The organism is Klebsiella sp. 141251, from assembly GCF_050600725.1.
Classification (GTDB): Bacteria; Pseudomonadota; Gammaproteobacteria; order Enterobacterales; family Enterobacteriaceae; genus Klebsiella; species Klebsiella aerogenes.
In genome coordinates this window covers 57,672-288,357 of the sequence record NZ_JAQIRG010000001.1, presented here as the reverse complement: position 1 = coordinate 288,357, position 230,686 = coordinate 57,672, and the positions used below count along the sequence as shown (strand labels likewise).

At 53.8% G+C, this 230,686-nt stretch carries 221 protein-coding genes, 1 tRNA gene, 1 other RNA gene, 3 pseudogenes and 1 other annotated feature (1 of these 227 running past the window's edge); of the genes and pseudogenes, 106 read left to right on the top strand and 120 right to left on the bottom strand.

The window, feature by feature from the left end; all coding sequences use genetic code 11:
- Nucleotides 1-329, bottom strand: partial view of a putative ABC transporter permease subunit YbbP gene (ybbP, locus tag PGR09_RS01385; RefSeq protein WP_430915736.1) — the 5' end (the start) only. 2,086 nt of this gene lie to the left of the window's left edge; the window shows 329 of its 2,415 coding nt (coding positions 1-329); its start codon is at nt 327-329; its stop codon lies beyond the left edge, outside the window.
- Nucleotides 326-1,012 (bottom strand): putative ABC transporter ATP-binding protein YbbA, encoded by a 687-nt coding sequence (ybbA, locus tag PGR09_RS01380; protein ID WP_047049495.1) that lies wholly within the window; start codon nt 1,010-1,012, stop codon nt 326-328. The genes ybbP and ybbA overlap by 4 nt, the downstream gene beginning before the upstream one ends.
- Between ybbA and tesA the strand changes: the two genes are divergently transcribed.
- The 3 genes from tesA to PGR09_RS01365 are packed head-to-tail and all read left to right on the top strand — an operon-like array spanning nt 983 to nt 3,315.
- Nucleotides 983-1,606: a multifunctional acyl-CoA thioesterase I/protease I/lysophospholipase L1 gene (gene tesA, locus PGR09_RS01375; RefSeq protein WP_047049514.1), complete on the top strand. Its 624-nt coding sequence runs from the start codon at nt 983-985 to the stop codon at nt 1,604-1,606. The genes ybbA and tesA overlap by 30 nt on opposite strands.
- Entirely contained in the window at nt 1,596-2,402 is an 807-nt protein-coding gene (locus PGR09_RS01370; RefSeq protein ID WP_161801889.1) for an SDR family oxidoreductase, read from the top strand. Before tesA ends, PGR09_RS01370 begins: the two co-directional genes overlap by 11 nt.
- Nucleotides 2,403-2,460: 58 nt before the next feature.
- Nucleotides 2,461-3,315, top strand: coding sequence for a co-chaperone YbbN (locus PGR09_RS01365; RefSeq protein ID WP_015367889.1), 855 nt, complete (start codon nt 2,461-2,463; stop codon nt 3,313-3,315).
- Nucleotides 3,316-3,525: 210 nt separating this feature from the next.
- On the opposite strand, the gene fetB is transcribed toward PGR09_RS01365, so the two are convergent.
- On the bottom strand, nt 3,526-4,308 hold the full coding sequence (gene fetB / locus PGR09_RS01360; protein ID WP_045393489.1) for an iron efflux ABC transporter permease subunit FetB: 783 nt from the start codon (nt 4,306-4,308) through the stop codon (nt 3,526-3,528).
- The gene (gene fetA / locus PGR09_RS01355) at nt 4,295-4,972 is read right to left on the bottom strand and encodes an iron efflux ABC transporter ATP-binding subunit FetA (RefSeq protein WP_045393492.1); all 678 of its coding nucleotides are present in this window, start codon (nt 4,970-4,972) and stop codon (nt 4,295-4,297) included. Before fetA ends, fetB begins: the two co-directional genes overlap by 14 nt.
- Nucleotides 4,973-5,111: 139 nt before the next feature.
- Here fetA and PGR09_RS01350 point away from each other — a divergent pair, with 139 nt between their 5' ends.
- Both PGR09_RS01350 and PGR09_RS01345 read left to right on the top strand, forming a co-directional pair.
- Nucleotides 5,112-6,029 (top strand): SPFH domain-containing protein, encoded by a 918-nt coding sequence (locus tag PGR09_RS01350; protein WP_020079443.1) that lies wholly within the window; start codon nt 5,112-5,114, stop codon nt 6,027-6,029.
- Nucleotides 6,026-6,484 carry an NfeD family protein gene (locus PGR09_RS01345; RefSeq protein ID WP_045393498.1) on the top strand — a complete coding sequence of 153 codons (459 nt, stop codon included), beginning with the start codon at nt 6,026-6,028 and terminating at the stop codon, nt 6,482-6,484. The genes PGR09_RS01350 and PGR09_RS01345 overlap by 4 nt, the downstream gene beginning before the upstream one ends.
- On the opposite strand, the gene cueR is transcribed toward PGR09_RS01345, so the two are convergent.
- Nucleotides 6,481-6,891 (bottom strand): Cu(I)-responsive transcriptional regulator, encoded by a 411-nt coding sequence (gene cueR, locus PGR09_RS01340; RefSeq protein ID WP_045393501.1) that lies wholly within the window; start codon nt 6,889-6,891, stop codon nt 6,481-6,483. The genes PGR09_RS01345 and cueR overlap by 4 nt on opposite strands.
- A 105-nt stretch (nt 6,892-6,996) precedes the next feature.
- Here cueR and copA point away from each other — a divergent pair, with 105 nt between their 5' ends.
- The 3 genes from copA (at nt 6,997) to ybaK (ending at nt 11,106) form a co-directional block, all read left to right on the top strand.
- Entirely contained in the window at nt 6,997-9,498 is a 2,502-nt protein-coding gene (gene copA / locus PGR09_RS01335; protein ID WP_430915735.1) for a copper-exporting P-type ATPase CopA, read from the top strand.
- Between the two features lie 132 nt (nt 9,499-9,630).
- A complete protein-coding gene (locus tag PGR09_RS01330; RefSeq protein WP_045393507.1) occupies nt 9,631-10,425 on the top strand; it encodes a TraB/GumN family protein in 795 nt (264 codons plus the stop codon).
- Between the two features lie 201 nt (nt 10,426-10,626).
- Complete coding sequence (gene ybaK / locus PGR09_RS01325; protein ID WP_015367897.1) at nt 10,627-11,106, top strand: Cys-tRNA(Pro)/Cys-tRNA(Cys) deacylase YbaK; 480 nt, start codon at nt 10,627-10,629, stop codon at nt 11,104-11,106.
- Between the two features lie 88 nt (nt 11,107-11,194).
- Here ybaK and ushA read toward each other — a convergent pair whose 3' ends face one another.
- Nucleotides 11,195-12,847, bottom strand: a complete 1,653-nt coding sequence (ushA, locus tag PGR09_RS01320; RefSeq protein WP_045393510.1) for a bifunctional UDP-sugar hydrolase/5'-nucleotidase UshA — start codon at nt 12,845-12,847, stop codon at nt 11,195-11,197.
- A gap of 369 nt (nt 12,848-13,216) precedes the next feature.
- On the opposite strand from ushA, the gene PGR09_RS01315 reads away from it, so the two are divergent.
- Nucleotides 13,217-14,437 (top strand): MFS transporter, encoded by a 1,221-nt coding sequence (locus PGR09_RS01315; protein WP_430915734.1) that lies wholly within the window; start codon nt 13,217-13,219, stop codon nt 14,435-14,437.
- A 235-nt stretch (nt 14,438-14,672) separates the two neighbouring features.
- Nucleotides 14,673-16,349 carry a YbaL family putative K(+) efflux transporter gene (gene ybaL / locus PGR09_RS01310; RefSeq protein WP_015367901.1) on the top strand — a complete coding sequence of 559 codons (1,677 nt, stop codon included), beginning with the start codon at nt 14,673-14,675 and terminating at the stop codon, nt 16,347-16,349.
- 39 nt (nt 16,350-16,388) lie between these two features.
- Here the strand turns inward: ybaL and PGR09_RS01305 are convergent, their stop codons facing one another.
- From PGR09_RS01305 to PGR09_RS01265, 9 genes are all read right to left on the bottom strand, one after another.
- Nucleotides 16,389-17,693, bottom strand: a complete 1,305-nt coding sequence (locus PGR09_RS01305) for an inosine/guanosine kinase (RefSeq protein ID WP_015367902.1) — start codon at nt 17,691-17,693, stop codon at nt 16,389-16,391.
- 63 nt (nt 17,694-17,756) lie between these two features.
- Nucleotides 17,757-18,719, bottom strand: a complete 963-nt coding sequence (gene hemH, locus PGR09_RS01300; RefSeq protein ID WP_047049499.1) for a ferrochelatase — start codon at nt 18,717-18,719, stop codon at nt 17,757-17,759.
- A 128-nt stretch (nt 18,720-18,847) separates the two neighbouring features.
- Nucleotides 18,848-19,492 (bottom strand): adenylate kinase, encoded by a 645-nt coding sequence (gene adk, locus PGR09_RS01295; RefSeq protein ID WP_015367904.1) that lies wholly within the window; start codon nt 19,490-19,492, stop codon nt 18,848-18,850.
- Nucleotides 19,493-19,877: 385 nt separating this feature from the next.
- Complete coding sequence (gene htpG / locus PGR09_RS01290) at nt 19,878-21,752, bottom strand: molecular chaperone HtpG (protein ID WP_045393519.1); 1,875 nt, start codon at nt 21,750-21,752, stop codon at nt 19,878-19,880.
- A gap of 114 nt (nt 21,753-21,866) precedes the next feature.
- Nucleotides 21,867-22,472: a recombination mediator RecR gene (gene recR, locus PGR09_RS01285; RefSeq protein ID WP_015367906.1), complete on the bottom strand. Its 606-nt coding sequence runs from the start codon at nt 22,470-22,472 to the stop codon at nt 21,867-21,869.
- Nucleotides 22,472-22,804, bottom strand: coding sequence for a YbaB/EbfC family nucleoid-associated protein (locus PGR09_RS01280; RefSeq protein ID WP_008805448.1), 333 nt, complete (start codon nt 22,802-22,804; stop codon nt 22,472-22,474). The genes recR and PGR09_RS01280 overlap by 1 nt, the downstream gene beginning before the upstream one ends.
- A 56-nt stretch (nt 22,805-22,860) precedes the next feature.
- Nucleotides 22,861-24,771: a DNA polymerase III subunit gamma/tau gene (gene dnaX / locus PGR09_RS01275; protein WP_045393520.1), complete on the bottom strand. Its 1,911-nt coding sequence runs from the start codon at nt 24,769-24,771 to the stop codon at nt 22,861-22,863.
- Nucleotides 23,464-23,528, bottom strand: a sequence feature (DnaX frameshifting element). Its footprint overlaps the gene before it by 65 nt.
- Before the next feature lie 92 nt (nt 24,772-24,863).
- Nucleotides 24,864-25,415, bottom strand: coding sequence for an adenine phosphoribosyltransferase (gene apt, locus PGR09_RS01270; protein WP_015367908.1), 552 nt, complete (start codon nt 25,413-25,415; stop codon nt 24,864-24,866).
- A 150-nt stretch (nt 25,416-25,565) separates the two neighbouring features.
- Nucleotides 25,566-25,943: a DUF454 family protein gene (locus PGR09_RS01265; protein ID WP_015704615.1), complete on the bottom strand. Its 378-nt coding sequence runs from the start codon at nt 25,941-25,943 to the stop codon at nt 25,566-25,568.
- A gap of 69 nt (nt 25,944-26,012) precedes the next feature.
- Between PGR09_RS01265 and priC the strand changes: the two genes are divergently transcribed.
- A complete protein-coding gene (gene priC / locus PGR09_RS01260) occupies nt 26,013-26,540 on the top strand; it encodes a primosomal replication protein N'' (RefSeq protein WP_213797363.1) in 528 nt (175 codons plus the stop codon).
- A 12-nt stretch (nt 26,541-26,552) separates the two neighbouring features.
- Nucleotides 26,553-26,726, top strand: a complete 174-nt coding sequence (gene rsmS / locus PGR09_RS01255; RefSeq protein WP_015704613.1) for a pleiotropic regulatory protein RsmS — start codon at nt 26,553-26,555, stop codon at nt 26,724-26,726.
- 37 nt (nt 26,727-26,763) lie between these two features.
- Here rsmS and mscK read toward each other — a convergent pair whose 3' ends face one another.
- Both mscK and acrR read right to left on the bottom strand, forming a co-directional pair.
- On the bottom strand, nt 26,764-30,108 hold the full coding sequence (gene mscK / locus PGR09_RS01250; protein ID WP_045393525.1) for a mechanosensitive channel MscK: 3,345 nt from the start codon (nt 30,106-30,108) through the stop codon (nt 26,764-26,766).
- Between the two features lie 129 nt (nt 30,109-30,237).
- Nucleotides 30,238-30,888, bottom strand: coding sequence for a multidrug efflux transporter transcriptional repressor AcrR (gene acrR / locus PGR09_RS01245; RefSeq protein ID WP_045393528.1), 651 nt, complete (start codon nt 30,886-30,888; stop codon nt 30,238-30,240).
- Nucleotides 30,889-31,029: 141 nt separating this feature from the next.
- On the opposite strand from acrR, the gene acrA reads away from it, so the two are divergent.
- The 6 genes from acrA (at nt 31,030) to PGR09_RS01215 (ending at nt 37,764) form a co-directional block, all read left to right on the top strand.
- Nucleotides 31,030-32,229, top strand: a complete 1,200-nt coding sequence (acrA, locus tag PGR09_RS01240) for a multidrug efflux RND transporter periplasmic adaptor subunit AcrA (RefSeq protein ID WP_045393531.1) — start codon at nt 31,030-31,032, stop codon at nt 32,227-32,229.
- Nucleotides 32,230-32,251: 22 nt separating this feature from the next.
- Entirely contained in the window at nt 32,252-35,398 is a 3,147-nt protein-coding gene (gene acrB, locus PGR09_RS01235; RefSeq protein WP_047047062.1) for a multidrug efflux RND transporter permease subunit AcrB, read from the top strand.
- A 461-nt stretch (nt 35,399-35,859) separates the two neighbouring features.
- Nucleotides 35,860-36,234, top strand: coding sequence for an Hha toxicity modulator TomB (gene tomB, locus PGR09_RS01230; protein ID WP_045393536.1), 375 nt, complete (start codon nt 35,860-35,862; stop codon nt 36,232-36,234).
- Nucleotides 36,235-36,260: 26 nt separating this feature from the next.
- On the top strand, nt 36,261-36,479 hold the full coding sequence (locus tag PGR09_RS01225; RefSeq protein ID WP_015367918.1) for an HHA domain-containing protein: 219 nt from the start codon (nt 36,261-36,263) through the stop codon (nt 36,477-36,479).
- A 131-nt stretch (nt 36,480-36,610) separates the two neighbouring features.
- Nucleotides 36,611-37,171, top strand: coding sequence for a maltose O-acetyltransferase (gene maa / locus PGR09_RS01220; RefSeq protein ID WP_047068100.1), 561 nt, complete (start codon nt 36,611-36,613; stop codon nt 37,169-37,171).
- A gap of 128 nt (nt 37,172-37,299) precedes the next feature.
- Entirely contained in the window at nt 37,300-37,764 is a 465-nt protein-coding gene (locus PGR09_RS01215) for a YlaC family protein (protein ID WP_047047056.1), read from the top strand.
- Here PGR09_RS01215 and PGR09_RS01210 read toward each other — a convergent pair.
- Nucleotides 37,739-39,193 carry a PLP-dependent aminotransferase family protein gene (locus PGR09_RS01210; protein ID WP_315712723.1) on the bottom strand — a complete coding sequence of 485 codons (1,455 nt, stop codon included), beginning with the start codon at nt 39,191-39,193 and terminating at the stop codon, nt 37,739-37,741. The genes PGR09_RS01215 and PGR09_RS01210 overlap by 26 nt on opposite strands.
- 102 nt (nt 39,194-39,295) lie before the next feature.
- On the opposite strand from PGR09_RS01210, the gene PGR09_RS01205 reads away from it, so the two are divergent.
- The gene (locus PGR09_RS01205) at nt 39,296-40,006 is read left to right on the top strand and encodes a GNAT family N-acetyltransferase (RefSeq protein WP_213797359.1); all 711 of its coding nucleotides are present in this window, start codon (nt 39,296-39,298) and stop codon (nt 40,004-40,006) included.
- Here the strand turns inward: PGR09_RS01205 and ykgO are convergent.
- Nucleotides 40,003-40,143, bottom strand: a complete 141-nt coding sequence (gene ykgO, locus PGR09_RS01200; RefSeq protein WP_003859006.1) for a type B 50S ribosomal protein L36 — start codon at nt 40,141-40,143, stop codon at nt 40,003-40,005. The genes PGR09_RS01205 and ykgO overlap by 4 nt on opposite strands.
- Before the next feature lie 2 nt (nt 40,144-40,145).
- On the bottom strand, nt 40,146-40,406 hold the full coding sequence (locus PGR09_RS01195) for a type B 50S ribosomal protein L31 (protein ID WP_015367923.1): 261 nt from the start codon (nt 40,404-40,406) through the stop codon (nt 40,146-40,148).
- Between the two features lie 220 nt (nt 40,407-40,626).
- On the opposite strand from PGR09_RS01195, the gene PGR09_RS01190 reads away from it, so the two are divergent.
- Entirely contained in the window at nt 40,627-42,186 is a 1,560-nt protein-coding gene (locus PGR09_RS01190; RefSeq protein ID WP_045393551.1) for an EAL domain-containing protein, read from the top strand.
- 41 nt (nt 42,187-42,227) lie between these two features.
- On the opposite strand, the gene PGR09_RS01185 is transcribed toward PGR09_RS01190, so the two are convergent.
- Together PGR09_RS01185 and PGR09_RS01180 are read right to left on the bottom strand one after the other, a co-directional pair.
- Nucleotides 42,228-42,581, bottom strand: a complete 354-nt coding sequence (locus PGR09_RS01185) for a DUF1428 domain-containing protein (RefSeq protein WP_315709546.1) — start codon at nt 42,579-42,581, stop codon at nt 42,228-42,230.
- Nucleotides 42,582-42,669: 88 nt separating this feature from the next.
- The gene (locus tag PGR09_RS01180; protein ID WP_045393554.1) at nt 42,670-43,284 is read right to left on the bottom strand and encodes a YczE/YyaS/YitT family protein; all 615 of its coding nucleotides are present in this window, start codon (nt 43,282-43,284) and stop codon (nt 42,670-42,672) included.
- 87 nt (nt 43,285-43,371) lie between these two features.
- Here PGR09_RS01180 and PGR09_RS01175 point away from each other — a divergent pair, with 87 nt between their 5' ends.
- Nucleotides 43,372-44,799, top strand: coding sequence for a PLP-dependent aminotransferase family protein (locus tag PGR09_RS01175; RefSeq protein ID WP_315709544.1), 1,428 nt, complete (start codon nt 43,372-43,374; stop codon nt 44,797-44,799).
- A 132-nt stretch (nt 44,800-44,931) separates the two neighbouring features.
- On the opposite strand, the gene PGR09_RS01170 is transcribed toward PGR09_RS01175, so the two are convergent.
- The 3 genes from PGR09_RS01170 to ffs form a co-directional block, all read right to left on the bottom strand.
- The gene (locus PGR09_RS01170) at nt 44,932-45,147 is read right to left on the bottom strand and encodes a hypothetical protein (protein WP_015367928.1); all 216 of its coding nucleotides are present in this window, start codon (nt 45,145-45,147) and stop codon (nt 44,932-44,934) included.
- Nucleotides 45,144-45,401, bottom strand: a complete 258-nt coding sequence (locus tag PGR09_RS01165; protein ID WP_410794423.1) for a hypothetical protein — start codon at nt 45,399-45,401, stop codon at nt 45,144-45,146. Before PGR09_RS01165 ends, PGR09_RS01170 begins: the two co-directional genes overlap by 4 nt.
- 313 nt (nt 45,402-45,714) lie before the next feature.
- An RNA gene (ffs, locus tag PGR09_RS01160) (signal recognition particle sRNA small type) lies at nt 45,715-45,811 on the bottom strand.
- Between the two features lie 254 nt (nt 45,812-46,065).
- Between ffs and PGR09_RS01155 the strand changes: the two genes are divergently transcribed.
- Nucleotides 46,066-46,464, top strand: coding sequence for a dTDP-glucose pyrophosphorylase (locus PGR09_RS01155; RefSeq protein ID WP_315709540.1), 399 nt, complete (start codon nt 46,066-46,068; stop codon nt 46,462-46,464).
- Nucleotides 46,465-46,524: 60 nt separating this feature from the next.
- Nucleotides 46,525-46,839 carry an MGMT family protein gene (locus PGR09_RS01150; protein ID WP_015367931.1) on the top strand — a complete coding sequence of 105 codons (315 nt, stop codon included), beginning with the start codon at nt 46,525-46,527 and terminating at the stop codon, nt 46,837-46,839.
- Nucleotides 46,840-46,877: 38 nt separating this feature from the next.
- On the opposite strand, the gene PGR09_RS01145 is transcribed toward PGR09_RS01150, so the two are convergent.
- Entirely contained in the window at nt 46,878-47,390 is a 513-nt protein-coding gene (locus PGR09_RS01145; RefSeq protein ID WP_047047039.1) for a YbaY family lipoprotein, read from the bottom strand.
- Nucleotides 47,391-47,610: 220 nt separating this feature from the next.
- Here PGR09_RS01145 and tesB point away from each other — a divergent pair, with 220 nt between their 5' ends.
- Nucleotides 47,611-48,474 (top strand): acyl-CoA thioesterase II, encoded by an 864-nt coding sequence (gene tesB, locus PGR09_RS01140; RefSeq protein WP_047047036.1) that lies wholly within the window; start codon nt 47,611-47,613, stop codon nt 48,472-48,474.
- 33 nt (nt 48,475-48,507) lie between these two features.
- Here tesB and PGR09_RS01135 read toward each other — a convergent pair whose 3' ends face one another.
- Nucleotides 48,508-49,398: a LysR substrate-binding domain-containing protein gene (locus PGR09_RS01135; protein ID WP_047078645.1), complete on the bottom strand. Its 891-nt coding sequence runs from the start codon at nt 49,396-49,398 to the stop codon at nt 48,508-48,510.
- Nucleotides 49,399-49,517: 119 nt separating this feature from the next.
- Between PGR09_RS01135 and PGR09_RS01130 the strand changes: the two genes are divergently transcribed.
- A complete protein-coding gene (locus PGR09_RS01130; RefSeq protein WP_045393572.1) occupies nt 49,518-51,005 on the top strand; it encodes a UbiD family decarboxylase in 1,488 nt (495 codons plus the stop codon).
- Nucleotides 51,006-51,070: 65 nt separating this feature from the next.
- On the opposite strand, the gene amtB is transcribed toward PGR09_RS01130, so the two are convergent.
- The 5 genes from amtB to PGR09_RS01105 all read right to left on the bottom strand — a co-directional run bounded on the left by amtB (nt 51,071) and on the right by PGR09_RS01105 (nt 57,015).
- Nucleotides 51,071-52,360 (bottom strand): ammonium transporter AmtB, encoded by a 1,290-nt coding sequence (gene amtB, locus PGR09_RS01125; RefSeq protein WP_045393574.1) that lies wholly within the window; start codon nt 52,358-52,360, stop codon nt 51,071-51,073.
- Nucleotides 52,361-52,392: 32 nt separating this feature from the next.
- Complete coding sequence (gene glnK, locus PGR09_RS01120; protein WP_015367937.1) at nt 52,393-52,731, bottom strand: P-II family nitrogen regulator; 339 nt, start codon at nt 52,729-52,731, stop codon at nt 52,393-52,395.
- Nucleotides 52,732-52,972: 241 nt separating this feature from the next.
- Nucleotides 52,973-54,751 (bottom strand): SmdB family multidrug efflux ABC transporter permease/ATP-binding protein, encoded by a 1,779-nt coding sequence (locus PGR09_RS01115; protein WP_045393576.1) that lies wholly within the window; start codon nt 54,749-54,751, stop codon nt 52,973-52,975.
- Nucleotides 54,744-56,513 carry a SmdA family multidrug ABC transporter permease/ATP-binding protein gene (locus PGR09_RS01110; RefSeq protein WP_289577443.1) on the bottom strand — a complete coding sequence of 590 codons (1,770 nt, stop codon included), beginning with the start codon at nt 56,511-56,513 and terminating at the stop codon, nt 54,744-54,746. Before PGR09_RS01110 ends, PGR09_RS01115 begins: the two co-directional genes overlap by 8 nt.
- Before the next feature lie 43 nt (nt 56,514-56,556).
- A complete protein-coding gene (locus tag PGR09_RS01105) occupies nt 56,557-57,015 on the bottom strand; it encodes an Lrp/AsnC family transcriptional regulator (RefSeq protein WP_045393580.1) in 459 nt (152 codons plus the stop codon).
- Nucleotides 57,016-57,130: 115 nt separating this feature from the next.
- On the opposite strand from PGR09_RS01105, the gene PGR09_RS01100 reads away from it, so the two are divergent.
- Nucleotides 57,131-58,183 (top strand): PLP-dependent cysteine synthase family protein, encoded by a 1,053-nt coding sequence (locus PGR09_RS01100; protein WP_045393582.1) that lies wholly within the window; start codon nt 57,131-57,133, stop codon nt 58,181-58,183.
- A gap of 44 nt (nt 58,184-58,227) precedes the next feature.
- On the opposite strand, the gene cof is transcribed toward PGR09_RS01100, so the two are convergent.
- Nucleotides 58,228-59,046: an HMP-PP phosphatase gene (cof, locus tag PGR09_RS01095; RefSeq protein WP_047047021.1), complete on the bottom strand. Its 819-nt coding sequence runs from the start codon at nt 59,044-59,046 to the stop codon at nt 58,228-58,230.
- A gap of 107 nt (nt 59,047-59,153) precedes the next feature.
- On the opposite strand from cof, the gene PGR09_RS01090 reads away from it, so the two are divergent.
- Both PGR09_RS01090 and queC read left to right on the top strand, forming a co-directional pair.
- Nucleotides 59,154-60,854, top strand: a complete 1,701-nt coding sequence (locus PGR09_RS01090) for an SgrR family transcriptional regulator (protein WP_045393586.1) — start codon at nt 59,154-59,156, stop codon at nt 60,852-60,854.
- 66 nt (nt 60,855-60,920) lie between these two features.
- Nucleotides 60,921-61,631, top strand: a complete 711-nt coding sequence (gene queC, locus PGR09_RS01085) for a 7-cyano-7-deazaguanine synthase QueC (protein WP_020079468.1) — start codon at nt 60,921-60,923, stop codon at nt 61,629-61,631.
- A gap of 436 nt (nt 61,632-62,067) precedes the next feature.
- Here the strand turns inward: queC and PGR09_RS01080 are convergent, their stop codons facing one another.
- From PGR09_RS01080 to bolA, 9 genes are all read right to left on the bottom strand, one after another.
- Nucleotides 62,068-62,469, bottom strand: coding sequence for a YbgC/FadM family acyl-CoA thioesterase (locus PGR09_RS01080; RefSeq protein ID WP_047078651.1), 402 nt, complete (start codon nt 62,467-62,469; stop codon nt 62,068-62,070).
- 110 nt (nt 62,470-62,579) lie between these two features.
- Nucleotides 62,580-62,945 (bottom strand): helix-hairpin-helix domain-containing protein, encoded by a 366-nt coding sequence (locus tag PGR09_RS01075; protein WP_315709530.1) that lies wholly within the window; start codon nt 62,943-62,945, stop codon nt 62,580-62,582.
- Between the two features lie 148 nt (nt 62,946-63,093).
- Entirely contained in the window at nt 63,094-64,968 is a 1,875-nt protein-coding gene (gene ppiD, locus PGR09_RS01070; RefSeq protein WP_045390838.1) for a peptidylprolyl isomerase, read from the bottom strand.
- A gap of 214 nt (nt 64,969-65,182) precedes the next feature.
- Nucleotides 65,183-65,455 (bottom strand): nucleoid-associated protein HU-beta, encoded by a 273-nt coding sequence (gene hupB / locus PGR09_RS01065; RefSeq protein WP_002444653.1) that lies wholly within the window; start codon nt 65,453-65,455, stop codon nt 65,183-65,185.
- 206 nt (nt 65,456-65,661) lie between these two features.
- Entirely contained in the window at nt 65,662-68,016 is a 2,355-nt protein-coding gene (gene lon, locus PGR09_RS01060) for an endopeptidase La (RefSeq protein ID WP_015367948.1), read from the bottom strand.
- A 183-nt stretch (nt 68,017-68,199) separates the two neighbouring features.
- Nucleotides 68,200-69,474 (bottom strand): ATP-dependent protease ATP-binding subunit ClpX, encoded by a 1,275-nt coding sequence (gene clpX, locus PGR09_RS01055; RefSeq protein ID WP_015704591.1) that lies wholly within the window; start codon nt 69,472-69,474, stop codon nt 68,200-68,202.
- A 134-nt stretch (nt 69,475-69,608) separates the two neighbouring features.
- A complete protein-coding gene (gene clpP / locus PGR09_RS01050; RefSeq protein WP_003021624.1) occupies nt 69,609-70,232 on the bottom strand; it encodes an ATP-dependent Clp endopeptidase proteolytic subunit ClpP in 624 nt (207 codons plus the stop codon).
- Nucleotides 70,233-70,543: 311 nt separating this feature from the next.
- Nucleotides 70,544-71,842, bottom strand: coding sequence for a trigger factor (gene tig / locus PGR09_RS01045; protein ID WP_015367952.1), 1,299 nt, complete (start codon nt 71,840-71,842; stop codon nt 70,544-70,546).
- Between the two features lie 345 nt (nt 71,843-72,187).
- Nucleotides 72,188-72,505, bottom strand: a complete 318-nt coding sequence (bolA, locus tag PGR09_RS01040; RefSeq protein ID WP_015367954.1) for a transcriptional regulator BolA — start codon at nt 72,503-72,505, stop codon at nt 72,188-72,190.
- A gap of 381 nt (nt 72,506-72,886) precedes the next feature.
- Between bolA and PGR09_RS01035 the strand changes: the two genes are divergently transcribed.
- The 10 genes from PGR09_RS01035 (at nt 72,887) to PGR09_RS00990 (ending at nt 82,981) form a co-directional block, all read left to right on the top strand.
- A complete protein-coding gene (locus PGR09_RS01035) occupies nt 72,887-73,465 on the top strand; it encodes a lipoprotein (protein WP_045390841.1) in 579 nt (192 codons plus the stop codon).
- Nucleotides 73,466-73,509: 44 nt separating this feature from the next.
- A complete protein-coding gene (ampG, locus tag PGR09_RS01030; RefSeq protein ID WP_045390843.1) occupies nt 73,510-74,985 on the top strand; it encodes a muropeptide MFS transporter AmpG in 1,476 nt (491 codons plus the stop codon).
- Between the two features lie 480 nt (nt 74,986-75,465).
- Nucleotides 75,466-76,410, top strand: coding sequence for a cytochrome o ubiquinol oxidase subunit II (gene cyoA, locus PGR09_RS01025; RefSeq protein WP_015704588.1), 945 nt, complete (start codon nt 75,466-75,468; stop codon nt 76,408-76,410).
- A 19-nt stretch (nt 76,411-76,429) separates the two neighbouring features.
- Nucleotides 76,430-78,421: a cytochrome o ubiquinol oxidase subunit I gene (gene cyoB, locus PGR09_RS01020; RefSeq protein WP_015704587.1), complete on the top strand. Its 1,992-nt coding sequence runs from the start codon at nt 76,430-76,432 to the stop codon at nt 78,419-78,421.
- Entirely contained in the window at nt 78,411-79,022 is a 612-nt protein-coding gene (locus PGR09_RS01015; protein WP_015704586.1) for a cytochrome o ubiquinol oxidase subunit III, read from the top strand. Before cyoB ends, PGR09_RS01015 begins: the two co-directional genes overlap by 11 nt.
- Entirely contained in the window at nt 79,022-79,351 is a 330-nt protein-coding gene (locus PGR09_RS01010) for a cytochrome o ubiquinol oxidase subunit IV (protein ID WP_015704585.1), read from the top strand. Before PGR09_RS01015 ends, PGR09_RS01010 begins: the two co-directional genes overlap by 1 nt.
- Before the next feature lie 11 nt (nt 79,352-79,362).
- Nucleotides 79,363-80,250, top strand: a complete 888-nt coding sequence (cyoE, locus tag PGR09_RS01005; RefSeq protein WP_045390845.1) for a heme o synthase — start codon at nt 79,363-79,365, stop codon at nt 80,248-80,250.
- A 239-nt stretch (nt 80,251-80,489) separates the two neighbouring features.
- Nucleotides 80,490-80,822 (top strand): hypothetical protein, encoded by a 333-nt coding sequence (locus tag PGR09_RS01000; RefSeq protein WP_045390848.1) that lies wholly within the window; start codon nt 80,490-80,492, stop codon nt 80,820-80,822.
- Nucleotides 80,823-81,023: 201 nt separating this feature from the next.
- Nucleotides 81,024-82,391, top strand: coding sequence for an MFS transporter (locus PGR09_RS00995; protein WP_047044459.1), 1,368 nt, complete (start codon nt 81,024-81,026; stop codon nt 82,389-82,391).
- A gap of 263 nt (nt 82,392-82,654) precedes the next feature.
- Nucleotides 82,655-82,981, top strand: a complete 327-nt coding sequence (locus PGR09_RS00990) for a hypothetical protein (RefSeq protein ID WP_047044462.1) — start codon at nt 82,655-82,657, stop codon at nt 82,979-82,981.
- Nucleotides 82,982-83,027: 46 nt separating this feature from the next.
- Here PGR09_RS00990 and PGR09_RS00985 read toward each other — a convergent pair whose 3' ends face one another.
- The 18 genes and pseudogenes from PGR09_RS00985 to PGR09_RS00900 form a co-directional block, all read right to left on the bottom strand.
- Nucleotides 83,028-84,086, bottom strand: a complete 1,059-nt coding sequence (locus tag PGR09_RS00985; RefSeq protein ID WP_226473586.1) for a hypothetical protein — start codon at nt 84,084-84,086, stop codon at nt 83,028-83,030.
- Nucleotides 84,025-84,954: an ACP S-malonyltransferase gene (locus tag PGR09_RS00980; RefSeq protein WP_047044468.1), complete on the bottom strand. Its 930-nt coding sequence runs from the start codon at nt 84,952-84,954 to the stop codon at nt 84,025-84,027. The genes PGR09_RS00985 and PGR09_RS00980 overlap by 62 nt, the downstream gene beginning before the upstream one ends.
- Nucleotides 84,955-84,967: 13 nt before the next feature.
- The gene (locus PGR09_RS00975) at nt 84,968-86,299 is read right to left on the bottom strand and encodes a hypothetical protein (RefSeq protein WP_047044556.1); all 1,332 of its coding nucleotides are present in this window, start codon (nt 86,297-86,299) and stop codon (nt 84,968-84,970) included.
- Between the two features lie 53 nt (nt 86,300-86,352).
- Nucleotides 86,353-87,141, bottom strand: coding sequence for an outer membrane lipoprotein-sorting protein (locus PGR09_RS00970; protein WP_047044472.1), 789 nt, complete (start codon nt 87,139-87,141; stop codon nt 86,353-86,355).
- An 8-nt stretch (nt 87,142-87,149) separates the two neighbouring features.
- Entirely contained in the window at nt 87,150-88,460 is a 1,311-nt protein-coding gene (locus PGR09_RS00965) for an ABC transporter permease (RefSeq protein ID WP_289577466.1), read from the bottom strand.
- Nucleotides 88,461-89,111, bottom strand: a complete 651-nt coding sequence (locus PGR09_RS00960) for a hypothetical protein (protein WP_047044475.1) — start codon at nt 89,109-89,111, stop codon at nt 88,461-88,463.
- The gene (locus PGR09_RS00955; protein ID WP_430915732.1) at nt 89,086-89,802 is read right to left on the bottom strand and encodes an ABC transporter ATP-binding protein; all 717 of its coding nucleotides are present in this window, start codon (nt 89,800-89,802) and stop codon (nt 89,086-89,088) included. The genes PGR09_RS00960 and PGR09_RS00955 overlap by 26 nt, the downstream gene beginning before the upstream one ends.
- Before the next feature lie 8 nt (nt 89,803-89,810).
- Entirely contained in the window at nt 89,811-90,776 is a 966-nt protein-coding gene (locus tag PGR09_RS00950) for an ATP-binding protein (protein ID WP_074165448.1), read from the bottom strand.
- 1 nt (nt 90,777) lies between these two features.
- Entirely contained in the window at nt 90,778-91,998 is a 1,221-nt protein-coding gene (locus tag PGR09_RS00945; RefSeq protein ID WP_047078655.1) for a beta-ketoacyl synthase N-terminal-like domain-containing protein, read from the bottom strand.
- Between the two features lie 4 nt (nt 91,999-92,002).
- Nucleotides 92,003-94,561 (bottom strand): beta-ketoacyl-[acyl-carrier-protein] synthase family protein, encoded by a 2,559-nt coding sequence (locus PGR09_RS00940; protein ID WP_155960958.1) that lies wholly within the window; start codon nt 94,559-94,561, stop codon nt 92,003-92,005.
- 71 nt (nt 94,562-94,632) lie between these two features.
- The gene (locus tag PGR09_RS00935) at nt 94,633-95,802 is read right to left on the bottom strand and encodes an aminomethyltransferase family protein (protein ID WP_316423024.1); all 1,170 of its coding nucleotides are present in this window, start codon (nt 95,800-95,802) and stop codon (nt 94,633-94,635) included.
- A 29-nt stretch (nt 95,803-95,831) separates the two neighbouring features.
- A complete protein-coding gene (locus tag PGR09_RS00930; protein WP_316423025.1) occupies nt 95,832-96,113 on the bottom strand; it encodes an acyl carrier protein in 282 nt (93 codons plus the stop codon).
- A gap of 18 nt (nt 96,114-96,131) precedes the next feature.
- The gene (locus tag PGR09_RS00925) at nt 96,132-96,680 is read right to left on the bottom strand and encodes a 3-hydroxyacyl-ACP dehydratase FabZ family protein (RefSeq protein WP_047044488.1); all 549 of its coding nucleotides are present in this window, start codon (nt 96,678-96,680) and stop codon (nt 96,132-96,134) included.
- Nucleotides 96,681-96,683: 3 nt separating this feature from the next.
- Entirely contained in the window at nt 96,684-97,439 is a 756-nt protein-coding gene (locus PGR09_RS00920) for an SDR family oxidoreductase (protein ID WP_049059413.1), read from the bottom strand.
- 18 nt (nt 97,440-97,457) lie between these two features.
- On the bottom strand, nt 97,458-97,826 hold the full coding sequence (acpS, locus tag PGR09_RS00915; RefSeq protein ID WP_088389819.1) for a holo-ACP synthase: 369 nt from the start codon (nt 97,824-97,826) through the stop codon (nt 97,458-97,460).
- 18 nt (nt 97,827-97,844) lie between these two features.
- Nucleotides 97,845-99,490, bottom strand: a pseudogene (locus PGR09_RS00910) (ShlB/FhaC/HecB family hemolysin secretion/activation protein).
- 58 nt (nt 99,491-99,548) lie between these two features.
- Nucleotides 99,549-102,209, bottom strand: a complete 2,661-nt coding sequence (locus PGR09_RS00905) for a filamentous hemagglutinin N-terminal domain-containing protein (RefSeq protein WP_045390895.1) — start codon at nt 102,207-102,209, stop codon at nt 99,549-99,551.
- 774 nt (nt 102,210-102,983) lie between these two features.
- On the bottom strand, nt 102,984-103,475 hold the full coding sequence (locus PGR09_RS00900) for a YajQ family cyclic di-GMP-binding protein (protein ID WP_045390897.1): 492 nt from the start codon (nt 103,473-103,475) through the stop codon (nt 102,984-102,986).
- 137 nt (nt 103,476-103,612) lie between these two features.
- Between PGR09_RS00900 and panE the strand changes: the two genes are divergently transcribed.
- Genes panE through PGR09_RS00885 form a run of 3 tightly spaced genes read left to right on the top strand, consistent with a single transcriptional unit; the run spans nt 103,613 to nt 105,608 of the window.
- Complete coding sequence (gene panE / locus PGR09_RS00895) at nt 103,613-104,524, top strand: 2-dehydropantoate 2-reductase (protein WP_047044505.1); 912 nt, start codon at nt 103,613-103,615, stop codon at nt 104,522-104,524.
- Nucleotides 104,487-105,080 (top strand): protein deglycase YajL, encoded by a 594-nt coding sequence (gene yajL, locus PGR09_RS00890; protein WP_047044507.1) that lies wholly within the window; start codon nt 104,487-104,489, stop codon nt 105,078-105,080. Before panE ends, yajL begins: the two co-directional genes overlap by 38 nt.
- 51 nt (nt 105,081-105,131) lie before the next feature.
- Nucleotides 105,132-105,608, top strand: a complete 477-nt coding sequence (locus tag PGR09_RS00885) for an SRPBCC family protein (RefSeq protein WP_020079493.1) — start codon at nt 105,132-105,134, stop codon at nt 105,606-105,608.
- Nucleotides 105,609-105,675: 67 nt separating this feature from the next.
- Here the strand turns inward: PGR09_RS00885 and thiI are convergent, their stop codons facing one another.
- The gene (gene thiI / locus PGR09_RS00880; RefSeq protein WP_047044510.1) at nt 105,676-107,124 is read right to left on the bottom strand and encodes a tRNA uracil 4-sulfurtransferase ThiI; all 1,449 of its coding nucleotides are present in this window, start codon (nt 107,122-107,124) and stop codon (nt 105,676-105,678) included.
- Between the two features lie 234 nt (nt 107,125-107,358).
- Here thiI and xseB point away from each other — a divergent pair, with 234 nt between their 5' ends.
- The 4 genes from xseB to PGR09_RS00860 are packed head-to-tail and all read left to right on the top strand — an operon-like array spanning nt 107,359 to nt 111,416.
- Nucleotides 107,359-107,601: an exodeoxyribonuclease VII small subunit gene (gene xseB / locus PGR09_RS00875; protein WP_045390907.1), complete on the top strand. Its 243-nt coding sequence runs from the start codon at nt 107,359-107,361 to the stop codon at nt 107,599-107,601.
- Nucleotides 107,602-108,501 carry a (2E,6E)-farnesyl diphosphate synthase gene (gene ispA, locus PGR09_RS00870; RefSeq protein WP_045390909.1) on the top strand — a complete coding sequence of 300 codons (900 nt, stop codon included), beginning with the start codon at nt 107,602-107,604 and terminating at the stop codon, nt 108,499-108,501. It abuts the gene before it with no gap.
- An 18-nt stretch (nt 108,502-108,519) separates the two neighbouring features.
- Nucleotides 108,520-110,382, top strand: coding sequence for a 1-deoxy-D-xylulose-5-phosphate synthase (dxs, locus tag PGR09_RS00865; protein WP_047068049.1), 1,863 nt, complete (start codon nt 108,520-108,522; stop codon nt 110,380-110,382).
- A 59-nt stretch (nt 110,383-110,441) separates the two neighbouring features.
- Nucleotides 110,442-111,416 (top strand): aldo/keto reductase, encoded by a 975-nt coding sequence (locus tag PGR09_RS00860; RefSeq protein WP_047044517.1) that lies wholly within the window; start codon nt 110,442-110,444, stop codon nt 111,414-111,416.
- Nucleotides 111,417-111,454: 38 nt separating this feature from the next.
- Here PGR09_RS00860 and pgpA read toward each other — a convergent pair whose 3' ends face one another.
- From pgpA to nrdR, 6 genes are all read right to left on the bottom strand, one after another.
- On the bottom strand, nt 111,455-111,967 hold the full coding sequence (gene pgpA, locus PGR09_RS00855) for a phosphatidylglycerophosphatase A (protein ID WP_264673708.1): 513 nt from the start codon (nt 111,965-111,967) through the stop codon (nt 111,455-111,457).
- Nucleotides 111,948-112,925, bottom strand: coding sequence for a thiamine-phosphate kinase (thiL, locus tag PGR09_RS00850; protein WP_045390918.1), 978 nt, complete (start codon nt 112,923-112,925; stop codon nt 111,948-111,950). The genes pgpA and thiL overlap by 20 nt, the downstream gene beginning before the upstream one ends.
- A 73-nt stretch (nt 112,926-112,998) precedes the next feature.
- Nucleotides 112,999-113,418 (bottom strand): transcription antitermination factor NusB, encoded by a 420-nt coding sequence (gene nusB / locus PGR09_RS00845; RefSeq protein ID WP_015367993.1) that lies wholly within the window; start codon nt 113,416-113,418, stop codon nt 112,999-113,001.
- A 20-nt stretch (nt 113,419-113,438) separates the two neighbouring features.
- Nucleotides 113,439-113,909: a 6,7-dimethyl-8-ribityllumazine synthase gene (ribH, locus tag PGR09_RS00840; RefSeq protein ID WP_001021161.1), complete on the bottom strand. Its 471-nt coding sequence runs from the start codon at nt 113,907-113,909 to the stop codon at nt 113,439-113,441.
- Nucleotides 113,910-113,995: 86 nt separating this feature from the next.
- Nucleotides 113,996-115,099 carry a bifunctional diaminohydroxyphosphoribosylaminopyrimidine deaminase/5-amino-6-(5-phosphoribosylamino)uracil reductase RibD gene (gene ribD / locus PGR09_RS00835; RefSeq protein ID WP_213797346.1) on the bottom strand — a complete coding sequence of 368 codons (1,104 nt, stop codon included), beginning with the start codon at nt 115,097-115,099 and terminating at the stop codon, nt 113,996-113,998.
- 3 nt (nt 115,100-115,102) lie between these two features.
- On the bottom strand, nt 115,103-115,552 hold the full coding sequence (gene nrdR, locus PGR09_RS00830; RefSeq protein ID WP_002890417.1) for a transcriptional regulator NrdR: 450 nt from the start codon (nt 115,550-115,552) through the stop codon (nt 115,103-115,105).
- A 147-nt stretch (nt 115,553-115,699) separates the two neighbouring features.
- On the opposite strand from nrdR, the gene PGR09_RS00825 reads away from it, so the two are divergent.
- Nucleotides 115,700-116,239, top strand: coding sequence for a DUF3251 domain-containing protein (locus PGR09_RS00825; RefSeq protein ID WP_015367995.1), 540 nt, complete (start codon nt 115,700-115,702; stop codon nt 116,237-116,239).
- Nucleotides 116,240-116,539: 300 nt separating this feature from the next.
- Entirely contained in the window at nt 116,540-117,424 is an 885-nt protein-coding gene (locus tag PGR09_RS00820) for a nucleoside-specific channel-forming protein Tsx (RefSeq protein WP_015367996.1), read from the top strand.
- A gap of 56 nt (nt 117,425-117,480) precedes the next feature.
- Here PGR09_RS00820 and PGR09_RS00815 read toward each other — a convergent pair whose 3' ends face one another.
- The 7 genes from PGR09_RS00815 to queA all read right to left on the bottom strand — a co-directional run bounded on the left by PGR09_RS00815 (nt 117,481) and on the right by queA (nt 124,208).
- Nucleotides 117,481-118,170 carry a helix-turn-helix transcriptional regulator gene (locus tag PGR09_RS00815; protein WP_047078662.1) on the bottom strand — a complete coding sequence of 230 codons (690 nt, stop codon included), beginning with the start codon at nt 118,168-118,170 and terminating at the stop codon, nt 117,481-117,483.
- 24 nt (nt 118,171-118,194) lie between these two features.
- Nucleotides 118,195-118,560 carry a VOC family protein gene (locus PGR09_RS00810; protein ID WP_047044525.1) on the bottom strand — a complete coding sequence of 122 codons (366 nt, stop codon included), beginning with the start codon at nt 118,558-118,560 and terminating at the stop codon, nt 118,195-118,197.
- A gap of 136 nt (nt 118,561-118,696) precedes the next feature.
- On the bottom strand, nt 118,697-119,668 hold the full coding sequence (gene secF / locus PGR09_RS00805) for a protein translocase subunit SecF (RefSeq protein WP_015367999.1): 972 nt from the start codon (nt 119,666-119,668) through the stop codon (nt 118,697-118,699).
- 10 nt (nt 119,669-119,678) lie between these two features.
- Nucleotides 119,679-121,526 carry a protein translocase subunit SecD gene (gene secD, locus PGR09_RS00800; RefSeq protein ID WP_015704558.1) on the bottom strand — a complete coding sequence of 616 codons (1,848 nt, stop codon included), beginning with the start codon at nt 121,524-121,526 and terminating at the stop codon, nt 119,679-119,681.
- 26 nt (nt 121,527-121,552) lie between these two features.
- On the bottom strand, nt 121,553-121,885 hold the full coding sequence (yajC, locus tag PGR09_RS00795) for a preprotein translocase subunit YajC (protein WP_003859109.1): 333 nt from the start codon (nt 121,883-121,885) through the stop codon (nt 121,553-121,555).
- Nucleotides 121,886-121,907: 22 nt separating this feature from the next.
- Nucleotides 121,908-123,035, bottom strand: a complete 1,128-nt coding sequence (gene tgt, locus PGR09_RS00790) for a tRNA guanosine(34) transglycosylase Tgt (protein ID WP_015368001.1) — start codon at nt 123,033-123,035, stop codon at nt 121,908-121,910.
- Nucleotides 123,036-123,143: 108 nt separating this feature from the next.
- Complete coding sequence (gene queA / locus PGR09_RS00785) at nt 123,144-124,208, bottom strand: tRNA preQ1(34) S-adenosylmethionine ribosyltransferase-isomerase QueA (RefSeq protein ID WP_015368002.1); 1,065 nt, start codon at nt 124,206-124,208, stop codon at nt 123,144-123,146.
- Nucleotides 124,209-124,358: 150 nt separating this feature from the next.
- Here queA and acpH point away from each other — a divergent pair, with 150 nt between their 5' ends.
- A complete protein-coding gene (gene acpH, locus PGR09_RS00780; RefSeq protein ID WP_045390931.1) occupies nt 124,359-124,940 on the top strand; it encodes an ACP phosphodiesterase in 582 nt (193 codons plus the stop codon).
- A 169-nt stretch (nt 124,941-125,109) separates the two neighbouring features.
- The gene (locus PGR09_RS00775) at nt 125,110-125,712 is read left to right on the top strand and encodes a peroxiredoxin (RefSeq protein WP_015368004.1); all 603 of its coding nucleotides are present in this window, start codon (nt 125,110-125,112) and stop codon (nt 125,710-125,712) included.
- Between the two features lie 102 nt (nt 125,713-125,814).
- On the opposite strand, the gene PGR09_RS00770 is transcribed toward PGR09_RS00775, so the two are convergent.
- From PGR09_RS00770 to PGR09_RS00760, 3 genes are all read right to left on the bottom strand, one after another.
- Entirely contained in the window at nt 125,815-127,683 is a 1,869-nt protein-coding gene (locus PGR09_RS00770; RefSeq protein ID WP_047044530.1) for an amidohydrolase, read from the bottom strand.
- Nucleotides 127,684-127,708: 25 nt separating this feature from the next.
- Nucleotides 127,709-128,254 carry an antibiotic biosynthesis monooxygenase gene (locus tag PGR09_RS00765; protein WP_045390938.1) on the bottom strand — a complete coding sequence of 182 codons (546 nt, stop codon included), beginning with the start codon at nt 128,252-128,254 and terminating at the stop codon, nt 127,709-127,711.
- 183 nt (nt 128,255-128,437) lie between these two features.
- Nucleotides 128,438-129,079 carry a hydrolase gene (locus tag PGR09_RS00760; RefSeq protein ID WP_045390940.1) on the bottom strand — a complete coding sequence of 214 codons (642 nt, stop codon included), beginning with the start codon at nt 129,077-129,079 and terminating at the stop codon, nt 128,438-128,440.
- Between the two features lie 277 nt (nt 129,080-129,356).
- Here PGR09_RS00760 and PGR09_RS00755 point away from each other — a divergent pair, with 277 nt between their 5' ends.
- Nucleotides 129,357-130,259 carry a LysR family transcriptional regulator gene (locus tag PGR09_RS00755; RefSeq protein ID WP_045390943.1) on the top strand — a complete coding sequence of 301 codons (903 nt, stop codon included), beginning with the start codon at nt 129,357-129,359 and terminating at the stop codon, nt 130,257-130,259.
- Here the strand turns inward: PGR09_RS00755 and malZ are convergent.
- The 5 genes from malZ to phoB form a co-directional block, all read right to left on the bottom strand.
- On the bottom strand, nt 130,256-132,073 hold the full coding sequence (gene malZ / locus PGR09_RS00750; protein ID WP_430915731.1) for a maltodextrin glucosidase: 1,818 nt from the start codon (nt 132,071-132,073) through the stop codon (nt 130,256-130,258). The genes PGR09_RS00755 and malZ overlap by 4 nt on opposite strands.
- A 147-nt stretch (nt 132,074-132,220) precedes the next feature.
- Nucleotides 132,221-133,594, bottom strand: a complete 1,374-nt coding sequence (gene proY / locus PGR09_RS00745) for a proline-specific permease ProY (protein WP_047044535.1) — start codon at nt 133,592-133,594, stop codon at nt 132,221-132,223.
- 123 nt (nt 133,595-133,717) lie between these two features.
- Nucleotides 133,718-135,037 carry a branched-chain amino acid transporter carrier protein BrnQ gene (gene brnQ, locus PGR09_RS00740; protein WP_047068039.1) on the bottom strand — a complete coding sequence of 440 codons (1,320 nt, stop codon included), beginning with the start codon at nt 135,035-135,037 and terminating at the stop codon, nt 133,718-133,720.
- A gap of 412 nt (nt 135,038-135,449) precedes the next feature.
- On the bottom strand, nt 135,450-136,745 hold the full coding sequence (phoR, locus tag PGR09_RS00735; RefSeq protein WP_045390952.1) for a phosphate regulon sensor histidine kinase PhoR: 1,296 nt from the start codon (nt 136,743-136,745) through the stop codon (nt 135,450-135,452).
- Between the two features lie 21 nt (nt 136,746-136,766).
- Nucleotides 136,767-137,456: a phosphate response regulator transcription factor PhoB gene (gene phoB / locus PGR09_RS00730; RefSeq protein WP_004099401.1), complete on the bottom strand. Its 690-nt coding sequence runs from the start codon at nt 137,454-137,456 to the stop codon at nt 136,767-136,769.
- Nucleotides 137,457-137,675: 219 nt separating this feature from the next.
- On the opposite strand from phoB, the gene sbcD reads away from it, so the two are divergent.
- Both sbcD and sbcC read left to right on the top strand, forming a co-directional pair.
- On the top strand, nt 137,676-138,878 hold the full coding sequence (sbcD, locus tag PGR09_RS00725; protein ID WP_063416625.1) for an exonuclease subunit SbcD: 1,203 nt from the start codon (nt 137,676-137,678) through the stop codon (nt 138,876-138,878).
- The gene (sbcC, locus tag PGR09_RS00720; protein WP_430915730.1) at nt 138,875-142,009 is read left to right on the top strand and encodes an exonuclease subunit SbcC; all 3,135 of its coding nucleotides are present in this window, start codon (nt 138,875-138,877) and stop codon (nt 142,007-142,009) included. The genes sbcD and sbcC overlap by 4 nt, the downstream gene beginning before the upstream one ends.
- A 51-nt stretch (nt 142,010-142,060) precedes the next feature.
- On the opposite strand, the gene mak is transcribed toward sbcC, so the two are convergent.
- Nucleotides 142,061-142,966 carry a fructokinase gene (mak, locus tag PGR09_RS00715; protein ID WP_049061872.1) on the bottom strand — a complete coding sequence of 302 codons (906 nt, stop codon included), beginning with the start codon at nt 142,964-142,966 and terminating at the stop codon, nt 142,061-142,063.
- Nucleotides 142,967-143,057: 91 nt separating this feature from the next.
- Between mak and rdgC the strand changes: the two genes are divergently transcribed.
- Nucleotides 143,058-143,969 carry a recombination-associated protein RdgC gene (gene rdgC / locus PGR09_RS00710; protein ID WP_049061870.1) on the top strand — a complete coding sequence of 304 codons (912 nt, stop codon included), beginning with the start codon at nt 143,058-143,060 and terminating at the stop codon, nt 143,967-143,969.
- A gap of 54 nt (nt 143,970-144,023) precedes the next feature.
- Here the strand turns inward: rdgC and ppnP are convergent, their stop codons facing one another.
- The 4 genes from ppnP to aroL form a co-directional block, all read right to left on the bottom strand.
- Nucleotides 144,024-144,308, bottom strand: a complete 285-nt coding sequence (gene ppnP, locus PGR09_RS00705) for a pyrimidine/purine nucleoside phosphorylase (RefSeq protein WP_047044546.1) — start codon at nt 144,306-144,308, stop codon at nt 144,024-144,026.
- Nucleotides 144,309-144,395: 87 nt separating this feature from the next.
- Nucleotides 144,396-145,073 carry an AroM family protein gene (locus PGR09_RS00700; protein ID WP_015704547.1) on the bottom strand — a complete coding sequence of 226 codons (678 nt, stop codon included), beginning with the start codon at nt 145,071-145,073 and terminating at the stop codon, nt 144,396-144,398.
- Between the two features lie 251 nt (nt 145,074-145,324).
- Nucleotides 145,325-145,516 (bottom strand): YaiA family protein, encoded by a 192-nt coding sequence (locus PGR09_RS00695; protein WP_015368019.1) that lies wholly within the window; start codon nt 145,514-145,516, stop codon nt 145,325-145,327.
- 71 nt (nt 145,517-145,587) lie between these two features.
- Nucleotides 145,588-146,112, bottom strand: a complete 525-nt coding sequence (gene aroL / locus PGR09_RS00690; protein WP_032707531.1) for a shikimate kinase AroL — start codon at nt 146,110-146,112, stop codon at nt 145,588-145,590.
- Between the two features lie 334 nt (nt 146,113-146,446).
- Here aroL and PGR09_RS00685 point away from each other — a divergent pair, with 334 nt between their 5' ends.
- Nucleotides 146,447-147,154 (top strand): DUF2076 domain-containing protein, encoded by a 708-nt coding sequence (locus tag PGR09_RS00685; RefSeq protein ID WP_047078667.1) that lies wholly within the window; start codon nt 146,447-146,449, stop codon nt 147,152-147,154.
- Here PGR09_RS00685 and PGR09_RS00680 read toward each other — a convergent pair.
- Complete coding sequence (locus PGR09_RS00680; protein WP_015368022.1) at nt 147,151-147,609, bottom strand: YaiI/YqxD family protein; 459 nt, start codon at nt 147,607-147,609, stop codon at nt 147,151-147,153. The genes PGR09_RS00685 and PGR09_RS00680 overlap by 4 nt on opposite strands.
- Before the next feature lie 115 nt (nt 147,610-147,724).
- Between PGR09_RS00680 and proC the strand changes: the two genes are divergently transcribed.
- Entirely contained in the window at nt 147,725-148,534 is an 810-nt protein-coding gene (gene proC, locus PGR09_RS00675; protein WP_316423048.1) for a pyrroline-5-carboxylate reductase, read from the top strand.
- Between the two features lie 49 nt (nt 148,535-148,583).
- Here the strand turns inward: proC and PGR09_RS00670 are convergent, their stop codons facing one another.
- From PGR09_RS00670 to PGR09_RS00655, 4 genes are all read right to left on the bottom strand, one after another.
- The gene (locus PGR09_RS00670) at nt 148,584-148,895 is read right to left on the bottom strand and encodes a PsiF family protein (protein ID WP_047078668.1); all 312 of its coding nucleotides are present in this window, start codon (nt 148,893-148,895) and stop codon (nt 148,584-148,586) included.
- 91 nt (nt 148,896-148,986) lie between these two features.
- Nucleotides 148,987-150,402 (bottom strand): alkaline phosphatase, encoded by a 1,416-nt coding sequence (gene phoA, locus PGR09_RS00665; protein WP_430915729.1) that lies wholly within the window; start codon nt 150,400-150,402, stop codon nt 148,987-148,989.
- Between the two features lie 100 nt (nt 150,403-150,502).
- Nucleotides 150,503-150,763 carry an anti-adapter protein IraP gene (iraP, locus tag PGR09_RS00660; RefSeq protein WP_015368026.1) on the bottom strand — a complete coding sequence of 87 codons (261 nt, stop codon included), beginning with the start codon at nt 150,761-150,763 and terminating at the stop codon, nt 150,503-150,505.
- Between the two features lie 310 nt (nt 150,764-151,073).
- Nucleotides 151,074-152,273: a multidrug efflux MFS transporter gene (locus PGR09_RS00655; protein ID WP_045390975.1), complete on the bottom strand. Its 1,200-nt coding sequence runs from the start codon at nt 152,271-152,273 to the stop codon at nt 151,074-151,076.
- Nucleotides 152,274-152,575: 302 nt separating this feature from the next.
- Between PGR09_RS00655 and ddlA the strand changes: the two genes are divergently transcribed.
- Nucleotides 152,576-153,673, top strand: a complete 1,098-nt coding sequence (ddlA, locus tag PGR09_RS00650) for a D-alanine--D-alanine ligase (RefSeq protein WP_045390977.1) — start codon at nt 152,576-152,578, stop codon at nt 153,671-153,673.
- A gap of 514 nt (nt 153,674-154,187) precedes the next feature.
- On the opposite strand, the gene PGR09_RS00645 is transcribed toward ddlA, so the two are convergent.
- On the bottom strand, nt 154,188-154,391 hold the full coding sequence (locus PGR09_RS00645) for a DUF2754 family protein (protein ID WP_045390980.1): 204 nt from the start codon (nt 154,389-154,391) through the stop codon (nt 154,188-154,190).
- Nucleotides 154,392-154,634: 243 nt separating this feature from the next.
- Here PGR09_RS00645 and PGR09_RS00640 point away from each other — a divergent pair, with 243 nt between their 5' ends.
- Nucleotides 154,635-154,940: a DUF2755 family protein gene (locus PGR09_RS00640; RefSeq protein WP_015704540.1), complete on the top strand. Its 306-nt coding sequence runs from the start codon at nt 154,635-154,637 to the stop codon at nt 154,938-154,940.
- Here the strand turns inward: PGR09_RS00640 and PGR09_RS00635 are convergent.
- The 3 genes from PGR09_RS00635 to PGR09_RS00625 form a co-directional block, all read right to left on the bottom strand.
- A complete protein-coding gene (locus PGR09_RS00635; protein WP_316423049.1) occupies nt 154,937-156,040 on the bottom strand; it encodes a DUF1615 domain-containing protein in 1,104 nt (367 codons plus the stop codon). The genes PGR09_RS00640 and PGR09_RS00635 overlap by 4 nt on opposite strands.
- A gap of 22 nt (nt 156,041-156,062) precedes the next feature.
- Nucleotides 156,063-157,283 carry a peptide antibiotic transporter SbmA gene (gene sbmA, locus PGR09_RS00630; RefSeq protein WP_046884025.1) on the bottom strand — a complete coding sequence of 407 codons (1,221 nt, stop codon included), beginning with the start codon at nt 157,281-157,283 and terminating at the stop codon, nt 156,063-156,065.
- Between the two features lie 116 nt (nt 157,284-157,399).
- Nucleotides 157,400-157,912, bottom strand: coding sequence for an isochorismatase family protein (locus PGR09_RS00625; protein ID WP_161801920.1), 513 nt, complete (start codon nt 157,910-157,912; stop codon nt 157,400-157,402).
- A gap of 221 nt (nt 157,913-158,133) precedes the next feature.
- On the opposite strand from PGR09_RS00625, the gene ampH reads away from it, so the two are divergent.
- The 4 genes from ampH (at nt 158,134) to PGR09_RS00605 (ending at nt 162,967) form a co-directional block, all read left to right on the top strand.
- Nucleotides 158,134-159,294 (top strand): D-alanyl-D-alanine-carboxypeptidase/endopeptidase AmpH, encoded by a 1,161-nt coding sequence (gene ampH / locus PGR09_RS00620; protein WP_020079517.1) that lies wholly within the window; start codon nt 158,134-158,136, stop codon nt 159,292-159,294.
- Nucleotides 159,295-159,401: 107 nt separating this feature from the next.
- The gene (gene hemB, locus PGR09_RS00615) at nt 159,402-160,376 is read left to right on the top strand and encodes a porphobilinogen synthase (RefSeq protein ID WP_015368036.1); all 975 of its coding nucleotides are present in this window, start codon (nt 159,402-159,404) and stop codon (nt 160,374-160,376) included.
- 189 nt (nt 160,377-160,565) lie between these two features.
- Nucleotides 160,566-161,057 carry an REP-associated tyrosine transposase gene (locus PGR09_RS00610; protein ID WP_430915728.1) on the top strand — a complete coding sequence of 164 codons (492 nt, stop codon included), beginning with the start codon at nt 160,566-160,568 and terminating at the stop codon, nt 161,055-161,057.
- 209 nt (nt 161,058-161,266) lie between these two features.
- Nucleotides 161,267-162,967: a lysophospholipid acyltransferase family protein gene (locus PGR09_RS00605; protein ID WP_289578281.1), complete on the top strand. Its 1,701-nt coding sequence runs from the start codon at nt 161,267-161,269 to the stop codon at nt 162,965-162,967.
- Between the two features lie 4 nt (nt 162,968-162,971).
- On the opposite strand, the gene tauD is transcribed toward PGR09_RS00605, so the two are convergent.
- The 7 genes from tauD to PGR09_RS00570 form a co-directional block, all read right to left on the bottom strand.
- Nucleotides 162,972-163,823, bottom strand: coding sequence for a taurine dioxygenase (gene tauD / locus PGR09_RS00600; protein WP_015704533.1), 852 nt, complete (start codon nt 163,821-163,823; stop codon nt 162,972-162,974).
- Nucleotides 163,820-164,647, bottom strand: a complete 828-nt coding sequence (tauC, locus tag PGR09_RS00595) for a taurine ABC transporter permease TauC (RefSeq protein WP_045390998.1) — start codon at nt 164,645-164,647, stop codon at nt 163,820-163,822. Before tauC ends, tauD begins: the two co-directional genes overlap by 4 nt.
- Nucleotides 164,644-165,411: a taurine ABC transporter ATP-binding subunit gene (gene tauB, locus PGR09_RS00590; RefSeq protein WP_430915727.1), complete on the bottom strand. Its 768-nt coding sequence runs from the start codon at nt 165,409-165,411 to the stop codon at nt 164,644-164,646. The genes tauC and tauB overlap by 4 nt, the downstream gene beginning before the upstream one ends.
- 12 nt (nt 165,412-165,423) lie before the next feature.
- Nucleotides 165,424-166,386, bottom strand: coding sequence for a taurine ABC transporter substrate-binding protein (gene tauA / locus PGR09_RS00585; protein ID WP_015368105.1), 963 nt, complete (start codon nt 166,384-166,386; stop codon nt 165,424-165,426).
- 220 nt (nt 166,387-166,606) lie between these two features.
- Nucleotides 166,607-167,539 (bottom strand): homocysteine S-methyltransferase, encoded by a 933-nt coding sequence (gene mmuM / locus PGR09_RS00580; RefSeq protein WP_430915726.1) that lies wholly within the window; start codon nt 167,537-167,539, stop codon nt 166,607-166,609.
- A complete protein-coding gene (mmuP, locus tag PGR09_RS00575; protein WP_047045994.1) occupies nt 167,526-168,935 on the bottom strand; it encodes an S-methylmethionine permease in 1,410 nt (469 codons plus the stop codon). Before mmuP ends, mmuM begins: the two co-directional genes overlap by 14 nt.
- Nucleotides 168,936-169,165: 230 nt before the next feature.
- A complete protein-coding gene (locus tag PGR09_RS00570) occupies nt 169,166-169,342 on the bottom strand; it encodes a hypothetical protein (protein ID WP_015368101.1) in 177 nt (58 codons plus the stop codon).
- Between the two features lie 280 nt (nt 169,343-169,622).
- On the opposite strand from PGR09_RS00570, the gene PGR09_RS00565 reads away from it, so the two are divergent.
- From PGR09_RS00565 to PGR09_RS00550, 4 genes are read left to right on the top strand one after another with little or no spacing between them, the layout of a single operon-like run.
- Nucleotides 169,623-170,432 (top strand): ABC transporter substrate-binding protein, encoded by an 810-nt coding sequence (locus PGR09_RS00565; protein ID WP_370429554.1) that lies wholly within the window; start codon nt 169,623-169,625, stop codon nt 170,430-170,432.
- A 5-nt stretch (nt 170,433-170,437) separates the two neighbouring features.
- Entirely contained in the window at nt 170,438-171,256 is an 819-nt protein-coding gene (locus PGR09_RS00560) for an amino acid ABC transporter ATP-binding protein (RefSeq protein WP_430915725.1), read from the top strand.
- Nucleotides 171,253-172,005 carry an amino acid ABC transporter permease gene (locus tag PGR09_RS00555; RefSeq protein ID WP_430915724.1) on the top strand — a complete coding sequence of 251 codons (753 nt, stop codon included), beginning with the start codon at nt 171,253-171,255 and terminating at the stop codon, nt 172,003-172,005. The genes PGR09_RS00560 and PGR09_RS00555 overlap by 4 nt, the downstream gene beginning before the upstream one ends.
- The gene (locus PGR09_RS00550) at nt 171,995-172,699 is read left to right on the top strand and encodes an amino acid ABC transporter permease (protein WP_049061293.1); all 705 of its coding nucleotides are present in this window, start codon (nt 171,995-171,997) and stop codon (nt 172,697-172,699) included. Before PGR09_RS00555 ends, PGR09_RS00550 begins: the two co-directional genes overlap by 11 nt.
- On the opposite strand, the gene PGR09_RS00545 is transcribed toward PGR09_RS00550, so the two are convergent.
- Nucleotides 172,659-173,567 (bottom strand): LysR substrate-binding domain-containing protein, encoded by a 909-nt coding sequence (locus PGR09_RS00545; protein ID WP_045391015.1) that lies wholly within the window; start codon nt 173,565-173,567, stop codon nt 172,659-172,661. The two genes, PGR09_RS00550 and PGR09_RS00545, sit on opposite strands and share 41 nt — an antisense overlap.
- A 134-nt stretch (nt 173,568-173,701) precedes the next feature.
- Between PGR09_RS00545 and PGR09_RS00540 the strand changes: the two genes are divergently transcribed.
- Together PGR09_RS00540 and PGR09_RS00535 are read left to right on the top strand one after the other, a co-directional pair.
- Nucleotides 173,702-174,895 (top strand): MFS transporter, encoded by a 1,194-nt coding sequence (locus PGR09_RS00540; protein WP_045391018.1) that lies wholly within the window; start codon nt 173,702-173,704, stop codon nt 174,893-174,895.
- An 11-nt stretch (nt 174,896-174,906) separates the two neighbouring features.
- Nucleotides 174,907-176,088, top strand: a complete 1,182-nt coding sequence (locus tag PGR09_RS00535) for an amidohydrolase (RefSeq protein ID WP_316423055.1) — start codon at nt 174,907-174,909, stop codon at nt 176,086-176,088.
- A 17-nt stretch (nt 176,089-176,105) separates the two neighbouring features.
- Here the strand turns inward: PGR09_RS00535 and PGR09_RS00530 are convergent, their stop codons facing one another.
- The 6 genes from PGR09_RS00530 to ecpR are packed head-to-tail and all read right to left on the bottom strand — an operon-like array spanning nt 176,106 to nt 182,873.
- Nucleotides 176,106-176,801 (bottom strand): fimbria/pilus periplasmic chaperone, encoded by a 696-nt coding sequence (locus PGR09_RS00530; protein WP_015704522.1) that lies wholly within the window; start codon nt 176,799-176,801, stop codon nt 176,106-176,108.
- Nucleotides 176,770-178,362, bottom strand: a complete 1,593-nt coding sequence (ecpD, locus tag PGR09_RS00525; protein WP_227505038.1) for a fimbrial adhesin EcpD — start codon at nt 178,360-178,362, stop codon at nt 176,770-176,772. The genes PGR09_RS00530 and ecpD overlap by 32 nt, the downstream gene beginning before the upstream one ends.
- Before the next feature lie 43 nt (nt 178,363-178,405).
- Complete coding sequence (locus PGR09_RS00520) at nt 178,406-180,931, bottom strand: fimbrial biogenesis outer membrane usher protein (protein ID WP_047046010.1); 2,526 nt, start codon at nt 180,929-180,931, stop codon at nt 178,406-178,408.
- 25 nt (nt 180,932-180,956) lie between these two features.
- Nucleotides 180,957-181,625, bottom strand: coding sequence for a hypothetical protein (locus PGR09_RS00515; protein WP_045391028.1), 669 nt, complete (start codon nt 181,623-181,625; stop codon nt 180,957-180,959).
- 57 nt (nt 181,626-181,682) lie between these two features.
- On the bottom strand, nt 181,683-182,270 hold the full coding sequence (gene ecpA, locus PGR09_RS00510; protein ID WP_047046013.1) for a common pilus major fimbrillin subunit EcpA: 588 nt from the start codon (nt 182,268-182,270) through the stop codon (nt 181,683-181,685).
- Nucleotides 182,271-182,330: 60 nt separating this feature from the next.
- Nucleotides 182,331-182,873, bottom strand: a complete 543-nt coding sequence (ecpR, locus tag PGR09_RS00505) for an ECP biosynthesis operon DNA-binding transcriptional regulator EcpR (protein WP_047046016.1) — start codon at nt 182,871-182,873, stop codon at nt 182,331-182,333.
- 804 nt (nt 182,874-183,677) lie between these two features.
- Here ecpR and phnC point away from each other — a divergent pair.
- The 4 genes from phnC (at nt 183,678) to phnE (PGR09_RS00485) (ending at nt 187,317) form a co-directional block, all read left to right on the top strand.
- Nucleotides 183,678-184,520, top strand: a complete 843-nt coding sequence (phnC, locus tag PGR09_RS00500; RefSeq protein WP_430915723.1) for a phosphonate ABC transporter ATP-binding protein — start codon at nt 183,678-183,680, stop codon at nt 184,518-184,520.
- A 32-nt stretch (nt 184,521-184,552) separates the two neighbouring features.
- Entirely contained in the window at nt 184,553-185,494 is a 942-nt protein-coding gene (gene phnD, locus PGR09_RS00495; protein ID WP_015368085.1) for a phosphonate ABC transporter substrate-binding protein, read from the top strand.
- Between the two features lie 69 nt (nt 185,495-185,563).
- Entirely contained in the window at nt 185,564-186,436 is an 873-nt protein-coding gene (gene phnE / locus PGR09_RS00490; protein ID WP_046884032.1) for a phosphonate ABC transporter, permease protein PhnE, read from the top strand.
- Nucleotides 186,433-187,317, top strand: coding sequence for a phosphonate ABC transporter, permease protein PhnE (gene phnE, locus PGR09_RS00485; protein ID WP_047078680.1), 885 nt, complete (start codon nt 186,433-186,435; stop codon nt 187,315-187,317). The genes phnE (PGR09_RS00490) and phnE (PGR09_RS00485) overlap by 4 nt, the downstream gene beginning before the upstream one ends.
- A 57-nt stretch (nt 187,318-187,374) precedes the next feature.
- Here phnE (PGR09_RS00485) and PGR09_RS00480 read toward each other — a convergent pair whose 3' ends face one another.
- A complete protein-coding gene (locus PGR09_RS00480; protein ID WP_213797335.1) occupies nt 187,375-188,040 on the bottom strand; it encodes an HAD family hydrolase in 666 nt (221 codons plus the stop codon).
- A gap of 80 nt (nt 188,041-188,120) precedes the next feature.
- On the bottom strand, nt 188,121-188,918 hold the full coding sequence (locus PGR09_RS00475; RefSeq protein ID WP_430915722.1) for a sulfite exporter TauE/SafE family protein: 798 nt from the start codon (nt 188,916-188,918) through the stop codon (nt 188,121-188,123).
- A gap of 101 nt (nt 188,919-189,019) precedes the next feature.
- Between PGR09_RS00475 and PGR09_RS00470 the strand changes: the two genes are divergently transcribed.
- Nucleotides 189,020-189,817, top strand: coding sequence for an AraC family transcriptional regulator (locus PGR09_RS00470; protein WP_430915721.1), 798 nt, complete (start codon nt 189,020-189,022; stop codon nt 189,815-189,817).
- Between the two features lie 226 nt (nt 189,818-190,043).
- A complete protein-coding gene (locus PGR09_RS00465) occupies nt 190,044-190,610 on the top strand; it encodes a C40 family peptidase (protein ID WP_032707509.1) in 567 nt (188 codons plus the stop codon).
- 64 nt (nt 190,611-190,674) lie between these two features.
- Here PGR09_RS00465 and phoE read toward each other — a convergent pair whose 3' ends face one another.
- Nucleotides 190,675-191,727: a phosphoporin PhoE gene (gene phoE, locus PGR09_RS00460; RefSeq protein WP_015368078.1), complete on the bottom strand. Its 1,053-nt coding sequence runs from the start codon at nt 191,725-191,727 to the stop codon at nt 190,675-190,677.
- Between the two features lie 289 nt (nt 191,728-192,016).
- On the opposite strand from phoE, the gene proB reads away from it, so the two are divergent.
- The 6 genes from proB to drt3b all read left to right on the top strand — a co-directional run bounded on the left by proB (nt 192,017) and on the right by drt3b (nt 199,121).
- Entirely contained in the window at nt 192,017-193,120 is a 1,104-nt protein-coding gene (gene proB / locus PGR09_RS00455; protein ID WP_015368077.1) for a glutamate 5-kinase, read from the top strand.
- Between the two features lie 10 nt (nt 193,121-193,130).
- A complete protein-coding gene (gene proA / locus PGR09_RS00450) occupies nt 193,131-194,384 on the top strand; it encodes a glutamate-5-semialdehyde dehydrogenase (RefSeq protein ID WP_032712700.1) in 1,254 nt (417 codons plus the stop codon).
- Nucleotides 194,385-194,498: 114 nt separating this feature from the next.
- A tRNA-Thr gene (locus PGR09_RS00445) sits at nt 194,499-194,574 on the top strand.
- Nucleotides 194,575-194,737: 163 nt separating this feature from the next.
- Complete coding sequence (locus PGR09_RS00440) at nt 194,738-195,916, top strand: tyrosine-type recombinase/integrase (protein WP_001130502.1); 1,179 nt, start codon at nt 194,738-194,740, stop codon at nt 195,914-195,916.
- Between the two features lies 1 nt (nt 195,917).
- Nucleotides 195,918-197,114, top strand: a complete 1,197-nt coding sequence (gene drt3a / locus PGR09_RS00435) for an antiviral reverse transcriptase Drt3a (RefSeq protein ID WP_430915720.1) — start codon at nt 195,918-195,920, stop codon at nt 197,112-197,114.
- Nucleotides 197,115-197,117: 3 nt separating this feature from the next.
- Nucleotides 197,118-199,121, top strand: a complete 2,004-nt coding sequence (gene drt3b / locus PGR09_RS00430; protein ID WP_110216189.1) for an antiviral reverse transcriptase Drt3b — start codon at nt 197,118-197,120, stop codon at nt 199,119-199,121.
- A 448-nt stretch (nt 199,122-199,569) separates the two neighbouring features.
- On the opposite strand, the gene PGR09_RS00425 is transcribed toward drt3b, so the two are convergent.
- From PGR09_RS00425 to PGR09_RS00415, 3 genes are read right to left on the bottom strand one after another with little or no spacing between them, the layout of a single operon-like run.
- Entirely contained in the window at nt 199,570-199,842 is a 273-nt protein-coding gene (locus PGR09_RS00425; protein WP_001185335.1) for an ogr/Delta-like zinc finger family protein, read from the bottom strand.
- Between the two features lies 1 nt (nt 199,843).
- Nucleotides 199,844-200,398 carry a phage polarity suppression protein gene (locus tag PGR09_RS00420; RefSeq protein WP_050308207.1) on the bottom strand — a complete coding sequence of 185 codons (555 nt, stop codon included), beginning with the start codon at nt 200,396-200,398 and terminating at the stop codon, nt 199,844-199,846.
- Nucleotides 200,395-201,147, bottom strand: a complete 753-nt coding sequence (locus PGR09_RS00415; RefSeq protein WP_000214379.1) for a hypothetical protein — start codon at nt 201,145-201,147, stop codon at nt 200,395-200,397. Before PGR09_RS00415 ends, PGR09_RS00420 begins: the two co-directional genes overlap by 4 nt.
- Before the next feature lie 903 nt (nt 201,148-202,050).
- On the opposite strand from PGR09_RS00415, the gene PGR09_RS00410 reads away from it, so the two are divergent.
- The 9 genes and pseudogenes from PGR09_RS00410 to PGR09_RS00370 all read left to right on the top strand — a co-directional run.
- A complete protein-coding gene (locus PGR09_RS00410) occupies nt 202,051-202,311 on the top strand; it encodes a helix-turn-helix transcriptional regulator (protein WP_000556937.1) in 261 nt (86 codons plus the stop codon).
- A complete protein-coding gene (locus PGR09_RS00405) occupies nt 202,308-202,856 on the top strand; it encodes a host cell division inhibitor Icd-like protein (protein ID WP_077880138.1) in 549 nt (182 codons plus the stop codon). The genes PGR09_RS00410 and PGR09_RS00405 overlap by 4 nt, the downstream gene beginning before the upstream one ends.
- Nucleotides 202,856-203,080, top strand: a complete 225-nt coding sequence (locus tag PGR09_RS00400; RefSeq protein ID WP_001014982.1) for a hypothetical protein — start codon at nt 202,856-202,858, stop codon at nt 203,078-203,080. The genes PGR09_RS00405 and PGR09_RS00400 overlap by 1 nt, the downstream gene beginning before the upstream one ends.
- A complete protein-coding gene (locus PGR09_RS00395; RefSeq protein WP_000842357.1) occupies nt 203,077-203,400 on the top strand; it encodes a DUF5375 family protein in 324 nt (107 codons plus the stop codon). Before PGR09_RS00400 ends, PGR09_RS00395 begins: the two co-directional genes overlap by 4 nt.
- A gap of 23 nt (nt 203,401-203,423) precedes the next feature.
- Nucleotides 203,424-205,748 (top strand): primase-helicase zinc-binding domain-containing protein, encoded by a 2,325-nt coding sequence (locus PGR09_RS00390; RefSeq protein ID WP_430915835.1) that lies wholly within the window; start codon nt 203,424-203,426, stop codon nt 205,746-205,748.
- Between the two features lie 93 nt (nt 205,749-205,841).
- On the top strand, nt 205,842-206,939 hold the full coding sequence (locus PGR09_RS00385) for a hypothetical protein (protein WP_096962790.1): 1,098 nt from the start codon (nt 205,842-205,844) through the stop codon (nt 206,937-206,939).
- A gap of 1,180 nt (nt 206,940-208,119) precedes the next feature.
- Nucleotides 208,120-208,584: an STM2901 family protein gene (locus PGR09_RS00380; RefSeq protein ID WP_015704509.1), complete on the top strand. Its 465-nt coding sequence runs from the start codon at nt 208,120-208,122 to the stop codon at nt 208,582-208,584.
- Nucleotides 208,578-208,904 (top strand): DUF1493 family protein, encoded by a 327-nt coding sequence (locus PGR09_RS00375; protein WP_015704508.1) that lies wholly within the window; start codon nt 208,578-208,580, stop codon nt 208,902-208,904. Before PGR09_RS00380 ends, PGR09_RS00375 begins: the two co-directional genes overlap by 7 nt.
- 147 nt (nt 208,905-209,051) lie before the next feature.
- Nucleotides 209,052-209,189 (top strand): annotated as a pseudogene (locus PGR09_RS00370) (IS3 family transposase); the annotation flags it as partial.
- Between the two features lie 27 nt (nt 209,190-209,216).
- On the opposite strand, the gene PGR09_RS00365 reads toward PGR09_RS00370, so the two are convergent.
- Nucleotides 209,217-209,843, bottom strand: a complete 627-nt coding sequence (locus PGR09_RS00365) for a helix-turn-helix domain-containing protein (RefSeq protein WP_015704506.1) — start codon at nt 209,841-209,843, stop codon at nt 209,217-209,219.
- Nucleotides 209,844-209,995: 152 nt separating this feature from the next.
- On the opposite strand from PGR09_RS00365, the pseudogene PGR09_RS00360 reads away from it, so the two are divergent.
- Nucleotides 209,996-210,103: pseudogene (locus PGR09_RS00360) on the top strand (STM2901 family protein); the annotation flags it as partial.
- Nucleotides 210,097-210,447, top strand: a complete 351-nt coding sequence (locus PGR09_RS00355; protein ID WP_045391055.1) for a DUF1493 family protein — start codon at nt 210,097-210,099, stop codon at nt 210,445-210,447. The pseudogene PGR09_RS00360 and the gene PGR09_RS00355, both read left to right, overlap by 7 nt.
- A 160-nt stretch (nt 210,448-210,607) precedes the next feature.
- Here PGR09_RS00355 and ampC read toward each other — a convergent pair whose 3' ends face one another.
- Nucleotides 210,608-211,753, bottom strand: a complete 1,146-nt coding sequence (ampC, locus tag PGR09_RS00350) for a CMY2-MIR-ACT-EC family cephalosporin-hydrolyzing class C beta-lactamase (RefSeq protein ID WP_430915719.1) — start codon at nt 211,751-211,753, stop codon at nt 210,608-210,610.
- 142 nt (nt 211,754-211,895) lie between these two features.
- Here ampC and ampR point away from each other — a divergent pair, with 142 nt between their 5' ends.
- From ampR to csiR, 12 genes are all read left to right on the top strand, one after another.
- Nucleotides 211,896-212,786 (top strand): LysR family transcriptional regulator AmpR, encoded by an 891-nt coding sequence (gene ampR / locus PGR09_RS00345; RefSeq protein ID WP_045391061.1) that lies wholly within the window; start codon nt 211,896-211,898, stop codon nt 212,784-212,786.
- 446 nt (nt 212,787-213,232) lie between these two features.
- Nucleotides 213,233-213,760, top strand: a complete 528-nt coding sequence (locus PGR09_RS00340; RefSeq protein WP_045391064.1) for a fimbrial protein — start codon at nt 213,233-213,235, stop codon at nt 213,758-213,760.
- A gap of 69 nt (nt 213,761-213,829) precedes the next feature.
- The gene (locus PGR09_RS00335) at nt 213,830-214,513 is read left to right on the top strand and encodes a fimbrial biogenesis chaperone (protein ID WP_045391067.1); all 684 of its coding nucleotides are present in this window, start codon (nt 213,830-213,832) and stop codon (nt 214,511-214,513) included.
- Between the two features lie 90 nt (nt 214,514-214,603).
- A complete protein-coding gene (locus tag PGR09_RS00330) occupies nt 214,604-217,129 on the top strand; it encodes a fimbria/pilus outer membrane usher protein (protein ID WP_045391070.1) in 2,526 nt (841 codons plus the stop codon).
- Nucleotides 217,130-217,148: 19 nt separating this feature from the next.
- Nucleotides 217,149-218,189 carry a fimbrial protein gene (locus PGR09_RS00325; protein WP_015368067.1) on the top strand — a complete coding sequence of 347 codons (1,041 nt, stop codon included), beginning with the start codon at nt 217,149-217,151 and terminating at the stop codon, nt 218,187-218,189.
- Nucleotides 218,190-218,198: 9 nt separating this feature from the next.
- Nucleotides 218,199-218,903, top strand: coding sequence for an EAL domain-containing protein (locus tag PGR09_RS00320; protein WP_047046057.1), 705 nt, complete (start codon nt 218,199-218,201; stop codon nt 218,901-218,903).
- A gap of 261 nt (nt 218,904-219,164) precedes the next feature.
- Nucleotides 219,165-220,142, top strand: coding sequence for a glutarate dioxygenase GlaH (gene glaH / locus PGR09_RS00315; protein WP_430915718.1), 978 nt, complete (start codon nt 219,165-219,167; stop codon nt 220,140-220,142).
- A gap of 27 nt (nt 220,143-220,169) precedes the next feature.
- The gene (gene lhgO, locus PGR09_RS00310) at nt 220,170-221,438 is read left to right on the top strand and encodes an L-2-hydroxyglutarate oxidase (protein WP_430915717.1); all 1,269 of its coding nucleotides are present in this window, start codon (nt 220,170-220,172) and stop codon (nt 221,436-221,438) included.
- A 22-nt stretch (nt 221,439-221,460) separates the two neighbouring features.
- Nucleotides 221,461-222,909 carry an NADP-dependent succinate-semialdehyde dehydrogenase gene (gene gabD, locus PGR09_RS00305; protein WP_251850126.1) on the top strand — a complete coding sequence of 483 codons (1,449 nt, stop codon included), beginning with the start codon at nt 221,461-221,463 and terminating at the stop codon, nt 222,907-222,909.
- Nucleotides 222,910-222,923: 14 nt separating this feature from the next.
- Nucleotides 222,924-224,207: a 4-aminobutyrate--2-oxoglutarate transaminase gene (gene gabT, locus PGR09_RS00300; RefSeq protein WP_430915716.1), complete on the top strand. Its 1,284-nt coding sequence runs from the start codon at nt 222,924-222,926 to the stop codon at nt 224,205-224,207.
- Between the two features lie 113 nt (nt 224,208-224,320).
- Nucleotides 224,321-225,721, top strand: coding sequence for a GABA permease (gene gabP / locus PGR09_RS00295; RefSeq protein WP_430915715.1), 1,401 nt, complete (start codon nt 224,321-224,323; stop codon nt 225,719-225,721).
- A 45-nt stretch (nt 225,722-225,766) separates the two neighbouring features.
- Entirely contained in the window at nt 225,767-226,459 is a 693-nt protein-coding gene (gene csiR, locus PGR09_RS00290) for a DNA-binding transcriptional regulator CsiR (protein ID WP_396279892.1), read from the top strand.
- Between the two features lies 1 nt (nt 226,460).
- On the opposite strand, the gene PGR09_RS00285 is transcribed toward csiR, so the two are convergent.
- On the bottom strand, nt 226,461-226,829 hold the full coding sequence (locus PGR09_RS00285) for a hypothetical protein (RefSeq protein WP_047046065.1): 369 nt from the start codon (nt 226,827-226,829) through the stop codon (nt 226,461-226,463).
- 109 nt (nt 226,830-226,938) lie between these two features.
- Entirely contained in the window at nt 226,939-227,832 is an 894-nt protein-coding gene (locus tag PGR09_RS00280) for a LysR substrate-binding domain-containing protein (protein ID WP_047078697.1), read from the bottom strand.
- A gap of 150 nt (nt 227,833-227,982) precedes the next feature.
- On the opposite strand from PGR09_RS00280, the gene PGR09_RS00275 reads away from it, so the two are divergent.
- From PGR09_RS00275 to PGR09_RS00260, 4 genes are all read left to right on the top strand, one after another.
- The gene (locus PGR09_RS00275) at nt 227,983-228,993 is read left to right on the top strand and encodes an aldo/keto reductase (protein WP_320482336.1); all 1,011 of its coding nucleotides are present in this window, start codon (nt 227,983-227,985) and stop codon (nt 228,991-228,993) included.
- A 44-nt stretch (nt 228,994-229,037) separates the two neighbouring features.
- Nucleotides 229,038-229,835, top strand: a complete 798-nt coding sequence (locus tag PGR09_RS00270; protein WP_045391099.1) for an SDR family NAD(P)-dependent oxidoreductase — start codon at nt 229,038-229,040, stop codon at nt 229,833-229,835.
- Nucleotides 229,836-229,867: 32 nt separating this feature from the next.
- Nucleotides 229,868-230,284 (top strand): SRPBCC family protein, encoded by a 417-nt coding sequence (locus PGR09_RS00265; protein WP_430915714.1) that lies wholly within the window; start codon nt 229,868-229,870, stop codon nt 230,282-230,284.
- A gap of 157 nt (nt 230,285-230,441) precedes the next feature.
- Complete coding sequence (locus PGR09_RS00260; RefSeq protein ID WP_430915713.1) at nt 230,442-230,654, top strand: DUF1471 domain-containing protein; 213 nt, start codon at nt 230,442-230,444, stop codon at nt 230,652-230,654.
- Nucleotides 230,655-230,686 lie beyond the last annotated feature (32 nt).

Below are 230,686 nucleotides of genomic sequence, written 5' to 3'. Positions count from 1 at the left end.
CCGTACAGCGGATAAGTATCATCAACCGCTTTGACATCCGCCAGTTGCGGGGTATCTACAGCGAAAGTCATGGTGGCGAAGCTCAGCTGTTCGCCCACGGTTAACCCGAGCGCGCGCGCCTCGGCGATCCACTCGGCGGGCACTTCGCGTGAACTGCGCAAGGTGCGATCCCCGGCCATAAATTCGCGGCTTTGCTGGCTCAACCCTTTTTCCATACGGTCGCTGATTGAGCCCAGCGCCAGCACGCAGGCCACCGCCATGCTCAATGCCAGCCAGACGATGAGCAGTGAAGGCGAGCGCCATTCGCGCCAGAACCAGCGGGCTATCATGCTTCCTCCTGCAACTTGCCATCCACCAGGCGTAAGCGACGATCGCAACGCGCCGCCAGCAGCGGATCGTGGGTCACCAGAATTAGGGTGGTGCCGTGTTCGCGGTTGAGTGAGAACAGCAGATCGGCGATTTTATCGCCGGTGTGACGGTCGAGATTACCGGTCGGCTCATCGGCAAATAGCAGCGCCGGACGGCCGTTAAAGGCGCGAGCCAGCGCCACTCGCTGCTGCTCGCCGCCGGAAAGCTGCGCCGGTAAATGGTGCAGGCGTTTGCCAAGCCCTAGCTGTTCAAGCAGCGCGCGCGCATCGCCGCGGCTTTGGCTATCGCTGGCGCCGCGCAGCAAGGCCGGCAGCTCGACGTTCTCCAGGGCATTTAGCGTCGGAATCAACATAAACGATTGAAAGACAAAGCCTACGTGCTTCGCGCGTAACGTCGCCCTCGCCTCTTCATCCATCTGATGCAGCGGCTGCCCCAAAAGAGACACTTCGCCGCTGCTGCCGTCGTCGAGCCCGGCAAGTATCGCCAGCAGCGTGGATTTCCCGGAACCGGACTCGCCAATCAGGGCGATGGTTTGCCCCGGTTTGACAACCAGCTCAACTCCGGTAAGGATGGACAACTGATGCTCTCCCTGACCGACGGATTTCTTAAGATGATGAACTTCAAGTATGTTTTCCGCTGGCATTTGCCTTTCCTGTTTATGGTTCTGTTTACCTGCCGCGCAATGGCGGCGGATACGCTGTTAGTGCTTGGCGATAGCCTGAGCGCCGGCTATCGAATGGCGGCCAATACGGCCTGGCCTGCTCTGCTTAATGAGAAGTGGCAGGCCAAAACGACGGTGGTCAACGCCAGTATCAGCGGCGACACCTCGCAGCAGGGACTGGCGCGCCTGCCGGCGCTACTGAAGCAGCACCAGCCGCGCTGGGTGCTGGTGGAACTGGGCGGCAACGACGGGCTGCGTGGTTTCCCGCCGCAGCAAACGGAGCAGACGCTGCGTACCGTTATTCAGGATATCAAAGCGGCGAAGGCCCAGCCGCTGCTGATGCAAATACGCCTGCCCGCCAACTATGGGCGCCGTTATAATGAAGCCTTTAGCGCGATATATCCGCAACTGGCCAAAGAGTTCGATATTCCTCTGCTGCCCTTTTTTATGGAGGAGGTTTATCTCAAGCCACAATGGATGCAGGACGACGGCATTCATCCTAATCGCGATGCGCAACCGTTTATTGCCGACTGGATGGCAACCCGGTTGGCTCCCTTAGTTAATCATGACTCCTGAACGCCGGGAGTCATTCACAGGTAAAGTTATGCAAAAATCGGTTTTAGTTACAGGATGTTCCAGCGGAATTGGCCTCGAAAGCGCGCTCGATTTAAAACGCCAGGGCTTTCGGGTACTGGCCGCCTGCCGTAAGGGGGAGGATGTCGCCCGTATGCAGGAACTGGGTCTGACCGGTATTTTGCTGGATCTCGATGACCCGCAAAGCGTCGAAAATGCCGCCGCCGAGGTCATCGCGCTGACCGGGAACCGCCTGTATGGCCTGTTCAATAATGCTGGCTACGGCGTCTACGGTCCGCTCACCACCATCAGCCGTCAGCAAATGGAACAGCAGTTTTCCGCCAACTTTTTCGGCGCCCACCAGCTCACCATGCTGCTGCTGCCCGCTATGCAGCCGCACGGCGAGGGCCGCATCGTGATGACCTCTTCGGTGATGGGGCTGATTTCCAGCCCCGGCCGCGGCGCCTATGCCGCCAGTAAATACGCGCTGGAGGCGTGGTCCGATGCCCTGCGCATGGAGCTCCGCCACAGCGGCATTAAAGTCAGCCTGATTGAACCTGGGCCGATACGCACCCGCTTTACCAACAATGTTAACCAGACCGGCGACAAGACGGTAGAGAACCCAGGCATTGCCGCGCGCTTTACGCTCGGCCCGGAGGCGGTGGTGGAAAAAGTGCGTCACGCCTTCGTCAGCGACAAGCCGAAACTGCGCTATCCGGTGACGCTGGTCACCCACGCGGTAGGCTGGTTAAAACGCCTGCTGCCGGCCCGTGCAATGGACAAAATTATCCAGGGCTGAGTTGAAGCGCTGAATGTCGCCCCCATCTAAAACAGAAATCGACTAACGAGATACGCCCATGTCCGAACAGAATATTGTCAATATTACCGAGGCCAACCTGCAGCAGACGCTGCAGCAATCCATGAACGCGCCGGTGCTGTTTTATTTCTGGTCCGCCCGCAGCCAGCACTGCGAACAGCTGACGCCGGTGCTTGAGCGCCTGGCCGCCCAATACCACGGTCAGTTTACGCTGGCGAAGGTAGATTGCGACGCGGAGCAAATGCTGGCTTCGCAGTTTGGTCTGCGCGCGATTCCGACGGTGTATCTGTTCCAGAACGGCCAGCCGGTAGATGGTTTTGAAGGCCCGCAGCCGGAAGAAGCCATCCGCGCCCTGCTGGATAAAGTACTGCCGCGCGAAGAAGAATTGAAAGCGCAAGAAGCGCTGGCGCTGATGCAGGAAGAAAAATACGCCGACGCGCTGCCGCTGCTGAAAGACGCCTGGCAGTTGTCTAACCAGGATAGCCAGATTGGCCTGCTGCTGGCGGAAACGCTAATTGCCCTGCAGCGTTCCGATGAGGCTGAAAGCGTGCTGAAAACCGTGCCGCTGCAGGATCAGGACACCCGTTATCAGGGGCTGGTGGCGCAGATTGAACTGCTTAAGCAGGCCGCCGATACCCCGGAAATCCAGCAACTACAGCAGCAGGTCGAGCAGAACCCGGACGACGCGGCGCTGGCGTCTCAGCTGGCGTTGCAGTTGCACCAGGTCGGGCGCAACGAAGAAGCGCTGGCGCTGCTGTTCACGCATCTGCAAAAAGATTTAGGCGCCGGCGATGGCCAGGTTCGCAAAATGCTGCAGGAGATCCTCGCGGCGCTCGGTACCGGAGACGCCCTGGCGGCGAAATACCGCCGCCAGCTGTATTCATTGCTGTACTAATCAGAGGCGCTGACCCGGATAGCGCTACGCTTATCCGGGCTACAGATTACGCCGTGGTAGCTCGGGTAAGGCGTAAGCCGCTACCCGGGAATACTTACAGGATTAACACAAAGCACATGTTTTTCCCCAAGCAAAACAGTTGCATACCGATAACAGTATCTGCAGCCCTGTGGTAGCCCGGGTAAGGCGTAAGCCGCTACCCGGGAATGCTTACGGGCGCTTTTTCAACTGCGTCACCACCAGTTGATGACGGGTATTGAAGAACTTCCGGTAGGTCAGATAGCCGGCAATAATCGTCGACAGGCTGGCGGTCGACAGCAACATAAACGTGACCATAATCTGATACTTAATCGCCTTCACCGGGTCAATCCCGGCGAAAATCAGTCCCGACATCATCCCCGGCAGACTCACCAGTCCGACCGTTTTCGCCGAATCTACCGTGGGAATCAACGAGGCGCGAATGCTGTCGCGGATCAGCCGCGCGGAGGCCATCTTCGGCGTGGCGCCGAGGCTTAGCTTCTCCTGAATCTGCTGCTGCTCACTGTTAAAACGCTGGCCCATATTGTTGTAGCACAGCCCTACCGCCACCATAGCGTTACCGGCCACCATGCCGGCAATCGGAATAACCTGCATCGGCACAAAGGCGATCGACCCCGAGAAGACCAGCACCGCCAGGGTTAGTCCGGCGCCGGTGGTAATAGCGATAAACGATGAGACAAAAGCTTTGTCGATATATTTACTGCGCTTCTTCGCATTCCACGCCGCGTTAAAGCAGATGAACAGCACCATCAATAGCGTTAACACCGCATGGTTAACGTTAAAGATATATTTCAGCACGTAGCCGACGATGATGAGTTGCACTATCGCCCGGCAAATGCTCCAGATAATATCTTTTTCCAGCGCCAGCTTTTCCCGATAGCTCACAACGATCGCCACCAGCACCAGCACCATCGAGAGCGCCAGCGATTCGTTAGTAATATTATGCCCGTTCATTTTTCCCCTCCTGCATTTTCCCGCCAGCAGGCTGTAGCGTAATCACTTCATCAGCGTGGGCAATTTCGTTCTGGTCGTGAGTGACCCACAGAATGGCCATTCCTTTTTCCGTCGCGTAGCGATGAATAATCTCGTTAACGTTGCGCTTATTGCTCTCATCCAGCGCGCTGGTAATTTCATCCAGCAGCAGCACCTGCGGCAGAAACTGCAGATTACGAATGAGCGAGACCCGCTGTTTTTCACCGCCGGACAATTCGTTAATCGATTTCTCCAGCGTATTATCCGCCAGCCCGAAGCGTTCGAGATCGGCAATCAGCGCTTTAGGATCCGGCTGTTTGTTGCGGATCTGCCATGGGAAAACCAGGTTGTCGTAGACCGAATCGCCGAATAGCGCCGGAGTTTGCGCGCAATAAGAGACCTGCTGGCGATAGTTTTCCGGCGACAGCGTAGTGATATCGGTATCGTTGAAAAAAATCTCTCCGCTGGTCGGGCTCAGCAGAGAGGCGATGATTTTCAGTAACGTACTTTTGCCGCATCCGGATGGCCCGGTAATTAACTTAAACTCTCCAGCCCTAATCCGGAGATCGATATTATTCAGGATGACCGCGTCGTCGGTTTTAAAACCAACGCCCTCGAGGCGCAAAATCGCGTTATTTTCCTTCATTATATGTCCAATTAATTTCCTAAAACGCAGACAGTTTACTCCAGTTTTCTTTCACCGGAACAAGGAGAAAGTTATACTCTGTTTAAATCTGCGCCATTTCGCTGCGGCGCCCATCAGGCAACAAGACAGGAGGTTTTTGATGCTGATTTTTATCCCCGTTCTTATTTTTGTCGCACTGGTCATTGTGGGGGCGGCAGTAAAAATCGTGCCGCAGGGTTATCAATGGACCGTCGAACGCTTTGGCCGCTACACGCAGACGCTGCAGCCGGGCTTAAGTTTAGTGGTACCGTTTATGGATCGCATCGGCCGCAAAGTGAACATGATGGAGCAGGTACTGGATATCCCTTCGCAGGAAGTCATCTCCCGCGATAACGCCAACGTCACCATTGACGCCGTCTGCTTCATCCAGGTGATCGATGCGCCAAAAGCCGCCTATGAAGTCAGTAATCTTGAGCTGGCGATCGTCAATCTGACGATGACCAACATTCGTACCGTACTCGGCTCGATGGAGCTGGATGAAATGCTCTCCCAGCGCGATAGCATTAACACTCGCCTGCTGCATATCGTCGACGATGCCACCAATCCGTGGGGGGTGAAAATCACCCGTGTCGAAATCCGCGACGTTCGCCCGCCGGCGGAGCTTATCTCCTCGATGAACGCCCAGATGAAAGCTGAGCGAACCAAACGCGCTTATATCCTCGAGGCGGAAGGGGTGCGTCAGGCGGAAATCCTCAAAGCCGAAGGTGAAAAGCAGTCGCAGATCCTCAAAGCCGAAGGCGAACGGCAGTCGGCCTTCCTGCAGGCGGAAGCCCGCGAACGTTCCGCCGAAGCGGAAGCCCGTGCCACCCAGATGGTCTCATCGGCGATTGCGTCAGGCGACATTCAGGCGATTAACTACTTCGTGGCGCAGAAATATACCGACGCGCTGCAGCAGATTGGCGCCGCCAACAACAGTAAAGTGGTGCTGATGCCGCTGGATGCCAGCAGTCTGATGGGCTCGATCGCCGGGATCGGCGAACTGCTGAAAGAGAGTAGCGCCGAGCGGAAAAAATCATGATCGCCCTGATCCTCGCCCATCCGCATATTTTCTGGCTGACCCTTGGCGGGCTGTTGCTGGCGGCAGAGATGCTCGGCAGCAATGGCTACCTGCTGTGGAGCGGCGTAGCTGGCGTGGTTACCGGCCTGCTGACCTGGGTTATTCCATTTAGTTGGGAATGGCAAGGGACGCTGTTTGCCGTTCTTACCCTGCTGGCGGCGTGGCTGTGGTCAAAATGGCTGCGTAAACGCATGAGGCAGCAGCGCCCCGCCGACGCGCAGCTTAACCAGCGCGGCCAGCAGCTGGTTGGCCGTCGTTTCACACTCGACAACGCGCTGGAAAACGGTCGCGGCCACGTCCGCGTCGGCGATAGCTCCTGGCCGGTGATTGCCGATGAAGACCTCGCGGCGGGCAGCAAGGTTGAAGTGGTCGCCGTCGAAGGCATTACCTTGCGGATAAGAGCCGCCGTCCGCTAAGCCTGCGCTTTGCGGTGACAACAGCCGGAAAGATTATCAATAATCGGGCAATCCGCGCTCTCATCACCAGGGCAGGCGTCCGCCAGCGCCAGCAGATGCGCGCGCATGTTTTGCAACTCGCGGATATGGTTCTCAATATCCGCGACTTTCTCCAGCGTTCTTTTTTTCACATCGGCGCTGTGCCGCGACGGATCGTTGAATAACGCCACCAGCTCGCGGCACTCCTCCAGATTAAATCCCACCTGCCGCGCCTGGCGCAGCAGCGTCAGTTCATCCAGATGCTTTTGACTATAGGTACGGTAGCCGTTATCGCTACGCAGCGGCGCCGTCACCAGCCCTTTCTCTTCGTAAAAACGAATCGCTTTGCTGGTCAAGCCGGTTTTTTTCGCCACATCGCTAATATTCATTTTTCCCCCTTGACCTTCCCCTTGCTGGAAGGTTTAACCTTCTTAATACTCGATGAAAGAGTGTGTTCGGTCAATCATTAACCGGAAATTATTCAGGAGTTATTTATGTCTAACACTATCGACCTGACGCTTGATGGCCTCTCCTGCGGCCACTGCGTTAAACGCGTGAAAGAGAGCCTGGAACAGCGTCCAGACGTTGAACAGGCGGAGGTCACTGTTACCGAAGCCCACGTCACGGGCAGCGCCAGCGCTGAAGCCCTGATTGAGACCATCAAACAAGCCGGATACGGCGCGGAGCTCAGCCACCCAAAGGCTAAACCGCTGGCAGAATCATCAATCCCGTCGGAAGCACTGACAGCGGCCACTCCCGAGCTTCCGGCAGCCCATGACGAGGATGACAGTCAACAGCTGCTGATCAACGGCATGAGCTGCGCCAGCTGCGTTTCCCGGGTACAAAACGCGCTTGCCGCGGTGCCGGGAGTCTCACAGGCGCGGGTAAACCTGGCGGAACGCACTGCGCTGGTGATGGGCAGCGCGTCCGCCGCAGAATTAGTGCAGGCGGTGGAAAAAGCCGGCTACGGCGCGGAGTCTATCGAAGACGATCTGGAACGCCGCGAACGGCAGCAGGAAACCGCCATCGCCACCATGAAACGTTTTCGCTGGCAGGCGATTGTCGCCCTGCTGGTCGGCGTGCCGGTCATGGTCTGGGGCATGATTGGCGATAACATGATGGTCAGCGACGACAATCGATCGCTGTGGCTGGTCATCGGCCTCATCACCCTCGCGGTGATGGTCTTCGCTGGCGGTCACTTCTACCGCAGCGCCTGGAAAAGCCTGAAAAACGGCACCGCCACCATGGATACGCTGGTGGCGCTGGGAACCGGGGTGGCCTGGCTGTACTCCATGAGCGTCAACCTGTGGCCGCAGTGGTTCCCGATGGAAGCGCGCCACCTGTATTACGAAGCCAGCGCGATGATCATTGGTCTTATCAACCTCGGCCATATGCTGGAAGCCCGCGCGCGCCAGCGCTCCTCGAAAGCGCTGGAAAAACTGCTCGACCTGACGCCGCCTTCGGCACGCGTCGTGACGGCTGAAGGCGAGAAAGATCTGCCGCTCGCGGAAGTTGAGGCGGGGATGACGCTGCGCCTGACCACTGGCGATCGCGTTCCGGTTGACGGCGTGATAAGCCAGGGCGAAGCCTGGTTTGATGAAGCCATGCTCACCGGCGAACCGGTACCGCAGCAAAAAGGCGATGGCGACGCCATTCATGCCGGTACCGTGGTGCAGGACGGCAGCGTGCTGTTTACCGCCAGCGCCGTCGGCAGCCAGACCACGCTGGCGCGGATTATTCGCATGGTGCGCCAGGCGCAAAGTAGCAAACCGGAAATCGGCCAACTGGCAGATAAAATCTCTGCGGTATTTGTTCCGGCAGTGGTAGCCATTGCGCTGATTAGCGCCGGTATCTGGTACTTCTTCGGCCCGGCGCCGCAAATCGTCTATACCCTGGTCATTGCCACCACGGTACTGATTATCGCCTGTCCATGCGCATTGGGCCTGGCGACGCCGATGTCGATTATTTCCGGCGTCGGCCGGGCGGCGGAATACGGCGTGCTGGTGCGTGACGCCGATGCTCTGCAGCGCGCCAGTGAACTCGACACCCTGGTGTTCGATAAAACCGGTACCCTGACCGAAGGCAAGCCGCAGGTGGTGGCCGTGAAAACCTTCGCAGGGTTTGATGAAACAACCGCGGTGCGTCTTGCCGCCGCGCTCGAGCAAGGTTCAAGCCATCCGCTGGCGCGGGCGATCCTCGATAAAGCCGCCGACAGCACTTTACCGGAAGTAAGCGGCTTCCGTACCCTGCGCGGGCTTGGCGTCAGCGGTGAAGCGGAAGGTCGTCGACTGCTGCTCGGCAACCAGGCGCTGCTTAACGAGCAGCATATCGCCACCGCGGAACTGGAAAGCGAGATGACGACACAGGCCTCGCGCGGCGCCACGCCGGTACTGCTGGCGATCGATGGTCAGGCCGCGGCGCTGTTCGCCATCCGTGACCCGCTACGTGAAGATAGCGTCGACGCGCTGGCGCGCCTGCATCGGCAGGGCTATCGTCTGGTAATGCTCACCGGGGATAACCCGACAACCGCCAATGCCATCGCCAAAGAAGCGGGCATTGATGAAGTGATCGCTGGCGTGCTGCCGGACGGTAAAGCCGACGCCATTAAACGCCTGCAGAGTCAGGGACACAAAGTGGCGATGGTCGGCGACGGCATTAATGACGCCCCGGCGCTGGCGCAGGCGGATGTTGGTATCGCCATGGGCGGCGGCAGCGATGTCGCCATTGAGACCGCGGCGATCACCCTGATGCGCCATAGCCTTAACGGCGTGGCCGATGCTTTAGCGATTTCGAAAGCGACGTTACGCAACATGAAACAGAACCTGCTGGGCGCATTTGTTTACAACTCACTGGGCATCCCGATTGCCGCCGGGATCCTCTGGCCGCTGACCGGTACCCTGCTGAACCCGGTAGTCGCCGGCGCGGCAATGGCGCTGTCGTCAATCACCGTGGTCAGTAACGCTAACCGCCTGCTGCGCTTTAAACCGAAAGATTAGCGCAGTCACCGGAAAACGGGCGCTGAGGTTACTCAGCGCCCGTTTATTTCCTGGCGACAATAAAAAACCGCGGGGAAGATGACGGCCACCACCATATGCGCTAGCATGAATGCCTCACACTTCGGAGCGCGTATGGGCCTGTTAAACCGAATAAAAATGCTGTGGCGAGCCGCCGTCGGCTCGTCTTATTCCTGGCCTGCAATGGATATCGTCCTGCCCGGCGAACGTTATTTACACCTCGTCGGCAGCATCCATATGGGCACCCGCGACATGGCGCCGCCGCCGGCTAAGCTACTGAAAAAAATACGTCAGGCCGACGCCTTAATCGTCGAAGCGGACATCACCGGTAATGAAACGCCTTTCAGTAATCTCCCCTCTTATCCACCGCTGGCTGAACGTCTGAGCGAAACACAATTAGCAGAATTACGCTCACGCGCCGGCGAGCTGGGTTTATCGGTCGATCTTTTCGATAGCCAGCCGCTATGGCAGGTAGCGATGGTGCTACAAGCTACTCAGGCGCAAAAGCTAGGGTTACGCCCCGATTACGGTATTGATTACCAGTTGCTGATGGTCGCTCGCGAGAGCAACATAAGGGTGATGGAGCTGGAAGGCGCCGATAGCCAAATCGCGCTCCTGCGCAATCTGCCAGACGGCGGTAAGGCGCTGCTGGAAGATACGCTGACCCACTGGCGCACCAACGCCCGTTTACTGCAGGTCATGATTGGCTGGTGGCTGGAGCAACCGCCGTCGCGCGGCGCGGAAACGCTGCCGACGACCTTCAGCCAGTCCTTATATGATGTGTTGATGCATCAGCGCAATGTGGCCTGGCGCGACACGCTGCTTGCCCTGCCGCCGGGGCGTTACGTGGTCGCCGTCGGCGCGCTGCATCTGTATGGCGAAGGGAACCTGCCGGATATGTTGACGTAAAAAAATGGCCAATATTGCTATTGGCCCGTCAAAGAGGAATTTCATCATTATTATTATCCCGGGATATACATCCCGGATCGTCTGATTGTCGCTCAAAGTGACCATCACTGCCAATACTATTGCGCAAGATGGTACTATTTTTTATACAACCCTCACGCGTATGCTGGTCATACGTTAGGTCGGTTGGTAAGAAGGATTACTATGACTCCCGCCGTTAAATTACTCGAAAAAAACAAAATTACCTTTCAGATCCACAGCTACGAACACGATCCTCAAGAGACCAATTTTGGCGATGAAGTGGTTCGCAAGCTGGGGCTCAATGCGGATCAGGTTTACAAGACGCTATTAGTGGCCGTTAACGGCGATATGAAACATCTGGCGGTCGCCGTCACCCCGGTTGCCGGACAGCTGGATTTGAAGAAAGTGGCCAAAGCACTGGGCGCCAAGAAGGTAGATATGGCCGACCCAATGGTCGCGCAGCGGATCACCGGATACCTGGTCGGCGGCATCAGCCCGCTTGGGCAGAAAAAGCGCCTGCCGACGGTGATTGATGCCCCGGCGCAGGAGTTTGCCACCATCTATATTTCCGGCGGCAAACGCGGGCTCGATATCGAACTGGCGGCAAGCGATCTCGCGAAGCTTCTGGACGCGAAGTTCGCCGATATCGCCCGCCGCGATTGAGCACACCATCCCGGATAGCGGCGCACGCGCCTTATCCGGGCTACCCAACGGGTAGCCACGGTATGAATAGCCAACCTGAAGCCCAGGCTTACTGCCAGCTGACCTCGCCTTTCGGCTCGTAGGCTGCCGCATCCAGAGGCGAGTTCTTCTCGATGTACTCTTTCAGCACCTCGGCATCGATAAAGCCGGTATTTACGTATCCCGGTTTATTATCGATGTGCGGGTAGCCGTCGCCGCCGGTGGCGTTAAAGCTCAGCGTCGCCATACGGTAAGTTTTCGCCGGATCCACCGGTTCGCCTTTAATTTTCAGATCGTTAAGCTTGCCATCTTTGGCAACGAAACTAACGTTGGCGAACTGCGGATAAGCGCCGGAATCCGGCTTCATCTGCGCGACGGCGGTCAGGTACTCAATCACCTCTTTACCGCTCATATCGACGTAAGTCAGCACGTTGCCGAACGGCTGCACTTTCATCACGTCTTTATAGGTAATATCGCCCGCTTCGATGGAGTCGCGAATACCGCCGCCGCTCATCACCGCGAAATCAGCATTGCTGCGCGCCATCTGCGCCGCCAGCAGCAGGCGCCCCATATTGGTTTGTACGAAGCGGACTTTGCTGCGATCGCCTTCAAGATGGCCGTTGACGCTACCTATTTTCACCTGTAACTGCGCCTTGCCTTTATTCTGGAATGGCGTTAACAGCGAGAGCATCTGCGGGTTTTCGGCAATTTGCGGCGTATACAACACGCGCTCGCTCTGACCGTTATCCCAGGTGACTTTCTTCTTCAGGTTGACCGGGATCAGCTGATAGTGCACCAGCTTCATCTCACCGTTGCGGAATTCAAAATCGGCGCGGCCGACATATTTCCCCCACTCGTGCGCCTGCACGATCCAGATGCCATTCTGGCGATCCGGCGCGCACGGGGTACCGGGGACATAATCGACCTGCTTTTTATTCTCCGACGCCATGCAGACCGGATCCTGCGAATGGCCGCCGACGATCATCGCCAGCGATCCCGCTGGTAAACTCCGCGCCATTTCAACGTCTCCCGGCGCGTTAGAGCCGTGATTACCGTTGTCATAGTGGCCCATGTGGGTGGTCGCCAGAATCACGTCCGGCTTTTCATTTTGCTGCAGTTCCTGAATCACCAGCTTGGCTTCCGCCGCCGGATTACGGAATTCGATATCGGTGAAATATTCCGGGTTGCCGATTTTCGCCGTATCGTCGGTCGTTAAGCCAATCACCGCAATGTTCAGTCCGCCGCGCTTAAACAGCGCCCAGGGTTTAAACAGGCGCTCGCCGGTGCTTTTCTGATAGATATTGGCCGACAGGAACGGGAACTTCGACCACTTCTCCTGCTGGCGCAGCACGCTGAGCGGGTTATCAAACTCATGGTTGCCCACCGCCATGGCATCGTAGCCAATCAGGTTCATGCCGCGAAAATCGGGTTCAGCATCCTGTAAATCGGATTCCGGCACCCCGGTATTGATATCGCCGCCGGACAGCAGCAGGACGCTACCGCCTTCGGCCGCCACCTCTTTGCGGATACCGTCCACCAGCGTCTTCTGCGCCGCAAGGCCATATTCGCCGTAGTCGTTGCGCCAGAAATGACCGTGGTGGTCGTTGGTGTGCAGGATGGTGATTTTATAGGTTTTGTCCTGCTCATAGGCCTGCGCTGACAGGCTTCCCAGCGATAAGGCGGCGAATAACGCCAGCGCCACGCCGCGTTTTAAATAATGCATGTTTCACTCCCTGACTTAATAACAAGTGCCGAAAGTATAGCGAGTCAGCCGCTTTGACAAATATGTTTTCAGAATTGCGACTTCCTTCAAACCTTAGGGACAGGTATGTTAGTCTGATAATAATTCTACCCGTCATACTTCAAGTTGCATGTGCGTTGGCAATAACTCGGCCCATCCCTGGGCCTTGCCCTTACGGGCGCAGTGAACTGCGTTCAAATTCGTTCCTGACGAATTTGTCCTCGCTCACCCCAGTCACTTACTAGAGTAAGCTCCTGGGGATTCTCTGTGTCGCCGCCTTCTTGCAACTCGAATTATTTAGGGTATCAACCTGCATTCTCTACAACAAATAGAACTCGCTGAAGTGAACCTATGACAACCAACCAATCCGCTCAATCCTTACCCGGTACCGGCGCGCCGCCGCAAAAAGCGCGCACCTCATTTGGCATCCTGGGGGCAATCAGCCTCTCCCATCTGCTAAACGATATGATCCAATCGCTCATCCTGGCGATTTATCCGCTACTGCAGGCGGAGTTCTCGTTAACCTTCGTGCAGATCGGCATGATCACCCTCACCTTCCAGCTGACGTCATCGCTATTCCAGCCGGTGATTGGTTACATCACCGATAAACGCTCGATGCCGTGGTCATTACCGGTAGGGATGTGTTTCACCCTCTGCGGCTTAATTCTGTTAGCGCTGGCCGGTAGCTTCGGCGTGGTGCTGCTGGCCGCCGCGCTTGTCGGCACCGGCTCTTCGGTCTTCCATCCGGAATCCTCGCGCGTGGCGCGGATGGCCTCCGGCGGCCGTCACGGTCTGGCGCAATCGCTATTCCAGGTTGGCGGCAACTTCGGCAGCTCGCTGGGGCCGCTGCTGGCGGCGGTGATTATCGCCCCCTACGGCAAAGGCAACGTCGCCTGGTTCGTGCTGGCCGCGCTGCTGGCGATCGTCGTGCTGTCGCAAATCAGCCGCTGGTACGCCGCGCAACATCGGATGAATAAAGGCAAGCCGAAGCCGGTTATCGTTAATCCTCTGCCGCGTAACAAGGTTATCCTGGCCGTCTGCATCCTGTTAATGCTGATTTTCTCCAAATACTTCTACATGGCGAGTATTAGCAGCTATTACACCTTTTATCTGATGCACAAGTTCGGATTATCGGTGCAAAACGCCCAGCTTCACTTGTTCGCTTTCCTGTTCGCGGTGGCCGCAGGAACGGTGATTGGCGGGCCTGTTGGCGATAAAATTGGTCGTAAATATGTAATTTGGGGCTCTATTCTCGGCGTGGCGCCATTTACCCTCATTTTACCGTACGCATCGCTCGAATGGACCGGGATCCTGACGGTGATAATTGGTTTTATCCTCGCATCAGCCTTTTCCGCTATTCTGGTCTATGCCCAGGAGCTGTTGCCGGGGAGAATCGGTATGGTTTCCGGCCTGTTCTTCGGATTCGCGTTTGGCATGGGCGGCCTTGGCGCCGCGGTGTTGGGGTTGTTAGCCGACCATACCAGCATCGATCTGGTCTATAAAATCTGTGCTTTCCTGCCGCTTCTCGGCATTCTGACGATATTCCTGCCTAATAACCATCAAAAAGCCTGAGTATCTGGCGGCCAAAGTGAAAGTTTGGCCGCCGCAATCCCTTATCCCATCAGCATTACCTCACCATGACCTGCCGCCATTTTCCTGTCTGTGCTTTTTTCTGCCGTAATTCCAATTTTTCGCAAATTTCAATAATTATTCATAAACAAAACGAGCAAAAGTGTCATAAACTATTAATCGGTTTTTTGCTTTAAGTAGCGAAAATGGATCGGCTCACCACACGCAAGGAGACGGAATGCATCACGCAACACCGCTAATCACCACCATTGTCGGCGGCCTTGTGCTCGCCTTTATCCTCGGCATGATTGCCAATAAGCTACGTATTTCACCACTGGTAGGATATTTATTAGCGGGCGTGCTGGCCGGTCCATTTACTCCTGGTTTTGTTGCTGATACTAAACTTGCGCCTGAACTGGCCGAACTCGGCGTCATCTTGCTGATGTTTGGCGTCGGGCTGCACTTTTCGCTGAAAGATCTCATGGCGGTAAAGTCGATAGCCATTCCCGGCGCCATCGCCCAGATAGCCGTGGCGACGCTGCTCGGGATGGCGCTCTCTTCCCTGCTCGGCTGGTCGCTGATGACCGGCATCGTCTTTGGCCTGTGTCTTTCCACCGCCAGTACCGTGGTGCTGCTGCGCGCGCTGGAGGAACGGCAGCTTATTGATAGCCAGCGTGGGCAAATCGCCATCGGCTGGCTGATCGTTGAAGATTTAGTGATGGTACTGACGCTGGTGCTGCTGCCCGCTATCGCCGGGATGGTCGAAAAAGGCGATGTCGGGCTGGCGTCGTTGGCGCTCGACATGGGCATTACCATCGGTAAAGTGGTCGCCTTTATCGCCATTATGATGCTGGTGGGACGCCGTCTGGTGCCGTGGATCATGTCGCGCAGCGCGGCAACCGGCTCCCGCGAACTGTTTACCCTGTCGGTGCTGGCGCTGGCGCTCGGCATCGCCTTCGGCGCCGTTGAGCTGTTCGACGTCTCCTTCGCCCTCGGCGCATTCTTCGCCGGGATGGTGCTTAACGAATCCGAACTCAGCCACCGCGCCGCTCACGATACGCTGCCGCTACGCGACGCTTTCGCGGTGCTATTCTTCGTCTCCGTCGGGATGCTGTTTGACCCGATGATTCTGGTCGAACAGCCGCTGGCGGTGCTGGCAACGCTGGCGATTATCATTTTTGGTAAATCCGCCGCCGCCTTCTTCCTGGTACGTATGTTCGGCCACTCGCCGCGTACCGCCCTGACCATCGCCGCCAGCCTGGCGCAAATCGGGGAATTCGCCTTTATCCTTGCCGGTCTCGGCATGGCGCTGGATCTGCTGCCGCAGGCCGGGCAGAACCTGGTGCTGGCCGGGGCGATAATTTCGATTATGCTCAACCCGGTGCTGTTTACCCTGCTGGAAAAATATCTCGATAAAACCGAAACCCTCGACGAACAGACGCTGGAAGAGGTGCTGGAAGACGAAAAACAGGTGCCTGTGGATATCTGCAACCATGCGCTGCTGGTCGGCTTTGGCCGCGTCGGCAGCCTGCTTGGCGAGAAACTGATGGCCCAGGGGATCCCGCTGGTAGTAATTGAAACCTCCCGCACCCGCGTGGATGAGCTACGCGAACGCGGTATCAGCGCCGTGTTGGGCAATGCCGCCAACGAAGAAATCATGAATCTGGCGCATCTCGACTGCGCCCGCTGGCTGCTGCTGACCATTCCTAACGGCTATGAAGCCGGTGAAATTGTCGCCTCGGCGCGGGAAAAATGCCCGAACATTGAGATTATCGCCCGCGCCCATTACGACGATGAGGTCGATTATATTACCGAACGCGGAGCCAATCAGGTGGTGATGGGGGAACGCGAAATCGCGCGGGCGATGTTACGTCTGCTGGAAACGCCGCCAGCTGGCGAGATTGTTACCGGTTGATACGACGCCCCGCTCGCGGGGCGTACTCTTATCGCGGGATTAACGGTCCCAGTAGGCCTCTTCCAGGCTATCTTCCCGCTCCGGCAGGCCGCGGGTTAAACGCGGTGAATGCTGATTCAGCACCTGATAGCTGACGCGGTTGGCGTATTTGCACACCTGCGCCAGCGATGAGTAGGTCAGCCATTTGCACTTATGTTTGCTGGAGTTCGGCACGTTATTACGATGGTAGTTATTGGCGGTGATATCATGCAACAACGCCGCCAGCGCGCCGTCCCCTGCGCCATTGGTGTTCATGATCTTCTCCGGGCCGCCCATATAAGGCGCGATGTGCGAATAGATACGCAGCGGATTAACGCAATCCTGATGGCGCATCGCACGGCTGAATTCATACTGGTTGAACTCGGCAATCGCCCCCGGCAGGAGCGGATGCTGCGTTTTACGCTTCGCTTCCTCTTCGGTGAAGCTCGCCATATACAGGCCCGCCGGACCTGCGGTGCACAGCACCAGGTCGACCCAGTCCAGCGCTTTATCCGCCGCGGTGAGCGGGTCGGCGATACCGGTCAGCGCTTCCGCTTCCTCTTCATTCATCGCCAGAATCGAAACGTGTTCCTTGAGGAACTGCTGCCACCATTGCGGGTTGTCGGCAATCACGTATTTCGTGCCCAGCGTCAGCACCACCGGCACGTCATGCTTTTTGGCATACTCAATGGCTTTCATCGTCGCGTCCGGCATCGGCTCGCCCGGCTTACAGCGCACCAGGTAGGAGGTCAGCACCAGCGCGGAAGCGCCGGCGATCACCTCTTCCGGAATGCTTTCCGGACGCAGTTTGTTCATGTGGCCAGGACTGATGGCAAAGGTACGTTCGCCGCTATCGCTAATCAGCGTAAAACAGCGGCCAATAGCGCCATCGACGCCCTGCAGGTAGTTGAGATCGGTACGGCTGGAGGTATTGCACAGGTAGCGATAAGCGTAGCCGCCGATCTCAATATTGCTGCACATCACGCCGAGCAGCACCGAGCGGTCGTCAGCCAGTACCGAGTAGTTGTGCATGGTATTGCCAATGGTGCCGCCGGCAAATTGATGGGTGATCAGACCGTCGCGTACCAGTTCCTGATACAGCGCTTCGGCGACATCATCTTCAATCACCAGCGAATGACCGGCGCTCAGACCGTAGCGTACGATAAACGCCTCATCCACTTTCGCTTCGATATCCACCAACGTCTGGTCGATGCCAACCACCCAGGAGACGTTGGACTCATTTTCTGGCTGAATTTGTTGCAGCAGCGGATCGCGAGCGCTAACGGGGAAATAGTGTTTAGATTTGCGTTTACCGGGAAATTTCATAGTGGCGATTTAATGACAGGGAACAAGCGGGGAATAGTAGCATATTCCCCGCTACGCGCGCGATCAGCGATACGACGCGGTCAGGTTCACCATCATTTCAATATGCGCCGGATCGGCATTAAGCGCCGGAATATACTCATATTGCTTACCGCCAGCCTCAAGGAAAATTTCCCGGTTCTGCACCGCGATTTCTTCCAGCGTTTCCAGACAGTCAGCGGAGAAGCCCGGACAGATAACCTGAACGTGCTGTGTGCCCTTTTCGCCAAGCATTTTTAGCGTTTCGTCGGTGTATGGCGTCAACCAGGGTTCGCGGCCAAAGCGCGACTGGAAGGTCATCATCACCCGCTCCGGCGGCAGCCCGAGCACTGAGACCAGCTCGCGAGTGGTTACCCGGCAGCGCTGCGGGTAATCATCGCCCTCATGGGCGTAGCGTTGCGGAATACCGTGATAGGAGAGCAGCAGCACATCCGGTTCGCCGTGAACGGCGAACGAAGCGCGCACGCTGGCCGCCAGGGCGTGGATATAGTCAGCGTTATCGGCATAGTCGCGGATAAACGAAACGCCCGGAATAGCGCGCTTTTTCGCGAGGATCCGCGCCAGCTCATCCCATACCGCCGCCACGGTAGAACACGAATATTGCGGATACAGCGGCAATACCACGATATGGTCAACATCCTGGGCCAGTAGCTCATCGACAGCGCTTGCCAGTGACGGCGTGCCGTAGCTCATCCCCAGGGCCACCGGGACATCCGGTAATCTGGCCGCCAGCGCCTGCTGCTGCTGACGGCTATACACCATCAACGGCGAGCCTTCCGCCATCCATACGGACTGATAGAGCTTCGCCACGCGGGGAGCGCGAATCGGCAGTATGATGCCGCGCAGCAGCGGCCACCACAGCAGACGAGGCGTATCCACTACCCGTTTGTCGCTAAGAAATTGTCGCAGATAGCGCTTCACCGCATCGGGCGTGGGCGCATCGGGAGTGCCTAAATTGGCTAGCAAAATACCTGTTTTCGTCTGATGCATTACCGCCTCTTAACCATTTGAATCGCTGACAATTGTAGCGTAAATGGCGTTAAACGGAACCAATCATAGCAAAAGGTAGAAATGAGAGGTGTTCTCATCCTGCCGCAGCAGGATGAGAAAGGGCTTAATTAGCCGAGGATTTTTTCCAGATCGGCGCGCACGTCAGCCACCGCTTTAGTGCCGTCGACTTTCGCGTACTGGGTGTTACCCGCCTGCGCTTCTTTCTGATAGTAGCCGATCAGCGGCGCAGTCATCTGATGGTATTCCACCAGACGCTTGCGTACGGTTTCTTCCTGATCGTCTTTACGGGTGGTCAGCTCTTCGCCGGTCACGTCGTCTTTACCTTCAACCTTCGGCGGGTTGAATTTGATGTGATAGACGCGGCCGGAAGCGGCGTGTACGCGGCGGCCCACGATACGATCGACGATCAGTTCGTCCGGTACCGCGAACTCCAGAACGTAGTCAACGGCGATGCCGGCTTCTTTCATAGCGTCAGCCTGCGGGATAGTGCGCGGGAAGCCGTCCAGCAGGAAACCGTTACGGCAATCTTCCTGGGCGATACGCTCTTTCACCAGCGCGATAACCAGCTCATCGGTCACCAGTTTGCCGGCATCCATAATGTCTTTCGCTTGTTTACCGAGCTCGGAGCCGGATTTTACCGCGGCGCGCAGCATGTCGCCGGTGGAGATTTGCGGAATACCGTATTTCTCCATGATGAACTGAGCCTGAGTTCCTTTACCCGCGCCCGGAGCGCCAAGCAGAATAATACGCATTACGAAAATCCCCTCAAATGTCGTTTCAATTTTTCAAAAAACGCTAAACCATACCACCAGAACGGCCATGGCTCAAGGAAGGCGGTGCGGCTGAAACGGTTAATGGTGAGATATTTTACGGTTGGGGAAGATTAAGGCCCTCACCCCGGCCCTCTCCCGCAGGGAGAGGGAGAAAAGGCCCCCTGCGGCAAGCAGTCCCCTCTCTCTTTAGGGAGAGGGAGAAAAGCCCCCCAGCTGCGAGCAGTCCCCTCTCTCTTTAGGGAGAGGGAGAAAAGGCCCCCAGCTGCGAGCAGTCCTCTCTCTCTTTTAGGGAGAGGGAGAAAAGGCCCCCAGCTGCGAGCAGTCCCCTCTCCCTTTAGGGAGAGGGTTAGGGTGAGGGTAAAGCTTAGGACGCCAGCAGCTGGTTCATACGACGGATGAACTGGTTAGGATCCTCCAGCGTGCCGCGTTCCGCCAGCAGCGCCTGATCCAGCAGCAGCTCAACCCACTCGCCAAACTGCGCGTCGTCCTGGGTATCGGCGGCGCGTTTGACCAGTGGATGCGCCGGGTTCAGCTCGAAGATGTATTTCACTTCCGGCGCCGCCTGACCGGCAGCGGCGAACAGCTTCGCCATCTGGGTGCTCATTTCGTCGGCATCGGTGGTGACAATCGCCGGAGTGTCGGTCAGACGATGCGTTAGACGCACCTCTTTCACGCGCTCGCCCAGTAGGCCTTTCACGCGCTCAACGAACGGCTCCAGCGCTTTTTCAGCTTCTTTGGCGGATTCATCAACTTCGTCCGCCAGTTTCTCCAGCGACTCGTCGGCTTTAGCGACCGACTGGAACGCTTTACCGTCGAACTCGGTCAGGTAGCTCATCATCCACTCGTCAATGCGATCGGACAGCAGCAGAACTTCGATACCTTTCTTACGCAGCAGCTCGAGATGCGGGCTGCTCTTCGCCGCCGCATAGCTGTCGGCGGTGATGTAGTAGATCTTCTCCTGCCCTTCTTTCATGCGCGAGACGTACTCTTCCAGCGACACGGTCTGCGCGGAAGAATCGGTATGAGTAGTGGCGAAGCGCAGCAGCTTAGCAATGGCTTGCTGGTTGGAGGCATCTTCCGCCGGGCCTTCTTTCAGCACCAGGCCGAACTGTTTCCAGAAGGTCTGATATTTTTCGGCGTCGTCTTTCGCCAGCTTTTCCAGCATCTGCAGCACGCGTTTGGTCAGCGCGGTACGCAGGTTGCGGGTGACGTTGCTATCCTGCAGGATTTCACGCGACACGTTCAGCGGCAGGTCGTTGGAGTCTATCAGGCCGCGCACGAAACGCAGGTAGTTCGGCATAAACTGCTCGGCGTCATCCATGATGAAGACGCGCTGCACGTACAGCTTCAGGCCGTGCTTATGATCGCGGTTCCACATATCCCATGGCGCCTGCGACGGAATATACAGCAGGCTGGTATACTCCTGCTTACCTTCGACGCGGTTGTGGCTCCAGGTCAGCGGATCGCTGAAATCATGGGCAATATGCTTATAGAATTCTTTGTATTCGTCATCGCTGACTTCAGACTTGCTGCGGGTCCACAGCGCCTGCGCCTTGTTGATTTTCTCCCACGAAATAACGGTTTCGCCGTCCACTTCTTCGCGTTTTTCAATCTCAACCGGCAGCGCGATATGATCAGAATATTTGCTGATGATCGAGCGCACGCGCCAGTCGTTGAGGAAGTCGTCTTCGCCTTCACGCAGATGCAGCGTAATTTCAGTTCCGCGATCGGCTTTGGTGATATCGGCAACGGTATATTCGCCTTCGCCAGCGGATTCCCAGAACACGCCGTTCTCCGGCTTGTCGCCCGCGGCGCGGGTGCGCACGGTGACTTTGTCGGCAACGATAAAGGCCGAATAGAAGCCGACGCCGAACTGGCCGATCAGCTGGCTGTCTTTCGCCTGATCGGAGCCCATCGATTCGAGGAACGCCTTGGTGCCGGATTTGGCGATGGTGCCGAGATGGTCAATAACCTCATCGCGGTTCATACCAATACCGTTATCGGCGATAGTCAGCGTGCGGTTGTCTTTATCAAACGATACGCGTACGCGCAGCTCGCCGTCGCCTTCATACAGATCCGGCTGGGACAGCGCGCGGAAACGCAGCTTATCCGCCGCATCCGAGGCGTTAGAAATGAGCTCGCGCAGGAAGATTTCTTTGTTGGAATAAAGAGAATGGATCATCAGGTGCAGAAGCTGTTTCACTTCTGACTGGAAACCACGGGTTTCTTGTCCTTTCATGTAAGTCGACCTCAACAATGCCATTTATTATTAATGGAAATAACGTGTTGGGGAGGAGATGGGGATAGAGGTGGGATTTTTCAAGCGGAGGCAGCGAACGCAGCCTCCATTTGTTCAGAAAATAATCTTGTGGCGGCCTGCGAGAGAGTGCGACAGCGTGGTGCCGTCGACCATTTCCAGCTCCCCGCCAACCGGTACGCCGTGGGCGATGCGGCTGGCGTCAACGCCATACTGCGCGCAGAGCTCAGCGATGTAGTTGGCCGTCGCCTCGCCTTCAACGGTTGGGTTGGTGGCGAGGATCAGCTCGCTTATCGACTCCGCTTCAAGACGCTGTTCGAGGCGATCGAGCCCGATGTCATCCGGCCCGATACCGTCAAGCGGCGACAGGTGGCCCATCAGCACGAAGTAGCGGCCGGAATACTGCCCGGTCTGCTCAATGGCGTAAATGTCCGCCGGACTCTCCACCACGCAGATCTGACCGTTTTCCTGACGACGCGGATTGCTGCAAATATTGCACACCTCCTGCTCGGTGAAGGTGCGGCAATCGGCGCAGTGGCCGATTTCCGACATCGCGCGCGTCAGCGCCTGCGCCAGACGCATACCGCCGCTGCGATCGCGCTGCAGTAGCGTAAACGCCATGCGCTGCGCCGACTTCGGGCCAACGCCCGGCAGACAGCGCAACGCTTCCATAAGCTGAGTTAACAGCGGGCTGGTTTGCATCAGAACGGCATCTTGAAGCCTGGCGGCAGCTGCATGCCGGCAGAAACGGAGGCCATTTTCTCTTTCTGGGTCTCTTCAATGCGGCGCGCGGCATCATTGAACGCGGCAGCCACCAGATCTTCCAGCATCTCTTTGTCGTCTTCCAGCAGGCTTGGGTCGATTTCCACGCGACGGCAGTTGTGCGCGCCGTTGATGGTCACTTTTACCAGACCCGCGCCGGACTCACCGGTCACTTCCAGCTGCGCGATCTCTTCCTGCATTTTCTGCATTTTGTCTTGCATCTGCTGGGCCTGTTTCATAAGGTTACCCAGGCCGCCTTTTCCACCAAACATAGGCTTCTCTCTCAGTAAGTCATCGTTAAGGTACCGATCGCCAGTCCGACTGGCGATCAAATGGGTCGGATACTCTCTTCATCCAGATCGGCATCGAAGAATCTCCGCAGGGTCTGGATGTTGTTATCCGCAATAATCGCCTCGCGCGCCTGCGCGAGCTTCTCTTCATAAATTGCCTGCCGCCACTCCAGCGGCGTGCGCATCGCCAAATTATCGTCTTCAACGATGGTCAATTCAACCGGCGCGCCGTACAACACGCCCAGCGCTTCAGCCAGTTTCTGCTGTGCGCCGGCGGAATTAAGATGCCGCTGACTGGGGCGCAGATGCAGGCAAATGCGATTGCCGTCCTGCTCCTTCCACGCGTTCAGCGCGACCTGCTCAACCAATTTCGGTACCGCCAGTTGGCTCACTTCCGCCGCCCAGCTATCGCGCTCGACCGCTTCAACCGCCAGTTTCGCCGCCAGTTCTGGCGTTTTTTCATGCTCCAGCGCCTTTTTCAGCGCTTTCGGCGTGGCGACCTCGACTAAGGTTTCTTCAACCGGCGCCGTCGATTTCCAGCGGTAGGCTTCTTTCTTCGCCGGGGCCTGCTCAAGCGCGGCCGCCGCCGGACGAGCCTGTACGCGCTCGGTAATCGAACTCAGTCGTTCCAGCGCAGCGTTATTCACCGGCCGCGCGCGGGATGCGGCTGCCGGTTCACTCTTTTTTGGGGTGGTCGCTCCCGGGGTTCGCTGCAGCCGACTGCGCGCCGCCAGCACCTGGCTGGTGCTTTGCGGCAGATTCTGCGGCGGCGCTGATGGCGACGATACGGGCGGTGCCGCTTGTTGTACCGGCGCAGAGGTTGGAACCTGAACGGGCTTCACTTCCGGCTCCGGCAGCGGCTGGCGAGGATGAAACGCCAGCGCGCGCAGCAGCGTCATCTCAACACCCATACGCCGGTCCGGCGCATAAGGCAGCTCTTTACGGCCAATCAGCAGCGTCTGATAGTAAAGCTGAACGTCGGCCGGCGGCACGGTACGCGCCAGTTCGCGCATTCGTAGCTCGACGGCGGCCATATCCGCCCCCAGCGCCGATGGCGAGAGCTGGACCATCGCGATACGGTGCAGCAGACTTTGCATTTCCACCAGCAGCGCTTCCCACTCAACGCCGCGCGCGGCGGCGTCGCTGACGCCTGCCATCACGCGCTCGCCGTCGGCGGCTACCAGCGCTTCTATCAAGGATAGCGCCTGATCGTCGTCGAGGGTGCCGAGCATTTCGCTGACGGACTGTGCGCTTAAGCGACCATCGCCGCTGGCGATCGCCTGATCGGTCAGGCTTAACGCATCGCGCAGGCTGCCATCCGCGGCGCGCGACAGCAGCTGCAGCGCGCGCGGCTCAAACGCGATCTGCTCTTCGCCAAGAATGTGTTCAAGCTGATGGCGGATCTGTTCGACATCCAGCGCCTTGAGGTGGAACTGCAGGCAGCGGGATAAAATCGTCACCGGCAGCTTTTGCGGATCGGTAGTCGCCAGCAGGAATTTGACGTGCGCGGGCGGCTCCTCCAGCGTTTTTAATAACGCGTTGAAGCTGTGGCGCGACAGCATGTGCACTTCATCGATCAGGTAGACCTTGAAGCGGCCGCGGGCCGGCGCATACTGAACGTTATCCAGCAGATCGCGGGTGTCTTCCACTTTGGTGCGCGAGGCGGCATCGATCTCGATCAGATCGACAAAGCGGCCTTGTTCTATTTCGCGACAGTTGTCGCAGACGCCGCACGGCGTCGCGGTAATACCGCTTTCGCAGTTTAACCCCTTCGCCAACAGCCGGGCGATGGAGGTTTTCCCTACTCCGCGGGTGCCGGAGAAGAGATATGCGTGATGGATGCGCCCTAACGATAAGCCGTTCGCCAGTGCGGTCAGCACATGTTCCTGGCCGACGACGTCAGCAAAGGTTTGTGGGCGCCATTTACGGGCTAAGACCTGATAACTCATGGGCTGGCTCTGAAACGCTGGAAGGTGAATTCACGAGGGGGTAATGCTATCACAGCCCCGCCGGATCGGCGAGGCTATGTGTCGGGATTTGCTTAGTGGCCCGGGAAAGGCACCAGGCTAAAGCAATTGATGCCCAGTTTTTCCAGGCGCTGTTCGCCGCCCAGATCGAAAAGATTGATAATAAAAGCGGCATCGTGAACTTCGCCGCCCAGGCGACGAATCAGCTTCACGGTGGCGTCAATGGTGCCGCCGGTCGCCAGCAGGTCGTCAACGACCAGCACTTTATCGCCTTCTTTAATGGCATCAACGTGGATTTCCAGCTGATCGGTGCCATATTCAAGCTCATAGCTTTCGGCGATGGTTTCGCGCGGCAACTTGCGCGGCTTACGAACCGGAACAAAACCAACGCCCAGCGCCAACGCAACCGGGGCGCCGAACAGAAAACCACGCGCTTCGGTCCCCACCACTTTGGTGATGCCCGCGTCTTTATAACGCTCGGTTAGCAGTTCAATGCTAAGCGCGTAGGCTTTAGGGTCTTCCAGCAAGCTGGTGACATCGCGGAAAAGGATGCCCGGTTTCGGATAATCCTGGACGCTTTGGATGCTGTTCTTCAGATATTCAAGCTGCTGTGCAGTTGCGGTCATAAGTTTATGCCTGATTGAAACGGTGTTACCCACGGGTGTGCAAAATGGGCCAAAGAAACATTTGTTTAACCTTTGACCAGGCTTACCCGCGCTCGAAAACGCCAGAATTTACTGGCTGTCGCCAACAATTGCAACAGGCATTATTGCGCATCAGTGCTTTTGTTGCTTTGCGTCAACCACCGGAATGCGCCACATAAATATCAGCAGGCAGGCGAGGATCGCCAGTAGCAGGATGCGCACCCACATAAGCTTAACCAGCCACAGAGAAATGGCAAAGGTCAGTAAAATCATGATAATGGCTCGCGGCTTGGCCCCCGGCGGCATCGCCCGGTACTGCTGCCAGTGGCGAAGATAGCCGCCAAACCACGAGCGATAAAGTAGCCAGTGGTGAAAGCGCGGCGACGAGCGGGCAAAACACCACGCGGCAAGTAGAATAAATGGCGTTGTTGGTAACAGCGGTAAGAAGACGCCCAGCGTCCCCAGCACTACCGCCAGCCAGCCAATGATGATTAAAATAATACGTGGCATAATGCGAATCGTTATCAAGCAGATGTCGCTACTGTAGCACAGTTGCTGAGTAGGGAATGGAGGAGTTATTTGAAAACAACCCGGCTTTTACAAACGCTGGAAAGTCAGCTGGCCGAGCTGGCGCTTCAGGTGGCGCCGTTCGCCAATCACGCCACGCTGAGCCCGCGTTTCGACCGCCAGCTGTTCCGTACCCGCGACACGCAGATGCAGGCTTACCTTGACGAAGCGCGGCATAATTTTACCGAGCTCCAGCATGCCGTCGAACATCAGCATCTGCCCCAGGTCGCCTGGCTTGCCGAACGGCTGGTAGCGCAGATTGCCGCCATTAGCCGCGAGACGGCGACCTGGTCGTTACGCCACTGGGATAGCGCCTCGCCGACGCTAAACCGCTGGCAACGCCGCCGCCTGCAGCACCAGGAGTATGAGCGCCGCCTGCTGGCGATGCGCAACGATCGTCAACGTCAGCTGGCGTCGGCAACAACCCTTGCCGACCAGCAGCGGCTGACCAAAGAGGTCGAGGCCTATGCCGGGCGCCTGGCCCGCTGTCGCGATGCGCTGGAAAATATTGAAAACGTACTGGCGCGTTTAACGCGCTAACAGGAGAGGATTATGTCGCTGGAAAATGCACCAGACGAAGTCAAACTGGCCGTCGATTTAATCATGTTGCTGGAGGAAAACCGGGTCAGCGCAAAAACGGTGCTGGGAGCGTTGGATATTATTAAGCGCGACTATGAAAACAAACTGAAAAACGCCCAACCTGACGCGCCTTTGTCAGAAGAATAAAACGATTCGGGGCGGCATATGCCGCCCCGATTAGCGATTATGCGACGTCTGGCGCCGTATCATCCCCTTTATTATCGCGCTTCACTTCCGTCACTTCATCTCCCTTCTCGTTACGCAGATGAACTTCCAGCTGGTTGAAGGCAATATCGATATTGTTTTCACGGCACAGGCGATCGATCGAACGGTTCAATTCGTCCACCGCGTAGCTGCGATCGCGCAGTTCACGCACGTAGAGGCGCAGTTCATGATCCAGCGTGCTGGCGCCGAAGGTGGTAAAGAAGACCGACGGCGCCGGTTCCTGCATCACTTTCGGATGTTCATGCGCCGCCTGCAGCAGCACCTCTTTCACTTTATCGAGATCGGATCCGTAGGCCACACCCAGGCGGATCACCACGCGGGTGATGGTATCGGAGAGCGACCAGTTGATCAGCCGTTCGGTCACGAAGGCCTTGTTCGGAATGATCACCTCTTTGCGATCGAAGTCGGTGATGGTCGTCGCGCGAATGCGGATCTTACTGACGGTGCCGGAGAAGGTGCCGATAGTCACCGTATCGCCGATACGCACCGGGCGTTCGAAGAGAATGATCAGACCGGAAACGAAGTTACCGAAGATCTCCTGTAAGCCGAAACCTAAACCAACCGACAGCGCTGCGGCCAGCCACTGCAGTTTATCCCACGATACGCCTAACGAGCCGAATACCGTCATCGCGCCGATGGCGATAATCGCGTAGTTAAGGATCGTCGTTATGGCATAGGAGGCGCCCTGGCGCATATTAAGACGCGACAGCACCAGCACTTCCAGCAGGCCCGGCAAGTTGCGAATCAGCGCCCAGGCGACCATCGAGGCGACAATCGCAAACAACAGGCTGCCCATGGTCACGCTTTTCACCACGCTGGCTCCGGCCTCGGTACCGTTGTAGTGCCAGAGCGTAATGCTGTCGAGATAGGCGAACACGGTAATCAGATCGGACCAAATCGCCCAGAACATCACCGCGAACAGCGCCACCATCACCAGCATGGTGATACGTAGCGTTTGCTGGTTAACCTGTTCGAGCGCGATCGTCGGCTCTTCCTGCGGTTCGGCGCCCTCCGCCCCTTCTTTCACCAGATGCTGGCGACGCGCCAGCGCCCGGCGCCAGGCAATACGTCGCGCCGCCACGCTCAGGCCGCGCAGCACGGTCTGGTACAGCAGGTTCCACATCATCACCAGATAGACGGTCTCAATCCAGCGGCCAGCCAGACGCAGCGTGGTATAGAAGTAACCGGTCGCCGTGAGGACCATCAGCGCGACGGGCACAATCGACAGCACGGTCACCGTTAGCAGGCGCAGGCTATGCGACTCTTTGTCACGCCAGCTTTCGCGGCACATCGGCCACACCAGCACCGCAATCAGCAGCAGGTTGACGAAAATAACGAACTGCCCCAGTACGTCGTCCATCAAATTAAGCGGAGAGAGCTCAGAGACGACCGACCAGAAATTCAGCGGCAGCAGCGCCAGGCTGACGCGGACGATCTGCCGCCGCCAGTGGCTGGTCAGCTGCGCGGGCATATTGAAATGCTTCACCGCCACGCCATCTTTTTCCAGTACCTTCCAGCACAGGCCGAACACCAGCCAGAACATTGCCAGTTTCTTACTGTAAGCCCACAGCAGGTTGCTGACATTCAGCTGCATGGTCAGCAGGATAAGCCCGACGGCGAGGATGAGCAGCACCACCGGCAGCGCTCTGATCAAATCAATCAGGATCGCTTTTGGCGTGTTGAGCTGGGTATCGTTGCGTAACTGACCTACCTGAGAGGCCAGCTTCGCCTGGTAATCGCGCAGCCACTGCAGGCGCCAGCGGATCAGACCGGCAATCAGTAGCAGCGGCAGCCCGGCAAGGAATGCGATAAACACCGCCGGCCAGGCTTTTTCCCAGTTGACGGTGATTTTCATCGATTTGAACTGGCCTTTCAGCGCTTCCGGGAAGGATTTAATCCACTCCCAATCCATCGGCTTATTGCTGTTCACCCAGAAAATCTGCTGGGTCAAGATCGATTTCAGATTGCTGGAAACGCTCATCAACTGCTGCTGGTTAATCTGCAGGTTGATGGCCATCATCAACTGGTTCCCCAGCTGTTTGTTAAACTGGTCGAGCAATTCACGGCGCATGTCCACCACTTCCAACAGGGCGTCGTGAACTTCCGGCGTGACTTCGCTGCTATGGCCTTCTTCCAGCTTTGCCACAAAGGCATCGCTCTGGAATAACGCATCGCGCTGCTGGTTAACCTCAAACTGCTCCAGGCGCAGATCGGCAATGCGGTTGGTCATATCCTGCAGCTCGTCTGCTGATGGCAACGTTTGCTGCTGCTGATAGAGGATACGCGACAGCAGCAGGCTGCCTTTCAATACGGAAATCTGCTCTTTGATATCGCGTTCGGACTGCAGCGCGCGGTCGAGCCAGTTTTTCACTCTGATATTACGCTGCACCAGCTGGTTGCCGTTTTCCGTCGCCTGAATCAGCTTTTCGCTGAGCTGGTGGTTAACTTCAAGCTCCTGCTTGACCAGCGGGTTATTTTGGATCCGAGAGGTCTCCTCCGGCGAGACCGCTTCCTGAGCGGTTTTCTCGGTGAGCGTCAGTCGCTTGCTGTTCACCGCTTCCTGCAACAGTTGCAGCTGATGTTCCAGCCGGTTGCTATGGGCGGTGACGTAGTCGCGCTGTTTCTGCAGCGTATCCTGCAGGACGGTATTGCCTTCCAGGCTCTTACGCTGCTGTTCGATTTCCGCGTTCAGCAACGCCTGCTGCGCCAGCAACAGCCCCTGCTGCGTCGGGCGCAGCGTCTCTTCGCCCGGCGCGGTGCCGTTGAGACGGTTACGAATTTGCTGTAATTGCTGAGAGGCGGAATACATCGCGTTCTGCACGCGTTCCGGCTGCGTCTGCAGCGAGACCAACTGGCTGTTGTAGGTCGCCAGATCGTTCTGCGCGCTTTGCAGGTCGTCGAGCGCCTGCGACACGCGCGACTCTAGCTGTCGCAGCGACAATGTGCTCAGGGTTTTACGGGTGACTTCATCATCAGGAACGTCGCTCAGCGCATTCAGGCTGTCTACCGCCTGACGCATTTTCGCCGGCGCCTGTTCAACCTGCTGACGCAGTTGCACAGTTTCAGACTTTATACGTTCAATCTTATCGAGCGTTTCTAAAGTCTGGGTCAGGTCCTGCTGAACTAATTTTTCCTGCGGCGTGAGTTCTTTTTGCTTATTTAACGTAGTGAGCTGGCTTTGAATGTCAGAACGGTCAGGTAAATCTGCAGCCTGAACCTGGCTGAAGCTCAGAGTGCCAACTATAAGGACCAGTGCAAAGACAATGGTGGAAATAGCATGAGGCCAACGATTTGTATGCTGCATAGTATTAACATGAATGGTTGCAAATGCCGGAGAATACCGGGGGTCGTCGCAGCGCGCAGAATAGCACTTCTCCCCGCGCGCGAATAGCGGCAGAGATAAGTAAAATTTACCTTTATTTACTCCTGGTCGTCAGGCCACAATTGCAGACGGGCTACGCAACGATGGACAGGTTTGATACATCTCAATGAGCGTGTCTACATAAGCGCGAGCTTCCGCATGAAGATTAAAGGTCTCAGGCGCGAAAAGCCAATTCTCCATTAATCCGGAAAGATAACTACGCATCAGAATTGCCGCACGGCGAGTGAGTAAATTCGCAGGTAATTGTTGAGCAGTGATACACTCTTTTAATGTTTGCTCAATACGATCGTAGCTTTCAAGCCATAAACTGCGCTGTGCTTGTTGGACAACGGCCATTTCTCCGACAAATTCGCATTTATGGAAGATGATTTCCATCATCAGGCGTCTACGCTCCTCTACTACCGTCGCTTCGAGGATATAGACCAGTATTTCGCGAACAACTGACAGTGGATCGTTAGGGAATTTTGCCCGATACTCAACTTCGAGATCGCTAATGCTGGCGTCCGAAAGACTCCATATTTCATTAAACAGATCGGATTTGTTTTTGAAATGCCAGTAAATCGCGCCCCTGGTCACTCCGGCAGCTTTTGCAATCGCGGCCAACGAGGTAGATGATACGCCTTGCTGCGAAAACAAACGCAGGGCAACGTCAAGAATCAGTTGCCGGGTTTCAAGTGCCTGTTGTTTGGTTTTTCGTGCCATAGGTTGATGACTTTACAGAGGTTGCGTTTACATACATTTATGAATGTATGTACCATAGCATGACCATAATAGAAAGACTGAAGTGGGTTTGTGGACGTTTGAGCCACTGAAAATTTGAAATTGGACACTCGAGGTTTACATATGAACAAAAACAGAGGGTTAACGCCTCTGGCGGTCGTTCTGATGCTCTCAGGCAGCTTAGCGCTAACAGGATGTGACGATAAACCGGCTCAACAAGGAGCCCAGCAAATGCCGGAAGTTGGCATTGTCACGCTCAAATCCGCACCTCTACAAATCACCACTGAACTTCCTGGCCGTACCAATGCTTATCGTGTCGCAGAAGTCCGTCCTCAGGTAAGTGGCATTATTCTGAAACGTAACTTCGTTGAAGGCAGCGATATTCAGGCGGGGGTGTCTCTTTATCAGATCGATCCGGCAACCTATCAGGCCAGCTATGAAAGCGCCAAAGGCGACTTAGCGAAAGCCCAGGCCGCCGCAAACATCGCTCAGTTGACGGTCAAACGTTATCAGAAACTGCTTGGCACGAAATACATCAGTCAACAAGACTACGACACCGCCGTTGCCGACGCTCAGCAAAGCAACGCCGCCGTCGTCGCGGCAAAAGCCGCGGTTGAAACCGCGCGCATCAACCTGGCTTATACCAAAGTGACTTCGCCAATCAGCGGCCGCATTGGTAAATCCGCGGTCACCGAGGGCGCGCTGGTGCAAAACGGGCAAGCTACCGCGCTGGCGACCGTTCAACAGTTAGATCCTATTTATGTTGACGTTACCCAATCGAGCAACGATTTCCTGCGTCTGAAACAGGAACTGGCGAACGGTAAACTGAAGCAAGAAAACGGCAAAGCGAAAGTCGAACTGGTGACCAACGACGGTCTGAAATACCCGCAAGACGGCACGCTGGAATTCTCTGATGTCACCGTTGACCAGACCACCGGTTCTATCACGCTGCGCGCGATCTTCCCGAACCCGGACCACACCCTGCTGCCAGGGATGTTCGTCCGCGCACGCCTGGAAGAAGGTATTAACCCGGATGCGCTGCTGGTTCCGCAACAGGGCGTTACCCGTACCCCGCGCGGCGATGCCAGCGTGATGGTGGTTGGCGAAGGCGACAAAGTTGAAGTTCGCCAGGTCACCGCGACTCAAGCTATCGGCGACAAGTGGTTAGTGACCGAAGGTCTGAAATCCGGCGATCGCGTGATCGTCGCTGGCCTGCAAAAAGTCAAACCAGGCGTACAGGTAAAAGCGCAGGAAGTAGCTTCAGACAACCAACAGCAAACCGCCGGCAACGCGAACGCTCAGTCTGAACAAACCAAGTCTTAACTTAAACAGGAGCCGTTAAGACATGCCTAATTTCTTTATCGATCGCCCCATATTTGCATGGGTGATCGCCATAATCATCATGTTGGCCGGGGGGCTTTCGATTATGAAACTCCCCGTGGCGCAATATCCAACGATTGCGCCGCCAGCAGTGACGATCTCGGCCACCTACCCGGGGGCTGATGCGAAAACGGTGCAGGATACCGTGACACAGGTTATCGAACAGAACATGAACGGTATCGATAACCTGATGTACATGTCCTCAAACAGTGACTCCACCGGTACGGTGCAGATCACCCTGACCTTCCAGTCCGGTACTGACGCAGACATCGCCCAGGTACAGGTGCAGAACAAGCTGCAACTGGCGATGCCGCTGCTGCCGCAGGAAGTACAACAACAGGGCGTGAGCGTGGAGAAATCCTCCAGTAGCTTCCTGATGGTTGTCGGGGTTATCAACACTAACGGCACCATGACGCAGGAGGATATTTCCGACTACGTGGGCGCCAATATGAAGGATGCCATCAGCCGTACCTCCGGCGTCGGCGACGTTCAGCTGTTCGGTTCCCAGTACGCGATGCGTATCTGGATGGACCCCACGAAGCTGAACAACTTCCAGTTGACTCCGGTAGATGTCATCAACGCTATTAAAGCGCAGAACGCCCAGGTCGCGGCGGGCCAGTTAGGCGGTACGCCGCCGGTGAAAGGCCAGCAGTTGAACGCCTCGATCATCGCCCAGACTCGTTTAACCTCCGCAGATGAATTCAGCAAAATCCTGCTGAAAGTCAATCAGGATGGTTCACAGGTTCGTCTGCGCGATGTGGCGAAAGTTGAGCTCGGCGGCGAAAACTACGACATCATCGCGAAGTTCAACGGCCAACCGGCTTCCGGTCTGGGGATTAAACTGGCGACCGGCGCTAACGCCCTGGATACCGCCAACGCCATCCGCGCCGAGCTGGCAAAGATGGAACCGTACTTCCCGTCAGGCCTGAAAATCGTCTACCCGTACGATACTACCCCGTTCGTGAAGATCTCTATTCATGAAGTGGTAAAAACGCTGGTGGAAGCGATCATCCTGGTGTTCCTGGTCATGTATCTGTTCCTGCAGAACTTCCGCGCCACGTTGATCCCGACCATCGCGGTACCGGTGGTATTGCTCGGGACATTCGCCATCCTGGCGGTATTTGGCTTCTCGATAAACACCCTAACGATGTTCGGGATGGTGCTCGCCATCGGCTTGCTGGTGGATGACGCCATCGTGGTGGTAGAAAACGTCGAGCGCGTGATGGCGGAGGAAGGATTGCCGCCGAAAGAAGCGACCCGTAAGTCAATGGGTCAGATTCAGGGCGCGTTGGTCGGTATTGCGATGGTGCTGTCTGCGGTATTTATCCCGATGGCCTTCTTCGGCGGTTCAACCGGCGCGATTTATCGCCAGTTCTCGATTACTATCGTGTCCGCGATGGCGCTGTCGGTACTGGTGGCCCTGATTCTGACGCCAGCGCTGTGCGCCACCATGCTGAAACCGATTCAGAAAGGCGGCCATGGCGAGCACAAAGGCTTCTTTGGCTGGTTTAACCGCATGTTCGATAAGAGCACGCACCACTACACCGACAGCGTAGGCAACATTCTGCGTAGTACCGGTCGTTACCTGGTGCTGTATCTGATTATCGTCATCGGTATGGCTTACCTGTTCGTTCGTCTGCCAAGCTCCTTCTTGCCGGATGAAGACCAGGGCGTATTCCTGAGTATGGCGCAGCTTCCGGCGGGCGCGAGTCAGGAACGTACGCAGAAAGTCCTTGATGAGATGACTGACTACTACCTGACCAAAGAGAAGAACAACGTTGAATCGGTGTTCGCGGTTAACGGCTTTGGTTTTGCGGGTCGCGGTCAGAACACCGGTATCGCCTTCGTGTCGTTAAAAGACTGGAGCCAACGCCCGGGTTCAGAAAACAAAGTTGAAGCGATTACCGGTCGCGCGATGGCCCGTTTCTCGCAGATTAAAGATGCGATGGTCTTCGCCTTTAACCTGCCGGCGATCGTCGAACTGGGTACCGCTACCGGCTTTGACTTCCAGCTCATCGATCAGGGTGGTTTAGGGCATGAGAAATTAACTCAGGCGCGTAACCAGCTGTTTGGTATGGTCGCTCAGCATCCTGACCTTCTGGTTGGCGTGCGTCCTAACGGCCTGGAAGATACGCCGCAGTTCAAGATCGATATCGATCAGGAAAAAGCGCAGGCGCTTGGCGTTTCAATTAGCGACATCAACACTACCCTTGGCGCGGCCTGGGGCGGCAGCTACGTCAACGACTTCATCGACCGCGGTCGCGTGAAGAAAGTGTACGTCATGTCTGAAGCGAAATACCGTATGCTGCCAGAAGACATCGGCAACTGGTATGTACGCGGCAGCGATGGTCAGATGGTGCCGTTCTCCGCCTTCTCCACTTCCCATTGGGAATATGGTTCACCGCGTCTGGAGCGTTACAACGGTCTGCCATCAATGGAAATTCTCGGTCAGGCCGCTCCGGGACGCAGTACGGGTGAAGCGATGGCGATGATGGAACAGTTGGCAAGCAAACTGCCTTCTGGCGTCGGCTACGACTGGACCGGTATGTCCTATCAGGAACGCCTGTCCGGCAACCAGGCCCCAGCGCTGTACGCCATTTCGCTTATCGTCGTCTTCCTGTGTCTGGCGGCGTTGTACGAAAGCTGGTCGATTCCGTTCTCCGTCATGCTGGTGGTACCGTTGGGTGTTGTCGGCGCGCTGTTAGCGGCAACCTTCCGCGGGCTGACTAACGACGTTTACTTCCAGGTCGGCCTGCTGACGACCATCGGTCTGTCGGCGAAGAACGCGATACTTATCGTTGAATTCGCCAAAGACCTGATGGAAAAAGAAGGCAAAGGCCTGATTGAAGCGACGCTGGAAGCAGTACGTATGCGTCTGCGTCCAATCCTGATGACCTCTCTGGCGTTTATCCTTGGGGTAATGCCGCTGGTTATCAGCTCCGGCGCAGGTTCCGGCGCGCAGAACGCCGTCGGTACTGGCGTAATGGGCGGGATGGTGACCGCGACGGTTCTGGCCATCTTCTTCGTGCCGGTATTCTTCGTGGTGGTTCGTCGCCGCTTCAGTAAGAAAACTGAAGATATTGAGCATAACCATCCGGTTGAGCATCATTAATCTTGCTTAAGCTAAGGGCCGCATTTGCGGCCCTTTTTCTTTAGGGGTTTTTAAACGCACACATTGTTATTGTTTATTTTACGTTCTGACATATAATATACATTGATGAACGTTGTTCTATCTTTATTAAGATTTCCGTTATTGGCTTCACCATCAGGCTTCATTCAGAATATTCTTAATTACCAACAACCTTTTCGCTGCAGGCAGGCGTCAATCAGATAACCTGATGATATATAAGGCTGACGTTCCAGTTTCGCCAAACATAAAAGGAATTCGTATAATAGGATCTGTTTTTTTAAGATAAATTAACCGTATTTATTGTAATTTTTCGTAATAGCACGGTGAAATGTTTTTGAGACTGGATTATAGTTAAATCACAGGATTACAATGTTTGAGCCTGGTCTTCATCCCACAACGGTGTTTGTTAGTCGTCGTTTAAACCACTTACAAGGGGATGTGTTATGGACGAGTACTCGCCAAAAAGACATGATATCGCGCAGCTTAGATTTCTCTGCGAAACCCTGTATCATGACTGCCTTGCAAACCTGGAAGAGAGCAACCGCGGCTGGGTTAACGATCCCACTTCGGCGGTGAATCTTCAATTAAATGAATTGATCGAGCACATAGCAACTTACGCGCTTAATTATAAAATTAAGTATGCTGAGGATAATAAGCTGATTTCTCAGCTTGACGAATACCTGGATGACACTTTTATGCTGTTCAGTAGCTATGGCATAAACACAAGCGATCTCCAAAAATGGCGTAAATCCGGCAATCGCTTATTCCGGTGCTTTGTGAACGCCAGCCGGGAGAACCCGGTAAGTCTTTCTTGTTAGAATTATTACATTCAAAAGGTGAAATGATGTCTGGTAAACCATTAACTAAAACAGACTATTTGATGCGTTTACGCCGCTGTCAGACAATTGATACGCTGGAGCGCGTAATTGAAAAGAATAAATATGAACTTTCCGACAATGAATTGGCTGTATTTTACTCAGCAGCCGATCATCGTCTTGCTGAATTGACCATGAATAAGCTATACGACAAAATCCCAACTTCAGTATGGAAATTTATCCGCTAGTTCATTTTCTGTCATTAATACCACGGCGCGTCAACAGGGATCACTCGGGATATTAAACGCCTGAGTCCCATATTGCTGCATATGAAACCGGTTTCGCTTTATACTGTTTCTTCTTTAACCAGGAGAAGACCATGAGCGAAGAAAAAAGGAAAATGATCGCCGGCGAACCTTACCTTGCTGGAGACGCAACGCTAAAAGCAGACCGCCTGTATGCAAGGCAGGTACTGCACCGCTATAACCACTCTGCTCCGGATGAACGCGAATCGCGTGCGGCACTGCTGAGCGAACTATTTGGCAAGCCCACCGACGCGTATATCGAGCCCACTTTCCGCTGCGATTATGGCTATAACATCAGCCTCGGCGCCAATTTTTACGCTAACTTTGACTGCGTAATGCTTGATGTTTGCCCGATTCGGATTGGTGATAACTGTATGCTGGCGCCGGGCGTTCACATCTATACTGCGACCCATCCGCTCGATCCGACGGAACGTAATAGCGGTATCGAGTATGGAAAACCGGTGGTTATCGGCAATAACGTATGGATTGGCGGCCGGGCGGTCATCAACCCCGGCGTCACCATCGGTGACAACGCGGTCATCGCATCCGGTGCCGTGGTGGTAAAAGATGTGCCGGCCAATGCGGTAGTCGGCGGTAATCCTGCACAAATCATCAAGCTGCTATTAACCGAATAATAGTAACTGTTATGCTTTTCTGTAACTGATCTGTTACTTTAACCCCAGTCTCCGGCAACATAAAATAACCGCCAAACTGAGCCGTAGAGCCTGAAATGCCGGGCTCTACGAAGAATTCGGGGACTAAAATGACAGAAATACAGCGCCTGCTAACCAACACCATTGAGGAACTGAACGAAAAAGAAAAACGCGATAATCGCCCGCGTTTTAGTATCAGTTTTATTCGCAATCACCCGTGGCTATTTGTCGCCATGTACGCCGCCTTTTTGGCCACGCTCGTCGTCATGCTGCGCTCTGAGACGCTGGTTGATTCCGTATGGCTACTGGTCGTCCTGTTTGTCCTGTTGAATGGCTTCTTCTTCTTCGATGTCTACCCGCGCTACCGTTATGAAGATATCGACGTGCTCGATTTTCGCGTCTGTTATAACGGTGAATGGTATAACACCCGCTTCGTGCCTGAGCAGCTAATTGACGGCATTCTGCAATCGCCGCAGGTCGGCCATGAACAGAAAGCCCAGTTGCAGAAAATGATCGCCACCAAAGGGGAACTCTCGTTCTACGATGTCTTCACCCTGACCCGCGTTGCTGCCTGATTAGCCGGTTCAACGTCCGCAGCGACGCGACGAAATGCGCCGCGGACGTATTACCGTAACCCAATACCAGGCCGCTACGCGCGGTCTGTGGGTTAAGATAAAAGCGGCTTAGCGCCGCTGGCGCCATTTGATACCGTCGCGCCTGCTCGACAATTTGCACATCGTCGATGCCATCAATGGCGACGGTTAAATGCAGCCCGCCCTCTCCGCCCCAAATCTCATTCGCCAGCTCGAATTCGCTTGCGACCGCCTCGCGTAACAGCTGCTGACGCCGACGATACAATCGGCGCATTGAAGCCAGATGGCGCGCATAATGCCCCTCTTCGATGAACAGCGCCAGCGCGCGCTGTTCCAGTCGATGGCCGCCGCGCAACAGCGCGCCGATCGCCTCCTGCGCCGCCTCGGCCAGCGCAGGAGGCATTACCGCAAATCCTATTCTCAGTGACGGGAAAAGCGTTTTACTGAAGGTGCCAAGATAAACCACCGGCGCCTGCGTCACCATGCCGAGCATCGCCTGAATGGGTTCGCCGCTGTAGCGAAACTCGCTGTCATAGTCGTCTTCAATAATCCATACGTTATGCTGGCGGGCATACTCCAGCAACGCCAGACGGCGGCCGGCGCTCATCACCGCCCCGCTCGGGTACTGGTGCGAAGGTGAGGTAAAAATAAGCCGTGGCGGCGGCTCGTCCGCGATATCTGGCCGCATGCCATCGCTATCAACCGCAATCCCTTTTATTTGCAATCCGGCTTTAATAAACACGCTTTTGGCGCCGAAATAACCGGGTTCTTCGACCCAGGCGGTATCCCCCGCCTCGCTCAGCAGATGCGTGCAAAGATTAACCCCCTCCAGCGCGCCTTCAGTAATCACAATTTGCCGCGCTGTGCAGCGTATGCCCCGGGATAAGGTCAGATGACGGGCAATCGCCTCGCGCAGCGCTGGTTCACCGGCCGCCTCCCCATACCCAAGAATCGTACTGCTGTTCTCGCGCAGTACCCGATCGAGCAAACGACGCCAGATAGCCAGCGGGAAGTAGTTCACCGCGGGCATTCCGGTAGTCAACAACAGTGCCGGAGAATCCCGTCGACCCGGCTGCGGTAGCGTGCGCAAGCGCTCAGGTAAAACAAACGTTGGCGGCGTCGGCTCGCTTTCAGCCAGCATATTGAGCGCCGCGACATACGTCCCCTGACGACTGCGGTTCAGATATCCCTCTATCGCCAGCTGCTCCAGGGCGCTGTTTACGGTATTGCGCGATACGCCAGCACGTTGAGCAATAACGCGGGCGCCCGGCAACCGGCTATGGCTAAGTAATTCGCCCTGTAAAATGGCCTCGCGCAGCGTCTGATACAGCGCGCGCTGTAGCGTCGCGTCTCCCCGCAGCTGTATCCCGCGCGTCAGCAAGGCAAAAAAAGCATCGTCCGGTATATTCATCATTGCTCCTCGTGGCACCATGAAAAGATACCCGGATGGCACTTTTTATGGAACCAGCAGACGTTTAATCTCAGGACTCTTCCCGCAAACAGGACTTGACTGATGACGCAATACAACCAATTTAACCAACTCGTTGGCGACGCTTTACCTGACTGGCAGCCACGCCCATGGCCGCAGCGCCAGACCTTACAAGGACAGTCATGCCGCCTGGAACCGCTTGCCGTTAAACACGCGCAAGCGCTGTTCAACGCCTATAGACAGGCGCCTGATACCCGCGCCTGGACCTGGCTTTTGCGTGAACCGGAAAACAGCGTTGCCGAGTTCAGCGCCTGGATTGCCAGCATCAGCGAGCTTAACGACCCGCTTCACTTCGCGGTAATTGATGAACAGAGTGGGCAGCCGGTCGGATCGTTAGCGCTAATGCGTATTGACGCCAAAAACGGCGTCGTTGAAGTCGGCCATGTTCACTTTTCGCCGCTGCTGAGCCGCAAAGCGATGGCCACCGAGGCACAGTGGTTGCTGATGCGTTATGTCTTTGAGTCGCTCGGCTACCGTCGCTATGAGTGGAAATGCAATAGCCTGAATGAACCATCGCGGCGCGCGGCGCTGCGCTTAGGCTTTCAGTTCGAGGGGCGCTTTCGACAAGCGCTGGTGATAAAAGGCCACAATCGCGATACCGACTGGTTTTCCATTATCGATAGCGAGTGGCCGCAGGTGGATAGCGCGATGCGCCAGTGGCTGGCCGCTGGTAATTTTGATGCCAACGGCCAGCAATATCTCACGCTGGAGAGCTTCCGCAAGCCTACGAATTAACGCCGTTTTTTACGTCCCTGCACCGCTTTAAAACGCGGATTGCTTTTGCAGATAACGTACAGCCGCCCTTTGCGTTTCACTATCTGGCAATCCGGGTGGCGCTGTTTAGCGCTACGCAATGAGTTCAGTACCTGCATATTTAGCTCCTTTTGGCATCAATAAAACCACCGAAGCGCTGACGGAAACGAGCGGCGCTACCTTCGGTGGCATGCGTTTTCTGCTTACCGGTGTAATACGGATGGGATTTAGACGAAACATCTAAGGTGACATACGGATAGGTCACGCCATCCAGTTCAATCTCACGCTCGGTTTTAATAGTGGATCCCACTTTGAAGTACTCGTTCACGCTCGTATCGTGGAAAACGACGGTACGGTAGTGCGGATGAATATTAGCTTTCATAGCGAACCTCAATTAATATGTTATAACATAACAATTAAGGTACACCGTTGAACGCCAAAGATCAACCACAGGAAATTAACGGTTTCAGCAAGAACCACGCGATGTCTCAGGAGGCGATGATTTGCCCCCCTTCTCCCAAATCGCGGCATTCGCGATCCGGGTCTTTTTTTCGCTTTCGCGTATACTCAGAGCAATTCCCCGTTAAAATAAGGACATACCCATGACGACTCGCCATTTAATGAGTCTGGTTACAGGGGTACTTATTCTCGCGATCGTGCTGCCCATCGCCTTAAGTATCTGGCTGGCAATGCGTCAGGCGCAGGCGCAGTTTTATAGCGAGCTCGACCACTACTCAAAACGCATTGTGATGCGCGTGGAACAGGTCGCCGCTCAGGCCAAAGAAGCATTACAAGAAGCCGATGCGCACAGCGCCACCGCCTGTTCACCAGAACATCTGTTGAATATGCGCCGCATTGCCTACACCCATCGCTATGTGCAGGAAGTTCTCTGGCTGCGTAATTCGGTGCCGATGTGCTCATCGCTTGAGGATCACCAGGTCTCAGTCACGTTTCCGCCCCCCGACCACGTGACTGCCGACGGTTACAGCACCTGGCTTACCTCGATCAATGACCTCGGCCTGCAGCATCGCATGACCGCTTTCGGCAATAAAAATCATATTGTGATGATCGACCCGGTGTCGTTTATTGATGTTATCGCCACCGGTCAGGAAAAGATCCACACGATATTATTCGGTACCGAGCACGATCAGGTGGTGATCAGTAGCCAACCGATCGATCCCGCGGTTTGGACGCGAATTAAAAACCTCCATAGCGAGACGCTGACGCTGAATGACACCGTCTATCGCGTGCATATCATCCCTGAACTGGGTCTTGGCGTCGCCAGTTGGTCGTCCACGCAGCCACTGGATGCGCGCCTTCGCCAGCAGCTGCTGCTATGGCTGCCGATTGGGCTCTTTACCAGCCTGTTGACCTCTTTTTTACTTCTGCGCCTGCTGCGCAGATTACGCTCGCCGCGTTATGGCATGCTGGATGCGCTGCAATCCGATGCCATCCAGGTTTACTATCAGCCGATCGTCTCGCTGGAGGATGGTAAAATCGCCGGCGCCGAAGCGCTGGCCCGCTGGCAGCAGCCGGATGGGACCTTTTTATCACCGGATATTTTCATCCCGCTAGCCGAGCAAACCGGGCTTATCACCCGGTTGACCGAGGATATCGTGCGTAAAATCTTTTCCGATCTCGGTCCCTGGCTGCGCCATCATCCGCAGATGCACATTTCTATTAATCTGTCGGTAGATGACCTGCGCTCACCCACGCTACCCAAACTACTCAAGGAGCAGCTGGCGCGCTGGGGAATCAACGCGGAACAGATCCCCCTTGAGCTTACCGAACGCGGCTTTGTCGATCCGCAAACCACCCTGCCGGTGATTATTGGCTATCGCCAGGCGGGACACCGGATCTCGATTGATGATTTCGGCACCGGTTATTCCAGCCTCAGCTACCTGCAGACGCTGGATGTGGATACGCTGAAGATCGATAAGTCATTTGTCGATACGCTGGAATATAAACCTCTCACGCCACATATCATTGACATGGCGAAGGCGCTGAATCTGGCGATCGTCGCCGAAGGGGTGGAAACCCCCGCTCAGCGCGACTGGCTGCGCGCGCATGGCGTCAATTACGCGCAAGGCTGGCTGTACTGTAAGGCGCTGCCGAAAGAGGAATTTATTCAGTGGGCGGAAAATAATATTAAAGCGCATTAATATCATGTGCGGCGCGCTGGCAACCAGTCGCGCCGCCGGATTTACTCGTCAAGAATCGGCGCAAAACCGCCGAAGATCATGCGCTTGCCGTCAAAGGGCAAGCTATCGCTAAGCGCTTTGATCCGCGGGTCGCTCATCATTTTCGCATTGGCCGCGTCCCTGATCTCTTTAGACGGGTACTCGATCCAACTGAATACCACTTCCTCATCCGCCTGCGCTTTAACCGACATGCGGAAATCCGTCATCTTCCCTTCCGGGACATCATCCGACCAACACTCCACCACGCGCGTGGCGCCAAACTCTTTAAACAACGGCGCCGATTTTGCTGCCAGTTCGCGGTATGCCTCCTTATTTTCCGCAGGGACGGCAACGACAAAACCATCAACATACTTCATGAGTGAGTCTCCGAAGTGAACAGCGCCGGCGGCATATCCGTCGGCGTCTGAATGATAAGTTTAGTCGCTGCTATTGCGAACGGCGATTTCAGGACGCCAGTTCACGGCTTTTAGCCGCCGCACTGACTGGCCGCGGTTGACGGAACCAGGGCAAAAATAGCTGGATCAGCGGGCCGATAGCAAAGGCGTAAACCACGGTGCCAACCCCGACTTTACCGCCCAGCAGCCAGCCAATTAGCAGCACCGAGACTTCGATGGCGGTACGGATACCACGCAGCGACCAGCCGGTCCGCGCGTGCAATCCGGTCATCAGGCCATCGCGCGGTCCGGGGCCAAAACCGGCGCCGATATACATCCCGGTCGCTATCGCATTCATCACCACCGCGCCGGCTAGCAGCAGGCTACGCGCGGGCAGCGATTCCAGCGGCGGAAGTACCGCGAGAGTGGCATCGGCCGCAAGGCCCAGCACGATGACATTGCTAATGGTGCCGAGACCCGGCATCTGGCGCAGCGGGATCCACAGCAGCAGCACCGCGGCGCCGGTCACAATAATCACCGTGCCGAAACTGATATTAAGCTGTTTCGCCACCCCCAGATGAAACACATCCCACGGGTCGGCCCCGAGGTTGGCATGGACGAATAATGCCGTCGACACGCCATAGAGAACCAGACCGATATAAAGTTGTAGCAAACGACGGACCATAAACACCTCAGTATGTATTGCGAACTCCCCCATCATCAGCAAAAATGGATTGGTAATTAATGGCCAGTTTTTGAAAAGTGGATCGCTATGTCAGTACGTCGTTTTGGAACACAATCGCTGGTACGCCTGCTCGGCAACTGGCAGGCCCCTTCCTCGCGCGCGCCGCTGTGGCGGCAGCTGGCGGAAGCGCTGCGTCTATTGATCCTTGATGGAAGGCTGGCGCTGGAGACCCGTTTGCCCGGCGAACGAGAACTGGCGACGGCGCTAAATGTTAGCCGCACCACTATCGCCAGCGCGCTGGGGTTATTGCGAGAAGAAGGCTATCTGCAAAGTCGCCAGGGGAGTGGTTCACGCATTGCGCTACCTGCCGGCCCTCTGCTGCCCGGTGAACAGACGCTTTCGGCGCCTTCGGTCAATCTCGCCACCGCCGCCCTCAGCGCCGGACCGGAAATTCATCAAGCCTACAGCCACGCGCTGACGCTGATGCCGCAGTATTTGTCCTATACCGGGTACGATCAGCAGGGGTTAGTCGATTTACGCACGGTGATTGCCCGCCGCTATAGCGAACGCGCACTGCCGACGCAGGCAGATGAAATCATGATCGTAAATGGCGCGCTGAGCGGATTTGCCCTGGTACTGCGTTTGTTAACCGGGCCAGGCGACCGGGTGGTGGTTGATGCTCCCTCCTATCCGATGGCAATTAACGCCATTCGCGGCGCCTCCTGCCGGCCAGTAGGCGTGGCGTTACCGGAAAAGGGCTGGGACTGCGACGGACTGGCGGCAACCATTGCGCAAACCTCGCCGCGGCTGGCCTTTATGATGCCGGATTTTCATAATCCCACCGGCCGCTGCATGGATAGCGAGACCCGGCAGCGCGTCGCCGATCTGGCCGCCAGCACCCGAACGACGCTGGTTGCCGACGAGACGATGGTGGATTTATGGTACAACGCCCCGCCGCCGCCGCCGCTGGCGGCTTTCAATCCTGAAGCGCCGATAATCACTATTGGTTCCGCGGGGAAAACGTTCTGGGGTGGACTGCGAGTTGGCTGGATCCGCGCGCCCGCGTCGACTATCGCCTCGCTCATCCAGGCGCGGGATACGCTCGATCTCGGCTCGCCGCTGCTGGAGCAGCTGGCTTGCCGTTGGCTACTGGAAAACGAAAAGGCGTTATTGCCGCAACGGCGTGCGATGCTGGCCGCGCGTCGCGATATGTGCGCCGCATTAATGGCGGAATATTTTCCCCACTGGCGCTTTTGCGTCCCCGAGGGCGGGCTGTCATTTTGGGTGGAGCTGCCGGAAATGTTAGCGACACAGTTCTCAGTGCGTGCGGAGAATGCCGGCATTCATATCGGTACCGGTACGCGTTTCGGCCTGGAGGGGGCCTTCGATCGTTATTTACGTTTGCCTTTCACCCTGCCGGATACGGAATTGCGCAATGCCTTCAGCATTTTACAACCGCTGTGGCAGTCCCTTACGCAACAGAAAGAAATGACGCGAATGCGTAAAATAATATAATAAAATATCGACGGGCTGGAATCAGCCCGTCAAAAACCACCATCCATGATGAATATGAGATGTTTTATAAAATTGCAGTGCCATCTTGCCTACGCCGCATGTCATTAAAATGACAACCGCGTAATCATTTCATTAATGCTGGCGCGGAATTGGAAAACCTTTTAGCGAAATAATAAAGCCATCGTCATCTTTTTTTATTTTTGCGCCGGTTTCACACCAGTCGGAAGCAATGCGAAAAAACTCATCACTACCGATATTCCAGTTCAGGCGCACGTGCTTAACGTACCCGGAACGCAGCAGGTCACAGGCTTCACTGTAGCTGCTGGCTGTAGAGAATTGTTGTTTCATCTTTTCTTCTTCAGAAGTTTTCGTAATGCTTTGATTTCTTTATGGGTTAACGGCGACGCTTCCTCTTCGGTATGCTGGTTATCAATATCCTCATGCGAAACCCCCGCCTCGTCTGCTGAATCAATGGCCGCCAGCGCCAATTGCAGCAGCTTCTCCGTTGCCGTGCCTAAATTCTCGTTATTGACTTCCGCATAATGACGCAGTTTATCTTTTAACTCTGCGTCAATTTTCACATTCAGAACTACTGTGGTCATGATCACGCTTCCCGTGCAATAAAATCATCATAATTAATACACGAAGTTAACATCTTGATCCAGAGATATTATTTATCCTTAATAATACCTGGTAATTCCAGGAAATAATTTGCCCATTATATATGACATGAAGATGACATTAGTATGTCATTATTATTTCACATTTATGACAATGCAAAATTAAGGAATGAAAAAGCGTCGTTTTAGTAACGTAAAACAATAAATGAAGTGAGATTGCTTATAATAGTAGCAGAGAATAAAAGCACAGCAAATGAAGGGAGATTAAATCAGGGTACCCGGAATTGGGTGGGGGCCCTGCCAGCTACATCCCGGCACACACGTCGTCTGCTCTGGCTGCTTCCTTCCGGACCTGACCTGGTAAACAGAGTAGCGTTGCGGGAGAACCAACAGAGCCCCCATTGAGAGCGTTGATAACCAACGCGCTGGCGCATTATCCCTATAGCACTCCTGAATTGCAAGCCACTCGCGTCCAGCTGCTGGTTTATTATGCAAAACGTCGGATTTCCCGGCAAATAGTGCCTTTACCCGGCCTAACGCCCCAGCAATGAGAGAGATTGCGAGCCCCATCGCGGCACAGTTTACCGCAACCCGCCATACTTGTTCGTCCTGTGTCTTTTCAACGTGTTGTCGCTACGGTAATCGCATGACTCAATCGCCACGCCCCACCACCACCTTGCCCATGCCCGCCATTGATGGCGTAACCGTCCCCTTTCACGGCATAAATTTTCTACGCCCCGAGCTGCTGCTGGATTTCGTCAGCATCAGTAGCGCGCCGCTGCTGTCGGTGACCCCCATTGCCCTGCTCTTTTCCACGGTGGGCGTGTTGCAACACGTCGAGCTGCGTAAGCTGCCCGTTGAGGTCAAAGGCCGGGTGGTCTATCCCATCTCATCGCTCAAATACCCGACGCTGCGCGGCAAGCTCATTATCAATGCGCAATCGCAACGGCTAAAATTCCTCGAAAGCCTGATCGCCACCAGCCCGCATGACAATATTCACGGTATGCAGATCCTCGGGCTGGCGCTGGAATTCACCGTCCTATGACGGCTGTACAGCACGCGGTCAAGCGCTTATTCTGAGCTTTTCTCGCGTGAAGGAGTGATGATGGAGGACGCCCACGACAGCTTTCCCCAGCGGGTCTGGCAGATAGTCGCCTCAATTCCGGAAGGGTATGTCACCACCTACGGAGATGTCGCTCTGCTGGCGGGTTCGCCGCGCGCGGCGCGACAGGTGGGCGGCGTGTTAAAGCGCCTACCGGAAGGCTCAACCCTGCCATGGCACCGGGTGGTGAATCGCCACGGCGATATTTCGCTGACCGGCCCCGACCTGCAGCGCCAACGTCAGGCGCTGCTGGCGGAAGGCGTCCAGGTCTCCGGCAGCGGGCATATCGACCTGCAACACTATCGCTGGGTTTATTAAGGGCAAAAAAATGCCCCTGAACAGGGGCATGAAGACGTTTATTGCGCCATCGGCGCCATATCATTAGCCACCGGCACTGGCGCATGCTGCACCGGTACCAGCACCAGATCGGCGCGGTTACCGCCCTGGGTAATCACGGTCTGTACGGTATCGGTAATAAACATCAGCTGGCCATTTACGGTGATCGCCGAACTCAGCAGGATCCGCGCGTTCGGTTTGATATCCGCCTGGTTATACGGCAGAACAAAGTTGAACGGCGCCTGCTTACCTTCTGTGCGGACCGCTTTTTGCGACAATACGCGGGCTGGCGCATCGGCAAGCGACGCATCAGACAACGTCACGGTCAGTACCGCATCCGGCGGTAACGCTACGCGTTGGCGAATATTGATAGTCCCGGAAACATTAGGCTGTTGCTGCGAGGAGCTCAGTGAGGCAATGCCGTAAGGATCGGGTGCCGTCGTCTGATGAGCGGCGTTGCTGTTCGAATTATTCGCACAGGCGGATAAGGCCGCAGCAACGGCGATAGCACTTAACATATAGGCAAATTTCATTATGTTCTCCTTTTCATCCCTTTAGTCACAGGAGTACGTCCTGCCATCACGATGGCTAAGACATTAGTATCGTGAATAAGTGTGGCACAGATCTCAGAATAATTCCCGGAAAGGGGCATTTATTCAGATTATTACACCCATCGGACCACTTGAGATTCCAGGTTATACTTGCCCTCAATATGCGCTGCGTCAGCGCCGCTATCATTAATTGAGGGTATCTATGAGTCAGGCTCTAACCAATCTGCTGGCATTATTAAATCTGGAAAAAATTGAAGAAGGGCTGTTTCGCGGGCAGAGCGAAGATCTCGGCTTACGTCAGGTCTTCGGCGGTCAGGTGGTCGGTCAGGCGCTGTATGCCGCCAAAGAAACCGTGCCTGAGGGCCGCCTGATTCACTCCTTTCATAGTTACTTCCTGCGTCCTGGCGATAGCCAGAAACCTATCGTTTATGATGTTGAAGTACTACGAGACGGCAACAGTTTCAGCGCTCGCCGGGTGGCGGCTATCCAGCACGGTAAACCCATCTTTTACATGACCGCCTCGTTCCAGGCGCCGGAACCGGGCTACGAACATCAAAAAGCAATGCCGGCAGCGCCTTCGCCGGAAGGTCTGCCCTCTGAAACCGATATCGCCCGTAAGCTGGCGCATTTGTTGCCGCCGCAGGCGAAAGAGAAGTTTCTCAGCGACAAACCGCTGGAAATTCGCCCGGTAGAGTTCCATAACCCGCTGAAAGGCCACGTTGCCGAACCCACCCGCCAGGTGTGGATCCGCGCCAACGGCGTAGTGCCGGATGATATTCGTATCCACCAGTCGCTGCTGGGCTATGCATCTGATTTTAATTTCCTGCCGGTTGCGCTGCAGCCGCACGGCGTCGGCTTCCTTGAACCAGGTATGCAGGTCGCCACCATTGACCACTCAATGTGGTTCCACCGCCCGTTCAACATCAACGAATGGCTGCTGTACAGCGTCGAAAGCACCTCTGCCTCCAGCGCCCGCGGCTTTGTTCGCGGCGAATTCTATACCCAGGACGGTATTCTGGTCGCCTCGACGGTGCAGGAAGGCGTCATGCGTAACCGCAATAACTAATTCGCGACGGGCCCACAACGGGCCCGCTTACCTTTAACGGTCAAGCAATTCGCGCGCATCGGCAATAAAATCCCCCAGCAGTCCGTTGCGACTCTGCCGCCGCCAGCATAACGTGAGCGTCGTTACGGCAAAGGTCTCTTCTAACAGGCAATAACTGACTTCCGACACCAGCATGGCGCTTTGCGTCTCGGGCACCAACGTCACCCCCATCCCCATCGATACCTGGCCAATCGCCGTGGAGACATCACGCGTGTACTGAATCTTACGGGGTGTAAAACCCGCCTGCCGACAGGCGCTGATGGCCGACCACCCCAATCCGACGCCGCTGGGATCCTGCTGAATGAAAAACGTCTCTTCCGCCAGCGCCGCGAGTGGAATTGCGCGCCTGCTGGCGAGCGCATGATGGCGAGGCACCACCGCCACCAGCGGCCGGGTCGCAATATCCAGCGACTCCAGTTCATCATATTGCGCACCTGGCGAGCGGATAAACGCCAGGTCGACCGTTTCGCTTAATAAACCGGTTATCAGGTCGTTAACGTTATGCTCTTCAATTAACAAATCGGCTTCGGGTTGGCGTTGACGATAATTTCGTATTAACACGCTCAGCGCCGGGTCAAAAATAGCCGAGCCAACGTAGCCAATTTTCAACTGCCCTTTACGCCCCTGTCGCAAACTGCGCGCATTCTCGCGAAATTTATCGCAGTGGCCGAGAATCATCCGCGCCTCGGCCAGCAAAAATTGCCCTTCGGCGGTCAGGGCGACGTTGCGTCGATCGCGAGTGAACAGCGGTAGCTCCAGCGCGCTTTCGAAACTTTTAATCTGCTGGGTCAGCGCTGGTTGCGTGATATGCAGACGCTGCGCCGCCCGGCCAAAGTGCAACTCTTCCGCCAGAACCGTAAATGCCTGTAGTTGTCGATAATCCATCACGCCCTCCCGAAAACACTGATAATAATATCTTATTAAAATAAGGGGAAATGTGATTGGACTCTTATCGGTATCTGGTGAGAATTAATAGCCATTGCCAGAAAACTGAAGGAAGCACAATGTCTGAACAACATGTAAAAGTAACCGATCTGCGTTCTGCTTTGGCACTATTAAGCCAGTACGATAATGAACTGATCTACACCGACGAACCCGTCGACCCCATTGCCGAACTCTCCGGCGTATATCGCTACGTCGGCGCCCACGGCACCGTTCAGCGCCCGACCCGCGTTGGCCCGGCGATGATCTTTAACAAGGTCAAAGGCTATGATGATGTCAGGGTGCTCATTGGCCTGCTGTGTTCGCGGCAGCGCGTTGCGCGCCTGTTTGGCACCACGCCGGAAAATCTGGCGTTTATGCTCAAAGACTCCGTAGCGAATCCTATCGCGCCAATCACTATCCCGCGTGAACGAGCGGCCTGCCAGGAAGTGGTGCATCTGGCAAGCGATCCTGATTTCGATATTCTCAAAATATTACCCGCGCCGACTAACACCCCGGAAGACGCCGGCCCCTACTTTACCCTCGGTATGTGCTATGCCGCGGATCCGGAAACCGGCGACCATGACGTCACCATCCACCGCCTGTGCGTACAGAGCAAAGACGAAATCTCAATGTATTTCGTACCGGGTCGTCATCTCGACACCTTCAGGCAAAAAGCCGAGGCCGCCGGGAAAGCGTTGCCCATCTCGATTAGCATCGGCGTGGATCCGGCGATTGAAATTGGCGCCTGCTTTGAACCACCGACCACTCCTCTCGGGTTTGACGAACTCTCTATCGCCGGCGCTCTGCGTAATCAGGCGGTCGAGCTCAGCGAATGCGTGAGCGTCAACGCCCGCGCCATCGCTAATGCCGAAATCGTTATTGAAGGTGAACTGCTGCCTGGCGTGCGGGTACGCGAAGACCAGAATACCAACAGCGGCAAAGCCATGCCGGAGTTCCCCGGCTACACCGGTAGCGCTCAGGCGGAAGTGCCGGTGATAAAAGTTAAAGCGATTACCCACCGCCGCCACCCGATTCTGCAAACCTGTATCGGGCCGAGCGATGAGCATACCAATCTGGCCGGGATCCCGACCGAAGCCAGCATTCTGCAAATGGTAGAGCGCGCGCTTCCAGGCTTCGTACAAAACGTCCACTGTCCCTCTCCGGGGACGGGTAAATATCTCGCCGTGCTGCAGGTAAAGAAACGCACCCCCAGCGATGAGGGCCGTCAGCGCCAGGCGGCGCTACTGGCCTTTTCCGCCTTCTCTGAGCTGAAGCACGTGATGCTGGTCGATGAGGACGTCGATGTATTCGACATCAACGACGTCATGTGGGCGATGACCACCCGCTATCAGGGCGATGTCAGCACCGTGTTTATTCCCGGCGTACGTTGCCATCCGTTGGATCCATCATCCGACCCGGCCTTCAGCCCATCGATTCGCGATAGCGGTATTGCCTGCAAAACCATTTTCGACTGCACCGTTCCGTGGAATATGAAAGCCCACTTCCAGCGCAGCCAATTTATGGAAGTGGATGTTGACCGCTTTATCCCTGGCTTCAGTAAGAAATAAATTTCACGCAAAGAAAAAGCCTCCCGGACGGGAGGCTTTGACGCTTATGGAGAGTGCTCGCTTTATCAGGCGTTGTAGGCGTTTTCGCCGTGGCTGTTGACGTCCAGTCCTTCGCGCTCCTGCTCTTCCGGCACGCGCAGGCCGACGGTCATCGCCGCCACTTTGAAGCCGATATACGCGACGACGGCGGACCACACCACGGTAATGCCGATACTTTCCAGCTGTACCAGCAACTGATGCCCCATCGTTACGCCTTCCGCATAGCCGACCCCGCCAAGGGTGGTAGAGGCGAAGATGCCGGTCAGGATACAACCGATGATGCCGCACACGCCGTGAACGCCAAACACATCGCATGGGTCATCGACGCGCAGCCAGCGTTTCAACACCGTGACGCCCCACAGCCCGGCCAGGCCGGCGATGATACCAATAATCAGCGAGCCGCCAACGCCAACGTAGCCGCACGCCGGAGTAATGCCGACCAGGCCGGCAATCGCGCCGGAGCAGGCACCCAGCAGCGACGGTTTACCGCGAGTGGCCCATTCGCCGAAGGTCCAGGCCAGAATCGCGCCAGCGGTCGCCACGACGGTATTCACGAAGGCCAGCGCGGCAATTTCGTTGGCCGCGCTGGCGGAACCGGCGTTAAAGCCGAACCAGCCAACATACAGAATCGCCGTACCGGTAAAGACCATCGGCAGGTTATGCGGTTTAAACGCTTCTTTGCCAAAGCCCACGCGTTTGCCCATCATATACGCGCCCACCAGCCCCGCCACCGCGGCGTTGATGTGTACGACGGTACCGCCGGCGAAGTCCAGCGCACCATGGGTCGCCAGCAGGCCGCCGCCCCACACCATATGCGCAATCGGCACGTAGGAGAGCGTGAGCCAAACCACCACAAAAATCAGTACCGCGGAGAAACGAATACGTTCCGCCAGCGCGCCGACGATCAGGCCCACGGTGATACAGGCGAAAGAGCCCTGGAAAGCGACATGGATATACTGATAGAACGACCCCATTAACGCTTTCAGTTCAATATTTTTCAGCATGACCCAGTCGAAGCTGCCAAAGAAGCTACCGCCGCTTCCGAAGGCAAGCGTATAGCCATAGATAACCCACAGCACGCAAACCAGGCCAAAAGTCACAATGACCTGAGTCAGCATTGAGAGCACGTTTTTACCGCGAATCAGGCCGCCGTAGAACAACGCAATGCCGGGGATTGTCATAAACAGCACCAGCGCGGTGCAAATCATCATAAAAGCGTTGTCGGCTTTATCCGCCACCGCCGGTTCGGCCGCCAGCGCCAGTCCCGGAAGCAGCGCCAGCGCTCCCAGAGCCGTTTTCATCGTCGTTCTCATCATCTCTTCATCCCCATCGCTGTGTGGTCAGGCAATTACAGTGCCGCTTCGTCGGATTCGCCGGTACGAATACGAATCACGCGCTGCAGTTCGGCGACAAAAATTTTGCCGTCGCCAATTTTTCCGGTCCAGGCGGCCTTGCCTATCACCTCGACAACCTCGTCCAGCTGATCGTCGGCAATCGCAATATCAATTTTTACTTTTGGCAGGAAATTGACGCTGTATTCGGCGCCGCGATAGAGCTCAGCATGGCCTTTCTGGCGGCCGAAGCCTTTCACTTCCGTGACCGTCAGGCCCTGAATGCCGATGGAGGACAACGCTTCGCGAACGTCTTCCAGTTTGAATGGTTTGATTACCACGGTAACCAGCTTCATAAATCCCCTCCAGTCAGTATTTGATAGTGGCCGCTGCTAACACAGGAGATAAAGCAAGGGATATGCCAAAAATGAAAACGGGCCGTGAATCGGCCCGTTTACGGAGAAAAAAACGCGAGGATGTTACTGGCGAGACGGCAAATGACCGCTAATGCGCAAAAATGCACCAATACGGTGCGCCCTTAGTGAGCAAGTTGCACCACTTCATGTCACCCCTGCACCAATGCCTGCTGATGGTGCATCAGGCGCTCAGCGACTCCTCCTCAACGCTGGCGGCTAACTCTTCGCCAGCCAGCTGTAGCTGGTACATCTGCCAGTAGCGGCCCTTCGCCGCCAGCAATTGCTGATGGTTTCCGCGCTCGACGGCCTGGCCACGGTGCAACACCAGGATCGTATCAGCCTCGACGATAGTCGACAGACGGTGGGCGATGACGACCAGCGTGGTGTGCTCGCGCACTTTCGCCAGCGCCTGCTGGATAGCCTGCTCGGTACCGGAGTCGATATTCGCTGTCGCTTCATCGAGGATCAGCACCTGTGGCGTTTCGACCAGCACGCGAGCCAGCGCCAGCAGCTGTTTCTGGCCCACCGACAGGTTGTTGCCCTGCTCGCCCAGTTGGGTATAAATCCCGTCGCTCATTTCACGGGCAAGGTCAGCGAGCTGCACCGCCTCCAGCGCTTCCCAGACCTGCTGCTCGCTGATATCACGCCCCAGCGTCACGTTGGCATAGAAGGTATCGGCTAATACCACCGGATCCTGTTGCACCATCGCGACGCCCCGACGTAAAGCGCTGTGGCTTAACGACGACAGCGGGCGGCCATCGAGGCGAATTTCGCCTTTAGTCAACGGGTAGTAGCCCATCATCAGGCTGGCCAGCGTGCTCTTGCCGCTACCGGTATGGCCAACCAGCGCCACAAAACCGCGCGAAGGAATATCCAGATTGATATCCTGCAGCACCAGCCGGTCGTCGCGATAGGCGAAAGAGACGTTATCAATCGCCACCGCGCCGCTGCGTAACGGCGCGCTATCGCTACCCCAGCTCTGGCGCGGACGGTCCATCAGTTCAAACACGCGCTCGCCCGCCACTACCGCCTGCTGCAGCATCGACTGCTGGGTGGTAAGTTCGATCAGCGGTTCGTTCAGGCGTCCGAGGTAGCTAATGAAGGCGTATAACACCCCGACTTCGATACTTCCGGAAGCGCTAAAACCAAACAGCATCAGCAGGCCGCAGAGGATCAGCGATGAAAACAGGCTTAACAGCGGGCGCAGCAGAAAACCATCCAGACGCAGCGTCTGCATGCGCGCCAGATAGTGACCGTAGCTGGCTTCACGCATCCGCTCGCCGAATCGCGCCTGCTGGCGAAACTGCTGAATAACGCCCATCCCGTTGATGACTTCGTTGAAGCCATCATTGATATCGGCAAGCCAGGCGCGCATGCGACGCACGATCGGCGTACTGTAACGCTGATAGATAGCCATCACGATCAGCACCGCCGGGAAGATAGCCACCGCCACCAGCGCCATTCGCCAGTCGAGACTAAACATCGCCACTAGCATCGCACCAATCAGCGCCGCGCTGCGCAGCACTGTCGCCACAACCGTCACGTACAGGTCGCGAATCACTTCGGTGTCGTTGGTAACGCGCGAAATCAGTTGACCGACCGGTTGTGTATCAAACTCGCTGAGCGGTTGGCGCAGCGCGGCGTCCATCACATCGCTGCGCAACTGCTGCACCACGCCGACCGCCGCCCGGTTAAACAGCAGCGCCTGGTTATAGTGCAGCGTAGCGGCAAGGATCTGCAGACAGATATAGGCCGCCGCCAGGCCGCTGACCAGCTTCACCGGCAGCGATTGTTTCGCCACCATGTTATCAATGAAATAGCTTATCAGCAGCGGGCCGCTGACTTCCGCAGCCGCCGCTATCCACATCATGATGACCGCAATGATAAGCGGCTTACGCCACGGCGAACCGTAGGCCAGCAGACGTTTAAGGGTCGGCCAGAGATGAGCGAAATTACGCATCAACCGCCTCCTCATCCTGCGGCGCATCGTCAAGCGCCGCTTCCAGTTGCTGATAGCGATACATATCGCGATACCATCCCGTCTGGACGACAAGCTGCTCGTGGCGGCCGCGCTGCGCGATATGGCCGTGTTGCAAAACCAAAATTTCACTGGCTTCGGTTAATGCTGAGAGGCGATGGGCGCTGATGATCACCGTCCGCCCCTCCCCCCACTGGCGCAGGTTATGCAAAATATCATGCTCCGTCCGTCCATCAACCGCCGACAGCGCGTCATCGAGGATCAGGATTTCCGCCTCCAGCAGCAGCGCGCGGGCAATGGAAATACGTTGTTTCTGACCGCCAGAGAGCATTACCCCGCGCTCGCCGACTTCCGTTTCATAGCCCTGCGGCAGGCGCAGAATATCATCATGCACGCTGGCCAGCCGCGCGACGCGCTCGATTTGCTCCCGGCTCGCGTCCGGTTTACCCAACGCAATGTTATTCGCTACGGTATCGGAGAACAGGAATGGGGTTTGATTGACCACCGCCAGTCGCCCTCGCCAGCTATCAAGCTGCAGGCGGGTCAGCGGAATATCATGGAAACGGATATCCCCCTCGGTGACATCAAAATGGCGCTGGATAAGGGAAAGAATGGTGCTTTTCCCGGCTCCCGTCGGACCGCAGATACCGAGCATCTGCCCCGGCCGCAGAGTGAAGTTAACCTTCTCCAGCGACGGTTTCGCCGCCTGCGGATAGATAAATTCACGTACCGCCACGTTAAGCGAACCGCGCCCCTCCGGCACCGTTTCGGTGCCATCGTTGACCACCGGCGCTTCTTCCAGCATCGAACGAATACGTCCGTAGGCGGCGCTACCGCGCTCAACGATATTAAACATCCACGCCAGCGCCAGCATTGGCCAAATCATCAGGCCAAGGTACATGACAAAACTGGTTAACTGGCCAAGGGTCAGCTCGCCCTGCAACACCAGCCAACTGCCGCCGCCGATTGCCAGCAGGTTGGCCGCGCCAATGGCAATATAAATTGTCGGGTCGAAGCGGGCATCAATACGCGCGACCCGCATGTTCTTCGCCCCGGTATCCGCCGCATCGGCGGCAAACTGCGCCGACTGACGATCCTCAAGGCCGAACGCTTTAATCATACGTATGCTGGTCAGGCTTTCCTGCGTACGATCGTTAAGGCTGGAAAAAGCCGCCTGTGCCACACGAAAGCGCTCATGCAGGGCATCGCCATTACGCTTGATAGCCAGCGCCATAAACGGCATCGGCACCAGCGCCAGTAGCGTTAGCTGCCAGCTGATTTGCGTCGACATCACAATCAGTACCGCACAACCCATCACCAGTGAGTCCACCAGCGTCAGGACCCCCTCGCCGGCGGCGAAGACGACGCGGTCAACATCGTTGGTCGCGCGGGCAATAAGATCGCCGGTACGGTGACGCAGATAGAAGGCCGGATGCTGGCGGCTGAGCTGACGGTAGAAGTCTTCACGCAGTTCAACGGCCAGTTGATAAGAGGCGCCGAATAGCAGCACGCGCCAGACATAGCGCAGCAGATAAATCATCACCGCGATAACGACCAGCGCGCCGATCCACATCCACACCTGCTCTGCGGTGTAATGTTCTTTAGTCACGCCGTCGACCACAATCCCCACTACTTTCGGCGGGATTAGCTGGAGTACGGCAATAACGGCAAGCAGAGCGACGGCGCCGAGATAGCGGCGCCACTCCCGGCGAAAGTACCAGCTAAGTTGAGCAAATAATCGCAAACGGTAAAATCCTGAATGTATAATTCGTGGCGGCAAAAAGCCGTTAATCAATAGGCAAGGCCGTGGTGTATTTTATCTGTTCCATGGCAAAACTCGAAGTGACATCCGACAGCCCCGGCACGCTGTTCACCAGACGTTTATAAAAGTCGTCATAGCGCTTCATATCCGCGACCTGCACCCGTAGCAGGTAATCGTACTCGCCAGCCATACGCCAGAAACCCAGTACTTCCGCCATTTGCGTCACTTCGCTAACAAAGCGGCAGTACCAGTCACTGCTGTGATGCTGGGTTTTTATCAAAACGAAGGCGGTTAGACCGAGCCCCAGCTTTTCCGCATCCAGAATGGCCACGCGCTCGCGCAGGATACCTTCGTCCTCAAGGCGCTTGAGCCGTTTCCAGCAGGGCGTGGTGGTCAGATTAACGGCATCCGCCAGCGCCTGCAAAGAGAGGGTGCAGTCAGTTTGCAGCAACGACAGCAGCTTACGGTCAATTTTATCTAACATAAGGCCACCAGAGAGAATAATTTACTCCCGTAATTGTAATTGAAAGGCCAAATAGCAACAATTTTTCCCGCACAATCCGCTAAGCTGGGCACAAAATGACAAACAGGAATCCGAGATGAACAGCGCCTGGGTAAAACATGCCATTAGTGAAATTAACGCCGACTACCAGCGTTCCGCCGATACACACCTGATCCGCCTGACGCTGCCTGGTTTTCCGGGTATCCCTATTTATCTGAAAGATGAAAGTACGCATCCAACCGGTAGCCTCAAGCACCGTCTGGCGCGTTCGCTATTTCTCTACGGACTGTGCAACGGATGGATCAAAGAAGGCACTACGATTATCGAATCGTCTTCGGGTTCGACGGCGGTCTCAGAAGCCTATTTCGCTCGCCTGCTGGGCCTGCCGTTTATTGCCGTGATGCCCTCCTGCACCGCGAAACGTAAAATCGAACAGATTGAATTTTATGGCGGACGCTGTCATTTCGTCGACAACGCCTGCGAAATTTACGCCGCTTCTGAAATGCTGGCGCGCGAGTTGAATGGCCACTATATGGATCAGTTCACTTTCGCCGAGCGCGCCACCGACTGGCGCGGCAATAACAATATTGCCGACAGCATTTTCCGCCAGATGACCCACGAGCCGCACCCGCAGCCGTCGTGGATCGTCATGAGCGCCGGTACCGGCGGGACTTCTGCGACCATTGGCCGCTATATTCGCTGTCAGGGCTACGAGACGCAACTGATGGTGGTCGACCCGCAGAATTCGGTGTTCCTCGATTACTGGCAGAGCCGCGACGCCAGCCTGCGTAGCCCGGTCGGTAGCAAAATTGAAGGTATTGGCCGCCCGCGCGTCGAACCCTCGTTTATTCCCGACGTCGTCGATGAAATGTTGCGCGTGCCGGATGCCGCCAGCGTCGCCACCGCACTGTGGCTGGAAACCCAGCTTGGAAGAAAAGTCGGCGCCTCCACCGGCACCAATATGTGGGGCGTACTGCAGCTGGCCGCACGGATGCGCGATGAAGGACGTACGGGCTCTATCGTCACCCTGTTGTGCGACAGCGGCGAACGTTACCTCGAAAGCTATTATAACCCGCAGTGGGTCGCGGCGAATATCGGCGATATTACCCCGTGGCAGACGCAGATTATGCAACTGAGCGGCGCGCAATAAAAAAAGCCGGATAGAACGCTATCCGGCTTGCTGGTAGGGTCTCTCTATTCGGGGGAATAAGGAAGATCAGGATTATCCAGCCAATGTGTTAAAAAGTGGGAAACCGCCTGATGACGGCAGTCGCCGATGATCGGTAGATGCGGCAGTTCAGCTTTGAGCTGCGGCATCGCGTTACCCATAATGAATCCTCGCCCTACGCTACCAAGCATCTCGCGATCGTTCATTGCATCGCCAAATGCCATGCAGTCCTGCAACGAGAAACCTAAGTGCTGGCTCAGCACCGCCAGCGCCGTGCCTTTATTACAGCCGACCGGCAGTACCTCCAGACAATCCATCGCCGAAAAGCAAATAAACGCGCGAGCGCCTAACGCTTCATTTAGCTGGATCCGCAGACGGCGCAGATCGTCATGATCGCCGCAGAAACAGATCTTGGTGACGTGGTGCGCCGGCATCCGTTTCGGATCGCGCAGTTGATAATGAAAGCCGCTGAAGGCGTGAGCTCGGAGCAGTTCCGGCCTTGCCTGGCCGGTAAACCAGCCGCCGTCGTTAAAAACGTGCATGCTGGCCTGAGTATCCCACACGCTATGCAGCACCTCTTCCGCCACTTCAGGGTTCAAATCCTGACGGTACAGCTCGTCGCCTTCCAGTGAATGGATGCGCGTACCGTTGCCGGTAATCAGAAAAGCATCAAGGGAAAACTCGCCGATCAGATGGCGCATTTCCAGAGCATGGCGACCGGTGGCGAAAGTCAGGGCGATATCGCGTTCACGCAACCGTCTCAGCGCCGTGAGGGTCAGTTCTCCGAGACGATGGTCCGGCATCAGCAGGGTGCCGTCCATATCAAATGCCGCCAGTTTTGCCATGGTATTTTCCCCGATGTGTGATGGGTTTCGCTTGTGTTGCAGTATCGCCTGAGATATACGGAAGTAATAGTGAATAGATATTTTTTATTGTTCCGGGTTTTCCGCAAATGAGATTATTAAACCGTTTAAATCAGTACCAGCGGCTATGGCAGCCGTCGTCCGGCGCGCCGCAGCAGGTGACCGTCGGCGAACTGGCGGAGCGCTGTTTTTGTAGCGAGCGCCATATCCGTACGCTGTTACGCCAGGCCCAGGAGGCCGGTTGGTTAAGCTGGCAGGCCAGCTCCGGGCGCGGCAAGCGCGGAATGCTTTGTTTTCACAAAACTCCGGAAAGCCTGCGTAACGAGATGATGGAACAGGCGCTGAATAAGGGTCAGCAGCAAAACGCGCTGGAGCTGGCGCAGTTGGCGCCGGTTGAGCTGAAAGCGTTGCTGCACCCCTTCCTCGGCGGCCAGTGGCAAAACAATACCCCGACGCTGCGTATCCCTTATTATCGGCCGCTGGAACCGCTGCGCCCCGGTTTTCTTCCCGGTCGTGCGGAACAACATTTGGCCGGGCAGATCTATTCCGGCCTGACGCGTTTCGACGATAGCGATAATACGCCGGTGGGCGATCTGGCGCACCACTGGCAGGTATCACCCGATGGATTACGGTGGCACTTTTATATCCGCTCGACCCTGTGCTGGCATAACGGCGATACCGTGGAAACCTCACAGCTGCGGCAAAGACTACTGTTGCTACTGGAACTGCCGGCTCTCCGCACCCTTTTTGCCAGCATTAGCCGCATCGATGTCACCCACGCCCAGTGTTTGACGATTACGCTGCATCGCCCGGACTACTGGCTACCGTTCCGTTTAGCCAGCTATTGCAGCGTGCTGGCGCATCCTGACGATCCGGCAATCGGCAGCGGCCCGTTCCGATTGAAACTTTTTGGCCCGGATCTGGTTCGTCTGGAAAACCATCCCCGCTACCATTTACAGCATCCGCTGATCCAGGCGGTAGAATACTGGATCACGCCGCAGCTATTCGAAAGCGATCTCGGCACCAGCTGTCGCCATCCGGTACAGATCACCATCGGCGATCCTGAGGAGCTCAATAATCTGCGCCAGGTGAGCAATAGCATCAGCCTCGGTTTCTGCTATTTGACCCTGCGTCAGAGTCCACGTCTCAGTAAAGCGCAGGCCCAGCGGCTGATTTCGATTATCCACCGCTCGTCGTTGCTGGAAACGCTACCGCTGGACGAAGATCTGATCACGCCGAGCCATGAGGTACTGCCCGGCTGGTCCATTCCTCAGGGCCCGGAAAACCATGAGGTGCCGCTGCCTCGCCAGCTTACCCTGCTCTATCATTTGCCGGTCGAATTACACACTATGGCTGAGCAGCTGAAACGGCGCCTCGCCTCTCTCGGCTGCGAACTGACGCTCATTTTTCACGACGCCAAAAATTGGGACGGCTGCCGATATCTGGCACAGGCCGATATGATGATGGGCGATCGCCTGATTGGCGAAGCGCCGGAATATACCCTTGAACAGTGGCTACGCTGCGACACGCTATGGCCTAATTTGCTGACCGGGGCGCAATATGCGCACCTGCAGGCAACATTAGATGCCGTGCAGGCGCAGCCCGAAGCGCGTAGCCGCAACGATGCCCTGCGCAACGTCTTCAATACGCTGATGGATGACGCCATCATGACGCCGTTATTCAAATACAATTACCGCATCAGCGCACCGCCGGGTGTTAACGGCCTGCGCCTCAATGCCCGAGGCTGGTTCGACTTCGCCAGCGCCTGGCTACCGGCATCATCGGCGTGAGAGAGCTGGTCGCCGCGAGCGTCTGACGGTACCATATCGCTCTCACTTATTTAGTCAGGAATTGCTATGAAACGCGCCGTAGTGGTCTTCAGCGGAGGACAAGACTCAACAACCTGCCTGGTGCAGGCACTGGAACAGTATGACGAAGTGCATTGCGTCACTTTTGATTATGGCCAACGCCACCGCGCCGAGATTGACGTGGCTCGCGAGCTGGCGCTAAAACTGGGCGCGGTGGCGCATAAAGTGCTGGACGTTACGCTGCTTAACGAACTGGCGGTGAGCAGCCTGACGCGCGATAGCATTCCGGTACCGGATTACGAGCCGGATGCCGATGGTATTCCGAATACCTTCGTTCCAGGTCGCAATATTCTGTTTTTAACCCTGACGGCGATCTACGCCTATCAGGTTAAGGCTGAAGCAATTATTACCGGCGTTTGCGAGACCGACTTCTCCGGTTACCCGGACTGCCGCGACGAATTTGTTAAAGCGCTGCACCACGCGGTTAGCCTTGGCATGGCAAAAGATATACGTTTTGAAACGCCGCTGATGTGGCTCAACAAAGCCGAAACCTGGGCGCTGGCCGATTATTGGGGCCAGTTGGATCTGGTTCGCCGCGAAACGCTCACCTGCTATAACGGCATCAAGGGCGACGGCTGCGGCCAGTGTGCGGCCTGCAACCTGCGCGCCAACGGCCTGAATCAATATCTGGGCGATAAGGCCGGCGTGATGGCGGTCATGAAGCAAAAAACCGGTCTGGGCCAGGGGCACGAAGCTTAAGTTCAACCTCCCCGGTGGCGCTTCGCTTACCGGGGCTACGGATTCACAGCGTCCCACCAGCCGGTAGCCCGGAAAAGGCGCGTCAGGCGCCGCCTCCGGGAATCGATTGGCACGAAGCCTGAGTTCAACCTCCCCGGTGGCGCTTCGCTTACCGGGGCTACGGGTTCACCGCGTCCCACCAGCCGATAGCCCGGAAAAGGCGCGTCAGGCGCCGCCTCCGGGAAACAATTGGCACGAAGCCTGAGTTCAACCTCCCCGGTGGCGCTTCGCTTACCGGGGCTACGGATTCACCGCATTCCACCAGCCGGTAGCCCGGAAAAGACGCGTCAGGCGCCGCCTCCGGGAATCGATTGGCACGAAGCCTGAGTTCAACCTCCCCGGTGGCGCTTCGCTTACCGGGGCTACGGGTTCACCGCTCTCCGCGGTCCGGCTGTTGTTAGCGTAAATTCATCTGGTCGAGCTTTTCGCGCAACTCCCCTTCCAGCGGCTGCGCCTTCTGCGTTTTCAGATCAATGCAAACAAAGGTAATCAGCGCATCGGCCACCACTTCACCGTTAGGATTAAGGGTCACCACCTGACTTAAGGTGCCGCTTTTACCGTTCAACTGCTCCAGCTTACTGGTCACGGTAAGTTCATCCCCGAGTACCGCCGGGCGGCGATAATTGATATTGATATTGACCACTACAAAAGCGATGTTATGGCTGGTCATCCAGTGAAACGCCGGGCTACTCTCCAGCCCATCCCAGCGCGCCTCTTCGAGAAACTCCAGATAACGAGCATTGTTAACGTGCTGGTAAACGTCCAGATGATAACCGCGAACTTTAATTTGAGTCTGCATAGCGCACATGCCTTACTATTATTGTTGTTAATCAGGTAAGAGGTCACACCAGATGGCATAACCTCTTTAGCATGGCAAAGATTTGCCACTGTGCAAACCAGCGGGTGAAATTAGAGCGTCAGATGTGACAGATTTCTCTCTACCAGCGAACTGCCCATCCCCGGAACCTGTTTAAGATCGTCGAGAGTCTTAAACGGCCCGTACTCTTCGCGGTAGCTGACGATTGCCTGCGCTTTCTTAAGCCCAACGCCGTTCATGGCCTGTGCTAGCTCCTCCGCGCTGGCATTATTGATGCTGACCCGCACGCCGACGTTATCCGTCGTTTTCCCTTCCTCCGGCATTTTCGTCTGCGGCGCCTGAATAGTCTCTTTTGCCGATGCCGCCTTGCCGCTCGCCGATGCCGCCAGCGCCCCCTGAGAACCCGCCGTACAAGCCAGCAACACGGCGACAATAACCATTTTCATTCCTCTGTTCATGCTGTTATCTCCTTGTTTGTAGACAGCAAGGTCACGATAGCGGCTGCGAAAACGGAGTACAAAAGGCAGATTGCGGAAATGGAAAAGGCCGCGAAAGCGGCCTTTGAGTATTGCATCGCGTTACCTCGTTTTGCGAGGCGGCGCGAAATTATTGCTGCTGGTCGACGAGGTCGCCAAGCTTGATTTTGGCGTCTTTACGCAGGTTGCTCATCAGCGCTTCGAATGCGATTTGCGCATTATTCTGGGTAATACCCTGCACCATCGCTTTCTTCTGCTCTTCTGGCATAGAACCCGCTTTCACTTCATCAAGCGCCAACAATACTACGTTGCCTTTGGCATCGTTGCCCACGCCGTAGCTCGCTTTATCTTTCTGCGGCAGCGGCAGGGAGAAGGCTGCCTGGCTCAGCGGATCCTGACCGGTACGGGACAGCGTCTGCGCCGCGCCGAAGCTCAGGCCGGCGGCTTTCATCGCTTCATCGCCTTTGCCCGCTTTCAGGTCGGCCAACAGTTTATCGGCATCCAGTTTCGCCTGCTGTTCCGCTTTGTTGCGCTTCACGATATCAGTCACCTGCGCTTTCACTTCCGCCAGCGGTTTAACGCTTTCCGCTTTGTGCTCGCTAATACGCAGGACAAAGGCGCGATCGCCGTCAACGGTAATGATGTCGGAGTTATTACCCGGCGCGCCGTTTTCACCCACCAGACCGCCATTAAAGATAGCATCGGCAACCGGCTTGAAGTTCAGCTCTTCCGGTAAGTTGTTACGACCGAACCAGCCGGTCTCAACCACTTTCAGGCCGGCGACCTGCGCGGCCCCCGCCAGAGATTCGTTATCGTTGCTAGCCGCATCGCTAACCTTCTGCTGTAGCGCGTAGTAAGCATCCAGCGCTTTTTCCTGCTTCACTTTTGCCGCGATGTCGTTACGCACGTCGGCCAGCGGTTTGACCTGCGCTGGCTGAACATCGTCCAGGCGCGCCACCAGGAAACCTACGGAAGATTTAATCACCCCGGAAAGCTGGCCTTTGTCTTTCAGGCCGGCATCTTTCAGCTCAGGCACGGTGGAAGCCTCTTCCATCCAGCCCATATCGCCGCCGTTACGCGCGGAGATGATGTCGGTCGATTTCTCTTTTGCCAGCGTGGCGAAGTCGGCGCCTTTTTGCAGTTCGGCCAGTACCGCTTTCGCATCAGCTTCAGTTTTAGTCTGAATCACGCTGTAGCGATTACGCTGCGGCTGAGTGAACTGATCTTTATGCTGGTCGTACCATGACTGAATTTCTTCGTCAGAGGCGTTTTCCTGCATGCTGGCGGCATCCATCTTGATGTAGCTCACGCGGAACTGCTCCGGCGCCATAAAACGGGCCTGGTTCTGCTGCCAGAAGGCGTTAATCTCTTCATCGCTAACGGTCTGTTTCGCCGCCAGAGCGTTAACATCGATAGTCGCTTCACGAACCACGCGCTGCTGGGAGACCAGCGCCGCCAGTTGATCGGACTCGCCCGGCAACATGAAATCGGTACCGGCTACCGCGTTGATCAGCTGCTGCGTGGTCAGCTGATTACGCAGCGCTTGCGCGTATTGATCGGTGGTCATGCCCATTTGATTCACGATACCGGTGAAACGTTCGTTATCAAACTTGCCGTTTGACTGGAAGGCCTGGGTCTGGAAGATGGCCTGTTTCACCTGGTCGTCGCTGATGCTAAGGCCCAGTTGACGAGCATACTGGTCCAGCAGCGATTCGTCGATCAGGCGGTTCAACACCTGCTGACGCATGGTCTTCATGTAGTTTTCGTTGGCCGCCAGTTCGGAGAACTGATCGCCTAGCTGCTGCTGCATGCGGTTACGCTCGCTGGCAACGGCATTTTCAAACTGCGCGCGGCCAATCTCCTGACCATTCACTTTTGCGGCATAGTTGTTGCCGCCGCCAATCAGGTAACCACTCACCCCGGTCAAAATGAACGAGACGATAATGATACCGAAAATAATCTTGAGCACGACGCTGTTGGCGGCCGTGCGTAGGTTGTCCATCATGGTGTAACAACGCTCCGCTGTAGATGACTTTTGCTCGCGCAGCATAGCACGTGATGGCTGCCGCGCGTGAGGACGTATTTTGACAAGAAAACAGGGCAATTGTCAGCCCACAAGTGCGCATAAACACACATAAAGTCGCGTTCTGGACAAATAAAAAAGGCACATCTCGCGATGCGCCCTTGTACTTCGTCACATTCCCTGACGGGAGAGCCGATTAGTTTACCGCGTCTTTCAGCGCTTTACCTGCACGGAAGCCCGGTACTTTAGCGGCAGCAATGGTAATTTCTTTACCTGTTTGTGGGTTGCGACCAGTACGGGCAGCACGCTCTTTAACAGCAAAAGTACCGAACCCTACCAGCGCAACGTCATCCCCAGCTTGCAGAGATTCAGTAACAGAAGCGATCAAAGCATCTAACGCACGTCCAGCTGCAGCTTTAGAAATGTCCGCACCCGCAGCAATTTTGTCAATCAGTTGAGATTTATTCACTGTTCTCTTCCTCTCTTTATAATTTATATCGCACCAGAATCCTTCATGGCGCGACCGCGCAGCAGTTATATCAGGACTGTCATGCCCTTACAACAGAGTTGTCGATGACCCCTGCCAGCGATCTAAGTTAGCTACACAAAAAAAGGCTGGCAAGTACGAATTTACTTACCAGCCCCACTTTTCTTAACGCTATTTGCGCGATATCACTATTTTGCGCTTACAACCTGCATGCCAAACGGTTCATTTTGCAGAGCAAGTGTCAGAACTTCCTCGATTCGCTGTACCGGATGGATATCCAAATCGGCGATAACGTTTTCCGGAATTTCTTCAAGGTCACGCTTGTTTTCGTAAGGAATCAGAACAGTCTTAATGCCCCCACGATGCGCCGCCAGCAGTTTTTCCTTCAGACCGCCGATCGGCAGCACCTGGCCGCGCAGGGTGATTTCCCCTGTCATCGCCACATCGGCGCGTACCGGGTTACCGGTTAGACAGGAAACCAACGCGGTGCACATCGCCGTACCGGCGCTCGGACCATCTTTTGGCGTTGCCCCTTCCGGCACGTGCACGTGAATATCGCGTTTTTCGTAGAAGTCCGGATTGATACCGAGCTTCTCAGCACGCGCGCGCACCACGGTCAGCGCAGCCTGAATCGACTCCTGCATGACTTCGCCGAGTGAACCGGTATAGGTTAACTTGCCTTTGCCCGGAACGCAGGCGGTTTCGATGGTCAGCAGATCGCCGCCCACTTCCGTCCACGCCAGACCGGTCACCTGACCTACGCGGTTTTCACTATCCGCACGGCCATAGTCAAAGCGCTGCACGCCAAGATAATCATGCAGATTTTCACCGTTAATCTCGATGTGTTTCAGCGATTTATCCAGCAACAGCTGTTTAACGGCCTTACGACACAGTTTGGAGATTTCACGCTCCAGGCTACGAACGCCCGCTTCACGGGTGTAGTAACGAATAATGCCGATAATGGCGCTATCGTCGACCGTCAGCTCGCCTTTTTTCAGCGCGTTGCGTTCGATCTGCTTCGGCAGCAGGTGGCGCTTAGCAATGTTCAGTTTTTCATCTTCGGTATAACCGGAGAGACGAATGACTTCCATACGGTCCAACAGCGGAGCCGGAATATTCATGGAGTTGGAGGTCGCCACGAACATGACGTCGCTGAGATCGTAGTCCACTTCCAGATAATGGTCGTTAAAGGCCACGTTCTGTTCCGGGTCCAGTACTTCCAGCAACGCTGAGGCCGGATCGCCGCGCATGTCGGAGGACATTTTGTCGATCTCATCCAGCAGGAACAGCGGGTTTTTCACCCCGACTTTCGCCATTTTCTGGATCAGTTTACCCGGCATGGAACCAATATAGGTACGGCGGTGACCACGGATTTCCGCTTCATCACGCACGCCGCCCAACGCCATGCGCACGTACTTACGCCCGGTGGCTTTGGCAATAGATTGACCCAGCGAGGTTTTACCTACCCCCGGCGGTCCAACCAGGCACAGGATCGGCCCTTTCAGCTTGTTAACGCGACTCTGCACCGCAAGATACTCAAGGATGCGGTCCTTGACTCGTTCCAGACCATAGTGGTCGGTATCGAGAATCTCCTGCGCCTGACGCAGATCTTTTTTGACCTTGCTGCGGGCATTCCATGGCACCTGCACCATCCAGTCGATGTAGCCGCGCACGACGGTGGCTTCCGCCGACATCGGGGACATCATCTTCAGCTTTTGCAGTTCCGCTTCGGTTTTTTCTTTCGCCTCTTTCGGCATCTTCGCCGCGTCGATCTTACGCTTCAGCGCTTCGTTTTCGTCCGGGGCGTCATCCATCTCGCCGAGCTCTTTCTGGATGGCTTTCATTTGCTCATTCAGATAGTACTCACGCTGAGATTTTTCCATCTGCTTTTTCACGCGGTTGCGAATGCGTTTCTCAACCTGCAGCAGATCGATTTCAGATTCCATCATCGCCATCAGATATTCCAGACGCTCGTTCACGTCGGACATCTCCAGCACGGACTGTTTGTCCGCCAGCTTAAGCGGCATATGCGCAGCGATGGTATCCGCCAGACGTGCGGGATCGTCGATGCTATTCAGCGACGTCAGCACTTCCGGTGGGATTTTTTTGTTCAGCTTGATGTAGCCTTCAAACTGGCTGATAGCCGTACGCACCAGCACTTCCTGCTCACGCTCTTCAATGACCGGAGAAGCAAGGTACTCTGCTTTGGCGGAGAAGTGTTCGCCGTTATCGGACAGCGCAGTAATACGCGCACGCTGCAAGCCTTCCACCAGCACTTTCACGGTGCCATCAGGCAGCTTCAGCATTTGCAAAATTGACGCCACGGTCCCGACGGTGAAAAGATCGTTTACACCCGGCTCATCCGTCGACGCTTCTTTCTGTGCGACCAGCATGATTTTTTTATCATGGTCCATGGCCGCTTCCAGACAACGGATAGATTTTTCCCGCCCTACAAACAGGGGTATGACCATGTGCGGATAAACCACCACATCGCGCAACGGCAATACGGGGATTTCAATGCGTTCAGAACGCTCAGGATTCATAGAGCTCTCTCTTAGTTTAAAGTCCGCCAGGTAGCCGACGACACCTTCATTAACGCGTCGCCGTTAATATGTAATCCAGTATATGGGGATGTATTCCATACATTCAACGGCGGGAACACAGGAAAAATAAAAGGGGGGATAAAATCCCCCCTTTTTGCTTAACTGCTTGTGTCGATTGGCGAATTATTCGCCAGATGCCTGCTGCGCTTCCGGCTTGCCGTAGATCAGCAGCGGTTTGCTCTGACCTTCGATTACCGACTCGTCAATCACCACTTTTTCGACATCTTCCATGGAAGGCAGATCGTACATGGTGTCGAGCAGCGCGGCTTCAACGATTGAACGCAGGCCACGGGCGCCGGTTTTACGCGCCATCGCTTTCTTCGCGATCGCATCCAACGCTTCATCACGGAATTCCAGCTCCGCGCCTTCGAGGCCAAACAGCGCCTGATACTGCTTAGTCAGGGCGTTTTTCGGCTCTTTCAGGATCTGAATCAGCGCTTCTTCACTCAGTTCATTCAGCGTCGCAACAACCGGCAGACGGCCGATAAATTCCGGGATCAGACCAAACTTGATCAGATCTTCCGGCTCGACCTGCGCCAGTAGTTCACCTTCGCTGGCTTTGTCAGATTTCGCTTTAACCGTCGCGCCAAAACCAATGCCGGAGCCGGTTTCTACGCGGTGGGAAATCACTTTGTCCAGGCCGGCGAACGCGCCACCGCAGATAAACAGAATCTTGGAGGTATCAACCTGCAGGAACTCCTGCTGCGGATGTTTACGTCCACCCTGCGGCGGAACAGCGGCTACGGTGCCTTCGATAAGCTTCAATAGCGCCTGCTGAACGCCTTCGCCGGACACGTCGCGGGTAATCGACGGGTTATCCGATTTACGGGAAATTTTGTCGATTTCATCGATGTACACGATGCCGCGCTGCGCTTTCTGCACATCGTAATCGCATTTCTGCAGCAGCTTCTGAATGATGTTTTCTACGTCTTCACCCACGTAACCCGCTTCGGTCAGGGTGGTGGCATCGGCCATGGTAAACGGAACATCCAACAGACGCGCCAGCGTTTCCGCCAACAGCGTTTTACCGGAACCGGTCGGCCCGATCAGCAGAATGTTGCTTTTACCCAGTTCTACGCCGTTGCTGGTGTCGCCGTTGCGCAGACGTTTGTAGTGGTTGTATACCGCCACTGCCAGCACTTTTTTCGCCTGTTCCTGGCCGATAACATAATCGTCCAGATGATGGCGAATTTCGTGCGGCGTCGGCAGCGCGCTGCGCTCGCGGTGCGGAGCGACTTCTTTAATCTCTTCGCGAATGATGTCGTTACATAAATCAACGCATTCGTCGCAGATATACACGGATGGCCCGGCGATCAGCTTACGCACTTCATGCTGGCTTTTGCCGCAAAAAGAGCAGTACAACAGTTTGCCCGAACCATCTTTGCGTTTATCTGTCATGAGTCCAAACCTCTTCTTAAGTTCTTTGTGCCGCAGATGACGACGCAAATGCCATTCTCAGGCGCAAGTCGCGGTGACGCGTTGTGCCGCCCAGTAGTTAAAACAAGTATAGCGGCACCCTTACGCCACGGGCATCAATTACGATGGGTCAAGATGGAATCTACCAGTCCGTATTCCACCGCTTCCGACGCCGACAGGAAGCGATCGCGCTCGGTATCACGCTCGATCTGCTCAAGGGATTGACCCGTGTGATGCGCCATCAGTTCATTCATGCGCCCTTTCACTTTCAGAATTTCACGGGCGTGGATTTCGATGTCCGTCGCCTGACCCTGATAGCCGCCCAGCGGCTGGTGAATCATCACGCGGGAGTTCGGCAGGCAGAAACGCTTGCCTTTCGCCCCAGCGGTCAGCAGGAAGGCCCCCATCGAAGCCGCCTGCCCCATACAGATAGTGCTGACGTCCGGCTTGATGAACTGCATGGTGTCGTAAATTGACATCCCGGCGGTGATCACGCCGCCCGGAGAGTTAATGTACAGGTAAATATCTTTTTCTGGATTTTCCGCTTCCAGAAACAGCATCTGCGCCACGATCAGATTAGCCATGTGGTCTTCCACCTGGCCGGTCAGGAAAATAACGCGTTCCTTGAGCAGACGGGAATAGATATCAAAAGAACGTTCACCGCGTGAGGTCTGTTCAATGACCATCGGCACCAGGGCCATATGGGGTGCAAAGTTATCTCGTTCGCCACTGTATGACATTTCCGTCTCCTGGATTAATTTTGAAAAAACCTGCTGCACTGATTGTAACCTTATGGACGGATTATCAGCCAGAGTTTCTATCCGCAGGGCACTGATACGTTGAGCTGGTCATTATTTCTGACGCTGCGGATGCAGATACGTCACCCGGTTATGGGGATGGCGCAGCCATAATTCAAGCATAACAACCTTTTGGAGTAACGCTATCACTGAAAATGTGTTTTAGCACTCATCCTAAGCCTATCATTGCAATAAAAAAACCCGCAGCCTTTCGGCAACGGGTTTTTGCGCGAACTTTAAACAGCCCGGCGGAATTACGCCTGCTGGTTCATCAGTTCGTTGAAGGAAGTGGCTTTTTCAGACACTTTAGCTTTCGCCAGCACGGCTTCAACAGCCTGCTCTTCCAGCGCCACGTTGCGCATGTTGTCCATCAGCTCTTTGTTCTTGCTGTAGAACTCAACCACTTCTGACGGATCTTCGTACGCGGAAGCCATCTCTTCGATCAGGCCTTTCACGCGCTCTTCGTCAGCTTTCAGCTCGTTGGTGCGAATCACTTCGCCCAGCAGCAGGCCAACAACTACGCGGCGTTTAGCCTGCTCTTCGAACAGTTCGCGAGGCAGTTCCAGAGCCTGTTTCTCGTTACCGCCGAAACGCTGAGCAGCCTGACGACGCAGTACGTCGATTTCGCTGTCGATCAGGGCAGCAGGAACGTCGATGTCGTTCGCTTTCACCAGGCCTTCAATAGCCTGAGATTTAACGCGGTTACGCACGGCGCCTTTCAGCTCACGTTCCATGTTTTTACGCACTTCCGCGCGCAGACCTTCTACGGAACCATCTTCAACGCCGAAACGTTTGATGAATTCTGCAGTCAGTTCCGGCAGTTCGCGTTCTTCAACTTTTTTCAGGTTGATAACGAACTTAGCGGCTTTACCTTTCAGGTTTTCAGCGTGGTACTCTTCCGGGAAGGTCACGTCGATGGTGAATTCTTCGCCAGCTTTGTGGCCTTTAATACCGTCTTCGAAGCCCGGGATCATACGGCCCTGGCCCATCGCCAGTACGAAGTCAGACGCTTTACCGCCTTCGAACTCTTCGCCGTCTACGGAACCGGTGAAGTCGATGGTAACGCGATCTTCAGCGTCAACGGCGCCTTCTTTTTCTTTCCAGTTCGCCTGCTGCTTACGCAGGGTGTCGAGCATGCCGTCAACGTCAGCGTCGGTAACTTCAACAACCGGTTTTTCAACTTCGATTGCGTCCAGACCTTTCAGCTCAACTTCCGGATACACTTCGAACTCTACCGCGTAGGTGAAGTCTTCGCCCAGCTTGTATTCGCCCGGAACGTAGTTCGGCGCGCCAGCCGGATTAATTTTCTCTTTGATGATCGCGTCAACGAAATGACGGCTCATCAGGTCGCCCAGCACGTCCTGGCGAACGGAAGCGCCATAACGCTGAGCAACAACATTCATCGGCACTTTGCCTTTACGGAAGCCGTCAATGCGAACTTTTTTCGCTACGTTGACCAGCTCGCTTTTGACAGCATTCTCGATGCTGTCAGCGGCGATAGTAATCGTTACACGGCGCCCAAGGCCCTGAGTGGTTTCAACTGAAACTTGCATCTTGTTACCTCAAAAAAATCACAGTGCTCGGTCAACTCTGGAAGCGCGTGTAGGTGGCTTCGCAGAACCGGGATGCCCTCTTCAAATCAGAAACACATTCCCTGTCGTCAGAATCATCCCGAAGACATTCATATATAAGACGCGGCATTATAGCGGCATCACTTTTGTGAGTCGAGAACGGTTGTCGCCTACTGCTGCGGCGTTTTTCACATTTCCCGCTCAAATTTGTCTGCAAAAGCGCGAACTTTGCGCATTTTCCAGGCAAAAGAAAACGGCCCGCAGGCCGTTTTTGCTAAATCTTCACGCAACATACTGGAAAAGCGCCAGCGGTTGCAAATGTGATTTTTACGCGATGCTCCCCGCTCCGCGGCATGGCGGAGAGGCAAAGACGGTATCCTGTAGCCCTTCCCACTCTTTAATCGTGTAAGTATGCAGCGCCAGCGCGTGCACGGTGCTTGACAGCTCCTCGGTCAACGTACCGTAAATCATACGATGACGATTAAGGAAACGTTCGCCGGTGAAGCGGTCGCTCACCAACACCACTTTAAAATGACTTTCAGAGCCCGCGGGGACGTTGTGCCGATAGCTTTCATCCACGACTTCCAGATACATCGGGTCGAACGCTGCTCTTAGTTTTGCTTCGATCTGCTCACGTATCATCATGAATTTTCTCCTCCGACAACGCTGAGATGCCGCCTTTCCCTTTAAATGTTAGCCGCTTTTACCGCTTCCATTGGCAGAAAACAACAAAAAATTAGCATTCCTCTGATATTTTCACGCAAAAGTATCAGGTTTACTGATGATGAATGCTAAATCTCCCGGCCAAATCGCCACCGGAAATGGGACGAGGTCATAAAACGCACAACACGATGATTTTCCACTCGTAGCCACTTCCCCTCACCGTTGGCGATGTTATGATGGCGGGAATTTTCCTTAAACACCCTAACTACTTCGAGTTGCAGAAAAAAGCGCCCGCGATTCCCCGTAGCGCCTGAAACCTGAATTATGACGGGTATAACAACACCGTGCGTTGAGACCCTGAACATGCTGAAGAAAATTCTATTCCCGTTGGTCGCGATGTTTGTACTCGCAGGATGCGCCACCCCGCCGACGACCATTGAAGTATCGCCGAAAATCACCCTGCCGCAGCAGGATCCGAGCCTGATGGGAGTTACCGTCAGCATAAATGGCGCAGACCAGCGTACCGATCAGGCGCTGGCGAAAGTCACCCGCAACAACCAGTTGGTCACCCTGACCGCCTCTCGCGATCTGCGCTTCCTGCTGCAGGAAGTGCTTGAGAAGCAGATGACCGCGCGTGGCTACATGATTGGTCCGAATGGCGCCGTCGATCTGCAGATCATTGTTAACAAACTATATGCTGACGTCTCGCAGGGCAACGTGCGTTACAACATCGCCACTAAAGCGGATATCGCCATCATCGCCACCGCCGCTAATGGCAACAAGATGACCAAAAACTACCGCTCCAGCTACTCCGTTGAGGGCGCTTTCCAGGCTTCCAACGAGAACATTGCAAACGCGGTTAATAGCGTGCTGACCGATACCATCGCCGATATGGCGCAGGACACCAGCATTCACGACTTCATCAAGCAAAACGCTCGTTAATAAAATAGCAGGCCCGGTATCAGGCCGGGTCTGCTCTATATGCCATGTCCAATCACTATTTGCGTATTTTTCAGCAGCCCAAATCAGCTATTTTGCTGATCCTTGGCTTTGCTTCTGGTTTACCTCTCGCGCTGACCTCCGGCACGCTGCAAGCGTGGATGACCGTCGAAAATATCGATTTAAAAACTATCGGCTTCTTCTCTCTCGTCGGACAGGCATACGTATTTAAATTTTTGTGGTCGCCATTAATGGACCGCTACACGCCGCCGTTTTTAGGCCGTCGCCGCGGCTGGCTGCTGACGACGCAGATAGCGCTACTCGTCGCCATCGCCGCGATGGGCTTTCTTGAACCCGCAACGCAGTTGCGCTGGATGGCGGCGTTGGCTGTGGTTATCGCTTTTTGCTCCGCCTCGCAGGATATCGTCTTTGATGCCTGGAAAACCGACGTCCTCCCGGCGGAAGAGCGCGGCGCCGGTGCGGCCATCAGCGTGCTCGGCTATCGCCTGGGGATGCTGGTATCCGGAGGGTTAGCGCTCTGGCTGGCCGACCGTTGGCTGGGCTGGCAAGGTATGTACTGGCTGATGGCCGCGTTACTTATTCCATGCATTATCGCCACGCTGTTAGCGCCGGAGCCCAGCGACGTCATTCCGGTGCCCAAATCTCTTGAACAGGCCGTCGCCGCGCCGCTGCGCGATTTCTTCGGTCGCAACAACGCCTGGCTTATCCTGCTGTTAATTGTCCTTTATAAGCTCGGTGATGCCTTCGCCATGAGCCTGACCACCACTTTCCTTATACGCGGCGTCGGTTTTGATGCCGGCGAAGTCGGAATGGTGAATAAAACGTTGGGCCTGTTCGCCACCATCGTCGGCGCACTCTACGGCGGCGTACTGATGCAGCGCCTGACGCTGTTCCGCGCCCTGCTGATCTTTGGCCTGCTGCAGGGAGCCTCCAACGCCGGATACTGGATCCTCTCGGTAACCGATAAACATCTTTATTCGATGGCGGCGGCGGTATTTTTTGAAAACCTGTGCGGCGGGATGGGCACCGCGGCATTTGTCGCGCTGTTAATGACGCTATGCAACAAGTCGTTTTCCGCCACTCAGTTCGCGCTGCTGTCGGCACTGTCGGCGGTGGGTCGCGTTTACGTTGGTCCGATTGCCGGCTGGTTTGTTGAAGCGAACGGCTGGCCGACGTTTTATCTTTTCTCCGTCGTAGCCGCCGTGCCGGGGATTTTGCTCCTGCTTCTGTGTCGGCGTACGCTGGAATATACGCAGCGAACGGAAAGCTTCTTGCCGCGCACGCAATACCCGCAAACTTATGCTCTGGCGCTGGTTATCCTGGCGGTAGGTTGTTTGATGCTGGCGATATGGCTGCTGCTGTTGGCGATGAACGCGCTGGATTACACCTCTTTTTCCTTCCTGCCAGGCCTGCTGGAAGTCGCCGCATTGACCGCTATCGGTGGTATTTTGCTCGGCGCGATTCTGGACTATATGGCGCTACGCAAAACGCAGCTGATTTAATTTTCGCCAAACTGTTAATAGCCGTTTTAATTACCTGAGGTAATTATAACGGCTTATTAGCGATTTTATTTTTCCTGAGAACTGATTTGTTGTTTTGTGCGTTTTAGATTTCTGGAAATTATTGACAATTTTTACGCGATTCTTTAATTAATTTAACCGATTCAGCAGCGTTACTTTATTTTAACGTTTTCTTTATGTCTTTTATTTGATAATTAATTGTTAATTATTTGTGTTATTTTTACGATGTTTATATCCGTATCCCCATAAGCATTCCCTTTCTTATCCCTTTCGTTATAGATCCAGCGTAAATCAGGCTTTGCAAGCAATTACGTCACATTCCGTAACATATGTGACAATCCAAGCAGAACCCGCTAACACAGAACTGACACAGATCCAATCGTGTTTACAGTAATGCAACCTTACCGTAAAATGCCCGTACACTTTAAACGCCACCAGATCCCGTGGAATTGAGGTCGTTCAATGAGACTCAGGAAATACAATAAAAGTTTGGGATGGATGTCATTAATCGCAGGTACTGTATTACTCAGTGGTTGTGATTCTGCGCTCCTCGACCCAAAAGGACAGATTGGACTGGAGCAACGCTCTTTGATTCTGACGGCATTCGGCCTGATGATGATTGTCGTTATTCCCGCCGTCTTAATGGCAGTAGGATTTGCCTGGAAGTATCGCGCGAGCAATAAAGATGCGAAGTATAGCCCGAACTGGTCACACTCCAACAAAGTTGAAGCTGTGGTCTGGACGGTTCCTATTCTGATCATCCTGTTCCTGGCCGTTCTGACCTGGAAAACCACTCACGCTCTGGAGCCAAGCAAACCGCTTGTCCACGACGAGAAAGCAATCACCATCGAAGTTGTATCGATGGACTGGAAATGGTTCTTTATTTACCCGGAACAGGGTATCGCTACCGTCAACGAAATCGCCTTCCCGGCGAACGTACCGGTACACTTTAAAGTCACTTCCAACTCCGTGATGAACTCGTTCTTTATTCCGCGCTTAGGTAGCCAGATTTATGCGATGGCCGGGATGCAGACTCAGCTGCACCTCATTGCTGATGAAGCAGGCACTTATGACGGTATCTCCGCAAGCTATAGTGGCCCGGGCTTCTCTGGTATGAAGTTCAAGGCTATCGCCACCCCAGATCGTGCAACCTTCGATCAGTGGGTAGCAAAAGCGAAACAGTCCCCGAACTCCATGGACTCCATGGCTGCATTCGACAAAGTGGCTGTGCCTAGCGAAAACAACAAAGTGGAATACTTCTCTAACGTGAAACCGGATTTGTTCAAAGATGTTGTTAACAAATTCATGTCTCACGAGAGCATGAACATGTCTAAACCTGAAGGCGAGCACGCTGCGCACGAAGGGATGGAAGGCATGGACATGAGCCACGCGGAAACCGCTCACTAAGGGGCCGAGGAAGAAAACGATGTTCGGAAAACTTACACTGGATGCAGTGCCCTACCACGAACCAATTATCGTGGTAACGGTTGCTGCAATCATCGTCGGGGGACTGGCGATACTGGCAGCGATCACTTACTTCGGTAAGTGGTCCTACCTATGGAACGAGTGGCTGACGTCCGTCGACCACAAACGTCTCGGTATCATGTACGTTATCGTGGCAATCGTCATGCTGCTGCGTGGCTTTGCTGACGCCGTTATGATGCGTAGCCAGCAGGTGCTGGCCTCTGCCGGGGAAGCAGGATTCCTGCCGCCTCATCACTACGATCAGATCTTTACCGCCCACGGCGTTATCATGATCTTCTTCGTGGCAATGCCGTTTGTTATCGGCCTGATGAACCTGGTGGTTCCGCTTCAGCTCGGCGCACGCGACGTTGCGTTCCCGTTCCTCAACAACCTGAGCTTCTGGTTCACCGTTGTGGGCGTTATTCTGGTTAACCTGTCTCTGGGCGTCGGTGAGTTCGCACAGACCGGTTGGCTGGCGTATCCGCCGCTTTCGGGAATTGAATACAGTCCTGGCGTAGGGGTCGATTACTGGATTTGGGCGCTGCAGCTCTCCGGTATCGGTACTACCCTGACCGGTATCAACTTCTTTGTGACCATTATCAAGATGCGTGCCCCTGGCATGACCATGTTCAAGATGCCGGTATTCTCCTGGGCATCTCTGTGCGCCAACATCCTGATTATCGCCTCCTTCCCAATTCTGACCGTCACCGTCGCGCTGCTGACCCTGGACCGCTACCTGGGCACCCATTTCTTTACCAACGATATGGGTGGCAACATGATGATGTACATCAACCTGATTTGGGCCTGGGGTCACCCGGAAGTGTACATTCTGGTTCTGCCGGTATTCGGGGTCTTCTCCGAAGTCGCAGCGACCTTCTCGCGTAAACGTCTGTTTGGTTACACCTCGCTGGTGTGGGCAACCGTCTGTATTACCGTTCTGTCGTTCATCGTTTGGCTGCACCACTTCTTCACCATGGGTGCCGGCGCGAACGTAAACGCCTTCTTCGGTATTACCACCATGATTATCGCGATCCCGACCGGGGTTAAGATCTTCAACTGGCTGTTCACCATGTACCAGGGCCGCATCGTCTTCAACTCGGCGATGATGTGGACTATCGGCTTCATCGTTACCTTCTCCGTTGGTGGGATGACCGGTGTTCTGCTGGCGGTACCGGGCGCGGACTTCGTACTGCACAACAGTCTGTTCCTGATTGCGCACTTCCATAACGTCATCATCGGCGGTGTGGTATTCGGTTGCTTCGCAGGTCTGACCTACTGGTGGCCGAAAGCCTTTGGTTTCACCCTGAACGAAACCTGGGGTAAACGCGCATTCTGGTTCTGGATCATCGGCTTCTTCGTGGCATTTATGCCGCTGTACGTGCTGGGCTTCATGGGTATGACCCGTCGTCTGAGCCAGGACATCGACCCGCAGTTCCACTCCATGCTGGTTGTTGCAGCATGCGGCGCGGCGCTGATCGCTTGCGGTATCCTGTGCCAGCTGATTCAGTTCTACGTTTCTATCCGCGATCGCGATCAGAACCGTGACCTGACCGGCGACCCATGGGGCGGCCGTACTCTGGAGTGGGCAACCTCTTCTCCACCGCCGTTCTATAACTTCGCAGTCGTTCCTAACGTTCACGAACGTGACGCGTTCTGGGAAATGAAAGAAAAAGGCGAAGCGTACAAGCAACCTGCGCATTATGAAGAAATTCATATGCCGAAAAACAGCGGCGCGGGCATCATCATTGCTGCATTCGCAACGGTGTTTGGCTTCGCGATGATCTGGCATATCTGGTGGATGGCGATTGTTGGTTTCGCCGGCATCGTTGTGACCTGGATTATCAAGAGCTTTGACGAGGACGTGGATTACTACGTACCGGTTGCGGAAGTCGAAAAACTGGAAAATCAGCATTTCGATGAGATTAACAAAGCAGGGCTGAAAAATGGCAACTGATACTCTTGCGCATAATGCCCACGCGCATGAACACGGGCACCATGATACAGGACCGATGAAAGTCTTCGGTTTCTGGATCTACCTGATGAGCGACTGCATTATCTTCGCTACGCTGTTCGCAACCTATGCCGTTCTGGTGAACGGCACGGCTGGCGGCCCGGCGGGTAAAGATATTTTTGAACTGCCGTTCGTTCTGGTTGAAACCGCACTGCTGTTATTCAGCTCCATCACCTATGGCATGGCGGCTATCGCCATGTACAAAAACAACAAGAGCCAGGTCGTTTCCTGGCTTGCCCTCACCTTCCTCTTCGGTGCAGGGTTCGTTGGGATGGAAATCTATGAATTCCATCACCTGATTGTTGAAGGGATGGGTCCGGACCGTAGCGGCTTCCTGTCAGCGTTCTTCGCGCTGGTTGGTACCCACGGTCTGCACGTCACCTCCGGTCTGCTGTGGATGGCGGTGCTGATGGTTCAGGTATCCCGTCGCGGCCTGACCAGCACTAACCGTACCCGTATTATGTGCCTGAGCCTGTTCTGGCACTTCCTGGACGTGGTGTGGATCTGCGTGTTCTCTGTTGTTTATCTGATGGGGGCGATGTAATGAGTCATTCTACCGATCATAGCGGCGCTTCTCACGGCAGCGTGAAGAGCTACATGACAGGATTCATCCTGTCGATCATTCTGACGGCAATCCCGTTTGCAATGGTTATGAGTGGCTCCGCCTCGCATGCAGCGATTCTGGGAACCATCCTGGTCACGGCTGTGGTGCAGATTCTGGTACACCTGGTGTACTTCCTGCACATGAACAGTAAATCTGACGAAGGTTGGAACCTGACCGCGTTTATCTTCACCGTAATCATCATTGCTATCGTAGTTGTCGGCTCCATCTGGATTATGTGGAACCTCAACTACAACATGATGATGCACTAAGAGCGGCGAGTATGTTTAAGCAATACCTGCAAGTAACGAAACCAGGCATCATTTTTGGCAACCTGATCTCCGTGATCGGCGGTTTCCTGCTGGCCTCCAAAGGCCACATCGACTATCCGCTGTTCGTCTGGACGCTCCTCGGAGTATCCCTGGTGGTCGCCTCGGGTTGTGTTTTCAACAACTACATCGACCGTGATATCGATCGTAAGATGGAACGGACGAAAAACCGGGTGCTGGTCAAAGGGCTGATCTCGCCAGAATCATCGCTGGTATACGCCACCTTGCTGGGTATTGCTGGCTTCATGCTGCTGTGGTTCGGCGCCAACCCGTTGGCTTGCTGGCTGGGCGTGATGGGGTTCGTGGTTTATGTCGGCGTCTACAGCCTGTACATGAAACGCCACTCCGTCTACGGCACGCTGATTGGCTCTCTCTCCGGCGCTGCGCCGCCGGTGATTGGCTACTGCGCGGTTACCGGTGATTTTGACAGCGGCGCGGCGATTCTACTGGCGATCTTTAGCCTGTGGCAGATGCCTCACTCCTACGCCATCGCGATCTTCCGTTTTAAGGATTATCAGGCGGCGAATATTCCGGTTCTGCCGGTGGTGAAAGGTATCTCCGTCGCAAAAAATCATATCACGCTGTACATCGTGGCCTTTGCCGTGGCAACGCTGATGCTTTCTCTGGGGGGCTATGCCGGATACAAATATCTGGTCGTAGCTGCCGCAGTCAGCGTCTGGTGGCTTGGCATGGCATTACGTGGGTATAAAGTGGCGGATGATAAAGTCTGGGCACGTAAGCTGTTCGTCTTTTCCATCGTCGCCATCACTGCCCTGTCGGTGATGATGTCTGTCGATTTCATGGTCCCGGATTCACATAATCTGCTGGCTTACGTCAGATAAGATTACGCTTTATATGAAATGATAAAAGCCTCCGCAAGCGGGGGCTTTTTTATCTAGAGAAATTGCCCTCTCCCCTCCCCTTTTGCTTCATTTTCTTCACCTATTACGCTGTTAAAAATTGAGAAAAAAATGAGCATCGCTAACCGCCGCCTATCTCGCTCCATCACTGAAGTTAGTGCTAGCCTTATCTCGTAGGCAAACGCCTACATAAAACATGGATTTAACTGCAAGGAATAACAATGAAAGAATTAACATTCAACGAAATGGAATCTGTCTCAGGTGGTTTCAACCTGGTAAGCGCCGCAACTGGTTTCGCCAGCTTTGTCGCTAATTCCGCGGCAGGGTTTACCTCATTTGCGCTGACCTCCGGTCTGGCGTTTGCCTCTTTCGTCGGCGATAGCGCGATTGAATTTGGCAAGTTCCTTCTTGGGCAGACAAACTGGGAAAGCGTAGTCAGCACCGGTCAGGAAAACTGGGCAAACTTCGTTTCCACTGCTGGAAGCAGCTGGAACACTTTCGTGAATAACGCCGCAACCGACTGGAATAGCTTCCTGGATCAGGCTGCATCCTAATCGGTATAATGATCAGGGCAGATTTCATTTCTGCCCTTTCCTTTGTTTTTAATCTTTTATTTCGCTCTGCCCCCTTTTAGCCTCTGGTTCTCATCCCTTCTTCTATTACGCAACACAGTCGTAATATCTGCTAAACAAACATTTATTTACGCGTCCTTATCCCCCCACTACACTAGTCACAGTTTTTATATTGAGGTGGTAATGAACGATAACAAAATGACGCCAGGAGAACTGCGCGCAACCTGGGGTTTAGGGACCGTATTCTCACTGCGCATGCTCGGCATGTTTATGGTCCTGCCTGTTTTGACCACATATGGCATGGCGCTGCAGGGGGCTAGTGAAGCGCTGATTGGTTTAGCTATTGGCATTTACGGGCTCGCCCAGGCCGTCTTCCAGATCCCGTTTGGCCTCCTGTCTGACCGCATTGGCCGTAAGCCGTTAATTATTGGTGGTTTGCTGATATTTGTTATCGGCAGCATCATCGCCGCGCTGACCGATTCTATCTGGGGCATTATTCTTGGCCGCGCGCTGCAGGGCTCTGGCGCTATCGCCGCCGCCGTCATGGCACTACTTTCTGATTTAACCCGCGAACAGAACCGTACCAAAGCCATGGCCTTCATTGGCGTCAGTTTTGGCGTGACCTTTGCTATCGCTATGGTGCTCGGCCCTATTGTCACTCACCAGTTAGGGTTGCATGCGCTATTCTGGATGATCGCTATTCTGGCCAGCCTCGGTATTTTGCTGACTCTATGGGTAGTACCAAATAGCCACAATCATGTACTGAACCGTGAATCTGGCATGGTAAAGGGCTGCTTCAGCAAAGTGCTTGCTGAACCTAAACTCCTCAAGCTGAACTTCGGCATTATGTGTCTGCACATCATGCTAATGTCGACTTTTGTTGCGCTGCCAGGACAACTGGAGGCCGCGGGTTTCCCGGCCGCCGAGCACTGGAAAATTTACCTGGTGACCATGGTCATTTCCTTTGTCGCCGTGGTGCCATTCATCATCTATGCGGAAGTGAAGCGCAAGATGAAACGTGTGTTTCTGTTCTGCGTCGCTCTTCTACTGATAGCTGAAATCGTGCTCTGGGGAGCAGGTGGCTATTTCTGGGAACTGGTCGCGGGCGTGCAGCTGTTCTTCCTCGCCTTTAACCTGCTGGAGGCATTGTTGCCTTCATTAATTAGCAAGGAATCACCAGCAGGTTATAAAGGCACGGCAATGGGTATTTACTCTACCAGCCAGTTTATCGGCGTGGCCATCGGTGGTGCCCTCGGCGGCTGGGTCGATGGTTTCTTTGATTCACAAACGGTGTTCCTGCTTGGGGCCCTGCTAGCAATGTTATGGCTGCTGGTTGCCAGTACGATGAGCGAACCACCTTACGTGAGCAGTCTCCGAGTTGAGATCCCGGACGAAGTCATCATTAATGATGAACTACAGCGCCGTCTGTTGTCGAAACCTGGCGTTGAGCAGGTCATGATTGTCGCTGAAGAACGTTCAGCCTACATAAAAATTGACAGCAAAGTGACCAACCGCTTCGAGGTTGAACAGGCTATTATCGCAACTTCGTAATCGCCCCCCATTTCTATGCTCTAAACAATAAGTTGAACGCGCGGCAACACAGAAGATACCTTCGGGTATCTTCTCTTATCAAACATGAATTGACGTAATAAGCCCCCATACTTTTCTAATTCTGTTTTGTGAAGTTTAATTCACATTAAAACTAATAGATCATTTAAATATTCACTATTATATAAAAAACCCTCTGATTAGTATATTGCCCGGTGTGCATAGGCACATCATTAACAATTCATTAATCTAGGATGGAATTAAAAATGAAAGAATTAACCGCAAACGAAATGGAATATGTCTCTGGTGCAGGCATTATCGACCTGCCTTGCGCTTTGGTTGATTTCACCGTTCAATCAGCGCTGGGCCTGGTAGCAGCAGGTATTAACGCAGGTATGATTCTGGCCTCCTCCGCTCTGGAAACCACTATTGATCTGGTTTCTAATATTCTTGGCGGTTCGCCATCTAGCCTGGGAAGCATTATAACTGACCATATCAACTCCCTGCTGTATGCTGAATCAGGGGTTTGGTCAAACTTTGTTTATAATGCTGCTACTGACTGGGGTGGTGTTGTTGAGGCCCTGCAGAGCTAAATAGCATATGGCCAGTCAGTTTTCTGACTGGCCATATTTTCTGATGTTAATTATTATTTTCGCCACATCTGAGATACATATCACATGCCGTCATGTAATCATCATGCCAGCGCCAGTAAACATGTAAATAAAAGTATCCCATCGCCGGTATCATGCATAAAATAAAATAGAAATAAAAATACATTTCCCACCCTAATAATTTCAGCAACAGGCTAAAAATTACGATCCATAACAGTTGAAGAATAAATAAAATAACTAACCGCAACCATAGCGATTTCCTATACATTACGGTAAATGGGATAGTTTTAGCCAGGTTCACATCAAACTCTTTCTGAAAAAGCCGTCCTAAAAAAGTATAACGCCTGGATGGGTGAGCAAAAATCAAATTAACTGCCAGTATCGCTGAACAAAGAATCAGCATAGCAACTATCAACTTTGCAGAAAAAAAACCATTGGATAAGGAAAAATCTTCATCCGCGACTAAGGGGCTGATAACCAGAAAACTGGTCATAAAAGTTACGGTAACATTTAAGCAAGCATAATGATGGAGATTACGGTATCTAAGCGTATACACAGTTGCCTGCTGTAACTGTTTGACGTAACAATTCCTGGCGAACCAGCACATCATATAGACTATTATCGGCACAAAGATGACAATACAGACCATCGCGAGAATGCTTGAAAAGAAGAGTAGAAATCCCTTCACAACCAGATAGCACCCTAGTAAACAGCAAGCTGTAGCAACAAGCGGATGCCATAGTATGGCCTCACATTGCGAATACTTTTTTCCCTGAAACCAAGAAAAGTTGATATTTTTTATCGCATATTTGTAAGCCCAATACGCTTTAAGTTCATAAACAAAGCTAAACATAGTTAACGAAAAAATGGCGCTGACAGGGAATGCATCTTCCACGGTCAAAAGATACCCTCTGTTTTTCACGTAGAATGCAATCAGCATCGTACAAATAAAGTACAAATAGGGTAAAAGCGAACGATCCTGTCGACGAATAAAAGTTAAATAATCCGGAATCATGCTAGCCTCGTTACGCCCCCAATATTTTTCGACAATGAATAAAATACTCTGCCGAGAAATCATCGAAATCATTTAGTAATTGTCCAAGATACGCTTTATTGCTGATTTCAACGAACCTGACGACGGGAGTGTGTTGTAAAAAAGCAGTCATAGATGCTGTCCATTGTACGGTATGGGTCAAATGCAACGATAAGTTGTTTTTAATTATCTCAGGGTCACCTTCTTCGCGCCCGGTAACATTCATTAGTACAGGATAATTTGGCCGTACCATTTCCACCACCTCCAGGGCATCTCGCATAAGTTGAACTCCATCAGCCATTAGTGGCGTGTGCCAGGCACCGCTAACGCCCAACTTTACCGTTTCCAGGCCAGCTCCCATAAGTACCCCGGCGAATTCGCTTAAATCTGGCAGCGTTCCGCCAACCACCTGCTGATAGGGACTATTATCACAACTCACCACAACCGGGCTTGCGGAATCGTTAATCAACTGGCTTATCGTTTGATAATCAGCACCTCTCACCGCTAGCATTGCGCCTTTACGAATATGACTTAAATCATCCATGATAGTTGAGCGCGCTGATATTAGTTTGAACACATTCTCCAGCGTTAAAGCGCCGGCCGCGTAGAGTGCGCTATATTCACCAACACTATGCCCACATGAACCCACGATGTGAGCGTCAGAGAATTGCTCAGCATAAAGACTATAGAGCGTAACGTTGATAGCCGTCACCGCTGCCTGCTGTGTCGTCGTTCTCACCAGACGATTCATTGGCCCTTTCAGACATAACCGACGAAGATCCAACCCTGTTACATCACTAGCGCAATCCCAGATTTGTCTGGTGGTTGCGTTTAGATCCCATAAATCTGATCCCATTCCAATTACAGGATTTCCCTGACCGGCGAAAATAAGCACCAATGGTTGCTCTGATAACTTTGTCATAGACAATATATCCTTATAAATAGTATTTAAATCCAATATAGACTCCGAGGGTCTCGCCAAAAAGTGCGAACTCAGAATCACGATGACCTAATGCGCTATAAAACCCCGAATAAATCTCTACCCGTTCGCCCAACCCTTTTACCGGCTTGATATAATGGGTGCCAATTAATGCACTACCATCAACTAAGTTCATCACCAGATAGGGCTGAAAAGTTGAATGATCTGTATTCTGTAAACTTAGCCACGAATTAATATAATGTCGTCCTTGTAACATCCCTTTATTTCCTGTATTACTTATTTCTGACCCCATCAGATATTTATAATCATCAAATACTTTGTCTAAACTGGACAAGCCAGTTTTATTACTTAATAGTTTAATAAAGTCGGTCTGCTCTCGCCATGCCGCTTTTGAGTATCCTTCACTCTGATAATAGTATTCGATACCTAATACACTAAAAAGGTCAGTGGTATACTGGCCGCCAACGGCTAATTCATAGTTTTTTTTATCATCCTGAGCATAAAGCGATGAAGGATATTTTCCAGATAATACTGCATCTCGTTTTTCACGGGAAAAATGCCGCCACTGTTGATTTTTGTGTAAAGCCGCCTCTACGTTGACAACAAACTGAGGAGTTATATTGTAGCTATCCGCCAGGGCCAACGAAGGTGAATCGCCAAGCATCACATCTGCTGCCAGTCGATGATTAGCAAGTCGATAATCGGAGTAACTTAATAAATAATACTCACTGCTGTTGCTCCGTTGATTGGCTGTCCAGTTGCTGGATGACTCATAATATTCATCAATACTCGCCAATTTGGGTATGATGGTAAATGAGAATGCATAATCGCGGAACTCTTCTGAGATCCGCCCTCCCCAAAACGGCTCATTATAGGTGGAGTTAAATCCGGGGTCGAATATTCTGGTAGGTTTAAATCCGGCATAATAAGTCGTCAACAATGCTGCAGGCGATCTTAAATGAAAAGCGCCGGAATGCGGTCTAAGTTTTCCGCCTTCGAGACTGACGTTTTCAGATAATGTTGCGTTCAGCTTTAGCCTATCGATTAATATTTTAGAGCGACTATCATCTTCTTCGAATGGCCCCACCTCGTTCATCGGATGATATCCAAAGCCATATAATGAAAAATCCACAGCCAACACATCATCAATAATGTCACAAGAGCTAGAGACGTTAAGTGAAATATTATTATAGGCGTTATCAGTGGTATACGGGTTAGATCCACTGATGCGCCATAGAGACTCATTTTTATGTGTAAAGGATGTTTGCCCCATCAAAACCAATTGACCATTTTGTTGTATTTCATCCGCGGTAAGACAATCTGCCATCCCCAACAACGGTATTAATGTTAGAATTGATAGTAATACGGCCCGAAGCAATTTCACTTTGCTTCCCTCTGAATGAACTCCTTCGTGAAGTGAAATTCTGGTAAGGACTCAAGGCGAACATTACTATACTTCATGACAGAATATCCCTTTTCATACCGAGTATTCTGCACAATAATTTCTGTTGGCCGGTACATTCCCAATACCATTTGATAGTTTTTATACAAAACACTCTTGAGTAATTGATTATCAAGTGAGTAATATGATGCCTTAAATGGTCGATACTCGGCGTTTTTTTCTACCAGGTAAATCACTTTTGGATAAGTAACGGCCTCAGATTTACGAATAAGAGACAACCGATAGCAGATTTTATCACCACAAGGCTCCTCACCCTCCAGCGTCGAATCATAGGCATATTCGAAGTTCGTTACGATAACATCACCATTAGAGATCTGGCCTATTAAGCGTTGTGAACGCGAAATGGGAACTGGCCTTCGAAGCTCAGGTGTATAAAACCATAAATCATACCAATCAGATAACATGACTTTACCTTTATCTCGCGGAGGATAAGTAAAGCGTATCAATGAACGAGCGTCAGCTTTAATACCGTTCCTCGGCTTAATAAATCGCATTGAAATATCGAGAGATTGTTTATTTTCAGGTTCATCCACTCCCTCTTTAAACTCCAACACGGTCACTTCATAGCGGAAAGGTTCATTTGGTGAACGAACTTCATCCGCCCTGCGAATAATCTCCAGAGCCTGCTGATCAATTTTTGTCGCTTGCACTGCAGCTGAATGCAGTAATACTGCCAAATATAATAAATACCACATGCCAATTCTCATACTGCCCTCTATGAAGATTTAAATGCATCTGTAATATTAAGCCGCGATGCACGATATGCAGGAATGATAGAAGCCAGGGCTGACGTTAAAATTGGCAACATCAAGGTAAACCAAATTAACTCTGCGTCATTGCTTTTAATAAATGCAGTATATCCAACTGACTGCCCTGGAGAAGGAGGCATTGCAATGCCGGAAATATTAATAATCGCAGCAATGGTATAACCAAAAGCAAGGCTACCGATTGCCCCCAAAATGCCTATATATATACCTTCCAACCAGAATAAAAGCGTAACACGACTGGACTGTAAACCGATGGCTCGTAGTGTCGTGATCTCTTTAGTCCGCTCAACGATATTCATCGTCATTGAATTACCGATCATAAATATCACAATAAGTGCTACTATGACTTTAATAAAAAAATAGATACCCGAAAGCATGCCTTCAACTTGCTGGTAAAAAATAGAGCTTTGCTTCCAGTCCTTAACGATAAGGGGTAAATTCTGTTGAGCGATAAACTCTCTCATTTTAATAACAAATGGCGCTACATCATCATGTTTTAATAAGATAACTATTTTACTGACGCCATTCGTACCCATGATTCGCTGAGCGGTATCAAGAGGTATCTTTAGTGCAACATCATCATAATCCTTAATTCCCGACTCAAAGATGCCACGGAGTTTGACTGATATAGCGCCCTGTCCTCCTGCCACATTTACCGCCAGGATATCGAGCCAGTCACCATAGTGGCTATCAAGTGTTTTGGCCAAACCGCTTCCGATGGTAATTTCATTATGTTTTACGCGAGATAAATCGCTTCCAAAGACTATCTTATCAAATGCTCCTAGCTTCAGAGATGGTAATGGTTCAATGCCTTGCGCCGAAAAATAATTTGACGTTTCGCTTTCGTAGTGAGATATAATCCCACTAAACTCTAGCTGACCTGAAATTGTCGAAATTGCATTAGAAAAATAGGCATTTTGTAATATATTATGCTTTAGTGAAATGTAGTCAGAAATAAGGCTTTTATTCTTATTAGCCGTTTCAAAGTAGGATTTATTATAAATTTGCACATGGCCAACATTAGTTCGTATCGTCTGCTCCTTGAGTATCCAAAAAGAGTATTTGATAAAACCGCCATATAGAAATATAGCGCCACCACCTAAAACAATTGCAAAAATAGTAGAAAGGGTTCTACGCTGATGCCGTAGCAAATTAAGGAATGAAAATTTAGCATCACCATAATTGAAGATGATATTATAAACTACAAATAGCAATAACAACGCCACAATACCATTAATGAATATCACATCCCTTGACATTTAATCACCTTTAATAACCGGAACAATAACCTGCACGACTTCAGCCATTTCCCACGCAGGCGGATTGTTATTTGCATAATCGATTTTAAGGTTTTGCCCTACGCTTCTCAGATACTGAAGGAATTGTTCTTCTTGTGGTTTGCTATGGCACTGATGGAGAGCTCGTAAACGCATCTCGTTAATCTTCCGAACAATCTCGACGCTGAATTTATCTCTATTCCTCATCAGCAAGTCGGTATCTTCAATCGTAATCACGCAGCGCCCCAAATTACCCGGAAGCCAGGCATCAACACGCGCACGCAAATATCTGATTAGCAAATTATCTTCATTGACATCTACCGACTCATCCATATAGAAGAATCCTGTCTTTGCATATTCAGAGGCGTGAATCAGATCATTAACACTCAGGTAATAAGCTGCTTGCCGCAGCATCCCCCATGAATAAAAGATCAGCACGCCAACGTTATTAGTGCGTTCATATTCTTTAAGCAAATTTGCTGTGACCGATGCTAATGCTTTTGGCTCACCTGGTAACCCATCCTGTAAAACACGATCCGAAACAGGTGTGGGTATCGATTCAGCGAATGCTGAAAATATAACTGTGGTTAAACACAGAAGCAAAACTCTACAAAGATTGCTTCGCTGAATCATATATTATTGCTCCATCTTTAATTTCCACTCTCCGACGAGCTCGCTCTTGTAGTTGAGTCGAATGAGTGGAGATAATAAACGTCGTCTCTGTGCGCCGATTAATGTCAAGCAGCAGGTCAAGAATCGCTTCTCCAGTGGCCAGATCCAAATTTCCGGTCGGTTCGTCGGCAACAACGACTTCAGGACTATGCGCTAACGCCCTTGCTATCGCGACCCGCTGTTGTTGTCCGCCTGATAATTGGCCTGGCTTTCGCCCAACTAAGTGGGCTAAGCCCACACTATCGAGGAAATGTAGACTCCGTGCTTTCGCCTCTTTTGCATTGAAATGCCCATTTAGCATCAGGGGATAAAAAACATTATCAAAAACACTTAGTACCGGGACTAAATTGAAAAACTGAAAAATAAACCCTAAATGATGACTACGGAGTCGCGCCAAATTCTTTTCAGACAGCGCATTTAGATTTTTGCCAAGAAAAAAAACATTACCTGCCGTTGGTTTATCAATACCTGAAAGTATATTAAGCAAGGTACTCTTACCGCTTCCCGAAGGGCCACATAATGCTACGAACTCACCTCTTACAATATCCATATTAATATCATTCAGTGCAATAGTAATGTTATCCTGAGGACCATAAGATTTATGTATACCGTACAGAGATATATCAGGTAATTCTGTTATATTGCTGCGCATAGGGCCTTCTATTCGTACCAGGTATCAAAATAAGCATAGCCACCGACTGCCCCAGGGATAACGGTTCGAAGACAGCCATTATGCAAAGCGTGGTGTGCAATGTATTGCCAGCTCAAAGCAGGGGTCATGCAGCCGCTACAACCATAACGAGTAATGAGATCGACTCCTTTGTTAGAAGGTGGTATTAATTTATTGATACCACCGGCATAGGCAACCAAGTCAATATCATTATTTTTTTCTGATTGTGATACAAACAAGCGGTCTACACCATTAGATATATATGGACCACAGTTCACTCTCATATGACTTTCTCTTCTACTGAATATAAAGCAGCCCACTCTTTCAATTGACACATTCACGCCAGGAACATGCTTATGATGCTTTTTCCTTTCGCCTTGGCTAAGACTTTCTGCGGTAAAAGCCAACAACGGCACCGCACGGTAACCTCCGCAGATAACGACAAAATCAAATACATCCCAAGCAAGATAATCCTGTGTCAATGCCATTGCCTGAAATAGAGCATAGTTTTCACCTCGTATTTTACAGGTCACGTTGTTGATAGAAAATTTCTTAATCAAATTCTTAGGTAAAGTATCAATAGTTGATAAGTTAAGGCTACTTATATTGTATTCAAAAACGCCTGACTCCCCCCATGAATCAATATAGATAAAGGCGGTTCGTGATTTCAGGAGTAGCATCCGTTCTTTTGCTGATAAGCTATGTAGAGCATCGTCCGACACTCTTTCCATGGCATTAATATAGGGTATATGATCTGGTCGCCTTGTGATTTCACGATTATATATTTCGGCACGTGTGCCAAAGCGTTTAAATCGCCAACCATTCGCTCCTGTTGCCTTGAGCGCGGTATTGAATGAATGCGACTCCCATACATTTAACCAGTTTGGATAATATAAATGAAACGGTTCTTCAGGTTCAAGAAATGAATATGAAGACAAATACATCTTACTATTCATATCAACCACAACTCTTATTCAAATTTGTCATTAATAACGCAACAACTGAACCATCGACGCCTAACCCGGTCTTCAGAAGATGGTTTTTTTCATGCTTCCTCACACCTCCTTCTACGGAGATATGGCAAGCGACATCATCTATGATTTCGTCATTGATAACAGGAAAAATCAATTCATTCGTGAGCAGTAAATGATAGCCAATAATTAGGTCTATCACCCCAGATCCCGTTGCGGTATAACCAACTTGTCCTTTATAGGCCAATACGGGAAGCGGGGTTTCACCAGCAAACATAGCGATCGCTTTTGCTTCAACTTTATCACTGGATGAGGTTCCATTACCGTGAGGGATGAATCCACAAAGGTCCTCTTTTCTCACCCCAGCATCATTTAATAATGAATGAATCAACTTCAAAATGCTGGTGCTTTGCCAGGATGCATCATTACTTCGACTAGCATTAATTTGCTTATATGCCGAAGTAATACATACTCCCGGACTTTTTCCGCGCATCATTCGGTGTTGTTGACTTTCCAGTAACATAACGCTATAGCCTTCGGCAAAATGCACACCATTGCTGTTTACCCCGAAGGGCTGGACAATTTTACTGTCCAACATTCCCTGGCTTGCAAGGAATACAAGATCCTGATATTTAATTTTTGAAATATTAATAACAAGCCCGAGGTCAATACCTCCACTCTCTATTGCCCTGGTAACCAAATGAATAGCAGTCAATGATGAGTTACTTGTACAGTTCATATTTGGCGGCAAATATTGCAACTCATACTTTAGCCCCAGCGTATAAGAGACATTATCCTGCGACATATTTTTTACAGAAAGATTTTTAATTGAAGATGTTACCGAAACATCTTCCATATCATTGTAATTATAAAAATTCCTGTAATCCATAACATCAACACGAGGGCCTATTCCGGTAATATATACTCTAACTCTGTTGCCTTTCAGGCTGTCATTACTAAGACCAGCCTGTAGTAAGGCGTCATCAATGAGTTTGTACACCAGTTCAAAAGCGCTATCGTTTTCTCGTTGTAGTTTCGCAATGAATATATTCTCTGCAAATCCACATTCTCTAGCCTGGTTATCTGATATAAACCATGGCGACAAATGTACCCGTTTTCCTTGCTGCAGATTTCGAATTAACAGCGAACTATTCTCAGCATATGGCAAGGATACACTGAAGCCAGAAATAATAGCTCTCCCGCTCACCTTGTTATCCTTTAATCACGATAGCGTAATAATTCCCGCCTTCTGTAGCGCCAATTAAAAGAGCGTATTTGATAGCTATTTCTCGTGTTTTCTTTACAAAGTTAATTCTTGCGTCGGCAAAGTTTTGTGTATATGGAATAGCAGGAACCGATTGTCTTTGAATACAATCAAGAATCACCGCCAGGTTTAAAAGCCCTGCAGACGAAGCAACAAAGCCAAAAAATGCGTTATAATTCACCACTGGAACATGTGGATTATGGCTATGGAATGAATCATAGATTGCATTAATTTCTATGATTGAGCTAACTTCGCTGCCACTACTAGTTCCACACACTAAATCAATCTCTTTTGCGGTAATACCCGCATCGGCAAGCGCGCGAGCGATCGCCAGCGACATTGCGGTAGATTTTTCCTCAATCTGCGTCGCATCAAAGTAGGAATTACTGCATGACTTACCATAACCTGCAATTTCTCCCAATATTTCAGCGCCACGGGTAGCTGCTGCACGCGCGTCTTCCAATAACAGCATACAGGCCCCTTCACCAGGAACATATCCACGTTCCTCTTTGGCATATACCTGATAATCAGCGACATTTGACGTCATATGAATCTTGTTGGTCACCGCATCCATATACAGGGACATCGATGGAAAATATTCATCAGCCCCGCCAACAATGACCTGTGGCTGTAGTTGCTGGCGAACAATTTCATAGCCATAAGTCAATGCGCCAAGCGCGGCGTTTTCACCGGTCGCTAACGTAGTCGTATATCCCTTTATACCTTCCGAAATCCCACAAAATGTCGTCATCGAGTTCATCAGCGAACCAGGAAACTCTGAAGTACGTACTTTGCGCGGATCGGGCTTTAAACTTTGTAAATACTTGTAGGTAGTTTCTTGCGGTCCACGGGCCATCCCCAGAACCATGCCCAGCTCCTCTCCATCACGTTTAATCTTGCGTTTCGCCCTATTCAGCGCTTCTGAAAGTGCAATCAGCGCAAACGTACCGCCGCGCGTTGCTTTGCGTGGGTCATAGCGGCGTAAATGTTTACGTGGTTCGAGGCCTTTCACCTGGTAAGTTTTAAAGTGCTTTTCTGACTCCGGCTGTCGGTAGGCCGCTTCTCGATATTCTTCGCCAAATATTTCCGCAAACTGATTAGTTTTTTCTACAACATCCAACAGCGCTTTAGCCTCTTCAAGCGTATCATCAGGAAATACTACGCCGCTCAACTCCAGCGACCTGGCATCTTCATGGATATAGCGAAGAATTTCATTAAGCGTATGTCCAATAGCCGATACGGCACCTATCCCAGTTATAACAACACGTTTGGCATCATAGGCGGTAAGAGGAACTGAACATGGTTTGGTACTGACAATCATGCAGCAATTATTACCGCCGAATGCGTAGTTATTCTTCATAAAGATATTGATATCTTTGTGTCGAAACTCATTCGCCACGTAGTCCAGATCGCAGTTAGGGCGCGGCTGCGAAAAATTCAACGTTGGCAGAACATGCTTCTGCGGAAGGGTAACTAAACAAGCGATGAGCTCGACAATACCGGCGGCGCCAATATTGTGGCCAAAATACGATTTAGTAGAACTGATCAATATATTTTCGGCGCCAGAGAAAACTTTCTTCATCGCCAGAGTTTCTATTTGGTCATTAGCCTGCGTTCCCGTACCATGCGCATTAACGTAATCAATTTGCTCAGGTTTGATACCTGCATTCGCCATGGCTTTCTGCATGACCTGCACTGCGCCGCTAGCTCGCGGGTCGGGCCCCGTTTCATGGTATGCATCACACGAGGTGGCGTACGAGAGAATTTCGCCGAGAATCGTCGCACCACGCGCGACCGCATGCTCATACTCTTCCAGGACTATTGCCCCTGCGCCTTCGCCAATAGACATACCTGAATGCCCCGAAAATGGCGAACACGATTGCGGGTGCATAACGTTCAGGGCATAAAAACCGGCAAAGGTGGGTAAATAAATAGGTTCTGTTCCAATAGCCAGCATAGCCTTGCTTTTGCCGTTTTGGATGTAATCAAAAGCCATGCCGACGGCGTTCGGGCTTGCCGTACAAGCCGTTGCAACGAGTTCCACGCCTCCTTTCAGGCCTAATAACGTAGATGCGCTGGAACAACACGATGAAAAGCTGCCTGAAAAAAGAGCCTTCCGTAACGAAAAGTCCTGAATATGCTGCTCAAATAACGGAAGGAATGCTTCAGTGCCTGCAGAAGAAACGCCTACAATCAGCCCCATCTGTTCCAGGCACTCCCGATGGGTCGCCAGTTCTGCCTGCTCTAGTGCTTCCTTACCAACTTTGTAGGCCCAAAGTGCAGCATTATCTAGCGATGAGACAACCTCTTTCGATAATTCGGGACAATGAATTTGATGCAGCATTTCAGCCGCACGGGCGTTTGCAAACCATTTAGAGAAACGCGCACTATCAGCGATGCCATTTTTTTTCTCCAGCAGCGCTTGCCTGAAGTCTGCGATGTTGTCAGCCAGAGACGACAAAATCCCCATACCGGTAATAACCACTCTTTTTCTACTAGTTTTCATAATATTATGCTTTATCCCGATTGTTATTTTCTACCGACCGATGCTGGATATAATATTGTCATCGCTAAACGTTATACCGTGGCAAACGCGCTCTTTGCTTTCGAAGCATCAACAAAGCTATGCGTTGTGGGATTAACCAACAAACTCAAGTTATAAATAAAGGGTAAGTTCTGTGTTTTCGCAGCGATTTCACCATTTGCGGTTTTAAGGCTAAAACCTGAAATATCGGCTAACGCATAACATTCATCAATAAGGGCCAACGCAATCCATGCTTGCCTGGCCGGCGAATATGTTGCATTAATAATAACCCCTACCTGTTGTCCATTAACCATCACAAGATCATCTGAATCGATCTGACAACATTCATCGCATGGAGAGATCCCAATAAGCTTACGTTGTGCGCCATTTCGCGATAACTCCACGACTGCACTCTTACCAATAAAGTCCTCTTTATCATACTGGATAGCCCACTGCATTTGCAGTTCCACCGGATTTGTGGAATAGCGAGGGTAAATACTTTCATCCCATCCTGTATTTTCAATTCTCACCAGACGTTGATATTCTAAGCCACCGGTTTTCAGCGAATATCTGGCGCCTATTTCTTGTAACTTCATCCACATAGTGACAAGCGTTGCTTGTGCACCAATCAATTGATATGCGAATTCGCCATGTTTCCCACAACGAAAAACCATAAGTCCATCATTGGTATTCATATATTCATAATAAGGTAGGCCAATGATATCAAAACCATAAACCTCTGCCATTACTTCCCAGGCATAAGGTCCTTCCAGCATAATGACGCCCCAGTCATTCTCTCCCATCGATTTTATTTCTGGAATCTCCTGAATATCTAAATCATCCGCCTTAACAAGGATTTCATTCAGGATATTTATAACTTCTTGTGCAGTCAGATTCTCTGATAGAATATAATAGCCTTCAGCGGCGCACAGAACATAAGCATCACCGCGGATTGTTCCATCAGCGTTAAGCAGCAAAGAGTAAATACCCTGTTCATCACGGATGATCGATACATCTGCAGAGACCAAATAGTTTACAAGCGCCCATGCATCCTCCCCCATCACACTGGTAATGGACATATGAGAATAATCTACCAGCAAGACATTTTCACGCACAGCTTTATACTCTTCATAAATATCATGATATGAAGAAGGTACGCATTGGTGATTATAGATACCCATAACCGCATTGTTTTTAAAATGGAGATCAGAAAGTAACTTCATAAAATACCCTTCAATATAACCTTATCAATTCAGGATGATTTTTTCTTTAGAATGAAAGATGCCAGATTATTTATGCTGCGCATATAGGCTGGATCATCGCCTTCTGAGACCTGGATGTTGAAGGTTTTATCAAGCATAACGATAATCTCCGTTGCATCGACAGAGTCAAGTTTCAAGCCATTGCCAAACAAGGGCGTATCATCATCTATTTGATGAGCCTCACGCTGGACATTCAGGCGTTGAATAATTTCGTTTTTAATCGTGATGATTATTTTTTTTCTTTCATCAATTTCATCATGGATGTTTGTCACACCGAACTCCTTGGATAATTAAATGATTTCTCTAAAGTTAATAATGACGCCCTGGCTAATAATTTTCTTGCCAACATTAGCTGTAACTAAATAATGTTTAAACCCACTATCATCAGAAAATGACAGCTTGCTTACCACTTCAATCGTATCTCCCGGGTAAGCCGTTTCTTTAAATTTCAAATTCTGTGATGCTAACACTCCACGCACCGCAGCACGCCTTGCATGTATTATGCTCAACATATCCGGATGCTTGATATAAGCATGGATATCACGCAATGACCTAAGTTCTTTACCCGAGTGTTGTTGATAAATATCACAGATATCAGTGAGAAAAGAATAATACTCGCTTGCCTGGCCAAATATCTCAGAAATGATCGCTCCTGGCATAATGGGATCTTCCGGAAAATGTCCAAGCAGATAAGGATCATTATAAGTTACATGTTTTATAACTTTGATGAAGCCATTCTCTCCGTATTTAAAATCGACTATTTTATCTACCATGAGTAAAGGTTGACGCCAGCCGCCCATAGCAAGAAAAATTTTTGGTGGTATTGAATACTTAGACATATATCACCGCATTACCATGCCACCATCGACGACGATGGTTTGCCCTATGACATAGCTAGATGCTGAAGAACTTAAATAAACAATAACGTTGGCCACCTCGTCACATTTTCCGAGTCGTTTTAATGGAATTGAGTTAGTCACTTCACGAACAACTGTACGTGGAACCTTCTTCGCCATTTTAGATTCAATCATCCCCGGCGCGACCGCGTTAACGCGTACTCCCCGCGGCGCCAGCTCAGCGGCAAGTGTCCTGGTAAAACTTAATATTGCACCTTTTGATGCGCTATAGTTTGCCTGGCCAACGCTTGGTACAAGAGCAGCCACCGATGCGACATTAATAACAACTGGATTTTCCGCTGAACGTAATAGCATTAATGCTTCCTTCGTTAACCGGAACAAGCTAAGTAAATTAATGCTAATGACAGAATAAAAATCATCAAAGGTCATTGATGCAAAGAGGCTATCCTTAACAATCCCCGTATTATTCACCAGCACGTCCAGTCTTCCGGCTTCGACAGTCAAGCGCTCACACAACGCAGTCACTTCTTTCTGGCTTGTGAGATCGCATGGCAAAATATTAAGTAAGTTGCCATTAGCATGGTTTCCTTTCAGAGCAATCAAAGGCTCGACATTTGATTTATACAACGCATATACCGTGCATTTTTGCTCAAGAAATTTCTCGCAAATTGCAAGACCTATGTCGCCGCTGGCACCAGTAATCAGCACCTTTTTACTTACAAGATCGCTATACCTATACATTTTACATGAATGCCTTTATTAATAGATTATGGTTGCGGCTATCGCATATGTCCGGCAGTGTGAAATACTCAATGATATATTCATAATTTGTTGATTATTTAGAATCTCCTTAACACTCCCTGACAATATGAATTCAGGTTTTCCATATTCATCATGAACGACCTCAATGTCATGGAAACGGATCCCGTGACTAAATCCATACCCTATGGCTTTTACCAGAGACTCCTTAGCAGCCCAAAATCCTGATGCCCTCTCATAATTAGGGCAAGGAAAATCAATATCTTTGATCTCATTATCCGTAAATACTCGATGAAGAAATCCTGACTTATCATTGGCAATGGCTTTTTCTATTCTTGCCACTTCAACAATATCTGTACCAATACGCATTGCACATCCCCCAATGAATTAAATCTGGTACGCAAAGTTGAAATTTAATTTATATTCATCGACATCCAAATTATTAGGATAGATAAAAGGGGCTGATACCGAAGCATCATATTCCAGAGCTCTGACAGCCCCTTTGACACCCAAAATACCACCCATTATTTTTTTGCCACTAAGGTTCTGTGAAGGTAACTTACCAATTATTTGACCGTAATCTGCACCGATATAGGGTATGAGACCTTTATAACCCGTCACAGCATTTAGCGTGTTCTGTAAAAAGAAACCTTTATTGCCATAGATCCCATCACTATTTTGAAAACCACGCACACTCCAACGATCGCCTATCGTGAACTGATCCTGTAACGTCAAATTATCCGGTGAATACTGGGCGCCAAAATTAAGTTCATAATAGGCGTTAACTGGCAACATTGTTAACCATTTCACGTAATTCACATTAAGGTTCACAATTTGACTTTCTTTACTAACAGTGCCAGTGCGCATATCAGGTGTATCGGTACCGCCAAACGCCTTGGTAAACCGCTGCCAGGTTACCGTGGAGTCCAGTGCTGCCCCGGTAAAGTTTCTCTTATAATTTACGCCTAACCGTACATTACCCATATCACGCTTTTGCAATACCAGTTCTGTCCCACCCAATGTGTAGTCATACTTACGTCTGATCAGTTCAGCGCTTGCAGACAATTTTGAGTTCACATTGCGGTATAGCATTCTATTGCCTTTAAGACTGAAGTATTCTGTCTTGCCAATATAGTCAAAAGTATATGCACCAATATCGATGCCTTGATGGGATTTACTTTTACTATAATAGAGACTAAGATCATAATAACCGAATGGCACACTATAATAAGTACTCACGTTCTTATAGCCACCCGTTTGGCTACCTGTCCCTGCAAGATAAAAAAGGTCACTCAAGCCTGTGACATTATATAAATAACTTGTTCCACCGATAAGTTCACTACCAGTACTCTGATCGCCGAAGTTATTATAGGAAGCCCTTAAGCTCCATTTTTTTTGCGCTGCGTATTTATTACTACTTTGCTCGAACCATTTTCGGAACCTGGCAGAATGTTGATCTTTACATCCACCTCAGGGGTTCTCTGTATGTTTTCCAGGCCTTGTTCTAGATCTCGGATGTTCAGAATATCGCCAACTGAAAAAGGTAAAATCCACTTGCTTATATCATTTCCAGCAACAACGATCTCTGAAATTCTTCCAGGCACAACCGTCAGTTTTAATTTTTTCGTTGATAAATCCTGAGTTGGAATTTCAACTCTGGTAGTAATATACCCTGCGTTTATATAATAATCCTGGAACAGCACAGCAGCCTTTTTGAGCCCATTCATTCCGAGACATTGACCAACTACCTGATTTTCTATTTTCTTTAATTCATTATTATCTAAAAAATCATCACTAAGAATCAATTCATTGATCTGAAAACAAGGTGTTTCTTGCGGGAATGTGCTATCAGTATATTTCTTTGTTGTGGCATCAGAATACACATCTTTCTGCTCTATTTTTCTGTCTTGTAAGGACGCATTATCGTTACTTTGCTGTTCTTTTATAAGACGACCTAACTGAACATCAGCAGCAGCCACAGGAAGCGCAACCAAAAAAAGAGAAGTAATAATTAATGTATGTCGAATATCCATTTCATATCCTGATAATGTGAAAGCAGTAATCCCTTACTGCTTTCACCTGCTACCTGATTTATTTACCGACCACGGTACCAAAAATGTTTACAATATTAGCAGTAGTCTGAAATCCTTGCGCACCACCTAATACAGCCCAAAAACCAGTATTGACTATTTTTTTGGCATTGATAACAGCTTTACCATTGGTATACAGATTACCGTAATTATAAATGTTATTACTTGCCGTGACGTTCAATTCGCTGTCAGCAACTAAGTTAGCCCAGTTAGAGATATTTTTAGCGGTGACGTTAGTTGTTTTGGCCGAAATGTTCGCGCCAAGGTTATTGGTCAGGTCATTTGCTGTAGAAATATTAAGCGTATTTCCAGCAGCAATATCACTGTTATTAGTAATGGTTTTCCCCGTCAGGTTCAAATCACCATCAGCACTAAATGCATGGTTATTAGTCAGATAACCAGAAGCATTTACCGTCATATTACCTTTGGCGTTCACCCAGCCGGTATTATTATAATCTCCATTGATATTAATCAATACGTCGCTATCAGAAGAGATGATACCGGTAGCCGTGTTTTTTGCGATAGAGCCACTTGCTTTGGACGATAATCCACTGGCATCAATCTTCATGTTGCCTGAACTGTAGATTGTTGCATAATCAGCGGCAATTCTCTTCGCTGCAATCGTCATTTTCCCGGAATTCGCAACAATCTGCCCTTTGTTACTGGCAAGATCGCCAGTCAGGTTAATATTTACATCACCGGTTTGCGCAATGATACGACCGGATTCGTTATTCAGGCTTTTCGCCGTAATATCAACACCCTCACCACCAATTAAACCACCTTGTTGGTTTCCATAACCGAAATATTGGCCAACATAGAAACCGAACTTGTCGCTATCGGTGCTGGTGATTTTGCCTGCCGCATTAAGCGCTAGTTTTTGATCAGCAACCATCATAGTATATTTAGCATCGATATCAGCTCCGGAATCGATACTGATATTTTTAGCTTTAATGACTGAACTGTCTGTGCTCACGGTGTTGGCTTTGATAGTAACATCACCGTTTACTGAAGTTATCACCCCCAAGCGGCTGTAGTAATTATCGAGATCGATATTTACACCATCTCCTCCGTTAATACCGGATTGGCTGGTATTGATGTCGCGACCAGTAATTGAAACAGTCTTACTGCTTTCAATTTTACCCATATAGTTATCAATATCACTGGTGGTTTGGATGCTCACATCACCATCTGAGGCAATTTCGCCAGCCCAGTTGAATAAGTAGTCAGCAGCAATCTCGATGCCATTACCTGAGACGATACCCAAGGATTCACCGCCCGTGGTATCGGCCGATTTGTTGTCGTTGTTTTTAACTGCTTTCGTTGTCGTTAATTTTACAGCACCAGCACTGGAACGGATCAAACCAGTTACGTTTTCAATGTTTCCAGTACTTTCAACTTCGACATTGCCCGTTGAATCAATAGTGCCACCATTATTGGTTAACGATGTATTTTTCAGGCCAACATAGCCAGCATGAATCTGACCGTTGTTATTATTAAAATCACCTGATTCTATTGCAACGACACCCGCCTCAATACCCGCCGTTTTAGCTTTTCCGGTATTGGTAAAAGTATTACCACTGGTATTGACAGCCAGCGTTTGTCCGGCAGCCAGTTTACCATTACTATTATCGAATTTACCGCTGGTAATATAGTTATTCGTGGTTGCTAAAATATTGCCACCGTTGATATTACTAACATTATTACCCGAAGTATCAATAGCGATCATTTTATCGCTATTGATTTTCCCTGCGCTATTTTCTAAAACACCGTTGGTGTTCAGGGTGATATCGCCACTAGACTGGATAGCTGCATTTTTATTAACTAACTTCCCATTGCTGGTAAGCTTTATACCGCTATCGCCGCCTGCAATCGTTCCCTGATTTCGCACACCAACCCCAGTTTCAGTACTGACGAGGTTAATCTTATTCGCGTACATTCCGCCTAACTTAGATACATCCACGCCATAGCTGCTAGCATTGCCAGTAGCAGTCACGGTACCCGTCACCACCCCCTCAGTATTAAGGGCATTATTGCCAGCGACGACATTAAGTTCACTCGCAGAAAGAGCGCCATTCACCACGATACTGCGCGCGAGGATTTCGGTCGGCGAGTCGCTCTGAAATCCACTTACCGTAATCGTTCCGCCATTAACCGAATAGCCATTTAGCAGCCCATCATCACCGATCTTTGGCGTGCCAGTCGTCAATGTCCCTTTTTCAGCGTTGATGAATCCGCCTCCCTGAGTCGTAATGCCATTAGGGTTGGCAATGATTAAGTGAGCGGAATCACCTGCAACTTCCATCATGCCATTAATGGTACTGGCATTTGTTGAAGTTACTTCGTTAAGAATAACCATTGCGCTGCCATCCGTAAGGTTCGGGTTGGCCGCAATCTGCCCTGCCAGCACGGACTGTGCTGCGCTTGTTGCGTTATTAAAAATAACGCCCTCGGCACCAACATTCAGCGTGTCATATACGTTATGCGAAAGGCCATTGCTGTTCGCTTTGGCGATATTAACAACCGGCACGCCATTGGAAGCTTCAGTAACGCTGCCATTTTTAATAGAAATTTCCGCCTGCGCCATTACGGGCATCAGCAGTAATAATGACGCTGCAATCGGGTTTAATTTCACTGACCTTTTTTTGTTTTCGTGGTATTTCATATGAACCTTTCTAAGATAGTATTGATTGAGTGCAGCCAGAAGGAATAATCTGCGCTAATGCAGCAATATTCACCCTGACTATTTTAAGTACGCATCATGCATACAAAATCCCTGTGAAAAGCACGTAAACTCATCAAATGTTATATGCAGTTCTATTCAATAAATTATTTTTAAATATATTAAAAATGTATTTTTGCGCTCGCCTACGCCGAATGCATATACCTACATGGAACAAAGAAAATTGATTCAATTCATACAAAATATGAGACATCCCCTGTCCACGCATCGAGCGTAACGACTCGTCTCAACGCTGTTAGTTCATCAGTTCTCATCTCGCCTGCTAAACCAATTCAAAATTTTTTTAGCGATGCGTAATAAATAATGGCACACACAACGCCGTATCCTTACTCCGTTACAGTTTCACCGATTAAAATAATGAACAAAAAGTGAATTCGTTCCGTGCATAATCAACTTTCCTTATTTCATGATTGAGATCAACGCTGTATGCCCCTCTTCTTCCGGGGTTTATTCACTCTCATGTTTTATCATGTAAGTATGAATTCATCGTTTTGAGGTTCAATTTGAGAAATTAATTAGCAAAACTAACCTGGCGTTGGTCATGAAAAAATATGCTGAATACTTTTTGAAGGATTACAAAGCAGGAAGGAAGGGATCAGTAATGAAATCTAGATTTGCCGGAGAGCGGCTTAAGCCTTCTCCGGCATCGACATCAGCGCAATGCCCGAATGGCGTTGCGCCATCGGGCTTTGCGTGTTAATCGCGGAAGTTTTTGAACTGGAATGGCTGGCCGAGATCGCCGCTACGCACCAACGCCATTACCGACTGCAAATCGTCACGGGATTTACCTGTGACACGAATTTCTTCGCCCTGAATCTGCGTTTGTACTTTTAGCTTGCTGTCTTTAATCAATTTAACGATTTTCTTCTGTATTGCGCTCTCAATGCCCTGTTTCAGCTTAGCTTCGACAAACCAGGTTTTCCCGCTATGTACAAAGGTTTCTGGTACGTCGAGCGAACTTCCCTCAATGCCGCGCTTGAGCAGCTTCGCGCGTAAAATATCTAATAACTGATTGACCTGGAAATCAGACTCACTCAGCACCTTGATGGTTTTACTGGTTTCATTCAGCTCAAAGGTGGCTTCAACATTACGAAAATCAAATCGTGACTCGACTTCGCGGCTTGCGTTTTCGACCGCATTACGCGCTTCCTGAAGATCGACTTCAGAGACAATATCGAAAGATGGCATCTTTTCCTCTCCTTCCGTTTCTTTTGCGTTGCATAATACCCACAACGCGGCATAACTCAACTTGTTATCCCGGAAGCTTAGCTGATAACGCTATACTTTAGCTACAAGCGCCTGGGAGTCGCAGGTGAGGAGGAATAATGAAAGTAACCGTACTGGGATGCGGTGCACTGGGACAACTGTGGTTAACCGCGCTGTGTAAAAACGGACATGAGGTCCAGGGCTGGTTACGCGTCCCGCAACCATTTTGTAGCGTTAATCTCATTGAGACTGACGGTAGCACCTTTAACGAATCAATGACCGCTAACGATCCTGATTTTCTCGCCTCCAGCGATTTGCTACTGGTGACGTTAAAAGCATGGCAGGTTTCGCAGGCGGTGAAAAATCTGGCCGCTATATTACCGGCTTCGGCGCCTATTTTGCTTATTCATAACGGCATGGGCACCCTGAATGAATTAAAAAACATTAAGCAACCACTGCTGCTGGCGTCCACCACCCACGCCGCCCGACGCGATGGCAATGTCATCATTCACGTCGCCCAGGGAACCACTCATATCGGCCCTGCTAAAAGCTATAGCGAAGATTACAGCGACCTCGCCGACATCCTACAAAACGTACTACCGGATGTCGCCTGGCACGACAATATCCACCCGGCGTTGTGGAGTAAGCTGGCCGTCAACTGCGTGATTAACCCCCTGACCGCGCTGAAAGATTGCAGAAATGGCGATCTGCGTGATTTTCCGCATGAAATCAATGTTATCTGTCAGGAAGTCGCCGCAGTAATGCAACGTGAAGGCATTCATACGTCGGCAGAAAACCTGTTATTGTATGTGAATCAGGTCATTGAAAGTACTGCAGATAATATTTCATCGATGTTGCAGGACATCCGCGCGCAGCGGCATACGGAAATCGACTATATCACCGGTTTTCTGCTTAATCGCGCCCGGGCCCACGGTCTGTCAGTGCCGGAAAATGCCCGTTTATTTGAACAGGTAAAGCGAAAGGAGAATATTTATGAGCGCGTCGGCACTGATTTGCCTCGCCCCTGGTAGCGAAGAGACCGAAGCGGTCACCACTATCGATTTATTAGCGCGCGGCGGTGTGAAAGTGACCAACGCCAGCGTCGCCAGTGATGGCAATCTAACGATTGTCTGCTCAAGAGGCGTGAAGCTCCTCGCGGATGCGCCGCTGGTCGAAGTCGCCGATGGCGATTTTGATATCATCGTTTTGCCTGGCGGAATTAAAGGCGCCGAGTGCTTCCGCGACAGCCCTTTGCTGGTAGAAACCGTAAGACAATTTCATTTATCCGGGCGCATCGTGGCGGCAATCTGTGCCGCGCCAGCGACCGTTCTGGTGCCACATAATCTGTTCCCTATCGGCAACATGACCGGTTTCCCGGCGCTAAAAGAGCATATCCCCGCCGAACAGTGGCAGGATAAACGCGTCGTCTGGGATCCCAGGGTTAATTTGTTGACCAGCCAGGGGCCTGGAACATCTATTGATTTCGCCCTCAAAATGATTGACCTGCTGGTCGGGCGCGAAAAAGCGTATGAAGTGGCTTCGCAGTTGGTCATGGCTGCTGGCATCTATAATTACTACGAATCCTGATAGCCGGTCCGCGCAGCGGACTGGCCCCCCTGTATCTTGAGGAGCCGTAGCATGTCCCGTAGCGCAACCGATTCTCGTGACCTCGTCATTAGCCGCTGGCTCAGCGCGCCCACTTCAGCTCTCTGGCGCGCGTGGTCCGATCCGGCATTACTCAAAACCTGGTGGTGCCCTAAGCCGTGGTATACCGACGTTCTGGCCTTTGATTTGCGTCCAGGTGGGGCTTTTCACACCGTGATGCACGGCCCTGACGGTGAACGTAGCGATAACCCCGGCTGCTTTCTTGAAGTCATTCCGCAGCAAAAATTAGTCATGACCTCAATGCTAACCGAGAACTTTCGGCCGGCCGTTACCCCTTTTGCTATGACGGCTATTATTACCTTTGCGGATGAAAACGACGGCTGTCGCTATACGGCTACGGTACTGCATGCAGATGATGAAACCCGCGAGCAGCATGAAAAGATGGGATTTTTTGAGGGATGGAATATCGTTATCGATCAGTTGAATGCGCTGGCGATGACGCTACGCTGATACGCCAGCCAATAGATGTAAAAAAGCCTTCCCTAAGGGAAGGCTTTTCATAAGTAGTACAGGCGAATTACGGACGATACACTTTCACGTTAGTAAAGCCCTGCTCGCGCAGGTATAGCGCCTGCAGACGGCTCATCACGCCGCGCTCACACCACAACAGCCAGGTTTTGCTTTGATCGAGGTTGCCAAATTGGGTGCTCAGTTTATAGAACGGCAGCGAAACAACATCGACGCCTTCCACTTTTAATGGCTTGTCATCCTGCTCATCGATAGAACGAATATCGAGAATCACGTCATTGGCGCTGAAGCCGCTGACGGTTTCCACTTCCACCACGTCCTGCTGCGTTTGCTGGGCGATATCGCGAATATCGATGTTATTCGCTTCCTCAACCACTTTATCCAGAATGCTGAAGTCGAAGTTCTCTTCTTCCGCTTCGATCTTCGCTTTCACCGCTTTTACGGTTGGGCTCTTCGAGATAACGCCGCAGTATTCCGGCATGGTGCGGGCAAAATCTTCCGTGCCGATTTCACGCGCAAGATTGATGATGTGTTCTTTATCATGCGAAATCAGCGGACGCAGGATCAGCGTGTCAGAGACATTATCGATAAGACGCAGGTTGGTCAGCGTCTGGCTGGAGACCTGGCCCAGCGCTTCGCCGGTCACCAGCGCCTGCACGCCATAACGCTCAGCGACTTTCGATGCCGCACGCACCATCATACGTTTGAGCACCACCCCCATCTGACCATCATCGACTTTTTCAAGAATTTCGCCAACGACCGGCTCAAAATTGATTGCCACGAAACGAACGCGATGGGAGCTGCCGAAGCGGTTCCACAGATAGTGCGCCACCTGACGAACGCCGATTTCATGCGCCGCGCCGCCGAGGTTGAAGAAGCAGTAGTGTACGCGGCAGCCGCGGCGCATCAGCATATAGCTTGAAACCCCGGAGTCGAAACCGCCGGAGATGAGCGACAGCACATCTTCCTGAGTACCAATGGGGAAGCCGCCAATACCTTCATAGCGCCCTTTCACCAGCAACAGGCGATCGTTTTCAATCTCGAGGTTAACCGTCACGTCCGGGTCGGTGAGCTTCACGCGCGCCGATTCGATATGCTGGTTCAGGCCGCCTCCAACGTAGCGCTCAACCTCAATTGAGGTGAATTCATGTTTACCACGGCGCTTCACACGCACGCAGAAGCTTTTGCCTTCGAGCTGCTCGCGCCACAGCGGTAATGTCTGCTCAAAAATGTTGTGCAGCGAGGTGAAAGGTACATCTTCCACCTCCAGAATATGGTGAATGCCCGGGATACGGGTCAGCGCGTCGCGAATAGCCGGACGCTGATTTTCGTCTTTCGCGCGAACTTCGATATGATCCCAATGACGAACGACGGCGAGCGTCTCATCATAGTTTTTGAGAACGTTACGAATGTTCCCGGTTAAAATTTTAATAAAGCGCAACCGCACAGATTGGCTTTTGATGGTGATTTCCGGGAACAATTTAATGATAAACTTCATGGCGACAATAGTTCGTTGGCAAGCCCGACGGGGCTTTAAGCAAAAAAGTTGTACAGGCGCAATACAGCGTCTGCATCCAGGGCGCGGAGTATACCATCATTGTTCGCTTTTCGCCTGGCATTGCGCATTTTCGCAAAAATGTATCCGTAGGGTGAATGCCGCGAGTTTGCTTAACCGCCCGACTCCGTTACCATACTGATAGCCATCGAGACATAACAAGAGTCTATATTCACTATGCCAAAGAAAAATGAGGCCCCGGCCAGCTTTGAGAGCGCTTTAGGCGAACTCGAGCAGATCGTTAATCGTCTGGAAAGCGGCGCACTACCGCTGGAAGAAGCGCTCAGCGAATTTGAACGCGGGGTGCAGCTCGCGCGCCAGGGCCAGACGAAACTGCAACAGGCCGAGCAGCGTGTCCAAATCCTGCTGGCCGATAGCGAAGATGCGCCGTTGACTCCCTTTACGCCGGACGCTGAATAAATGGACTTCCCGCAACAATTACAGGCCTGTGTCACCCAGGCCAATGACGCGCTGCGCCGTTTTATCTCCCCGCAGCCGTTTCAGAACACTCCGCTGGTTGAAGCCATGCACTATGGCGCATTATTAGGCGGTAAACGGCTGCGCCCTTTCCTGGTTTACGCCACCGGCGAGATGTTCGGCGTTAGCCGTTCCACGCTGGATGCCCCAGCCGCCGCCGTCGAATGCATTCATGCCTACTCGCTGATGCATGACGATCTGCCGGCGATGGACGACGACGATCTGCGCCGCGGTCAACCCACGTGCCACATCAAGTTTGGCGAAGCGAACGCTATTCTTGCCGGCGACGCCCTGCAAACGCTGGCATTTTCTATACTGAGTGATACGCCGATGCCGGAAGTGCCGGATCGCGACCGTCTGGCGATGGTTTCCGAACTGGCCCAGGCCAGCGGCGTCGCCGGAATGTGCGGCGGTCAGGCGCTGGATCTCGAGGCGGAAGGCAAACAGGTCGATCTGCAGACGCTGGAGCGAATTCACCGTCACAAGACCGGAGCGCTTATCCGCGCGGCGGTTCGTCTTGGCGCGCTGAGCGCCGGCGAGCGTGGCCGTCAGGCGCTGCCGGCGCTCGATCGCTTTGCGGAGAATATCGGTCTCGCCTTCCAGGTGCAGGATGACATTCTTGATGTGGTAGGTGATACTGCGACTCTTGGCAAACGTCAGGGTGCCGACCAACAGTTAGGCAAAAGTACCTATCCGGCGCTTTTGGGTCTTGAGCAAGCCCAGCAGAAAGCACGCGATCTGGTTGCCGATGCCCGCCAGGCGCTAGATGAACTGGCTGTGCAATCGCTGGATACCACGGCACTGGAAGCGCTCGCGAATTACATTATTCAGCGCGATAAATAAACAATAAATGAGTCTCTGATGAGTTTTGATATTGCCAAATACCCAACCCTGGCGCTGGTAGATTCCACCCAGGAGTTGCGCCTGCTGCCAAAAGATAGCCTGCCTAAGCTCTGCGATGAGCTGCGCCGCTATCTTCTGGACAGCGTGAGCCGCTCAAGCGGCCATTTTGCCTCTGGCCTTGGCACGGTTGAACTGACCGTGGCGCTGCACTATGTCTACAATACGCCGTTCGACCGCTTAATCTGGGACGTCGGTCATCAGGCCTACCCGCACAAAATTCTCACCGGTCGTCGCGACAAAATCGGCACTATCCGGCAGAAAGGCGGGCTGCATCCGTTCCCTTGGCGCGGCGAAAGCGAATATGACGTACTGAGCGTCGGTCACTCCTCCACCTCTATCTCCGCCGGGATCGGCGTCGCTATTGCCGCCGAAAAAGAAGGCAAACAGCGACGTACCGTTTGCGTCATTGGCGATGGCGCTATCACCGCCGGGATGGCATTTGAGGCGATGAACCACGCGGGCGATATCAAACCAGACATGCTGGTCGTGCTGAACGACAATGAAATGTCGATCTCAGAGAATGTCGGCGCGTTGAACAACCATCTGGCGCAGTTGCTCTCCGGCAAGCTGTATTCCTCGCTGCGTGAGGGCGGCAAAAAAGTCTTCTCCGGCGTACCGCCGATTAAAGAACTGCTTAAACGTACCGAAGAGCATATTAAAGGTATGGTGGTGCCCGGCACGCTGTTCGAAGAGATGGGCTTTAACTACATCGGCCCGGTAGATGGCCACGATGTGCTGGGTCTGGTTAATACGCTGAAGAATATGCGCGACCTGAAAGGACCGCAGTTCCTGCACATCATGACCAAAAAAGGCCGTGGATATGAACCGGCCGAAAAAGACCCCATCACCTTCCATGCGGTACCAAAATTCGATCACACCAGCGGCGTGCTGCCAAAAAGCAGCGGCGGCCTGCCAACATATTCGAAAGTCTTTGGCGACTGGCTGTGCGAAACCGCGGCGAAGGATGACAAACTGATGGCCGTCACCCCGGCGATGCGTGAAGGTTCGGGCATGGTCGAGTTCTCGAAGAAATTCCCCGATCAATATTTTGATGTCGCCATTGCCGAACAGCACGCAGTCACCTTTGCCGCCGGGATGGCGATTGGCGGCTATAAGCCGATCGTGGCGATCTACTCAACCTTCCTGCAGCGCGCTTACGATCAGGTGATCCATGACGTCGCCATTCAAAAGCTGCCGGTTCTGTTTGCAATCGATCGTGCGGGCATCGTCGGCGCCGACGGTCAGACACACCAGGGAGCGTTCGATCTCTCCTTCCTGCGCTGCATTCCGGAAATGGTGATCATGACCCCGAGCGACGAAAATGAATGTCGCCAGATGCTCTACACCGGTTATCACTATAACGACGGTCCTAGCGCGGTACGCTATCCGCGCGGTACCGGAACCGGCGCCGCGCTTGAGCCGCTGGCGTCGCTGCCGATCGGGAAAGGAGTGGTGAAACGTAACGGCCAGAAGCTGGCAATCCTTAACTTCGGGACATTATTGCCGGAAGCCGCGCAGGTTGCGGAAAAACTCAATGCGACGCTGGTCGATATGCGTTTTGTGAAACCGCTTGATGACGCGCTAATCCTGCAGCTTGCCGCCGATCACGATGTGCTGGTTACCCTTGAAGAGAACGCTATCATGGGTGGTGCAGGCAGCGGCGTAAACGAGCTTTTGATGGCCCACCGTCGCCCGGTACCGGTGCTGAACATCGGCCTGCCGGACTTCTTTATCCCACAGGGGACTCAGGAAGAAGTTCGCGCCGATCTCGGCCTTGATGCCGCCGGTATCGAAGCCAAAATCCGCGACTGGTTGGCATAATTGCCCATACCGCTCCTGCTATGCTTAAAGGATACCTTTTAAAGTAGCAGGAGCGTCTTATGCACTACATCCCTCTTGGCGATACCCATCTTCGTGTTTCCCGACTCTGTCTCGGTTGTATGACCTTCGGCGAACCTGACCGCGGCAATCACGCCTGGACGCTCCCTGAAGAGAGCAGCCGTCCGCTGATTAAACGTGCGCTGGAAGGCGGAATTAACTTCTTTGATACCTCGAACAACTATTCCGATGGCAGCAGCGAAGAGATACTTGGCCGCGCGCTGCGGGAGTACGCTCGCCGCGATTCGGTGATCGTCGCCACCAAAGTTTATCACCAGGTCGGCGATCTGCCGCAGGGACTATCACGCTCGCAAATCATGCGATCCATTGACGATAGCCTGCGCCGTCTGGGAATGGACTATGTCGACCTGTTGCAGATCCACCGCTGGGATTACGCCACGCCCATCGAAGAGACGCTGGAGGCGCTCAGCGATGTCGTACGCGCCGGGAAAGCGCGCTATATCGGCGCATCATCAATGCATGCCCGCCAGTTCGCCCAGGCGCTCGCCCTGCAGGAACAGAACAATTGGGCGCGCTTCGTCACCATGCAGGATCACTACAACCTGATTTATCGCGAAGAAGAAAACGAGATGCTGCCGCTATGCCAGCGCAAAGGGATTGCGGTCATGCCGTGGAGCCCGTTGGCGCGCGGCCGACTAACACGACCATGGGGAGAAACGACCGCACGCCTCGTCTCCGATGAGTTCGGTAAATCGCTGTATAGCGCCACCGACGCCAATGATGAGCAGATAGCACAGAAGCTGGAGGAAGTGGCTGAGGAGTTAGACGCCAACCGCGCACAGGTGGCGCTGGCCTGGCTATTAAGCAAGCCCGGCGTGGCAGCGCCGATTATTGGCGCCTCGCGGCAGGAACAGTTGGATGAGCTCCTTCATGCCGTCGATTTAACCCTGACGCCAGAACAGATCGACAAGCTGGAGGCGCCCTATCGGCCCCATCCAATCGTCGGCTTCAAATAACGCCGCAATTTAGACCCCGGCCGCGCCGGGGTGCAGATTTAGAATAGACCTATCGGCCAGTGGTGGCCAATCAGATACAGTACGCCGGCGGAGATCACCCCGGCGACAATATCGTCGACCATAATCCCCATTCCGCCATGAATATTGCGATCGAACCAGCGGATTGGCCATGGCTTCCACATATCGAAGATACGGAAAATAACGAAGCCGGCGGCCACCCACTGCCAGTCCATCGTCGGTAGCGCCATCAGGGTGATCCACATCCCGACAAACTCATCCCAAACGATGCTGCCGTGATCATGGGTGCCCATATCTTTAGCCGTACGGTGGCAAAGATAGACGCCAATACAGATGCTCATCATCACCACCAGCGAATAGAGCTGCCAGGGAAGAAAGGTCATCAGATACCAGAACGGAATCGCCGCCAGCGACCCCATGGTTCCCGGAACCACCGGGCTCAGCCCGCTACCGAACCCGGTCGCCAGCAGGTGCCAGGGATTGCGCATATTGAGGCGGCTTTTCGCCTCGTCTCTACTGCGTGCCAAAATGATCGTACCCCTTTAAATCCAATTTAATCGGCTTACCCTCACGGATAAACTGCAGTCCATCTGCTTCCGCCACGATCTGGCCGATACAGGTAAAACGCGCGCCTAGCTGACCAATCGCGACATCGAGCGCCCCGCGGTTCAGCTCAGGTACGGTAAAGCACAGCTCATAATCTTCGCCGCCGGCGAGCGCCCAGCGCAGCGCCTGCTCAGGATCGACCTGGCGCAGCATAGCATCGGAGTACGGCATCGCATCGAGATCGATACGCGCGCCGCAGGCGCTGGCCTTCAGGATATGACCAAGGTCTGAGATCAGACCGTCAGAAAGATCGATCGCTGAATTGGCCAGGTCGCGCAGCGCCTGCCCCTGCAGCACGCGGGGCATCGGACGCAAATGGCGCGCCAGCAGGTAATCGGCATCCGCTGGCGAATCGACCGTTAACCGGTCCTGTAAAAGCGCCAGCCCGGCGGCGCTGTCGCCCGGCGTGCCGGTGACATAAATCCAGTCACCAGGCTTGGCCCCGGAACGCTTCATCGCGCGACCCGGCGGCACAAAGCCGTGGATACCCAGCGTCATCGACAGCGGCCCTCGGGTGGTGTCGCCGCCGATTAGCTGCATATCATAATAGTTAAGCTGGACAAACAGACTGTCGCTAAAGGCTTCAAGCCACGCTTCGTCTGCTTCCGGCAAGGTGAGCGCCAGCGTTAACCACGCCGGTTCCGCGCCCATCGCCGCCAAATCGCTCAGGTTCACCGCCAGCGCTTTATACGCCAGGTCGGCAGGGTCGATGTCGGCTAAAAAGTGGTTGCCCGCCACCAGGGTGTCGGTGCTGATTGCCAGCGTTTTTTTCTCGGGGATATTCAGGAGCGCGCAGTCATCGCCGATGCCGGTTTCAACATCAAGGCGGGCGCTTTTAACGCGATCAAAATAACGGGCAATCAGGGAAAATTCGCCGCATGCCATACGTTATGCCTCAGCAAAGAAAAGAATAAGGCCGGGTTCGCAGGATCAGATCCTGCAAAGCCCGGCCTGCAGTTTACTTTTTGCGGGGACGGATTACCGGGGCCGCTTTATCCAGCACGCCGTTGACAAACTTGTGGCTATCTTCAGCGCCGAAGGTTTTCGCCAGCTCGATAGCTTCGTTGATAGCCACTTTGTACGGCACGTCGTCACGCTTCGACAGCTCAAACAGCGCGATACGCAGTACCGCTTTTTCTACCTGACCCAGCTCTTCCAGCTGGCGCGACAGGTATGGCTTCATCAGACCGTCGAGATACGCGCTGTTAGTCGCCACTCCGGACAGCAGTTCGCGGAAATACAGAACGTCGACATCTTTTACATCCTGTTCCGCCAGGAACTGGTATTCAACATCAGCGATGTCGTTCTGGGACAACTGCCAGGAGTAGAGCGCCTGGACGGCACACTCACGGGCGCGGCGACGAGCAGCAGGTTTCACGGAATTCCCCTTACAAAAAATCAGGCCTTGATGGCTTTCAATACGTTAATCATTTCCAGCGCGGTCAGCGCGGCTTCTGCGCCTTTGTTACCGGCTTTGGTGCCAGCGCGTTCGATGGCTTGTTCAATACTTTCAGTAGTCAGAACACCGAAGGCTACCGGGATTTCACTGTCCTGAGCGACGTGCGCCAGGCCATTGCTTGCACCGCCAGCCACATATTCAAAGTGGGCGGTACCGCCGCGAATCACCGTACCCAGCGCGATCACCGCGTCATATTTACCGGTTTTTGCCAGTGCGCCAGCCGCCAGCGGCAGCTCATACGCGCCTGGAACCCAAACAACGGTGATGTTTTCATCTTTTACCTGACCAATGCGCTTGAGGGCGTCAATCGCGCCTTCCAGCAGGCTGTCATTGATAAAGTTGTTGAAACGCGCAATGGTGATGGCGACGCGAGCGTCCGGGGTAGCAACGTTAGCTTCAATAATGTTCATACTCTTCCTTCGGGTTCATGTGCCCCGCAAGGGGGGCGGATTTTATCATAATATTCTGGGCGCTGCTTCCTAATATTAGGAATACATCACGCAGTCGTTAAATGCAGGCAGACATCGGGGCCGACCTGACGTATCTCGTTGAATTTGAAATGGGGGGCCTGGCTCAGTTTCTCAAGCCCCGGCAGCGCGCATAAACCGCGCGCATCACTGCCTAACAGTTTAGGCGCAATATAGACGATAAGCTCATCCACCAGCCCGGCCTGTAGCAAAGCGCCGGCCAGCGTCGGCCCCGCTTCCACCCAAATACTGTTCACCTGCTGTTTACCGAGCTGCATCATTAGCAGCACGAGGTCAAGATGGCCGTTATGCTCCGGCACCAGCAGGGTACGCACGTTGTCAGGCCAGGCACGTTCATCGGCATGGGTGCGGGCGAAGAGGGTTTCACCTTGCTGCTGAACAATTCGATGCTCCGGCGTGACGCGGTTTTGGCTATCGATGACGATACGCAGCGGCTGTCGCAGGTTCTCCTGCGGATAGAGCGCCTGCGTATCGGCGCTCAGCTCCTGCCAGCGCACGGTCAGCGCCGGATCGTCCGCCAGCACCGTCGCGCTGCTGGTGAGAATGGCGTGGCTCTGCGCGCGCAGGCGCTGCACGTCGCGTCGCGCCTGCGGCGAGGTGATCCACTGGCTTTCGCCGCTGGCCATCGCCGTACGGCCATCGAGCGAAGCGCCCATCTTCAGCTGGATCCACGGAAAACCGGTACGCATGCGCTTCAGAAAACCTTTATTCAGCGCTTCCGCTTCATTCATCATCAGCCCATGGCTGACGTCAATGCCGGCCTGCTGCAGGCGATACAGGCCGCGACCGGCCACCTGTGGATTCGGGTCCTGCATTGCCGCTACCACGCGAGCCACGCCCGCGGCGATCAGCGCGTCGCAGCACGGCGGCGTGCGGCCATGGTGGCTGCAGGGCTCCAGGGTGACGTAGGCGGTCCCGCCTTTGGCTTTCTCGCCGGCCATGCGCAGCGCGTGCACTTCCGCGTGCGGCTCGCCGGCCCTATAATGGAAGCCCTCGCCGACGATCTCGCCGTCTTTTACAATCACGCAGCCGACGTTGGGATTAGGATGGGTAGTAAAGCGTCCGCGCGCGGCAAGCTTCAGCGCTCGCGCCATGTACATTTCGTCCTGCATGGCTTAGTCCTGTAAACGGGCGATTTCTTCGCCGAACTCTTTAATATCTTCGAAACTGCGATAGACGGAAGCGAAGCGAATATAGGCGACCTTGTCGAGCTTCTTCAGTTGTTCCATCACCAGATTACCGATCATTTTACTCGCGACTTCACGCTCGCCGGTGCCGCGCAGATGGGTTTTAATATGATTTACCGCCATTTCGACGTCATCGGCGCTGACCGGGCGCTTTTCCAGCGCTTTCAACATCCCGCTACGCAGCTTGTCTTCGTTAAAAGGTTCGCGCACGTCGTTGCTTTTTACCACCCGCGGCATCACCAGTTCCGCCACTTCAAAAGTGGTAAAGCGTTCATTGCAGACCAGGCACTGCCGACGACGACGCACGGAGGAGCCTTCGCCGACCAGGCGAGAATCGATGACTTTGGTATCCACGGCGAAACAGAAAGGGCAATGCATGGCGCGTCCTGACAGGTAGTTAATCTGAAGGGTAGTTTACCCTGAAGTCAGCGGACTACAAAGAAAGAGCTTTTGAGACAAAGGATCTATGGTAGGTCAATTCAGTTTAGCTACCATTAATCATCCTCTGTAAACGGAATCCTGACCATGACAAGACGTTACCTACAACTGGCTATCATCGGCAGCCTGTTCACCCTTACCGCCTGCGCCCAGCAAAGCGAAGTTCGTCAGATGAACGAGAGCGTCAGTACGCTGAGCAAAGAGATGACCCAGTTGAATCAGCAAACAATAAAAATCACCCAGCAAAACGCACTGAATGCTAAATCAACCCGCGGCGTTTATCTGCTGCCGGAGGCCAAAACCCCGGCGCGGCTGGAGAGCCAGATCGGCACCCTGCGTATGTCAGTGGGTAGCATTACGCCAGATGGCGACGGTTCGCGCCTGACCTTACGTATCCAGGGCGAGTCTAACGATCCGCTCCCGGCCTTTACCGCAACCGTCGCTTCCGGACAGATTACCGGCACTACCCACAGCTATCAGGAAGTCAACGTCCAGGATCAATTGATTAGCGCCCCGGCCAGCATCCTGGCGCCCAGCGATGTCGATATCCCGCTGCGCCTGAATGTGACGCCTGATAAAGTCGGCTTTATTCGTATCCACGATATCCAACCCGCCAGCGCGCAGTAAGCGCTCACGCCGGGCAAAACGGCCCGGCGACCCGCTTTCATCACTCGATATTATCCATTTACAACTTTTCATAAGAGTTCATTAGAAATCGTTCCTGATGGCGATTTTCAGTAGCATTTTGTCAAGAAATGCATAGAATCGTGAACGCAATCGATTACGCATGTTCTGGTTATGTGAAACAACACGTATTTTTGTGAGCAATGATTTCTATAATAGACCCCCACAGAAAGACGAAATATTTAGCAACGCTTCGGCAATTTTCTTAACGCCTTTTGGCTTAATTTAAACAGTGGCATCAACATGAAAAAAACATTACTGGCAGCGAGCGCTGTTGTGGCGCTTTCCGCTTCTTTCACCGCTGGCGCGGCAGAAACTGAAAAACCGCAGTACCTGTCTGATTGGTGGCACCAGAGTGTGAACGTGGTCGGCAGCTACCACACCCGTTTTGGACCGCAGATCCGTAACGATACCTATCTGGAATACGAAGCGTTTGCTAAAAAAGATTGGTTTGATTTCTACGGCTATATTGATGCCCCGGTCTTCTTCGGCGGCAACAGCACGGCGAAAGGTATCTGGAACAAAGGCTCCCCGTTGTTTATGGAGATCGAACCGCGTTTCTCTATCGACAAGCTGACTAACACCGATCTGAGCTTCGGGCCGTTCAAAGAGTGGTACTTCGCGAACAACTATATCTACGATATGGGCCGTAACGACTCGCAGGAGCAGAGCACCTGGTACATGGGTCTGGGTACCGACATCGATACCGGTCTGCCGATGAGCCTGTCGCTGAACATCTATGCCAAATACCAGTGGCAGAACTACGGCGCGTCCAACGAAAACGAGTGGGACGGCTACCGCTTCAAGGTGAAATACTTCGTTCCGCTGACCGACCTGTGGGGCGGTTCGCTGAGCTATATCGGCTTCACCAACTTCGACTGGGGTTCTGACCTCGGCGACGATAACTTCTACGATATGAACGGTAAGCACGCGCGTACCAGCAACTCTATTGCGTCCAGCCATATTCTGGCGCTGAACTACGCGCACTGGCACTACTCTATCGTCGCGCGTTACTTCCATAACGGCGGCCAGTGGGCTGATGATGCCAAGCTGAACTTCGGCGATGGCGACTTCAGCGTTCGCTCTACCGGCTGGGGTGGTTACTTCGTTGTCGGTTACAACTTCTAATTGCTAATACAGCAAGACAGCGCCCGGGACGCGTTTTACGCCAACCGGGCGTTTTTTTATCGCTCCTCACATCTCACCTTACGTAAGAAATCGCTTAATGAACGGTCGGCGCACTCGCTGAAACGACGCTCGGTCGCCCTTACCTCCAGACAACGATCGAGACGAAAGTTACGATAATCACTGCGCAGTTCGCACCAGGCCACCAGCAGCCAGCGTTCCCCCCAGAAAAACAGCCCCAGCGGCAACACTTCACGCCGCGTCACCTGACCGGATTCATCCTGATAGTGAAGCTGTAATACCTGCTGATTGGATACGGCCTGATGGATAACGTCAAAATGGGTTTTAGCATAGCGATGCGCGCCAAGATCAGGGGCAAACAGCCGGGTCTGCTCCGCTTTGCGCCGCCTCTCCTCCGGCAAAATCGCCAGCATTTTTTCCTGGGCTGACTCCAGCGACTGCGAAAGCGCATCGCCGCCCCAGGTTTTTAACAGTCGAATCGCCGCAATGAGCGCTTCGGATTCTTTGGCGGTCAACATGAGTGGCGGCAGGTCGTAGCCCGCCAGCAGACGATAACCGCTCCCTGCCTCCCCCTCAACCGGGACACCGGAGAGCGAAAGGTCGCGAATATCGCGATAGACGGTACGCTCCGACACGCCCAACCGCTCAGCCAGCAACGCCGCGGTAGTTAGCCGCCTGCCGCGCAGGATCTGCACTATCTGAAATAAACGGTCGGCGCGTCGGGTCATTTCTCGTTTCGCTAAATAGTGAGGTTAAGCCGGTTGATGCAAGCCTACGCGGTTGCCTTCGCTGTCGGTAAACAGGGCGATGGCGCCAATATCATTCGGCAGCGTCAACGGGCCAAATACACACGCCCCACCCGCCGAGGCGACGCGATCCAGCGTGGCGGCAAGGTTGTCGGTGTGCAGATAAATAATAGCGCCCTGCGGCGATGGCGCGATACCGTCAAATTTAGCCAACGCGCCGCCGGGGGCCGGGTCCTGATGCGGGAAGACGGCCAGGTCCGCGCAATCCATGGTTTCACGCCGTAGCGTCACCTGCATTACCGGCTCATAAAACGCGACGGCGCGATCCATATCAGCGACCGGAATTTCAAACCAGTTAATCACGTTGTTCATACTTCCTCCAGCTCGTTAGTGAGTTCAGAAGCAGTGTACGAGAGGGCTCCTGACAGCATACTGTCAGCAGGTTTCTGGCGGGCAAAAAAAATCCCGGCCATCGAGGCCGGGATTGCTTTATATCAACTGAACCGGATTACGGCAGAATAGACGGCTGATCCGCCCCTTCTTTTTCGACCTTCTGCTGGATCAGATGCTCGCGCTTCATGCCCAGCTTCAACGCCAGCGCGGACGCGACGTAGATAGAAGAAGCCGTACCGATGGATACACCAATCAGCATGGTCAGCGAGAAGCCTTCCAGAATCGGGCCGCCGAAGAGGAACAGCATCAGGATCACCATCAGGGTGGTACCGGAGGTGATCAAGGTACGGTGCAGCGTCTGGGTCAACGACACGTTAAAGATTTCGTACGGCGTACCGCGACGGATCTTACGGAAGTTTTCACGGATACGGTCCGAAACCACGATACTATCGTTCAACGAGTAACCGATGACCGACATCAACGATGCGACGATGGTCAGGTCAATCTCGATGTGGAACAACGACAGCACGCCCATGGTAATCACCACGTCGTGCGCCAGCGCGATAACCACCCCTGCCGCCAGTCGCCATTCAAAGCGGAAGCCGACATAGATAAGGATACACACCAGCGCCGCAATCAGCGCCAGAGCGCCGGTTTGCGCAAGGTCCGCGCCCACGCTCGGGCCAACGAACTCAATTCGTTTCACCGTCGCGCTTTGGCTAGTCGATTCGTTAATCACGTTAACGACTTTACTGCCCAGCTCCTGGCTGCCGTTGGCATCGTGTACCGGCGGCATACGCACCATGATGTCGCGGCTGCTGCCGAAGTTCTGCAGCTGCGGCTCTTCAAAGCCCGCTTTCTGCAGCGAATCGCGCAGCTGGTCCATATCAACCGGTTTTTCGAGGGTAATTTCAATCACCGTACCGCCGGTGAAATCAAGACCCCAGTTAAACCCGCGGACGCCGATGATGGCGATCGACACAATCAGCAGAAAGCCTGAAATGCCGAAGGCCCAGTAGTCCCAGCGCATAAAGTCCCAGACTTTACGGCCGTGGTTCAATTGTTCAACAGTATATTCCTGTGCCACAACGCACTCCTCAGATAGACAGCTTTTTCACGCGCTTGCCGCCGTACAGCAGGTTCACGATGGCACGGGTGCCGACGATAGCGGTAAACATTGAGGTCGCGATACCGATACCGGTAGTAATCGCAAACCCTTTAATGGCACCGGTACCGACCGCGTACAGGATGATAACCTTAATCAGCGTCGTCACGTTGGCGTCGAAGATGGAGCTAAATGCGCCCTTATAACCTTCGTCAATCGCCTGCTGAACGGTACGTCCGTTGCTCAGCTCTTCTTTGATACGCTCATTAATCAGTACGTTAGCATCGACCGCCACCGCAAGGGTTAAGACGATACCCGCGATCCCCGGCATGGTCAGCGTCGCCCCAGGAATCAGGGACATAATGCCGACAATCAGCACCAGGTTAGCAATCAGCGCAGAGGTCGCAATCAGACCGAACTTCTTATAGAAGAAGATCATGAACAGGATAGAGACCACCAGACCGGCCAGACATGCTTCCAGGCCCTGCTTGATGTTCTGCATACCCAGAGTTGGGCCGATAGTACGCTCTTCAACAATCTGAATCGGCGCAATCAGTGCGCCCGCACGCAGCAGCAGAGAAAGCTGGCGCGCCTCGGTCGGGTTGCTGATACCGGTGATACGGAAGCTATTGCCAAGGCGAGACTGGATGTTGGCGATGTTAATCACCTCTTCCTCTTTCGCAAGGATAGCGCGACCGTTGGCATCTTTCTTACCGCTGTCTTTGTACTCCACGAACAGGGTCGCCATCGGTTTACCGATGTTGTCCTTGGTGAAGTTAGACATAATGTTGCCACCTGCGCTATCGAGCGAGATGTTAACCTGCGGCTGGTTGTACTCGTCCATGCTGGAAGTGGAGTCGGTGATATGGTCGCCGGTCAGGATCACGCGCTTATACAGCACCACCGGACGGCCTTCACGGGTGTCTTTCACTTCCGAATCGCCCGGTACGCGGCCAGAAGCGGCTGCGGACTGATCGACGTTGGTGTTCACCAGACGGAATTCCAGCGTCGCGGTCGCGCCAAGGATTTCCTTCGCACGCGCGGTATCCTGGATACCCGGCAGTTCAACCACGATACGGTCGGAACCCTGACGCTGAACCAGCGGTTCGGCCACGCCGAGCTGGTTTACGCGGTTACGCAGAATGTTGATGTTCTGCTGAACGGCGTATTCACGGGCTTCTTTCAGACGTTCGTCGGTCATCACCGCTTTCAGCGCATTGTTACCCTGGCTTGAAATAACCAGATCGCGATGGCGCGGGCTGAGATAAGAGATAGCCTGATCGCGCGCCGCGCTGTCGCGGAAGACGATGCTCAGACCGTAGTTGTCTTCCTTACGCACGGTAGAGTAAGGAATGCCTTTGTCACGCAGCTCGCTGCGCAGGCTATCGATGTTTTGTTCCTGCAGTTTGCCTAATGCGGTATCCATGTCCACTTCCATCAGGAAGTGCACGCCGCCGCGCAGGTCAAGACCCAGCTTCATCGGCTCGGCATACATCGCCGCCAGCCAGCGCGGGGTCGCCGGAGCAAGGTTTAGCGCCACGACGTATTTGTCACCCAGCAGATTTACCAGCGCTTCGCGCGCTCGCAGCTGAGTATCGGTGGTGTCGAAGCGCGCAAGAATTGCGCCCTCTTCCAGTGCCACAGACTTCGCGGTGATTTTTTCTTCTTGTAAAGTTTTCTGGACCTGGATCAGCGTTTGCTCACTGGCGGCGACGCCGCGCGCGCCAGTGATTTGAACAGCCGGATCCTCACCATACAGGTTGGGAAGCGCGTAAATCAGGCCGACGATAATCACGACGACCAGCATAACGTACTTCCACAAAGGATAACGGTTTAACACGGCAGTTCCCTTAGGGAAAATGGTAATTACAGCGCCTTCATGGTGCCTTTCGGCAGAACGGCAGCTACGAAGTCACGTTTGATAACCACTTCGGTGGTATCGTTCAGCGCGATAGCGATGTAGCCGTTTTCCGCGACTTTAGTCACGCGACCAACCAGACCGCCGTTAGTCAGGACTTCATCACCTTTGGCGATGGAGTTCATCAGATTCTTGTGCTCTTTAGTACGTTTCTGCTGTGGGCGCAGGATCATGAAGTAAAAAATCAGACCGAACACCACCAGCATCAGAATCAGAGACATTGGGCTGCCCTGCGCCGGCGCGCCGGTTGCTGCTACCGCATCAGAAATAAAAAAGCTCATTGAAATTCCCTCATTATTAAAATTAATCAACGTTCAAAGGAGGAACGGAACGCCCCTGACGTTGGTAAAAATCGGTCACGAAGCTCTCTAATTTACCCTCTTCGATAGCCTTGCGTAAACCAGCCATTAAACGCTGATAGTAGCGCAGGTTATGAATGGTATTGAGGCGCGCGCCCAATATTTCGTTGCAACGATCAAGATGATGCAAGTAAGCACGTGAATAATTGCGACACGTATAGCAATCGCACTCGGCATCCAGCGGCGATGTATCGCTTTTATGCTTCGCGTTGCGGATTTTCACTACGCCATCGGTCACGAACAGATGGCCGTTACGCGCGTTGCGCGTCGGCATAACGCAGTCAAACATATCGATGCCGCGACGTACCCCTTCCACCAGGTCTTCCGGTTTCCCGACGCCCATCAGGTATCGCGGTTTATCTGCCGGGATCTGCGGGCAAACGTGCTCCAGGATACGGTGCATGTCTTCCTTCGGCTCGCCGACAGCCAAACCGCCGACAGCGTAGCCATCAAAGCCAATCTCTACCAGACCTTTCACCGAGATATCTCGTAAATCTTCGTAAACGCTGCCCTGAATGATGCCAAAGAGCGCGTTTTTGTTGCCGAGGCCATCGAAACGGTCACGGCTGCGCTTGGCCCAGCGCAGAGACATTTCCATCGAACGCTTAGCGTAATCCCAGTCCGCCGGGTACGGCGTACATTCGTCGAAGATCATCACGATATCGGAACCGAGATCGTACTGAATCTCCATCGATTTTTCCGGATCGAGGAAAATCGGATCGCCGTTGATCGGATTGCGGAAATGCACGCCCTGTTCGGTGATTTTACGGATATCGCCAAGGCTGAAAACCTGGAAGCCGCCGGAATCGGTGAGGATCGGCCCTTTCCACTGCATGAAATCATGCAGGTCGCCGTGCAGCTTCATGATTTCCTGGCCCGGGCGCAGCCACAGGTGGAAGGTGTTGCCGAGGATGATTTGCGCGCCGGTGGCTTCAACTTCTTCCGGCGTCATCCCTTTGACGGTGCCGTAGGTGCCAACGGGCATGAAGGCTGGCGTTTCAACCACGCCGCGATCAAACACCAAACGGCCGCGACGCGCGCGGCCATCGGTGGTATCAAGTTCAAATTTCATCATTGCTCCTGCGTCAGAAAAACAGTCCGACGTTTAAATACTCGCCACGGAATGATTCCGTGGCTAAAAAATGCGTCAAGGCGTCAGAAAGCCGGCGTGCCGGCCTTTTTAGGGACGCTCAGAAATAGCCTGCGGATTGTACGTGATAAACATCGCGTCCCCGTAGCTAAAAAAGCGATATTTTTGTTCTACCGCAGCCTTATAGGCGTTCATGGTGTGCTGATAGCCAGCGAAAGCGGAGACCAGCATAATCAGTGTGGATTCAGGGAGATGGAAGTTAGTCACCAGCGCATCGATGACTTTGTACTGATATCCCGGATAGATAAAGATCTGCGTATCGGCAAAGAACGGCTCAATCAGGCCATTTTTAGCCGCCTGCGCCGCGCTTTCCAGCGAACGCACGGAAGTGGTGCCGACGGCGATGACGCGGTTGCCGCGCGCTTTCGCCGCCAGAACCGCATCGACCACATCCTGCGGCACTTCCGCATACTCAGAGTGCATGATGTGCTCTTCGATGCTGTCAACGCGCACCGGCTGGAAGGTCCCCGCGCCAACGTGCAGCGTCACAAACGCCATCTCGATGCCTTTCGCGCGCAGTTTTTCCAGCAGCGGATCGTCAAAATGCAGGCCGGCGGTCGGCGCGGCGACCGCGCCCGGCTTGGTGCCGTATACCGTCTGGTACAGCTCGCGATCGGCGTCTTCGTCCGGGCGGTCGATATACGGCGGCAGCGGCATATGACCGATGCTGTTCAGGATATCGAGCACCGGGCGCTCATCGTTGAATTCAACTTCAAACAGCGCGCCGTGGCGCGCCAGCATCGTGGCGTTAATGCTCTCGTCATCGCCTAACAGCAGCTCCGCCCCCGGCTTCGGCGCTTTAGAGGCGCGAATATGTGCCAGAATACGTTTATCGTCCAGCATGCGCTCGACCAGCACTTCAATCTTGCCGCCGCTGGCTTTACGGCCAAACAGACGCGCCGGGATCACCCGGGTATTGTTAAAGACCAGCAAATCGCCAGGGTTGAGCTTATCGAGCAGATCGGTGAAAGTACCGTGCGTCAGCGCGCCCGTCGGCCCGTCCAGCGACAGCAAGCGGCAGCTACTGCGCTCCGGCTGTGGATAGTGAGCAATCAGGGATTCAGGTAATTCAAAGGAAAAATCGGTAACGCGCATGACGATGACTCAGACTAAATAAAGAGGCGGGTAGTCTAGTGCCGGGCGGGTCTTCCTGCAACCGTTACCCTATTCAACGCTGGATATAATAGCGGAATACCATGATTAACCAGCAAGAACGCCATGACCGTGTGAAGGATTGAAGTTGATATGAATTTTCTCGCGCATTTACACCTCGCCCATCTTGCGGATAGCTCGCTGCCGGGCAACCTGCTGGCCGATTTTGTCCGCGGTAACCCGCAGGGCGAGTATCCTGAGGATGTGGTTGACGGCATTTATATGCATCGGCGTATAGATGTAATGACCGACAATCTGGCGGAAGTTAAAACGGCGCGCGAATGGTTTCGCCCCGAGACCCGCCGGGTCGCGCCGATTTCCCTCGACGTGATGTGGGACCATTTCCTGTCGCATCACTGGGCGCAGCTGTCGCCGGATCTGCCACTAAACGAGTTCGTGCGCTACGCCCACGCGCAGGTGGCGCAAATTCTGCCGGATTCGCCGCCGCGCTTTGTTAATCTCAACGAATATATGTGGTCCGAACGCTGGCTGGAACGTTATCAGGATATGGAATTCATTCAGCGCGTCCTGAACGGTATGGCCAGCCGCCGCCCGCGCCTCGATGCGCTGCGTGATTCATGGTACGACCTTGATAACCACTATGGGCAACTGGAACAGCAATTCTGGCGTTTTTATCCGCGAATGATGGATCAGGCGAAAAAGAGAACGCTGTAAAACCTTGCGCTTTCTCACAAAACGATTATTCTGAAAACGCTATTGAATAATTATCAATAGGCAAAATCTATCTCATCGATTGTCAGCGCCGCATTGAGTTCCTGCCCGCCTCTGCCTATACTGGCCCGCGTTGCGTTCCAATTAACCTTAGTAATAACAGGAGAATCATATGGTTCTGGTTACTCGTCAGGCTCCGGACTTTACCGCTGCAGCAGTATTAGGTAACGGCGAAATCGTTGAGAAATTCAACTTCAAACAGCACACCAACGGTAAAGCTACCGTCCTGTTCTTCTGGCCAATGGACTTCACTTTCGTTTGCCCGTCTGAACTGATCGCTTTCGACAAGCGCTATGAAGAATTCCAGAAACGCGGCGTAGAAGTGGTTGGCGTTTCCTTTGACTCCGAGTTCGTTCACAACGCATGGCGTAACACTCCGGTAGACCAGGGCGGTATCGGCCCGGTTAAATACGCGATGGTTGCCGACATCAAACGTGAAATTCAGAAAGCATACGGCATCGAGCATCCGGACGAAGGCGTTGCGCTGCGCGGTTCCTTCCTGATCGACGCTAACGGCATCGTTCGCCACCAGGTTGTTAACGACCTGCCGCTGGGCCGTAACATCGACGAAATGCTGCGTATGGTTGACGCGCTGCAGTTCCACGAAGAGCACGGTGAAGTTTGCCCGGCTCAGTGGGAAAAAGGAAAAGAAGGTATGGCCGCTTCTCCGGAAGGCGTAGCTAAATACCTGACCGAGAACGTATCCAGCCTGTAATCGGCTAGACGTTTTAGTCAAAAGGCTCGCAAATGCGAGCCTTTTTTGTGCCTGTTATATTTATTGTAGGCCCGGTAAGCGCAGCGCCACCGGGCAAAAGTATCAGAACGCGAAGCAAGAACAGCCTAATACGCCCCAGAAAGCCTGCTCATCCGCCACCGGAATCGACGACTTGCGCGCAATATCATGCTGATGTCCATGCACGCCGCAGCTGCCGCAGCACTGGTGCATCTGCACTACCGCGCCAATCTTCGCGGCCGCAGGCGGCGCCGAGCGATAATGCCCTGGCACTTTTACCACCGGCGACCACTCCGGCAATACCGGAATTGGCGGCGGCGCCAGCGGCGAGAAATGACCGGCCGCGTACACCACCTTGCCATCAACGATGGTCAATACCGACTCAATGCCTTTGATTTCCTCTTCCGCAACGCTGAAGTAGTCTTTTGACAGCACCACCAGGTCAGCCAGTTGCCCTTTCTCAATACGTCCTTTTTTACCCTGCTCGCTGGAGAACCACGCGCTACCGGCGGTCCATAGCTCAAGGGCGACGTCGCGCGGCAGACGGTTGTTATCATCGTACATCGCCATGCCGCCGACGGTACGCCCGGAAACCAGCCAGTACAGCGCGGTCCACGGGTTATAACTGGCGACGCGGGTCGCATCGGTACCCAGCCCTACCGGTACGTCCAGTTCCAGCATTTTCGCCACCGGCGGCGTATGTTTCACCGCCTCTTTGCCGTAGCGGTCGACAAAATACTCGCCCTGGAAGGCCATCCGGTGCTGCACCGCGATACCGCCGCCTAACGCCTTCACGCGTTCAATATTACGTTCGGTGATGGTCTCGGCGTGGTCGAAGAACCAGTGCAGGCCGTTAAATGGAATATCGCGGTTCACCTTCTCGAACACATCCAGCATTCGGCTAATCGACTCATCGTAGGTGGCATGCAGACGGAACGGCCAGCGATGTTCCACCAGATGACGAACCACCCGCTCCAGCTCATCCTCCATGCCTTGCGGCAGATCCGGCCGCGGCTGCAGGAAGTCTTCAAAATCCGCCGCCGAGAAGACCAGCATTTCACCAGCGCCGTTGGCACGATAGAAATCGGTGCCCTGCCCCGGCTTCAGCATGTCGGTCCAGCGCTCGAAATCATCCAGCTCCTGCTTCGGCCGCTGGGTAAAGAGGTTGTAGGCGATACGAACGGTCATCTGCTCTTTGGCATGCAGTTGCTCGATAATTTCGTAATCTTCCGGGTAGTTCTGGAAACCACCGCCGGCATCGATGGCGCTGGTTAATCCTAAACGGTTCAGTTCACGCATAAACTGGCGCGTTGAGTTGACCTGCAGATCGAGCGGCAGCTTCGGCCCTTTGGCCAGCGTGGCATACAGGATCATGGCATTCGGTTTGGCGATCAGCATCCCGGTCGGGTTGCCGTTGTTATCGCGAACGATCTCGCCGCCCGCCGGATCCGGCGTCTCTTTGGTATAACCAACGGCTTTCAGCGCCGCGCGGTTAAGCAGCGCGCGATCGTACAGATGGAGTACGAATACCGGCGTGTCAGGCGCCGCTTCATTCAGCTCTTCCAGCGTCGGCATGCGGCGTTCGGCAAACTGGAATTCGCTCCAGCCGCCGACTACCCTCACCCACTGCGGCGACGGGGTGCGATCGGCCTGATCTTTTAGCATACGCAGCGCATCCGCCAGCGATGGCACGCCTTCCCAGCGCAGCTCGAGGTTATAGTTCAGGCCGCCGCGAATCAGATGCAGGTGGGAGTCGTTAAGACCCGGGATCACCGTATGGCCTTTAAGATCGACAATTTGCGTCCCCTCGGCGGCGAACGTCATTATTCGATCGTGGCTTCCGGTCGCGAGAATTTTTCCCTCGGCGATGGCCACGGCTTCCGCCAGTGGGTTCGCGCGATCGAGCGTATGAATCTGACCGTGGGTCAGAATCAGTGTGGCAGTTTGCGACATAACACACTCCTTTAAGCTGGTTGAGTTAGTTTTTTTTCAACCAGCCGGCAAAAAGACGGGTCACGATTGGCATCCACAGCCAGACCACCAACGCGACCACCAGGGCATCGTTAATCAGATGCAGTAACAAGCTTCCCCGTAACTCCGGTAGCGCCATGCCGGTCAACCACGGCACCAGGTTGGTACTCGGGAAGATGACCAGCAGGGTTATCAGAAACTGTTTCCAGCGCAGCGGCTGGCGAATGTTGGCAGCAGGCGGGGTAAACCAGAACGCCGGTTCGGTGCGGATTTCGGTACGATCGCCATCGTTGAGATACGGCGCGATTTCCGCGACTAATTCACGACGGGTTTCCGACTGCGTCCAGGCGTAGAGATGTTCAATGGTGTCGAAGCGAATAATCACGCTCCAGAGATTTTGCCCGGCTGCCGGACGGATCACGTTGGCGCCGAGATGGCCGGGAAACTCCGCCGCAACCGGCATGATTTTCCCCAACCATGCTTCATACCGCTGGCCGTTTTGCGGATCGAGATGATGGCTGATGACCAGCGTCACTGATTTCTGTTGCGCCATTAAGTATTCCTTGCTTCAGGGAATGGCGGGATTTCCCCCGCCATCAGCCATAAATGACAATACACAAAATCATTCATGCCGCATTGAGGCGGCAAGATTGCCCTTCCCCGGGAGCTGACATCAGTCAGTGACCGGGGCGGGCAAACGAAGCCAACAAAGAGGCAGCTTGCAGGGTGAAGTGTTTTAGGCTTTACGTTCCGGCGCGCCGTGCACCATGGTATAAGCATAATCCACGCCCATACCGTAGGCGCCGCTATGTTCGCGAACCAGATCCATCACCGCGTCGTAAGTCTCTTTACGTGACCAGTCGCGCTGGTACTCCAGCAGAACCTGCTGCCAGGTCACCGGCACGGCGCCGGCCTGCACCATACGGTCGATGGCGCGCTCGTGAGCGTCAACGGAGGTACCACCGGAGGTATCGGTTACCACGTACACTTCATAACCTGCTTCCAGCGCCATCAGCGCCGGGAAAGTCAGGCACACTTCGGTCCACAGCGCGGAAATAATCAGTTTTTTACGTCCAGTGGCTTTTACCGCATTAACAAAACCGGCGTCTTCCCATGAGTTCATAGAAGTACGTTCAATCGGTTTCACTTCCGGATGAACCGCCAGCAGTTCTGGCCAGATATAGCCGCTGAAGCTTTTGGTTTCGACAGAGGTATAAATAACAGGAACGTTAAAAATCTTGCCCGCTTTGGCCAACGCGACGGTGTTATTTTTCAGCGTCTGGCGATCGATATTGGCCACGCCAAAAGCCATTTGCGGCTGGTGGTCAATAAAAATAAGAGTGGAATTAGACGGATCAATCAGTTCACGAATAGACATAACATATCCTATTAATCAATTGGTTAGGAAGATAATTCACTGCCGTTGTGCTGTGCTGATTGTGGCCAATAACGCATGATGAGTATAGTCAGTAATTTCTAACGAGTTATTAAAGAATTCTTTCCGTTTTAATTCACTTGAGTAAAAATAATGGCCGTTTGAATATTTAAATAAAGCTAATCAAAAAATTACGGGAAACTGTTCTAATTTATTCACTGGAATTGAACATGGCCCTTCGGTAAAACAACGTTATTATTAGACTGACGGATCGAAACTAATGCGTTTAAACCTTGATGTACTTTTGATTCTTGATGCTCTGGATAGACATGGCTCGTTCGCGCTGGCGGCCGAGTCGCTATTTAAAACCCCCGCCGCGCTGAGTTACATGATCCAAAAACTGGAAAGCGATCTGAACATCAGTCTGCTGGATCGTTCCGGACACCGGGCGAAATTTACCGATACCGGTAAAATGATGCTGGAAAAGGGGCGCCTGCTGCTCAATGCCGCCAACGATCTGGAAAAACAGGCGCAGCTGCTGAGTTCCGGCTGGGAGCGGGATCTGGCGATTGCGCTGGACGACTCTTTTCCTTTCCAGGCCCTATTGCCGCTGATTGAAAAGTTTTACGCGCAATATCCGCAAACCCGCCTCAACTTTACCCATCATACTCTGGCAGGCTCGTGGGAGGAGCTGACTCACAACGGCGCGGATATTATTCTTGGGGCGATTAACGAACCGCCGACTTCAGCGGAATGGTCGTGGAAAATGCTCGGCGCGATGGACAACGTGTTCGTTGTCGCGCCCGGCCACCCGCTGGCGGAAACGACCCAACCGCTGACCAACAAACAGCTTAGCCTGCATCGCGCGGTGGTTATTAGCGATAGCGCCCGCTACTGTCATCCATTGAACAGCAACCTGCTCGATGAGCAGGAGCAAATCCGGGTCGATGATTTCGCCACCAAAGTCGCGCTCCTGCGCGCCGGTTTGGGGTGCGGATTCCTGCCCCGCCACATCGCCCGCCCGTGGCTGGAGAGCGGTGAGTTGCTGGAGAAACCGGTGATTTCGAGCCGTGAGAAAGATATTACCTATATGGCCTGGCGTAGCGGCAATAACGGCCTGGCTCAGCGCTGGTGGCGAGAAGCTATTCTAGAAGACAGCTGTCTGAGCCAGCTCTACCGTTAACGGCTACACCAGACGCTAGCGGAAATCGCGGGCAGACTCAGCACATCATCGTGCATGTCGCCCGCGCCTTCTTTACGCTGCCACGTTTTCCCCTCCAGCAACGGCGATGCGTCGATTACCACCTCGCAGGCGTGACCGCGGTTTATCGCCACCAGCACCCGCAGCTGTTTATAAACGCGAACAAAGACCACCACGTTATCTTCCGCATAGATGACCTGGCAGCCGCCGTAGCGCAGCGCCTGATGCCCCTTACGCAAGGTGGTCATACGTTTATATAACGCCAACAAGGTTTCATCCTGCAGTGCCGGATCCCATGGGAAGGGTTTACGGCAGAAGGGATCGTTGTTGCCATCGACGCCGACTTCATCACCATAGTAAATACACGGAACGCCCGGCCAGCAGAACAGCCAGACCACCGCCAGCGGCAGTCGCGCCACATCTTTACCCAGCAAGGATTTGAAACGCGCGGTATCGTGGCTATCCAGTTGGTTAAACATCCGCAATTGCTGCTGATGCGACAGTCCGGCGCGATAGTTGTCCATCCACGCCATACAGGTTTGCGCATCGATGTGCTGCGGATCGTAGGAGATATCGGTATTAGCGAGGAACCCCCACAGCGGGAAGGTAAAACCGCGATAGTTCATCGCCGCATCTTCGGCATCAGCCTGCAGCCACTGGCGCGCATCGCCGAAATGTTCGCCGAATACAAAAGCCTCCGCCTGCTCCCGCTTCGCCGCTTGGGTGATACCGGCAATATGGCGCAGGTTGTTGCGCGCGCCGCCATCTTCGCCCAGCATATGCACCACGTCCAGCCGCCAGCCGTCCATACTCCACGGCGCTTTTAACCAGTGGCGCACCACGCTGTCTTCGCCCGCATAGATTTCATTAACCAGGCTCGATGAACGGTAGTCAAGTTTTGGCAGACTGGCGTAACCCAGCCAGTTATGCGCTACCCCGTCCGGGGAAAAATTAAACCACTCACGCCACGGTGAATCCGGCCGATGGCAGGCGCCGTTACTAGTCTGCTGGTGGCGATCGAACCACGGGTGCGAGTCACCGGTATGGTTAAACACGCCGTCGAGTATCAGCCGCATCCCTTCACGCTGCGTATTGTGGCGCAGGCGCAGCAGCGCGGCATCGCCACCGAACTGCGGATCGACACGGCGGTAATCAGCGGTATCGTATTTATGTACGCTGGGCGCGACGAATACTGGGTTGAGATACAGCGCGGTCACGCCAAGCTGCTTCAGATAAGGAAGCTTCTCGCTAATACCGTCGAGATCGCCGCCATAAAAGGTCGAACCGCCCGCCTCGCCGGTTAACGGCTCATCCCACGCTTTTAGCACAATATCCTGGCCGGCCGCATGGTGGTAATAAACCTGGTCCTGCCCGGCTTCTCGCGCCTCGCTACGGGCGAAACGGTCGGGGAAAATTTGATAAAAGACCTGATCGGCGACCCACTGCGGGCCGCTATCCGGCACATCAACCGCAAACTGCTCCAGCCGTGCGGGCGGAAAACGCTGAAAACCCTGCGGCGTAAACCACAGCTGACGGTCCGCCCACAGCAGCTTAAAGCTATAGCGGCGGCGCGGCTGGCCGTTCGTCAGGTTGATCTCTCCACGCCAGGCGACGACATCGGCGTGTGGGGATTGGCGCAGGCGCTGCATGGGCAACGACAGCTCTTCATTGTCTTCTTCCGCGCGCAGCGTAATGCGCTGCGGCATCGTTTCGCCGCTTAGCCACAATGTGATAACGAGTCGTTCCTGCTGCTCTTTAATAAAAGGAGCAACCGGCAGGTGCCAGGCCTTCAACATCATCATTCCTCTTTTTGCGTAATGGCCACACCTTGCCACAGTGAACCGGCGTATAACTCATCATCAATAGAATAATTGGGGGAGGAGAAAGGAGGAGGATGTGATTTTTCCGGGCCGCGGCAAAGCCGGACCCGGAAGAGCGGAGAATTACTGCGCCTGGGCTAACTGACGGTCGCGGCGGGTCTTAATTTTCCAGCCAACGAGCAGCAGCGCGATCCACGCAAAGCCGACGTACAGCGATATGCGGGTATCCGGATGGTAGCCGATAAGCGCGATGATAAAGACCAGGAACAGCAGGCCGACCACGGTGGTGGCCACGCCGCCCGGCACTTTAAACTTCAGCGCCTTAACCTCTTCCGGCGACAGGCGACGACGGAAAGCGATTTGCGACAGCAGGATCATAATCCACACCCACACCGTGGCGAAGGTCGCCAGCGAGGCAATCACCAGGAAGACGTTTTCCGGCATGATGTAGTTGAGATAGACCGCAAACAGCAGCGCCACGGTCATCACCAGCACCGTCACCCATGGCGTACCGCGACGCGACGTTTTGGCGAATACCTTCGGCGCGCTCCCCTGTTCGGCCATTCCGTGCAGCATACGACCAACGCCGAATACGTCGCTGTTAATCGCCGACAACGAGGCGGTTAACACCACGAAGTTCAGGATGCCGGCGGCGAAGGTAATTCCCATATGCTGGAAGGTCAACACGAACGGGCTGCCGTTAGTCCCCACCAGGTTCCAGGGATAGATAGACATAATGACGAACAGCGTCCCCACGTAGAACACCAGGATACGCATCGGCACCGAATTAATCGCCCGCGGAATCGATTTTTCCGGATCCTTCGCTTCACCGGCGGTGATACCGATAATCTCAATCCCGCCGTAGGCGAACATCACCATCTGCAGCGACATCACCATCCCCAGCCAGCCGTTACTGAAGAAACCGCCGTTACTCCATAAGTTATGAATCCCGGTTGGCTGACCGCCGTTGCCGATACCCCAGATGATGATGCCGAAACCGGCGAGGATCATGATGATAATCGTGGCGACTTTAAAGAATGAGAACCAGAACTCCAGTTCGCCGAACACCTTGACGCTCATCAGATTGACGGCGCAGATAATCAGCACCACGCTCAGTACCCATATCCAGTGCGGCACCGCCGGGAACCAGACACCCATATAGATACCGAAGGCGGTCACGTCGGCAATCGCGACGATCAGGATTTCAAAACAATAGGTCCAGCCGGTGATATAGCCGGCCAGCCCGCCGAGGTTCTCCTGCGCATAACGCGAGAAAGAGCTGGCGGAAGGGTTATGCACCGACATTTCGCCCAGCGCGCGCATGATGATATACGCCGCCACGCCGCCGATAATGTATGCCAACAATACGCTCGGCCCCGCCATTTTAATGGCGTCTGCCGAACCATAGAACAGGCCGGTACCAATAGCGGAACCAAGGGCCATAAAGCGAATGTGCCGGGTACTTAGCCCGCGCTTAAGCTTGTTACTACTTTCCATCGTGTTCCATGCCGTTTTTCTCGTTTGTGCTTTGCGGGGGCAAAACGCAAAAGGGAATGACCAAAAAAACAAAAAACCACGGGACCTTAAGTCCCGTGGTTAAACACCTGCGTAAAGCGTCGGTTAATGGGCTTTTGAGACCACCGGGCTACCCGCTGCGCGATCGATGATCGCGGCCAGCACGGCCATCACCGCGGTTGGCAGCAACCATGCCAGACCTTGCGCTGCCAGCGGCAGGCTCGCGGTCCATTGCGGCAGAATATCTGCGAACGCCGATGCTTTAACGCCATCAATGATACCAAACATCAGGCTGATAAACATTGCCGGCGCGATAACGCGGGAGGAATTATGCCACCAACCGCGGGTAAAGCTTAATACCACCAGTGCGATACACGGCGGATAGATAGCGGTTAACACCGGAATCGAGATCTGAATCAGATGGCTGAGCCCCAGGTTAGAAACCGCCATGGAGAACAGGCCGAGAATAAACACCAGCGAACGATACGACAGCGGCAGATACTGCGCGAAGAACTCAGCGCAAGCGCAGGTCAGGCCAACCGCGGTGACCAGACAGGCGATAAATATCAATGCCGCCAGCAGGAAGCTGCCCGCGCCGCCGAAGGTATGCTGCACGTAGGAGTGCAGAATAGCCGCGCCGTTTGCCGACTGATCGACCAGCGTCGCGCTATCGGAACCCAGGCGGAACAGCGCCAGGTACAGCAACGTCAGGCCCACGCCGGCCATCAGACCAGCCCAGACGGTGTAGCGAGTCAGCAATCGGGCTTCGCTAACGCCGCGAGAACGTGCGGCATTAACGATAACGATACCAAAGACCATCGCCCCCAGCGTGTCCATGGTCAGATAACCATTGACGAAACCATTAGAGAACGGAGCGGTACGATAGGCTTCCATCGCGTCGCTAATCGGGCCAGCCGGCCAGATAACCGCGGCCACCGCGAGCACGACCAGGGCGATAATTTTCAGCGGCGCCAGGAAGTTGCCGACGGTATCCAGCAGTTTGCCAGGATAGAGGGAAACCAGAATCACCAGCGCGAAATAGATAACGCTATAGATAAGCAGCGGCAGCGTGCCGTCGCCGGTCAGCGGGGCAATCCCCACTTCAAATGAAACGGTCGCGGTACGCGGGGTCGCGAACAGCGGCCCAACCGCCAGGTAGCACACCACGGCCAGCAGAATGCCCGCAACTTTGCCGATAGGCGAGCTCAGACGCTCAACGCCGCCGCCGACTTTCGCCAGCGCGACCACCGTTAGCACTGGCAGACCCACGGCGGTGATCAGGAAGCCAATGGCTGCGGTCCAGACGTGTTCGCCGGCCTGTAAGCCAACCATCGGAGGGAAGATAATGTTGCCTGCGCCAACGAACAGCGCGAAGGTCATAAAGCCCAGCGCGATGATGTCGCGAGATTTTAACTGATGGGTCATAAATTCATTACTGCCTGTGGATGTGGTGTTGTAAAAACGGAAAAATACCGTGCCTTCCTTTCGGGATGATACAGCGGCCATTGCCTGTAAACTCAGCGAGATATGCTCTCGAAGCGGCGTGGAAAAGAATTGTTTTTTGAATTACCACGCAAAAGCAGTCTTACCGGGACTGCATAGGGGGCAATTTAAACGCTTATAACGTTTTAAAGCAAGGTGGGATCGTAAAACCAGATGATTATGCTAACTATGATTTTTAACCTGGATTAATTGACCATAACGACGCAAAACGCGTGGCTAATCATGCGAACAATAAATAACCAGGCGTTCGTTTAATACGCAACGTAAAGTTGACTGCAAATGAAAATGACCAGCCGAAGCTGGTCATTGGCAAGGAAAGCTGACAAACGCCGCGTCAGGCGACATTTTTGGCAATTAAACGTTCCGGCAGCAGGAAGCTAAAGCGCGTTCCCTTCCCGACCGTACTTTCGATTTCCAGGCGGCTTTCGTGATGGCTGACCGCGTGTTTCACGATAGCCAGCCCTAAACCGCTGCCGCCGGTTTGCCGGGAGCGCGCCTTGTCGACGCGGTAGAACCGCTCGGTTAGCCGGGGTAGATGCTCAGGCGCAATGCCCGGGCCGTTATCCTCAACGCTAAACAGCGCGCCGTGCGGCGCCCGCTGCCAGACGACGCGGATCTCGGTTCCCGCTGGCGTATGGTTTACGGCGTTGTACACCAGATTGGAAATCGCGCTGCGCAACTGCTCTTCGTTACCCATCACCTGGAGCGTTTCGTCGACGCTAAAGTGCAACTGATGCTTACCCTGGCTTAGCGTTTGCGCCTCGCGCTCAACCACCCGCAGCATCATCGGGACGTCGATTTTATCGTTCATCGCCAGCACCGGCGCGGCTTCAATACGCGAGAGCGTCAGCAACTGCTTCACCAACCCTTCCATCCGCTGCGTTTGCTCACGCATGGTATGCAGGGCTTTTTCCCGCGTCGGCCCTTCCAGCACCTGCTCCTGCATCATCTCGAGATAACCCTGCAGTACGGTGAGCGGCGTGCGCAGCTCGTGGCTGACGTTGGCGAAAAAGTTACGCCGCGCGCCTTCCAACTGGTGCATTTGCGTGACATCGCGCGCCACCATCAACCACTGTTTATCGCTATAAGGCATCACGCGAATTTCCAGATGACGGGCGTTATTGAGCACCAGATTAAGGGGCTTGGTGAAATCACGGTTTTTCAGATAGTTAGCAAACTCTGGGTAGCGCAGCAGGTTGAGGATATTCTGCCCGCTATCGTCCGGCCAGCGTAGATTAAGGATTTGTTGCGCCAGGCCATTACACCAGAAGATAGCGCCCTCTTCGGTGGTCAGCACCACCGCATCGGGTAAGGATTCCGCCCCGCTGCGAAAGCGCTTGATAAGGCTTCCCAGCTCGCGGCGACGTTTTTTATTACGCATCTGCATTTGATGCAGACCATACAGCAGCGGTTCCCAACTGCCGCTTCCCGGCGGCGGTGTCATACTGCGATCGACCCACAGCCACCATGACAGACGTAACAAATTCCAGAAATGCCAAATAAGCAACCCGGTCACCGCCGCCAGTAAAAACCACGGCAGATGACCGAAAAACGCCCCGAGGATCAGGGCCGGGATACAACATAAGAAAAGCTCAAGCGCCAGCCTTTTCCATGACAGCCGTTCCAGCACGGGTCACACTCCTGTCAAAATTCAGAAACGGGCGGAGAAACGATATCCCGTGCCGCGAACCGTCTGTACCATTCGGTCATGGCCGCTATGTTCCAGCGCTTTGCGCAGGCGGCGAATATGCACATCCACCGTCCGGTCTTCAACGTAAACGTTGGTTCCCCAAACGTGATTCAGCAGCTGTTCACGGCTGTATACGCGTTCCGGGTGGGTCATAAAGAAGTGTAATAATTTAAACTCGGTCGGCCCCATATCCAGCGGATTTTCACCGGTCATGACGCGATGCGAGGAAGGATCCAGGCTCAGCCCCTGCATCTCAATCACCTCTTCAACCGCCATTGGCGAAATACGGCGCATCACCGCCTTAATTCGCGCCACCAGCTCCTTCGGCGAAAACGGTTTGGTAATATAATCATCCGCGCCGGTTTCCAGACCGCGAACGCGATCTTCTTCTTCGCCGCGCGCCGTCAGCATCACCACCGGAATATCGCGGGTCATCGCTTCGCGCTTAAGCTGTTTAATAAACTGTAGCCCCGATCCGCCCGGCAACATCCAGTCGAGGAGAATCAAATCGGGCCAGGGTTCATTGAGTTGATTCACCGCACTGTCAAAATCTTCCGCCTCGACGGGCTGAAAGCCGTTTTGCTCCAGAACAAAGCAGACCATTTCGCGGATTGGAGCTTCATCTTCAACGACCAGAATTCTTCTCGCCATTATTTACCCTGTGTTTTTTAGCCATCAGTATAGAAGTGCGCGGCCATTATGCGTCAGATTTGTGACAGATTTATGAAAAAATGACCGTCTGATGAATGCGGTTTTTGAATGATGACACGCACTTAACGCATCCTGTCTCGCCGTAATAGGGCAAAAGGAATACGGGCGGCAGGATCAACGTTATAATGGCCGCCTGGCTTTTATCGCAACGGAATTTTTATGCGCATCCTTCATACCTCCGACTGGCACCTCGGCCAGAACTTCTACAGCAAAAGCCGCGCGGACGAACACGCCGCCTTTCTCGACTGGCTGCTGGAACGCGCGCAGGAACACGAGGTGGATGCCATTATCGTCGCCGGCGATATTTTTGATACCGGCTCTCCGCCGAGCTACGCCCGCGAACTGTATAACCGTTTTGTCGTTCAGCTGCAGCCAACCGGCTGCCAGTTGGTGGTGCTGGCGGGCAACCACGATTCGGTGGCGACGTTAAACGAGTCGCGCGAAATACTCGCCTTCCTGAAAACCACCGTGGTCGCCAACGCCGGCCACGCGCCCTTTATCTTGCCGCGGCGCGACGGCACGCCCGGCGCAGTCTTCTGCCCGGTGCCGTTTTTGCGCCCGCGCGAACTGGTGGTCAGCCAGGCTGGCCACTCCAGCGGCGAAAAACAGCAGCAGTTGCTCACCGCCATCAGCGACTATTATCAGCAGCAATATCAGCAGGCCTGCGACCTGCGCGGCGAACGCGTATTACCGATTATTGCCAGCGGCCACCTCACCACCGTCGGCGCCAGCAAAAGCGACGCGGTCCGTGAAATCTATATCGGTACCCTCGACGCCTTCCCGGCCAACCACTTCCCGCCCGCCGATTACATCGCGCTCGGTCATATTCATCGCGCCCAGATGGTCGGCGGCTGCGAGCATATTCGCTACAGCGGTTCGCCGCTGCCGCTGAGTTTTGATGAAACCGGAAAAAACAAAAGCGTTAATCTGGTCTCATTCAGCGAGGGCAAGCTCAGTGAAGTCACCCCGCTAACGGTGCCGATCACCCAGCCGCTGGCGGTACTGAAAGGCGATTTCGCCAGCATCACCGAACAGCTTCAGCAGTGGCAGGATAGCGCGCAGCAGCCGCCGGTCTGGCTGGATATCGAAATCACCAGCGATGAATACCTGCACGATATCCAAAGAAAAATTCAGCAGCAGACCGAATCACTGCCGGTGGAAGTGCTGCTGGTGCGCCGCAGTCGCGCCCAGCGTGAACGCATTCTGGCCGGCGTTCAGCGAGAAACGCTGAGCGAACTGCAGGTGGAAGAGGTGTTTGCCCGCCGCCTGGCGCTGGAAACCCTTGATGCTCCACAGCAACAGCGGCTGGAGCAACTGTTTACGGAAACGCTGCATAGCCTGAACGGTGAGGAACACCTGTGAGAATCCTGAGCCTACGCCTGAAAAACCTTAACTCGCTGAAAGGCGAATGGAAAATCGACTTTACCGCTGAACCATTCGCCAGCAATGGGTTATTCGCGATTACCGGGCCGACCGGCGCCGGGAAAACCACCCTGTTAGATGCCATCTGTCTCGCGCTGTACCACGAAACGCCGCGCCTGAGCAGCGTATCGCAATCGCAAAACGATCTGATGACCCGCGACACCGCCGAGTGCCTGGCGGAAGTTGAATTTGAGGTCCGGGGCACCGCCTATCGCGCCTTCTGGAGCCAGAACCGCGCCCGCAACCAGCCGGATGGCAATCTACAGGCGCCGCGCGTTGAGCTGGCGCGCTGCGACGACGGTAAAATTCTTGCCGACAAGGTCAAAGACAAACTGGAGCTGACGGCATCAATTACCGGCCTCGACTATGGGCGCTTTACCCGTTCAATGCTGCTTTCGCAGGGACAATTCGCCGCTTTCCTCAATGCCAAACCGAAAGAGCGCGCCGAGCTGCTAGAAGAGCTGACCGGGACTGAAATTTACGGGCAAATTTCCGCGCAGGTCTTTGAAAAACATAAACTCGCCCGCATTGAGCTGGAGAAGCTGCAGGCGCAGGCCTCCGGCGTCGTACTATTAAATGATGAGCAGCAGCAGGCGTTACAGCAAAGTTTGCAAGTACTTACTGCTGAAGAACAGCAGCAGCTTGCCGAACAGACCCGCCAGCAAAATGCCCTACAGTGGCTGCGCCGCCGTCAGGAGCTAAACGCGGAAGCCACCCAGGCGCAGGCCGCTTTACAGCAGGCGTTACTGGCGCAGGAAGCCGCCGCGCCGCAGCTGGCTGCGCTACAAACCGCGCAGCCGGCAGAGCAACTGCGCCCATTATGGTCGCGGCTGCAGGAACACAGTACCGCGCTGGCGCAAACCCGCCGTCAGGTTGAGGAAGTAAATACTCGCTTACAGGACAGCCTGCGCCGTCGCGCCGGGATCCGCCTGGCAGCCCAACAACGCCTGGCTCAACTAGAATCCAGCCAGCAATCGTTAAATGAGTGGCTTAAAGCGCACGAGCGATTCCTGCAGTGGAGTACGGCGCTGGCAGGCTGGAAAGCCACCTTCCAACAGCTTAACCGCGACGCTCAGCAAGAGTTGACGCTACAGCAGCGCCTGCAGGATGCCAGCCGTAAGCTCGGCGAATTGCCGGCCACCGCGCTAACCCTCGATGCGCAGCAGGTCAGCCGCGAGCTGGCACAGCATGCCGCCGCCCGCCCGCTGCGCCAGCAGCTCTCAACCCTCCATCGCCAGCTGCAGCCGCTGTTCCTGCGTCTGCAGCAGCTACAGAGCGCGGAAAACGCCTCACAGCAGGAAAAAGAGAAGCTTGAAGCCGCGCTACAACAGCGCCGTCAGGCGTGGAAGGAAAAAAATCAACAGCTCAGCGATGTAAAAGCCATCTGCGAACTGGAAGCGCGTATCGCCGGGCTGGAAGCCGAGCGCGCCCGCCTGCAGCCAGGCGCGCCTTGTCCACTGTGCGGTTCCGCACATCATCCGGCGGTGGCGGAATACCAGGCGCTGGTGCCCGGCATCAACCAAACCCGCCGCGACGCGCTGGATCGGGAAGTGCGACAGCTGGCGGAAGAAGGCGCGCAGCTGCGCGGCCAGCTTGAAGCGTTGCTTAAACAACAGCAAAAAGACGCTGACGAGAAAACATCGCTTCTGCAGCAGGAGCAAGCGCTCACCTCTCAATGGCAAGCCACCCTCGCGGAATTAGCGATCGCGCTAACGCCGCAGGATGATATTGCCGGCTGGCTTGATAGCCAACAGCAGCATGAACAGCAGCTGTATCAGCATCAACAACGACTGGCCTGGCAGGCGCAACAGCAAGAGAGCCAGCAGCAGCTCCAGCAGTTACAGCAGGATCTCGAACAGCGCCGTCGCGCCCTGCAGGCGGAACTGGAGGTTTATTCCCTGGCGCTTCCGCCTGCCGCGGAGGCTAACGACTGGCTGGCCCAGCGCGAAGCCGAGACCCACAGCTGGCAGGCGAAACAAAATGAAGCCGCCGCGCTGCAGGAGCAACGCCAACAGCTAACGCCGCTGCTGGAAACCCTGCCCGAGTCAACGGAAACCGTCGTTCCCGCGCCGCTGGAGGGCTGGCGGCAGGTGCATGATGATTGCCTGGCGCTACAGAGCCAGTGGCAAACGCTGGGCCAGCAGGAAAGCCAACAGCAGGCGCAGGTGAAGGAAAGCGAAAAGCAGTTTACCGCCGCGCTGGCCGCCAGCCCGTTTGCCGACCAAACGGCCTTTCTTGCCGCTTTGCTTGACGAGGCTAGCCGCCAGCGGCTGGAACAACTCAAGCAGACGCTGGAAAAAGAAGTTCAGCAGAACCAAACGCTGGCCCTGCGGGCGCAGGCGTCGCTTGAACGCCATCAGCAACAGCCGCCCGGCGATATTGATATCAACCAGCCGCTGGAGCAGCGAGAGAATAGGCTGGAGCAACTGGCGCGCCAGTTGCGGGAAAACAGCGCCCGTCAGGGTGAGATCCGCCAGCAGTTGAAGCAAAACAGCGATAACCAACAGCGCCAGCAATCATTACGCCAGCAGATGGAACAAGCCGCGCAGCAGGTCGAAGACTGGGCCTGGCTGAATGCGCTCATTGGTTCAAAAGAGGGCGATAAGTTCCGTAAATTCGCCCAGGGGCTGACGCTGGATAATCTGGTGTGGCTGGCTAACCAGCAGCTCAACCGCCTGCATGGTCGCTACTTGCTGCAACGCAAAGCCAGCGAGGCGCTGGAGCTGGAAGTGGTGGACACCTGGCAGGCCGACGCGGTGCGCGATACCCGCACGCTTTCCGGCGGCGAAAGCTTCCTTGTGAGCCTCGCGCTGGCGCTGGCGCTATCTGACCTGGTGAGCCATAAGACGCGAATTGATTCGCTCTTCCTTGATGAAGGATTCGGCACCCTGGATAGCGAAACGCTGGATACCGCGCTGGATGCGCTCGACGCGCTTAACGCCAGCGGCAAAGTTATTGGCGTGATTAGCCACGTCGAGGCGATGAAAGAACGCATCCCGGTGCAGATTAAAGTGAAAAAGATAAACGGTCTGGGATACAGCCGGTTGGAGAAAGCGTTTGCGGTGGAGTGAAGTCTTCTCCTCACCCTAACCCTCTCCCCACTGGGGGGAGAGGGAATGAGATTATAGCGGCCACAGCCATGCCGCGCCGCGTACGCCGCTGGAATCGCCATGCATCGCCTGGCGAATCGGCGTCTCGCATTCTCCGCCGAATACCCACTGTTTCATCAGCCCCGGAACCGTTTGATACAGACGTTCGACGTTGCTCATCCCGCCGCCTAACACAATGACATCCGGATCGAGGATATTCACCACGTGCGCCAGCGATTTCGCCAGCCGCTGCTCGTAGCGGCGCAGCGCCAGTTCGGCCTTTTCGTCACCTTCTCCCACCAGGCGCATAATCTCGCGGCCGGTTAATGGTTTTCCGCTTAGCCGCTGATAGTCGGTGGCGAAACCGGTGCCGGAAATAAAGGTTTCAATACACCCCTGCTTGCCGCAATAACAAGGCACTTGCTGACGATAGCGCAGCTCATCTTCATCCATCCACGGCAGCGGGTTGTGTCCCCATTCGCCGGCTGTACCATTGCCGCCGATATGCGCGCGCCCGTTCAACGCCACCCCCGCGCCGCAGCCGGTACCGATAATGACCGCAAACACGGTTTGCGCCCCCGCGGCCGCGCCATCGACCGCTTCCGAAACCGCCAGGCAGTTAGCATCGTTGGCAAGCCGGACCTCACGATTGAGGCGCAGGCTGAGGTCTTTATCGAAGGGCTGGCCGTTCAGCCAGGTCGAGTTGGCGTTTTTCACCACCCCACTATATGGCGAAATCGAGCCGGGGATGCCCATACCGACGGTGCCGCGCTGCCCGGTCGCCTGCTCGGCCATCTCCACCAGCGAGGCAATGGTCTCGATGGTCTGGCGATAATCCTCCCGCGGGGTTGGCAAGCGGTGGCGAAATAACTGCTGGCCCTGCTCACTCAGGGCGATGACTTCTGTTTTTGTTCCACCTAAATCAATACCAATACGCACAGTCTGCTCCTCACCCCGATTAACAATGCAAGCATAGCGACAATTCGCTATCATGCCCGCCTGATTTAACGACAAAGCCGTGGAAATTATCATGCTGTGGTTCAAAAATTTAATGGTTTACCGTCTGAGCCGCGATATCGAATTGCGCGCCGAAGAGATGGAAAAACAGCTGGCCGAGCTGACATTTACCCCTTGTGGCAGCCAGGATATGGCGAAAACCGGTTGGGTATCGCCGATGGGATCGCACAGCGACGCGCTGACGCATACGGCAAACGGCCAGATCGTTATCTGCGCCCGTAAAGAAGAAAAGATCCTGCCGTCGCCGGTGATCAAACAGGCGCTGGAAGCGAAGATCCTCAAGCTCGAAGCCGATCAGGGCCGCAAGCTGAAGAAAACGGAAAAAGATTCGCTGAAAGATGAAGTGCTGCACTCGCTGCTGCCGCGCGCCTTTAGCCGCTTCAGCCAGACGATGATGTGGATCGATACCGTCAATGGCCTGATCATGGTGGACTGCGCCAGCGCGAAGAAAGCGGAAGATACGCTGGCGCTGCTGCGTAAAACGCTGGGCTCGCTGCCGGTGGTGCCGCTGACGCTGGAAAATCCGATCGAGCTGACGCTGACCGAATGGGTGCGCTCCGGTAGCGTGGCTCAGGGCTTCCAGCTGCTTGACGAAGCTGAATTGAAAGCGATGCTGGAAGATGGCGGCGTGATCCGCGCGAAGAAACAGGATCTGGTGAGCGATGAGATCGCCGTACATATCGAAGCGGGTAAAGTGGTCACCAAACTGGCGCTCGACTGGCAGCAGCGTATCCAGTTTATGATCTGCGACGACGCATCGATCAAACGTCTGAAGTTCTGCGACGAATTACGTGACCAGAATGAAGATATTGACCGCGAAGATTTTGCGCAGCGTTTTGACGCCGACTTTATCTTAATGACCGGCGAGCTGGCGGCATTGATCCAAAACCTGGTAGAAGGCCTCGGCGGCGAAGCTCAGCGCTAAGGCATCACCTTCCTGCCGAGCCCGGAAAGTGGACGCGGCAGGAAGGCGCTTAAATTACAGATAACGGCACAGGTAGGAAGTCGGTTCCGCCACCTGCAGGTGGAATTCGCTATTACCCGGCACGTTAAACACTTCACCTGCCGCGTACACCTTCCATTCCGTTTCCCCCGGTAACAGCACGTTCAACGCGCCGCTGACCACGGTCATCTCTTCCGGCTGGGCGGTGCCAAAGGCGTACTCACCCTCTTCCATCACTCCAACGCTGGCGCGGCCGGTACTGCTGCTGGTGAAGCCGATAGATTTCACTTTCCCTGAAAAATACTCATTGCTTTGAAGCATAAACAAGACCTTATCATCGTTGGTTGAAGCTTCAATATAGGGGGCGCTCCTTGCCCCTGTCACGTAAAATTAATCGATAACGTCGGGTTAAACTAATAGTTCTGCCGCCAGTCGCGAAACCAGCACATTTGACAATAATACCGGGACATCCAGCGCCTTTTGTAATACGTCGCGGTGATGCTGATGATAGCCAAGACAGTCGAGCACCAGTACATCCGCCCCCTGTTCGACTAAACCTCTTCCTGCATCCAGCAGATCGCTGTCGCTGCCGCCCATCGGGTTCGCCAGCGCATAGTAAGGCGTATTTTCTAAAGTGAGCCACTTTTGCCGCTGTAGAGGCAGGACTTCTTCAACAGGTACAATCACGCCCACCTGATGGCCATCGACGATCGAGGCCACCAGCGGCGGAATAATCCGTTCAGGCTCAAGAAGGATAGCGTTGTGCGTCGCAAGGCCGCTCAACTGTTCGGAACTGAGAAGAAGAATGACATCATATTCCTGCCGATCCAGCATCTCGATAACGCAGCGCAGATCGCGCTCCACCTTTTGGCGGGAGACTTCCACCAGTTGGTTATCATTAAGTAAGGTCAGCAGCCCCTGGTCGCCGGATTCCACGGCATAATCTTCCATAACGTCTTCACGCGTCATTTTACCTAACAGGCTAATATGGGTGATCTGCTCTTCCCTGATATGTTCGGTTAACAGCGGCAAAACTTCCGCCACCGGCGCCACGCCAATGGTCAAAATTGCCATCGTTGCACTCATATCATGTACCTTTTCACTACCACTGCTTCAACACAGGCTTTTCACACACGACATCCGCCCCCCTGGTGAGTAAAAATCAACCGTCGAGAAGCGTAGCAGCTCAGCGGCGCTGCGGAATGTAAAGATTCCAGAAGCTTCAGAGTCGCTCCTGAAAAATCCGTGTGTTAGGTATTCATTAGTACCATTGATGAATTAAAAATGTGAGCTGAGCCCGGTATTGCCATCTTCATGGCACAAACCGGACCGGGGGATTATGTTTTTTCGGGATCTTCGTAGCGCCGTTTAGCGTCTAACGCTTCCTGCTCGGAGGGATGTTCGCTGATCAGCGAATCGGGTGTCGGGTAATCCGCACGCAGCTGATACCAGGTGACCGTCTGACCCGCGGCGCCTTTTTCGACGGCGACAACGCGTGCTTGTCTCGGATAAGGGGGTCTGTTTGGCATTGTTCTTCCTTTTTCGGCTGTCAGAACAATTAAGTATAGGCTCCGCTTTCCCCCCTGACCCAGGTAAAATCCTAACTTACCGTCACATCGCACAGCATGGTCATAATCTGTTCAACCACCGCATCCGGCGTCGCGGTGGCGTCTACGGTATGATGGGCGGTTTCGCGGTACAGGGCTTCCCGCTGCGCCAACACTTCGCCGACTTCCTCGCGGACGGGCTTACCGGTCAGCGTTGGACGCTGTTCCGCCTGCGGGTATGCTTCCAGACGCTCGATTAAGGCGTTAACAGAAGCCTGCAGATAAATCACGATGCCGTTTTCACGCATAAACAGACGATTACGTTCAGCGAGAATAATTCCTCCGCCGGTCGCAATAACCGTATCCGGCAGCGTAACGGCCTTCAGCGACAGCGTCTCCAGTTCACGAAAGCGTTCCCAGCCCTCTTTCTGCACGATTTCCGCTACCGTGCGTTTCTCATGCGCCTGCAAACGATGATCGGTATCGGAAAACTGGAAATGCAGCGCGCGCGCCAGGGCATGGCCGATAGTCGTTTTACCGCAGCCTCGCGGCCCGATGAGAAAAATTGGTTGTGTCATTACCGAAGACCCCCTGGTTCCGCGTGTCGCGGAGAAATAAAGGCGAAAAGTACGCCATGATACCTGCAAATGCCTGCCACGATAACCGTAAAATAATCGTTACATTTTTTAGGGAACCCTATTTACCACAGAGTTTGAATGGATTCCGCATGTAAACTTATCATTGCATTTAGTGTTATGCCAGCTTTACTTAAAGGCGACGGATTATTTTTTATCCATTCCTTGCCGTAAACGGTAACACATTTCTGCACAGCTTTACGCTGCAACATATTTACAACACCGCCCGACCGTCGCACTCTGACGGTAAATGACCCGTGTGACAGAGGAATGTATCATGCAATCTGAAGAACAACGCCTTATTGATGGCCTGTTTTCCCGTTTAAAAGAGGCCGAGACGCACAGCGCATCGCGCGACGCCAGCGCCGAGGAGCGGATTGCCCAGCACGTAACCCAGCAGCCGGCGGCCCCGTACTATATGGCGCAAACTATCCTGATTCAGGAAGCGGCTATCAAACAACTTAACGACCGCATTCAGGCGCTGGAGGCTCAGGTTAGCCAGCTACAGGCGGCAAAACCGAGCAGCGGCGGGTTCCTGTCGGGCCTGTTCGGCGGCGGCCAGTCCCGCGGCTCCGATCCGATTCCTGGGGCCGAGCAATATGGCCGCCCGCAGGCCAATAACGCGCAACCGCAGTATGCGCCGCAGCAAAACTATGCCCCGCAGGCGGCAGGCCGCAGCGGCGGTGGCTTTATGGCGGGTGCGCTACAAACCGCGGCCGGGGTGGCAGGCGGCGTAGTGTTGGGCAATATGCTGACCAATATGTTCAGTGGTTCACACCCGCAGGAGATTGTGAACATCATCGATGAACAGCAGCCGCAGCAGCAACAAGACGTCAGCCCGGCGCTGGATAATAACGCCGCCGAGGATCCGTTCCGCCAGCAGGACGATCCTTTCCTGGCGGACAACAACACCCTTGACTCCGATTTCGACGCCGGCTTCGGCAATGACGATGATTTCGGTAGCGATGACGACAGCTGGGTTTAATCCTGCTGACGTTTAACCGCAAGCAGCCACTTCTCCAGCTCGGCGGCGAATAACTGCCGATCGCGCTGCGATAAACTATCCGGGCCACCGGTCTGTACGCCGCTGGCCCGCATCGTCTCCATAAAATCACGCATCGTCAGGCGCTCGCGAATGGTCGCCTCACTGTAGCGCTCGCCGCGCGGATTCAGCGCCGCCCCTCCTTTCGCCAGCACTTCCGCCGCCAGCGGGATGTCAGCGGTGATCACCAAATCGCCCGGTTCACAGAGACGGACAATCTCGTTATCGGCAACATCAAAACCCTGCGCCACCCTTAGCGCGCGGACGTAGCGCGACGGTGGAACCCGCAGCGACTGGTTGGCGACCAGCGTCAGCGGCGTCTGCGTGCGTTCGGCGGCGCGGAACAAAATTTCTTTAATGACATTCGGACACGCGTCCGCATCTACCCAAATCGCCATTTCGGCTCCTGTCGTCGGCAAAGGTTGCGACATTGTCGCCTGCTTTTCTCCCCCAGAAAAGCGCCAGGATGATAAGCTAGTGGAATCGTAACGAAAAATGCAGAGGGGAAAGGTAATGGATAAGAAAATTGGCTTTATCGGCTGCGGTAACATGGGTAAAGCCATTCTCGGCGGCCTGATCGCCAGCGGACAAATGCAACCGGCGCAAATCTGGGTCTATACCCCATCGCCGGACAAAGTTGCCGCCCTGCATGACCAGTACGGTATTAATGCGGCGGAAAGCGCGCAGGAAGTCGCTCAGGTCGCCGATATCGTCTTCGGCGCGGTGAAGCCGGGGATCATGACCAAGGTATTAAGCGATATCGCTTCCAGTCTGAACAAAGATTCGCTGGTGGTCTCGATAGCCGCAGGCGTCACGCTGGATCAGCTGGCGCGCGCGCTGGGCCACGATCGCAAAATTATTCGCGCCATGCCGAACACGCCGTCGCTGGTGAACGCCGGGATGACCTCCGTGACGCCAAACGCGCTGGTCAGCGCGGAAGAGATCGCCGAGGTATTAACCATTTTCCGCTGCTTCGGCCAGGCGGAAACCATCGCCGAACCGATGATTCACCCGGTGGTTGGCGTCAGCGGTTCCGCGCCGGCTTACGTCTTTATGTTTATCGAAGCCATGGCCGATGCCGCCGTTCTCGGCGGTATGCCGCGCGCGCAGGCCTACAAATTCGCCGCGCAGGCGGTCATGGGGTCAGCGAAGATGGTACTGGAAAGCGGCGAACATCCGGGCGCGCTGAAAGATATGGTCTGCTCGCCGGGCGGCACCACCATTGAAGCGGTTCGCGTACTGGAAGAAAAAGGTTTCCGTTCAGCCGTTATCGAAGCAATGGCGAAGTGTATGGAAAAATCAGAGCAACTGAGCCGTTCCTGATAATCCTCAAAGAGACTACGGGTGAGGCGCCACCGCCCCACCCGTCATCTTATTTCTTCAGGCAGGTACTCATAAACTTATTACGATCGTCACCCTTCAGCGATTTCGACGACGCTTCTTTGCTACAAGCGCTCATCTTCTGCTGTTGAGGCGTCAGCGTCTTGCCGGCCGCTGGCGCATCTTTCTTCAGGCAATTGCTCATAAAGGCTTTACGTTCATCCCCCTTCAGCGACTTTGACGCCGCTTCGGTATTACATACGCTCATTTTCTGCTGCTGAGGCGTTAACGTTTTATCTGCGGCACTTACCGCGGCAACAAAGACCAAACCAAAAAGTAGGGTTACCAGAAATGTTATTTTCATCACACCATCCCTCTGTTAGTGGATCTCTGTAAGTCTGGTCGCTATCAGCAAAAAAACCAGCCGGTAACGTAAATTCGTTACCGGCCGCGGGTTATTTCAGACCCAGCGCGTCTTTCATGGTGTAAAACAGATCGGTCTGGTCGGTAAGACCCACCACGTTGCCCGCATGCGGGCCATAGGCGGCAATACGCAGTTGGGTGCCGGTGTGTTCCATCGACTCTTCTTCAGAGTTGCCATAGCTCATCACCATTACCGCGCCATCTTTGGTCGTCAGCGCCTGGGTCAGGCCCGGCGCTTTCGTGTCGGCCGGGATAATCTGGCTGGAGTGGGCGTGATCGGCGGTGACGATCACCAGGGTATTACCCTCTTTTTTGGCAAATTCCAGCGCTTTCTGTACCGCTTCATCGAGGTCGACGGTTTCGCCAATCTGGCCGCAAGGGTTTGCCGCGTGGTCCTGTTTATCGATAGACGCCCCCTCAACCTGCAGGAAGAAACCTTTCTCGTTGCGGCTCAGGAGATCAATCGCTTTTTCGGTCATCTGCGCCAGCGTCGGTACGGAAGCATCGCGTTTCGGGTTTGGGGTACAGGTTACCGGCGGTTTGTCGATATTGCCGTGATAAGAGGCTTTCGGGCCTTCCCACCGCACCGGCATATTGCCGTCGGAGAACAGACCGAGCAGCGGTTTACCCTGATTTGCTTCGCTGATAGCGGCGAGAGAGGCGGCGTCGGTCACAATCTGATAGCCGCGAGCGACCGCCTGCTCATGCAGGGTTTTCCCCTGCCACTCCCCTGCGGTCGCCGTTTCAGCAAAGGTCTTCGCCCCGCCGCCTAAAGAGACATCCGGACGGGCATTCAGCAGTTGTTCGGTGATAGAGCCCTTGCCGCCTTTTTCGAGCGTGTTGCTGGCGCATTTTTCGCTGGTCACGCTGGGACCATAGCATTTACGCGAGGTCACATGGGCCACCTGCGCCGCCGGCGTCGCATCCTGCAGCTCAGCCGTCGAGACATTGCCGGTGGCAAGACCCGCGGCTTTCGCCAGCTCAAGGATGGTCTGATGATCTTTTTCGTGGATATCAACGCCCAGCGCGCCGTTATAGCTTTTCACGCCGGTGGTCCACGCGGTTGCCGAAGCGGCGGAATCCGTCACGTAATCCGGTTTGCCGGTTTTTTTATCCAGAGAATAATGAGTGTACTGGCCCGTCAGCGGCAGGGCATCAATACCTTTAAAGAAACCGCCGGCGCCTTCGGCATAATTTCGTGCGGCGGTAATTTCTGAATCGCCCATGCCATCGCCAATGAGCAAAATAATATTTTTCGCCGGCTTATTGATTAAAGAAGCGCGCAGCGCTTCGGTCTGATCGCCCGTTAAACGGCGCGCGCCGCCTGGGGTCGTGATATCGCCCTGGGCCGCGCGATTTTCCAGCACCGGCGAAGAAGTTGTTTGTGCATGAATAACCGGGGGAGCCAGCAGCGGTAACAGGGCAATAAAGAGGGCAGATAATTTCACTTTGTCGTCTCCATGTAAAAAATACTTAAAAAACAAAACGAGGGAGACTTTATAAAAGTGGTGTGACAGAAAAATGACAGCATCCTTACTGGTCACATGATTAGTTACGAGGATGCCGGAGCAGCTTTTTTATATATTGCTGCAGAAGTTGGGTGTCACGGTCGTCCACCAGCGGTCCGGGCTTTACCTGCTCCATGGCGGTTTCGATATCCTGAATCAAACGTTGCTGCGCATCCTCAGCCATATGGCGCAGCAGCGCGGTGACGACAATTTCCAGCGCCTCAACCTGTACCGTCAGCTCTTTTGCCTCTTCTTCTTTTTGCGCCAGATTGACCAACAGCTCAGCAATGAGATTTTTCATTACGCATTATCCTTAAGCAACATCCATAATGGCCTAGTTATGTCATACATCGGCATATCGATACCAGAATTATTTTCAAATAATAGGGTTATTCCTGCAATAATATTCAGCGAAACGTTTTTATTACCGCCAGGCAACAAAGGGAAAGCCCCTATTATTAATAGCAAAAAGATAATTCTATAACCAAATTTAATAGTAAATAATAAAATGGAATATGTGTCGCACTATTTAAGGATAACTAAAGGTAATGGTTAATAGCTATATCAGCTGATTAATATAAGGCGCCCTTATGAGCGCCCAATATTTTTATTTAAACGGCCGCGCGGCGGCTACGGCGTAACATAATCGCCAGTTGCCAGATATTAATCAGGACAATCAACGCAGTGGCAATAAACACCCAGCGGAACCCCGCCATTGCCGAGACCGAAGCGCCAATGAGCGGCCCGGCGACATTACCCAGATACATAAATGACTGGTTATAACCGAAAATACGCCCGGTGACGTTATCGCTGCAGTATTTCAAGAGCAGCGTCTGAACCGCCGGTAACATCGCGCCGTCGGCAAAGCCCAGCAGGAAGCGCAATACCCCGAGCTGCAGCGGCGAGGTCACGAACGACATCGCAAAGAACATCACCACCGCGCAGCATAACGTCGCCAGCAAAATGCGCGACGTCCCGATGCGATCGCCGAGTTTTCCCAGGCGAGGCGCGGAAATCAATGCCGAAATCCCCGGTACGGCGGCAATCATCCCCGCCAGAAACGCGATATTGTTGCTGTCCGGCGCCATCGACTTGATAAATAACGCCAGAATTGGCCCGATAGAGCCGTTACACAACTGGATAACCAGGGTGGTGAAAAACAGGCTAATCACCAGCCCCGGATGGGTCAATGAAGCAAAGACCGCTTTGCCGCTCAGGCGTTCAGCTTTGCTCACTTGCGGCCGGGCGCCCTCTTTAATCAGAAACAACGTCACGAGGAAACTGACCGTCAGTAAAATCGCGGTAATGAAAAACACCGCCCGCAGGCCGACGTGGTCAGCAAGAAAACCGCCGAGCAACGGGCCGCCGATCACGCCGCTTATCTGCGCCGTCGACAGCGTACTGAGCGCCCAACCGCTGCGTTCACGCGGCACCTGCGAGGCCACCAGCGCCATGGCGTTGGGAATATAACCGGAGGTCAGCCCCATTACCGCACGCAAAATAAATAGCTGCCAGACGTTGTTCGCAAAAGCCTGCAGCAAAATCGCAATCGCCATACCAAGGGAGGCGCGCAGCAGCATGAGTTTGCGCCCTTTGCGGTCTGCCAGGCTCCCCCACATCGGCGAGACAATCGCCGACACCAGGAAGGTGACGCTAAAGGTCAAGCCCGACCACATCGACAGCGCTTCGTGTGAGGTAACGCCCAACTGAGAGACATACAGCGGTAAGAAGGGCAGAATTTGACTGATGGCGAGTCCGGTGAAAAAGCAGCCGAACCAGACAGAAATGAGATTAACCTTCCAGGATTCCATAACTACGCGTATTCATTAGTGTTTCGTTAATTATTACCTAGCTTAGCAATTTCCGTCTTCGCACGTAGTACCAGAGATGCGCATGCCGCGAGTTTGGTGTTTTATCGCCCTGACCGCGGAGTAGACAAACATAATCGAAGATAACCGCATTGTCGTCAGTGGGATGTGCTGAGGCACATCGGCGGATAGTGGCGAATGCGCAGCATTTAACCCTCTGCTGTAAAGGGTAAAGATTCAGGCAGCCATCTCGCTAAAACACATGCTATGTTATGTGTTTTGATGTAATCAGGATGGAAGTTGAAATGGCTAAAATGAGGGTTGGGATCGTTTTTGGCGGTAAGTCGGCAGAACATGAAGTGTCGCTGCAGTCAGCCAAAAATATCGTCGAAGCAATTGATAAGACACGCTTTGATGTTGTGCTGCTGGGAATCGATAAACAGGGGCTTTGGCATATCAACGATGCCAGCAACTATCTGCTGAACCCGCAGGATCCTGCCCATATCGCGCTGCGCCCGTCCGACGTGACGCTGGCGCAAATTCCTGGTCGCGATGCCCATCAGTTGATCAACGCCGATAGCGGCCAGCCGCTGGCGGCCATCGACGTCATCTTCCCGATTGTTCACGGCACCCTTGGCGAAGATGGTTCGCTGCAGGGGATGCTGCGGATGGCGAATTTGCCGTTCGTCGGCTCCGATGTGCTGGGCTCCGCCGCCTGCATGGATAAAGACGTCACTAAACGCCTGCTACGCGATGCCGGTCTGTCGATTGCGCCGTTCATCACCCTGACTCGCGCCAACCGCCAGCAGTTCAGCTTTGCCGATGTCAAAGCGAAGCTGGGACTACCGCTGTTCGTGAAGCCCGCGAACCAGGGTTCTTCCGTCGGCGTCAGCAAAGTGAAGAGCGAAGAAGAGTATCGGCAGGCCGTCGCGTTAGCCTTTGAATTCGACCATAAAGTGGTGGTTGAACAAGGGATTAAGGGCCGTGAAATCGAGTGCGCGGTGCTGGGCAATGATTATCCCCAGGCCAGCACCTGCGGGGAGATCGTACTCAATAGCGAATTCTATGCCTACGATACCAAGTACATCGATGACAAAGGCGCGCAGGTGGTGGTTCCGGCAGCCATCGCCCCGGAGATCAACGACAAAATCCGCGATATCGCCGTCCGCGCTTATCAAACGCTCGGCTGCAGCGGAATGGCCCGCGTTGACGTCTTCCTGACGGAAGATAACGAGGTGGTGATCAACGAAATCAACACGCTGCCGGGCTTCACCAACATCAGTATGTATCCGAAGCTGTGGCAGGCCAGCGGCCTGGATTACACCAGCCTGATAAGCCGCCTGATCGAGCTGGCGCTGGAGCGCCACGCCGCCGACCGCGCGCTGAAAACCTCAATGAACTAAGCATCTTTCCCGGGTAGCGGCGTACCGCCTTACCCGGGCTACCGCGGTGCCGTTATTTTGTCGGATGGCGGCTAACGCCTTATCCGACCTACGGTCCGTGCGGCCTGCTGTTAATTTCTTCACCACGCTGGCTGACACTACTGGTGCTCTCCCCCCCCCCGGTGGTGCTGCTACAGCGCTTTGCGATTTGGTAGCCCGGAGAAGGCGCAACGCGCCGCGTCCGGGAAAAACCCTTAAAAAGTCGCAAACCGATAACAGTATCTACGCCGGCATGTGATCTGTAGGCCCGCGCAAGCGTAGCGCCGCCGGGCAATAACCGCGGGTAAAAAGCCACTTTCGCGCCGGATGGCGGCGGCGACTGGCCGCCCTCTGTGCGCTCCCTGCGCCATGAGAGACATAACGCAGAAGAATTATCGGGAGCGCAATGTGCCTGGAAACACCACAGAACAACCGTTTTTCCAGGGCGAAACGATCGCAAACCGATAATAATAACTACCACGTCTTGCCGGGGATATTACGCCTCTTCTGCCGGACGGCGGCGAATAACAAATCCCGCCAGCCAGAAGCTCACTACCCACGTCACCAGACCGACGGCATAAGATTGCCAGCCCTGCGCGTCAAACCCCAACAGCCCCACCACGCCATTGAGAATAAAAATTAACCCCAGCGCAAACGCGTAGTAGTGCCAGTCACGGCGGATTTTGTCGGTCAGCTTCATAACGACTCCTGCGGAAAAAAAACATCATCGCATAGCCGCCCGCCGCGCCAACAAGATTGTTCGCACAATGCGAAGCCGCTCTCCCTTTTGTGCAATGCGGGCTCGCCGACAGTTTTGTCAAAACAGGATTATTCCTGGCAGAAATTACCAGCAATCTGATACAGGGAAACGCCCGGCGCTGCCAGAATTCCTGTCTATAGAGCTGGAGGAAAAACCAGCGGAACAGGTGTTGCGGAGGTTTATATGGCTGAATTTACGTTTTCTAAAACGCTGATGGGGAGCAACAAAAAGAAGGTATCGATCACCAGCGGTAACATTGCCTACGCGCTTTTTGTTCTGCTGTGCATCTGGGCCGGCGCGCAAATGTTGAGCATGCTGGTACACGCGCCAGGCGTATTCGAACATCTCATTCAGATTCAGGATACCAACCGCCCGCGCATTGAGATTGGGCTCGGCGTCGGTACCCTGTTCGGTTTAATTCCGTTCCTGTTTGGTAGCCTGCTGGTCGGCGCGCTGGGGCTTATCCTACGCTGGTACCATAACCGTTAACGACGCGCCATACAGCTGGCGCGGCGATCGTCGACCCGCTTAGCAAACCACGCGGTAGTAAGATTGCGGGTGATTTTCGGGCTTTCCAGTTGGATCCCCGGCAACATCTCGCGCGGAAGCGTTTTCCCGGCCTTTTTCTCGGCGATTTTGAATATTTTCTTATACAAATCGCTCTCTTCAAACGCCAGGCTATCGCCCTTCTTCAGTTGGCGATGGATATCGCCATCGCTCATCCCCAACTGCCCGGCTAAACGGCGCACCGCCAGCTCAGTCGTACCGGGTTCATCGCTGTCATAACGAATAAGATCGCCATCCAGCGCCAGCTTAACGCCGGTGGCTTTAACCACCGCATTCTGGAAGGCGGCGTTACGGCTAGCATACCAACCGGCATTGAAATCAGCAAAGCGGTACAGCGGCACGCTATAGTTAGCCGGGTAGTTGAGCAGATGATAGGTGCCGAACCACAACCCGCCGCGCAGGCTGAAGACTTCCTGGCGCACGGTGCCGTCCATTTTCCACGGATAGCCATCGGTGTGCTGCTGGGCAAAGGCGATGCTTACCTGCATTGGCCCGCCGGTATGCACCGGGTTGAGAGAGCCGAACAGCTTCTGGCCCATCGGCACCATGCCAATGAAGTCATCAAAAATCGCGCTTAGCTGTTTTTCCGTTTTGACGTTATCGAGGCGCTCGCTGTAACTTTTACCGTTCGGCGAGGTAATTTTCAGCGCGGTATGCACCAGAAATACCGGGATATGCATTTTTTCCGCCCGACGGTCAATTTCCTGCCAGGCGATTTTATTCAGGCCCGGCACCGCCGGATCGGCCTGATAGTTTGATTCCTGCTGCGCGACCGCCAGCACCGAACAGACGTTTTCTTCCGTCGGCGCCAGCTTCTGGCTGTCAAAGGTTTTGGCAATCGCCTGCGCCCAGGCCTCGCGGTCTTTGATGCTGGCAGGCATTTTTTGCCGCACCACGGCGGCGACATCCACCGGCTTCTCGCCTTCTTTCAACTTAGGCGCCTGCTGGCTGGTACAGGCGCTCAGCACCAACCCGGCCAGCAGCGTAAAAGAGAGTGAAACACCGCGAGAAACCTGCGCCATAAACCTTCCTTGCATTCATTAATTAATTAACGGTTGAAGAGACTTCCTGCAGCCCTTTGTTATCCAGTTCGCGCTCAAAGCTGCGCAGACGTTTATAGATGGACATCAGTTCCACCAGCGTGGTCCACGAACTAATCAGATACTGGAACGAGCCGCGAACCTGGCCGAACACGTTGGTGATCTGGGTCATCAGGCCGAGCGTAATCGTACCGGCGACAATCGACGGAAACAGCAGGAACAAGCCGAAAACGTTATCCACCTGCAGGTAAAGAATACGGGCAATATTGAAATACATATAGTGGAAATAGAGACGGAAGTAGTTGTGGCGCACCGCGCTGAACAGCTCGCGCACGGTCGGCGGCGTGGCGCGGTTGGCGTCATCCTCGCCATACACCAGCTCTTTACGATAGGCGGCTTCTACGCGCTGGTTTTTAAATTGCAGGCCCGGCAGCTTGATCCCGACCACCGCCAGCAGCCCGGTTCCCATCAGCGACCACACGATAGCGGCAATCACCAGCCCATACGGTAAATGGCCAACGATCGGCAGGTCCGGCACATGCGCCGACAGCGAAACCAGCACCGGCAGGAAGGCAATCAGCGTCATTACCGCATTAATAAAGCTTACGCCCATATCTTCAAGCGTCGCGGCGAAGCGCATGGTGTCTTCCTGCACACGCTGAGCGGCACCTTCGATATGGCGCAGATGCTGCCAGTGTTCCATATAGTGTTCGTTCATCGCGGTACGCCAGCGGAACACATAGTGGCTTACGAAGAAGTTATTCAGCACGCCAATCACCACCGCAATCAGCGCGATGCCAAGAAAAATGCCAATCTCGTGGTAGAACTGATTGATGCTGACCTTGTGCGGCGTGGCCAGCGCGCTCTGAATCAAGTCATAGAACGGCGCATACCAGGCGTTGATAGCCACCCCAACTTCCACCAAAAACCAGGTGACAAAAATAATCAACGAGGTGCCGAGAATAGACCAGTATTGCCAGCGATGCGGGCTATAGATAAACCAGAACAGCGCGAAGGCGCCGACGCAGAACAGGTAATACGCGTAAAACACCAAATAGTTGAGCGACCAGAACCGCGCCGCGCTGATGGCGACATCCTGCGATGCGCCGGTTATCCGCAGCAGCCAGTCGCCGCCGCCCGCCTGCCAAAAGATCACCGCCAGCAGCGACCAGATAAAGGCAGAAATAAAAAACGGCCCCGGTTTGGGGAAAAAAGCTTTAAACATCGTACTCTCCTGCTAACTTCTTATCGTTCTGTTTTTGCTGTGTACCACACGTACGCCCGCCGCAACGCGCGGCGGCGAAGTAAAGCGGACCCATGATGAGACCGGATATCAGCGACTTAGTTCGTCTGCCATTCGGCAAGAATTGTTTCTACGGGTTTCACGCGTAAAGGATTATCGGGAAGGGTGAAAGTCCGCCACACCTCGTTATAGTGAGCGATCAGCGTTTTAGCCTCGGCGGCGGCGCGATTGGCGGTGGTATGGGCATCTTCGGCAATGGTGATGGCGTAGCCGCGGCTGGCGCCGTTTTTGATGGTGGTATCGACGCAATAATCGGTCGCGCAGCCGCAGATAACAAAAGCGTGAGTTCCGTTCTCGCGCAGCACCTGTTCAAGATCGGTTTTATAAAACGCATCACAGGCCGTTTTGGTGACGTAGCGCGCCCCGGCGGGTTGCGCCAGTTCAGGCAGCAGCGCGAATCCTTCGCTTCCTTCTTCCAGGCCGCCTGCTTCAGCGTGCTGAATGAAAATAACGCTATCGGCGGCGTGAATCAGGCGATTGATTTGCGCTACGCAGCGTTCGCGATCGACACGCGGCGTCTCGAATACGCCGTTTTGCATATCCACTACCATCAGAACCCGTTGAGATGCCATCACCACTCTCTTTTATAAGATGAATAAGAGCTTAATCATACGCGTCAGGCGGAAAAGCAGATATCTGAAAGCGGAAAAAAGTCATTTTTACGCACCGTTACGCTTTTCTGTGAAATATTGTCGTTATTCCCACTTTGCTCGCCGCGACTTCGTAGTATAAATACGGTGTATATTCCCCTAATAAACGATGGATGCCTCCGTTGAAACGTAGTTTGCTCATTTTTGCTGCGCTGTGCGCGGCGTCGTGGACCTCAGCCCAGGCGGTTCAGCCGAGCGTTGATCCGGTATTTACTTCTGATGTGGTCGACCGCTTCGCCGAACATATTTATTACGGCAGCGGCGCCACCGGCATGGCGATGGTGGTTATCGACGGCAACCAGCGCGTATTCCGCAGCTTCGGCGAAACCCGTCCGGGTAATAATCAGCATCCACAATTGGATTCCGTTATCCGCATCGCCTCTCTGAGTAAGCTGATGACCAGTGAAATGCTGGTGAAACTGCTCGATCAGGGAGTGGTTAAGCTTGACGATCCGCTGAGTAAATACGCGCCGCCTGGCGCGCGGGTGCCAACCTACCAGGGCGTACCGATTACGCTGGTCAATCTCGCAACCCACACCAGCGCCCTGCCGCGCGAGCAGCCCGGCGGCGCGGCGCATCGCCCGGTATTCGTCTGGCCGACCCGCCAGCAGCGCTGGAACTGGCTGTCGACGGCTACGCTTAAAACCACGCCGGGTTCGCAGGCGGCCTATTCCAACCTGGCCTTCGACCTGCTGGCCGATGCGCTATCGACCGCCGCCGGTAAGCCCTACCCGCAGCTGTTTGAAGAACAAATCACCCGCCCGCTCGGCATGAAGGACACCACCTTCACCCCATCGCCGGATCAGTGTCAGCGCTTGATGGTGGCGGAGAAAGGCGCCAGCCCGTGTAATAACACCCTCGCGGCCATCGGCAGCGGCGGCGTGTATTCGACCCCGGGCGATATGATGCGCTGGATGCAGCAGTTCCTCTCTTCGGATTTCTATACTCGCGGCCAGCAGGCCGATCGCATGCAGACGCTGATTTATCAACGTACCCAGCTCACCCGAGTGATCGGCATGGATGTTCCGGGTAAAGCCGATGCGCTGGGTCTTGGCTGGGTGTACATGAAGCCGAAAAACGGCCATCCGGGCATTATTCAGAAAACCGGCGGCGGCGGCGGATTTATTACCTATATGGCGATGAACCCGCAGGCTAACGTCGGGGTCTTCGTGGTGGTGACCCGTTCCGCGTTGACCCGTTTCAGCGCCATGAGCGACGGCGTCAACGACCTCGTCAGCGCCTTAAGCGGCGTGCAGCCGAATATGGAAACCGCCAGCCAGTAATCGTTGCGGGATGTTTTGCCACTGATTGTTAAGGATCGTTTTGGCGAAACATCCCGCTGTCGTTTGCGGTACACTACCTTCTTTCATTTCACAAAATCAGGCAAACCATGACAGATTTAATCACTCGCCCACGCCGCCTGCGTCAATCCGCCTCGCTGCGCGCCATGTTTGAAGAGACAACACTGAGTTTGAACGACCTGGTGTTGCCGATCTTTGTTGAAGAAGAAATTGACGATTACAAAGCCATCGAAGCGATGCCTGGCGTCATGCGTATTCCGGAAAAACATCTGGCGCGCGAAATTGAGCGCATCGCCAACGCCGGGATTCGTTCAGTGATGACCTTTGGTATTTCCCACCATACCGACGCGACCGGTAGCGATACCTGGAATGAAAACGGTCTGGTGGCGCGCATGACCCGTATCGCCAAACAGGCGGTGCCGGAAATGATCGTCATGTCCGATACCTGCTTCTGCGAATACACCTCGCACGGCCACTGCGGCGTGTTGTGCGAGCACGGCGTCGATAACGATGCGACTCTGGAAAACCTCGGTAAGCAGGCGGTAGTCGCCGCGGCCGCCGGCGCTGATTTCATCGCGCCATCCGCCGCGATGGATGGACAGGTACAGGCGATCCGCCGTTCGCTGGATGCCGCAGGCTTTACCAATACCGCGATTATGTCTTACTCAACCAAATTCGCGTCATCGTTCTACGGCCCGTTCCGCGAAGCCGCCGGTACCGCGCTGAAGGGCGATCGTAAAACTTACCAGATGAGCCCGATGAACCGTCGCGAGGCAATTCGCGAGTCATTGCTTGATGAAGCCCAGGGCGCGGACTGCCTGATGGTGAAACCGGCCGGCGCCTATCTGGATATCCTGCGTGATATCCGCGAGCGCAGCAACCTGCCGCTCGGCGCTTATCAGGTCAGCGGCGAGTACGCGATGATCAAATTTGCCGCGCAGGCTGGCGCAATCGACGAAGAGAAAGTGGTTCTGGAAAGCCTTGGCGCAATTAAACGCGCGGGCGCGGACCTGATCTTCAGCTATTTCGCCCTCGATCTGGCCGAGAAAAAAATCCTGCGTTAAACCTGCCCTCTCCCCGGTAGCGCTGACGCTTACCGGGGCTACCTTGTAGCCCGGATGAGGCGTGAGCCGCTATCCGGGAATCAGATTTTGCGTGCTGCTTTCCATCTTCCGTGACGGCTCCTTGGCGAACCTTCTCTTCTCCTTTAACGTCTTAAATAACATTATAAACGCTGTCTACCAGGAGAAGCTGTGGTTGCTTATCGACGCTATTACATCAAGGGGGGAACCTGGTTCTTTACCGTTAATTTGAAGGACCGTAGAAGCATGCTTCTGACTGAAAGAATTGCATTATTTCGCTACTCCGTTTCCGTTGTAAAACAACGTTGCCCTTTTATCATTAATGCCTGGGTGGTATTGCCTGAACATCTCCACTGTATCTGGACACTTCCCAACACTGATGACGATTTTTCTTCCCGCTGGCGCGATATCAAAGGCTGCTTTAGCAGAACATTAAAACGACAACATATCTGGCAACCTCGCTTCTGGGAGCATGCCATACGTGATGAAGAAGATTATCGCCGCCTTGTTGATTACATACATATCAATCCATTAAAACATGGCTGGGTTACGCAGGTTATAGATTGGCCATTTTCAACCTTTCATCGAGATGTCCAACGCGGGCTATATCCTGCAAACTGGGCTGGCGAAAGCTTGGATCTTAGCTGCGGCGAACGCCGATAGCCCCTCCCCGGTGGCGCTGACGCTTACCGGGGCTACAAATCGGCGCCGACCGTAGCCCGGATAAGGCGTAAGCCGCTATCCGGGAATTCTCCCGGTGGCGCTGACGCTATCCGGGAAACCTCGCCTGCTGAGACCGAATCTTCACCGAATTGTAATCTGAACGACATCTGCGCCTTCTACTGTCTGGGCAGGACAGAGGAGGAGTCACTATGTTTAGTCTCGACAACGTTCTCGATGACCTGTGGCCTCAGGCGAGGCCCGCCCCCTGGCAGAAAAAGGTGTTGAAAAAGCTTCTGCATGAAGAAGAGTTCCAGCACTTTGCCGCCCGCCATCGTCACCTGAAAGGACTGGATACGGTCGAACAGGTCCTCGAACATCTCAATATCCGCTGCGCTATCCCGGCGCATGACCTTGAACAAATCCCCGAACATGGCCCGCTGGTGATTATCGCCAACCATCCGACCGGGACGCTCGATGGGCTCGCCCTGCTTTATGCGGTCTCCCGCGTGCGGCGCGATGTCAAAGTCGTCACTAACCGTATGCTGACCCATCTTGAACCGCTAAGCTCGCTGTTTATTCCGGTGGATAATATCAACGGCCGTACCGCCAAAGCGGCGCTGCAGCAGATGGACCAGCAGCTGCTGCAGGGCGGCGTGCTGATCTTCTTCCCGGCGGGGGAAGTCTCGCGCCTGACCCGCCGCGGCATCCGTGATAAAAAATGGCATCCCGGCTTCATCAAGCTGGCGGCGAAATACCGCGCGCCGCTGCTGCCGGCCTGGATCCGCGCCCACAACAGCCCGCTGTTCTACGCCAGCGCCCTGCTCTCCGAGAATCTGCCGCTGCTGCTGTTAATGCAGCAGATGTTTCGCCGCCGCGATAGCAGCTTGCCGTTGCGCATTGGCCAGCAAATCGCGTGGTCATCGTGGCATCAGCCGCAGCTTTCCGCCCGCGAACTGGCGGACCGGTGCTACCGCCACGTCGAGCGCCTCGGTAAAGGACACCCCGGCCTGTTTAAAAGCGAAAGCGCGATCGCCCGCCCGGAAGACCGCGCGCTGCTCAAACGCGAGCTGGCAAAAACCGAATGTTTAGGCAAAACCACGGACGGTAAACTGATTTATCTGTGGCAACGCAACGGCCAGGAAGAGGCACCGCTGCTACGCGAACTGGGCCGTCTGCGGGAGATAGCCTTCCGGGCGGTCGGCGAAGGCAGCGGCAAACGCCGCGATATTGATAGCTACGATGATGACTACCTGCACCTGATTTTATGGGATGAAGAGGATCTGGAGATCGTCGGCGCCTATCGTTTTATGCCTACCGCCATGCAACTGGAGAAACGGGGAGTGGAGGGCATCTACAGCTACAGCCTGTTCCACTACGACGCGCGGATGGACGATATTCTGCAGCACGGGATTGAACTGGGGCGCAGCTTCATTCAGCCGCGCTACTGGGGACGCCGCGGGCTGGATTATCTCTGGTCAGGCATCGGCGCCTGGCTGGCGAGAAACCCGCACTATCGCTATCTTTTTGGCCCGGTCTCGATTTCCGGCGGACTGCCGCCCGATGCCCGCGATTTGCTGGTCGCCTTCTACCGCTTATGGTTTCCGGCGACGCATCCGCTGGCCAAATCGCGCCGCCCCTACCCAGCTTCGCTACCCGACGTGCTGGCGCAGTTTGGCGGCGAGGATTACACCGAAGACCTGACGCGGCTGAAGTCGCTGCTCGGCAACCTCGGCTGCGCCATTCCGCCGCTGTATAAACAGTACTCGGAAGTGTGCGAGCCGGGCGGCGTGCAGTTTATCGATTTCGGCAGCGATCCGGACTTTAATCACTGCGTCGATGGGCTAGTACTGGTGGATTTAACCTACCTCAAAGCCAACCGCTACCAGCGCTACATCGGCGCGCATCTCTAGCCGTTTATCCCGCCCGGTAGAACGGCTTATCGCCAAGAATTGTCGCGCGGTGCATGATGCGCCGCTGCGGCAGATAGTCGGCGTTAGCGTAATGCTGCGTCACCCGGTTATCCCAAATCGCCACGTCGTTCGGCTGCCAGCGCCAGCGCACCTGGAATTCCGGTTTAGTGACGTGAGCAAACAGGAAATTCAGCAGCGCCTCGCTCTCTTTCTCGCTGACATCCACAATGCGGGTGGTAAACCCTTCATTGACGAACAGCGCCTGCTTACCGGTTACCGGATGGGTACGTACCACCGGGTGCAACAGCGGCGGGTTCTTCGCCACCGCCTCGCGCCAGCGCTGATGCTCCGCTTCCGTCTTGTTGTACTTATACTCCTGGAACGATTTGCGGAAATCGTGCTCCGCGCGTAAACCGCTCAACAGTTGGCGGAACGGTTCGGAGAGCGCTTCCCACGCGGCAATACCGCTGGTCCATAGGGTATCGCCGCCGGTAGAAGGTAACTCCTTCGCCGCCAGAATCGCCCCCGCCGGCGGTGTGTCGATAAAGGTCACGTCGGTATGCCAGTTATCGTTGTCCGGCGGATTATCGTTATGGGTATCCAGTACGATAATTTCATCCACGCCCGGCGCATGCGGATAGACCGGATGGATATGTAAATCGCCGAACCGTAACGCCAGATCGCGCTGCTGTTGCGGGGTGATATTTTGCTCGCGCAGGAACACCACCTGATGGCGCAGCACCGCGTGGTATAGCTGCTCAAACTGATTGTCGCTTAACGGACGGGTCAAATCGGCTCCGGCCACCTGCGCGCCAATATACGGCCCCAACGGGGTAATGCTCAGACGTTCACTCATTGTACTTCTCCATGCCAGGGCGTCAGGCGGCGCTGCAACGCGCGCAGTCCCAGTTCCAGAACAAATGCGATTATCGCAATCACCGCGATCCCGGCTAACACCACATCGGTCGCCAGGAATTCACCGGCGGATTGCACCATAAAACCTAAGCCGCGAGTGGCGGCAATCAGCTCCGCCGCCACCAGCGTCGACCAACCGACGCCAAGGCCAATGCGCAGGCCGGTAAGAATTTCCGGCAGCGCGCCCGGCAGGATCACCAGCCACAGCACCTGAGCGCGACTGGCCCCTAAAGACTGCGCGGCGCGAATACGGACCTGCTGCGCGCTTTTAACCCCCGCCAGCGTCGACATCACTACCGGGGCGAAAATAGCCAGATAGATCAGTAAGATTTTCGGCGTTTCGCCAATGCCGAACCAGATGATCACCAGCGGCAGCCACGCCAGCGGCGGTACCGGACGATACAGTTCGATCAGCGGGTCGAGGATCCCGCGTACCGTTGGGCTCAATCCCATGGCGATCCCCACCGGCACGCCAACGATCGCCGCCAGTACCAGCGCGATGGCGATACGCGTCAGGCTCGCCGCCAGATGCTGCCACAGGGTCGCGTCCATAAAGCCTTGCGGCCCGGCAATGGTGAGTAGCTTCTGCAATACCTGCCACGGCGAGGGTAAAAACAGCGGGCTAATCAGCTGTAGCGCGGTCACCGCCCACCAGATAGCCAGCAACACCGCCAGCGTCGCTACGCTAAGGGTCAGCTGCCGTGATAGCGGCCAGCGCCACTTCAGCGCGCGCTGGCGCGGTTTATCATTGAGGACCACGCTCATGAGAAAGCCTCCCGTTGTTCGAACACCCGGCTAAGCACATATTCGCGCTGGGCGATAAATTGCGGATCCGATTTAATGCTGCGGCAGGATTCACCGGCGACAAAACGGCGGCCAAACTCCAGCGGCAGGCGTTCCTGCACCCGCCCCGGCCCCGGCGACAGCAACACCAGCTCGCTGGCCATAAATACCGCTTCTTCGATATCGTGGGTAATCAACAGCACCTGCTTGCCGGTTTCATGCCACAGTCGCAGCAGCAGAGTTTGCATCTGCTCGCGAGTAAAGGCATCCAGCGCGCCGAAGGGCTCATCCAGCAGCAAAAGCTGCGGATCCGCCGCCAGCGCGCGCGCAATACCGACACGCTGACGCTGGCCGCCGGAAAGCTGCCAGATAAAGCGTTTTTCCGCCCCCTGCAGGCCGACTTTTTTTAACATCTGCGCGGCGATTTCCCGGCGTTGGGTCTTTTCACCCCCCGCCAGCTGTAATCCCAGCGCGACGTTATCCAGCACGTTGCGCCACGGCAACAGGCCTTCATTTTGAAACACCACGCCGCGATCGGCGCCCGGCCCGTCGATGCGACGGCCTTCGAGAGTGATGCTGCCGTGCTGATAAGGCACGAATCCGGCAATCAGGTTCAGCAGCGTGGTTTTGCCGCAGCCGGAAGGGCCCAGCACCACCAGCAGTTCGCCGCTGTCCAACGTCAGGTTGATATCCGCCAGCGCCGGTTTACCGCCATAATCAGCGGAGAGATGCGAGATTTGCAGCATCGGAGCCTCCTTTTATTTCACGAAACGGTCAGTAACGAACTGGCTATAGTCGGTTCCGGCCGCCGGTACTTTGCCCTGCTCTTTGAGGAATTTCGCGGTATCGATAATCGCCTGGTTCACCGGGCCGTTAAGCTCCTGCGCCTGCTGGGCGGCGGTAAGATAGGTATTGCCTTTGACTAACACCGGCACATCCGCCTCCGGCACGCCGCTCAGTCGCGACAGCTTGCTGAGATTTTCCGGCTGCTTCAGCCACGCCTCCGGGTTGGCGATATAGGGCTGCTGAGCGTCGATGGCGCTTTTAGCGAAAGCTTTCACGATTTCCGGATGCTGCTCGGCAAAGTCTTTACGCACAACCCAGACATCCAGCGTCGGCGCGCCCCATTGCCCCACCTGCGCAGAGTCGGTCAGCACCTTGCCCTCTTTTTCCAGTTCGTTAACGGCTGGCGCCCACACGTAAGCGCCATCGATATCGCCGCGCTGCCAGGCGGCAATAATCGCCGGCGGCTGCAGGTTGATAATCTGCACCTGACCCGGTTTGATTCCCCAATGTTTCAGCGCGGAAAGCAGGCTGTAGTGGGTGGTCGAAATAAACGGTACCGCAATGCGTTTGCCAATCAGATCTTCCGGCTTAGTGATATCTTTTTTCACCACCAGCGCTTCGGAATTCCCAAGCTTTGAGGCCAGCAGGAACACTTCAATCGGTACTTGCTGAGTGGCGGCCACCGCCAGCGGGCTGGAACCGAGGTTGCCGATTTGCACATCGCCTGAGGCCAGCGCGCGTACGATGCTGGAGCCGCTGTCGAATTTACGCCAGTCAACGGTGGCGCCGCTGGCTTTGGCGAAGGTGTTGTCCGCCTGGGCGACTTTCGCCGGTTCAGCGGAGGTTTGATAGGCGACGGTGACGTTAACCGCCTGCGCCTGGAAGGCAGCGAAAGCCAGCGCCGCCAGAAGAGTAATTCGCGATGTGAATGCCATAGTGTCTGCTTCCCCTTAGTTGTTATGGGTGCAGTATTTCCGGCATCAGCGTGGAGATGAAGTAATTAAAAATTCTGCCTAATAGCGAATCGTTTTTAGAAGAAAAGCGGGATTAGATAGTTAAAAACAGGGATTAAAGAAATGGGTTCCCCCGGCTCACGGTACTGGTAGCCCGGATCAGGCGCGGAGCGCCGCCATCCGGGGGAAAGAAATACAGGTGTTAGCGGCCCGCCGCCAGCGCGGCGATATCCTGCGGCGTGGTGCGACAGCAGCCGCCAATCAGCCTGGCGCCAGCCGCCAGCCACTGCGGCAAATAGGCCGCGAGCGTCGCGCAGGCTTCGCCGTGATGATGCCAGGTCTTGGTCAGCGCATCATAGTGCTCGCCGGAGTTAGGATAGACCACCAGCGGCAGCGACGTCAGGCTGTGCAGATGCTGCAGCGCGGCGGTGGTATTTTCCAGCGCGATACAGTTAATCCCCAGCGCCAGCACCTGCGGATTATCGGCCAATACCGCAACAACCTCGCGCAGCGGCGTACCGTCGCTGAGATGTTCGGCGTCGCGCAGGGTCAACGAGAACCAGACGCGGGCGCGCGGGTAGTCACGCAGCAGCGCCACCAGCGCCGTGATTTCGGCAAACGACGGCAATGTTTCACAGGCCAGCAGATCCGCCCCGGCATCCAGCAGCGCTTCGACGCGCGGACGGTGGAATGCCTGAAACGCCTCCGCGCTGCGCTGATAATCGCCGCGATACTCAGAGCCATCCGCCAGATACGCGCCATACGGCCCGACCGACCCGGCCACCAGCAGCGTTCCCGCCTGCGGTTTTTCCGCCAGATACGCCTCGCGGGCTTTACGCGCCAGCTCGACGCTTTTACCTATCAGCGCCTTCGACTGCGCCTCATCCAGTCCGCGGGCGGCAAAGCCTGCCGGTGTTGCCTGATAGCTGGCGGTGATCGCCACCTGTGCGCCAGCGCGGAAATAGTCGAGATGCACATCGCGGATCAGCTGCGGGTTTTCCAGCAGTACCTTCGCCGACCATAAACTATCGGCCAGATTGCAGCCGCGCGCTTCCAGTTCCGTCGCCATCGCGCCGTCCAGCAGCACGAACGGTTGCGTTTCAAGGATGGCGGTTAGCGGATTATTCTGCGGCATGTTGCGGCTCCTGAGTTAATTTCCGTGTACGAGTCAGATAGTAAGCACCATAACATAGCGCGACGAACGGGATCCCGCACCACAACGCAATACGCTGGCTTGGGTCAAAGGCCAGCCCCACGCAGGCCACCAGGCAAAGTACAAAACCCAGCGCCGGCACCAGCGGATACCATGGCGCGCGATAGTGCAGCTCGCTTAACGCTTTGCCCTGTTGCAGATGGCGGCGGCGGAAAACAAAATGCGACGCGCAGATGCTCAGCCATACCGCGACCACCGCAAAACCGGAAATCGCCGACAGCGCAACAAACACCGTATCCGGCGCGACTACGCTGGAAAACAGCGCCAGCACGCCGCCCAGCATGCTCACCGTCAGCGCGGTTAGCGGCACGCCGCGTTTATTCACTTTTGCAAAGCAGGCTGGCAACGTCTTCTCATTTGATAGCGACCACAGCATCCGTCCGGAGGCATACAGGCCCGAGTTGGCCGCCGACAAAATCGCGGTCAGGATCACGAAGTTAAAAATATCCGCCGCGTAAGGAATACCGACCTTTTCAAACACCAGTACGAACGGGCTTTTTTCCACCCCCGCCTGCTGCATCGGGATTAGCGCGGCGAGCACGAAAACGGTACCGATAAAGAAAATAATCAGCCGGGCAATAGTGGTGCGGATCGCGACCGGTATCACCTGATGCGGGTTTTGCGTCTCACCGGCGGCAATACCGATAAGTTCGGTGCCCGAGAAAGCGAAGTTCACCGCCACCATGGTCATCAGGATCGGCAAGCCGCCATGAGGGAACCAGCCTTCGGCGGTGATGTTATGCAGCCCCGGCGCCGGTGAACCGTCGGTCAGCGGAATAAAGCCGAAGATGGCCGCGCCGCCGAGAATAATAAAAGCAATGATGGTGATCACTTTGACCAGCGAGAACCAAAATTCGCCTTCGGCAAAGAAGCGGGTAGAGATAACATTCAGGGCGAAAATCACCGCGCAGAAAATCACGCACCAGACCCACACCGGCACCTGCGGGAACCAGTACTGCATACAGAAGCCGGCGGCGGTAAAGCTCGAGCCGAGCGCCACGGTCCAGGTCAGCCAGTAGAGCCACGCCACGGTATAGCCGGTCGCCGGGCCGAGATAACGCGCGGCATACACGTGAAAGGCGCCGGTTTCCGGCATCGCCACCGACAGTTCGCCAAGACACTGCATCACCAGCCAGACCACCAGCGCGCCAATCAGATACGCCAGCAGCGTGCCCGCCGCGCCGGTGGTCGAGATAATATAGCCGGTATTGAAGAATAACCCTGTGCCAATGACGCCGCCCAGCGAGAGCATGATCAGGTGGCGCGTTTTCATGGTGCGCTTAAGTTGCCCACCTTGTTGTTGTGATGTTGTTTGCATATTGCCTTCTTTATGTATGGACGTCTAAACATCCAAATGAAGGTCATTTATACCGTGACGGCGGGGAAATTGCAAAACGGGGAAGGGAAAAAAACAGGGAGAACAGGAGTAGGAGCCTGGGTTTAAAGCTGCTTGGGCTGCGGAGCCTCTCCTTTTTACCGCAACCGCAAGCAGCCTTCTGCTACACAGAGCACACCTCGTTCCAGTAGGCTTCGCGCGTCCAGCGCCGCTCAGTATGTTTTGTCATGGCGAAACCACCGGGTTTCCACGTTGCCGAGATCCACACCATACAGGCTGGCGACCGGCAAGATCGCCTCCATCATCCGTTGACCATCTTGCTGCCCGGCTTCTCCGTTAGATAAAAAAGCCAGCCAGCCGGTAATCCGTTGCCACAGCGCTACTTTCATTTCTCCTCCATCGGTCGGGTTTGCGTTGTTGTTATTTCAACCACAATCGCCGACGGGCGGGAAATATCAATTCCGAATTTGTAATCCTGGAAGATGCATATTAGCCGCTGCGCTTCGGTGACTAAGCCCTTCCTGTAAAAGCGATTTGGTTAACAGCAATATCCCCATTTTTATTAAGAGATTTTGGTTATAGATAAGAATTTTTTCTTCTTTGCCGGACGAGGCGCTTTTGTGGGAGCGTGATAAACACAAAACAAAACAGGGATTCAGGGGAATGATGATGCATAAAACTTATACCAAAATCGCTTTTGCGCTGGGCGCGCTGCTGCTGACCGCCCAGGTTCAGGCCGACCAGTTAGCCGATATCAAAGCCGCCGGGGTGGTGAAGGTCGCCACCTTCGACGCTAACCCGCCGTTTGGTTCCGTGGATGCCAAAACCCATCAACTGGTGGGTTACGACGTCGATTTCGCGCAGGCGCTGGCGAAATCTCTTGGCGTCAAGCTTGAGCTGGTGGCCACTAACCCGGCTAACCGTATTCCGCTGCTGCAGTCCGGTAAGGCTGACCTGATCGTCGCCGATATCACCATTACCCCGGAGCGCGCGCAGGTAATTGATTTCTCAACGCCCTACTTTGTAACCGGACAGCAGTTCCTGGTTCCGGCTAAGTCGCCGGATAAACTGGATGACTACAGCAAAGCGCGCATCGGCGCGGTAAAAGGCACCACCGGCGAACAGGCGCTGCACCAGCGCTTCCCGCAGTCGCGGGTGCTCTCCTATGACGATATTCCATTGGCGCTGACCGCCCTGCGAAACGGCAACGTGCAGGCGATTACCCAGGACAGCACCATTCTCGCCGGGCTGCTGGCGGGCGCGCCGGATAAAGCCAACTTTAAAATTCTGCCGGACCTGCTGAGCAAAGAAGAGATTGGCGTCGGCGTGAAAAAAGGCGAGCCGGCGCTGCTGAAAGCGGTAAACGACGAGCTGGTTAAGCTGGAAAAATCCGGCCAGGCGGCGAAAATCTACGACACCTGGTTTGGCCCTGGCACCGCCTCTCCGCAACCGCGCGCCTTTACCATAGAAGCGAAATAACCCTGATGTTTTCCGCCTTATTTTCACGCTCCGCGGCTTCGGCCGCGGATTTCTCGCATCTGCAGCAGGCCAGTATTACCTTTCGCGACGTGGTTAAACGCTACGGCGATCATCAGGTACTTAACGGCGTTAATTTAACGGTCAATCCCGGCGAAGTGGTGGCGATCCTCGGGCCATCAGGATCGGGTAAATCAACGCTGATCCGCCTGATCAACCAGCTTGAATCGTTAAGCGGCGGCGAGATCCTCATCGATGGCAAACCGACCCGCCGCCTGACCGGCAGCGCGCTGCGCCAATTGCGCAGCCGGATCGGCTTCGTTTTTCAACAGTTCAATCTCTACGCTCACCTGACGGCGCAGGAGAATATTACCCTCGCGCTGGAGCGCGTGCACGGCTGGCAACACGATGCCGCCCAAAAGCGGGCGCTGGAATTACTCACCCAGGTCGGCCTCACGGATAAAGCGCGGCAGATGCCCGCTCAGCTCTCCGGCGGCCAGCAGCAGCGCGTCGCCATCGCCCGCGCCCTTGCCTCCTCGCCGCAAATCATCCTGTTCGATGAACCGACCTCGGCGCTGGATCCGGAGATGATCGGCGAAGTGCTGCAGGTGATGAAAGCCCTGGCCCACAGCGGTATCACCATGGTGGTGGTCACTCACGAGATGCAGTTTGCCCGCGAAATCGCCGATCGGGTGGTGTTTATCGACGGTGGCGAAATCCTCGAAACCGCGCCGCCGGCGGAATTTTTCGCCCGCCCGCAGCATGCGCGTACCCGCCGTTTTCTGCAGAAGGTGCTCGACCCGCTGCATCAGGATAGCATTGAGTGATGGCGATACTCGACTGGCATGGCGTGCTCAGCGGGCAGCCGCTACAGTGGATAATCTCCGGCTTCCTGACCACCGTCTGGGTCAGCTTCGCCGGGATACTGCTGGCCACCGCGCTGGCGGTGCTGCTGCTGGCCCTGCGTCTCGGCGGCGGACGCCCCGGTCGCTGGCTGGTGGCGGCGTGGGTATCGCTGTTTCGCAATACGCCGCTGCTGGTTCAACTGCTGTTCTGGTACTTCGCCGCCTGGAACCTGCTGCCGCTGGCGGCGCGCGATTTTATCAACGACTCCCATAGCTGGTCGATTCTACCGGGCGACGTCTGGTGGCTGACGCCGGAATTTCTCTGCTCAATGTGGGGGCTCGGCGTATTTACCTCGGCATTTCTGGTGGAAGAGATTGCCGCCGGACTGCGCGCCGTCAGCCACGGCCAGCGCGAAGCGGCGCTGTCGCAGGGATTTAGCCCGTGGGGTGAATTACGTTTTATTCTGCTGCCGCAGGGGCTGGCCAACGCCTGGCAGCCGATTGTCGGCCAGTACCTGAACCTGATGAAACTCTCTTCGCTGGCCAGCGGTATCGGTTTTGCCGAGCTCACCTACCAGGTACGGCAAATCGAGAGCTATAACGCCCACGCGCTGGAGGCCTTTGCTGTCGGCACAGTGCTGTATCTGGCGCTGGGTATCGTTATGGGACTGGCGCTGACGCGTTTCGGTCCGGGATATCGTCAGCCACGGAGCGCACAACATGAACGCTAACCTCGCAGTGATCGCCGACAACCTTGATTATCTGCTGTGGGGACGGCTGGCAGAAGGCCAACCCGGCGGCGTGGCGCTCACTTTACTGATGGCCATCGGCGCGACCGCGCTGGCGCTACCGGGCGGTATTCTGCTGGCCTGCGCCGCCTGGCGCTACGGCGGAGCCGTCCGTCGTCTGCTATTCCTGTGGGCGGAAATTATTCGCGGTATCCCGCTGATCTTCGTTATTTTCTGGCTATGGTATCTGCTGCCGATGCTGACCGGCGGCGATCTGCCGGGCGCGGTGACGGTCACGCTGGCGCTGGCGTGGTTCACCGCCGCCTCGGTGATGCACTCGGTGCTGGCGGGGCTGCGCGCCCTGCCCGGCGGCCAGTATGAAGCGGCGCTGACGCAGGGATTCGCCCCCGGCCAGACGCTACGCTTAATCCTGCTGCCGCAGGCGCTGCGCAACGTCCAGCCGTCGCTGGTGGGCATTTTTATCGGCCTGCTGAAAGACACCTCGCTGGCGTTTATCGTCAACGTGCCTGAACTCACCACCGTCGCCGGGCAGGTCAATAACCGGGTGCAAATCTACCCGCTGGCGATATTCGTCTTTACCGGCGCGGTTTACTATGTACTGTGCTGCGCCCTCAGCCAACTGGCGAGCCGCCGTTTTACCAGGCGTAGCGCTGACAGGCGCTTCGCAGCCGATTGAGAAACAGCCGGGCATTGGCGGTGAGCGCCGATTTTTGCGACCATACCGCGCAATACTGCGCCGCCGGGAGCGTGGATACCGGCAGCGTGACCAGCTTATCGCCAAGCTGCAGCGGCTGGCTCATGGCGCGCGCGACAATGGTCAGATAATCGGATTCCAGTACCATCTGCAAGCCGACAATCACCGAGTCGGTGCGTAGCGGGGTAATCGACACCTGGCGATAAAAATGAATCAGCTCGTTTTGTAGCTGCTGGTAGTAGCCCATCGGCGACTCCGGCAGCAGCCAGCGGGCTTTACGCAGCGCCAGCAGATCGCTTTCGTGCGCCAGCGGATGCCCCTTGCGCGCGATAACGCAGAACGGCGCGGTAAACAGCGGTTCCAGCATCACCCCTTCCGGCGGATGCATCGGGTCGACCGATCCGATAGCCAGGTCAATCTCTCCGCTGCGGACGCCCGGCAGCAGCGACGAAAGCTGCCCCTCTTTCACCGTCATCTGTACCTGCGGCAGCGCCTGCTTAAATCCTTCGGCCACCTGCGGAAACACCGTCAGGGCAATCAGCGACGAAAAGCCGACCGTCAGCCGACCGTGGGTGACATGGTTTATCTGTTCCACCTCGTCCGCCGCGCGCCGCAGCTCCTCCAGCACCCACTCCGCGCGCTGTAAGAAAGCGATTCCCGCTTCGGTCAGGGCGACGCCTTCTTTGCTGCGCAGAAAAAGTTGCGTGCCGAGGATTTGCTCCAGCTCACGTAATGTCCGGCTCAGCGCCGGCTGCGATTGCCCCAGTTCACGCGCCGCTGAGCGGATGCTGCCGCTACGCGCCACCTGCCGTAGCGCCTGCAGCTGGTTCAATTTGGGAAGATATTTCACCGCTCACCCCTATAAGAAAAAAGCATCACCTATAGAAAAATTATATCTTCCCGCCGCGCGGGTAAAGCCTGAGGATGCAGTAGGGGATTCCCCCACGACAACACATGCAACCATGAGACACCGGGCGGAAAAAAATGAAAAGTCAGTCTCAGATGATCTTCTTACTGTTTATCGGCTACGTGGTCGTTTATATCGACAAAACCGTCACCGGCTTCGCGCTGCTGCCTATCGAAAAGGAGTTCGGGCTTAACGCCGAGCAGTTGGGCTACATTACCGGCATCTTTTTTCTCGCCTATTCGCTGTTTCAGGTTCCGGCGGGCTGGCTTAACGATCGCATTGGCTACAAAACCATGCTGGTGCTGTCGCTGGCGGCGCTGGGGATCTTCGCGCTGTGCTTCGGCCTGCTGGGAGCGAGCTTCGGCCTGCTGCTGCTGTTCCGCTTTCTGTCGGGCGTCGGCCACTCCGGCTATCCCTGCTCCTGCGCCAAAGCGGTGGTAAGCAACTTCACTCTTGAACAACGTACCTTCGCCCAATCAATATTGCTGTCGTCAGCGGGACTGGCGATGACCATTGGGCCGATTATCGCTGTTAACGCGCTGGCGCTGCTCGGCTGGCATCTGTCGTTCACCGTACTGGGGATCGTTGCCTGCGCTATCGCCCTACTGATCGCCCTGCGCGTGCCGCGCCGACAGCCGACGGCGGTGGTCGCGAAACAGAGCGCCGCTGGCGCCGCCCTGTGGCGTAACCCCACGGTTATCCTGCTCTTTCTGGCTATCTTTTGCGTCAATATTCCCAGCTATGGCCTGATGGCCTGGCTGCCGAAGTTTTTTGTTCAGAGTATGGGAATGTCGCTTTCTGCATCCGGCTACGTGGTGGCCGCGGGGGGGCTGGGGATCTGGATCTCATCGCTCGGTACCGGCTGGCTGGTGGGCAAATATTTTCTTAATCGCGAACCGCTGGTGATTGCCATCAGCGCGCTAATCAGCGCCGTGGCGATCTTCGCCATCTTCCACGCCCGGACGCCGCTTATCGCCAGCCTGCTGCTGTTTATCGGCGAAATTTTCCTGATGTCGACCTTCGTCACCGCCTTTACCCTGCCGATGAAGCGCCTGCCGGAAAATATGATGGGCTCGGCCATCGGTCTGATTAATACCGGTGGTACCCTCGGCGGCTTTGTCTCGCCGATCGTCATTGGCTATCTGGTGGAGAAAACCCACGGTTACGCCAGCGCTTTCCTGTTTCTTTCACTGGCGATGGTTTGCTCCGCGCTGGCGGTGCTGCCGCTCATGAAACGTAAAACCGTCGTCAGTCAGCCCGTTATTGATTGAAGGAGTCACTGATGCAACACGCCACTGAACAATTCATTTCCGCCGCGGCCGAGGAAGCGCTGCGCTGGCGTCGGCATATCCACGCCCATCCGGATCTGTCGTTTAACGAGAAGCCGACCGCCGATTATATCGCCCGCGAGCTGGCGCCGTTTGCCGGTCTAGAGATAAGCCGCCCGCTGGAAAATAGCGTGATTGCCGTACTGCGCGGCGCGCATCCTGGGCCAATGTGGGCGCTGCGCGCCGATATCGATGCCCTGCCGCTACAGGAAGAGAGCGGTGAAGCATTCTGCTCAACGAAGCCCGGCGTAATGCACGCCTGCGGTCACGACGCGCATACCGCGATGCTGATGGGGGCGGCGAAAGTCTTGTGCCAGCTTCGCGAACAGCTGCACGGCAGCATTAAATTCATCTTCCAGCCTGCGGAAGAGGTGCCGCCGGGCGGCGCACGTGAGCTGGTTGAACTGGGCGTGGTTGACGACGTCGAACATATTTTCGGCCTGCATGTTTTCCCCACCAGCCCGGTTGGCGTGATAACCCTGAAAGAGGGTGTGTACGTCGCCTCCAGCGATAACTTTGATATCACCATTCGCGGCAAAGGCGGCCACGGTTCGATGCCACAGCACTGTATCGATCCGGTGACCATCGGCGCGGAAGTGGTCGGCGCGCTGCAGCAGATCGTCGCCCGCAATATCGATCCGGGCAACGCGCCGGTGCTGACTATCGCCACTTTTCAGGCCGGCGATAGCTATAACGTGATCCCCGACAGCGCGCGGCTGGCCGGGACGCTGCGTACCCATAGCCAGCAGGTACGCGAGGCGGTACCGCCGCTGATGGCACGGATTATCGACGGCATCACCGCCGCCCACGGCGCCAGCTACGAGATTAAATGGCAGCAGGGCTATGCGGTGGGCAACAACCACGACGCCACCAATCATATCGCCCGTGAAGCCATAGCCCGCCACTTCCCGGCAGGCACGCTACAGCTGCAGGATAAGGCGCTATTCGGCAGCGAGGATTTCTCCTCCTATCAGGAAAAAGTACCGGGCACCTTTCTGTTTATCGGCTGCGGCAATGCGCAAAAAGGGGCGACGTGGAACGTGCACAACCCGCATTTTCGCATCGACGAAGATGCGCTGGCGGTCGGCATTAAGACCCATATCGCGCTGGTGAGTCAGTTGCTGAACGAGGAATAATTCAGGCGATTGCCCGGCTATTTCACCGGGCAATCATTGCTGATTTTAATAAATTTCTCGTTATAGATGATGTAGTGGTTGCCGGGCTTACGCAGCGACGGCTGGCGAACGACATCGCCGGGGCGCAAATACCAGGCGTCACCTTCCTCTTCCGTGGTGTCGCATCCCGGTTTGATCAGCAGCTTAAACCAGGTATTGCCGGTATTACTGACGCTCCCCGCCGCTTTATCGAACGCCCATTTAAACTGAACCTGTCGCGGGCGTACCACCAGAATGGTATCCATCACCACCACCGGCTCCATGCTGATCTGCCCGCCCGCCGGGGCGCGCATCACCAGGTTGCGGGTGGGAATTTCACGAAACGAGACCCGATAGTAGCGTTCGCGGTTATCCTTCGGCCCGTGATAATAGAACTTAAAATATTCGCTTTCGCCCGCCTGCAGCGTCAGCTGGCGCGGGGCGAACAGCAGTTCGCCGTCCGCCGGGCGGGCACGAACCTCATGGCCGCCGGGCCGGTCGATACCCACCACCGACACCCGATACAGCCGCGCGCTTTTATTGTTGTTGATAACCCTTTTCGCCGCAAACTCAGCGTCAGAGGCCAGCGAAAAGGTCAGATTACCGACAGAAATCGCCTGCGCCAGCGGCGCGGCCAGCAACCACAGGCTCGCCAGCGTCAGCTTAATTAATGTTACGCCACGTCGCCTGGACATGAATCTCTCCTGAAGCGCTGACCTCGCCAAACCAGCCGTTGTCGGTGATGGTGCGCAGCGAGATAGGATCGTCCATAGCAATCGAGAAGCGCACCGTTGTTTTATCCATCTGCCCCACATCGCCGGAAATATCAGTCCACGGCGTGGTCAGCCATAGCGCATCGGTCATGTCGTGCCAGCTATCGTCGCAGCCGGCGTCGTAACTTTTCGTCGCCCCGCTTTGGGTAATGAAAGAGAGCGACGCCGGAAACGGCACCTGCGCGGTACCGTCCGCCGAGCTAAACAGGCAATACGAGCGCCCGCTAATCGCCTGTGACGGGCCGGTCACTTTAATCAACACCTCATCGGCGGCGGTTTTGCCGCTGGTGGTGACGATGTAGCCGAAATCCAGCGCCGGTTCGCCGCTGCCGACGTAACCCTCACGCGTAGGCGCCGAGGTGTACTCATCGGAGATAATGCTGATGCTGAAATCACGCGGTTTGATAATCAGGCTATTGGATGTCGAGAATTCATACCAGCCGGATTCCGGCGAAGTGGTGTTATAAAAACGGAAGTTAAACAGATCTTTGGTGTTAATGTCGCTAATGCCCAACGCCACCATCTGCTTGAAAAAGTTACTGGAGAAAAAGACATAGATAGAATCAGAGCTCTTCATCTCATTAAAAGTGTAATACTGCAGAATGCCGTTGACTGGTTTCCATGAGTTACCATCAAGACTGAACTGCATATCGTAGTTACCTACCGCCGATGCCAACGCAGAGTTACTGATAGCCGGGAAAATGTGAATCGAGCTGTTGCTTAATCCATTAGTTTGCAGCGTATAGTTAACCATTTTGCAGCTTAAACCGGAGCGAGAACCAATCGTTTGTGTACGGCAATCGGCATTGCCTTCACCCAGCGTGGGCACGCCGTCGCTGTTGATAAACACTTCCGCCAGTGAGTGGGTGTTTATCAGGCGTAAGTGCCCCGCTTTGGTATGGGTTACGTCGCGGATATACCAGGTACCTGACGCCTGATCTTTACAACGCTCGCCTTTGCTCGCATCGTAAGCGACCGATGTCTGGCAGGAATTAATCGTCATCGTAAAACTACCGCCGATCGGCATCTGCTGCAGGTATTGATAAAAGGCATCGGACATCATCCCGTGACGCCATTTCGTCCCGCTCCCCGTTGAGACGCCGTAAAATCCATTAGCATCTGTTGACTGGGGTAAAATCAGGCTGGTTGCCAGATCGCATCCCGAGTACCAGTTAATACACCGTAAACCCAGTAAAGGGTGAGAGACCGGCGCATTATCCAGCCACATATCAAACCGGTAATTAGCGGAGATCCCATGGTTGTGACCATCATCGATATAACCCAGACTGACCTGACGGTACGCGGTATCGCCAGAACCGGTTGATTTTAATCCGGTCCAGCGGTTTGAGCCGGTCAGACGGGGATCCAACGCGCCGCCAGGGGTGACAAAGAAGTTGTCATCAGAGTTGTTCTCGACAAAGACAAATTCGCGCGCCGGAGCAGCGGCTTCAGAATATTTTGTCACCGCCGCCTTAGCGTTCATCGCTAGCGGCGCAATCGTCAGCGTCGCCAAAGCGAGTAGCCACTTAGCTTTCATTACCTTCTCCTGTCTGCTGCACCGCCGCCCATGAAGAGAGACCGCTGCATACCACGTCCCCTACCCACACCGCGCCGCGCGCCTGGCTGAGCTCCAGCGCCACTTCACAGGTTTTATTTCCGCCGTAGCTAAAATCGATGGTGGGATATTTTTTATCGACATCCATGACAAATTCACCGTTCTCATCGGTACGGGTGCGCCCGATATGGTTATTAATGCGCGCGTTCGCCAACAGCGTGCCGTCTTCGGCGCGGATGCGCCCGGAGACGGTGACCATCTGCTTCACTTCCGGCTCGATCACCGCCACGTTACCGGGATAAAGCGTCAGGTGGCTCTTACGGCCGCTGACAATGTCGTAGCTGTCGATCGAGTTTTTACTGTTCTGCAGTTCGACTTCATAGCGGCTGTACGGCGACAGCGGCAGGTAGTTGCGTTTACCGCTGAGCTGCACGATGCGCCCGTTAACCTTAGCGCTGAGCTTGCCGTCGTCTTCCAGCCCGGTATTGAAGATCACTCCGGCGTTGCCGTCGGTTCGCCCGCTGGCGGCGATGTTTTTCCCCTGCCAGCCGACGCTGCCGCTGGCGGTCAGGTTGGTGTTCACGTAGCCGTCGGCGCCGCTGTTAACGTTCAGTGTGCCGTTGGTGTAGCGCGTTTCGAACTGCGTATAAGCGCCGCCGCTTAAGGTTTTGTCGTCGCCGGTATCGCCGGAAATCGCCCGCGAAATATTGGCGCCGACGGTTCGAATCGCCCCTTCATTAAACTGCTTACGCGCCGAAATGTTGGCCATGGTATAGCCGTTCTGATGGGTCATCCCGGCGCTGAACCAGTTGCCCAGCGGCAGTGATAAATCGAGGGCGATATATTTCCCGGTGTTGGCGTTGCTATCGCCGTTGTTATAGCGCTGTAAGCCCGCGCGCAGGCCTAGCGAGCCAAAAGAGCCGCTATAAATCGTCTGGTAATAATCCGCCGTGTAGTAATGGCTGTTGTAGCGGCGATCATCGTTGTAGCTGATGCTGAAAGTGCCTAGTTTTGACCACAGGGCGTTCAGGTTCAGCGTGCCGCCGATCGCCCGGTTATCGGCATCGCTGCGGCGCAGCTTATCGCCGATAACGGTCTTTTCCTGGTTAATCCACAGCGAGCTAAAGCCGCCGGGCAAGGTGGCGCTAACGCTGCCGATACTGCTCCAGGAACTGTCGCTGGCCAGCATGTTTTGCAGGTTGATATTCACCGCCTCGGTTAGCGGTAGCGTAATGCGCGTTTCGCCGACGGCGTTGCTATCGTAGCCGTAGCCGGTGGCCGCCCAACTGAGCGTACTCAGCGATCCGGAAGCCGACGCCCCCGCCAGCCAGCTCTCTTTCGCCGGCTGCGTCTTTTTGCCGCTTTCCGACCAGCGATCCATATGGAAACTGCCGCCCCATATTTGCCAGGCCAGCGGCGCGCCCGCGCCGCGTCCGCGAGTAAACAGCTTGTTGACGCGTTGGGTGCGTTTGCTGACCACTCTTCCGTTGACGATAACTTCGACGTCAACGTCGTAAATACCGTACGGCAGGCCTCGGGTATCAACTTCATGATTACCCATGACGAAGTTCTGCACGCTTAACAGGCGCCCGTCGCGCATCAGGTGGACCTCGCCTGCCGCCGGTAAGAATGCCACCACCGGCGTCGCCGACTGGCTGTTGTCAAATACCGTAGAGCTGGCCTGGTTTCCCCACGACGCGCCGTAGATTTTACCGGCCGAAATCGCGGTCATCGGCCCCAGCGATTGTAAGTTCCAGGTATCCAGCATCCCGCCGGCAAAACGGTGCCCGGCGAAGTCGCGCTCGTACATCGCTTTATACAGTTCATTGTCCTGGTGGCTGGTGCCGATACCGTACAGCGAGCCGTCGAGCACCACGTGATGCTCGCGCAGCGCGCTAACGCTATTGAGTGACAGATAGCTGGAGGTATTGCTGCCGCCGCTACGCATCTGGTTGTTGTAGACCCCGAGGTTATAGGTGAGGTTATTACTGAAAGTTTTAACGCTCGACTGGCCAATATCCTCGCTGCGCGACCGCAGCACGGTTCCCAGCGCCTCACGTTTCACCACCAGTTGCAGCAGCAGCTGGCGCAGACTAAGTTGCAGCTGCGCGGCATCGGTTAAGGGGATCTTCAGCGCGTCGTTGAAAGCCTCATTGGATAAACGGCTGAGCTGTTGACGCGTCTCGTCGCTGACGCGAGCGTTGTCATCGCCCTCTTCAAGGGTGATTTGCCGGACCCGCAGCACATCGCCATCAAGCCAGATATACGCGGCGCCGATACGCTGATCGTTTTGATTATCGCGGCTGCCTTCAAGATGAATAAACAGAGGAATGCTCATGCCGTCCTGCAAAGCCTGGCTGAAAGCCTGCGGGATAATCACGCCGCCGATTTGCTGCACGCGCTCGGCGGCCATGCTGTCGCTATAAGGCGCCAGCAAAAGAACCATGCCGGAGGCAAGTAGCGCGTTCAGTCCAGGGGTGATCCGTCGTAAAGGCATAGTCTTAATCCATCAGCACACATGTCTATTTCACGGGAACAAACTGCTCGCCCTGCCAGAGCGCGACCCGTCCTTTTTTGTCAGCAATATTGACGCGCGTGAAGCGACGCGATTTCCCCGGCATCAGGTAGTAGTTTTCTTTGCACTCTTTGCCATCGGCGATTTTCAGACACGGGCCGTAGGCGATAATGCGCAGGGTGGCGTTACCGGTATTGGTCAGCGTGTCGCCGGCAAACTGATAGCGAAAATTAGCCTGACGCGGCGCCACCACCAGAATGGTGCCGATGCGGGCTGAAGCGGTGGCCACGGCGCTGCGCTGGGAGCCATTGCGCTGGGCATCGCTTAAGGCCTGATCGAACCAGACAATGCGGTAGTAGCGCTCTTTATCATCCGCCGGACCTTTGTAGAAAAAGCGCACCACTTCACTGGCCTTTGCAGGCAACAACAAACTGGCGGGAGTCAGCAGGATTTCGTCCTGTTTATCCATCGGGATAACCTTGCCGCCTTCCAGCGGTGAAGAGAGACGTTCCAGATGAATGTTGATTAAGCGGCCGCTATCGGTGGTATTTTTGATCTCTTTACTTAGCGTGCTGCTGCCGCTGTTCATAAAGGAAGAGATATCGCCGACATCCAGCGCCAGCGCCGGATTCGCCAGCCCCAGCAGCAGGCCAATGGCCAGAAGATGTTTTTTCATAAGCGTTCAGTCCTTGAAGAGGCAGGGGGAGTCCCCCTGCCCGGTGCTACGAGAAAATCAGCTGGTCCAGGTGGCGTCGAACTGCACGCTCACGTCACCGCTCCAGATCCCTTCCGGCAGCGTGCTGTAATCGGTTACCGCGGTGGCGCCGTCGGTGGTACCGCTGATGATGGAGAAGTTAAAGCCGTCCTGCGCGGTGGTGCGGCCTGCGGTGTTGTAGCCGTTAGACAGTGCGCTGAGGTTGCCGCCCAGCACGCCGTTAGCGGTGTCGATCATAATGGTGTCAGCAGTCTTCTCTACCGCGACGCCGTTATAATCCACGCCCACGCTCAGCGTTGAGCCGGAGGTATCCAGCTGGGTCAGCGTGTTAGTGATAAGACGTGAAGTCAGTTTGAAGGCAGTCGCCGTGGTATCGCCTTCAACCGCAACATCAAACAGACCTTTTTGTGAGTTAAAGCCCTTAATCCCTTCGGCATACTGGAAAGCCAGGCTGCCAAGCGGGGTAACAACCAGTTTGCTTGAAGTGTCTTTTTTCGCGGTTGCAGACCAGGTAGCCACGGCCTGAGCAGTAACATCAGCAGCCTGAGCAACACCCATTCCAGCAAACGCCGTTACCAGAGCAATAGCAATAACCTTTTTTTTCATAGCTTTTTCATCCTGAGTTTAATTAAGGACAAGTCGTCCCGGTGTACCACTAAATAAACGTTACATAACTAATTTATAAATTTTCGAATACAGCTTGGCCTCAGCATTTCGCCGATGGGTGTAAATAGTTTTCACACTGCAATTTTCAATTCTGGCGATAGATTTCGGATGCATTCCCTGGGCCGTCATTCTGATCACCGTCATTTCCCGGTCAGTAATTTTTTCTTTCTTAATATCTTTGCGCAGAAACCGTCCATTAATTACATAGGCCAGTTCTTTTCTTATATCGCGCGCGAGGTCGACATACACCACGCCGCGAATATCACCGTTGTAATACCAATAATTGGCTAACGCTTCTGACTTTCTCGCGGCAATCAAAATGATTTGTTTGCCCTTGGCCTTAGCTAACCAGTCGTTGTCATAGCGAATAAAGTAATTTAATGCATTAGTACTCAGATTGATAAACAAAAAGTCCTTACATATTTTATCCAATGACAAATAAAGAAGCTCTTCAATGTCTAAAATGAGTTCCGATAAGCCTTTTAAAAAATAAGTATCATGTGCTGGCCAAATACACTTATCAAGGGAGCATTGATCGTCCATATACTGTTTATCCTCTTCATCCTGGAAATACTACCTTTCACCCCATTGCCGATAGCCAGGCCTGCAGAGTCTAAACCTGCAATTAACCCCTGTTGAAATTATTTATAATAAAATACCAGCGCCATTATTTAATCATTAATAATGCCGAAATTATTTATCGATTTATATTTTTTGTTGGATTCAAATTTAGGTTTTTTCTGATTAAGTGTCAACAAGCAGGATGTGAAGCTAATTCTCATTTATGTCAATTTTTTGCTTTTTGGCGAAATCCTATTTTTTGCTCAAAAACAAAAAACATTTAATTTCATGTGGTTATTGATCGAAAATTCCTACAATCCTAATCGGTTATTATATAGTCCAGGATCATAACCCTATTTCATTAGGAATATTCTTAATAGATAAGATAAATGACGTTGCGAAAAATCTTAATAACACACAAAAGTAAGAATATAATACCATAAAATAGCCAATTATAAGACGATCAACCCATTCATAAGCTGCATGAATGGTTTTAAGTACCGCACAAAATGCCTAAACATAAACAAAAAAACCGCTTGCAGAGGACTATTAATCCCATGAAAGAATGATATCTAAGAGAATGAGATTAGTTCTCATATTTCTTTCTTATTTGCTCTCATTTTCATTAGTGTAGCCCATCACGCTATGTTTGCCGCTGGCATGTTTCTTTTACCTTGCAGATAAGCGTTTCATCACGCTTTCATTATTTTTTCGCCTTACCGTCATCGAAAGTTCACACAAAACGCGATTAATAGTGACCAGTTTATGACGAACCAGGACACTCTTATGAACAGCTCTCTTGCCGCGGTGGCGGAAACCGAATTTTCGCTAATTACGCCCATCACCCCAACCCGGCAGCGGAAAGTCTTAAGCGTGCGCAACCTGAGTAAATCTTATAATGCGCAGCAAACCGTTCTCGATAACATCAGCTTTGACCTCCATGCCGGCGAGCTGGTGGGAGTGATTGGCCGCTCGGGAGCCGGGAAATCCACCCTGCTGCATGTCCTGAACGGCACTCACAGCGCCACCGGCGGTGAAATTCTCAGCTTTCCGGAAGTCGGCATGCCGCATGATGTTTCACGCCTGAAAGGACGCGCGCTCAATGCCTGGCGCAGCGAGTGCGGGATGATTTTCCAGGATTTCTGCCTCGTACCGCGTCTTGATGTGCTGACTAACGTACTGCTCGGTCGCCTGAGTCAGACCTCAACCCTGAAGTCGCTGTTTAAGGTTTTCCCCGACGCCGACCGGACACGCGCCATCTCTCTTCTCGAGTGGATGAATATGTTGCCGCACGCCCTACAGCGGGCGGAAAACCTCTCCGGCGGCCAGATGCAGCGCGTAGCGATTTGCCGCGCCCTGATGCAAAACCCCGGGATCCTGCTGGCGGATGAACCCGTCGCCTCGCTCGATCCCAAAAACACCCAGCGAATTATGAACGTACTGCGGGAAATCAGCGGCCAGGGGATTAGCGTGATGGTCAACCTGCATTCGGTCGAACTGGTCAAAGAGTACTGCACGCGGGTGATTGGCGTCGCCAAAGGCCGCATCATTTTCGACGATCATCCCGCACGGCTGACTCAGGATGTTCTGCATCAGCTGTATGGCGATGAAATTAGCCAGTTGCATTAATTTCCTTTAGTTAAAAACACACGGGCAAAATAATGAACAAACATATTAATGGCGCAGTTCGTTTATCCGCAGCAATCGCAGCTCTGTTACTGACGTGGCAAGCGAGCGCCGCTGAACAGCCAAAGGAATTAAATCTGGGGATCCTCGGCGGTCAAAACGCCACGCAGCAAATTGGCGATAACCAATGCGTTAAACAGTTTCTTGATAAAGAGCTGAAGGTCGATACCAAATTACGTAACTCATCCGATTATTCCGGCGTCATTCAGGGACTGCTGGGCGGTAAAGTCGATGTCGTATTAAGTATGTCGCCTTCTTCTTATGCCTCGGTCTATATCAATAACCCGAAAGCCGTCGATATTGTCGGTATCGCCGTTGATGATAAAGATCAGTCCCGCGGCTACCACTCGGTGGTCATCGTCAAAGCTGACAGCCCGTATAAAACGCTGGACGATTTAAAAGGCAAAGCTTTTGGCTTCGCCGACCCGGATTCCACTTCCGGTTATTTAATTCCGAACCACGCCTTTAAACAGAAATTCGGCGGCGACGCGGACAACAAATACAATAACTTCTTCTCCAGCGTCACCTTCTCCGGCGGCCACGAGCAGGACATTCTCGGCGTACTGAACGGCCAGTTTGCCGGCGCGGTCACCTGGACCTCAATGGTCGGCGACTACAACAGCGGCTACAGCGTGGGCGCTTTTAATCGCCTGATTCGTATGGATCATCCGGATCTGATGAAGCAAATCCGGATTATCTGGCAATCGCCGCTGATCCCGAACGGCCCGATCCTCGTGAGCAATGCGCTGCCGGCGGACTTCAAAGCCAAAGTCGTCACCGCGCTTAAAAAACTGGATACCGACGATCACGCCTGTTTTGTGAAAGCGATGGGCGGAACCCAGCACATCGGCCCGGGCAGCGTGGCCGATTTCCAGCAGATCATTGATATGAAACGCGAGCTGGTTAGCGCGCGTTAATCCCGCACCGATGCCGCCGCCCGCAAGTCAATGCGGACGGCGACGCTACGTTAAAGACCTTTTCGCCGCATGAATAATACCCATACCGAATTCGAACGTTACTACCAGCAGGTCAGGACGCGGCAAAAGCGCGATACCTTCGGCTGGTCGCTGGTGCTGCTGGCGCTCTACTTTGCCGCCGGGCACGCCGCCGAGTTTAATCTGTTTACCATCTGGCGTTCTCTGCCAAACTTTCTCGACTATATGTTCGAGACGCTGCCGACGCTGCATCCGGGCGTTCTGTTAGCCGATTCACATACCAAAGGCTCGCTGGCGTACTGGGGCTATCGCCTGCCGATTCAGCTACCGCTGATTTGGGAGACGCTGCAGCTGGCGCTGGCTTCCACGCTGGTGGCGGTCGCGGTAGCGACCATACTGGCTTTCCTCGCCGCCAATAATGCCTGGTCACCCGCGCCGCTACGCTTCGCCGTTCGCGTGCTGGTAGCCTTTTTACGCACCATGCCAGAGCTGGCCTGGGCGGTCATTTTCGTCATGGCGTTCGGTATCGGGGCGATCCCCGGTTTTCTGGCGCTGATGCTGCATACGGTTGGCAGCCTGACCAAACTGTTCTATGAAGCGGTGGAAAGCGCGCAGGATAAACCGGTGCGCGGGCTGGCGGCCTGCGGAGCATCGGCGCTGCAGAAGGTGCGCTTTGCCCTGTGGCCGCAGGTGAAACCGATTTTTCTCTCCTACGGCTTTATGCGCCTTGAGATTAACTTCCGCTCATCCACCATTCTTGGTCTGGTAGGGGCCGGCGGGATCGGCCAGGAGCTGATGACCAACATTAAGCTCGATCGTTACGATCAGGTCAGCATGACGCTGCTGCTGATCATTATTGTGGTGTCGCTGCTGGATATGCTTTCCGGCCGCCTGCGCCAGTGGGTTCTGGAGGGGAAAAAATGAGCCAATGGCAACATCAACCGGATATCGCCGCCAGCCGCCGCCAGCATCAGGCGCTGTATAAGACCCAAGGGCGATACCTGCGCTATGTCGGTCTGCTGGCGCTGGCGAGCGTACTTTATTACGCCTGGTTCTTTATGCAGTTCGGTATCAGCAGCGAACAACTGGCGACCGGTCTACAGCAGATGGGACGCTATCTGCTACGGATGTTCGTCTGGCACGACTTCTGGAACTGGCCGTTTGCCTATTACTTCACGCAAATCGCCATTACGCTTGCTATCGTCTTCGCCGGGACGATTACCGCGACGGTCATCGCGCTGTTGCTGTCATTCCTGGCCGCGCGCAATATTATGCGCGGCGTGATTCCCGGCATTATCGCCATGTTGATGCGCCGCTTGTTCGACATGCTGCGCGGTATCGATATGGCTATCTGGGGTCTCATTTTCGTGCGCGCCGTAGGGCTTGGGCCGCTGGCCGGGGTACTGGCGATTATTATGCAGGATACCGGCCTGCTGGGCCGCCTGTATGCTGAAGGCCACGAGGCGGTAGACCGTTCGCCTGGCCGCGGCCTCACCGCCGTCGGCGCTAATGGTCTGCAGAAACACCGCTTCGGCATTTTCACCCAGTCGTTCCCGACTTTCCTGGCGCTGAGTTTATATCAGATTGAATCCAATACCCGTTCCGCCGCGGTGTTAGGTTTTGTCGGTGCAGGCGGGATTGGCCTTATCTACGCGGAAAATATGCGTTTGTGGAACTGGGACGTGGTGATGTTTATTACCCTGTTGCTGGTGGCGGTGGTCATGGTGATGGATACCCTCTCCGCCTGGCTACGCCGCCGTTATATTGGCGGCAACGTGGTGCCGTTGTATCAAAGTCAGCAATAACCCCCTCCCCCGGTGGCGCTGCGCTTACCGGGGCTACAAATCAGGGAAAACGTCTCCTTATTCGAGCCGCCACGCCAGCACTGGCCAGCCGTGTCGGGCGTTGGCTGCCAGCAGTTGCGGACACGGGTTGACCAACCGCACGCGATCCGCATGCAGGCACAGGGGCAGGTCGTTTATCGAATCGGTATAAAAAGTGACTTCGCCAGCATAGTCAGGATGCGCCTCGCGCCACTGCGCCAGGCGCGTCACTTTGCCCTGCTGATAGCTCGGGGTACCGGCAATCACACCGCTGTAGCCGCCATCCGCCATTTCAACATCAATACCCAACGCCTGTTCAATCCCCAGCTCGGCGGCTATCGCCTGCACCAGCAGCGTTACCGAGGCGGAGATCACCAACATTTTTTCCCCTCGCGCCTGTAGGGTCCGAATAACGTCCCATGCCTGCGGGTAGACCCGCGGCAACACCTTTTCACGCACGAATCGCGCCACCAGCGTATCCACCTGCGCCTGGGGGATGCCAATCAGCGGCGCCTGAATCAGCGCGACATAATCGGCGATATTCATTTCCCCGCGGTCGTAATCCGCCATCAGCAGCGCTTCGCGCGCCAGATATTCCGGGTCGCTCACCCAGCCTTCACGCACCATGAACTGGCTCCATAGCGTACTACTGTCCCCTTTAATCAGGGTGTTATCCAGATCGAAAATCGTCACAGCATTAGACATCGGTCATTTTCCATAATCAGCAATATAAGCCTGCGAGAGCATGTATAAAGAAGATGACAGGAGCATGATCCGGCTGCGTTTCAGCCTACCCCGCCAAAAAACATCGCCAGCAGCACCAGTAGCAATAGTAGCGGGTAGATCCGCACGTGCCAGCGATCGGGAAGTTTTGCCAACCAGCGCGATGCGCCCCGCAATCCCAGCCAGCTCCCGGCCACCAGCAGTCCGGCCGCCAGCCACCAGATATTACCGATGAAACCGGAGGGCAGCGTCGCCATCGGCGCCATCAGCAGCCACGCCAGACTGGCGGTCGCCGCCTGCGGCAGGGTCAGCAGGTTGGCCATCGCCGCGGCCTGCGCCATCGTCGCGCCACGCCGGCGCATCAGCGGCACGGTCATCACGCTGCCGCCAACGCCAAGGAAGGCGGCAATCAGGCCAATCCCGCCGCCAAGGATAGTCTCGCGCCCCGCGCTCGACGGTGCGCAAGCCGCCGACGGCGCCATAAAGCCGGGGCGAACGTAGCAATCCACGATGGTCACCGCCAGGTACAAAATGAACAGCCAGCGGATCCACTCGCCGTTGACCCTCAGCGCCAGCGCCGCGCCGGCAATACCGCCGATGGCGATGCCGCCAAGTATCGGCAGCAGGGAGCGCCAGTGAACCGTTCCGGCGCGCAGATGGCGGCCGCTTGCCAACAGCGACGTGCACAGCATCACCAGCGCCGACGTTGCTACCGCTATTTGCATCGCCTGACCGCCTACTGCGCCCTGATGACTCAGCAACAGGTAAAGCAGCGGCACGGTAACAAAGCCGCCGCCGAAACCAAACAGCCAGGTGGTTATCCCGGACAACAGTCCGCAAACAAAAAGCCCAAATATCATCTACCGTTCCTCCATTCAGGGAGGTAACGATATAGAATAGCGGAATGGCTGACTTACGATTAATGGCCAATATATTACGATTTTCAGCCAGGGGAGTATGCATGCGTAATATCGCGATTAACGAAGTCGATCATCTGCCGCGCCGGGTATTGGGTCTGGGGAGCGATTATCCGCCTGACACCCTTTTACCGCGCCATCATCACCGGCGAGCGCAGTTTCTTTATGCCGTGAATGGCTTGATGAAAGTCGAAACCGATGACGGTCAGTGGCTGGTGCCGCCGTTCAGCGGCGTATGGATACCCGCTAATAAATCACATCGCGTCTGGATGCCGGGCGTGAGCACCCATAGTCTGTATATCGAACCGCAGGACGCGCCGCGCGCCGGCGTGCGCTGCGAAGTGTTGCAGGTTTCGCCGCTGCTGCATCAACTGCTGTTGGCCGCCTGCCAGCTGCCGCTGTTGTATGAAGAGAGCGGACATGATGCGGCGCTTATCGCCCTATTACTGTTTGAACTGCAGGCCGCCCCGCCGCTGCCGCTGTTCACCCCGTTACCGCAACATCCGCGGCTGGCTGACTTATGCAGCGCGTTTCTCCTTCAGCCGGACATTCACAGTACGCCGGAGCAGTGGGCCAAAAAGATGAGTCAAAGCCTGCGCACCTTCAACCGCCGCTTTTTGCAGGAGACCGGGATGGCGTTTCGCGACTGGCGTCATAAAGCCTGCCTGATGTACTCCCTCAGCGCCCTGCGCGAAGGCCGTAGCATTACCGACGTGGCATTAAGCCTTGGCTATGAGCATCCGGCGGCGTTTACCGCCATGTTTCGCAAAGCGATGGGCTATGCGCCAGCCTCTTTTATCCGCCATCTTAAAGGAGGAACGCCTGCCTCTCGCGCCAGATAAATAAGAACATACTGATTCCGGCCTGTTATATTTTGATTTAGATAGTAAACATTTATTAATAAATAAAATCACCGCGTTTACTATCTGAAAAATGTGCTTATTACGGTACCGGCGAATTTATGCCTGCGGTACGTAAGTTTTCGTAAATTTTGCGTTTCATCATTCTGACGTTTCCCTGAATACGCTATAAATGGCGACGGTCGATCCCTAACATGAAAATAACGACATGAAGCCCAAACTCACCCACGCTTTATTACTTGTTCCTTTATTGATTTTGGCAGGATGTTCATCTTCTCCAAAAAAACCGCCCAAGGCGGTGGCGCAGCATCATTATGAGCCGATCGACAGCGGCTCCGACGATCTGATACCGGTGCTGGCAGCCCTGCACGATCAGATGCACACCTGGGACGGCACCCCTTATGAATGGGGCGGCACCGACCAGAGCGGCGTCGACTGTTCCGGCTTTGTCTGGCGTACGCTGAAGGACCGCTTCAATCTGCCAATGGACCGCGTGACCACCGGCGATCTTCTGCATATGGGGGTGCGCGTTAGTAAGCAGCAGCTGCGGCCTGGCGATTTAGTCTTCTTCCGCATTCACGGCGGCATGCACGTCGGTTTCTACGATACCGACCATAACTTCCTGCACGCCTCCGCAAGCCAGGGCGTCATGCGTTCGTCGCTGGATAATCCGTACTGGAACCGCGTATTTTATCAGGCGCGGCGCTTGCCGAAGGAATATAACGCGCAGATCACTATGAATAACGACAATCTGCATCTGGCGAAAAACCGCTAATCCTGACAAATAAAAACCGCGGCGCTCAGGGCCGCGGTTTTTATTTTTCTTGCGCTCAGTTTTATCAGAACTGATAGGTCATCCCCAGCGCGACGATGTCGTCATCGTTAATACCGAGCTTATTATCACTCTTCAGCTGGTTAATTTTGTAATCGACAAAGGCGTTCATGTTTTTGTTGAAGTAGTAGGTCAGGCCGACGTCAATATAGTTGACCAGATCTTCGCTGCCGACACCTTCAATATCTTTGCCTTTCGACAGTACATAACCCAGAGACGGACGCAGGCCGAAATCGAACTGATACTGGGCGACCGCTTCAAAGTTCTGCGCTTTATTAGCAAAACCACCGCTGATCGGCGTCATCTTGCGGGTCTCAGAGTACATTGTCGCCAGATAGATATTGTTGGCGTCGTACTTCAGGCCGGTAGCCCAGGCTTCCGCTTTGGAGCCCTGGCCGCGCGCCAGCAGGTTCTGATCGTTGGTACGGTCAGAGCTGGTATAAGCCGCGCTGACGGCGAAATCACTGCCGCCGAAATCATAGCTTAAAGAGGTGCCGAAGCCGTCGCCGTTCTGTTTTTTCGCTTCGCGTCCTTCGTTTTTACCCTGGTATTGCAGGGTCATATTCAGACCATCGACCAGGCCGAAGAAATCGGTGTTGCGGTAGGTCGCCAGGCCGCTGGCGCGTTTGGTCATGAAGTTATCGGTCTGCGCGGAAGAGTCGCCGCCGAACTCCGGGAACATATCGGTCCAGGCTTCAACGTCGTACAGCGCGCCGAGGTTACGACCATAGTCAAATGATCCAAACTCTTTTAACTTCACGCCGGCAAACGCCAGACGGGTTTTCTGCGAAGAATCGCTTTCGGTTTTATTGCCGGAGAACTCGGATTCCCAGCGGCCATAACCGGTCAGTTGATCGTTGATCTGCGTTTCGCCTTTGATACCGAAGCGAACGTAGGTCTGGTCGCCATCCTTGCTGTCATAATCGCTGAAGTAGTGCATGGCTTTCACTTTGCCGTACACGTCCAGTTTATTGCCGTCTTTATTGTATACTTCCGCTGCCTGTGAAGCCGAAGAAGCAACAAAACCCATCATCATTAATGCCAGTGAACGCTTTTTCATTATGTGGTCCTGGTGATTTATCTACACGCGCTAATCAATTCCGGGCGAAGGCCCCGTCAAAAACTGGAGGTTTTTTAACGCTGTAGTGTTAAATATTTATGACGAAATGGAACTTTTTATAAAAAAGAATGTTTAAATATTTCCGTCATAAATATGTCACCTTGCCTGCGCAGAATGCCCGATCCGCGCAATAAAATGGCTTGACCAATACGCCAGCAGTTGGCAAGCGGCCTGACTCCTGTTACAACATCAGCTCGATCTCGATATTCCTTTTGAACGGCAGAAAATCATGAGTGATAGCCAGACGCTGGTGGTAAAACTGGGCACCAGTGTTTTAACGGGCGGATCCCGCCGCCTGAACCGCGCCCATATCGTTGAGTTAGTGCGCCAGTGCGCGCAGCTGCATGCCATGGGGCACCGCATTGTGATTGTGACTTCCGGGGCTATCGCCGCCGGACGTGAACACCTCGGCTACCCTGAACTGCCCGCCACCATTGCCTCAAAACAGCTGTTGGCGGCAGTCGGCCAAAGCCGTCTTATCCAGCTGTGGGAACAGCTTTTCTCTATTTACGGCATTCATGTCGGCCAGATGCTGCTGACCCGTGCCGATATGGAAGATCGCGAGCGGTTCCTCAACGCCCGCGATACCCTGCGCGCGCTGCTGGATAACAATATTGTGCCGGTCATTAATGAGAATGACGCCGTCGCCACCGCTGAAATCAAAGTCGGCGACAACGATAATCTTTCCGCCCTGGCGGCCATTCTCGCCGGCGCCGATAAACTGCTGCTGTTGACCGATCAGCCGGGGCTCTTTACCGCCGACCCGCGCAGCAATCCGCAGGCCGAGCTTATTAAAGATGTCTACGGCATCGATGACGCGCTGCGCGCCATCGCAGGCGATAGCGTTTCCGGCCTCGGCACCGGCGGCATGGGCACCAAACTGCAGGCCGCGGACGTCGCCTGTCGCGCGGGCATCGATACCATTATCGCCGCCGGCAACCGCCCGGACGTTATCGGCCACGCGATGGAAGGCCTGCCGGTGGGCACCTGTTTCCACGCTCAGGAATCACCGCTGGAGAACCGCAAACGCTGGATCTTCGGCGCGCCGCCGGCCGGTGAAATCACCGTCGACGCCGGGGCGACCCAGGCTATTCTGGAAAGAGGAAGCTCATTGCTGCCAAAAGGCATCAAAACCGTCAGCGGGAATTTCTCCCGCGGCGAAGTTATCCGAATCCGCAGTAGCGAAGGCCGCGATATCGCCCACGGCGTAAGCCGCTATAACAGTGACGCCCTGCGCCTGATCGCCGGGCAGCACTCGCAGCAAATCGATGCCATCCTCGGCTATGAATACGGCCCGGTGGCCGTCCATCGTGACGATATGATTACCCGTTAAGGAGCTGAAAATGCTGGAACAAATGGGCATTGCGGCCAAAGCGGCCTCTTACCAACTCGCGCTGCTATCCAGCCGCGAGAAAAATCAGGTTCTGAACAAGATTGCTGATTATCTGGAAGCGCAGACCGAAGAGATCCTGCGCGCCAACGCCGAAGACCTCAGCGACGCCCGTGCCAACGGTCTGAGCGACGCGATGCTCGATCGCCTGGCGCTGACGCCGGCGCGCCTGCGCGGCATCGCTGATGACGTGCGTCAGGTGTGTAGCCTGGCGGATCCGGTCGGCCAGGTGATTGACGGCGGTCTGCTGGATAGCGGCCTGCGTATCGAACGTCGTCGCGTGCCGCTGGGAGTGATCGGCGTGATTTATGAAGCGCGGCCGAACGTGACCGTCGATGTCGCCTCTCTGTGCCTGAAGACCGGCAACGCGGCTATTCTGCGCGGCGGTAAAGAGACCTGGCGCACCAACGCCGCGACGGTGAAAGTGATTCAACAGGCGCTGCAGGAGTGTGGCCTGCCGGCTGCCGCGGTGCAGGCAATCGAGAGCCCGGATCGCGCGCTGGTCGGCGAAATGCTGAAGATGGATAAATACATCGATATGCTGATCCCGCGCGGCGGCGCAGGCCTGCATAAGCTGTGCCGCGAGCAATCCACCATCCCGGTGATCACCGGCGGTATCGGCGTGTGCCATATTTTCGTCGACGATTCCGCCGAGATCGCACCGGCGCTGAAGATCATCGTTAACGCCAAGACCCAACGCCCGAGCACCTGCAATACCGCCGAGACGCTGCTGGTACACCGTAATATCGCCGATACCTTCCTGCCTGCGCTGAGCAAACAGATGGCGGAGAGCGGCGTGACGCTGCATGCCGATCCGGCCGCCCTGCCCCTTCTGCAGAACGGTCCGGCGAAGGTGGAGCCGGTGAAAGCGGAGCAGTACGACGATGAGTATTTGTCGCTGGATCTGAACGTGAAAGTTGTTGCCGATCTCGATGAGGCGATTGCCCATATTCGTGAGCACGGCACCCAGCATTCCGATGCCATTCTGACGCGTACCCTGCGCCATGCGAATCGCTTTATTAATGAAGTGGATTCGTCGGCGGTATACGTTAACGCTTCTACCCGCTTCACCGACGGCGGCCAGTTCGGCCTCGGCGCGGAAGTGGCGGTCAGCACCCAGAAGCTGCACGCCCGCGGGCCGATGGGTCTTGAAGCGCTGACCACCTATAAGTGGATTGGCTTCGGCGACGATACCATTCGTGCTTAACGCTAAGCGGGTGATGCAAAAGTAGCCGTTTGATTCGAAAGGGCATTGACGCATCACCCACTTAGTTTTAACCTTCTATCCCGTGCTTCACGCAGGTGAACGCGTCCTTTCAGGGCCGATATAGCTCAGTTGGTAGAGCAGCGCATTCGTAATGCGAAGGTCGTAGGTTCGACTCCTATTATCGGCACCATCTCAACTTCCCCAAATGTCCGTATTCATCCATAAATACCCTGATTTATAACAATTTTACCGTTTTTTAGTCCATCATCGTCCGCAGCCATCCAGTAGAATCCGATAAAGAATGTGTATAGGATTGTGTATATGTTCCTGTTCGGTCATGGATTCCTATACACATGCCTTTAAACGATATGCAGATTCGCCGCGCTAAGCCTGAAGATAAACCCTATACGCTTGGGGATGGGCAAGGCTTGTCATTGCTTATAGAACCTAATGGAAGCAAGAGCTGGCGGTTCCGCTATCGCTATGCCGGTAAACCCAAGATGATCTCGCTTGGCGTTTACCCAACGATCACTCTTGCCGATGCTCGTTCCCGTCGTGATGAAGCTCGAAAACTTGTGGCAGAAGGAAAGAACCCTAGTGATGTTCGAAAAGAGCAAAAGCTGGCTCTGCAAGCAGAGTCAGAGAACGCCTTCGAAAAGATAGCCAGAGAGTGGCATCAACTTAAATCTGCTAAATGGTCGGCAGGATATGCATCAGACATCATGGAAGCGTTTAAGAACGACATTTTTCCTTATGTGGGAACAAGGCCTGTGAGTGAGATTAAACCGCTAGAGCTGCTGAACGTACTGCGTAAAATTGAGAAACGTGGTGCGTTGGAGAAAATGCGGAAAGTGCGTCAGCGTTGCTCTGAAGTGTTTCGCTACGCAATTGCAACGGGTAGAGCGGAGTACAATCCTGCGGCAGATCTTTCCAGCGCTCTCGAAGTGCACCAATCCAATCATTTCCCGTTCCTAAAAGCTGATGAGATACCCGAATTTCTGCGTGCCTTAGAGAGTTACACCGGGAGTAAGCTTGTCCAGATAGCAACGAAATTACTGATGATTACGGGCGTGAGAACCATCGAATTACGCGCGGCATTATGGCAAGAATTTGATCTGGATAACGCTATTTGGGAAATTCCTGCTGAAAGGATGAAAATGCGCAGGCCGCATCTTGTGCCATTGTCGACCCAAGCGTTAGATTTACTCCATGAACTCAAGATAATGACAGGGAACTATCGTTATGTTTTTCCAGGACGGAACGATCCGAACAAACCGATGAGCGAAGCTAGCATAAATCAAGTTATCAAGCGTATCGGTTACGAAGGCCGACTCACTGGTCACGGGTTCAGACATATGTTATCAACAATTTTGCATGAAGAAGGTTTTCAATCAGCATTTATTGAAGTCCAATTAGCTCATGTTGATAGAAATAATATAAGAGGAACTTATAATCATGCCATATACCTTATGGAAAGGCAGAAGATGATGCAATGGTACAGTGATTATCTTCGCAAAAAAAAGGGGTTATAATATGTTAAACCAGTCATTTTCCGTTTCGAACTTAATTAAGCTTTTAAAAAAAACCGATCCAAAAAGATACAAAATTGGTAGGAATTCAGCTGAATATAAAAAATATATAGCTGATAAAGTTAATGGCTCAATTGAAACATACTCATTTGGTTCGATCTCAAATTCAAGAATTAACAACAAAAATGTGTATATATTTAAAGATTTTATGGATGTACTTGTCGCCAGGAAAATAAATGATAACATTAAGCGTGTGTATAGTGTTAAACAAAACAACAGACATGACATCATAAAAAAAGTAAATACAGTGTTAAGTGAGCCTGTAAATTATTATATTTACAGGCTGGATATTAAGAGTTTTTATGAATCAATAGATAAAAATATCGTTTTCCAAAGAATTAATAATAACCCGATTATTTCTCATAATACTAAAAAATTTATCAATGGTCTTTTTAAACATAACGCTTTCTCTGCAAATAACGGACTTCCCCGTGGTATGGGATTAAGTGCGACTTTATCAGAAATATTTATGGAGGAATTTGATGCTGAGTTGGCGAGGCTGCCTGAAGTATTTTATGCTTCAAGATATGTGGATGATATCATAGTTTTTTCATTCTATAAAATACCAGATTATAAAAATTATTTTTCAAGGATTTTACCAAATGGATTACATTTAAATGAAAGAAAGTGCAGTGAGTATACCATAGAGGACACTTCAACTAAACATTCTGAAATTGAGTTTTTGGGATATTCATTTATTATACACCATGGATTAAAAAATCAGCGTCGTCATGTTGTGATCAGAATTTCGGAGGAGAAAATAAAGAAAATAAAAAGAAGGATTGCACTTGCGGTAAAAGATTACTCAAATAATTCTGATGCAGAACTCTTGAAGAAAAGAATAAAGTATTTAACTGGTAATATATTAGTAAACTCCAATAGTAATAAAACTGATGCTTTATATAGTGGAATTTATTACAATTATCAACATATAACTGATAAAACACAGCTCAATGAACTTGATATATTTAAGAATAGGATGCTATTTTCTTCAAAGGGCGAGGTGGGGAGAAAAATTTTAGCAGCAGGTCACAACTTATTAACTGCGCCTAAAAAATACTCATTTTTGGCCGGTTTTGAAAAACGGCTACTGTCTTCTTTTAAACGGGAAGATATTATTAAAATAAATAAGGTTTGGTGATTCATGAAAATTAAAATATCGAAGAGTGATTATAAAAGAGTACTTCTCACGGATATTTTACCATATGAAGTCCCTATCCTTTTTTCTAACGAAGGTTTCTATAAGTTAATTTCTGAAAATAAAGTTTTACCCGGAACATTTTCAGAAGGCCTTAAGCTGGATTCTTATACCATCCCTTACTCCTATAAAATAAAAAAGGGGCTGGCGAGTTCTCGAAGCCTTGGCATTATACATCCTTCAACGCAGTTAAGAATCTGTGATTTTTATGATAAGTATGAACATTTGATGGTTCATATGTGTACAAAAAGTCCGTTTTCGCTACGTTATCCTAGCAAAATAGGGAGCTATTATTACGAAAAGGACTTCTTAAAAAGTAGAATAAATCTAAAAGATGGTCTTGTACAATTTCATAATCATGGCTTTGATTCCCAAGAAACTTCCTCATCTTCCCATTTTTCATATAAGAAATATCCTTTCATCTATAAGTTTTATGAGTCATATGAATTTCATAGATTGGAAAGGAAGTTTAGGAAACTTTTAAAGCTTGATATTGCTAAGTGTTTTAGTCATATATATACACACAGCGTTTCATGGGCTGTAAAATCTAAAGAATTCTCTAAGGTTAATAGAACTTATAACAGCTTTGAAGGTTGTTTGGATAAGCTTTTTCAAGATGCCAATTATGGTGAAACAAATGGCATAATAATTGGGCCTGAATTTTCAAGGATATTTGCGGAGATTATATTACAGCGCGTTGACTTGAATGTTGAGTCTCATTTGAATCTTGAGCCAGGCATAGTTAAAGATAAGAGCTATGCTATAAGACGTTACGTTGATGATTATTTTATATTTGCGGATGATGATGAAACATTTAAGCTAATAGAATTTGTACTGGCAAATGAACTAGAAAAATATAAGCTTTATTTGAATGAATCTAAAAAGGAATTTATCGAGAGGCCATTCGTGACTGGAGCTACGATGGCTAAAAATGATATTGCAGAAATCATTGAGGATTTATATGGATCGTTAATCCATACTGAGAAGTTGGATGAGTTAACAGCTATGGTTAATTTAAATCCAGACGTCAAAATTCAGCCTGAAAATATGAATGACCTTTTTCCATTGAAAGGTGTGTGGAATAAAAAGCTACACGCGGACAAATTTATAAAACGAATCAAAATTGCGGTTAGAAAAAACAATACCACATTTGATCTTGTTAGCTCATACTTAATAAGTGCGATTAAGAGTAAGTTTTTCAAAGTAATTAGGCTGTTGAGGATGTTCGATCTGTCAGGAAAAGAAGATATAACTTATAAATTCTTCTCAATATTCAATGAGGTGATTTTTTTTATTTATGCTATGGATTTTCGAGTCCGACAGACATACATAATTAGCCAAGTTATTTTGGAAATAAATTCATTTGCTAATAAGCAAGCTTCAGACATTAGTGAAGTTATAAAAAAGAATACTTTTGATGAGCTTCTTATGTGCATGAAAAGCATGGGTAATATTCATGAGAGGCCAGTGGAGTTATCTAACTTACTTATATGTATGAAAGGTTTGGGGGAGCAGTATAAACTCAATCCAGATGAATTTAAGGATTTGTTGGGTATTAGTGAGAATGAGTGTTTTTACGATTTAGAATATTTTTCTATATGCAGCATGTTACACTATATAGGCGATGATGTTCTCTATCTAAAAATGAAAGAAGATATTGTCCTTGCTATACAGAGTTTGATAAGTGGTCGGAACGATATAAAAAAAGACACTGAAACATTTATGCTATTCCTTGATATGATGACGTGCCCATATCTTACAGTTAAGCATAAGAGAATAATTTATAGAACATATGTCGAAGCAAATACAGGTCAAAAAAGATTTACGAATGCAGTAATTGATTCTGAAATTGATTCTTTAAAAAATAATGTAATCTTTTTTAACTGGTCTGGAGATGCTGATCTTGAGCACGTTCTTTATAAAAAAGAGTTGCGAACAGCATATGAATAGTAGTATTTTAATTTCGTTAAAGGGTTGCGATGCCTAAGGTTTCGACCTGAAGCAGATACCGGAAGATCGGCTTTTGAATGTTCATCCGAAAGATATTCGCGATACGTTTTGAGGATGGACCGATTTAGACACACTATTGCCTTTTAGCTAAACAGGCCGCGAAAGCGGCCTTTTTAATGAATCAGATTTCCCCTCACCGATCTCAATACTTCCCCTCAGCGTGCGCAGCCCCGCCCGCCTGCCCGCTTCGCTTAACAGACTGGTTTTCATGCCCCCCTTAAATCGTCTCAGAAGCCACCACACAAGGGCTTTCGCGTCAAAAATGGCGCATGAGACTCATGCGTTTTCATGCGCCATAGATATGCACTCATACGCTCTCAGGCCAGCCAGGGAAAAAGCGTAAAAAATCCCGGTACTGGACCGAGACTTCGTGGGCGTATTTTGCTAATCAGACAGGAATTTGCTGACGGTTTGACAGCTTTGACGCGGAGCCATAGCGATTGAGAGTTTGCTGTTGTTTTTCCGGCATTTTTGCTTTGTCTGATGCCTGTTCATTGCGCCGAGGCTTCATAATTATCGTATCCACGCTTTCCAGTGCGGTAAATGTGCAGGAACATTCCAGACTCTGGCACTGATACCATGAGCGTTTAACCGACGGAGCTTCATAGGCGCTGGTTCTAGCGTGAGCGACCGCGCCACATTCAGGACACTTCAGGGCCATATCAGCACACTCCTTTTTCATTAAGTCGGTTAAGGCGGGCCAGGAAAACTTTATGTTGTGCCGGGGTGAAACTGGCTGAAGCATCAGCGCGCATTGATGCATCCACCGTTAATCCGGTTTCGTCGATAATGCTCTTATATGCTGCTGAAATTACCGGAGTACGGACTTCCGTTTGTCGGGCTACAGCGGTTCGTAATATTTTCATTGCCGCCTCAAGCCCGTATGGTGCGCAAAGAAAAGGAGCCAGAGCGTCAGTGAGTGCATCACCATGCTCGCTCATGAAGTTTTCAGTTGCGCTTGTAACACAGCTTTCCAGCACAATCTGGTGAGCATAAAGACCATCCCGGGCGGCACAGTTAATCTGCCATTCGAGGAGTGCAAGATGCTCACGAAGATCCTCAAGTTGGCTGGCATATGCTGCGGGTTTTTCTTCAGTATCCAGCAAAGCCGCCAGACGAAGCTGGCTGGTACTTTGCACATTACGTAGTGTCAGCCAGCTTTTTATCGCCGCGCGGTAATCGTTGAGAGCTTCCTTAGTAATGGTTCCGGTATTCATTCCTTCTCGCCCCCTTTAACCATGTCACGCTGTTTAAGCATCCGGGAACGCGCTGCAGGGCTGGGTGATTGTCTGGCATCCTGTATGGCTTTATCGTCCGCATAAATGCTGATCCCCGGCAGGGCAATATCATCCGTTGAAGATACGTTACAGGACAGTGCCGGAGTGGTGAGTTGCTCGCTGATAAATTGCTTCAGCACACTTTCGGGGTCGTTTACGGTATGAACTACACCGATAACAGAAGATGCGCTTCGGCCCAGAGTCATTTTCAGCAGTCCAAGGATCTGAATAAGTTTCTGGCCGTGTTCCTTCATAAACTCATTCCAGAGCCACACTGCATGAGTTTCAATCAGGCGATTATGTTCGCTGATGTAGCGGTTTGCAGCATCCGCAGTTTTCCATGGCAGGAATTCATTTTCTGCGGCCTGAGCTGCCAGCAAATCTTCGAACTCATCCAGTGTTTCGCGTCCGAGGGCGATTTCTGCCCGCAGTTTTTTCATTCGTGGCGTCATATTCCCCTGATTCTCACGAAACAGGTTTCGCCATTCATCATTAAGCGCCTGCGTCTCCGTTTTTGTATCTTCCTGACGTTTACGGATAGTTTCAGTCATTGCAGCGGCTTCAGTTTGTTTTCGCCGTTCTTCCTGCCAGACAGCTTTTGCTGCTTTAACTTTTTCTACCGCTTCGCGAATTTTCGGCGGGAGGGAAGGTGTAATGTTTACATCAGGGATCTGGTTAACAGTTGTCATGGCTGCTCCGGTAGTGTTTTGTTGTTGAGTCAATTGTGCCGGTGCCCATACAAGCGCACTACCGATGAGGATTGTGCCAGTGACTGAACAATGACCTTGTTCTGGCTAGCCAGAGAAAGGTGTCATGTCTGATCTTCACCCTTCCTTTAATACATACTATTCACTACTGTTCACTTTTATAAAAGAATAGTAAATACATGGAATTAAGGAGTGTAGTGTTTAAATCAAAGTGGTCATCTACTGTTCATGACTGTTCACAGAGATAAATTTAAACTTATATTTGTTTTTCATATGAGTCGCGATCTTTATTTCAGTTTATTACTAGATTTTTACTCATCACCACTATTCACACGTATTCAACACTATTCAATATACAGTATAAAATGTGTCTTATGTCTGTTTGAAAATTCAAAACTTAACCTCCCTACACTCGGTTGCATTTCAAGAAAATATCCATAAAAATGAATCTGTCTGATGCTCATTAAACACATCCGGATAAATGCGGAAGGATGCGGGTAATTTAATTTTTTAGTCGTTAATTTAATTAATACATATGATGAACTGTTTTTTATGGATGTTTTTTGGCCCTTTTATTATTCCGGTGCCGTCTTTGTCCTTATGATGTAACGCCCGGAATGATATGGTCTGGTTCAGGCTTGAGCTGCGATCCTGCCTGGTGTAATAGACTTTTTTATTCTTTAAGTTCCTTATTATATTCCATGAAGGAATGATTTGTTTTTGTCCGTTTTATCCGGTTTTTAGCTGTTTTATTTTTTGAGAAAGCAATATTTCACTCTAATTAAATAAAGCATGCGCGAGCCGCTTATATAAACATAATAAGGAACTACCTGAATCCGGATGGAATTCTCCGGACTACTGAAAACATATTAGAGAGGTAGCGAGATGCATACTATTTCCGTTTCCACCCAGGCACCAGCTGCTCCGGTGCTCCCGGTTCCGACTCAGCAGGAGCGCTTCATACGATTACCTGAAGTGATGCACCTTTGCGGGCTATCCCGTTCAACCATCTACGACCTTATCAGCCGTGATGCCTTCCCGCAGCAGATCTCCCTGGGTGGGAAAAATGTTGCCTGGGTACAGTCGGAGGTCAGTGCATGGATGGCGGCGCGAATTGCAGCCCGCGAGCAAGGAGTCCATGCGTGAATCTGGCTTTGCAGTCTCATCTCTTTTTTTGTGGCTTGCGTCCTGGCAACCTTTCCAGTTATAGTTTTTCCGCTGCCGCAAAATCGGCAGCCGGGATTTGCAGCCCGTGTAACTTATTGGCGACACAGCACGCGTCGAGCGTGTTTTTTTATGTCGTTGCTCAGGCACACCTATTTTTCGGGCTGTGGTGCTTACACCGTGGCTCCTGTCAGATAATGGTGGTCCGGGCGGGGCAGCCTTCGGGCTGGCCGGTTTCCAATAAGGCCGGTACTGCAAACCCCGTCCGGGCCATCACCCATGAGATTTGCAGCTCTGGTGGTGGCAATAACCGCTACTTATTGGAGATTGCCCTTATGGCTACGATCCTCGCCCCATCACATCCTCAATTTATATTTGTTTTTGCCGCCGTTCGTCGTGCAGAACGTAAACCACGTATCAGTATGCTGCGTATTGTCGCCAGCGATGAGTCTCATGCACGTCTTTCACTGGTCCATGAATATGTGCTTTGCCTTGCTGCTCGCCTGCCTGTCCGGGAGGTGATGTGATGAATCACGCCGCAATCTCTTATGACGATATTGTCCGCCTGAAGCATCTTCGTAACGTGGGGGAATTTGTCACCGGAATGGCTGTTCTTCAGGATTGCTACGAAAAACCTGCCAGTGCTCAATGTGAGCAACTGGTTTCCCTGATTTATCTGATGACAGAGCAGCTTGATGGCGTGGTACAGCGTTGCCAGGATGACCTGATGAACATGGAGGTGGTGCAATGAAATCACGCACTCTTTCCCTTTCACTTCGGGTAGCGTTGTATCGCCGCGCGGTAGCCTGCGCCTGGTTGAGTGCCTGCTATCAGCAAAACCGCCACCTGCAGCTCACTCTGGATGAAATTGAAACCGCTATTGCCCGTGAGCTTGAAGGATTTTATCTGCGACAGCACGGGCAAACAAAAGGCATGGAAATCGCCTGCGCCCTGCTTTCAGACCTGATGGAATCCGGCCCTCTAATGTCCTGTCCCGCACTCTCCCAGCTCGGGATAGCCGTAATGGATGAGTTATGCGTCCGTCACATCAAAAAGCCGGTTTTACACTGAGGGAGAACTGCATCATGTCAGGAATGAAAGTCAGTCAGGCCGTGAAGGCTGCCCGCGGTCACTGGGCTCAGATTCTGCCAGCGCTGGGCGTGAATATATTGAAAAATCGCCATCAGCCTTGTCCGGTCTGTGGCGGTAAAGATCGTTTTCGCTTCGACGATCAGGAAGGACGCGGAACATGGTTCTGCAATCAGTGCGGAGCCGGGGATGGTTTAGCGCTTGTCACCAGGGCACTGAATGTGGATATCAGTGAAGCAGCTGACAGGATACATGGACTGACACATGGTCTGTTTATAGCTAATTCCGAAGTCAGGACGTTAACCGCCGATACCGATAGCGGGAAAGATGCAGCGGCAGCACTTGCCGCGCGACTGCTGCAAGCCTCGCGTGAATCTGCCGGAAACACTTATCTTACACATAAAGGTTTCCCGGAGCATGTTTGCCATGAGCTGACTTCAGCTCATAAAACCGGTGGGGTGATGTTCCGCCCCGGTGATTTGATCGTCCCGCTCTATAACGCTGACGGGGAGCTGGTGAATATTCAGCTTATCAGTGGCAATGGTAGCAAGTGTTTTCTTAAAGGAGGTCAGGTTAAGGAGGCCTATCATCTGATAGAAGGGGGCGGGAGTTCTGTAAGAAGGGTTTGGATTGCAGAAGGTTACGCAACGGCGCTTACCATTCATCATCTGACAGGAGAAGCCGTCATGGTGGCATTTTCGTCGGTCAACTTTCTTTCTCTGACCAGAGTTGCCCATAATAAGTATCCTGGATATCAGTTAATTATTGCAGCGGACCGCGATCTGAATGGTTCAGGCCAGATCAGGGCTGAAACTGCTGCAAAAGCGTGTCAGTGTGACATTGTGCTGCCACCGGTTTTTGGTGACTGGAATGATGTGCTTACCCAATACGGAGAGGAATCCACCCGGAAGGCAATTCTTGAGGCTTTGAAGCCACATAACGCCAGTCCTTTCGACACAATGAGTGAAGCAGAATTCACAGCGATGAGTGTCAGCGAAAAAGCTCAGAGGGTTCGGGAGCATTACAGGGATGCACTGGCGGTTGATCCGAACGGACAGCTTTTATCCCGCTACGAGTCTGGAGCGTGGAAAGTGATTTCTCAGTCAGATTTTTCCCGAGATGTCGCAGCCCTTTTCCAGCGCCTCGGTGCACCGTTTTCCTCAGGAAAAATTGCCTCATTGGTGGAAACATTAAAGTTAATTGTTCCGCAGCAGCAAAATCCGGCACGTCATCTGATTGGTTTTCGTAATGGCGTCCTCGATACGCGAACAGGGCTTTTTAGTCCGCACTGTAAAGAGAACTGGCTGCGTACCGTGTGTGAAGTCGATTTCACGCCACCGGTAAAAGGGGAAACGCTTGAAACTCATGCCCCGGCATTCTGGCGTTGGCTGGACCGGGCCGCCGGACACAAGCCAGCAAAACGCGACATTATTCTTGCAGCGTTATTTATGGTGCTGGCGAACCGCTATGACTGGCAGCTCTTTCTGGAAGTGACTGGCCCTGGTGGAAGTGGCAAAAGTATTCTGGCTGAAATTGCGACCATGCTTGCTGGAGAGGATAACGCCACCTCTGCGACCATTGAAACGCTGGAGTCCCCGCGAGAACGTGCGGCTCTGATAGGTTTTTCTCTTATTCGCCTGCCTGATCAGGAGAAGTGGAGCGGCGACGGCGCCGGGCTTAAGGCTATAACTGGTGGCGATGCAGTATCTGTGGACCCCAAATATCAGAATGCTTATTCAACACATATTCCGGCGGTTATCTTGGCCGTAAATAATAATCCTATGCGCTTCACTGATCGCAGTGGTGGTGTGTCCCGCAGGAGAGTTATTCTGCATTTTCCTGAGCAGATAGCACCGGAAGAACGCGATCCGCAGCTGAAAGATAAAATTGCACGAGAACTGGCTGTGATTGTTCGTCAGCTCATGCAGCGTTTCAGCGATCCGATGAGCGCCAGAACATTGCTTCAGTCGCAGCAGAATTCTGATGAGGCTCTCACCATCAAGCGTGATGCTGATCCAGCATTTGATTTTTGTGGCTACCTTGAGGCATTACCTGACACCAACGGCATGTTTATGGGGAACGCCAATATTGTCCCACGTCAGCCTCGTACATACCTTTACCATGCTTATCTGGTCTACATGGAAGCCAACGGCTATAAAAACACGCTCAGTCTGACCATGTTTGGCAAGGGGTTGCCGTTAATGCTGAAAGAGTATGGGCTGCAGTACGAGAAGCGGCGGACCAATCAGGGAATGCAGACCAATCTGGCACTTAGAGAAGAATGCAATGCTGACTGGCTACCGAAGTGCAGTCTCGAAATCACAAAATAGGTATTTAAACCGGTGGAAGCCGGTTTTTTCTTGACATATGAATAAGCTAATCTTCAAATATCTGACCGCAGAATATAATTTAAGAGGTTGTGGATGAAAACTGTATTTGTGCTTGGTGCTGGATTTTCAAAAGAAGCTGGCGCGCCTATGCAGGCGGAAATAATGGGTGAGATATTTAAAATACACCAAGAGGATTCAAACTATTTTAATGGTTCAGATTTTCAGCTTTTTGAAAACTTACTTACTGAACAATTATATTATAAACGTGAGCAATTTAAAGATGTTCAGATTGAAGATATGTTCACTCCTTTAGACCGGTGCTTGGCGGATAATATCCAGTTTAGAGGTCTGTCTATTGAGCAAATGACAAAGACAAGGGATGCTGTTTTTAATATCATTGGTTTGGCCATTAGGAGGATCTTGGAAAGAAAAGGGAATAGTAAGGAATATATTGACCACTTCGCTGAGTATTTAGTGAGGAAATGTAGCGAGAGGCTGGGTGGTAATTATAGACAGCATGATCCTGTAAGCGTTATTAGTACCAACTGGGATATTCTACTAGATAATTCATTGTATGATTACATCCAAAGGAACTACCACGGACGTGCAGTTGTTGATTATTGCTGTTATATAAGCTCCTTAGAAGAAAGGGACGAAACGGTAAAGCCGGGTCTAGAAATGTTAGGAGCAGGTGGTTTTAATGTGAAACTGCTGAAGATTCATGGTTCACTTAACTGGCTACAATGTTCGCGATGCATGCGCCTTTATGTCGGGTTTAATAAAAAAATAGGGGTTGCGAGAGGGGCAACATGTAGGCATTGTGATAAAAATCATGACGCAGTAAATAAAGAGAATAGACTGATATCAAATCTTATTATGCCTACCTTTCTAAAGGATCTATCAAATCCTCAATACAAAATAATTTGGCAGAACGCTGGTATTGAATTATCTGAAGCTGACAAAATAATCTTCATAGGTTATTCGTTGCCGAATGCCGATTTTGAAATGAGACAACTTTTATCTCGAATGATTAAACGAAGTGTTAAAATTGAAGTCGTAACATATGAAAGAGATAAAGAAAAAGAAAAGGATATAAAAAAATATTGGCAGGCGTTTTTTGGTGAGCGTGAGGTTAAAGTTCATTTATGTGGTGCCAGTCAGTTCATTGAGCAATCCTTATATCTTGAATAAATTTAATAGGTTAAGGATGGGGCTAACTTCACAGCCCTATTCTTTTAGAATAGGTTAAAATTTAGGAAAAGATAGTTTTGACCTATCATAAATTTATTGCGAGTGGACCACCAACCCGGCGAATGCTGGGTTTTATTATGGTCTAAGATCAAATGTAGGGTTTGCTGTTCACTCTTCACTTAATGGTTAACTTCTATCATATTGATATTTCATATAAAAATATGATGGTGAATAGTATGTACGCTTTTCTTAAGAAAAAGTATTTTGTTGTGCGATGAGGTGGACGAGTTTTGAACGCTCCCGCCAATGTGTATAGCCATGTGTATAGGATTATTTGTCGATAAGAATAAATTCTTGTAAAACAACGAATTAAGTTGATTTGTTTGTTCCTATTATCGGCACCATCTAATAAAATCAATCACTTAGCGTAAAAAATCTAACGGATTGTATCTTCAATTATCATCCTTGATAACTCTTGGTAAATGCTTTTGCGTTGTATCGGCTCAAGTATTGTACAACGTACTGGCGGGTAGTTACCAGGCTCAAGCCCGAACAGCATTAGAAATTTTGCCATCCCTTGAAGCTGAAAGAGTTGCCGGACTCTCTAAACACGTCACTTGAACCCTTAGCGATACGTTCCGCGCTTCGTGCGGCGCTCAATGATGCTATACCTTGTGAAAGGTCGCAGAGAATAAACAGGCGTAATGTTGGGAAGACTAACCGGATCGGGAATGAATCCGGCTCTGCCACGGTTTCGATCACCGGAGTATAACGATCACCTGATAAGAGAACATGCTAAGGCTTTATCCTCCCTGCGAAGGGATTCAACCTGCGGAAGCGCTACGCGCCGCCTTTTCTTATGTGCCCAACACGGCACGTAATGGTCATCTATTATCTGCACCATTGTAACTTTCGTTGTACTGTCTCTCTGCTGTACGTTGCGCGCTGGCAGATTCAGCGGAGGAGATATCATGTCAAAAGCTAACCAAAAAGCAGCTACGAAGCGCAACAACCGTAAGATTCACGCTCGTAAATTCCGGGCAGCACCAGAGGGGAAAGCCTGGCTTGAAAGCGAGAGGAAATCAAGCTGGCACGAGCGGCTAACAACATGTTTTAGAGGTGACTGTATGAAAAGCAGCCGTTATGATTGCAATACATTCAGAGTCAAAAGGATTTGGACGTGGATACAGTCGAGGAACTTAACGGAACATACTTCTATGCGGGGCGTTCAAACCTCACCGCCTCCGAGCTATTTTTCATGGTCTTCTGTGAAAATGTTGTTGATCAACTTGGTTTAGGTCTTGTTGATTTCGGTGCTGTAGTTGCCATTGTATCTGGGCGTAATACTCTCCCTACAAGGGCAAAACCAAACGGTGCTGAAAAGGGAACATCATATGCGTCTAAAGCCTCGCGAAAAGTGTTCAAAAAAGCGCAGTTCCCTTTCGGTATCAAACTACCTTCCGTTATTGGTGGTTATCCACCTTCTACAATCAGAATCAGGGCGGTAGCTAACATTGGAACATTTACGGGCAGGGCTATTCCTGTCGTGGGGTGGGTTATCTTAGCTTCTGATATCTCTCAAATCACCTATCGCACTATCCGAGACTACAACGCTATAGCGCGGGGTAACGATAAGTTATGGTAAACAATGTTGAGCAGCGCGTTTATGAGCTTGTACGGCCTTACGCTGGCACGTACCTATTCAAGTTCAAGAAAGTAGAGCTAACACCTGAAACGGATCTTGATACTGATTTGAGTCTTGATGAGCTTGAAGCTGGTGAGTTAATGGATAAGTTTTTCGATGCGTTCAAGGTTGAACGGGGAAACTTTAAAATAGAAACTTACTATCCTGATCAGCCTGTTTCATGGAATCCATTTAAGAAAACAGAGCCTGTTCCTGTACCAGATTTCAATGTTGGTATGCTGATCGAATCAGCTAAAGCCGGAAGATGGTTGTACGAATAAGAATGCCCAAGCGCGTGTCCCTCTCTTAATGCCCGTTGAATACTTCGTTCGTAGTGCGTCTACTTTGGCCTGTGTGATCCCCAGGTAGGCGCGTGTGTGTTCGGTGGAGCGATGCCCCAACATCTTACTAATGACCTCCAGATCTTCGCCGAGCGCTTTATCAGTCGGGAAATGATGCGAACGATGGTGTTCAATTATATCGAGTGCGATTACAATCGGTGGCGTCGTCACAGTGCCTGTGGCGGACTTAGCCCGGAACAATTTGAAAATCAGAAGCTCGCTTAGCACCGTGTCCATATTACGTGGGTAAGATCACCCCACCTGATACGCCGCTATCATTCGCGTCGTTCTGGTCAGGCTATCCGCCACCTCCACTTCCGCAGTCGTAATCGCCATTCCCGCAGAACGCAGCGCCGAAATATCCGCGGCGATACGCTGGATACCAAACCAGAACAGCCCATCCAGCGCATTGACCTGCAGGCCACTTTCCAGCGCCAAACGTAACCGCTCGCGCGGCGCCTTTATCTCTTTTGCCAGCTGCTGATAGGGCGCGGCGGAAACCGCATCCGGCCCGCTGCGAATAATCCGGCTCACAAAGCGATAACGAAACTCATCCGGAACGGCGCTGAGATCGGCTTTCAGGCTGTAAACGCAGCCGCGCTTCTTACCATTAATCACCACGTTCTTTTGATTCAGCGCCAGCGCATGGCGTAAGCGATCCACCAGCTGCGGGGCGCGGATAAGCAATAAACGAAACGGCAGTTCGAAGCTGGTGGCGTAGTCGACATTCAGCAATGCAGTACGCAAACGCGTTTCACTGTTCGCCTTTTCCTGCTGACATTCAGCAATAACTTCCGCCCACTGGCGGGTAATACGCGGGGATTCGTTGCGCTCGATGAACTGAAATTTTTCAATCTGATAGTCAATACGTCCAGCCATTGCCGTTCCCTGTGGTTCACCATCTCGCTGATAGTTTTCAGCAGATTGCATCCATTCGCAAGTAGCAGCTCGCTTTAGATCATCGTGAGTTAACTTAACCAGGGAATATTAGCTGAACAAATAAAAAGAGATGAGAAAAGACATTTTTATTGATACCCATCCTCGGGATTATTCACCTGACAGGGGATGTAATTTATGTATCAATAAAAGCAACCACTAGATACAACGCCATTGCCAGAGGTGACGATAAATTATGGTAGATCAAGACAATATCGCAGCAGCCGTTCTGGCATGGTATGAAACGCAATGGAACAAGCCGACACTTACCGGCAAAAAGCAGCAGGTGAATGCGGATTTATCACTCAATATGGGCGATTATCCCTGGGCCAGAGAAAGTGGCGATGACATCATGCAATCGTATTTCCGTCAGTTTAATGTAAAGCAAGATGCATTTGATTTATTTAATTATTGGCCTCCCGAACAGGGTTTCCTCCCTAATTTCCTATTACCGAAATCCAAACGCATTTCTCCGCGCACACCGGAGCCGCTAACACTCGCGATGCTCATTGCGTCAGCACAGGCTGGGAGATGGCTGTATCGTTAGTTGTTTGAAAATAAAGAGCCCCTCCCCCGGATAGCGGCGCGCTGCGCCTTATCCGGGCTACCGGTTAGTGCCAACTTGTAACCCCGGTAAGCGTAAGCGCGACCGGGGTTTTTCTCAGTTAGCGCCAACCTTGGCCCCGCTAAGCGCAGCGCAACCGTTCTTACTGCAGCGCCTCAAGAATATGATACGCCGCCTTCACCCGCTCCGGGTTGGGGTAGCTTTTATTCGCCAACATCACGATGCCGAGATCCTGTTGCGGGATAAAGGCCACGTAGCTGCCGAATCCGCCGGTGGAGCCGGTTTTATGTACCCACGAGGCTTTCACCGGCGGCGCGGGTGGATTGACCGCCGTTACCGGCGTCGCGGCGAGCGCCACCTTATTATCGCTGCCGTTAATCAGCACCTCGGCCGACACCGGCCAGTTCAGCATCTCCCAGCCGAGGCCCTGATACATCTCCCCAGCCCGCCAGTAGCGCGACTGCGCCAGCTGGATCCCCTGCCGCAGTTTTTTATCCTGCACCGTCTCGCGGTTCATATTCGCCAGCACCCAGTGCGCCATATCCTCAATGCTCGACTTCACGCCGTAAGCCTCAGCGTCCAGCTGCCCCGGCGAAACGTGTACCGCGTTACCGTCGCGATAACCCCAGGCGTAATCCTTGCTCTGGGCGGACGGTACGTTAATCCAGGTGTGGCTCAGTTTTAACGGCTGCAATACCCGCTGGCTCATCGCCTGTTCAAAGCTCATGCCGGAAGGTTTCACCGCCAGCGCGCCGAACAGGCCAATGCTGGTATTGGCGTACTGCCGCTTACTCCCTGGCGCCCACTGCGGTTGCCAGTTCTGATAGTAACGCAGTAATGCCGCTTCATCCGTCACCTCGTCCGGAACCTGCAGCGGCAGACCGCCTGCGGTATAGGTGGCGAGATGCAACAGCGAAATCCCCTGCCACTGCTGGCCGGTGAGTTGCGGCCAGTACTTCTGCGCCGGATCGCTGAGCTTAATTTCACCGCGCGCCACCGCATCGCCGCCAAGCACGCCGGTGAAAGTCTTACTAACAGAGCCCAGCTCAAACAACGTCTGTCGCGTCACCGGACGCTGCCCGGCGACATCGGCCTGGCCCCAGGTGAAATAGTAGGGTTTGCCGTGATAGATCACCGCCACCGCCATCCCCGGTATCGCCTGTTCTTTCATTAACGGGGTGATGGTCTGATTGACCAGTTCGCGCAGCTGATCCGCCGTTTGCGGCGCGGCAAACGTCGAAAATGAGGCGCCCAGCAGCAGTACGCCTGTAAGGGATTTTTTCATCATGAAGTATTTTTCCATTATCGGTTCTCGCTCAATATCCACTCTCGTCCGGGCCCTTCAGACGCGCTCAGTGTCGGTGTTTTGCACTGCGCTGACAAACTGTTAAATTTAGCAGCAGGCTTTAGTTTTTCTAACGGATAATGTTATGACACGCAGCTATCTTCCTCTCAATTCACTGCGGGCGTTTGAAGCGGCCGCCCGGCATCTCAGTTTTACCCGCGCGGCGATTGAGCTCAACGTCACCCACTCCGCCATCAGCCAGCACGTGAAGACGCTGGAGGAACACCTTAACTGCCAGCTGTTCGTTCGCGTGTCGCGCGGCCTCAAGCTCACCACCGAAGGCGAAGGCCTGTTACCGGTACTCAATGAGTCGTTTGAAAGGATAGCCGGGATGCTCGACCGTTTTACCGGTCACCAGGCGCAGGAGAAGCTCAAGATCGGCGTAGTCGGCACTTTCGCTACGGGCCTGCTGTTCCCGCTGCTGCCAGCCTTCTGGCGCGAGTGTCCGCATATCGATTTGCAGATCTCCACCCATAATAATCGCGTCGATCCCGCCGCCGAGGGGTTGGATTATGTGATTCGCTTCGGCGGCGGCGCCTGGCACGATACCGCCGCGCAGTATCTGTGCGCCGCCCCGCTCTCCGCGCTGTGCGCTCCGTCGTTAGCTGCCCGGCTAAATACACCGAAGGATATTTTGCAGTTCACGCTGCTCCGCTCTTATCGCCGCGACGAATGGTCGGCGTGGATGCAGGCAGCGGGAGAACTTCCGCCTTCGCCAACCCATCGGGTTATTGTCTTCGACTCATCAGTGACCATGCTGGAGGCGGCGCAGGCAGGCTTAGGCGTAGCTATCGCCCCGGTAAAAATGTTCAGCCATCTGCTGGAAGAAAAACGCATTGTGCAGCCATTTAAGATTCATATCGATCTCGGCAACTACTGGCTGACACGTTTGCAATCACGCACGGAAACGCCCGCGATGCTGCATTTTTCCCGCTGGCTGGCGGAGGCCTTAAAAGGGGTTAATTCGGCGGAGTAATCCGCCATCAGAAGGCGCTCCCGAAGGAAACAGGAAATATTTGGAAATAACGCTTACACATTATGCATAGCGCTGGATAAATCAGCGTTTTTAATTTGCCCTGGCTTGCGCAGAAACGTTTACCCCCCTGAGAAACAAAAACAATAAAACAGTTTAAAAACAACACCTTAATTATTTACCTTTCCCCATAGCATCCTCCCCAGCGCCCCGCTGGCTATAAAATTATTATCGTTGCCATTATCAGATAAGTCCGATCAAGTGCATCGTTTATGTCTATTAATTTCCTGTAATTAAGTCACCGAAGCAATCAAACCGCGAAAACTGTTGCTGTATATTTCATCGCGATCAACACGCCAACATAGGTTATCTGGATACCCATCTGCACGGTATTCGCTTGCCGTGTTTGATTACCACAATGGTTATCCCCTTAAGTACATGGAGTTAAAATGAATAAGAAATTACTGCCTGTTGTAGCACTGATCCTGTCCGCGTCCGCCACCAGTGCTTACGCAGTTAACGGCAAGGTCAACTTTACCGGTGAAATCATCCAGTCAACCTGTACTGTGACTTCTTCCGACCAGAACAAAGACGTTTTCATCGGTAAATACCCGACTACCGCGTTCAACGCTGTTGGCGATGTTACCGCTTCTAAAGCGTTCACCATCAACCTGGAAAAATGTGAAGCCGGTGATTACTCCCTGCGCTTCGACGGTGCGACCGTTGCCGGTAACCCGAACCTGCTGTCCGTTGATAACGCTGGCGGCGTAGGTATCGAAATCCTGACCAACGACGAAAAAATCGTCCCAATCAACCAGAGCGCAGACGACAACTCCCCGTGGGTTAACGTTGCAGCGTCTGACGACAACAGCGGCACCGCGGTATTCAACCTGAAAGCTCGCTACAAATCCTTCCTGAAGGATGTGACTGCTGGTTCTGCTAACGCAAACGCCACCTTCACCATCGAATACAAATAATACGGATAATCCCGTTTTAGGGTAGACGTTTTGGCCATGGATGGCTGGTAACATTATTTGGAACGTGAAATGAAAAAGTTATTAACCGCTTTATTGTTATTTGTCTCGCTGGATACTTTTGCGGGTATTCAGGTCGATCAGACTCGGGTTATTTATAACGGCGGGGAAAAATCTGCGGCGTTATCCATTCACAATGATACCGATGAAACATGGATGGTTCAGACCTGGCTTGATACCGGTGACGCCACCGCAACGCCAACCAATTTACCGATGCAGGCTATTCCGCCAATTTTAAAACTGGCGGGAAATAAAGACGCTATTTTGCGCTTTGTTTATTCCGGCAGCGGACTACCAACCGACCGCGAATCCGTGTACTGGATCAACGTGCAGGAAATTCCGCCTTCGGCGAAGCAAGAAAACGTGCTGCAAATTGCGATCCGCACCCGCGTGAAGTTGTTCTATCGCCCTACCACGCTGAAAACCACCTTGCAAAAGGAAGCGCAGGCCCTGACCTGGCGCAAGCAAGGTAATGAGCTGGTCGTGACTAACAAAGGTCCGCTGCACGTGACTTTCGGCGTACTGACGCTAAAGAGCGGCGCGAAGACCTGGAAAGTGAATGCTGACATGGTTAATCCCATGGACTCTCTGAACATCAAATTGCCAGCCGGCGCGGCGGCAGCGGATCAGATGTCATTCACTTTTATCAATGATTTTGGCGGACATACGGAAATTAAAGATATCCGCATTCAGTAAGAGAGCAATACAATGGCTAGCCATAACAAAATAAGGACGATCCCTGGATGTCTGGCGCAGCATGTTCGCTTTGCTGTTTACGCCTCGACAATGTCATTACTGGCGACACCATTTGTCAATGCCGAAGAGCAATTCAATACCTCTTTCATCCGCGGGGCGAATAACGCCTCGCTGGTGCAAAACCTCTCTACCGGCGACGATATTTTACCAGGTAAATATGCCTTCGATATTTACCTGAATAAAAATCGCGTCGATCACCGGGAAATAGAATTTAAAAAAGATTCGCCTAACACCCCGGGCTATTTCTGTTTAGATGCCGACAGCTATCGTTCATACGGCGTTCTGGTGCCGGACACTGCCGGTAGCAGCGCCTGTTACGATCTGGTAAAAAATATTGCCGGCAGTAGCGTGAGCTGGAACGCCGCGCTGCAGGAGCTGAACATCTCCGTGCCGCAAACCGATCTCGAAGCGCGACCGCAGGGCGAGATTTCGCCGCTGGTCTATGACGACGGTATCAACGCCGGTTTCGTTAACTATGCCTTCAGCGGCAGTCATTCCCGTTTTGCCAGCGGTAGCGGCAAACAGGACAGCGACTACTACTTCCTGAGCCTCAATAACGGCCTTAACGTCGGCGCGTGGCGTTTTCGCAATACCTCTTCCCTGTCAAAACAGACCGGGCAAAAAGAGCAATGGAACCCGATTTCCACCTGGGCGGAAACCGACATCGCCTCCTGGCGCAGCCGTATTCAGATTGGCCAGAGCAACACCAATAATAACGTTTTCGACAGCTTCCAGTTCCGCGGCGCGCAGATTTCCAGCGTCCCGGAAATGCTGCCGGACAGCCGCCGCGGCTACGCGCCGGTAGTACGCGGCGTCGCCAACACCAACGCCCGCGTCGAAGTGCGCCAGAATGGCTACACCGTCTACAGCACCGTGGTGCCGCCGGGGCCGTTCGCGCTGACCGATATTTCGCCAAGCACCCTCAGCGGCGACTTAGCCGTAACGGTTATCGAGGCGGATGGCTCACGCCATAGCTTCACTCTCCCTTACTCCTCCGTGCCGAATATGCTGCGCGACGGGATCTGGGAATATCAGGTGACCGCGGGTAAATACCACGACGGCACCAATAATTATCAGCCGCAATTTATCCAGGGTACCGTCGCGCATGGCGCCGGCTCCGACTATACGCCATATGGCGGGATTATCATGGCCGAGCACTATCGCTCCGGCGTGGTCGGGCTGGGTAAAAACATGGGCGAATACGGGGCGGCCTCCGTTGACGCCTCATGGTCTGATACCGATCTGGCTTCCGGCGAGAACAAGCGCGGCGCCAGCGTGCGCTTCCTCTATTCCAAATCGCTCAATACCCTCGGTACCGACGTGCAGATCGCCGGCTACCGTTATTCGACATCAGGCTTCTATGACTTCTCCGATGCGGTAGCTGAACGTAACAACTGGCAGAACGGTTTCTACCACACCCAGTATTACGATCAGAGCGACGATAAAACCGGCGCGCCGGATTGGGCGACGCAAAACCAGCGCCGTCGTTACTACGACTCGCAGCAATACAACAACAAACGCCAGCGCGTCGAGATGACGGTCAACCAGCACATTGCCGGCGCTTCGCTGTACGCGACCTTTATTCGTCAGAACTACTGGAACACCTCCGCTTACGACCGCACCATCCAGACCGGTTTCAACACCACCTGGAATCGCGTCAGCGTCGGCGTGTTTTACCAGAACAGCCGCAGTAACTACGGCTATAGCGACAACAGCGTTAACCTCAACGTCTCGGTACCAATCAACATCTTTGGCCCGGACCACGAAAGCACGGTTAACTTTAACGCCTCTAACAGCAAGCAGAGCGGTAGCGGCTACAGCGCCGGGATGAGCGGTACACTGCTTGATGACAACCGCATGAATTACTTCGTGCAGAGCGGCCACACCCAGCACGGCGGCGATACCAGCCTGGTCAACCTGGGTTATCTGGGCAGCATGGGTAACGTCGATCTGGGCTACAGCTACAACAACAACTATCAGCAGACTTCGCTGAACGTCTCCGGCGGCGTGGTCGCGCACTCCGGCGGCGTCACCCTGTCGCAGCCGCTGCAGAACACCTTCGTTGTGGTGAAAGCGAAAGGGGCGCAGGGCGTGCGTCTGGAAAACCAGCCTGGGGTAGCGATTGACCGCTTCGGCTACGCGGTGCTCACTTCTGCGATGCCGTATCGCCACAACCGCGTCGCGCTGCGTACTTCGGATATCGGCAACGGCCTGGAAATCCCGCTGGCGGCGAAAGATATCGTGCCGACCGAGCGCGCCATCGGCCGCGTGACCTTTGAAACGCATCTCGGCCAGAGCCTGCTTATCCACGCCAAACTGGCGGACGGCAGCGTGCCGGTGATTGGTGCCAACATCTTCGGCCAGAACGGCGAACATGTCGGCGTGGTCGGTACCCGCGGCGAAGCCTACGTTTCCGGCGTTCAGAGCGGCGACCGTCTGCAGATGAAATGGGGCGACGATGCCGACGCCTCCTGCAGCCTGACGGTGCCAGAACTACCTGCTATTCAAGCCGATCAACCCGGTGGTTATCAGGTCGTCTCCCTGACCTGTAAATAACATGAAAGGACAATTAGTTATGTCGAAGTTTAACCTCTTATCCCGCACCGGGCTGACGCTGCTGGTACTCTCGAGCGCGCTGTTCTCCACCAGCAGCTTCGCGCTGAGCTGTAAGAAGAACGGTACCGAAGTATCGCAGACCATCGCGCTCACCGATCAGATTAACGTTTCGACCGCTAATTTGAAGCCGGGTACCCTGCTGTGGCGTTCGCCGACGTTTACCTCTACCTTTACCTGTACCGATACGGATCACATGCCCAATGGTGAAGATGCATATCTGTACTGGGATCCGGAAACCCGGATGCAGAATATCCACAACTCGCTGGAAGTCGGCGTCACCTATCTCAGCACCGATATTAAACCGGTAAAAGGTCAGAAAACGGATATCGGGCCAGGTACGCTCTGCCGCCGCAACCGTCCCGGCGGTGCATGCCAGTCTCCGGCAACCCCGCAGACCGTCACGGTGACCTACTCGGTTTATATTAAAGCCACCGGCAATCCGCCGCCGTCAAACGGCGTGATTAACGACACCAACCGCTACGCTATCTTCCAGGTTGACGGCGTCGGCGGCCTCAACAGCCGCCCGAATAGTAACTTCCGCGCGTGGGTCACCGGGCTTGGCAACATCCGCTTTATCGCCTGCAACCCGAAAATCACCGTCTCGGCGAACAATGGTTCAACGGTAAACTTCGGCAGCATCCCGGCGCGCAACGCGGTCGTCGGCGCCATTGAGAAACAGGTTCCGTTCAGCGTCCGCGCCGACCTGACCGGCGCCGGCCAGGATTGCCAGGGGCAGACCTTAATGGCCAGCTTCAGCACCCAGCAGCCGACCCAGGACACCAATACCATTCTGCCATCCAACGATAGCGGTTTTGGCATCCTGCTCTCGCGCGCCGATGCGCCGACGACCTGGCTTTCCATGAATACCCCGACGCAGTTGGGCATGATTAACGGCAGCGTGGTAGAAAGCAACTTCCTGGCCAGCCTGAAATGGCTAAGCGTTAAGCCAAAAATCGGCACCTTTAATGCGACGGCCAATATCGACGTTACCTTTAAATAGTGAAGCAAAATGCCGCTGACCAACACCGAACCGACCGGGTTACGCTATGTATTTCAGCCGATGTTCAACCGCGAAGGCAAAATGATCGCGGTTGAATGTTTGACCCGGTTTGCTCATCACGAGCCTGCTAGTCCGCAAGATATAGAACGGTTTTTCAGTGAGGCATCGGAATCACTGCGCGCCCGCATCCTGCTCGAACAGATTGAGCTGGTCAGGCAGCATCAGCAGTGGTTCCGCCACAACGAAGTCATGGTTACCCTCAACGTCGACGAGTCGACGCTGCATATGCTGCATGATGATTTTATCGCCGAGTGTGTGAAAACCATCGGCTGCCTGCATTTTGAGGTTAATGAATTTTCCAACACGCTGGTGAAACGCACCCCGACCATCGACGCCCTGACGGACAAATACTCCTTCTGGCTGGATGATTTTGGCGCCGGTTACGCCGGGTTCGCCGCCCTGACGGCACAACCCTTTCGTTTTATCAAGACCGACAAGAACCTGTTATGGAGCCTGCTGGAAAAGAAAAACGGCCAGCAGTTGATGGACTCGCTGCTGCACTATTTTCAGGCGAACCAGTATCAGGTGATCGTCGAAGGTATTGAAACCGAAGCCCATCTTCAGTGGCTGGAAAACATGCCGTGGTTTGCCCTGCAGGGGCTCCTCTGGCGGGAACAAACCATTGAAGCCTTAGTGGCCAGCGTCGAAAAATAACCCCTCTTTTCCCCGGATATCCACTCCCCCGCTATCCGGGCTGTCCGTCCTCTCTTCAACTTATTCATTTTCTGGCATTTTTCTTTTTCCACCTCGCCTGTCCTCGCCTTTCATATTGTTAACTTATTGTTGCTAGCGATCACAAAAATTAAACAATATGGTTATTTCATACGCATTTTTCAAAAATGTAGATATTTTTAATTTATGGCTACGAAATGAGCATCACCCCGACTCTCTGACTCTACCCGAGGAATGATTCTGATGAATGCACTGACCGCCGTAAAACCCCATGCTGATGATTTGGCCCACAGCTACACCGGTTTTTCCTTCGCTCCGTCCGCGCAATCGCCGCGTCTGCTGGAGCTAACGTTCACCGCCGAAACGACCGCGCAATTTCTTCAACAGGTCGCGCAGTGGCCGGTGCAGGCGCTGGAATATAAATCCTTCTTGCGCTTTCAGGTCGGCAAGATCCTCGACGATCTGTGCGGCAACCAGCTGCAGCCGCTGCTGATCAACACGCTGCTCAATCGCGCGGAGGGCGCGCTGCTGATCAACGGTATCGGCATTGACAACGTCTCTCAGGCCGATGAGATGGTCAAGCTGGCTACCGCCGTGGCGCATTTGATCGGACGTTCCAACTTTGATGCCATGAGCGGCCAGTATTACGCCCGCTTCGTAGTGAAAAACGTCGATAACTCAGACAGCTATCTGCGTCAGCCGCACCGCGTGATGGAGCTGCACAATGACGGTACCTATGTCGAAGAAATTACCGACTACGTGCTGATGATGAAGATCGATGAGCAAAATATGCAGGGCGGCAATTCACTGCTGCTGCATCTCGATGACTGGGAACATCTCGACGAATTCTTCCGCGACCCGCTCGCCCGCCGTCCGATGCGCTGGGCCGCGCCGCCGAGCAAAAACGTCAGCAAAGATGTCTATCATCCGGTTTTCGATGTCGACCAGCAGAGCCGCCCGGTAATGCGCTATATCGACCAGTTTGTGCAGCCGAAAGATTTCGAAGAAGGCACCTGGCTGAGCCGCCTCTCCGATGCGCTGGAAACCAGTAAAAACATTCTTTCCGTGCCGGTGCCGGTGGGGAAATTCCTGTTGATAAACAACCTGTTCTGGCTGCACGGTCGCGACCGCTTTACGCCGCACCCCGATCTGCGTCGCGAACTGATGCGCCAGCGCGGCTACTTTGCGTATTCCACGAATCATTACCAGACTCATCAATAAGGGTTCTCAGGCGAAGGAATTGAGCGGATGTATGATTTCGTGATTATCGGCGGCGGCATTATCGGCATGTCGACCGCCATGCAGTTAATTGAGATTTACCCGGACGCCCGCATTGCCCTGCTGGAAAAAGAGTCCGGTCCGGCCTGCCATCAAACTGGCCACAACAGCGGGGTGATCCACGCCGGCGTTTACTATACTCCCGGCAGCCTCAAGGCGCAGTTTTGCCTCGCCGGCAACCGCGCCACCAAAGCCTTTTGCGAGCAGAATGCGATTCGCTACGACGTCTGCGGCAAGATGCTGGTTGCCACCTCGCCGCTGGAAATGGAGCGGATGCGCGCGCTGTGGGATCGCACCGCCGCTAACGGCCTGCAGCGCGAGTGGCTTAGCGCCGGCGAGCTGCGCGAACGCGAGCCGAACATCAGCGGACTGGGCGGGATCTTCGTTCCTTCGAGCGGCATTGTCAGCTATCGCGACGTGGCGGCGGCAATGGCGAAGATCTTCGAATCTAAAGGCGGAACGATCGTCTACGACGCCGAAGTCAGCGCCCTGAAAGAACACGCCAGCGGTGTGGTCGTCCACACCCGTCAGGGCGGCGAATATGAGGCATCGACGCTGATTACCTGCTCCGGGCTGATGGCCGATCGGCTGGTGAAAATGATCGGCGTCGATCCCGGCTTTATCATCTGCCCGTTCCGCGGCGAATATTTCCAACTGGCGCCGCAGCACAACCAGATCGTTAATCATCTTATCTATCCTATCCCCGATCCGGCGATGCCGTTCCTCGGCGTCCATCTGACCCGCATGATCGACGGTAGCGTCACTGTCGGCCCTAACGCGGTGCTGGCGCTGAAGCGCGAAGGCTATCGTAAGCGCGATATCTCGCTGACCGATACCTTCGAGATCCTGACCTCGCCCGGCATTCGCCGGGTATTACAAAACAACCTGCGCTCCGGGCTTGGCGAAATGAAGAATTCGTTGTGCAGAAGCGGCTATCTGCGGCTGGTGCAGAAATACTGCCCCAGCCTGACATTGAGCGATTTACGCCCGTGGCCTGCCGGCGTGCGGGCACAGGCGGTATCGCCGCAGGGCAAGCTGATCGACGATTTCCTTTTTGTTACTACCGCGCGTTCCATCCACACCTGTAACGCGCCGTCGCCGGCGGCCACGTCGGCTATCCCGATCGGCGCGCACATCGTCAGCAAGGTGCAAACCCTGCTGGCAAGCCAGAGCAATCCCGGACGCACGCTGCGTGCGGCACGTAGCGTGGAGACACTACACGCCGCTTTTACTCGTTAACCCCTTAAGACAGGAAGCGATTATGCAACTTAAAGATGCAACTCTGTTTCGCCAGCAGGCGTTGATTGATGGCCAGTGGCGCGATGCGCAAAACGGCGATGTGATTGCGGTGACCAACCCCGCCAACGGCCAGCAGTTGGGTAGCGTGCCGAAAATGGGCGCCGACGAAACCCGCGAAGCCATTGAAGCCGCCAACCGCGCCCTGCCAGCCTGGCGTGCCCTGACCGCCAAAGAGCGCGCCACCCTTCTGCGCCGCTGGTTCGATCTCATGATGGAGAACCAGAACGATCTCGCCCGCCTGATGACCCTCGAACAGGGGAAACCGCTGGCGGAAGCCAAAGGCGAAATCAGCTACGCCGCCTCCTTTATTGAGTGGTTCGCCGAAGAAGGTAAGCGCATTTACGGCGATACCATTCCCGGTCATCAGGCCGACAAGCGCCTGATTGTCATTAAGCAGCCCATCGGCGTTACCGCCGCCATCACCCCGTGGAACTTCCCGGCGGCGATGATCACCCGTAAAGCGGGCCCGGCGCTGGCCGCCGGCTGCACGATGGTGCTGAAACCCGCCAGCCAGACGCCGTTTTCCGCGCTGGCGCTGGCCGAACTGGCGAATCGCGCCGGTATTCCCGCCGGGGTATTTAACGTGGTCACCGGTTCCGCCGGGGCCGTCGGCAACGAACTGACCAGCAACCCGCTGGTACGCAAGCTCTCCTTCACCGGCTCGACCGAAATTGGCCGCCAGCTGATGGAACAGTGTGCGAAAGACATCAAAAAAGTGTCGTTAGAACTCGGCGGCAACGCGCCGTTTATCGTCTTTGACGATGCCGACCTCGATAAAGCCGTCGAAGGGGCGCTGGCGTCGAAGTTCCGCAACGCCGGGCAGACCTGCGTCTGCGCCAACCGTCTGTATGTACAGGACGGCGTCTATGACCGTTTCGCCGAGAAACTGCAGCAGGCGGTGGAAAAGCTGCGCATCGGCGACGGCCTGCAGGACGGGGTCACCACCGGCCCGCTGATCGATGATAAAGCGGTAGCTAAAGTCGAAGAACATATTGCCGACGCCCTCGCGAAAGGCGCGCGCATCGTCACCGGCGGTAAACCGCACGCGCTGGGCGGCAACTTCTTCCAGCCCACCATCCTGGTCAACGTCCCGAGCAGCGCCAAAGTGGCGAAAGAAGAGACCTTCGGCCCGCTGGCGCCGCTGTTCCGCTTTAAAGATGAAGCCGATGTGATTGCCCAGGCCAACGATACCGAATTCGGCCTCGCCGCCTATTTCTACGCCCGCGACCTGAGCCGCGTCTTCCGCGTCGGCGAAGCGCTGGAGTACGGCATCGTTGGCATCAATACCGGCATTATCTCCAACGAAGTCGCGCCGTTCGGCGGCATTAAAGCCTCCGGTCTGGGCCGCGAAGGTTCGAAGTACGGCATCGAAGATTATTTAGAAATCAAATATATGTGTATCGGCCTTTAACAGGAGAGCAGGACATGACCAGCAATAAAGCGTTAATGCAGCGCCGTAGCGACGCGGTGCCGCGCGGCGTCGGACAAATTCACCCTATCTTTGCCGACCGTGCGGAGAACTGCCGGGTATGGGACGTTGAAGGCCGTGAATATCTCGATTTCGCCGGCGGTATCGCGGTGCTGAACACCGGCCACCTGCATCCTGAGGTGATCGCCGCGGTGGAAGGCCAGCTGAAGAAGCTGACCCATACCTGCTTCCAGGTGCTGGCCTACGAGCCCTACCTGCAGCTGTGCGAAATGATGAACCAGAAAGTGCCCGGCGATTTCGCCAAGAAAACCCTGCTGGTGACCACCGGTTCGGAAGCGGTGGAAAACGCGGTCAAAATCGCCCGCGCGGCGACCGGGCGTAGCGGCACCATCGCCTTTACCGGCGCCTATCATGGCCGTACCCATTACACCCTGTCGTTAACCGGTAAAGTGAACCCTTACTCCGCGGGCATGGGATTAATGCCGGGCCATGTCTATCGCGCGCTCTACCCGTGCGCGCTGCACGGCATCAGCGATGATGACGCGATCGCCAGCATCCATCGCATCTTCAAAAATGACGCCGCGCCGGAAGATATCGCCGCTATCGTCATCGAACCTGTCCAGGGCGAAGGCGGGTTCTACGCCGCCTCCCCGGCCTTTATGCAGCGCCTGCGCGCGCTGTGTGACGAGCACGGTATCATGTTGATCGCCGATGAAGTCCAGAGCGGCGCGGGCCGTACCGGCACGCTGTTCGCGATGGAGCAGATGGGCGTGGCGCCGGATATCACCACTTTTGCCAAATCCATCGCCGGCGGCTTCCCGCTGGCGGGCGCCACCGGACGGGCGGAAGTCATGGACGCCATTGCGCCGGGCGGATTGGGCGGCACCTATGCCGGCAACCCGATTGCCTGCGCCGCCGCGCTGGCGGTACTCAAGGTTTTCGAACAGGAAAACCTGTTGGAAAAAGCCAACCAGCTCGGCGACAAGCTGCGTAAGGGCCTGCTCAATATCGCCGAAACGCATCCTGAAATCGGCGACGTCCGCGGCCTGGGAGCGATGATCGCCATTGAACTCTTTGAAGAGGGCGATCACCGCAAACCCAACGCCAAACTAACGGCGGATATCGTCGCCCGCGCGCGGGATAAAGGCCTGATCCTGCTCTCCTGCGGGCCGTACTATAACGTGCTGCGTATTCTGGTGCCGCTGACTATCGAAGATGCGCAGATCGCGCAGGGGCTGCAGATTATCGCCGACTGTTTTAACGAAGCTAAACAACGCTAACACTCCTGCACCGGATGGCGACGCTCGCGCGTCCCGTCCGGTTGCCTGTCGGCCGGATGGGGCGCAACCGCCATCCGGCAAACGGCGCCAAAAAACAATAAAAGGGGTTAATGATGGGGCAACTGTCGCAATCACATGATTTAGGGGGCGGGCTGAAATCACGCCACGTCACCATGTTATCTATTGCCGGCGTGATCGGCGCAAGTTTGTTTGTCGGTTCCAGCGTCGCCATTGCCGAAGCGGGCCCGGCGGTGCTGCTCTCCTACCTGTTCGCCGGGTTATTGGTGGTGATGATTATGCGTATGCTGGCCGAAATGGCCGTCGCCACCCCGGATACGGGCTCCTTTTCGACCTACGCCGACAAAGCGATCGGCCGCTGGGCGGGTTATACCATCGGCTGGCTGTACTGGTGGTTCTGGGTACTGGTTATCCCCCTGGAAGCCAATATCGCCGCCATTATTCTCAACTCATGGATCCCCGGCGTACCGGTATGGCTATTCTCGCTGGTCATCACCCTCGCCCTCACCGGCAGTAATCTGCTGAGCGTCAAGAACTACGGCGAATTCGAGTTCTGGCTGGCTATCTGTAAAGTTATCGCCATTCTGGCCTTTATCGTACTGGGCGCGGTGGCCATCAGCGGCTTCTATCCATATGCCGAAGTGAGCGGGATTTCGCGCCTGTGGGATCACGGCGGCTTTATGCCTAACGGCTTCGGCGCGGTGCTCAGCGCAATGCTCATTACTATGTTCTCGTTTATGGGCGCCGAGATCGTCACCATTGCCGCCGCCGAATCGGATACCCCGGATAAGCACATCGTTCGCGCCACGAATTCCGTAATCTGGCGTATCTCTATCTTCTACCTGTGCTCCATTTTCGTGGTCGTCTCGCTGATCCCGTGGAACATGCCGGGGCTGAAGAACGTCGGTTCATACCGTTCGGTACTGGAGTTACTGCATATCCCCTACGCCAAGCTGATTATGGACGGGGTGATCCTGCTGTCGGTGACCAGTTGCCTGAACTCGGCGCTGTATACCGCTTCGCGAATGCTCTATTCCCTGAGCCGCCGCGGCGATGCGCCAGCCATAATGGGCAAAACCAACCGCAGTAAAACGCCGTATGTGGCAGTGCTGCTCTCCACCGGCGCGGCATTCTTAACCGTGGTGGTGAACTACTATGCCCCGGCGAAGGTCTTTAAATTCTTGATCGATAGCTCCGGTGCTATCGCCCTGCTGGTCTATCTGGTTATCGCCGTATCTCAGCTGCGGATGCGCAAAATCCTGCTGGCGAAAGGCGGAGAAATTCGCCTTAAGATGTGGCTCTATCCGTGGCTCACCTGGCTGGTTATCGCCTTTATCACCTTCGTACTGGTGGTGATGCTGTTCCGCCCGGCGCAGCAGCTGGAGGTGATTTCCACCGGCGTGCTGGCGATCGCTATCATCTGCACGGTGCCGATTATGTCACGCTGGAAAAAGCTGCTATTGTGGCAAAAACTGCCGCTGCAAAATACGCGTTAACCCTGTTCCCGGCGCAAGCCGGGAAATGTATTCAGGAGCAAGACTATGACCGCCATTCCCCAAGCGACGGCCATTGATGGATACCGCTGGTTGAAAAACGACATCATCCGCGGCGTTTATCAGCCTGATGAAAAACTGCGTATGAGCCTGCTGACGTCGCGCTATGAGCTTGGCGTCGGCCCGCTGCGGGAAGCGCTCTCGCAGCTGGTGGCCGAGCGGCTGGTGACGGTGGTCAACCAAAAAGGCTATCGCGTCGCCTCGATGTCCGAGGCGGAACTCCTCGATATCTTCGATGCCCGCGCCAACATGGAAGCCATGCTGGTGCGCCTCGCCATTGAGCGCGGCGGCGATGAGTGGGAAGCCGAACTGCTGGCTCGCGCCCATCTGCTTAATAAGCTGGAATCCAGCGAAGCAAGTGAGCGCTTACTCGATGAATGGGATCAGCGCCATCAGGCGTTTCATACCGCCATCGTCGCTGGCTGTGGTTCGCAGTATTTACTGCAGATGCGCGAACGGCTGTTCGATCTGGCGGCGCGCTACCGCTTCATCTGGCTGCGCACCACCGTGCTGTCGGTAGAAATGCTGGAAGATAAACATGTCCAGCACCAGACGCTGCTGGAAGCCATTCTGGCGCGCGACGCCGAGCAAGCCAGCGCGCTCATGCGCGAGCACTTACTGACTCCCATCCCGATTATCCAACAGGCGATGGCCGGCAAACTGCAGGCGCAGCAATCCTGATTCAGGCGGCGGGCTTTTTATAATACGGCAGCTGCTTGACCGGATACTCGTAGTGTTCCTCCACCACGCAGCGGTCCGGCGTCGCCATTCCCGAATAGAAGAAAAAGTACTCCTGACTGTCCGGGAAAAAGACCAGATCGTCGCCGTTACGAAAGCTGGTCACCCGATAGGGAATATTATTTTTAGTGTGCGCCTGACGCATGCCGGAAGCCACCTGGAAATGGTCGTCCCACTTCATGGTTGATAGCTGGTAATGGAAACGCGAGATAGTCACGTTTTTACGTAAAGAGCAGGACAATTTTACCGCTGTGCCGGCGAAAGCCGGAGAAAGGAAGAAGCTTAATAAACTGATAGATAATACAAATTTCATGAAGGTCTTATAATTTTAGGGTCAATTATTTAACGGTAACATGAATTGGCCGTTCAAACAGGGATCGCGGCGGATTTTCTTCCCACCGCGCCCGACTCCAGGAATATTCCTAATTATTCGCGCCGCGTAACACCTCGCGAAAGTGCATCACCAGCGGGCGCTGGTTAGCTTTGTGCCATACCGCCCACAGCTGGGTCGAATAGCTCATCCACGGAATTTCCCGCAGCACGACCCCCTCAGGGGCGTTATGCCGCAGGCTGTGCTGGATCAGCGCCACGCCCAGCCCCGCCGCCACCAGCCCCAGAGCCGTTAATGGCTCTCCGGCTTCCAGACGAATATCCGGATTAAAGCCCGCACGTACGCAGGCGGCGACGAACTCATCGCGTGAATGGGCATCGTCGTTATGGATAACCGCGATCCACTGCTGATCGGCCAGCTGCGCCGGCTGCAAGTTTTCCGCAGCGGCCAGCGGGTGATTCTGCGGTAATGCCAGCAGCATCCGGTCATCAAGCACCTGGGTGTACTCCAGATCCTGTTCGCCCGCCGAAGGCGGCATGTCCACCAGCGAGAAATCCAGGCTGCGCTGGCGCAGGCCCTCAATCTGCGTAGCGGGCGGCTGGCTATACAGCGCGATATGCACGTCCGGGCGCGACGTTCGCAGGGTGCGCAGCGCGGTAGAAAGCACGCCGGAGTGCATGGCGTTTTCGATATAACCGATACACAACCCGCCATCTTCGCCGCGCCCCAGTCGTTTACCTAATGATTCGAGACGATTGGCGTGGGTCAGCAACGAGCGCGTTTCGGCCAGAAACGTCTGCCCGTCCGCCGTCAGGCGAATACGCTGCTGGTTACGTTCAAACAACATCAGCCCAAGGCGCTCCTCCAGCTGGGCTATCTGGCGGCTGAGCGGCGACTGCGAAATATGTAAGCGTTCGGCGGCACGGCCAACGTGCTCCTCTTCCGCCACCACCACAAAGTATTTCAACTGGCGTAAATCAATCATATGAGACCTCAAAGGACTTAAGTCAGACTAATTATGTCCTATCAAGTCATAACACCGCAAGGTATTGTGATCTCCGTCACAGAGCGACAGCACAAGTCGCTCGCAAAGAACCCTTCCCAAAACGGGAACCCTATATCGAGGACATCTTAGATGAGCATCAAACATATTCTGCCAGGCAACATCGGTTTAGGCGGCGCGCCGCTGGGCAACATGTTCCGCAACATCCCGGAAGACGAGGCGCACGCCACCGTCGCCGCCGCCTGGGATCTGGGCGTTCGTTACTTCGATACCGCGCCGCTGTACGGGTCCGGTCTTTCTGAAATCCGGATGGGCGAAGCGCTCTCACAGTACCCTCGCGACCAGTTCGTTCTGAGCAGCAAAGTCGGCCGCATCATGCTTGATGAAATGGAAGACCCGGCCGCGCGTGATTTCGGTGAGAAAGGCGGTCTTTTCGAATACGGCCTGAAAAACAAAATCCTCAACGATTACTCGGCAGACGCCACCCTGCGTTCTATTGAAGACAGTTTAAAACGGCTGAAAACCGACCATCTCGACATCGTATGGATCCACGATCCAGCGCAGGATTTCTACGGCGACAGCTGGCTGGAGCAGTTCAACATCGCCCGTACCGGCGCCTTCCGCGCGCTGACCCGCCTGCGTGAAGAAGGCGTCATTAAAGCATGGGGTCTGGGCGTGAACCGCGTCGAACCTTGCGAACTGACCTTAGCGCTCGACGAGCCGAAGCCGGATGCGTTCCTGCTGGCTGGCCGCTACTCGCTGCTGGACCACAAACGCGCCCTGCAGCGCCTGATGCCGGAAGCGCTGGAACAGAATGTCGATATCGTTGTCGGCGGTCCTTACAGCTCGGGCGTTCTCGCCGGCGGTGAACACTTCGAATACCAGAAAGCCTCTGCGGCGATCCACCAGCAGGTGGCGCAGATCAAGGCCGTTGCCGCTCGTCATCAGGTGGATGTGAAAGCCGCGGCGCTGCAGTTTGCCCTGGCTCACCCGGCGGTGGCCGCCGTGATCCCAGGCTCCAGCCGTCCGGGCCGTATGGCGGAAGATCTAGCCGCGCTGAAAGCAATCATCCCAGCCGCTTTCTGGGAAGAGATGCGCAGCCAGAATCTGGTGGCGGATAACGCGCCGCTGCCGATTCGTTAATTTTAGCGGGGCCACAGGGCCCCTCTTAAAACAAGAGAGACACCATGAAACTGGATCTAACTCATAAAGTCGCCGTGGTGAGCGGCTCCACTTCCGGCATCGGGCTTGGCATCGCTAAAGGCCTTGCTCAGGCGGGCGCGACCGTGGTCATCGTCGGCCGTCAACGGCGCGGTGTTGATACCGCCATGGCGGCGATTAATGCCGAACTCCCGGATGCGCAGCTGCGCGGGGTGGTCGCCGACCTCAGCACCGAGGAGGGCGTCAGCGCGCTGCTCGCCGCCGAGCCGCATGCTGATGTGGTGGTTAACAACCTCGGCATCTTTAACGATAAAGATTTCTTTAGCGTACCGGATAGCGAGTGGATGCACTTTTATAACGTCAACGTGCTTTCCGGCGTGCGGCTGTCGCGCCACTACGCCCGGGGGATGATCGACAACGGCTGGGGACGCATTATTTTCGTCTCCTCGGAATCCGGCGTCGCGATTCCTGCCGACATGATCAACTACGGCGTGACCAAAAGCGCCAACCTTGCGGTCTCCCACGGGCTGGCGAAACGTCTGGCCGGTACCGGCGTCACCGTTAACGCCATTCTGCCCGGCCCCACCTTCACCGAAGGTTTGCAGGAGATGCTGGCGGAGGCCGCCGCGCAGTCTGGCCGCAGCCCGCGTGAACAGGCTGATGAATTTGTGAAGACCGCGCGCCCAAGCTCGATTATCCAGCGGGCGGCGGACGTCGACGAAGTGGCGAACCTGGCGGTGTATCTCGCCTCGCCGCTCTCGTCAGCCACCACCGGCGCTGCGCTGCGCGTCGATGGCGGCGTCGTCGACACCCTGGCAATGTAATTCTAATCATCTGCAATAAAGAGAGAAATAAAATGGCTAATACCACTGTATCTATCGAAATCCCGGCTTCTGTCGACCAGGTCTGGCAACTGATGGGCGGCTTTGACTCGCTGCCCGACTGGCTGCCGTTCATCCCGAAAAGCGTAGTGAGCGAAGGAGGACGCGTGCGTACGCTGACCACTTCCGATGGCGGCACGGTCATTGAGCGTCTGGAGGCGTTTGATAACCGCCAGCGCAGCTATAGCTACTCGATAATCCAGGCGCCGTTCCCGGTAGTGGATTACCTCTCCACGATCGCGGTAGTGGCAACTGCCGATAGCAATATCACCCGCGTTGAGTGGTCCGGCAGCTTCACGCCGGTTAACGTCAGCGACGCGGATGCCGAAGCGCTGTTCAGCGGTATTTCTCGCGACGGCCTGCAGGCGTTGAAAAATAACTTTAGCGCCTGATTGTTGCCAGGAATGGCCAGGCCATTCCTTTTATGAACAAAAGAAGAAAAGTCTATTGCCCGTTGCCGTCTTTTTCAGACAACGGGCGGGGCCTATCCTTTACGCCATCACGTTGCAACGGGCAACGTTAACGAAACAACTTACCAGGATTATGAACATGAAAACCGTATCGACTCTTTTTTCCGCAGCCGCACTTTCACTTTTTGCCTTTACTACTTCCGCGCATAGCGTCACTGCGACCGGTAATACGCTTGACTCCGCTGAAGCGGTGATTGCCAAAAAAGCGAAAGAGCTAAATGCGACTGATTATAAAATCACCAGTGCCCATATGGGGAATAAGGTGACGATGAGCGCGGAACTGTACAAGTAAAGTCGGGTCCCCTTCAGAGCCCCGGCGACTCA

Excerpts from the sequence above, each read along its gene's own strand:
- PGR09_RS00995 (WP_047044459.1), top strand. The coding sequence starts at position 81,024 with ATGAACGATAACAAAATGACGCCAGGAGAACTGCGCGCAACCTGGGGT.
- ppnP (WP_047044546.1), bottom strand. The coding sequence starts at position 144,308 with ATGCTTCAAAGCAATGAGTATTTTTCAGGGAAAGTGAAATCTATCGGC.
- PGR09_RS01345 (WP_045393498.1), top strand. The coding sequence starts at position 6,026 with ATGATCGCCCTGATCCTCGCCCATCCGCATATTTTCTGGCTGACCCTT.
- PGR09_RS00550 (WP_049061293.1), top strand. The coding sequence starts at position 171,995 with ATGAACGCTAACCTCGCAGTGATCGCCGACAACCTTGATTATCTGCTG.
- tgt (WP_015368001.1), bottom strand. The coding sequence starts at position 123,035 with ATGAAATTTGAACTTGATACCACCGATGGCCGCGCGCGTCGCGGCCGT.
- PGR09_RS00275 (WP_320482336.1), top strand. The coding sequence starts at position 227,983 with ATGAGCATCAAACATATTCTGCCAGGCAACATCGGTTTAGGCGGCGCG.
- PGR09_RS00960 (WP_047044475.1), bottom strand. The coding sequence starts at position 89,111 with ATGATTCAGCGAAGCAATCTTTGTAGAGTTTTGCTTCTGTGTTTAACC.
- PGR09_RS00480 (WP_213797335.1), bottom strand. The coding sequence starts at position 188,040 with ATGTCTAATGCTGTGACGATTTTCGATCTGGATAACACCCTGATTAAA.
- PGR09_RS00940 (WP_155960958.1), bottom strand. The coding sequence starts at position 94,561 with ATGAAAACTAGTAGAAAAAGAGTGGTTATTACCGGTATGGGGATTTTG.
- dxs (WP_047068049.1), top strand. The coding sequence starts at position 108,520 with ATGAGTTTTGATATTGCCAAATACCCAACCCTGGCGCTGGTAGATTCC.
- tig (WP_015367952.1), bottom strand. The coding sequence starts at position 71,842 with ATGCAAGTTTCAGTTGAAACCACTCAGGGCCTTGGGCGCCGTGTAACG.
- phoE (WP_015368078.1), bottom strand. The coding sequence starts at position 191,727 with ATGAAAAAGCGTTCACTGGCATTAATGATGATGGGTTTTGTTGCTTCT.
- ybaL (WP_015367901.1), top strand. The coding sequence starts at position 14,673 with ATGCATCACGCAACACCGCTAATCACCACCATTGTCGGCGGCCTTGTG.
- amtB (WP_045393574.1), bottom strand. The coding sequence starts at position 52,360 with ATGATGAGAACGACGATGAAAACGGCTCTGGGAGCGCTGGCGCTGCTT.
- PGR09_RS00320 (WP_047046057.1), top strand. The coding sequence starts at position 218,199 with ATGCCGCTGACCAACACCGAACCGACCGGGTTACGCTATGTATTTCAG.
- cueR (WP_045393501.1), bottom strand. The coding sequence starts at position 6,891 with ATGAATATTAGCGATGTGGCGAAAAAAACCGGCTTGACCAGCAAAGCG.
- PGR09_RS01205 (WP_213797359.1), top strand. The coding sequence starts at position 39,296 with ATGACGCAATACAACCAATTTAACCAACTCGTTGGCGACGCTTTACCT.
- clpP (WP_003021624.1), bottom strand. The coding sequence starts at position 70,232 with ATGTCATACAGTGGCGAACGAGATAACTTTGCACCCCATATGGCCCTG.
- ribH (WP_001021161.1), bottom strand. The coding sequence starts at position 113,909 with ATGAACATTATTGAAGCTAACGTTGCTACCCCGGACGCTCGCGTCGCC.
- PGR09_RS01330 (WP_045393507.1), top strand. The coding sequence starts at position 9,631 with ATGGGCCTGTTAAACCGAATAAAAATGCTGTGGCGAGCCGCCGTCGGC.
- sbmA (WP_046884025.1), bottom strand. The coding sequence starts at position 157,283 with ATGTTTAAAGCTTTTTTCCCCAAACCGGGGCCGTTTTTTATTTCTGCC.
- panE (WP_047044505.1), top strand. The coding sequence starts at position 103,613 with ATGAAAGTAACCGTACTGGGATGCGGTGCACTGGGACAACTGTGGTTA.
- PGR09_RS00825 (WP_015367995.1), top strand. The coding sequence starts at position 115,700 with ATGACAAGACGTTACCTACAACTGGCTATCATCGGCAGCCTGTTCACC.
- PGR09_RS00770 (WP_047044530.1), bottom strand. The coding sequence starts at position 127,683 with ATGTCGCAAACTGCCACACTGATTCTGACCCACGGTCAGATTCATACG.
- thiI (WP_047044510.1), bottom strand. The coding sequence starts at position 107,124 with ATGAAGTTTATCATTAAATTGTTCCCGGAAATCACCATCAAAAGCCAA.
- ispA (WP_045390909.1), top strand. The coding sequence starts at position 107,602 with ATGGACTTCCCGCAACAATTACAGGCCTGTGTCACCCAGGCCAATGAC.
- PGR09_RS01195 (WP_015367923.1), bottom strand. The coding sequence starts at position 40,406 with ATGAAAGCTAATATTCATCCGCACTACCGTACCGTCGTTTTCCACGAT.
- mscK (WP_045393525.1), bottom strand. The coding sequence starts at position 30,108 with ATGCAGCATACAAATCGTTGGCCTCATGCTATTTCCACCATTGTCTTT.
- phnE (WP_046884032.1), top strand. The coding sequence starts at position 185,564 with ATGAATAATACCCATACCGAATTCGAACGTTACTACCAGCAGGTCAGG.
- PGR09_RS00530 (WP_015704522.1), bottom strand. The coding sequence starts at position 176,801 with ATGTCCAGGCGACGTGGCGTAACATTAATTAAGCTGACGCTGGCGAGC.
- PGR09_RS00560 (WP_430915725.1), top strand. The coding sequence starts at position 170,438 with ATGTTTTCCGCCTTATTTTCACGCTCCGCGGCTTCGGCCGCGGATTTC.
- tauD (WP_015704533.1), bottom strand. The coding sequence starts at position 163,823 with ATGAGTGAACGTCTGAGCATTACCCCGTTGGGGCCGTATATTGGCGCG.
- clpX (WP_015704591.1), bottom strand. The coding sequence starts at position 69,474 with ATGACAGATAAACGCAAAGATGGTTCGGGCAAACTGTTGTACTGCTCT.
- PGR09_RS00385 (WP_096962790.1), top strand. The coding sequence starts at position 205,842 with ATGAAAACTGTATTTGTGCTTGGTGCTGGATTTTCAAAAGAAGCTGGC.
- PGR09_RS00330 (WP_045391070.1), top strand. The coding sequence starts at position 214,604 with ATGTCATTACTGGCGACACCATTTGTCAATGCCGAAGAGCAATTCAAT.
- ecpD (WP_227505038.1), bottom strand. The coding sequence starts at position 178,362 with ATGAACGCTAAGGCGGCGGTGACAAAATATTCTGAAGCCGCTGCTCCG.
- acpH (WP_045390931.1), top strand. The coding sequence starts at position 124,359 with ATGAATTTTCTCGCGCATTTACACCTCGCCCATCTTGCGGATAGCTCG.
- PGR09_RS00955 (WP_430915732.1), bottom strand. The coding sequence starts at position 89,802 with ATGCGCAGCAATATAACAGAATTACCTGATATATCTCTGTACGGTATA.
- gabP (WP_430915715.1), top strand. The coding sequence starts at position 224,321 with ATGGGGCAACTGTCGCAATCACATGATTTAGGGGGCGGGCTGAAATCA.
- acrB (WP_047047062.1), top strand. The coding sequence starts at position 32,252 with ATGCCTAATTTCTTTATCGATCGCCCCATATTTGCATGGGTGATCGCC.
- mmuM (WP_430915726.1), bottom strand. The coding sequence starts at position 167,539 with ATGCCGCAGAATAATCCGCTAACCGCCATCCTTGAAACGCAACCGTTC.
- PGR09_RS00565 (WP_370429554.1), top strand. The coding sequence starts at position 169,623 with ATGCATAAAACTTATACCAAAATCGCTTTTGCGCTGGGCGCGCTGCTG.
- acrR (WP_045393528.1), bottom strand. The coding sequence starts at position 30,888 with ATGGCACGAAAAACCAAACAACAGGCACTTGAAACCCGGCAACTGATT.
- PGR09_RS00700 (WP_015704547.1), bottom strand. The coding sequence starts at position 145,073 with ATGAGTGCAACGATGGCAATTTTGACCATTGGCGTGGCGCCGGTGGCG.
- PGR09_RS00260 (WP_430915713.1), top strand. The coding sequence starts at position 230,442 with ATGAAAACCGTATCGACTCTTTTTTCCGCAGCCGCACTTTCACTTTTT.
- tauA (WP_015368105.1), bottom strand. The coding sequence starts at position 166,386 with ATGGCATTCACATCGCGAATTACTCTTCTGGCGGCGCTGGCTTTCGCT.
- PGR09_RS00985 (WP_226473586.1), bottom strand. The coding sequence starts at position 84,086 with ATGATTTCGATGATTTCTCGGCAGAGTATTTTATTCATTGTCGAAAAA.
- queC (WP_020079468.1), top strand. The coding sequence starts at position 60,921 with ATGAAACGCGCCGTAGTGGTCTTCAGCGGAGGACAAGACTCAACAACC.
- phnD (WP_015368085.1), top strand. The coding sequence starts at position 184,553 with ATGAACAAACATATTAATGGCGCAGTTCGTTTATCCGCAGCAATCGCA.
- bolA (WP_015367954.1), bottom strand. The coding sequence starts at position 72,505 with ATGATGATACGTGAGCAGATCGAAGCAAAACTAAGAGCAGCGTTCGAC.
- PGR09_RS00640 (WP_015704540.1), top strand. The coding sequence starts at position 154,635 with ATGGCTGAATTTACGTTTTCTAAAACGCTGATGGGGAGCAACAAAAAG.
- tauC (WP_045390998.1), bottom strand. The coding sequence starts at position 164,647 with ATGAGCGTGGTCCTCAATGATAAACCGCGCCAGCGCGCGCTGAAGTGG.
- proB (WP_015368077.1), top strand. The coding sequence starts at position 192,017 with ATGAGTGATAGCCAGACGCTGGTGGTAAAACTGGGCACCAGTGTTTTA.
- tauB (WP_430915727.1), bottom strand. The coding sequence starts at position 165,411 with ATGCTGCAAATCTCGCATCTCTCCGCTGATTATGGCGGTAAACCGGCG.
- phnC (WP_430915723.1), top strand. The coding sequence starts at position 183,678 with ATGAACAGCTCTCTTGCCGCGGTGGCGGAAACCGAATTTTCGCTAATT.
- PGR09_RS01365 (WP_015367889.1), top strand. The coding sequence starts at position 2,461 with ATGTCCGAACAGAATATTGTCAATATTACCGAGGCCAACCTGCAGCAG.
- PGR09_RS00625 (WP_161801920.1), bottom strand. The coding sequence starts at position 157,912 with ATGGTAGTGGATATGCAAAACGGCGTATTCGAGACGCCGCGTGTCGAT.
- PGR09_RS00970 (WP_047044472.1), bottom strand. The coding sequence starts at position 87,141 with ATGAGAATTGGCATGTGGTATTTATTATATTTGGCAGTATTACTGCAT.
- PGR09_RS00775 (WP_015368004.1), top strand. The coding sequence starts at position 125,110 with ATGGTTCTGGTTACTCGTCAGGCTCCGGACTTTACCGCTGCAGCAGTA.
- PGR09_RS01370 (WP_161801889.1), top strand. The coding sequence starts at position 1,596 with ATGACTCCTGAACGCCGGGAGTCATTCACAGGTAAAGTTATGCAAAAA.
- PGR09_RS01265 (WP_015704615.1), bottom strand. The coding sequence starts at position 25,943 with ATGCCACGTATTATTTTAATCATCATTGGCTGGCTGGCGGTAGTGCTG.
- PGR09_RS00335 (WP_045391067.1), top strand. The coding sequence starts at position 213,830 with ATGAAAAAGTTATTAACCGCTTTATTGTTATTTGTCTCGCTGGATACT.
- PGR09_RS00935 (WP_316423024.1), bottom strand. The coding sequence starts at position 95,802 with ATGAAGTTACTTTCTGATCTCCATTTTAAAAACAATGCGGTTATGGGT.
- PGR09_RS00635 (WP_316423049.1), bottom strand. The coding sequence starts at position 156,040 with ATGGCGCAGGTTTCTCGCGGTGTTTCACTCTCTTTTACGCTGCTGGCC.
- PGR09_RS00425 (WP_001185335.1), bottom strand. The coding sequence starts at position 199,842 with ATGGCCCTGAAGTGTCCTGAATGTGGCGCGGTCGCTCACGCTAGAACC.
- tesB (WP_047047036.1), top strand. The coding sequence starts at position 47,611 with ATGAGTCAGGCTCTAACCAATCTGCTGGCATTATTAAATCTGGAAAAA.
- sbcD (WP_063416625.1), top strand. The coding sequence starts at position 137,676 with ATGCGCATCCTTCATACCTCCGACTGGCACCTCGGCCAGAACTTCTAC.
- PGR09_RS00325 (WP_015368067.1), top strand. The coding sequence starts at position 217,149 with ATGTCGAAGTTTAACCTCTTATCCCGCACCGGGCTGACGCTGCTGGTA.
- PGR09_RS00365 (WP_015704506.1), bottom strand. The coding sequence starts at position 209,843 with ATGGCTGGACGTATTGACTATCAGATTGAAAAATTTCAGTTCATCGAG.
- ybbA (WP_047049495.1), bottom strand. The coding sequence starts at position 1,012 with ATGCCAGCGGAAAACATACTTGAAGTTCATCATCTTAAGAAATCCGTC.
- xseB (WP_045390907.1), top strand. The coding sequence starts at position 107,359 with ATGCCAAAGAAAAATGAGGCCCCGGCCAGCTTTGAGAGCGCTTTAGGC.
- cyoB (WP_015704587.1), top strand. The coding sequence starts at position 76,430 with ATGTTCGGAAAACTTACACTGGATGCAGTGCCCTACCACGAACCAATT.
- ykgO (WP_003859006.1), bottom strand. The coding sequence starts at position 40,143 with ATGCAGGTACTGAACTCATTGCGTAGCGCTAAACAGCGCCACCCGGAT.
- PGR09_RS01135 (WP_047078645.1), bottom strand. The coding sequence starts at position 49,398 with ATGGATTATCGACAACTACAGGCATTTACGGTTCTGGCGGAAGAGTTG.
- ampC (WP_430915719.1), bottom strand. The coding sequence starts at position 211,753 with ATGATGAAAAAATCCCTTACAGGCGTACTGCTGCTGGGCGCCTCATTT.
- PGR09_RS00755 (WP_045390943.1), top strand. The coding sequence starts at position 129,357 with ATGCGTTTAAACCTTGATGTACTTTTGATTCTTGATGCTCTGGATAGA.
- gabD (WP_251850126.1), top strand. The coding sequence starts at position 221,461 with ATGCAACTTAAAGATGCAACTCTGTTTCGCCAGCAGGCGTTGATTGAT.
- ushA (WP_045393510.1), bottom strand. The coding sequence starts at position 12,847 with ATGCATTATTTAAAACGCGGCGTGGCGCTGGCGTTATTCGCCGCCTTA.
- hemB (WP_015368036.1), top strand. The coding sequence starts at position 159,402 with ATGACAGATTTAATCACTCGCCCACGCCGCCTGCGTCAATCCGCCTCG.
- PGR09_RS00965 (WP_289577466.1), bottom strand. The coding sequence starts at position 88,460 with ATGTCAAGGGATGTGATATTCATTAATGGTATTGTGGCGTTGTTATTG.
- queA (WP_015368002.1), bottom strand. The coding sequence starts at position 124,208 with ATGCGCGTTACCGATTTTTCCTTTGAATTACCTGAATCCCTGATTGCT.
- PGR09_RS00285 (WP_047046065.1), bottom strand. The coding sequence starts at position 226,829 with ATGAAATTTGTATTATCTATCAGTTTATTAAGCTTCTTCCTTTCTCCG.
- PGR09_RS00670 (WP_047078668.1), bottom strand. The coding sequence starts at position 148,895 with ATGAAAATAACATTTCTGGTAACCCTACTTTTTGGTTTGGTCTTTGTT.
- PGR09_RS00570 (WP_015368101.1), bottom strand. The coding sequence starts at position 169,342 with ATGAAAGTAGCGCTGTGGCAACGGATTACCGGCTGGCTGGCTTTTTTA.
- PGR09_RS00280 (WP_047078697.1), bottom strand. The coding sequence starts at position 227,832 with ATGATTGATTTACGCCAGTTGAAATACTTTGTGGTGGTGGCGGAAGAG.
- htpG (WP_045393519.1), bottom strand. The coding sequence starts at position 21,752 with ATGAAAGGACAAGAAACCCGTGGTTTCCAGTCAGAAGTGAAACAGCTT.
- PGR09_RS00270 (WP_045391099.1), top strand. The coding sequence starts at position 229,038 with ATGAAACTGGATCTAACTCATAAAGTCGCCGTGGTGAGCGGCTCCACT.
- PGR09_RS00475 (WP_430915722.1), bottom strand. The coding sequence starts at position 188,918 with ATGATATTTGGGCTTTTTGTTTGCGGACTGTTGTCCGGGATAACCACC.
- proC (WP_316423048.1), top strand. The coding sequence starts at position 147,725 with ATGGATAAGAAAATTGGCTTTATCGGCTGCGGTAACATGGGTAAAGCC.
- PGR09_RS00925 (WP_047044488.1), bottom strand. The coding sequence starts at position 96,680 with ATGTCTAAGTATTCAATACCACCAAAAATTTTTCTTGCTATGGGCGGC.
- ybaK (WP_015367897.1), top strand. The coding sequence starts at position 10,627 with ATGACTCCCGCCGTTAAATTACTCGAAAAAAACAAAATTACCTTTCAG.
- hemH (WP_047049499.1), bottom strand. The coding sequence starts at position 18,719 with ATGCATCAGACGAAAACAGGTATTTTGCTAGCCAATTTAGGCACTCCC.
- ampG (WP_045390843.1), top strand. The coding sequence starts at position 73,510 with ATGTCCAATCACTATTTGCGTATTTTTCAGCAGCCCAAATCAGCTATT.
- tomB (WP_045393536.1), top strand. The coding sequence starts at position 35,860 with ATGGACGAGTACTCGCCAAAAAGACATGATATCGCGCAGCTTAGATTT.
- PGR09_RS00465 (WP_032707509.1), top strand. The coding sequence starts at position 190,044 with ATGAAGCCCAAACTCACCCACGCTTTATTACTTGTTCCTTTATTGATT.
- rsmS (WP_015704613.1), top strand. The coding sequence starts at position 26,553 with ATGTCGCTGGAAAATGCACCAGACGAAGTCAAACTGGCCGTCGATTTA.
- PGR09_RS00340 (WP_045391064.1), top strand. The coding sequence starts at position 213,233 with ATGAATAAGAAATTACTGCCTGTTGTAGCACTGATCCTGTCCGCGTCC.
- PGR09_RS01090 (WP_045393586.1), top strand. The coding sequence starts at position 59,154 with ATGAGATTATTAAACCGTTTAAATCAGTACCAGCGGCTATGGCAGCCG.
- glaH (WP_430915718.1), top strand. The coding sequence starts at position 219,165 with ATGAATGCACTGACCGCCGTAAAACCCCATGCTGATGATTTGGCCCAC.
- PGR09_RS00390 (WP_430915835.1), top strand. The coding sequence starts at position 203,424 with ATGAAAGTCAGTCAGGCCGTGAAGGCTGCCCGCGGTCACTGGGCTCAG.
- aroL (WP_032707531.1), bottom strand. The coding sequence starts at position 146,112 with ATGACACAACCAATTTTTCTCATCGGGCCGCGAGGCTGCGGTAAAACG.
- PGR09_RS01010 (WP_015704585.1), top strand. The coding sequence starts at position 79,022 with ATGAGTCATTCTACCGATCATAGCGGCGCTTCTCACGGCAGCGTGAAG.
- PGR09_RS01075 (WP_315709530.1), bottom strand. The coding sequence starts at position 62,945 with ATGAACAGAGGAATGAAAATGGTTATTGTCGCCGTGTTGCTGGCTTGT.
- PGR09_RS00265 (WP_430915714.1), top strand. The coding sequence starts at position 229,868 with ATGGCTAATACCACTGTATCTATCGAAATCCCGGCTTCTGTCGACCAG.
- drt3b (WP_110216189.1), top strand. The coding sequence starts at position 197,118 with ATGAAAATTAAAATATCGAAGAGTGATTATAAAAGAGTACTTCTCACG.
- PGR09_RS00355 (WP_045391055.1), top strand. The coding sequence starts at position 210,097 with ATGGTAGATCAAGACAATATCGCAGCAGCCGTTCTGGCATGGTATGAA.
- PGR09_RS01145 (WP_047047039.1), bottom strand. The coding sequence starts at position 47,390 with ATGAAATTTGCCTATATGTTAAGTGCTATCGCCGTTGCTGCGGCCTTA.
- PGR09_RS01185 (WP_315709546.1), bottom strand. The coding sequence starts at position 42,581 with ATGAAGTATGTTGATGGTTTTGTCGTTGCCGTCCCTGCGGAAAATAAG.
- ppiD (WP_045390838.1), bottom strand. The coding sequence starts at position 64,968 with ATGATGGACAACCTACGCACGGCCGCCAACAGCGTCGTGCTCAAGATT.
- PGR09_RS00990 (WP_047044462.1), top strand. The coding sequence starts at position 82,655 with ATGAAAGAATTAACCGCAAACGAAATGGAATATGTCTCTGGTGCAGGC.
- PGR09_RS00410 (WP_000556937.1), top strand. The coding sequence starts at position 202,051 with ATGCATACTATTTCCGTTTCCACCCAGGCACCAGCTGCTCCGGTGCTC.
- PGR09_RS00605 (WP_289578281.1), top strand. The coding sequence starts at position 161,267 with ATGTTTAGTCTCGACAACGTTCTCGATGACCTGTGGCCTCAGGCGAGG.
- PGR09_RS01225 (WP_015367918.1), top strand. The coding sequence starts at position 36,261 with ATGTCTGGTAAACCATTAACTAAAACAGACTATTTGATGCGTTTACGC.
- phnE (WP_047078680.1), top strand. The coding sequence starts at position 186,433 with ATGAGCCAATGGCAACATCAACCGGATATCGCCGCCAGCCGCCGCCAG.
- dnaX (WP_045393520.1), bottom strand. The coding sequence starts at position 24,771 with ATGAGTTATCAGGTCTTAGCCCGTAAATGGCGCCCACAAACCTTTGCT.
- PGR09_RS01175 (WP_315709544.1), top strand. The coding sequence starts at position 43,372 with ATGTCAGTACGTCGTTTTGGAACACAATCGCTGGTACGCCTGCTCGGC.
- proY (WP_047044535.1), bottom strand. The coding sequence starts at position 133,594 with ATGGAAAGTAGTAACAAGCTTAAGCGCGGGCTAAGTACCCGGCACATT.
- cyoA (WP_015704588.1), top strand. The coding sequence starts at position 75,466 with ATGAGACTCAGGAAATACAATAAAAGTTTGGGATGGATGTCATTAATC.
- ecpR (WP_047046016.1), bottom strand. The coding sequence starts at position 182,873 with ATGGACGATCAATGCTCCCTTGATAAGTGTATTTGGCCAGCACATGAT.
- maa (WP_047068100.1), top strand. The coding sequence starts at position 36,611 with ATGAGCGAAGAAAAAAGGAAAATGATCGCCGGCGAACCTTACCTTGCT.
- acpS (WP_088389819.1), bottom strand. The coding sequence starts at position 97,826 with ATGCGTATTGGTACAGATATTGTTGAAGTGGCAAGAATAGAAAAAGCC.
- PGR09_RS00975 (WP_047044556.1), bottom strand. The coding sequence starts at position 86,299 with ATGGCAGATTGTCTTACCGCGGATGAAATACAACAAAATGGTCAATTG.
- lon (WP_015367948.1), bottom strand. The coding sequence starts at position 68,016 with ATGAATCCTGAGCGTTCTGAACGCATTGAAATCCCCGTATTGCCGTTG.
- PGR09_RS01150 (WP_015367931.1), top strand. The coding sequence starts at position 46,525 with ATGGAGGACGCCCACGACAGCTTTCCCCAGCGGGTCTGGCAGATAGTC.
- PGR09_RS00415 (WP_000214379.1), bottom strand. The coding sequence starts at position 201,147 with ATGACAACTGTTAACCAGATCCCTGATGTAAACATTACACCTTCCCTC.
- recR (WP_015367906.1), bottom strand. The coding sequence starts at position 22,472 with ATGCAAACCAGCCCGCTGTTAACTCAGCTTATGGAAGCGTTGCGCTGT.
- PGR09_RS00535 (WP_316423055.1), top strand. The coding sequence starts at position 174,907 with ATGCAACACGCCACTGAACAATTCATTTCCGCCGCGGCCGAGGAAGCG.
- PGR09_RS00765 (WP_045390938.1), bottom strand. The coding sequence starts at position 128,254 with ATGGCGCAACAGAAATCAGTGACGCTGGTCATCAGCCATCATCTCGAT.
- PGR09_RS00420 (WP_050308207.1), bottom strand. The coding sequence starts at position 200,398 with ATGAATACCGGAACCATTACTAAGGAAGCTCTCAACGATTACCGCGCG.
- PGR09_RS01305 (WP_015367902.1), bottom strand. The coding sequence starts at position 17,693 with ATGAAATTTCCCGGTAAACGCAAATCTAAACACTATTTCCCCGTTAGC.
- PGR09_RS01080 (WP_047078651.1), bottom strand. The coding sequence starts at position 62,469 with ATGCAGACTCAAATTAAAGTTCGCGGTTATCATCTGGACGTTTACCAG.
- PGR09_RS00885 (WP_020079493.1), top strand. The coding sequence starts at position 105,132 with ATGTCCCGTAGCGCAACCGATTCTCGTGACCTCGTCATTAGCCGCTGG.
- PGR09_RS00920 (WP_049059413.1), bottom strand. The coding sequence starts at position 97,439 with ATGTATAGGTATAGCGATCTTGTAAGTAAAAAGGTGCTGATTACTGGT.
- csiR (WP_396279892.1), top strand. The coding sequence starts at position 225,767 with ATGACCGCCATTCCCCAAGCGACGGCCATTGATGGATACCGCTGGTTG.
- adk (WP_015367904.1), bottom strand. The coding sequence starts at position 19,492 with ATGCGTATTATTCTGCTTGGCGCTCCGGGCGCGGGTAAAGGAACTCAG.
- PGR09_RS01130 (WP_045393572.1), top strand. The coding sequence starts at position 49,518 with ATGTCTGAACAACATGTAAAAGTAACCGATCTGCGTTCTGCTTTGGCA.
- yajC (WP_003859109.1), bottom strand. The coding sequence starts at position 121,885 with ATGAGCTTTTTTATTTCTGATGCGGTAGCAGCAACCGGCGCGCCGGCG.
- PGR09_RS01350 (WP_020079443.1), top strand. The coding sequence starts at position 5,112 with ATGCTGATTTTTATCCCCGTTCTTATTTTTGTCGCACTGGTCATTGTG.
- apt (WP_015367908.1), bottom strand. The coding sequence starts at position 25,415 with ATGACCGCAACTGCACAGCAGCTTGAATATCTGAAGAACAGCATCCAA.
- PGR09_RS01170 (WP_015367928.1), bottom strand. The coding sequence starts at position 45,147 with ATGAAACAACAATTCTCTACAGCCAGCAGCTACAGTGAAGCCTGTGAC.
- brnQ (WP_047068039.1), bottom strand. The coding sequence starts at position 135,037 with ATGACCCATCAGTTAAAATCTCGCGACATCATCGCGCTGGGCTTTATG.
- PGR09_RS00645 (WP_045390980.1), bottom strand. The coding sequence starts at position 154,391 with ATGAAGCTGACCGACAAAATCCGCCGTGACTGGCACTACTACGCGTTT.
- PGR09_RS00520 (WP_047046010.1), bottom strand. The coding sequence starts at position 180,931 with ATGCCTTTACGACGGATCACCCCTGGACTGAACGCGCTACTTGCCTCC.
- malZ (WP_430915731.1), bottom strand. The coding sequence starts at position 132,073 with ATGTTGAAGGCCTGGCACCTGCCGGTTGCTCCTTTTATTAAAGAGCAG.
- PGR09_RS00515 (WP_045391028.1), bottom strand. The coding sequence starts at position 181,625 with ATGAAAAAACATCTTCTGGCCATTGGCCTGCTGCTGGGGCTGGCGAAT.
- nrdR (WP_002890417.1), bottom strand. The coding sequence starts at position 115,552 with ATGCATTGCCCTTTCTGTTTCGCCGTGGATACCAAAGTCATCGATTCT.
- PGR09_RS00810 (WP_047044525.1), bottom strand. The coding sequence starts at position 118,560 with ATGAACAACGTGATTAACTGGTTTGAAATTCCGGTCGCTGATATGGAT.
- PGR09_RS00470 (WP_430915721.1), top strand. The coding sequence starts at position 189,020 with ATGCGTAATATCGCGATTAACGAAGTCGATCATCTGCCGCGCCGGGTA.
- phoB (WP_004099401.1), bottom strand. The coding sequence starts at position 137,456 with ATGGCGAGAAGAATTCTGGTCGTTGAAGATGAAGCTCCAATCCGCGAA.
- PGR09_RS00400 (WP_001014982.1), top strand. The coding sequence starts at position 202,856 with ATGAATCACGCCGCAATCTCTTATGACGATATTGTCCGCCTGAAGCAT.
- PGR09_RS01115 (WP_045393576.1), bottom strand. The coding sequence starts at position 54,751 with ATGCGTAATTTCGCTCATCTCTGGCCGACCCTTAAACGTCTGCTGGCC.
- PGR09_RS00375 (WP_015704508.1), top strand. The coding sequence starts at position 208,578 with ATGGTAAACAATGTTGAGCAGCGCGTTTATGAGCTTGTACGGCCTTAC.
- PGR09_RS00980 (WP_047044468.1), bottom strand. The coding sequence starts at position 84,954 with ATGACAAAGTTATCAGAGCAACCATTGGTGCTTATTTTCGCCGGTCAG.
- lhgO (WP_430915717.1), top strand. The coding sequence starts at position 220,170 with ATGTATGATTTCGTGATTATCGGCGGCGGCATTATCGGCATGTCGACC.
- PGR09_RS00950 (WP_074165448.1), bottom strand. The coding sequence starts at position 90,776 with ATGAATAGTAAGATGTATTTGTCTTCATATTCATTTCTTGAACCTGAA.
- ecpA (WP_047046013.1), bottom strand. The coding sequence starts at position 182,270 with ATGAAAAAAAAGGTTATTGCTATTGCTCTGGTAACGGCGTTTGCTGGA.
- PGR09_RS01000 (WP_045390848.1), top strand. The coding sequence starts at position 80,490 with ATGAAAGAATTAACATTCAACGAAATGGAATCTGTCTCAGGTGGTTTC.
- PGR09_RS01015 (WP_015704586.1), top strand. The coding sequence starts at position 78,411 with ATGGCAACTGATACTCTTGCGCATAATGCCCACGCGCATGAACACGGG.
- fetA (WP_045393492.1), bottom strand. The coding sequence starts at position 4,972 with ATGAAGGAAAATAACGCGATTTTGCGCCTCGAGGGCGTTGGTTTTAAA.
- PGR09_RS00685 (WP_047078667.1), top strand. The coding sequence starts at position 146,447 with ATGCAATCTGAAGAACAACGCCTTATTGATGGCCTGTTTTCCCGTTTA.
- fetB (WP_045393489.1), bottom strand. The coding sequence starts at position 4,308 with ATGAACGGGCATAATATTACTAACGAATCGCTGGCGCTCTCGATGGTG.
- ddlA (WP_045390977.1), top strand. The coding sequence starts at position 152,576 with ATGGCTAAAATGAGGGTTGGGATCGTTTTTGGCGGTAAGTCGGCAGAA.
- iraP (WP_015368026.1), bottom strand. The coding sequence starts at position 150,763 with ATGAAAAATCTCATTGCTGAGCTGTTGGTCAATCTGGCGCAAAAAGAA.
- PGR09_RS00680 (WP_015368022.1), bottom strand. The coding sequence starts at position 147,609 with ATGGCGATTTGGGTAGATGCGGACGCGTGTCCGAATGTCATTAAAGAA.
- PGR09_RS00860 (WP_047044517.1), top strand. The coding sequence starts at position 110,442 with ATGCACTACATCCCTCTTGGCGATACCCATCTTCGTGTTTCCCGACTC.
- copA (WP_430915735.1), top strand. The coding sequence starts at position 6,997 with ATGTCTAACACTATCGACCTGACGCTTGATGGCCTCTCCTGCGGCCAC.
- PGR09_RS00900 (WP_045390897.1), bottom strand. The coding sequence starts at position 103,475 with ATGCCATCTTTCGATATTGTCTCTGAAGTCGATCTTCAGGAAGCGCGT.
- PGR09_RS01180 (WP_045393554.1), bottom strand. The coding sequence starts at position 43,284 with ATGGTCCGTCGTTTGCTACAACTTTATATCGGTCTGGTTCTCTATGGC.
- tesA (WP_047049514.1), top strand. The coding sequence starts at position 983 with ATGAACTTCAAGTATGTTTTCCGCTGGCATTTGCCTTTCCTGTTTATG.
- PGR09_RS00760 (WP_045390940.1), bottom strand. The coding sequence starts at position 129,079 with ATGTCTATTCGTGAACTGATTGATCCGTCTAATTCCACTCTTATTTTT.
- proA (WP_032712700.1), top strand. The coding sequence starts at position 193,131 with ATGCTGGAACAAATGGGCATTGCGGCCAAAGCGGCCTCTTACCAACTC.
- PGR09_RS01215 (WP_047047056.1), top strand. The coding sequence starts at position 37,300 with ATGACAGAAATACAGCGCCTGCTAACCAACACCATTGAGGAACTGAAC.
- thiL (WP_045390918.1), bottom strand. The coding sequence starts at position 112,925 with ATGGCATGCGGCGAATTTTCCCTGATTGCCCGTTATTTTGATCGCGTT.
- cof (WP_047047021.1), bottom strand. The coding sequence starts at position 59,046 with ATGGCAAAACTGGCGGCATTTGATATGGACGGCACCCTGCTGATGCCG.
- acrA (WP_045393531.1), top strand. The coding sequence starts at position 31,030 with ATGAACAAAAACAGAGGGTTAACGCCTCTGGCGGTCGTTCTGATGCTC.
- PGR09_RS01165 (WP_410794423.1), bottom strand. The coding sequence starts at position 45,401 with ATGACCACAGTAGTTCTGAATGTGAAAATTGACGCAGAGTTAAAAGAT.
- ribD (WP_213797346.1), bottom strand. The coding sequence starts at position 115,099 with ATGCAGGACGAAATGTACATGGCGCGAGCGCTGAAGCTTGCCGCGCGC.
- PGR09_RS01100 (WP_045393582.1), top strand. The coding sequence starts at position 57,131 with ATGAACAGCGCCTGGGTAAAACATGCCATTAGTGAAATTAACGCCGAC.
- PGR09_RS00815 (WP_047078662.1), bottom strand. The coding sequence starts at position 118,170 with ATGACCCGACGCGCCGACCGTTTATTTCAGATAGTGCAGATCCTGCGC.
- PGR09_RS01105 (WP_045393580.1), bottom strand. The coding sequence starts at position 57,015 with ATGTTAGATAAAATTGACCGTAAGCTGCTGTCGTTGCTGCAAACTGAC.
- PGR09_RS01315 (WP_430915734.1), top strand. The coding sequence starts at position 13,217 with ATGACAACCAACCAATCCGCTCAATCCTTACCCGGTACCGGCGCGCCG.
- yajL (WP_047044507.1), top strand. The coding sequence starts at position 104,487 with ATGAGCGCGTCGGCACTGATTTGCCTCGCCCCTGGTAGCGAAGAGACC.
- mmuP (WP_047045994.1), bottom strand. The coding sequence starts at position 168,935 with ATGCAAACAACATCACAACAACAAGGTGGGCAACTTAAGCGCACCATG.
- PGR09_RS00695 (WP_015368019.1), bottom strand. The coding sequence starts at position 145,516 with ATGCCAAACAGACCCCCTTATCCGAGACAAGCACGCGTTGTCGCCGTC.
- PGR09_RS01155 (WP_315709540.1), top strand. The coding sequence starts at position 46,066 with ATGACTCAATCGCCACGCCCCACCACCACCTTGCCCATGCCCGCCATT.
- PGR09_RS00540 (WP_045391018.1), top strand. The coding sequence starts at position 173,702 with ATGAAAAGTCAGTCTCAGATGATCTTCTTACTGTTTATCGGCTACGTG.
- ampR (WP_045391061.1), top strand. The coding sequence starts at position 211,896 with ATGACACGCAGCTATCTTCCTCTCAATTCACTGCGGGCGTTTGAAGCG.
- PGR09_RS00395 (WP_000842357.1), top strand. The coding sequence starts at position 203,077 with ATGAAATCACGCACTCTTTCCCTTTCACTTCGGGTAGCGTTGTATCGC.
- PGR09_RS00655 (WP_045390975.1), bottom strand. The coding sequence starts at position 152,273 with ATGGAATCCTGGAAGGTTAATCTCATTTCTGTCTGGTTCGGCTGCTTT.
- PGR09_RS00820 (WP_015367996.1), top strand. The coding sequence starts at position 116,540 with ATGAAAAAAACATTACTGGCAGCGAGCGCTGTTGTGGCGCTTTCCGCT.
- rdgC (WP_049061870.1), top strand. The coding sequence starts at position 143,058 with ATGCTGTGGTTCAAAAATTTAATGGTTTACCGTCTGAGCCGCGATATC.
- PGR09_RS01035 (WP_045390841.1), top strand. The coding sequence starts at position 72,887 with ATGCTGAAGAAAATTCTATTCCCGTTGGTCGCGATGTTTGTACTCGCA.
- PGR09_RS00440 (WP_001130502.1), top strand. The coding sequence starts at position 194,738 with ATGCCTTTAAACGATATGCAGATTCGCCGCGCTAAGCCTGAAGATAAA.
- glnK (WP_015367937.1), bottom strand. The coding sequence starts at position 52,731 with ATGAAGCTGGTTACCGTGGTAATCAAACCATTCAAACTGGAAGACGTT.
- cyoE (WP_045390845.1), top strand. The coding sequence starts at position 79,363 with ATGTTTAAGCAATACCTGCAAGTAACGAAACCAGGCATCATTTTTGGC.
- PGR09_RS01210 (WP_315712723.1), bottom strand. The coding sequence starts at position 39,193 with ATGAATATACCGGACGATGCTTTTTTTGCCTTGCTGACGCGCGGGATA.
- drt3a (WP_430915720.1), top strand. The coding sequence starts at position 195,918 with ATGTTAAACCAGTCATTTTCCGTTTCGAACTTAATTAAGCTTTTAAAA.
- gabT (WP_430915716.1), top strand. The coding sequence starts at position 222,924 with ATGACCAGCAATAAAGCGTTAATGCAGCGCCGTAGCGACGCGGTGCCG.
- PGR09_RS01190 (WP_045393551.1), top strand. The coding sequence starts at position 40,627 with ATGACGACTCGCCATTTAATGAGTCTGGTTACAGGGGTACTTATTCTC.
- PGR09_RS00905 (WP_045390895.1), bottom strand. The coding sequence starts at position 102,209 with ATGAAATACCACGAAAACAAAAAAAGGTCAGTGAAATTAAACCCGATT.
- PGR09_RS01280 (WP_008805448.1), bottom strand. The coding sequence starts at position 22,804 with ATGTTTGGTGGAAAAGGCGGCCTGGGTAACCTTATGAAACAGGCCCAG.